The sequence below is a fragment of the Aquabacter sediminis genome, from assembly GCF_028863665.1.
GTDB lineage: Bacteria > Pseudomonadota > Alphaproteobacteria > Rhizobiales > Xanthobacteraceae > L1I39.
Genome location: NZ_JARBFX010000002.1, coordinates 227,542 through 457,158, shown reverse-complemented (window position 1 = coordinate 457,158; position 229,617 = coordinate 227,542). Strand labels below are relative to the sequence as shown.

The 229,617-nt window shown below is 67.2% G+C and carries 203 protein-coding genes, 1 tRNA gene, 1 pseudogene and 1 riboswitch (2 of these 206 cut by a window edge); of the genes and pseudogenes, 115 read left to right on the top strand and 90 right to left on the bottom strand.

Features of this window, described 5'->3' with window-relative positions; genetic code table 11:
- Both PV781_RS05060 and PV781_RS05055 read right to left on the bottom strand, forming a co-directional pair.
- Positions 1–883: the 5' portion of an ABC transporter permease gene (locus PV781_RS05060; RefSeq protein WP_274774528.1), read on the bottom strand. Its footprint begins 35 nt before the window's first position; 883 of the gene's 918 nt are visible here — the first part of the coding sequence; it begins with the start codon at positions 881–883; its stop codon lies off the left edge, out of view.
- A 107-nt stretch (positions 884–990) separates the two neighbouring features.
- The gene (locus PV781_RS05055; protein WP_274774527.1) at positions 991–2,523 is read right to left on the bottom strand and encodes an ABC transporter substrate-binding protein; all 1,533 of its coding nucleotides are present in this window, start codon (positions 2,521–2,523) and stop codon (positions 991–993) included.
- Between the two features lie 149 nt (positions 2,524–2,672).
- Here PV781_RS05055 and PV781_RS05050 point away from each other — a divergent pair, with 149 nt between their 5' ends.
- From PV781_RS05050 to PV781_RS05035, 4 genes are all read left to right on the top strand, one after another.
- A complete protein-coding gene (locus PV781_RS05050; protein WP_274774526.1) occupies positions 2,673–3,581 on the top strand; it encodes a LysR family transcriptional regulator in 909 nt (302 codons plus the stop codon).
- A gap of 106 nt (positions 3,582–3,687) precedes the next feature.
- Positions 3,688–4,770: a recombinase RecA gene (recA, locus tag PV781_RS05045; protein WP_274774525.1), complete on the top strand. Its 1,083-nt coding sequence runs from the start codon at positions 3,688–3,690 to the stop codon at positions 4,768–4,770.
- Positions 4,771–5,126: 356 nt separating this feature from the next.
- Positions 5,127–7,775: an alanine--tRNA ligase gene (gene alaS, locus PV781_RS05040; protein ID WP_274774524.1), complete on the top strand. Its 2,649-nt coding sequence runs from the start codon at positions 5,127–5,129 to the stop codon at positions 7,773–7,775.
- A gap of 798 nt (positions 7,776–8,573) precedes the next feature.
- A complete protein-coding gene (locus PV781_RS05035) occupies positions 8,574–9,824 on the top strand; it encodes a cyclic nucleotide-gated ion channel (RefSeq protein ID WP_274774523.1) in 1,251 nt (416 codons plus the stop codon).
- Between the two features lie 106 nt (positions 9,825–9,930).
- Here PV781_RS05035 and PV781_RS05030 read toward each other — a convergent pair whose 3' ends face one another.
- The 6 genes from PV781_RS05030 to PV781_RS05005 all read right to left on the bottom strand — a co-directional run bounded on the left by PV781_RS05030 (position 9,931) and on the right by PV781_RS05005 (position 17,061).
- Complete coding sequence (locus PV781_RS05030) at positions 9,931–10,812, bottom strand: siderophore-interacting protein (RefSeq protein WP_274774522.1); 882 nt, start codon at positions 10,810–10,812, stop codon at positions 9,931–9,933.
- A gap of 70 nt (positions 10,813–10,882) precedes the next feature.
- Complete coding sequence (locus PV781_RS05025; RefSeq protein ID WP_274774521.1) at positions 10,883–11,740, bottom strand: ABC transporter ATP-binding protein; 858 nt, start codon at positions 11,738–11,740, stop codon at positions 10,883–10,885.
- A complete protein-coding gene (locus PV781_RS05020; protein ID WP_274774520.1) occupies positions 11,737–12,813 on the bottom strand; it encodes a FecCD family ABC transporter permease in 1,077 nt (358 codons plus the stop codon). Before PV781_RS05020 ends, PV781_RS05025 begins: the two co-directional genes overlap by 4 nt.
- Positions 12,810–13,928 (bottom strand): ABC transporter substrate-binding protein, encoded by a 1,119-nt coding sequence (locus PV781_RS05015; RefSeq protein WP_274774519.1) that lies wholly within the window; start codon positions 13,926–13,928, stop codon positions 12,810–12,812. Before PV781_RS05015 ends, PV781_RS05020 begins: the two co-directional genes overlap by 4 nt.
- Positions 13,925–14,752 carry an alpha/beta hydrolase gene (locus PV781_RS05010; protein ID WP_274774518.1) on the bottom strand — a complete coding sequence of 276 codons (828 nt, stop codon included), beginning with the start codon at positions 14,750–14,752 and terminating at the stop codon, positions 13,925–13,927. The genes PV781_RS05015 and PV781_RS05010 overlap by 4 nt, the downstream gene beginning before the upstream one ends.
- 50 nt (positions 14,753–14,802) lie before the next feature.
- On the bottom strand, positions 14,803–17,061 hold the full coding sequence (locus tag PV781_RS05005; RefSeq protein WP_274774517.1) for a TonB-dependent siderophore receptor: 2,259 nt from the start codon (positions 17,059–17,061) through the stop codon (positions 14,803–14,805).
- Between the two features lie 270 nt (positions 17,062–17,331).
- On the opposite strand from PV781_RS05005, the gene PV781_RS05000 reads away from it, so the two are divergent.
- Complete coding sequence (locus PV781_RS05000; protein WP_274774516.1) at positions 17,332–18,390, top strand: helix-turn-helix transcriptional regulator; 1,059 nt, start codon at positions 17,332–17,334, stop codon at positions 18,388–18,390.
- Between the two features lie 21 nt (positions 18,391–18,411).
- Here the strand turns inward: PV781_RS05000 and PV781_RS04995 are convergent, their stop codons facing one another.
- The 6 genes from PV781_RS04995 to PV781_RS04970 form a co-directional block, all read right to left on the bottom strand.
- Positions 18,412–19,209 (bottom strand): phosphosulfolactate synthase, encoded by a 798-nt coding sequence (locus PV781_RS04995; protein WP_274774515.1) that lies wholly within the window; start codon positions 19,207–19,209, stop codon positions 18,412–18,414.
- Complete coding sequence (locus PV781_RS04990; protein WP_274774514.1) at positions 19,206–21,524, bottom strand: PHP domain-containing protein; 2,319 nt, start codon at positions 21,522–21,524, stop codon at positions 19,206–19,208. Before PV781_RS04990 ends, PV781_RS04995 begins: the two co-directional genes overlap by 4 nt.
- Positions 21,521–22,408, bottom strand: a complete 888-nt coding sequence (locus PV781_RS04985) for an ABC transporter permease (protein ID WP_274774513.1) — start codon at positions 22,406–22,408, stop codon at positions 21,521–21,523. Before PV781_RS04985 ends, PV781_RS04990 begins: the two co-directional genes overlap by 4 nt.
- The gene (locus tag PV781_RS04980) at positions 22,408–23,211 is read right to left on the bottom strand and encodes an ABC transporter ATP-binding protein (protein WP_274774512.1); all 804 of its coding nucleotides are present in this window, start codon (positions 23,209–23,211) and stop codon (positions 22,408–22,410) included. The genes PV781_RS04985 and PV781_RS04980 overlap by 1 nt, the downstream gene beginning before the upstream one ends.
- Before the next feature lie 13 nt (positions 23,212–23,224).
- Positions 23,225–25,294 carry a metallophosphoesterase family protein gene (locus tag PV781_RS04975; RefSeq protein ID WP_274774511.1) on the bottom strand — a complete coding sequence of 690 codons (2,070 nt, stop codon included), beginning with the start codon at positions 25,292–25,294 and terminating at the stop codon, positions 23,225–23,227.
- A gap of 136 nt (positions 25,295–25,430) precedes the next feature.
- The gene (locus PV781_RS04970; protein ID WP_274774510.1) at positions 25,431–26,441 is read right to left on the bottom strand and encodes an ABC transporter substrate-binding protein; all 1,011 of its coding nucleotides are present in this window, start codon (positions 26,439–26,441) and stop codon (positions 25,431–25,433) included.
- A gap of 253 nt (positions 26,442–26,694) precedes the next feature.
- On the opposite strand from PV781_RS04970, the gene PV781_RS04965 reads away from it, so the two are divergent.
- Complete coding sequence (locus PV781_RS04965) at positions 26,695–27,489, top strand: GntR family transcriptional regulator (RefSeq protein WP_274774509.1); 795 nt, start codon at positions 26,695–26,697, stop codon at positions 27,487–27,489.
- Positions 27,490–27,582: 93 nt separating this feature from the next.
- On the opposite strand, the gene PV781_RS04960 is transcribed toward PV781_RS04965, so the two are convergent.
- Entirely contained in the window at positions 27,583–29,046 is a 1,464-nt protein-coding gene (locus PV781_RS04960; RefSeq protein WP_274774508.1) for a porin, read from the bottom strand.
- A gap of 292 nt (positions 29,047–29,338) precedes the next feature.
- Between PV781_RS04960 and PV781_RS04955 the strand changes: the two genes are divergently transcribed.
- Entirely contained in the window at positions 29,339–30,385 is a 1,047-nt protein-coding gene (locus PV781_RS04955; RefSeq protein WP_274774507.1) for a YeiH family protein, read from the top strand.
- A 93-nt stretch (positions 30,386–30,478) separates the two neighbouring features.
- Here the strand turns inward: PV781_RS04955 and PV781_RS04950 are convergent, their stop codons facing one another.
- Positions 30,479–31,348 carry a LysR substrate-binding domain-containing protein gene (locus tag PV781_RS04950; protein WP_274774682.1) on the bottom strand — a complete coding sequence of 290 codons (870 nt, stop codon included), beginning with the start codon at positions 31,346–31,348 and terminating at the stop codon, positions 30,479–30,481.
- 183 nt (positions 31,349–31,531) lie between these two features.
- Here PV781_RS04950 and PV781_RS04945 point away from each other — a divergent pair, with 183 nt between their 5' ends.
- The 8 genes from PV781_RS04945 (at position 31,532) to PV781_RS04910 (ending at position 39,925) form a co-directional block, all read left to right on the top strand.
- Entirely contained in the window at positions 31,532–32,278 is a 747-nt protein-coding gene (locus tag PV781_RS04945) for an ABC transporter ATP-binding protein (protein WP_274774506.1), read from the top strand.
- A 1-nt stretch (position 32,279) separates the two neighbouring features.
- Positions 32,280–32,981 carry an ABC transporter ATP-binding protein gene (locus PV781_RS04940; protein ID WP_274774505.1) on the top strand — a complete coding sequence of 234 codons (702 nt, stop codon included), beginning with the start codon at positions 32,280–32,282 and terminating at the stop codon, positions 32,979–32,981.
- Between the two features lie 76 nt (positions 32,982–33,057).
- On the top strand, positions 33,058–34,272 hold the full coding sequence (locus tag PV781_RS04935) for an ABC transporter substrate-binding protein (RefSeq protein WP_274774504.1): 1,215 nt from the start codon (positions 33,058–33,060) through the stop codon (positions 34,270–34,272).
- Positions 34,273–34,374: 102 nt separating this feature from the next.
- On the top strand, positions 34,375–35,235 hold the full coding sequence (locus PV781_RS04930; RefSeq protein WP_274774503.1) for a branched-chain amino acid ABC transporter permease: 861 nt from the start codon (positions 34,375–34,377) through the stop codon (positions 35,233–35,235).
- Positions 35,235–36,191, top strand: a complete 957-nt coding sequence (locus PV781_RS04925; RefSeq protein WP_274774681.1) for a branched-chain amino acid ABC transporter permease — start codon at positions 35,235–35,237, stop codon at positions 36,189–36,191. Before PV781_RS04930 ends, PV781_RS04925 begins: the two co-directional genes overlap by 1 nt.
- Positions 36,188–37,345, top strand: a complete 1,158-nt coding sequence (locus tag PV781_RS04920; protein ID WP_274774502.1) for an acyl-CoA dehydrogenase family protein — start codon at positions 36,188–36,190, stop codon at positions 37,343–37,345. Before PV781_RS04925 ends, PV781_RS04920 begins: the two co-directional genes overlap by 4 nt.
- Before the next feature lie 4 nt (positions 37,346–37,349).
- Positions 37,350–38,366 (top strand): zinc-dependent alcohol dehydrogenase family protein, encoded by a 1,017-nt coding sequence (locus PV781_RS04915; protein WP_274774501.1) that lies wholly within the window; start codon positions 37,350–37,352, stop codon positions 38,364–38,366.
- A 2-nt stretch (positions 38,367–38,368) separates the two neighbouring features.
- Positions 38,369–39,925 (top strand): acyl-CoA synthetase, encoded by a 1,557-nt coding sequence (locus tag PV781_RS04910; RefSeq protein ID WP_274774500.1) that lies wholly within the window; start codon positions 38,369–38,371, stop codon positions 39,923–39,925.
- A 52-nt stretch (positions 39,926–39,977) separates the two neighbouring features.
- On the opposite strand, the gene PV781_RS04905 is transcribed toward PV781_RS04910, so the two are convergent.
- The 7 genes from PV781_RS04905 to PV781_RS04875 all read right to left on the bottom strand — a co-directional run bounded on the left by PV781_RS04905 (position 39,978) and on the right by PV781_RS04875 (position 46,961).
- On the bottom strand, positions 39,978–40,727 hold the full coding sequence (locus PV781_RS04905; protein ID WP_274774499.1) for an SDR family oxidoreductase: 750 nt from the start codon (positions 40,725–40,727) through the stop codon (positions 39,978–39,980).
- A 10-nt stretch (positions 40,728–40,737) separates the two neighbouring features.
- Positions 40,738–42,216, bottom strand: a complete 1,479-nt coding sequence (locus tag PV781_RS04900) for an aldehyde dehydrogenase family protein (protein ID WP_274774498.1) — start codon at positions 42,214–42,216, stop codon at positions 40,738–40,740.
- Positions 42,213–42,890 carry an ABC transporter ATP-binding protein gene (locus PV781_RS04895; protein ID WP_274774497.1) on the bottom strand — a complete coding sequence of 226 codons (678 nt, stop codon included), beginning with the start codon at positions 42,888–42,890 and terminating at the stop codon, positions 42,213–42,215. The genes PV781_RS04900 and PV781_RS04895 overlap by 4 nt, the downstream gene beginning before the upstream one ends.
- A 3-nt stretch (positions 42,891–42,893) precedes the next feature.
- The gene (locus PV781_RS04890) at positions 42,894–43,649 is read right to left on the bottom strand and encodes an ABC transporter ATP-binding protein (protein WP_274774496.1); all 756 of its coding nucleotides are present in this window, start codon (positions 43,647–43,649) and stop codon (positions 42,894–42,896) included.
- Positions 43,646–44,623 (bottom strand): branched-chain amino acid ABC transporter permease, encoded by a 978-nt coding sequence (locus PV781_RS04885; protein WP_274774495.1) that lies wholly within the window; start codon positions 44,621–44,623, stop codon positions 43,646–43,648. The genes PV781_RS04890 and PV781_RS04885 overlap by 4 nt, the downstream gene beginning before the upstream one ends.
- Before the next feature lies 1 nt (position 44,624).
- Positions 44,625–45,530 (bottom strand): branched-chain amino acid ABC transporter permease, encoded by a 906-nt coding sequence (locus PV781_RS04880; RefSeq protein WP_274774494.1) that lies wholly within the window; start codon positions 45,528–45,530, stop codon positions 44,625–44,627.
- 135 nt (positions 45,531–45,665) lie between these two features.
- Positions 45,666–46,961, bottom strand: a complete 1,296-nt coding sequence (locus tag PV781_RS04875; protein ID WP_274774493.1) for an ABC transporter substrate-binding protein — start codon at positions 46,959–46,961, stop codon at positions 45,666–45,668.
- A 349-nt stretch (positions 46,962–47,310) separates the two neighbouring features.
- On the opposite strand from PV781_RS04875, the gene PV781_RS04870 reads away from it, so the two are divergent.
- Positions 47,311–47,781: a hypothetical protein gene (locus PV781_RS04870; RefSeq protein ID WP_274774492.1), complete on the top strand. Its 471-nt coding sequence runs from the start codon at positions 47,311–47,313 to the stop codon at positions 47,779–47,781.
- 16 nt (positions 47,782–47,797) lie between these two features.
- Here PV781_RS04870 and PV781_RS04865 read toward each other — a convergent pair whose 3' ends face one another.
- The 3 genes from PV781_RS04865 to PV781_RS04855 all read right to left on the bottom strand — a co-directional run bounded on the left by PV781_RS04865 (position 47,798) and on the right by PV781_RS04855 (position 50,767).
- On the bottom strand, positions 47,798–48,808 hold the full coding sequence (locus tag PV781_RS04865) for a LysR family transcriptional regulator (protein WP_274774491.1): 1,011 nt from the start codon (positions 48,806–48,808) through the stop codon (positions 47,798–47,800).
- Between the two features lie 99 nt (positions 48,809–48,907).
- Entirely contained in the window at positions 48,908–49,609 is a 702-nt protein-coding gene (locus PV781_RS04860; RefSeq protein ID WP_274774490.1) for a class I SAM-dependent methyltransferase, read from the bottom strand.
- A gap of 15 nt (positions 49,610–49,624) precedes the next feature.
- Positions 49,625–50,767, bottom strand: coding sequence for a CaiB/BaiF CoA transferase family protein (locus PV781_RS04855; RefSeq protein WP_274774489.1), 1,143 nt, complete (start codon positions 50,765–50,767; stop codon positions 49,625–49,627).
- 330 nt (positions 50,768–51,097) lie between these two features.
- On the opposite strand from PV781_RS04855, the gene PV781_RS04850 reads away from it, so the two are divergent.
- From PV781_RS04850 to PV781_RS04830, 5 genes are all read left to right on the top strand, one after another.
- Positions 51,098–52,474, top strand: a complete 1,377-nt coding sequence (locus PV781_RS04850; protein WP_274774488.1) for an MmgE/PrpD family protein — start codon at positions 51,098–51,100, stop codon at positions 52,472–52,474.
- Positions 52,475–52,645: 171 nt separating this feature from the next.
- Complete coding sequence (locus tag PV781_RS04845; protein ID WP_274774487.1) at positions 52,646–53,647, top strand: MBL fold metallo-hydrolase; 1,002 nt, start codon at positions 52,646–52,648, stop codon at positions 53,645–53,647.
- 60 nt (positions 53,648–53,707) lie between these two features.
- On the top strand, positions 53,708–55,234 hold the full coding sequence (locus tag PV781_RS04840; RefSeq protein ID WP_274774486.1) for a fumarate hydratase: 1,527 nt from the start codon (positions 53,708–53,710) through the stop codon (positions 55,232–55,234).
- Between the two features lie 178 nt (positions 55,235–55,412).
- The gene (locus tag PV781_RS04835) at positions 55,413–56,255 is read left to right on the top strand and encodes an HTD2 family dehydratase (RefSeq protein ID WP_274774485.1); all 843 of its coding nucleotides are present in this window, start codon (positions 55,413–55,415) and stop codon (positions 56,253–56,255) included.
- A 192-nt stretch (positions 56,256–56,447) separates the two neighbouring features.
- Positions 56,448–57,575 carry a zinc-dependent alcohol dehydrogenase family protein gene (locus PV781_RS04830; protein ID WP_274774484.1) on the top strand — a complete coding sequence of 376 codons (1,128 nt, stop codon included), beginning with the start codon at positions 56,448–56,450 and terminating at the stop codon, positions 57,573–57,575.
- Between the two features lie 76 nt (positions 57,576–57,651).
- Here the strand turns inward: PV781_RS04830 and cydX are convergent, their stop codons facing one another.
- The 10 genes from cydX to PV781_RS04780 all read right to left on the bottom strand — a co-directional run bounded on the left by cydX (position 57,652) and on the right by PV781_RS04780 (position 68,723).
- A complete protein-coding gene (gene cydX / locus PV781_RS04825) occupies positions 57,652–57,768 on the bottom strand; it encodes a cytochrome bd-I oxidase subunit CydX (protein ID WP_274774483.1) in 117 nt (38 codons plus the stop codon).
- 65 nt (positions 57,769–57,833) lie between these two features.
- Complete coding sequence (cydB, locus tag PV781_RS04820) at positions 57,834–58,988, bottom strand: cytochrome d ubiquinol oxidase subunit II (protein ID WP_274774482.1); 1,155 nt, start codon at positions 58,986–58,988, stop codon at positions 57,834–57,836.
- 6 nt (positions 58,989–58,994) lie between these two features.
- Entirely contained in the window at positions 58,995–60,572 is a 1,578-nt protein-coding gene (locus tag PV781_RS04815; RefSeq protein ID WP_274774481.1) for a cytochrome ubiquinol oxidase subunit I, read from the bottom strand.
- Between the two features lie 73 nt (positions 60,573–60,645).
- Positions 60,646–62,346 (bottom strand): amino acid ABC transporter ATP-binding/permease protein, encoded by a 1,701-nt coding sequence (locus PV781_RS04810; RefSeq protein WP_274774480.1) that lies wholly within the window; start codon positions 62,344–62,346, stop codon positions 60,646–60,648.
- Entirely contained in the window at positions 62,343–64,052 is a 1,710-nt protein-coding gene (gene cydD / locus PV781_RS04805; protein ID WP_274774479.1) for a thiol reductant ABC exporter subunit CydD, read from the bottom strand. Before cydD ends, PV781_RS04810 begins: the two co-directional genes overlap by 4 nt.
- 5 nt (positions 64,053–64,057) lie before the next feature.
- A complete protein-coding gene (locus PV781_RS04800) occupies positions 64,058–64,642 on the bottom strand; it encodes a GbsR/MarR family transcriptional regulator (protein WP_274774478.1) in 585 nt (194 codons plus the stop codon).
- A gap of 213 nt (positions 64,643–64,855) precedes the next feature.
- Positions 64,856–65,215, bottom strand: coding sequence for a low affinity iron permease family protein (locus PV781_RS04795; protein ID WP_274774477.1), 360 nt, complete (start codon positions 65,213–65,215; stop codon positions 64,856–64,858).
- Between the two features lie 129 nt (positions 65,216–65,344).
- Positions 65,345–66,580: an SAM-dependent methyltransferase gene (locus PV781_RS04790; protein ID WP_274774476.1), complete on the bottom strand. Its 1,236-nt coding sequence runs from the start codon at positions 66,578–66,580 to the stop codon at positions 65,345–65,347.
- Positions 66,577–67,386: a DUF1365 domain-containing protein gene (locus PV781_RS04785; RefSeq protein WP_274774475.1), complete on the bottom strand. Its 810-nt coding sequence runs from the start codon at positions 67,384–67,386 to the stop codon at positions 66,577–66,579. The genes PV781_RS04790 and PV781_RS04785 overlap by 4 nt, the downstream gene beginning before the upstream one ends.
- Positions 67,383–68,723, bottom strand: a complete 1,341-nt coding sequence (locus tag PV781_RS04780) for an NAD(P)/FAD-dependent oxidoreductase (RefSeq protein ID WP_274774474.1) — start codon at positions 68,721–68,723, stop codon at positions 67,383–67,385. The genes PV781_RS04785 and PV781_RS04780 overlap by 4 nt, the downstream gene beginning before the upstream one ends.
- A 190-nt stretch (positions 68,724–68,913) precedes the next feature.
- Between PV781_RS04780 and PV781_RS04775 the strand changes: the two genes are divergently transcribed.
- The 5 genes from PV781_RS04775 to PV781_RS04755 all read left to right on the top strand — a co-directional run bounded on the left by PV781_RS04775 (position 68,914) and on the right by PV781_RS04755 (position 72,771).
- Complete coding sequence (locus PV781_RS04775) at positions 68,914–69,474, top strand: sigma-70 family RNA polymerase sigma factor (protein ID WP_274774473.1); 561 nt, start codon at positions 68,914–68,916, stop codon at positions 69,472–69,474.
- A complete protein-coding gene (gene chrR / locus PV781_RS04770; protein ID WP_274774472.1) occupies positions 69,471–70,109 on the top strand; it encodes a cadmium/peroxide/UV radiation responsive anti-sigma factor ChrR in 639 nt (212 codons plus the stop codon). Before PV781_RS04775 ends, chrR begins: the two co-directional genes overlap by 4 nt.
- Positions 70,110–70,119: 10 nt before the next feature.
- Positions 70,120–70,926 carry a DUF1295 domain-containing protein gene (locus PV781_RS04765; protein WP_274774471.1) on the top strand — a complete coding sequence of 269 codons (807 nt, stop codon included), beginning with the start codon at positions 70,120–70,122 and terminating at the stop codon, positions 70,924–70,926.
- 79 nt (positions 70,927–71,005) lie between these two features.
- Positions 71,006–71,401 (top strand): DUF2177 family protein, encoded by a 396-nt coding sequence (locus tag PV781_RS04760; RefSeq protein WP_274774470.1) that lies wholly within the window; start codon positions 71,006–71,008, stop codon positions 71,399–71,401.
- A 161-nt stretch (positions 71,402–71,562) separates the two neighbouring features.
- Positions 71,563–72,771, top strand: a complete 1,209-nt coding sequence (locus PV781_RS04755) for an alpha/beta hydrolase family protein (protein WP_425532356.1) — start codon at positions 71,563–71,565, stop codon at positions 72,769–72,771.
- A 53-nt stretch (positions 72,772–72,824) separates the two neighbouring features.
- Here PV781_RS04755 and PV781_RS04750 read toward each other — a convergent pair whose 3' ends face one another.
- Positions 72,825–73,865, bottom strand: a complete 1,041-nt coding sequence (locus tag PV781_RS04750; protein ID WP_274774469.1) for an AraC family transcriptional regulator — start codon at positions 73,863–73,865, stop codon at positions 72,825–72,827.
- A gap of 95 nt (positions 73,866–73,960) precedes the next feature.
- Here PV781_RS04750 and PV781_RS04745 point away from each other — a divergent pair, with 95 nt between their 5' ends.
- The 3 genes from PV781_RS04745 (at position 73,961) to PV781_RS04735 (ending at position 76,214) form a co-directional block, all read left to right on the top strand.
- Positions 73,961–74,959, top strand: coding sequence for a helix-turn-helix domain-containing protein (locus PV781_RS04745; protein WP_274774468.1), 999 nt, complete (start codon positions 73,961–73,963; stop codon positions 74,957–74,959).
- Positions 74,960–75,190: 231 nt separating this feature from the next.
- Positions 75,191–75,577: a hypothetical protein gene (locus PV781_RS04740; protein ID WP_274774467.1), complete on the top strand. Its 387-nt coding sequence runs from the start codon at positions 75,191–75,193 to the stop codon at positions 75,575–75,577.
- Between the two features lie 37 nt (positions 75,578–75,614).
- The gene (locus PV781_RS04735) at positions 75,615–76,214 is read left to right on the top strand and encodes an OmpA family protein (RefSeq protein ID WP_274774466.1); all 600 of its coding nucleotides are present in this window, start codon (positions 75,615–75,617) and stop codon (positions 76,212–76,214) included.
- Between the two features lie 116 nt (positions 76,215–76,330).
- Here PV781_RS04735 and PV781_RS04730 read toward each other — a convergent pair whose 3' ends face one another.
- From PV781_RS04730 to PV781_RS04705, 6 genes are all read right to left on the bottom strand, one after another.
- The gene (locus PV781_RS04730; RefSeq protein WP_274774465.1) at positions 76,331–76,786 is read right to left on the bottom strand and encodes a YccF domain-containing protein; all 456 of its coding nucleotides are present in this window, start codon (positions 76,784–76,786) and stop codon (positions 76,331–76,333) included.
- A 113-nt stretch (positions 76,787–76,899) separates the two neighbouring features.
- On the bottom strand, positions 76,900–78,213 hold the full coding sequence (locus tag PV781_RS04725) for an ABC transporter substrate-binding protein (protein ID WP_274774464.1): 1,314 nt from the start codon (positions 78,211–78,213) through the stop codon (positions 76,900–76,902).
- A gap of 25 nt (positions 78,214–78,238) precedes the next feature.
- On the bottom strand, positions 78,239–78,946 hold the full coding sequence (locus PV781_RS04720) for an ABC transporter ATP-binding protein (RefSeq protein WP_209104804.1): 708 nt from the start codon (positions 78,944–78,946) through the stop codon (positions 78,239–78,241).
- Entirely contained in the window at positions 78,943–79,695 is a 753-nt protein-coding gene (locus PV781_RS04715; protein ID WP_274774463.1) for an ABC transporter ATP-binding protein, read from the bottom strand. The genes PV781_RS04720 and PV781_RS04715 overlap by 4 nt, the downstream gene beginning before the upstream one ends.
- Before the next feature lie 5 nt (positions 79,696–79,700).
- Positions 79,701–80,705 carry a branched-chain amino acid ABC transporter permease gene (locus PV781_RS04710; RefSeq protein WP_274774462.1) on the bottom strand — a complete coding sequence of 335 codons (1,005 nt, stop codon included), beginning with the start codon at positions 80,703–80,705 and terminating at the stop codon, positions 79,701–79,703.
- Positions 80,702–81,559 (bottom strand): branched-chain amino acid ABC transporter permease, encoded by an 858-nt coding sequence (locus tag PV781_RS04705; protein WP_274774461.1) that lies wholly within the window; start codon positions 81,557–81,559, stop codon positions 80,702–80,704. The genes PV781_RS04710 and PV781_RS04705 overlap by 4 nt, the downstream gene beginning before the upstream one ends.
- A gap of 379 nt (positions 81,560–81,938) precedes the next feature.
- Here PV781_RS04705 and PV781_RS04700 point away from each other — a divergent pair, with 379 nt between their 5' ends.
- Positions 81,939–83,000, top strand: coding sequence for a carbon-nitrogen hydrolase family protein (locus PV781_RS04700; RefSeq protein ID WP_274774460.1), 1,062 nt, complete (start codon positions 81,939–81,941; stop codon positions 82,998–83,000).
- A gap of 107 nt (positions 83,001–83,107) precedes the next feature.
- On the opposite strand, the gene PV781_RS04695 is transcribed toward PV781_RS04700, so the two are convergent.
- The 3 genes from PV781_RS04695 to PV781_RS04685 all read right to left on the bottom strand — a co-directional run bounded on the left by PV781_RS04695 (position 83,108) and on the right by PV781_RS04685 (position 85,882).
- Positions 83,108–83,764 carry a DUF3313 domain-containing protein gene (locus PV781_RS04695; protein WP_274774459.1) on the bottom strand — a complete coding sequence of 219 codons (657 nt, stop codon included), beginning with the start codon at positions 83,762–83,764 and terminating at the stop codon, positions 83,108–83,110.
- Positions 83,765–84,178: 414 nt separating this feature from the next.
- Positions 84,179–84,787: a TetR/AcrR family transcriptional regulator gene (locus tag PV781_RS04690; protein WP_274774458.1), complete on the bottom strand. Its 609-nt coding sequence runs from the start codon at positions 84,785–84,787 to the stop codon at positions 84,179–84,181.
- Positions 84,788–84,967: 180 nt separating this feature from the next.
- Complete coding sequence (locus PV781_RS04685; RefSeq protein WP_209104799.1) at positions 84,968–85,882, bottom strand: LysR family transcriptional regulator; 915 nt, start codon at positions 85,880–85,882, stop codon at positions 84,968–84,970.
- Between the two features lie 108 nt (positions 85,883–85,990).
- On the opposite strand from PV781_RS04685, the pseudogene PV781_RS04680 reads away from it, so the two are divergent.
- The 13 genes and pseudogenes from PV781_RS04680 to PV781_RS04620 form a co-directional block, all read left to right on the top strand.
- Positions 85,991–86,293 (top strand): annotated as a pseudogene (locus tag PV781_RS04680) (Dabb family protein); the annotation flags it as partial.
- A 125-nt stretch (positions 86,294–86,418) separates the two neighbouring features.
- Complete coding sequence (locus PV781_RS04675) at positions 86,419–87,507, top strand: maleylacetate reductase (protein WP_274774456.1); 1,089 nt, start codon at positions 86,419–86,421, stop codon at positions 87,505–87,507.
- 6 nt (positions 87,508–87,513) lie between these two features.
- Positions 87,514–88,875: an amidohydrolase family protein gene (locus tag PV781_RS04670; protein ID WP_274774679.1), complete on the top strand. Its 1,362-nt coding sequence runs from the start codon at positions 87,514–87,516 to the stop codon at positions 88,873–88,875.
- Positions 88,876–88,887: 12 nt separating this feature from the next.
- The gene (locus PV781_RS04665) at positions 88,888–89,805 is read left to right on the top strand and encodes an NAD(P)-dependent oxidoreductase (RefSeq protein ID WP_274774455.1); all 918 of its coding nucleotides are present in this window, start codon (positions 88,888–88,890) and stop codon (positions 89,803–89,805) included.
- The gene (locus tag PV781_RS04660) at positions 89,802–90,689 is read left to right on the top strand and encodes an intradiol ring-cleavage dioxygenase (protein ID WP_274774454.1); all 888 of its coding nucleotides are present in this window, start codon (positions 89,802–89,804) and stop codon (positions 90,687–90,689) included. The genes PV781_RS04665 and PV781_RS04660 overlap by 4 nt, the downstream gene beginning before the upstream one ends.
- Positions 90,690–90,751: 62 nt before the next feature.
- Complete coding sequence (locus tag PV781_RS04655; RefSeq protein ID WP_274774453.1) at positions 90,752–92,161, top strand: FAD-binding oxidoreductase; 1,410 nt, start codon at positions 90,752–90,754, stop codon at positions 92,159–92,161.
- Positions 92,162–92,169: 8 nt separating this feature from the next.
- Positions 92,170–93,708, top strand: coding sequence for a sugar ABC transporter ATP-binding protein (locus tag PV781_RS04650; RefSeq protein WP_274774452.1), 1,539 nt, complete (start codon positions 92,170–92,172; stop codon positions 93,706–93,708).
- The gene (locus PV781_RS04645; RefSeq protein ID WP_274774451.1) at positions 93,701–94,660 is read left to right on the top strand and encodes an ABC transporter permease; all 960 of its coding nucleotides are present in this window, start codon (positions 93,701–93,703) and stop codon (positions 94,658–94,660) included. The genes PV781_RS04650 and PV781_RS04645 overlap by 8 nt, the downstream gene beginning before the upstream one ends.
- Positions 94,657–95,631 carry an ABC transporter permease gene (locus PV781_RS04640; protein ID WP_209104790.1) on the top strand — a complete coding sequence of 325 codons (975 nt, stop codon included), beginning with the start codon at positions 94,657–94,659 and terminating at the stop codon, positions 95,629–95,631. Before PV781_RS04645 ends, PV781_RS04640 begins: the two co-directional genes overlap by 4 nt.
- A gap of 133 nt (positions 95,632–95,764) precedes the next feature.
- The gene (locus tag PV781_RS04635; protein ID WP_274774450.1) at positions 95,765–96,739 is read left to right on the top strand and encodes a sugar ABC transporter substrate-binding protein; all 975 of its coding nucleotides are present in this window, start codon (positions 95,765–95,767) and stop codon (positions 96,737–96,739) included.
- A 129-nt stretch (positions 96,740–96,868) separates the two neighbouring features.
- A complete protein-coding gene (locus tag PV781_RS04630) occupies positions 96,869–97,906 on the top strand; it encodes a ketopantoate reductase family protein (protein WP_274774449.1) in 1,038 nt (345 codons plus the stop codon).
- 59 nt (positions 97,907–97,965) lie between these two features.
- The gene (locus PV781_RS04625; RefSeq protein WP_274774448.1) at positions 97,966–98,937 is read left to right on the top strand and encodes a sugar ABC transporter substrate-binding protein; all 972 of its coding nucleotides are present in this window, start codon (positions 97,966–97,968) and stop codon (positions 98,935–98,937) included.
- Between the two features lie 84 nt (positions 98,938–99,021).
- Positions 99,022–99,309, top strand: coding sequence for a YciI family protein (locus tag PV781_RS04620; RefSeq protein WP_342455437.1), 288 nt, complete (start codon positions 99,022–99,024; stop codon positions 99,307–99,309).
- A 34-nt stretch (positions 99,310–99,343) separates the two neighbouring features.
- Here PV781_RS04620 and cls read toward each other — a convergent pair whose 3' ends face one another.
- A complete protein-coding gene (gene cls / locus PV781_RS04615) occupies positions 99,344–100,795 on the bottom strand; it encodes a cardiolipin synthase (protein WP_274774446.1) in 1,452 nt (483 codons plus the stop codon).
- 428 nt (positions 100,796–101,223) lie between these two features.
- Here cls and PV781_RS04610 point away from each other — a divergent pair, with 428 nt between their 5' ends.
- From PV781_RS04610 to PV781_RS04590, 5 genes are all read left to right on the top strand, one after another.
- Positions 101,224–103,023 carry an ABC transporter ATP-binding protein gene (locus PV781_RS04610; RefSeq protein ID WP_274774445.1) on the top strand — a complete coding sequence of 600 codons (1,800 nt, stop codon included), beginning with the start codon at positions 101,224–101,226 and terminating at the stop codon, positions 103,021–103,023.
- A 187-nt stretch (positions 103,024–103,210) separates the two neighbouring features.
- A complete protein-coding gene (locus PV781_RS04605; RefSeq protein ID WP_274774444.1) occupies positions 103,211–104,182 on the top strand; it encodes a GAF domain-containing protein in 972 nt (323 codons plus the stop codon).
- 135 nt (positions 104,183–104,317) lie between these two features.
- Positions 104,318–105,835 carry an aldehyde dehydrogenase gene (gene adh / locus PV781_RS04600; RefSeq protein WP_274774443.1) on the top strand — a complete coding sequence of 506 codons (1,518 nt, stop codon included), beginning with the start codon at positions 104,318–104,320 and terminating at the stop codon, positions 105,833–105,835.
- A gap of 266 nt (positions 105,836–106,101) precedes the next feature.
- A complete protein-coding gene (gene adhP, locus PV781_RS04595) occupies positions 106,102–107,133 on the top strand; it encodes an alcohol dehydrogenase AdhP (RefSeq protein ID WP_274774442.1) in 1,032 nt (343 codons plus the stop codon).
- Between the two features lie 168 nt (positions 107,134–107,301).
- On the top strand, positions 107,302–107,700 hold the full coding sequence (locus tag PV781_RS04590; RefSeq protein ID WP_274774441.1) for a DUF779 domain-containing protein: 399 nt from the start codon (positions 107,302–107,304) through the stop codon (positions 107,698–107,700).
- Between the two features lie 67 nt (positions 107,701–107,767).
- Here the strand turns inward: PV781_RS04590 and PV781_RS04585 are convergent, their stop codons facing one another.
- Positions 107,768–109,960, bottom strand: coding sequence for a methyl-accepting chemotaxis protein (locus PV781_RS04585; protein WP_274774440.1), 2,193 nt, complete (start codon positions 109,958–109,960; stop codon positions 107,768–107,770).
- Between the two features lie 303 nt (positions 109,961–110,263).
- A complete protein-coding gene (locus PV781_RS04580; protein ID WP_274774439.1) occupies positions 110,264–112,294 on the bottom strand; it encodes a sigma-54-dependent Fis family transcriptional regulator in 2,031 nt (676 codons plus the stop codon).
- A gap of 337 nt (positions 112,295–112,631) precedes the next feature.
- Here PV781_RS04580 and PV781_RS04575 point away from each other — a divergent pair, with 337 nt between their 5' ends.
- From PV781_RS04575 to PV781_RS04540, 8 genes are all read left to right on the top strand, one after another.
- The gene (locus PV781_RS04575) at positions 112,632–113,705 is read left to right on the top strand and encodes an ATP-NAD kinase family protein (RefSeq protein WP_274774438.1); all 1,074 of its coding nucleotides are present in this window, start codon (positions 112,632–112,634) and stop codon (positions 113,703–113,705) included.
- A gap of 39 nt (positions 113,706–113,744) precedes the next feature.
- Entirely contained in the window at positions 113,745–114,728 is a 984-nt protein-coding gene (locus PV781_RS04570; protein WP_274774437.1) for a thiamine pyrophosphate-dependent dehydrogenase E1 component subunit alpha, read from the top strand.
- Positions 114,729–114,756: 28 nt separating this feature from the next.
- Positions 114,757–115,779 (top strand): alpha-ketoacid dehydrogenase subunit beta, encoded by a 1,023-nt coding sequence (locus tag PV781_RS04565; protein ID WP_209104776.1) that lies wholly within the window; start codon positions 114,757–114,759, stop codon positions 115,777–115,779.
- A 28-nt stretch (positions 115,780–115,807) separates the two neighbouring features.
- The gene (locus tag PV781_RS04560) at positions 115,808–116,914 is read left to right on the top strand and encodes an acetoin dehydrogenase dihydrolipoyllysine-residue acetyltransferase subunit (RefSeq protein WP_274774436.1); all 1,107 of its coding nucleotides are present in this window, start codon (positions 115,808–115,810) and stop codon (positions 116,912–116,914) included.
- Positions 116,915–116,973: 59 nt separating this feature from the next.
- A complete protein-coding gene (locus tag PV781_RS04555) occupies positions 116,974–117,771 on the top strand; it encodes a glucose 1-dehydrogenase (protein WP_274774435.1) in 798 nt (265 codons plus the stop codon).
- Positions 117,772–117,781: 10 nt separating this feature from the next.
- Positions 117,782–118,126 (top strand): carboxymuconolactone decarboxylase family protein, encoded by a 345-nt coding sequence (locus PV781_RS04550; protein ID WP_274774434.1) that lies wholly within the window; start codon positions 117,782–117,784, stop codon positions 118,124–118,126.
- A 78-nt stretch (positions 118,127–118,204) separates the two neighbouring features.
- Positions 118,205–119,278 (top strand): 2,3-butanediol dehydrogenase, encoded by a 1,074-nt coding sequence (locus PV781_RS04545; RefSeq protein WP_274774433.1) that lies wholly within the window; start codon positions 118,205–118,207, stop codon positions 119,276–119,278.
- A gap of 434 nt (positions 119,279–119,712) precedes the next feature.
- On the top strand, positions 119,713–120,399 hold the full coding sequence (locus PV781_RS04540; protein WP_274774432.1) for a hypothetical protein: 687 nt from the start codon (positions 119,713–119,715) through the stop codon (positions 120,397–120,399).
- Positions 120,400–120,448: 49 nt separating this feature from the next.
- Here PV781_RS04540 and PV781_RS04535 read toward each other — a convergent pair.
- Positions 120,449–120,523: transfer RNA gene (locus PV781_RS04535), tRNA-Glu, on the bottom strand.
- Positions 120,524–120,733: 210 nt separating this feature from the next.
- On the bottom strand, positions 120,734–121,156 hold the full coding sequence (locus PV781_RS04530; RefSeq protein WP_274774431.1) for a VOC family protein: 423 nt from the start codon (positions 121,154–121,156) through the stop codon (positions 120,734–120,736).
- A 177-nt stretch (positions 121,157–121,333) separates the two neighbouring features.
- On the opposite strand from PV781_RS04530, the gene PV781_RS04525 reads away from it, so the two are divergent.
- Together PV781_RS04525 and PV781_RS04520 are read left to right on the top strand one after the other, a co-directional pair.
- Positions 121,334–122,116, top strand: a complete 783-nt coding sequence (locus PV781_RS04525; RefSeq protein WP_274774430.1) for an SIR2 family NAD-dependent protein deacylase — start codon at positions 121,334–121,336, stop codon at positions 122,114–122,116.
- 322 nt (positions 122,117–122,438) lie between these two features.
- Positions 122,439–123,002, top strand: coding sequence for a cold-shock protein (locus PV781_RS04520; protein ID WP_274774678.1), 564 nt, complete (start codon positions 122,439–122,441; stop codon positions 123,000–123,002).
- Positions 123,003–123,068: 66 nt separating this feature from the next.
- On the opposite strand, the gene PV781_RS04515 is transcribed toward PV781_RS04520, so the two are convergent.
- On the bottom strand, positions 123,069–123,989 hold the full coding sequence (locus tag PV781_RS04515; protein ID WP_274774429.1) for a LysR family transcriptional regulator: 921 nt from the start codon (positions 123,987–123,989) through the stop codon (positions 123,069–123,071).
- Between the two features lie 399 nt (positions 123,990–124,388).
- On the opposite strand from PV781_RS04515, the gene PV781_RS04510 reads away from it, so the two are divergent.
- The 6 genes from PV781_RS04510 to PV781_RS04485 all read left to right on the top strand — a co-directional run bounded on the left by PV781_RS04510 (position 124,389) and on the right by PV781_RS04485 (position 131,894).
- Positions 124,389–124,937, top strand: a complete 549-nt coding sequence (locus PV781_RS04510) for a hypothetical protein (RefSeq protein ID WP_274774428.1) — start codon at positions 124,389–124,391, stop codon at positions 124,935–124,937.
- The gene (locus PV781_RS04505) at positions 124,934–125,920 is read left to right on the top strand and encodes an NAD(P)H-quinone oxidoreductase (RefSeq protein ID WP_274774427.1); all 987 of its coding nucleotides are present in this window, start codon (positions 124,934–124,936) and stop codon (positions 125,918–125,920) included. The genes PV781_RS04510 and PV781_RS04505 overlap by 4 nt, the downstream gene beginning before the upstream one ends.
- A gap of 346 nt (positions 125,921–126,266) precedes the next feature.
- The gene (locus tag PV781_RS04500) at positions 126,267–126,683 is read left to right on the top strand and encodes a DUF192 domain-containing protein (protein WP_274774677.1); all 417 of its coding nucleotides are present in this window, start codon (positions 126,267–126,269) and stop codon (positions 126,681–126,683) included.
- 116 nt (positions 126,684–126,799) lie between these two features.
- Entirely contained in the window at positions 126,800–128,506 is a 1,707-nt protein-coding gene (locus PV781_RS04495) for a cation:proton antiporter domain-containing protein (RefSeq protein WP_274774426.1), read from the top strand.
- Positions 128,507–128,609: 103 nt separating this feature from the next.
- Positions 128,610–129,632, top strand: coding sequence for a threonine-phosphate decarboxylase CobD (gene cobD / locus PV781_RS04490; protein ID WP_274774425.1), 1,023 nt, complete (start codon positions 128,610–128,612; stop codon positions 129,630–129,632).
- 249 nt (positions 129,633–129,881) lie between these two features.
- Positions 129,882–131,894: a putative bifunctional diguanylate cyclase/phosphodiesterase gene (locus PV781_RS04485; protein WP_274774424.1), complete on the top strand. Its 2,013-nt coding sequence runs from the start codon at positions 129,882–129,884 to the stop codon at positions 131,892–131,894.
- A gap of 93 nt (positions 131,895–131,987) precedes the next feature.
- On the opposite strand, the gene PV781_RS04480 is transcribed toward PV781_RS04485, so the two are convergent.
- On the bottom strand, positions 131,988–133,436 hold the full coding sequence (locus tag PV781_RS04480) for a cobyric acid synthase (protein WP_274774423.1): 1,449 nt from the start codon (positions 133,434–133,436) through the stop codon (positions 131,988–131,990).
- 17 nt (positions 133,437–133,453) lie between these two features.
- Positions 133,454–134,071, bottom strand: a complete 618-nt coding sequence (cobO, locus tag PV781_RS04475) for a cob(I)yrinic acid a,c-diamide adenosyltransferase (RefSeq protein ID WP_274774422.1) — start codon at positions 134,069–134,071, stop codon at positions 133,454–133,456.
- A gap of 92 nt (positions 134,072–134,163) precedes the next feature.
- A riboswitch (cobalamin riboswitch) is annotated at positions 134,164–134,381 on the top strand.
- Between the two features lie 258 nt (positions 134,382–134,639).
- Here cobO and PV781_RS04470 point away from each other — a divergent pair.
- Genes PV781_RS04470 through cobJ form a run of 8 tightly spaced genes read left to right on the top strand, consistent with a single transcriptional unit; the run spans position 134,640 to position 143,324 of the window.
- Entirely contained in the window at positions 134,640–135,320 is a 681-nt protein-coding gene (locus tag PV781_RS04470; protein ID WP_274774421.1) for an energy-coupling factor ABC transporter permease, read from the top strand.
- Positions 135,321–135,376: 56 nt separating this feature from the next.
- A complete protein-coding gene (locus tag PV781_RS04465; RefSeq protein WP_274774420.1) occupies positions 135,377–135,727 on the top strand; it encodes a DUF1636 domain-containing protein in 351 nt (116 codons plus the stop codon).
- Positions 135,728–135,739: 12 nt separating this feature from the next.
- Positions 135,740–136,804, top strand: coding sequence for a cobalamin biosynthesis protein CobW (cobW, locus tag PV781_RS04460; protein ID WP_274774419.1), 1,065 nt, complete (start codon positions 135,740–135,742; stop codon positions 136,802–136,804).
- A 3-nt stretch (positions 136,805–136,807) separates the two neighbouring features.
- Positions 136,808–140,059: a cobaltochelatase subunit CobN gene (gene cobN / locus PV781_RS04455; protein WP_274774418.1), complete on the top strand. Its 3,252-nt coding sequence runs from the start codon at positions 136,808–136,810 to the stop codon at positions 140,057–140,059.
- Positions 140,056–141,222 (top strand): precorrin-3B synthase, encoded by a 1,167-nt coding sequence (gene cobG / locus PV781_RS04450; protein WP_274774417.1) that lies wholly within the window; start codon positions 140,056–140,058, stop codon positions 141,220–141,222. Before cobN ends, cobG begins: the two co-directional genes overlap by 4 nt.
- Positions 141,222–141,851, top strand: coding sequence for a precorrin-8X methylmutase (locus PV781_RS04445; RefSeq protein ID WP_274774416.1), 630 nt, complete (start codon positions 141,222–141,224; stop codon positions 141,849–141,851). Before cobG ends, PV781_RS04445 begins: the two co-directional genes overlap by 1 nt.
- A gap of 10 nt (positions 141,852–141,861) precedes the next feature.
- Complete coding sequence (locus PV781_RS04440) at positions 141,862–142,593, top strand: precorrin-2 C(20)-methyltransferase (RefSeq protein WP_274774415.1); 732 nt, start codon at positions 141,862–141,864, stop codon at positions 142,591–142,593.
- On the top strand, positions 142,590–143,324 hold the full coding sequence (gene cobJ, locus PV781_RS04435; RefSeq protein ID WP_274774414.1) for a precorrin-3B C(17)-methyltransferase: 735 nt from the start codon (positions 142,590–142,592) through the stop codon (positions 143,322–143,324). Before PV781_RS04440 ends, cobJ begins: the two co-directional genes overlap by 4 nt.
- On the opposite strand, the gene PV781_RS04430 is transcribed toward cobJ, so the two are convergent.
- A complete protein-coding gene (locus tag PV781_RS04430; RefSeq protein ID WP_274774413.1) occupies positions 143,300–144,085 on the bottom strand; it encodes a cobalt-precorrin-6A reductase in 786 nt (261 codons plus the stop codon). The genes cobJ and PV781_RS04430 overlap by 25 nt on opposite strands.
- Here PV781_RS04430 and cbiE point away from each other — a divergent pair.
- Genes cbiE through cobF form a run of 4 tightly spaced genes read left to right on the top strand, consistent with a single transcriptional unit; the run spans position 144,084 to position 148,204 of the window.
- Entirely contained in the window at positions 144,084–145,271 is a 1,188-nt protein-coding gene (gene cbiE, locus PV781_RS04425) for a precorrin-6y C5,15-methyltransferase (decarboxylating) subunit CbiE (RefSeq protein ID WP_274774412.1), read from the top strand. The two genes, PV781_RS04430 and cbiE, sit on opposite strands and share 2 nt — an antisense overlap.
- A 16-nt stretch (positions 145,272–145,287) precedes the next feature.
- Entirely contained in the window at positions 145,288–146,070 is a 783-nt protein-coding gene (gene cobM / locus PV781_RS04420; RefSeq protein ID WP_274774411.1) for a precorrin-4 C(11)-methyltransferase, read from the top strand.
- A complete protein-coding gene (locus tag PV781_RS04415; RefSeq protein WP_274774410.1) occupies positions 146,070–147,389 on the top strand; it encodes a cobyrinic acid a,c-diamide synthase CobB in 1,320 nt (439 codons plus the stop codon). The genes cobM and PV781_RS04415 overlap by 1 nt, the downstream gene beginning before the upstream one ends.
- Positions 147,386–148,204: a precorrin-6A synthase (deacetylating) gene (gene cobF / locus PV781_RS04410; RefSeq protein ID WP_274774409.1), complete on the top strand. Its 819-nt coding sequence runs from the start codon at positions 147,386–147,388 to the stop codon at positions 148,202–148,204. Before PV781_RS04415 ends, cobF begins: the two co-directional genes overlap by 4 nt.
- Here the strand turns inward: cobF and cbiB are convergent.
- The 5 genes from cbiB to PV781_RS04385 form a co-directional block, all read right to left on the bottom strand.
- Positions 148,157–149,113 (bottom strand): adenosylcobinamide-phosphate synthase CbiB, encoded by a 957-nt coding sequence (gene cbiB / locus PV781_RS04405; protein WP_274774676.1) that lies wholly within the window; start codon positions 149,111–149,113, stop codon positions 148,157–148,159. The genes cobF and cbiB overlap by 48 nt on opposite strands.
- A 185-nt stretch (positions 149,114–149,298) precedes the next feature.
- A complete protein-coding gene (gene guaA, locus PV781_RS04400; protein ID WP_274774408.1) occupies positions 149,299–150,846 on the bottom strand; it encodes a glutamine-hydrolyzing GMP synthase in 1,548 nt (515 codons plus the stop codon).
- Positions 150,847–150,967: 121 nt separating this feature from the next.
- A complete protein-coding gene (locus PV781_RS04395; RefSeq protein ID WP_274774407.1) occupies positions 150,968–152,269 on the bottom strand; it encodes an RsmB/NOP family class I SAM-dependent RNA methyltransferase in 1,302 nt (433 codons plus the stop codon).
- Positions 152,266–152,940, bottom strand: coding sequence for a 5'-methylthioadenosine/S-adenosylhomocysteine nucleosidase (locus tag PV781_RS04390; RefSeq protein ID WP_274774406.1), 675 nt, complete (start codon positions 152,938–152,940; stop codon positions 152,266–152,268). Before PV781_RS04390 ends, PV781_RS04395 begins: the two co-directional genes overlap by 4 nt.
- 71 nt (positions 152,941–153,011) lie before the next feature.
- Positions 153,012–153,431, bottom strand: coding sequence for an MAPEG family protein (locus PV781_RS04385; protein ID WP_274774405.1), 420 nt, complete (start codon positions 153,429–153,431; stop codon positions 153,012–153,014).
- A gap of 83 nt (positions 153,432–153,514) precedes the next feature.
- Here PV781_RS04385 and PV781_RS04380 point away from each other — a divergent pair, with 83 nt between their 5' ends.
- On the top strand, positions 153,515–154,060 hold the full coding sequence (locus PV781_RS04380; RefSeq protein ID WP_274774404.1) for a low affinity iron permease family protein: 546 nt from the start codon (positions 153,515–153,517) through the stop codon (positions 154,058–154,060).
- A gap of 104 nt (positions 154,061–154,164) precedes the next feature.
- Positions 154,165–154,695 carry a gamma carbonic anhydrase family protein gene (locus PV781_RS04375; RefSeq protein WP_274774403.1) on the top strand — a complete coding sequence of 177 codons (531 nt, stop codon included), beginning with the start codon at positions 154,165–154,167 and terminating at the stop codon, positions 154,693–154,695.
- 33 nt (positions 154,696–154,728) lie between these two features.
- Here the strand turns inward: PV781_RS04375 and PV781_RS04370 are convergent, their stop codons facing one another.
- The gene (locus PV781_RS04370; protein WP_274774402.1) at positions 154,729–155,391 is read right to left on the bottom strand and encodes a transglutaminase-like cysteine peptidase; all 663 of its coding nucleotides are present in this window, start codon (positions 155,389–155,391) and stop codon (positions 154,729–154,731) included.
- Between the two features lie 263 nt (positions 155,392–155,654).
- On the opposite strand from PV781_RS04370, the gene PV781_RS04365 reads away from it, so the two are divergent.
- Positions 155,655–156,410 (top strand): rhomboid family intramembrane serine protease, encoded by a 756-nt coding sequence (locus PV781_RS04365; RefSeq protein WP_274774401.1) that lies wholly within the window; start codon positions 155,655–155,657, stop codon positions 156,408–156,410.
- A 171-nt stretch (positions 156,411–156,581) separates the two neighbouring features.
- Positions 156,582–157,013 (top strand): CBS domain-containing protein, encoded by a 432-nt coding sequence (locus tag PV781_RS04360; protein WP_274774400.1) that lies wholly within the window; start codon positions 156,582–156,584, stop codon positions 157,011–157,013.
- Positions 157,014–157,080: 67 nt separating this feature from the next.
- Here the strand turns inward: PV781_RS04360 and PV781_RS04355 are convergent, their stop codons facing one another.
- The 3 genes from PV781_RS04355 to folE all read right to left on the bottom strand — a co-directional run bounded on the left by PV781_RS04355 (position 157,081) and on the right by folE (position 159,413).
- Complete coding sequence (locus tag PV781_RS04355; protein ID WP_274774399.1) at positions 157,081–158,133, bottom strand: patatin-like phospholipase family protein; 1,053 nt, start codon at positions 158,131–158,133, stop codon at positions 157,081–157,083.
- Positions 158,134–158,233: 100 nt separating this feature from the next.
- Positions 158,234–158,716 (bottom strand): phosphoribosyl-AMP cyclohydrolase, encoded by a 483-nt coding sequence (hisI, locus tag PV781_RS04350; RefSeq protein WP_274774398.1) that lies wholly within the window; start codon positions 158,714–158,716, stop codon positions 158,234–158,236.
- A gap of 25 nt (positions 158,717–158,741) precedes the next feature.
- Positions 158,742–159,413: a GTP cyclohydrolase I FolE gene (gene folE, locus PV781_RS04345; protein WP_274774397.1), complete on the bottom strand. Its 672-nt coding sequence runs from the start codon at positions 159,411–159,413 to the stop codon at positions 158,742–158,744.
- Positions 159,414–159,677: 264 nt separating this feature from the next.
- Between folE and PV781_RS04340 the strand changes: the two genes are divergently transcribed.
- Positions 159,678–160,139, top strand: a complete 462-nt coding sequence (locus PV781_RS04340) for an iron-sulfur cluster assembly scaffold protein (RefSeq protein ID WP_274774396.1) — start codon at positions 159,678–159,680, stop codon at positions 160,137–160,139.
- Positions 160,140–160,257: 118 nt separating this feature from the next.
- Here the strand turns inward: PV781_RS04340 and PV781_RS04335 are convergent, their stop codons facing one another.
- Entirely contained in the window at positions 160,258–163,758 is a 3,501-nt protein-coding gene (locus tag PV781_RS04335) for a DUF4214 domain-containing protein (RefSeq protein WP_274774395.1), read from the bottom strand.
- 481 nt (positions 163,759–164,239) lie between these two features.
- On the opposite strand from PV781_RS04335, the gene yidD reads away from it, so the two are divergent.
- Positions 164,240–164,545: a membrane protein insertion efficiency factor YidD gene (gene yidD, locus PV781_RS04330; protein WP_425532361.1), complete on the top strand. Its 306-nt coding sequence runs from the start codon at positions 164,240–164,242 to the stop codon at positions 164,543–164,545.
- A gap of 151 nt (positions 164,546–164,696) precedes the next feature.
- Positions 164,697–166,670 carry a threonine--tRNA ligase gene (thrS, locus tag PV781_RS04325; RefSeq protein ID WP_274774394.1) on the top strand — a complete coding sequence of 658 codons (1,974 nt, stop codon included), beginning with the start codon at positions 164,697–164,699 and terminating at the stop codon, positions 166,668–166,670.
- Positions 166,671–166,738: 68 nt separating this feature from the next.
- Here thrS and mdlC read toward each other — a convergent pair whose 3' ends face one another.
- A complete protein-coding gene (gene mdlC / locus PV781_RS04320) occupies positions 166,739–168,385 on the bottom strand; it encodes a benzoylformate decarboxylase (RefSeq protein ID WP_274774393.1) in 1,647 nt (548 codons plus the stop codon).
- A 393-nt stretch (positions 168,386–168,778) separates the two neighbouring features.
- On the opposite strand from mdlC, the gene PV781_RS04315 reads away from it, so the two are divergent.
- The 9 genes from PV781_RS04315 (at position 168,779) to PV781_RS04275 (ending at position 176,211) form a co-directional block, all read left to right on the top strand.
- Positions 168,779–168,976, top strand: coding sequence for a DUF1236 domain-containing protein (locus tag PV781_RS04315; RefSeq protein ID WP_274774392.1), 198 nt, complete (start codon positions 168,779–168,781; stop codon positions 168,974–168,976).
- Between the two features lie 144 nt (positions 168,977–169,120).
- A complete protein-coding gene (locus PV781_RS04310) occupies positions 169,121–169,975 on the top strand; it encodes an NADPH-dependent oxidoreductase (protein WP_274774391.1) in 855 nt (284 codons plus the stop codon).
- 312 nt (positions 169,976–170,287) lie between these two features.
- Complete coding sequence (locus PV781_RS04305; protein WP_274774390.1) at positions 170,288–171,160, top strand: branched-chain amino acid ABC transporter permease; 873 nt, start codon at positions 170,288–170,290, stop codon at positions 171,158–171,160.
- Positions 171,160–172,002, top strand: a complete 843-nt coding sequence (locus PV781_RS04300) for a branched-chain amino acid ABC transporter permease (RefSeq protein ID WP_274774389.1) — start codon at positions 171,160–171,162, stop codon at positions 172,000–172,002. The genes PV781_RS04305 and PV781_RS04300 overlap by 1 nt, the downstream gene beginning before the upstream one ends.
- Complete coding sequence (locus tag PV781_RS04295) at positions 171,999–172,754, top strand: ABC transporter ATP-binding protein (protein ID WP_274774388.1); 756 nt, start codon at positions 171,999–172,001, stop codon at positions 172,752–172,754. Before PV781_RS04300 ends, PV781_RS04295 begins: the two co-directional genes overlap by 4 nt.
- A 3-nt stretch (positions 172,755–172,757) precedes the next feature.
- Complete coding sequence (locus PV781_RS04290) at positions 172,758–173,489, top strand: ABC transporter ATP-binding protein (RefSeq protein ID WP_274774387.1); 732 nt, start codon at positions 172,758–172,760, stop codon at positions 173,487–173,489.
- Positions 173,490–173,508: 19 nt separating this feature from the next.
- Complete coding sequence (locus PV781_RS04285; protein WP_274774386.1) at positions 173,509–174,681, top strand: ABC transporter substrate-binding protein; 1,173 nt, start codon at positions 173,509–173,511, stop codon at positions 174,679–174,681.
- A 144-nt stretch (positions 174,682–174,825) separates the two neighbouring features.
- The gene (locus PV781_RS04280) at positions 174,826–175,512 is read left to right on the top strand and encodes a DUF2848 domain-containing protein (protein ID WP_274774385.1); all 687 of its coding nucleotides are present in this window, start codon (positions 174,826–174,828) and stop codon (positions 175,510–175,512) included.
- A 21-nt stretch (positions 175,513–175,533) separates the two neighbouring features.
- Positions 175,534–176,211 (top strand): GntR family transcriptional regulator, encoded by a 678-nt coding sequence (locus PV781_RS04275; RefSeq protein ID WP_274774384.1) that lies wholly within the window; start codon positions 175,534–175,536, stop codon positions 176,209–176,211.
- A gap of 33 nt (positions 176,212–176,244) precedes the next feature.
- Here PV781_RS04275 and PV781_RS04270 read toward each other — a convergent pair whose 3' ends face one another.
- From PV781_RS04270 to PV781_RS04255, 4 genes are read right to left on the bottom strand one after another with little or no spacing between them, the layout of a single operon-like run.
- Positions 176,245–177,603 carry an amidase gene (locus PV781_RS04270; RefSeq protein WP_274774383.1) on the bottom strand — a complete coding sequence of 453 codons (1,359 nt, stop codon included), beginning with the start codon at positions 177,601–177,603 and terminating at the stop codon, positions 176,245–176,247.
- A 55-nt stretch (positions 177,604–177,658) separates the two neighbouring features.
- Positions 177,659–178,039, bottom strand: a complete 381-nt coding sequence (locus PV781_RS04265; RefSeq protein WP_274774382.1) for a cupin domain-containing protein — start codon at positions 178,037–178,039, stop codon at positions 177,659–177,661.
- Positions 178,040–178,074: 35 nt separating this feature from the next.
- A complete protein-coding gene (locus tag PV781_RS04260; protein ID WP_274774381.1) occupies positions 178,075–179,559 on the bottom strand; it encodes a 4-hydroxyphenylacetate 3-hydroxylase family protein in 1,485 nt (494 codons plus the stop codon).
- A 34-nt stretch (positions 179,560–179,593) separates the two neighbouring features.
- The gene (locus PV781_RS04255; RefSeq protein WP_274774380.1) at positions 179,594–180,184 is read right to left on the bottom strand and encodes a flavin reductase family protein; all 591 of its coding nucleotides are present in this window, start codon (positions 180,182–180,184) and stop codon (positions 179,594–179,596) included.
- Between the two features lie 122 nt (positions 180,185–180,306).
- Here PV781_RS04255 and PV781_RS04250 point away from each other — a divergent pair, with 122 nt between their 5' ends.
- Complete coding sequence (locus tag PV781_RS04250) at positions 180,307–180,885, top strand: MarR family winged helix-turn-helix transcriptional regulator (RefSeq protein WP_274774379.1); 579 nt, start codon at positions 180,307–180,309, stop codon at positions 180,883–180,885.
- Between the two features lie 113 nt (positions 180,886–180,998).
- Positions 180,999–182,534 (top strand): gamma-glutamyltransferase, encoded by a 1,536-nt coding sequence (ggt, locus tag PV781_RS04245; RefSeq protein ID WP_274774378.1) that lies wholly within the window; start codon positions 180,999–181,001, stop codon positions 182,532–182,534.
- A gap of 88 nt (positions 182,535–182,622) precedes the next feature.
- On the opposite strand, the gene PV781_RS04240 is transcribed toward ggt, so the two are convergent.
- From PV781_RS04240 to PV781_RS04205, 8 genes are all read right to left on the bottom strand, one after another.
- Positions 182,623–183,393 carry an ABC transporter permease gene (locus PV781_RS04240; RefSeq protein WP_209104679.1) on the bottom strand — a complete coding sequence of 257 codons (771 nt, stop codon included), beginning with the start codon at positions 183,391–183,393 and terminating at the stop codon, positions 182,623–182,625.
- Positions 183,390–184,169, bottom strand: a complete 780-nt coding sequence (locus PV781_RS04235) for an ABC transporter ATP-binding protein (RefSeq protein WP_274774377.1) — start codon at positions 184,167–184,169, stop codon at positions 183,390–183,392. The genes PV781_RS04240 and PV781_RS04235 overlap by 4 nt, the downstream gene beginning before the upstream one ends.
- A 256-nt stretch (positions 184,170–184,425) precedes the next feature.
- Entirely contained in the window at positions 184,426–185,439 is a 1,014-nt protein-coding gene (locus tag PV781_RS04230; RefSeq protein ID WP_274774376.1) for an ABC transporter substrate-binding protein, read from the bottom strand.
- A 193-nt stretch (positions 185,440–185,632) separates the two neighbouring features.
- A complete protein-coding gene (locus PV781_RS04225; RefSeq protein WP_274774375.1) occupies positions 185,633–186,331 on the bottom strand; it encodes an ABC transporter ATP-binding protein in 699 nt (232 codons plus the stop codon).
- Positions 186,318–187,106: an ABC transporter ATP-binding protein gene (locus tag PV781_RS04220; protein WP_274774374.1), complete on the bottom strand. Its 789-nt coding sequence runs from the start codon at positions 187,104–187,106 to the stop codon at positions 186,318–186,320. The genes PV781_RS04225 and PV781_RS04220 overlap by 14 nt, the downstream gene beginning before the upstream one ends.
- Positions 187,103–188,050, bottom strand: a complete 948-nt coding sequence (locus tag PV781_RS04215) for a branched-chain amino acid ABC transporter permease (RefSeq protein ID WP_274774373.1) — start codon at positions 188,048–188,050, stop codon at positions 187,103–187,105. Before PV781_RS04215 ends, PV781_RS04220 begins: the two co-directional genes overlap by 4 nt.
- Positions 188,050–188,922, bottom strand: a complete 873-nt coding sequence (locus PV781_RS04210) for a branched-chain amino acid ABC transporter permease (protein WP_274774372.1) — start codon at positions 188,920–188,922, stop codon at positions 188,050–188,052. The genes PV781_RS04215 and PV781_RS04210 overlap by 1 nt, the downstream gene beginning before the upstream one ends.
- Before the next feature lie 300 nt (positions 188,923–189,222).
- Positions 189,223–190,380 carry an ABC transporter substrate-binding protein gene (locus tag PV781_RS04205; RefSeq protein ID WP_209104672.1) on the bottom strand — a complete coding sequence of 386 codons (1,158 nt, stop codon included), beginning with the start codon at positions 190,378–190,380 and terminating at the stop codon, positions 189,223–189,225.
- A gap of 316 nt (positions 190,381–190,696) precedes the next feature.
- Between PV781_RS04205 and PV781_RS04200 the strand changes: the two genes are divergently transcribed.
- The gene (locus PV781_RS04200) at positions 190,697–191,458 is read left to right on the top strand and encodes a TetR/AcrR family transcriptional regulator (protein WP_274774371.1); all 762 of its coding nucleotides are present in this window, start codon (positions 190,697–190,699) and stop codon (positions 191,456–191,458) included.
- 70 nt (positions 191,459–191,528) lie between these two features.
- Complete coding sequence (paaX, locus tag PV781_RS04195; RefSeq protein ID WP_274774370.1) at positions 191,529–192,416, top strand: phenylacetic acid degradation operon negative regulatory protein PaaX; 888 nt, start codon at positions 191,529–191,531, stop codon at positions 192,414–192,416.
- A gap of 21 nt (positions 192,417–192,437) precedes the next feature.
- Here paaX and PV781_RS04190 read toward each other — a convergent pair whose 3' ends face one another.
- The 4 genes from PV781_RS04190 to PV781_RS04175 all read right to left on the bottom strand — a co-directional run bounded on the left by PV781_RS04190 (position 192,438) and on the right by PV781_RS04175 (position 197,290).
- Complete coding sequence (locus PV781_RS04190; RefSeq protein ID WP_274774369.1) at positions 192,438–193,700, bottom strand: threonine/serine exporter family protein; 1,263 nt, start codon at positions 193,698–193,700, stop codon at positions 192,438–192,440.
- Positions 193,701–193,702: 2 nt separating this feature from the next.
- Positions 193,703–195,322, bottom strand: a complete 1,620-nt coding sequence (locus PV781_RS04185; RefSeq protein ID WP_274774368.1) for an NAD-dependent malic enzyme — start codon at positions 195,320–195,322, stop codon at positions 193,703–193,705.
- 104 nt (positions 195,323–195,426) lie between these two features.
- The gene (gene fumC, locus PV781_RS04180) at positions 195,427–196,836 is read right to left on the bottom strand and encodes a class II fumarate hydratase (RefSeq protein WP_209104667.1); all 1,410 of its coding nucleotides are present in this window, start codon (positions 196,834–196,836) and stop codon (positions 195,427–195,429) included.
- A gap of 145 nt (positions 196,837–196,981) precedes the next feature.
- Complete coding sequence (locus tag PV781_RS04175; RefSeq protein ID WP_274774367.1) at positions 196,982–197,290, bottom strand: alkylphosphonate utilization protein; 309 nt, start codon at positions 197,288–197,290, stop codon at positions 196,982–196,984.
- A 419-nt stretch (positions 197,291–197,709) separates the two neighbouring features.
- On the opposite strand from PV781_RS04175, the gene paaA reads away from it, so the two are divergent.
- The 14 genes from paaA (at position 197,710) to PV781_RS04105 (ending at position 215,017) form a co-directional block, all read left to right on the top strand.
- Complete coding sequence (paaA, locus tag PV781_RS04170) at positions 197,710–198,696, top strand: 1,2-phenylacetyl-CoA epoxidase subunit PaaA (RefSeq protein ID WP_209104665.1); 987 nt, start codon at positions 197,710–197,712, stop codon at positions 198,694–198,696.
- A gap of 304 nt (positions 198,697–199,000) precedes the next feature.
- Positions 199,001–199,288: a 1,2-phenylacetyl-CoA epoxidase subunit PaaB gene (paaB, locus tag PV781_RS04165; protein ID WP_274774366.1), complete on the top strand. Its 288-nt coding sequence runs from the start codon at positions 199,001–199,003 to the stop codon at positions 199,286–199,288.
- A 58-nt stretch (positions 199,289–199,346) separates the two neighbouring features.
- Entirely contained in the window at positions 199,347–200,123 is a 777-nt protein-coding gene (paaC, locus tag PV781_RS04160) for a 1,2-phenylacetyl-CoA epoxidase subunit PaaC (protein ID WP_274774365.1), read from the top strand.
- A 53-nt stretch (positions 200,124–200,176) separates the two neighbouring features.
- Positions 200,177–200,647, top strand: a complete 471-nt coding sequence (gene paaD / locus PV781_RS04155) for a 1,2-phenylacetyl-CoA epoxidase subunit PaaD (protein ID WP_274774674.1) — start codon at positions 200,177–200,179, stop codon at positions 200,645–200,647.
- A 12-nt stretch (positions 200,648–200,659) separates the two neighbouring features.
- Positions 200,660–201,811, top strand: coding sequence for a 1,2-phenylacetyl-CoA epoxidase subunit PaaE (gene paaE / locus PV781_RS04150; RefSeq protein WP_274774364.1), 1,152 nt, complete (start codon positions 200,660–200,662; stop codon positions 201,809–201,811).
- Between the two features lie 245 nt (positions 201,812–202,056).
- Positions 202,057–202,506: a 50S ribosomal protein L11 gene (gene rplK, locus PV781_RS04145; protein ID WP_274774363.1), complete on the top strand. Its 450-nt coding sequence runs from the start codon at positions 202,057–202,059 to the stop codon at positions 202,504–202,506.
- A 5-nt stretch (positions 202,507–202,511) separates the two neighbouring features.
- Entirely contained in the window at positions 202,512–203,210 is a 699-nt protein-coding gene (gene rplA, locus PV781_RS04140; RefSeq protein ID WP_274774362.1) for a 50S ribosomal protein L1, read from the top strand.
- 727 nt (positions 203,211–203,937) lie between these two features.
- Positions 203,938–204,456 (top strand): 50S ribosomal protein L10, encoded by a 519-nt coding sequence (rplJ, locus tag PV781_RS04135; RefSeq protein ID WP_209104659.1) that lies wholly within the window; start codon positions 203,938–203,940, stop codon positions 204,454–204,456.
- 53 nt (positions 204,457–204,509) lie between these two features.
- Entirely contained in the window at positions 204,510–204,887 is a 378-nt protein-coding gene (gene rplL, locus PV781_RS04130; protein WP_274774361.1) for a 50S ribosomal protein L7/L12, read from the top strand.
- A gap of 260 nt (positions 204,888–205,147) precedes the next feature.
- Positions 205,148–209,278, top strand: coding sequence for a DNA-directed RNA polymerase subunit beta (gene rpoB / locus PV781_RS04125; RefSeq protein WP_274774360.1), 4,131 nt, complete (start codon positions 205,148–205,150; stop codon positions 209,276–209,278).
- A gap of 122 nt (positions 209,279–209,400) precedes the next feature.
- Positions 209,401–213,576 carry a DNA-directed RNA polymerase subunit beta' gene (gene rpoC / locus PV781_RS04120; RefSeq protein ID WP_274774359.1) on the top strand — a complete coding sequence of 1,392 codons (4,176 nt, stop codon included), beginning with the start codon at positions 209,401–209,403 and terminating at the stop codon, positions 213,574–213,576.
- A gap of 165 nt (positions 213,577–213,741) precedes the next feature.
- Positions 213,742–214,095, top strand: coding sequence for an ArsC family reductase (locus tag PV781_RS04115; protein WP_274774673.1), 354 nt, complete (start codon positions 213,742–213,744; stop codon positions 214,093–214,095).
- An 8-nt stretch (positions 214,096–214,103) separates the two neighbouring features.
- Positions 214,104–214,568, top strand: coding sequence for an FAS1-like dehydratase domain-containing protein (locus PV781_RS04110; protein ID WP_274774358.1), 465 nt, complete (start codon positions 214,104–214,106; stop codon positions 214,566–214,568).
- Complete coding sequence (locus tag PV781_RS04105; RefSeq protein ID WP_274774357.1) at positions 214,565–215,017, top strand: MaoC family dehydratase; 453 nt, start codon at positions 214,565–214,567, stop codon at positions 215,015–215,017. Before PV781_RS04110 ends, PV781_RS04105 begins: the two co-directional genes overlap by 4 nt.
- A gap of 99 nt (positions 215,018–215,116) precedes the next feature.
- Here PV781_RS04105 and PV781_RS04100 read toward each other — a convergent pair whose 3' ends face one another.
- From PV781_RS04100 to PV781_RS04085, 4 genes are all read right to left on the bottom strand, one after another.
- A complete protein-coding gene (locus PV781_RS04100) occupies positions 215,117–215,431 on the bottom strand; it encodes a hypothetical protein (protein ID WP_274774356.1) in 315 nt (104 codons plus the stop codon).
- 256 nt (positions 215,432–215,687) lie between these two features.
- Positions 215,688–216,986 carry an NCS2 family permease gene (locus PV781_RS04095; RefSeq protein ID WP_274774355.1) on the bottom strand — a complete coding sequence of 433 codons (1,299 nt, stop codon included), beginning with the start codon at positions 216,984–216,986 and terminating at the stop codon, positions 215,688–215,690.
- Positions 216,987–217,008: 22 nt separating this feature from the next.
- On the bottom strand, positions 217,009–219,765 hold the full coding sequence (locus PV781_RS04090; protein ID WP_274774672.1) for a molybdopterin-dependent oxidoreductase: 2,757 nt from the start codon (positions 219,763–219,765) through the stop codon (positions 217,009–217,011).
- A gap of 11 nt (positions 219,766–219,776) precedes the next feature.
- Positions 219,777–220,607, bottom strand: coding sequence for an FAD binding domain-containing protein (locus PV781_RS04085; protein WP_274774354.1), 831 nt, complete (start codon positions 220,605–220,607; stop codon positions 219,777–219,779).
- A 329-nt stretch (positions 220,608–220,936) separates the two neighbouring features.
- On the opposite strand from PV781_RS04085, the gene PV781_RS04080 reads away from it, so the two are divergent.
- Positions 220,937–222,025 carry a choloylglycine hydrolase family protein gene (locus PV781_RS04080; RefSeq protein ID WP_274774353.1) on the top strand — a complete coding sequence of 363 codons (1,089 nt, stop codon included), beginning with the start codon at positions 220,937–220,939 and terminating at the stop codon, positions 222,023–222,025.
- 191 nt (positions 222,026–222,216) lie between these two features.
- On the opposite strand, the gene PV781_RS04075 is transcribed toward PV781_RS04080, so the two are convergent.
- The gene (locus PV781_RS04075) at positions 222,217–223,110 is read right to left on the bottom strand and encodes an SDR family oxidoreductase (protein WP_274774352.1); all 894 of its coding nucleotides are present in this window, start codon (positions 223,108–223,110) and stop codon (positions 222,217–222,219) included.
- Positions 223,111–223,189: 79 nt separating this feature from the next.
- Here PV781_RS04075 and PV781_RS04070 point away from each other — a divergent pair, with 79 nt between their 5' ends.
- Positions 223,190–223,618 carry a winged helix-turn-helix transcriptional regulator gene (locus tag PV781_RS04070; RefSeq protein ID WP_274774351.1) on the top strand — a complete coding sequence of 143 codons (429 nt, stop codon included), beginning with the start codon at positions 223,190–223,192 and terminating at the stop codon, positions 223,616–223,618.
- Positions 223,619–223,742: 124 nt separating this feature from the next.
- Here the strand turns inward: PV781_RS04070 and PV781_RS04065 are convergent, their stop codons facing one another.
- Together PV781_RS04065 and PV781_RS04060 are read right to left on the bottom strand one after the other, a co-directional pair.
- The gene (locus tag PV781_RS04065; protein ID WP_274774350.1) at positions 223,743–224,987 is read right to left on the bottom strand and encodes a DUF2865 domain-containing protein; all 1,245 of its coding nucleotides are present in this window, start codon (positions 224,985–224,987) and stop codon (positions 223,743–223,745) included.
- Between the two features lie 249 nt (positions 224,988–225,236).
- Complete coding sequence (locus PV781_RS04060; RefSeq protein ID WP_274774349.1) at positions 225,237–226,331, bottom strand: TRAP transporter substrate-binding protein; 1,095 nt, start codon at positions 226,329–226,331, stop codon at positions 225,237–225,239.
- Between the two features lie 152 nt (positions 226,332–226,483).
- Between PV781_RS04060 and PV781_RS04055 the strand changes: the two genes are divergently transcribed.
- The gene (locus PV781_RS04055; protein ID WP_274774348.1) at positions 226,484–226,996 is read left to right on the top strand and encodes a CreA family protein; all 513 of its coding nucleotides are present in this window, start codon (positions 226,484–226,486) and stop codon (positions 226,994–226,996) included.
- Positions 226,997–227,033: 37 nt separating this feature from the next.
- Here the strand turns inward: PV781_RS04055 and PV781_RS04050 are convergent, their stop codons facing one another.
- Entirely contained in the window at positions 227,034–227,345 is a 312-nt protein-coding gene (locus tag PV781_RS04050; RefSeq protein ID WP_274774347.1) for a hypothetical protein, read from the bottom strand.
- 438 nt (positions 227,346–227,783) lie between these two features.
- Between PV781_RS04050 and cysS the strand changes: the two genes are divergently transcribed.
- Entirely contained in the window at positions 227,784–229,172 is a 1,389-nt protein-coding gene (gene cysS / locus PV781_RS04045; RefSeq protein WP_274774346.1) for a cysteine--tRNA ligase, read from the top strand.
- Positions 229,169–229,617, top strand: partial view of a GNAT family N-acetyltransferase gene (locus PV781_RS04040; RefSeq protein ID WP_274774345.1) — the 5' portion only. 58 nt of this gene lie beyond the right edge of the window; 449 of the gene's 507 nt are visible here — the first part of the coding sequence; its start codon is at positions 229,169–229,171; its stop codon lies beyond the right edge, outside the window. The genes cysS and PV781_RS04040 overlap by 4 nt, the downstream gene beginning before the upstream one ends.

The following is a 229,617-nucleotide window of genomic DNA, read 5'->3' as shown; positions in this document are numbered from 1 at the left end:
TGAGGACGTCGGCGAGGAAGGTCAGGGTGATGTAGATGGCGGCCAGCACCAGGACGACCGCCTGCACCACCGGGAAGTCGTTGCGGGCGATGGCTTCCCAGGCCAGGTGCCCGATGCCGTGCATGGAGAACACCGCCTCCACCACGATGGAGCCGCCCAGCATGAAGCCGAACTGCACCGCCGCCAGCGCAACCACCGGAATGATGGCATTGCGCAAGGCATGCTTCAGGATGACCTTTATCGGCGAGAGGCCCTTGGCGCGGGCCGTCCGGATATAATCCTGCGAAAGGACTTCCAGCATGCCGTTTCGCGAGAGGCGCATCACCGCCGGCACGGCGTACCAGCCAAGCGCGATGGAAGGCAGGACATAATTCTGCCAGGAGGCGTTGCCTGACACCGGCAGCCAGCGCAGCTTCACCGCGAACACGATGATGAGCCCCAGGCCGAGGCAGAAGGTGGGCAGCGCCTGGCCGAGCACGCAGAAGGTGAGCGCCAGCCGGTCGATCAGGGTTCCGCGATAGACGGCGGCGAGGACGCCGAGCGGCACTGCGATGGCCAGCGAGATCACCAGCGAGATGGCGCCCAGAGTGAGCGTCACCGGCATGCGCTCGGCCAGGAGGCTCGCGACGGAATTGCGGAAGTAGAAGGACGTGCCGAAGTCGAGATGCAGCGCGCCCCAGAGCCAGTCGAGATATTGCGCCGACAGGGGCCGGTCGAGACCGAACTGATGGCGGATCTGCTCTACCTGTTCGGCGGAGGCTTCGGGGCCCGCAATGGTGGTGGCAAGGTCACCCGACAGATGCAGAAGCGCGAACGCAATGATCGATACGGTGAACGCCACCGATACGGCCACCACCAGGCGGCGAAGGGTGAAGGCGAGCATGACGCGACCTCCGGGAGTTCCGAAAGGGCCGGGGCCGTGGGGTCCCGGACTGGCGCTGGAGCAAGGCGGGCGCGGCGTTCGCCACCGCGCACGCTTGTCTCTGCCGGCTATTTCCAGCTCGCCTTGTAGAAGCGCGGCAGCTCGTCCGGCTGCGCGGTGAAGTTCAGGTCGCTGGTGAAGGCGTAGTTGGCCGAATAGGAGAAGAGCGGCACCAGATAGGCCTTCTCCGCGATCAGCTTCAGCGCCTTCTGATAGGTGGCGAGGCGCGTTTCTGTCTCCACCGTCGTGTCCGCGGTCTTCAGCAGGTCGGTGACGGTCTGGTCGTGGGTCATGTCGTCGGCGTCGCCCTTGAACCACACGCCGGTGAAGGCGGACGCATCGGCCACCGAGAACGAGCCCCAGGTCTGGAAATAGATCGGGACCTTGCCCGCGCGGGCCAGTTCACGCAGCGCCGGCGACTTCATGAAATTGAGCTTCGCCTTGATCCCGACGGCGCCGAGATAGCCGATGACCGCCTCCGCATATTCGCGCTCGCGATAGGCGTAGAGGTCGATGGAGAAGCCGTTGGGATAGCCCGCCTCCGCCAGCAGAGCCTTGGCCTTGGCGGGGTCGTAGTCATAGCGCGGCACGCCTTTGTCGGTGCAGCCGAACTGGTCGATGAAGCAGGCCGAGTTCATGACGCGGGCGCCGCCGCGCACCAGATTGTCCACCATGGCCTTGCGGTCGATGGCATAGGCGATGGCCTGGCGCACGCGGGGGTCCTTCAGCGGCTCTGCGCCGGGAGTGCGGCCCTGGGAATCCAGTTGCAGGAAGCCCACCCGCATGGTCTCGGCGGCGAGCACCGTGATGTTGGGCACGGCGCCCAACTGCTTGGCCTGGTCCGCCTGGACACGCCAGATCCAGTCGAGGCCGCCCGTCATCAGCTCGGCCACCTGGGTTTCGGGGTCTGGAATGACGCGGAACTCGATCTTGCCGATCTTGGGCTGACCGAGGGGACTGTCCTTCCAATAGGCGGTGTTCTTCTCCATCTTCACGCCCTTGCCGGGCGTGACCGAGGTCACCTTGTAGGGGCCGGAGCCGATGGGCGCCTTGGCGAAGCCGTCGAGGCCCACCTTCTTGAAATAGGCCTCCGGATAGATCACCACCGGGCCAGCCAGATATTCGATGGCGGCCGGAAACGGGCCGGCCAGGTGAATGCGGACCTTGTCGTCGCCGATCTTCTCGGCGCTCTTGATCCAGTTCACGTTCTGCTTGGTGACGACCTTGGAATCCGGCGACACCACCATGTTGAGGGTGAACACCACGTCGTCGGCAGTGAGCGGATCGCCATTGTGGAAGGTGACGCCCTTGCGGATGGTCAGGTCGAGGGTCTGCGGATCGACCCAGGTCCAGCTGGTGGCGAGCTGGGGCTCGTATTTGCCTGTATCGGGATTACGGAAGATGAGGTTGTCGAAGGCATGCCGGGCAACAATGATGCCTTCGCGAAGATTGTTATGGTAAGGGCTGATATTTTCCGGCTCGGAATCCGAGGCGTAGACAAGGGTATCTTTGGCCTTGTCGGCGAACGCGGCGCTCGGGATCGCACCGAGAATGAGGGCCGAGGCCAATAAGCGTGAGAGACGGGACGGAATGCTGGCCATGTTCTCTCTCTCTCTGGAATTTATTGATTGAGCCGGGCTTTTTGCTCAGCTTCTAGGCGAGATAGATTATTGAGCTTTAGAGGTATCGCAATTAGAATATTTAGTCGGATTTGTTGCCGAAACGGCAATTGAGTGCGGAGTGCACCCCCTTGGACGATGCAGCGCTGCGCTATTTTCTTGAAGTGGTGCAAGTGGGCTCAATCGCGGAGGCGTCCGCGCGCCTCAATGTGGCCGCCTCCGCCATCAGCCGGCAGATCGCCAAGCTGGAAGCGGACCTGGGGACGCAACTCTTCGAGCGCCGCTCCCGTCGGCTTGTGTTGAACGCGGCAGGCGAGCTGCTCGCCCAGCATGCCCGCCGCACACGCCTCGGCGAGGAACAGGTGGTCGCGGAGATCCGGCGCCTGAAGGGGCTGGAGAGGGGGCTCGTGCGGGTCGGCTGCACGGAGGGATTTGGAACCGACTTCGTTCCCCGCACCATCGGCATGTTTCGCGGCACCTATCCGGGCATTTCGTTTGAGATGCATGTGGCGGCCCCCCGCGAGACCACGCGGATGGTGAGCGAGGGGATCGTGGATGTGGGCCTTTCGTTCGGTTTTGTGCCGGACGCGGGCATTCGCGTGGAACTGGCCGGCAGCGCCCCACTCGTCGCCCTCATGGCGCCCGATCACCCCCTGGCCGGCCGGACCAGCGTCACCCTGGCCGAAGTGGCGGACTATCCGGTGGGCCTGTCCGACAAGGACACCACCGCTCGTCAGCTGTTCGACATTCTGTGCGGGGTGGAGGGGGTGGTCATTGAGCCGGTCATGACCACCAATTACATGGCAGGCCTGTGGAGTTTTGCCGAAATCGGCGGCGGCATCATCATGACCGGACGCATCACCGCCGCGACCCGCCTCTCGAGGTTCCGCATGCAATCGGTCCCCCTTCAGACCCGCGCGAGCACCGAGCGGCGCTATGAAATCCAGACCATGCAAGGCCGCGTCCTGCCCGAGGCGACCCGCATCTTCGTCGCCTTCCTTGCGGACGAGTTGCGGCGGCTCGACCCCCAGGGGGTGTGAGGCCACATCAAAATGAGAGATCAGATGAGAACATATTGCGAACAGAGAACAAAGATGGTACGAAAAAACATCCGAGACAATCTTGCGTCCGGCGCGGAGCACAGCGATGACTCAGTCGACACTCAGACTCGTCGAAGGTTCTTCCATGGATAAAACGAAGGCACTCGACGCCGCGCTGTCGCAAATCGAGCGGCATTTCGGCAAGGGCTCGATCATGCGGCTCGGCAAGAGCGGCAAGGTGATGGAGGTGGAAAGCATCCCCTCCGGCTCGCTCGGCCTCGACATTGCGCTTGGCATCGGCGGCCTGCCCAAGGGACGCATCGTGGAGATCTTCGGGCCGGAATCCTCCGGCAAGACCACGCTGGCCCTGCATGTGGTGGCGGAGGCGCAGAAGAAGGGCGGTGTATGCGCCTTCATCGATGCCGAGCATGCGCTCGACCCCATCTATGCCCGCAAGCTCGGCGTCAATCTTGATGAATTGCTGATCTCCCAGCCGGACGCTGGCGAGCAGGCTCTGGAGATCGCCGACACCCTGGTGCGCTCAGGCGCCATTGACGTGCTGGTGGTGGATTCGGTGGCCGCCCTCACGCCACGGGCCGAGCTCGATGGCGAGATGGGCGAGAATCAGCCCGGCATGCAGGCGCGCCTCATGAGCCAGGCGCTGCGCAAGCTCACCGGCTCCATTTCCAAGTCCAATACGATGGTCATCTTCATCAACCAGATCCGGATGAAGATCGGCGTCATGTATGGCTCGCCCGAGACCACCACGGGTGGCAATGCGCTGAAGTTCTACGCCTCCATCCGCCTCGACATCCGCCGCATCGGCATGATCAAGGAGCGGGACGAGGTCGTGGGCAACCAGACGCGCGTGAAGGTGGTCAAGAACAAGCTGGCCCCGCCTTTCAAGCAGGTCGAATTCGACATCATGTACGGGGAGGGTGTGTCCAAGCTCGGCGAGTTGCTCGATCTGGGCGTGCGCGCCGGCGTGGTGGAAAAATCGGGCGCCTGGTTCTCCCATGACAGCCAGCGCCTCGGTCAGGGCCGGGAGAATGCCAAGACCTTCCTGCGGCAGAATCCGGAAATTGCCGGCCGCATCGAGGCCGCCATCCGCCAGAATGCGGGGCTGATTGCCGAGCAGATTCTCACCGGCTCGCCGGAGGAAGATGGCGACGCGGCCAGCCCGGAATGATCGGTCTCCCGCCTCTCTGAACGTGATTGCCCTTGGCAGCGATCTGCCGGTGCGGAATATGTTCCGCACCGGCTAAGGCGCTGACCTCCCTTGAGGATGCGGGCACTTTCGCGTGCGCTTGCGCTCTGAGTTCGGGAGATGTGATGCCTGGGGCGTGTGACCCTTGAGGCGAACGATCCGTGGGTGCGCGCAGCTGCCAGGAATGGCCTTTGTGCGGGTGCCCTTTCTGGACAAGGACACGGGTGCCCGCTAAACGAACGGGTCCATTCGGCCAGCCTTCCTGGAAGGTCCGGCCTTGGGCGCCGGACAGCGCTGCGCGGCCGGCGGACGCAACGTAAGGGTATGGTGGCCGGGATATGAGCGGGGTCAACGAGATCCGGTCGACTTTCGTCGACTACTTCGTCAAGAACGGTCACGAGGCGGTCTCCTCCTCCCCGCTCGTGCCGCGAAACGATCCCACGTTGATGTTCACCAATGCGGGGATGGTGCAGTTCAAGAACGTCTTCACCGGCGTCGAGAAGCGGCCCTATTCCCGTGCCGTCACGGCCCAGAAGTGCGTGCGCGCAGGCGGCAAGCACAACGACCTGGACAATGTGGGCTACACCGCGCGGCACCACACCTTCTTTGAGATGCTGGGGAATTTCTCCTTCGGCGACTATTTCAAGGACCGCGCCATCGAGCTCGCCTGGGGTCTGGTAACCCGCGAGTTCGAGCTGCCCAAGGACCGGCTCATCGTCACCGTCTATTCGGAGGACGACGAGGCCCATGCGCTGTGGAAGAAGATTGCCGGACTGTCGGACGATCGCATCATTCGCATCCCCACCTCCGACAATTTCTGGGCCATGGGTGACACCGGGCCGTGCGGGCCGTGCTCCGAGATCTTCTTCGACCACGGGGCCCACATCCCCGGCGGGCCTCCCGGTTCGGCGGACGCGGATGGCGATCGCTTCATCGAGATCTGGAATCTCGTGTTCATGCAATATGAGCAGCTGCCCGGCGGCGAGCGGGTGCGGCTGCCGCGCCCGTCCATCGACACCGGCATGGGCCTTGAGCGCATCTCCGCGCTGCTCCAGGGCACGCACGACAATTACGAGACCGACCTCATGCGGGCGATCATCGCCGAGGTCGCCGAGCTGACGGGCGTTTCACCCGAGGGACCCCAGAAGGCGAGCCACCGGGTCATCGCTGATCATTTGCGGGCGTCCGTCTTCCTCACCGCCGACGGCGTCCTGCCTTCCAATGAGGGCCGGGGCTACGTGCTGCGGCGAATCATGCGCCGCGCCATGCGCCACGCCCAGCTCCTCGGCGCCCGCGATCCGCTCATGCACCGCCTGGTGCCGATCCTGGTGCGCGAGATGGGCCGGGCCTATCCGGAGATCGCCCGCGCCGAGCCGCTGGCGGCCGAGACCCTGCTGCTGGAGGAAAAGCGCTTCCGGCGGACGCTGGAACGCGGTCTGTCAATCCTGGAAGAGGAGAGCGCGGGCCTCGTGTCCGGAGCGCGCTTCCCGGGCGACGTCGCCTTCAAGCTCTACGACACCTATGGCTTCCCCCTCGATCTGACCGAGGATGCCCTGCGTGGTCGCGGCATCCATGTGGACACCGAAGCCTTCAACGCGGCGATGGAGCGTCAGCGCGCCGATGCCCGCGCCGCCTGGGCCGGCTCCGGCGAAGCGGCGACGGACACCGTCTGGTTCGGCCTGCGGGAGCGGGAAGGGGCGACTGAATTCCTCGGCTATGACACCGAGAGCGCAGAAGGCGTGGTTCGGGCGCTGGTGCGCGAGGGGGCCGAGGTTGAGGCCCTTGCCGCCGGCGAGCAGGGGCTCGTTGTGCTCAACCAGACGCCGTTCTATGGCGAATCCGGCGGTCAGGTGGGCGATACCGGCGTGATGGTGGGCGAGGGCGTGCGCGCCACTGTCATCGGCACGCAGAAGAAGCTGGGCGACCTGTTCGTTCACGAGGTTCGCGTCAATGAGGGGACGCTCGGCCGCGGCACCGCGCTGACCCTGGAAGTGGACCATGCCCGCCGCGCCGCGGTGCGGGCCAACCATTCCGCGACCCACCTGCTTCACGAGGCGCTGCGGCGCGTGCTGGGCGACCATGTGGCGCAGAAGGGATCGTTGGTCGCGCCCGATCGCATGCGCTTCGACTTCAGCCACCCCAAGCCCATGACCCCCAACGAGGTCGCGGAGGTGGAGGAAATCGTCAACACCTACGTGCTGCGCAACGAGCCGGTGGAGACGCGGCTCATGGGCGTGGACGACGCGATCGCCTCCGGCGCCCGTGCGCTGTTTGGCGAAAAATACGGCGATGAAGTGCGCGTGGTGTCCATGGGCACCGACGCCGGCAATGGCGCACCCTATTCGGTTGAGCTGTGCGGCGGCACCCATGTGGCGCGGACAGGGGACATCGGGCTGGTTTCCGTGGTCTCCGAGGGCGCGGTCGCGGCCGGCGTGCGGCGCATCGAGGCGTTGACCGCGCATGCCGCGCGCCACCATCTCAATGCCGCCAACGCGGCGCTGCAAGGAGCGGCCTCCATCCTCAAGGCTCCGGTCGGGGAAGTGGAAGCGCGCATTTCCACCCTGGTTGAGGAGCGGCGGAAGCTGGAGCGCGACCTCGCCGAGGCGCGCAAGAAGCTGGCCATGGGCGGCGGCGCGGCCGGCGAAGACGCGGCCCGCCTCGTGGGTGACGTCAAGCTCCTGGCAAAGCATGTCTCGGGCATTGAGCTGAGGGACCTGAAGAGCCTCGTCGACGAGGGCAAGAAGCAACTCGGCTCCGGCGTGGTGGCCATCGTGGGCGTGACCGATGACGGCAAGGCCGGCATTGTGGTCGGCGTGACCGCCGACCTGACGAGCCGGTTCGATGCGGTCAGCCTGGTGCGGCTTGGGGCCGAGGCGCTGGGCGGAAAGGGCGGCGGCGGCCGTCCCGACATGGCCCAGGCGGGCGGCCCGGACGGCTCCAAGGCGCCCGAGGCGCTGGCGGCGGTGGAGGCGGCCCTCGCGTCCTGACGCATTCGTCGCGCGAGGTCCCTGGTCGTCAAGCCTCATGGCGAGGGGTTGACGGTGGCTGGTGTCCCGTCGTCGCGTTGCGGAGGTCTATTCGCGGCGGAAGTCTGGGGGGCTCCCCCAGACGGTAGCCTGCGCAGCCTGAGCTTGGCGGGGCAGGATGGGCCCGTCCTGCCCGCACGATCGTGGTGAGGCACAGGGGGGCTTGTGCTGGCTTCCCGCGCTGTTTTGGCCGCTCCGCTACACGCATTGGAGCGGGAGACCGCCCCTCCTCAAGGCGCTGACGGTCGAGTGCACGGCCTCTAGGGCTAAGTGTCGGTCCCCATGGTCGCATCGCGGTGTCGTGGGTGCGAGCATCGCCCGTTTCCGATGGGGGCGCGTCTAAGGCCCGGTCCCGTTCAGCAGAGTCCGTTGCACCGAGGGAGAGACCTTTCAGGTCATTTGGAGACCTGGCCATATCGTTATGAAGACCCGGACCCTAATGGCGCCGGCCTTTGCCCAGTCACCCGGGCGGGCTCAATTCTCATCGGCTCCCTTTTCCCACTCCCTCCTGCCGCTTGCGTTCGGCAGGGCGGTGGCCTGAGGCGCTGGAGCGGGGCTGGCGGGGGAGACAAAGGATCGCGCGCTTTGGCCTGACCTGTCGGGTGTGCTTCACCTTTGCCGAAGGCGCGGCAGCCCGATGCCAACAGATTGCTTTGGATCTGATCGCGATCCCATCTTAAGGATGGGACAGGCGAGAGCCGGCAGGGCGTGCGTTCGGATGAGAAAGCGGCGACGGGCGCGGTCGGTGGGGGGAACCCGGTGGCAGTCAGCACGCGGCGACGCATCTACGAAATCCTGGACCGTGAAGACCCCCGCGATCCCGTAGCGCGGGCGGTGAATGCCGGCCTGGTGCTGCTGATCCTCGCCAATTCGGCGGCAGCCGTGATGGAGACGGTCCCGTCCTTCGATGCGGCCTATCGCCTGCCGCTCCATATCTTCGAGACCCTCTCCTTCCTGGTCTTCCTCACCGAATATCTCCTTCGGCTCTGGGTGGCTCCCCTCAATCCGCGCTATCGCGGACTGCCTCACCGCGAAGCCCGCATGCGCTATGCGGCAACCCCGTTCGCCATTGTCGACCTTCTGTCGGTGCTGCCCTTCGGCTTGGCCTTGTTCGTCCATGCGGACCTGCGGACTCTCGCCTTGCTGCGGCTGGTGCGCTTCCTGAAATTGGCGCGCTATTCACCCGGCCTCGCCTCGCTCGGGGAGGCGGTCTTCGCCGAACGCCATGCGCTGCTGGCGTGTGTTGGCCTCATTGGCGTCGTTGTCCTGTTCTCTGCCTCGCTCATGTACCTTGTCGAGGGCGCCGTTCAGCCAGACCAGTTCGGCTCCATTCCCCTCGCCGCCTGGTGGGCGGTGGTGAGCGTGACCACGGTGGGCTATGGCGACGCGGTTCCCGCGACGCTGCTCGGACGGGTGATCGCCGCCTTCACCATGGTCACGGGCATGATCCTGCTGGCGCTGCCGGTGGGCATCGTGGCCTCGTCTTTTGCCGCCGTCATCCGTCGCCGCGACTTCGTGGTGACATGGGGCATGGTGGCGCGGGTGCCGCTCTTTGGCGAACTCGATGCGGCGGCCATAGGCGAGATTCTGAAACTCCTCTCCTCCCACACCGCCTATCCGGGCGAGCTTCTCGCGCGCCGGGGAGAGGAGGCACGGTCCATGTTCTTCATCCTGTCCGGAGAAGTGCGCATCGATTTGCCCGGAGAGCCGCTTTTCCTTGGGGAAGGGCACTTTTTCGGCGAGATGGCGCTGCTCTCTCAGAGCCGCCGCAGCGCCAATGTGCGCGCCACGCGCCGCACCCAGCTCCTCATCCTGGATGCGCGGGACCTGGATGACCTTCTGTCCCGGAGGCCGGCCATGCGGGCGCGGATGGACGAGCTGGCCCGCTCGCGCACGCAACCTCACCCCATGCGGCCGCCGGGGGACCTGGCCGCCGAGGAGGTCAGTGAAGAGTGGGCCGGGACCGCCTTTCATCCGCCGGGAGATCCACCTGGTGACACGCAGCCATAAGCCGTCAGCGGCCGCCGCTAGAACCGGATCCCTCACGTTCGAGGGCGTTTCACCAGAGGGCGTTTCACCGACCGGAGGCGGGAGGGTGTCATCCCCTGGCAGGGCGTCACCCCTCTTCGTGGTGGTGCGCCGCTTCCTCCTCGCGGGCGGCGCGGTGGTAATCGGCATCCCGGTCATGGTCATAGGCGGCGCCATAGGCGGTCTCGCTCATGCCCCGTCGCCAATAGCCCACGGCCACGAGGTCGCGCGGCTTCATGGCGCGCGTCCCCTTCAAATGCGCCCGGATCTCGCGTGCGGCTTGCGATTCGGCGGCAATCCAGGCCGCTACCCGTGGCTCGGCCGGCCAGGGGAGGGCGAAGACAGCCTCCTGCAAGAGGCGGGTGGTGCCCGGCGCGGCGCCGTTCCTGTGGAGAAAGGTTAGGGACACGCCGGGCGGATGGGGCAGGTCCTGCTCTTCCTCGGGTCCGGGGAGCTCGATCAGGGCCGCGCCCCGGGCGCTGGGAGGCAAGTGCTCGAGATGGGCGGCGATGGAGGGCAGCGCGCTATGGTCGCCGGCGAACAGGTGGAAATCCGCAGGCGGAAGGCCGCGCCCGCCTGGGCCGCCAATGCCCACGAGATCACCCGGCTGCGCCTCGGCCGCGAAGGCGGAGGCGACGCCGCCGGCTCCGTGCAGCACAAAGTCCACGCTCAGTTCCCCCCGTACCCGGTCAAGCGCGCGCACCGAATAGGTCCGCACAATGGGCCGGTCGGGATCTGCCGGCCAGACCGGACGGCCGTCCGCGCCCTCCAGCGGCCAGCAGGGCGGGCGGGCGCGGGTAGGCGGAAGCAGCAGCTTGAGGTTCGGCCCCTCTCCGATGCCCTCGATCTCGGGGCCGCCCAGCACCAGGCGCTGCATGCGCGGGGTAAGGCGCAAGGTGCGCAGCACCCTCAGAACGCGAATGCCCCGATAACGCCGTCCCTCCGCCCGCGTCGTTTCAGCGGCCTCCATGCCCATCCTCCATGGGGTTCCCAGAGCATGAACCGATCAGCGTGAATCCATCTGACCGGTGCATCGCCCCCTAACTCTCTGATTTAAAAAGCCCGGTCCGATCAGCCTGTGGTGCAGGCTGATCTGCGCATGCGCCCGTTTCATCTGGCAGGGGGCCGTCCACCAGGATTTGCACGCTCCCCCGCGAACAGGCTTCCACGCGTGCGTTCACCCCATAGACGCGGGCCAGCAGATCGGGCGTGAGGGCATCCGCCGGCCGGCCCTGGGCGGAGAGCACGCCCTGGTCGAGAACCACCATCTGGTCCGCATAACGGGCGGCGAGGCTCAGGTCGTGGAGCACCGCCACCACCACCCGTCCTTCCTGTGCCAAATGCTTCAGGAAGCCCATCACCACCGCCTGATGGCGCAGGTCAAGGGCGCTCGTGGGCTCGTCCAGCAGCAGCACGCGAGGTTCGCGCACCACGGCCTGGGCGAGGCTCGCCAATTGGCGCTGCCCGCCCGAAAGCCGGTCCAGTGGCTCGAGAGCGAGCGCGGTGATGCCGAGCCGGTCCAGCATGCGGGCCGCGCGGGCCTGCGCGGCCTTTCCATCGAGGGGCGCTCGCAGCGGAGCGGCGCGCAAGGCGCCGATCACCGTCTCGATCACGGTCAGGGCGACGCCCGGTGGCAGGGCCTGGGGCATGAAGCCGAGATGGGCGGCCCGTTCTTCCCGCGACAGGGCGGTCAGGTCGAGGGGGCCGAGCGTGAGCGACCCGGTCAGGGGCAGGAGGCCCGCCAGCGCCTTCAGCAACGTCGACTTGCCTGCCGCATTGGGGCCCACCAGCGCGGTCAGGGTGCCCGCTGCGAGGGGCGCCAGGGAAAGGTCGCGGATGACCGGCCGCCGGCCATAGCCGGCACTGGTGTTCGACAGGAGAAGGGATGGCCCGCTCATGCTCGCCCCCTGATGCCGAGGATGAGGGCCAGGAAGACCGGCACGCCCACCAGTGCGGTGACGATGCCGACCGGCAGCACTGCACCCGGCACCGCCAGCTTGCTGGCGGCGGCGGCCAGCGAGAGGACGAGGGCGCCGGTCAAGGCGCTGGCGGGCAGGAAGAGGCGATGGTCCTCGCCAACCATCAGGCGCGCCATGTGCGGCGCCACGAGGCCGACGAAGCCGATAATGCCCACGAAGGCGACGGCGGCTGCGGTCAGCAGGCTGATACGCACCAGCGACCACAGACGCAGCCGTGCCACCGGAATGCCGAAGCTCTCCGCCCGCTCCGCTCCCAGGCGCAGGGCCGTCAGTCGCCAGGCCGCACGCAGGGAGAAGGGCGCGGTTGCCGCAACGACGAGGGCGACGAGGCCGACCGTATCGAGGCGCGCGCGGCCGAGGCTTCCAAGCGTCCAGAACACCAATTGCTGGAGCGCCTGCTCGCTGGCGATGAACTGGAGCAGGCCCACCAGCGCGTTGAAGGAAAAGAACAGCGCGATGCCGAACAGGACGACGCTCTCGCTGCCCGCCCCCCGCAGCCGGGCCAGAGCCTGGATCAGCAGAACCGAGCCGAAGGCGAACAGGAAGGCATTGGCGGAGATGATCCAGGCGGCGGGAATGCCGGGCACCCCGATGCCGGCGACGATGGCCAACGCCGCGCCGAACACGGCGGCTGACGACGTCCCGAGCGTGAGCGGGCTGGCCAGGGGGTTGTTGAGCACGGTTTGCATCTCCGCCCCCGCCAGCGCCAGCGCCATGCCCACCACGACCGCCATCAGCGCCTGCGGCAGGCGCAGGTCGCGGATGATGACAAGGGTGGCGCGGGGCGTGGTGTCCGGCTGGAGGAGGGCGCGGGCGGCATCCTGAAGGCCAAGGCCCGAGGGGCCGCTAGCCAGGTCCAGCGCGAAGGCGGCAAGCGCGGCGAACGCCAGGAGGGCGATCAGCAGCAGCCGGCGCCGCATGAGGCGCTGGTAGCCGGTCAGCGCGACCTCGGCCCGCGCCGACAGGGCGGGTGCATCGGTGGCGGGGGTCATGGCTTCAGGTCGACCCAATAGGTGCCGGTGAACGGCACGGCGAGGAAACGGGCATTGATCTCGGCGAGGGTGGCGTTGGGGTCGAGGTCTGGGAACAGGTCCGGATGGATCCACTTCGCCAGCGCCTCGGCCACCAGGACATTGAGCGGCAGGTTCACCAGATTGTGGAAGAGGCCGTGGACATTCCCCGCCATCACCGCCTGGAGTTCGGCGATGCCGGGCCGGGTGAGGATGGATGCAAGACTGGACTGTGCCTCCTGCAGCGTGAAGCCTGGGCCCAGCACGAGGCCGCCCGTGCCCTTCAGGTGCGGTCCGCCCGTGGCCACGTAGACCGAAGGATCCTGCCGCAGCACATACTCCAGGCTGAGCCGGCCATGGGTGCCGGTGATGATGTCGGTCGCGATGTTGGTGCCGCCGGCAAAGGCGATGAAGTCGCCGATGCTGCCCCGGCCGGGAGAGTTGCAGCATTCTCCCGATCCGCCCGCATGGGCCTCCATGAGCACCTTAGGACGCACGAGGCCCGGCTGCGCGAGCCGATCCCCGATGCGCTTCATGCGCGCCGCGTAGAAGTCCGCATAGGCCTGCGCGGCCTCTTCCCGGCCCAGCGCCTGTCCCAGGATCTTCAGGCTGGGCAAGGTGTTCTCGAAGGGGTGGGCGAAGAAGTCCACGAACACGACCGGGATGCCCGCCGCCTCGAACTGACGGACCATCTCGGCGGGGCGCCCCGCGCCGAGCCGGCCGCTTAGGACCACCAGATCCGGGGAAAGCGCCAGTGTCTTTTCCACTGAGAAGCTCTCGTCCGAGCCCTCGCCAACGAGGGGAATGTCATCCGCCTTGGGGAATTTCGCCCGCACCAGTCCATAGGTGGCCGGGTCCCGCCGCCGCAGGTCCGCCGACCAGCCGGCGACAAGACTGACCGGATCGGGGCTGATGAGGGCGAGGGTGATGATCTGCCGGCCCTCCGCCAGCACGATGCGCTGCGCAGGCTGGGGGAGCGTCACCTTGCGCCCGACAATGTCGACAAGGGTGACGGGAGCGGCGCGCACGGTCGCAGCGGGCCACAGCGCGACGAATGCCAGCGCGGCGATCAGCAGAAGGTGGGGCAGGCGGGTCATTGCGGGGTCTCCGCGAGGGCGAACGGCACCGCGCGCGAGAGCGCCTGCGGCACGACGGAGGCGTGGCCTTCTCCCTCGAATATGTGAAGGCGCGTGGAAAGGCGGTCCGGACTGCCGGCGGCAAGGCGGTGCACCAGGGCTTCGCCCGCCTCCACCACCCGACGCTCGGCCAGCAAGGCGCGCCGCTCGGCGGTCAGAAGGTGTCTGTCTTCCGCGCGGGCAAGGCCGCGCTCCAAACCGCCCACGGCGATCATGAGATGGCGCATGGGAAGCCCCGCAAGACGGGTGGGCAGGCGCGCCGCACCGTCCTCCACCGCTGCGGGGGCCCACCAGAGCGACGGCGAGGCCGCGACATAGCGCGAGAACAAGGCCGGTTGCTCGAACAGGCCGGTGAGCGCGAACAGGCCGCCCAGCGAATGGCCGATCAGCGTGCGCCGCTCGGCCAGAAGGGGAAGGCGCTCGGCGAGCGCGGCCATCGTCTGCGCGACCATGTCCAGCACCAGCATCGAGCCGGGCAGGGCATAGTCGATGGCGCGGGCGGCGGGATCGAACAGGGCGTCCGTGTCATGGCCGATGCCCAGGACGACAGGTTCGCGCAGATCGAGAGGGCCCGGCCGCACGCATTGCAGCCGCGCCGTCTCCACCAAGGTGGCGAACATGGCATTGGCGTCCGTGATGACGAGGAGGGGATGCCCCTCCGTAGCCCACCGCTCCGGCCACGCCAGGTCGAAGCGCAGCACGCGGCCGCCCCGCTCCTGCCGCCAGCGTACCGTACGGGGCAGGTGGCTCGGCTCCACCGCTCCCCCGAGCGCCAGGTCGCGCACATCGGGGTGAGGGGCTATCCCGCGGGAGGAGGCTCTGGTGAGGCACTGGCTCAATAGGTCGCGCTCACTTTCAGCCAATAGGCGCGGGGCTCGCCATAGAAGTTGAACAGCGAGGTGGAGCCGACGCGAGTGTAGTAGACCTCGTCGAAAATGTTGGTGGCGGTGAATGTCGCCTGAAAATGCTCGTTGAATTTGTAGCCGATCTGCGCATCCACGGTGGTGTAGCCGGGCGCGGTCAGCGTGACGCCGCCCGACGTGGTGTAGAAGCTCGACAGATGCTTGACGCCCGCGCCGACGCTTAGTCCCTTCAGCCTCGGGTCCTGGAATTCATACTTGGTCCAGAGGTTGAAATTGTTGCGCGGCGTATAGGTGCTGAAGCCGCTGGCCAATTGGGCGGCGGTGGCGGTGAGATATTCGGTCTCGGTGTAGGTGTAGCCGGCATAGACCTCCCATCCCGGCGCGAGGCGGCCGCTGACCTCCAGTTCATAGCCGGACACCTGCGTCTCGCCGGCGGCCACATAGACGTTCGCGGTGGAGGTGGCGAGCGCGCGATTATTGTCACGGATCAGGAACATAGCGGCGGAGGCATTGAGCGCGCCGTCGAAGAAGGAGCCCTTGAGGCCACCTTCATACTGGAAGCCCTGGCGCGGGGCCAAGGCGTCGCCATTGGCGTCCACCTCGAACTGGGGCGTGAAGGTGTCGGTGTAGCTCACATAGGCCGAGATGTTCTTGGTCAGCTCCACCACGAGGCCGGCATAAGGCACGAACTCGCCGTCGATATTGATGGGCGCGTTGGTGGTGGTGATGCCGCCCGTCGTGGTGTTGACGGTGGTGACGGTGGACGTGTTGTCGTACCAGGCGAAGCGCCCTCCGAGCAGCACCGTGACCTGCTCCAGCGGCTTCAGATTGGCCTGGCCATAGAGGCCGTATTGGGTCGGATCGGTGAGCGTCTGGCGATTATAGAGCGTGGTCGGGTTGGGCACCGCATAGGGGTTGAAGGCATAGATGTTGTAGGTGCCTGAAAGCGAGGTGGAGGTGGGCGCCAAGAGATTGGTGTCCACGCTCTGGAAGGCGAGGCCCGCCGTGATCTGCTGCGTCTGGCCCAGCGCCTGGAAGGGCATGGTCACATGGGCGTCGGCCGAGAGCGACGTCTCCCAGTATTTCGCCGCCGTATATTGCATTGAAAAATTGCCGTAGGTCCGCGCTGCGGTGGAGACCGCGCTGGCGCCATAGGCGTAGCGATAATCCACATATCGATCGGAATAGCGCACCGAGGCCTTGGCCTCGCCGCCATTGTCGAAGTCGTGCTTCAGCTCGGCCACATAGTCGGTGGTGTCGTTGTGGAACGTGTTCCAATATGCGCCGACAAAGGTGTTGCGCGGCACGTTCAGCAATTGGCCAACGCCGCCCCCCGCATTGATGGCCGGCAGGCCGTTGAAGGGCAGGATGTCCCGCTCCTGGTGCCAGGCATAGAGCGAGAGGGTGGTGTTCTCCGTCAGGTCGAAGGACAGCGTGCCGTAGCCCACCCAGACCTTGTTTTCGTTGAAGTCGACAAAGCTGTCGGCATCCTGATAGGCCGCCACCACCCGCCCGCGCACCGTGCCGGCTTCATTGAGCTTGCCGCCCGCATCCACCTGCGCCCGGCCATGGTCCCACGACCCGCCGGTCAGTTCGCCATTGATGAAATAGTTGGAGGTGGCGGGCTTCAAAATGCCGTTGATGATGCCGGAGGGGCCGGAATTGCCGCCCGCGCCGGTGCCGCCGTAGAAGAGGCCCGCAGGACCCTTCAGCACGTCGATCCGGTCGAAAATGGCAAGGTCGGGCTGCGTGCCATAGATACTGGAGAGTGGGGCGGAGAGGCCGTTCACCAGCATCTGGTCGATTTCATAGCCGCGCGAGAAGATGGAGGAACGGCCCACATCGTTCTGCAGGATCACCATGCCGGTGGTCCTCTGCATGGCTTCTTCCAGCTGGGTGAAGTTCTGGTCTGCGATGCGCTGGCTGGTCACCGTGCTGATGGACTGGGGAATGTCCTTCCACAAGGTAGGGGCGCCGACGCCGGTGCTGGTCACCGCTGCCGTATAGGTGTCCTTGCCCTCGGTGAGAACCGATTGTCCTTCTGCCTGGACGGAGATGGTGTCGAGCGCGATCGCCCCGGCCTGCGCTGTTGCGTCCTGCGCCCGCGCCGCCCCCCAGGGTGCGAGCGAGGCCACTGACATGGTCCCAGCCAGGAGCAGAGCGCGGCGCGCTTTCGGCCCGAGGGCGATGCGCGCGCAGAAGCCGTCGCGGGGGAGCATGAAAGGGGTCATGGCAAGGATCCGAATCCGTTTTCCCCGGCTGCGGGGACTGGACTCGTTTTTACGGGAGGCACATGCGCCACCACCAGAATGAATCTGTTTGCGCTATCGTATATTATGTTTGAGCAATCGCCATTTCATTAGAACAGACACACCGAACGGACCGATCATACGGTGTCGCTATGTGTCTGCAAGCTCTCGAATGGCTTATTTGGAACAATACTAATTTGAGTGGGTGCCACTTATATTGACAAGCGTGCCCCGTTCACGCTCTCTCATCCCATGACCAACGGACGAGACGAGGCGAAGACGGGCTCCAGCCGTGGCGAGACGGGCGAGGGGGCGGCCCGGCCGCGCATGCCGTTCGTCAGCCAGGGCGACATTGCCCGCGCGTCCGCCTTGTGCGGCACGCGCTTTTCGGTGCTCGCGCCGGATCTGTGCGACGAGAGCGCGGCGGCCTTGCGGGGCCGTTACCACATGCTGCGGCTGCGCTCCGGCCTCACCCTCCATTCCACCGACGCCTTCGACATGCACGATCTGACCACCCAGCTCGAGCACAAGGAGGGCTTGACCATCTCCCTGTTCCTGGACGGCATGGCCGATGTGGAACTGGGTGGCCGGCGCTTCCTGCTGGGGCCGGGCGCCACCGGGGGAACCCTCGAAGGGGCGGTGATCGCGCGGGCGGAGCCGCATCTTTTCCGCCGCCAGGGCCGGCGCGGCACCCATGTGCGCAAGGTGAATGTCTCCCTGCCGCTGGATTGGATCGAGGGCGATGGCTTGGACGGCCTGGGCGGCCAGAAAAGAGTGCGTGCCTTCAGCCGCGATCACCTCGCCCAGGCCCGCTTTCGTCCATCCGCTCGGCTGGTGTCGCTGGCCGAGCAAGTGCTGCGCCCCAAGGTCCACGGGCCCCTGTTGCATGCCCTGCAACTGGAAAGCCGGGCCCTGGAGATGGCCGCCGAGGCGCTCGCCGCAGTGGCTGCGGTGGAGACGCGGCCGGCCGAGGGCACGGTGCTGCCCCGCGATCAGCGGCGCATGTGGGAGGTGCACGATTTCCTGGAGGACCGCCTCGACGGTGACCTCACCCTTGAGGATGTGGCGCGCGCCGCCGGCATGAGCGCCAATTCGCTCCAGCGCCTGTTCCGCTCGGTCTTCGGCATGACCGTGTTCGAATATGTCCGCCGCCGGAAGCTGGAGCGCGCCCGCCATGCTCTGGAGGAGGACGGCCTCACCGTGGCGCAGGCGGCCTTCCTGGCGGGCTATAATTCCTCCGCCAATTTCGCCACGGCCTTCCGTCGGGCCTTCGGCATGCCGCCGAAGAGCGTGCGCCGAAGAGGCGGGTGAGGGCGCGCCCTTCGCCCCGCCTCAGTGCCAGAAGCTCGGCGGTCCGGCGACGCCAAGGCCGGTGCGGGTGGCCTCGAAATCCAGCACCGTGTCGGGGGGGACGTTCGCGACATTCACGTCCGGGCCGAAGCTGCGGACCAGCAGCTTCTTCAGGCTCTCGATGTCGCAGGCGCGCACGCCGGCAATCCAGGGGCCGGGCAGTTCGAACATGAGCCGTGCGGGGTCGATGCCCGCATGGAGGGCGGCGAGCATGTCCTCGTCCGCCACGCCGTCGACAACCAGCTCTGCGGCCTCCACCAGGACCAACTCCGCGCCTTCGGCGAGGCAGATCTGGGCCTGGCTCACCATATCGGCCGCCGTGGTGCGGCGATCCTTGGCGCCCACCTCCGCGAACACGGACAGCCCCGCCGCCCGCGCCGCACGGATCTGCGCGGCCCGCTCCGCATCGGTGAGGGGAACCACATTGTCGGAGATCTCGATGGTGGCAAAGCCCAGCCGAAGGGCTTCCGCATAGAAGCCCGGCAACGCATCCGCGCCCAGCGTGGCGAAGACATATTCGTGGAATTGCCCGCCGATGAAGGGGCGCACGCCAGCGTCCCTGTAGGCGGCGAGCTTGTCCATGAGAAGCGCCTCGCCATAGAGACGGGCGGTGCCCGTCTTGATCTTGGCGAGGTCCATATAGGCCCCCGCCGTCGCGAGGATGTCGCGCACTGCGCCAAGGCCGAGGCCCTGGTCGATCATCATGGTCAGCCCGGTGCGCCGGGGCTTTTCAAGGCTCCGGCCGGGGGCGAGGGGCACGAAGGCGAAGGGTGTCGTCACCGCGCCGCCTCCGGGATGAGATAGATGGGGCTCGACCAGGCCCGGTGCCCGTCCTCGAATGTCGCGGCCACGAGGATCCGCCGCTCCGTGCCGGCTTCGAGGGGAATGTCCCGCTCCAGCGCCAGCGACAGGTGGGGATTTTCATCCGGCAGCCGATAGACGCTGAGCGCGCGCTCCAACTTGCCGCAGTCAAGGGACGTCGGCGCGGCGGCCATGTCGGAGATGGCCATGTCCAGCGTGCCGTTGGGCGTGGTGACGGCAAGGCGGCCAGCCTGCCCATCCGCCAGCTCAAGTTCCACGCCGGCGAAATTGCCGGTGGTCACCGACTGCCAGGTGATGCTGTTGCCCTCAATCTTCAGCGGCTTGTCGGGATTGTAGAAGTTGATTGGCTTGGCGGAGACCAGGGCATTGCCGGAGATTTCAAGAGATCCGTCCCACACGGTCTGCCGGAAGCGACCGCGATATTCGGCGCCCGACCAGATGACGACGATCCGCCGCCCGCCCTTGGCATCGCCATAGGGCCGGATGGTTTCGATCACCTGCGTGCCGTCGCGAATCTCCAGCGCGACGAGCGGGCTCGGGGCTTCCAGGCGCAGCCTGAGGCGCGCGGTGCCCGCCCGGGTGGCGACGATGTCGCCCATGATGGCGGTGTCCGCCGGCTCGCCCTCGGCCTCCGGCAAGGAGGGGTCGTCGCCATAGACGAGGCTGCCGTCCGGCAGGTCCATGCGCACGTCGAGATCAAGCCGAGACCCGGTGGTGCCGTAATGGTGGCGAGCCTTCATGGCCTCGAACAGGGCCGGCCGGTCGAAGCGCGGCGCGAGGAAGCAGGTGAGGCCCCCCAATGCGCCGAACATGGAGGCGCCGGGGGCCTCGGCACCGGGTCGGCCTTTATGGCCGTCGGAATTGCAGACCACGCCCACCCGGTAGCCGCGCTCGAAGGCGTCCGCCAGCAGCCATTCGAACGTGCCCCAGGAGGAATGCACCTCCACTGCCCGTTCGATCCGCACGTCGTGCGCATAGTGGATGTCCGCGTAGCGCCCGCCGCAATGGGCCCAGCAGACCGGATCGTCGCCGGAGGCAGCGAGGTCGCGGAACAAGGCGCGGGCATCGATGGCGTCGGTGGCCTCATCCGACCGGTCCGGAACCAGCGCGTGCGAGGAGCGCCGGATGGTTCCGTCCTCGCGGGGGAAGAAGACGTTACGGTCGCCGCCGAGCCCCGTATTGCCGGACCATTCATAGCCGGGCACGGTGATGAAGCGGCCCGGCGCATTGAAGGCGCCCATCAGCCGGTTCAGCTCGGCCCAGAATTCCAGCGTGATCTGGAAGTCGTTGCCCTGGTGGCCGACCGCGTCCAGGAAGGCCACGTCGCGGGCAAAGCACATGTAATCGTGCGCGGAGGAGGAGCCGATGGTTTCCCCGCTCTGGGCGTGGAGGTCCGCCCACAGGCGCAGGAGGCCGTCGGAAGGGGCCACCACGGCGGGGTTGGAGGTGGCGAGCACCGCGCCTGCCTCATCCTTCAGGCGGATGCGCACCACGCCTTCGGTGGCGGTAAGGGGCTCTATGCGCAAAGAGGGCGTCGCTTGCGCGATGCGGATGTCGCCGGGCAGCCCCTCCACCGCGCCGTCCGCCTCCAGCAGGAGGCGGCGGCCGGAGAGATCCGCCGGATTGCCCCAGCGGTCCTCGGCCCGGATGCCCAGAGCAAAGGGCGCGCCGGGCGCGACACGGGTGGGCAGCACGAGCGCGTAGGTTTCCACCGGCCCCGCCACAATGGCGAAGGTGGGCTGGTCGGGCACACGCACATAGTGGCCGCAGGCGATGGGGTCCACCAGAACCTGGAACTCGTGGAAGGGGTCGGCGAAGGTCTGAAGGCGGAAGCCGGGCGAGCCGCCAGCCGGGTCGCCAAAGCGCACCGTGATGGTGTCGCCTTCCTTCAGATAGCCCTTCACCACCCGGATCACGAGGGTGCGGTCGAAGGGGCGCACATTCAGCTTGTAGTCGAAGCGCGCATCCAGCACCGCGCCATTGCTGGCGCTGATGGAGACGTAATTGGCGCCGGCCGGATCGGTAAATTGCGGCTGGCCCTGGTCGGTGGCGAAGCGGAAGCACACCCGCAGCGTGCCCGTGTCGTCGATGCCGTAATGGCCGGCGGTGTAGGTCAGCGTGATGTGCTGGTAGGAGCCGGCCGGGAAGGGGCCGGTGGGGGAGAGCGTCACGCGGCCAGCCCGCTCGGGGGCGATGGAGGGCGGCTCGGGCACCCAGTTGGGGCGGGCGCGGACCGGAGCGGCGCCGGTGTCCGACGGGTTGGAGAGGATCATCTCTGCATTCCCCATTTGCGCACGGTGTGGATTTCCAGCGTGCGGAAGACGAGGCCCTCAATGGCGAGACCGATCAGGATCACCATGAGCAGGCCGGCAAACACGTAGGGCGTCTCAAGCGAGTTGCGGTTCTCGAAGATGAACCAGCCCAGGCCGCCCGAGCGGGAGGAGGCGCCGAACACCAGCTCGGCGGCGATCAGCGTGCGCCAGGCGAATGCCCAGCCGATCTTGAGACCGGAGACGATGGAGGGCAGCGCCGCCGGGATGAGGATGCCGAAAATGTAGCGCAGCCCCTTCAGGCCGAAGGTCTGGCCGGCCATGCGCATGGTCTCGCTCACCGACTGGAAGCCGGAATGGGTGTTGAGCGCCACCGCCCACAGCACCGAATGCACGATGACGAAGACGATGGAGGGCATGCCGAGCCCGAACCACAGCAGCGCCAGCGGCAAAAGCGCGATCGCCGGCAGCGGGTTGAACATGGCGGTGAGCGTGGAGAGCAGGTCGTTGCCGAACCGCGTGGAGGCGGACAGCGAGACCAGGAGGCCCGCCAGGCCGACGCCGATCACATAGCCGATCACCAGCACTTTCAGCGAATAGAGCGTGCGCTCCAGGAGCGTGCCGTGCACCAGCGCATCCCACAGCGCTGCAACCGTGGCGCTGAAGGTGGGGAACATCAGCTCGTTGTTGAGGATGACCGCATAGATCTGCCAGGCCGCCCCCAGCGCCACCAGGAGCAGGAGGCGCCGGAAGAAGGCGTTCTGTCCCAGGCGCTCCGCCAAGGTGAGCTGGCGCTGGATTTCGCCGATGGTGCCGAGCGTCTCCGGCGTGCGCTCATATTCAGGCCGGGCAGGGGGATCGCGGCGCAGGGGAAGGACCTCGCTCATCAGTGGGCCTCCTCGGCGGCGGCGTGGCCGAACAGCATGGCTTCGATCCGGTTCTGAAGGGCGACGAAGCGGGGCGAGCCCATCTCCTCGAAGCCAAGGCCCGTGGCGTCCAGCTCGGCGCGCACCTGCCCGGGATGGGGGGAGAGGACGAGGATGCGGGTGCCCACGATCAGGGCCTCCTCGATGGAATGGGTGACGAACAGGAGGGTGAATCGCGTCTCGTCCCACAGGCGCAGCAGTTCCGCCTGCATGGTGCGCCGGGTGAGGGCATCGAGCGCGGCGAACGGCTCGTCCATGAGCAGAACGTCGGGCTCCATGGCCATGGCGCGGGCGATGGCGACGCGCTGCTTCATGCCGCCCGACAGCATGTGGGGATGGGCATCGGCAAAGCGCGTGAGGCCGATCTTGTCCAGATAGCCCCGTACCCGCCGCTCGATGTCCGCGGCGGGAAAGCGGCCGGTGCATTTGAGCGGATAGGCCACGTTCTCGAACACGCTTTTCCAAGGCAGGAGCTGGTCGAACTCCTGGAACACCATCATGCGGTCGGGACCGGGGCCCTTGATCTCCCGCCCATTGAGGCGGATGCGGCCCTCCACCGGCGGCAGGAAGCCGGCCACCGATTTCAACAGCGAGGACTTGCCGCATCCCGATGGGCCGAGCAGCACGAAGCGGTCGCCGGGATGGACCTTGAAGGAGACCCGCCAGGTGGCGGTCACCAGATGATCGCGGGTGCGATATTGCAGCGACACGTCGTCCGCCGTGAGGACGGGCTGCGCGGGGTCGCGGGTGGGCGCAAGGCTCATGGGGCGCTTATCCCTATTTGGAGCGGGGACCGACCAGCAGGGTCGGCCCGTCCACGCGCTCCGGCAAGCGGCCTGTGGGGACCGATCCGAGGGTGGAAGAGAGGGTCCAGGAGGCGTCGAGGGGCACCACGTGAAGGGCCTCCGGCAGGAGGTCGGCGAGCCCCTCGCGGACGGCCATCGGCGATCCCGGTGCCGGCAGAAGGATGGCGGCGGCCATGCCCTCGCTTTCCAGCGTCAGGACACGGCCGCCGTCGGGGGTGCTCGCCGTCAGGGCAGGAGACGACACCCCATCGCAGGGCAGGAAGGCGGAGAGCGCTTCCACCGCGAGGCCGGCGGGGCGCAGGTTGCAGCGGCGGTCCACAAGGCCATGGCGGACGAAGTAGCCGCGATCCAGATCCATGAAGGGATCGAACATGACGGTCAGACCGGGAAAAGCGAGGGCGCAGGCATAGGCCTCCGCCGCCGCCGCCAGGATGGCGCCGTCATCAATGACATTGGTGGCGGGGTTGTTGGCGGCCACGCGAAGGTTGAGGTCCACGGAAAGCCCGTTCGCCTTCGACCAGCCATCCAGCATCCCGGCAAGGGTGACGAAATCGGTGCCAAGGCCCGCACGCACCACCACGCCATCGATGCCGGTGAGACCGCCCGCCACAAGCTCCTCGATCTCAGGCAATTGGTCCGGCCGGAAGCCGTGGGAGACGAACAACTCAATCTTGGACCCCACCTTCGCCTCATCTGCCGAGGTGGCGACCCGGGCCAGCGTGACCGGCCGGCCAAAATCGGAGCGGAAGGCGGCGAGGGCAGGGGCAGAAGGCAGGATCGCCTCAAAGGGCAGCACGCACTCGAAGCGGTCCACCAGCCCCGCATGTTCGATGAGGGCCGCGCGGGCAGCACCCGCGGGCACGCCGAAGCCGGAGACGGTGAAGCGATGGCCGATGGCGACGAGGTCCGCCATGCGGGCGCGGGAGGCCGGATCCATCAGGTCGTCCAGCGGCACGCGGGCATGACTGACACCCAGGCGCCAGAGCGCGGCGATGGGATAGTCGTTGCGCGCCTGCTTGCGCACAAACTCGTCCATGGGGCCGTTCTGCGGCAAGGTCACGGTCTCGGCCCAGGGATGGCGCAGGAAAACGCCGATGGGCGCACCGCCGCCTTTCTTGGGGTGGGGCAGGGGGGCGGTGGAGCGCACGGCGATGGGGGACTGCTGCTCGGCTTCCGGTATTTGGGCGCCATAGCTGCGCAGATAGTGCACCACATGGCCGTCGGAATGGACGTCGATCATGGCGAAGCCGAGCTTCTCGGCATCGTCGCGGCCGTTTTCCGCCGCCGCCTCGATGCGGAACATTTCCGAATAGTCCTGCCGCACGAAGGAGGTGGCGGGCATGACATAGAATTCGGTGCCGTGCAGCCGGTGATAGAAGATGTTGTGTACGTGCCCAGCGAATACCGCTTCCACATCATGGGCGCGGAAGAGGCCGAGCAGATCCGAGCGGGCGGGCTCGTCGATATTGTCATAGGTGCTGGGCTCGTCGGGGCCCAGCAGGAACAAGGGATAGTGGAGGAAGACGAAGATGCGCCGGCCCTTGGCCTCGGCGAGCGCACTTTCAAGCCACGCCCGCTGCTCCGCCTCGCGCGGCAGGCCGGAATTCAGGACCGGCGTGTTGAGCAGGATGAAGCGGATGCCGTCCTGGTCGAAGGCCCGCCAGCCGGGGCCGAAATTCTTCTCATGGATGTCGATCCAGCTCTCGCGCACCCCCTTGGCCGGCATGGCGCGGTTGGGCTTGTCGCCGATGTCGTGATTTCCCGGCAGCACATGCATGCGGTTGTGGTGCTGGCGGAACACGTCCTGCATCAGCGCCACCGCCGCATCGAAGGTCGGCAGTTCGGGCACCGGATGCACCAGGTCCCCCAGATGGATCACGAACTTGGGCTCGTAGCGGGCGATCTCGCGGGCGATGAAGCGCGCGCGGCTGGTGGCCTTCTCGTTCACCTTCCAGGGCGCGGACTGGTCGCCGCTCTCGGGCTTCACATGGGTGTCGCCCACCAGGGCGAAGGAGAAGAGCAGGGTTTCGGGAGACGGCATCGGTCACTCGGCAGGTTGGGGACGAGGCGGCGGGCGGACGCAAGGGGCCGTCCGCGGCGAAGGCACCGCGTTGAGGAGCGTGACAAGGTGAAGAGGCGCGGGCGGGCGGCCCGCGCCGGTCGGGCGATCCGAAAGGTCAGTTGCCCTTTTCGGAATGCACGGTCTCGAAGAAATAGTCCTTCCAGGATGCCGGCTTCTGCTTCAGCGCGCCGGTGCGATACATGAAGTCGGCGATCTTCATGCTTTCCTTCGGGTAGATGTCGAAATCGTATTCCGGGGAGGACAGGATCTGTTCGACGATGGCCCGGTCGGTCTTGTCGCCGGTGACGGCGTAATATTTGTCGATCGAGCCCTTCAGGTCGGTCTTGATGAGGTCCACCGCCCGGCGTTGGGCGGCCATGAAGGCTTCCACGAGCTTGGGATTGTTCTTCACGAAATCCGACTTGGCATAGATGACGGAGAGGGTGGCGGGGCCGCCCTGGATCTGGAAGGAATCCGCCACCTTGGTGATGCCCGGCACCTTCAGCGCCCGCTCCTGGAACGGGGAGGAGGCCATGTAGCCGGTGATGCCGCCCGCCTTGGAGGTCAGTGCCGCATAGGCCTCAGGATGGGCCATGGCCACCTGGATATTGTCCAATTCCCCCCACTTGCCGGGCCCGAAGGCCTGCTCAACGCCCATGGCCAGCACGATGGCCTGGATGGACACCTTGATGCTCGGCAAGGCGATCCGGTCGTTGGGGCCGAAATCCTTGATGGACTTGATGTTGGGATTGTTCGTGAGCAGGTACATGGGCGAGGCATTGATGGCCGAGAGGCCCTTCACCCCGTAATTCTTCGAGGTCTTGTCCCACAAGGTGAGCATGGGGGCGAGACCTGCGGAGGCAATCTGAACGGAATCGGAGAGCAGCGCATCATTGAGCGGGCCGCCGCCGCCGAGGCGCGCATATTCCACCGTGACGTCGAGGCCGCGCTTCTTGGCCTCTTCTTCCCACAGCTTGTCGCTCTGCATGACGATCAGCGGCAGATAAGGCAAGCCGATCTGGGTGGCGACCCGCACATTGCTCATTTCCGCCCGTACCGGTGCGGCGAAGCTGATCAGGGCGGCCGCGGCGATGGCGGCAAGGCGCAGATGTCGTGATTTTTGCATGGACCATGTCCCCTCTGGCTGGGCCCGGACCCTGGGAGGGCCGGGGGGAGCGCCGATTGCGGTCGTCTTCCCTCTGTGTCTGGAAAAGATGCTATGGTATGGTCAACCAGCAGACAAGATTAATTCATGTGCAGCGTGCCTTTTCTTCGATCTCCCCCGGCCGCGCGCGTCGCCCAGCAAATGGGCTTCGTCTGCGTCCTTGGAAGGACTAGACAGATCGGCTCCACATGCGGCGAGATCGGGTGAAGCGGAGATGGCTCTGGTGGACGGCGTGGCAATGGGCCTGAACGGGGAAGTGCATGACGGCGAGGAGGCGCGCCGCCGTCTGCGCACGTCGTCCCTGCCGCTCTACGTGGCCCTGTCCAATCTGCTGCGCGCCGAGATCCAGGAAGGCCGCTGGCCGCCCGGGACGCAATTGCCCACGCTCGAACAGCTGTCCGAGATGTACGGCATGGCCCGTGTCACCGTCCGGCAGGCTTTGGGCGTGCTGGCGGACGATGGCCTGATCGACCGCGTCCAGGGCAAGGGCACGTTCGTCGCCGACGGGCTGAAGCCGCGCAAGATCATCCAGCTGGATTCCAGCTGGGACAATTTCCTTCAGATGCTGGATGGAAACCTGCCGCAGACCCTCACCGTCGAGGCCGAGGTGCCATTGCCTTCCCCGCGCCCGGAGGAGGGGGAGGCAGGCCCCTCCTATCGCTACATGCGCCGCGTCCACCGCGCGGGGAACCAGCCTTACTGCGTGATTGACCTCTATCTCGACAATGCCTGCTACGCCCTCGCGCCCGAGGCGTTCGACCAGGCCATGGTCATCCCCGTGCTGGGCCGCCTTGGCCGCCCCAAGGTGAAGAAGATGACCCAGTCCTTCCGCATCCTGGCGGCGGACCTCACGGTGGCCCGCCTGCTCGACCTGCCCGTGGGGGCGCCGGTGGGCGAGGTGCGGCGCGTCATCACCGACAAGGCCGGCCGCGTGCTTTATCTCGGCATCGGCCAGTACCGCGGCGACCTGGTGGTTTTCAACACCACGCTTGAGGTGCCGGCGGAATGAAGGGGTCCAGGGCCTCAGGCATCAACTGAACCCTTCAAAGTCCCTGTGCGCCCCCCAAAGGGCCCTCATTTGCCCCGCGAATGTTCCGGGGCCTCAGAAGTTCCGCTGGGCCCGGATGCCTCCCGACCAGACATCGGCCGACCCGCCAAATATGGCCACGGTGCCGGAAGCCGGCGTTCCGGTGACCGACACGGAACTCAACGGAAGGCTTCCACTGACCCGCGAATAGATCACTTCGACACCCAGATCGAGATTGCGCACCGGCGACCAGACGGTGTTAAGCCCCGCCTGCCACATCTCCACGTCGAAGCCGGCATTGAACTGGCGGGCGGCAGGCGAACTGGACACTGTGGCCGCCGAGAAGGCCGCGTTCTGGGGCACATCCACGCGCACATAGCCGCCATAGACGGCCGAGCGCAGAGCGGGTTGCCAGAAGTGGCGGAACTGGGCCTGGAGCGCGAAGCCCTTCTCCTGCGCATAGTCCGAGCCATTCCAGATGGCGTCGGCGATGGGATAATAGCCGCCGGTCACCGTGGAGAGGCCGGCATTCAGGCCGAGGGCGCCGAGCCCCGATGCGCGAGCCTGGTAATTGCCGGACAGTCCCAGATAATTCAGCGCGCCGGAGGCATAATTGGCCTGCAGGTAGAGGCTGTCGCCCGCGGCCAGCATCGGCAGCTTGACTTCCAACGAGGCGCCGAGCGCCCAGCCCCAGGCGTCCAATCCCGCAGCGCCGAGATAAGCGGCTCCTGCGGTGGTCGGGGTCATGCCCGCAACCTGGTGCAGGGCGCCGGAGGCCATGGCCGTTCCCCAGGCCTGGTCCTGGCGCAGATTGGCAACGAAGTCCGGCACTTTCGTGCCTTCCTGCCCGTTCAGATAGCTCATGCCGCCGAGGCTGGAGAGCGTGGAACCGGAGGCGAACGTGGCGGTGGAGGGGCCGTATTGCAGGCCCGTCGTGCGGCTGGCTGCGTCCTCCACCGCCAGCGTCGCCGAAACACCGTTGCCGAACTGCGCGGTATAGCCGAGCAGCGATGTCCAGGTGTTGGAGCCCGCATAAGGCGTGGTCATCATGTAGCTGATACCGGTGTCGAAGAAGGACTGGGTATAGCCGAAGGTAAAGCCCGCAAACTGAATGAAAGCGCGCTCGAAATAGGCGGAGGCGCCGGACGGGCTACCCGCACTGGCCTGCGAATCCCATTGCATGCCGAAGCGGAGATAGGAGCGCAGCACGCCATAATCGGTGGCGGTACGGGCATCCAGGTCCAGAATGGTGCGGGCACGCGTCAGATAGTCGGGATCTGCGGACGTGCTGAAGGGGTAGCCGCCAATGCTGGCGCCCGGCGCCTTGAAGGCGGTGGAGGCGGCCGAGGAAATGGCGGGGTTGAAGGTGCCGACTGCGTTCAGGTAGGCATCAAAGCGGATATAGCCGCCCAGGCGCAGGCAGGTCTCCGTGCCGGGCACGTCGTAATAGCCGGCGCCATAGGTGGTGCACACGCGCACATATTCCACCGCCTTCGCCTTGGCGGGAAGATCCGCCCCCAAGGCCCCTTGGCTGGACATGGCCACGGCTCCCGCGAGCGCCGTCAAAAAGCGTGTCCGCATTTCCCTTCCCCCGCATGCGCCGCCCTCGGGCTGATTGCGGCGAGCCGCATTGCAGCCCGACCTCTGTGAAGGGCATCGGACCTTCCGGTAACGTTTGAGTGTCTGTCGGACGCGGCTTGCGGTTCCGGGCGCCCGGTGCGCGGGATCGCTCATGATCAATCAAAAATATAGATCAGAACAAACACTATTGCCTATTTGATCGATCGAACGCTGCGACGCACTTTTGAGCCGGGCAAACAGGGAGGCCGACATGGCCGATGAGAGGGTGGCGCCGTCGTTTCTGGCCGGCGCTCTGGGGCCGGCGGCGAAGGCGGCGGGCAATATTCTGCCGGGGCTGGCGCTGACCGTTACGGTCGCCGGCCTTGCCTATGCGCTGCGCCTCATTCCCGGCATCTCCTCCTTGAGCCCGCTGGTCATCGCCATCGTGGTGGGCATGACCTTCCACAATCTGATCGGCACCCCCGCCTGGGCGATTCCCGGGGTGAAATTCTCCCTGCGCCGCATCCTGCGCTTCGGCATCATCCTGCTCGGCCTGCAGCTCACGCTCGCCCAGGTGCAGATGATCGGCGCCTCCGGCTTCCTGATCGTCGCCATCTGCCTTGTGGCCACCTTCTTCGTGACCCGCTGGATCGGCAGGGCCATGGGGGTGGAGCCGCGCCTGGCCGAACTGATCGCGGCGGGAACCTCCATCTGTGGCGCTTCCGCCGTCATCGCCACCAACACCGTCACGCGGGGGTCGGACGAGGACGTGGCCTATGCGGTGGCCTGCGTCACCGTGTTCGGCTCCATCTCCATGCTGCTGTTCCCGGTCCTGCTGCCGCTCACCGGTTTCTCGGCCCATGCCTACGGGCTGTGGACCGGAGCCACCATCCATGAGGTGGCGCAGGTGGTGGCGTCCGCCTTCCAGGGCGGGCAGGAAGCGGGCGAATTCGGCACGGTGGCCAAGCTCACCCGCGTGATGCTGCTCGCGCCCCTCGTCCTGGCGCTGGGCTTTGCCGCCACGCGCCGCGCGCAGGGCGGCGAGGCCGGTCGCGCCGCGCCCCCCGTGCCGTGGTTCGTGCTGGGCTTCATGGCCATGATCGTGGTGAACAGCCTGGGTGTCGTGCCCGCCGAGGCCAAGCCCCAGATCGCGCAGGTCACCACCTTCCTGCTCGCCATCGCGCTCGGGGCCATGGGCCTGGAGACGGACATTCGCAAGCTGCGCGCCAAGGGCTTCAAGCCGTTGGCGCTAGGGGCCGCCTCCTGGGCCTTCATCTCGCTCCTGGGCTTCGTGCTGATCGCCAGCTTCTACGCCTGAGGCCCGCCGCTGAACGGCATCCCGTGCGAAGGATGGACGGCCCGCTTCCCTCGGAGGCGGGCCGTTTTGCGATGGGGCCCGCCGCGCGCCCCCTCAGCGCGCCTCTGCGGCCGGGCCGCCGGCGCTGGTCTCCAGGAGCCAGTCGCGCACCCACCGCGCGGAGGGGGAAAGGTCCCGCTCCCTGGGACAGACCAGGTGGTAGGCAAAGCTCGTCTCGAAACGGTGGGCGAAGGGGTCCACCAATTCCCCGCTTTCCATTTCCTTTCGCACCAGCCACCAGGCGAACAATGAGACGCCGAGGCCGTTAATGGTGGAGGACAATTGGAAGTGCCGGTCCTCCAGCATCATCTGCTGCTGGGAGGGGGCGAGGGTCAGCCCGTTGCGGTGGAACCAGTCGTCCCACATCTGCGTGTCGTCCACATGCAGCAGGGTGCAGCGGGCGAGGTCCCGCGGGCTGGAAATGGGATGCTGGCGCAGATAGTCGGCGCTGCAGACCACCACCAGGCGCTCGGGCCACAAGGGTGTCACCTCGAAGGCCGGCCAATGGCCCTGTCCCCACTGGATGCCCAGATCGGCGAAGCGGTCCGGGTCGGCCATGGTGGCATAGGTGTTGTTGTGGTTCTGGATCGACAGGTGAAGGCCCGGGCGGCTCTCCAGGAGTTGCCCCAGGCGGGGAGAGAGCCAGCGGCTGGCGAACATGGGAAGCAAGGCCATGCGCACCGAGCGCGCTTTCCCGGTTACATGCTCCTGACCCGCCTGTATGATGGTCAGACCACGTTCCACATAGGTCGCCAGCAGGCTGCCGGCCTCCGTCAGCTCCAGGCCGCTCCGGGTGCGCCGGAACAGGGCAATGGACAGGTCCGTTTCCAATTTTTTGATATGGTAGCTCACCGAGCTCTGGCTGGTGTTGAGCGCCAGCGCCGCCTTGGTCACGTTGCGCGTCTCACAGACCGCATGAAACACTTGAATTGACTTGATATTTCGGATGGCTCTGCTGTCCGCCACGGCCGCGCGCCCCTGCTCAATGCCGGCAAGAATAATCGAAATTTTTGATGCCACCCCGCAATCTTTGAATTTTTCATCCCTCCCGCTTGGCGATAGGTGTCTAGCAACCGCACTTAAAAAAGGCGGATGGGAGGGAAGGGCATGACGGCGACCCTGGCGGTCAACCGCCTGTGCAAGTCGTTTGGCGGCGTGAACGCTGTCCGCGACCTGTCTTTCGAGGTACGCCCGGGCGAGATCCTCGGGCTGATCGGCCCCAATGGCTCGGGCAAGTCCACCACGGTCAATGTGCTCGCCGGTGTCCTGCCGCCCACTTCGGGCGAAATCCTACTGGCCGGCGTGCCCGTGCACACCGTTCCCGAATATGACCGGGTGGCCCTCGGCCTGACCCGTACCTTCCAGACCGCCAGCATCTTTCCCGAATTCACGGTCCGCGCCCATGTGGCCCTCGGTGCCCATGTGCGCCAGCCCGCCGGCACCTTGCTGCGGCACGGTGCCGGGCGGGGCGCACTGGAGCACAAGGTGGAGGAGCTTCTGGACCTCACGGGGCTTTCGGCGGTCGCCGAGCGCCGGGCCGGGGCCATCTCCGCCGCGCAGCAGCGCCTGCTCATGATCGCGACGGCGCTGGCCAGCGAACCCCACATTCTCCTGCTGGACGAGCCCGCCGCCGGCCTTGTCGCCCATGAGCGCCGCGCTTTGGCCGGGCTGGTGCGCGCCATCCGCGACCGGGGCACGTCGGTCCTCATCATCGAGCACCACATGGCACTCATCATGGAGATCTGCGACCGGCTGGTGGTGCTGAGCTTCGGTACCAAGATCGCCGAGGGCACGCCGAACGAGGTGCGCAACGATCCCGTGGTGATCGACGCCTATCTGGGCGAGGCCGCCTGACATGCTCCAGGTGCAGCAATTGAGGATCGGCTACGGCCCGATCGAAGTGGTTCATGGCATCGACCTCACTGTGGAGGCGGGCGAGTGCGTCGCCCTCATCGGCGCCAACGGAGCGGGGAAGACCTCCACGCTGAAGGCCATTTGCGGGCTCGTTCCGGTGCGGAGCGGCACGGTGCGGTTCGAGGGGCGGGACATCACCAACCTGCCCGGCCACGCCGTGGTGCGGGCCGGCATCACCATGTGCCCGGAAGGGCGCCAGGTGTTTCCCCAAATGAGCGTGCTCCAGAATCTGCGCATGGGCGCCTATGCCCGGCGTGACGGCGGTCAGGCGCAGGACCTGGACGCCATGATGGACATGTTCCCCATCCTGCGATCCCGCGCCGCCCAGGCGGCGGGGACCTTGTCGGGAGGCGAGCAGGAGATGCTCGCCATCGCCCGGGCCCTGATGGCGCGACCGCGCCTGTGCATTTTCGACGAGCCCTCGCTGGGGCTGGCGCCGAAGATCGTGGCTGAGGTGGGCGAGACCATCGCCCGCATCAAGGCCACCGGCATGACCATCCTGCTGGTGGAGCAGAATTCCCACCTCGCCTTGCGCCTCGCCGACCGCGCCTACCTGTTCGAGGCGGGGGAGATCGTGCTGACCGGCACGGGCACCGAACTGCAATCCCACCCGGACATCGCCAAAGCCTATCTCGGCCATTGAGGCGGCCGGACAGGCGTCCGAACCAAGCGACCAGAAAGCCGAAGCAAACAAATCGGCAAGACTGAGGGAGACGTCCATGAGAAAGCCATTCGCGGGTCTTGCGGCCGCCGCCGCCGCCCTGACCTTCTCCACCGCCATGGCCTTCGCGGCCGAGAAGACCCTGGACATCGGCGTCAGCGATGCCCTCACCGGGGGCGGCGCGGTCTATGGCCTTGCCGAAGCCAATGCGGTCAAGATGGCGGCCAAGGAGATCAACGCCGCCGGCGGCATCAAGGTGGGCAAGGACGTCTATAAGCTCAACGTCATCGCCTATGACGACAAGGCCAACCCCACCGAGGCCACCAATGCGGTGCGCAAGCTGATCGACCGGGACGGGGTGAAGTATATCCTCGGCTTCTGCTGCTCCGGGGCCACCGCCGCGGTGGCGTCCTTCATCAAGAATGAGGACGCCGTCATGCTGGTGGGCAATGCCGCCGAGCGCTCCATCACCACCCGCGGCATTCCCAACCTCGTGCGCACCCGCCCGCCGGCCGACTATACCGGCGCGGCCGCCGGTGCCTTCGTGGCGAAGAAAGGTCAGAAGCGGGTCGCTGTCCTCGGTGCGCTGGATGTGGGTTTTTATGCCAGCTACGTGGATGCCTTCGAGGCGGAGCTGAAAAAGTCCGGCGGCGAGATCATCGCGCGGGAATCCTTCGGGCTGAAGGATCGGGACATGACCCCGCAGCTCACCAAGATCCGCGAGCTGAAGCCCGATGCCATCCTGGTGGCAGGCTATGTGGAGCCGGCCGCCTTCATCTACCGGCAGGCGGCGGAACTGGGCATGGATGTGCCGCGCTACGGCTTCACCAGCGGCAGCGAGGAGCAGTTCCTGAAGGTGGCCAGCGCCGCGCAGATGGAAGGGGTGTGGGACCTGCGCCCCACCGAGCTGACCCTCCAGGCGGCCTCTCCGGCGGGCCTTGCCTACAACAAGAACTACACCGCCGCCTTCGGTGCCGCGCCCTCGCCCAGCTCGCCCTATGCCTATGACCAGGTCTATGCCCTGAAGGCGGCGCTGGAAGCCGCCGGCACGGTGGAGGACACCAAGGCGGTCGCCGCAGCGCTGCGCAAGATCGCCGTGCCCGCCGAGGCGGTGATGCAGTACATTCCCGTGGACGGCAAGCTGTTCGACCGCAACGGACAGGCCTACACCACCAACGGCGCCTTCCAGTGGCGCGGCAACACTTGGATGTTCGTCGAGGACCTGCCCTCGGACGCGAAAGCCTACTCACAGTTCCTGAGCACGCTGAACTGAGCGTGAACCGCGCGGCCTGCGACGGGGGACGTGGGCCGCGCCTCTCCCCATCTCAAAGACTTCCCGCCACGCCCTGGCGCAGACGGATCGCGACCTGATCCCATGATCGAACTCATCCAGCAGACCATCAACGGCCTCGCGATCGGCGGCGTCTACGTCCTCATCGCCCTCGGCCTCACCACCGTGTTCGGCATATTGGGCATCGCCCATTTCGCGCACGGCTCGGTCTCCATGTTCGGGGGCTATCTGACCTATGCGCTTGTGGCGCTGCATGGGGTTCCGCTGGTGCCCGCCATTGCCATCGCACTCGCCGTTGGCTTCCTGCTTGGCCTCGCCATCGAGATCCTGGCCTATCGGCCGGTGCGGGGTGCCAGCCATATCAACGCCTTCATCGTCGCCCTGGGCCTGACCATGATGGTGGAGGGGCTCAACCTGGAGCTCTTCGGGGCAGACCAGGTGGTCATCCCCACCGATCTGACCCGGGTCTTCCGCATCGGCGCCATCACCATTCCGGAACTCCGGCTCTATGCGATCCTTGCGGCCGCGCTGCTCATCTTGGCCATGACGCTGTTCGTGGATCGCACCAAGACCGGGCAGGCCATCCGCGCCGTCGCGCAGAACCGGGACGCCGCCATTCTCATGGGGGTGAATGTCAACACCATCCCGCTGGTGGTGTTCGCCATCTCCACCATGCTGGGGGTGGCCGCGGGCGTGATGGTGGGGTCCCTGTTCGCCATCGCGCCGGGCATCGGCGAGGGTTTGGTGGTGAAGGGCTTCGCCGTGCTGATCCTGGGCGGCCTCGGCTCCATTCCCGGCGCCATTGTCGGCGGGCTGGTGCTTGGCGTCACTGAGGCATGGGCGGCCGGCTTCGTGTCCTCCGCCTATAAGGACGTGATCGCCTTCGCCGTGATGATCATCGTGCTGCTGGTCCGCCCCGAGGGCCTCATGGGGAGGAAGGCGTGATGAACCCCAGCCTGAAACTGTGCGCCTACGGCGCGTTGCTCGTCGCCCTTGCCGCAATGCCGCAACTGGTCCCGGTCAAATACTATATCCATCTTGGCGTGCTGGCACTCATCTGGGTGATCGTCGCCCAGGGGCAGAACCTGATCCAGGGCTGCACCGGCTATGTGTCCATCGTGCAGGCGGGCTTCATGGGGGTGGGCGCCTATGGCTCCACCTTGATGGGCCTGCACTTCCACCTGCCGGTCTGGCTCACCCTTGTCTTGGCCCCGGTCCTCACGGCGCTCTTCGCCCTGGCGGCGGGCTATCCCAGCTTGCGGGTGAAGGGGCATTACTTCGCCATCGTGACCTTGGCGTTCAACCTGGTGATTTTCATCGTGCTGATGAACTTCACCTCGCTCACCCACGGCGAGGCCGGCATTTCGGACATTCCCAAGCCGGCGGGGGTGAAGGGTCTGGTCGATTTCAGCCAGCGGAACACCTATTACTACCTCGCCTTGGCAGCCGCGGCGGGGAGCACCGGCCTTGCCGCGCTCATCATGCGCTCGCGCATCGGCCAGATCCTGTCCGCCATCCGCCAGAACGAGACGCTGGTGGGCGCCATGGGCATTCCCGCCTGGCGCTACAAGCTCTTCGCCTTCGTCGCCTCGGCCATGTATGCGGGCTTTGCGGGTGCGCTCTATGCCCATTATCAGGGCTTCATCAATCCCGACGTGTTCGGGGTCGCCCAGTCGCTGGACGCGATCCTGGCCGTCATCATCGGCGGATCGGGCACCGTGGCGGGGCCGGTGATCGGCGCCTTCTTCGTGGTGCTCCTTCCAGAGATGTTGCGCTTTGCCGATGGGTTCCGGCTCATCGTCTATGGCCTCGTCCTGGTCCTGGCCACCATCTTCATGCCGCGCGGCATTGTCGGTGGCGCCGCCCTGCTGGCGGACCGGCTGAAGGGCGCGCGCTCATGACCGGCGCACCCTCTGCCGAAGACAGGCTCGCTGCCATCGCGGCGTTCGCCTCCAAGTCCGTCGCTCCCGCCGCCATCGGCTGGTCCATGGGTGCGCCCGTGAGCGCCGAACTGTTCGCGCAGGCGGCCGGCCTTGGCCTCATGGGGGTGGAGGTGTCCGCGGCATCGGGCGGGCTTGGCGCGGACTTCGCCTTCAAGGTGACCGCGTGTGCCCATCTGGCGGCGGCCGATTTCGGCTTCGCCATGTCGGTGGTGAACACCCACAATGTGGCGCGGCGGATCGAATTGAGCGCTGCCGCGCCCCTGCAGGCGCGCCACCTGCCGGTCCTCCTGTCCGGGCGGGTGTCTGCCTGCACCGCCTTGACGGAGCCGGGCGCGGGGTCCGACGTGCCGGCCCTCGCCACCCTGGCGGAACGCGTTCCGGGCGGCTGGCGCCTGAACGGCGAGAAGACGTGGATCATCAATGGCCGCCATGCTGGCCTCTGCATCGTCTATGCCCGCTGCGGCGCGACGGACAGCGGGGGCATCGGCGCCTTCCTGGTGGATCTGACGGCGCCGGGCGTCACGCGCTATCCGCTGGATGGGCCCTTCGCCCAGACCTCCATGGGCACGGGCGGCTTCCGGCTTGAGGACGTGATGGTGGAGGACGACCAGCTTCTGCTGTCGCCCGACATCGCCTTCAAGGCGATCCTGTCGGAGATCAACGGCGCCCGCACCTATGTGGCGGCCATGTGCTGCGCCATGCTGGAGGCGGCGATCGGCGAGGTCAGTGCGCACGGCGCGCGGCGGCGCACCTTCGGCATCCCCCTGGAGGCGCATCAGGACTGGCGGCTCACGGTGGCGCGCGCGCGGGTGGACCTGGCCGCCGCGCAGGCGCTGGTGGACCGAGCCGTGGGTGCCGCCGGCGATGCCGGTGCGGCGCAGATGCAGGCGGCGGCCGCCAAGGTCCATGCGGTGGAAACCGGCCAGCGCCATCTGCCGCGCCTGCTCCATGCCATGGGCGCCGAGGGTCTGCGCCCGGAGCATTGCCTCGCCCGACATCTGGGCGCGCTCCAGTCCGCCGCCCTCACCGACGGGAGCACCGCCATGCTTCTCGAGCGGATCGCCCGCCTCGGGCGGCGTTCCGCCCCTTCAGACATCCAAGAAAAGGCCTAGTGCGATGCGCGTATTTCAGATCGAGGGCGGCTGGGGCTTCGACCATCTCACCCTGGCGGAGCGTCCCGCGCCGAAGCCGGGTCCCAAGGACGTGGTGGTGGCCATGCGCATGGCTGCGCTGAATGCCCGCGACCTCATCGTGCCTGAGCGCGGCTATGGACGGGCCACGGGCGAACTGCCGCTCATTCCCGTGTCCGATGGGGTCGGCGTCGTGGTGGAGGTGGGGAGCGAGGTGCGCCGGGTGGCGGTGGGCGACCGGGTGTGCCCCACCTACTTCCAGAACTGGACCTCAGGCCCGCCCAATGCCGAACGGCTGGCGTCCGGGCTCGGCGGTCCGCTGGACGGGGTGATGGCGGACCTGGTGTGCCTGTCGCAGGAGGGGGTGGTGCGCATCCCCGATGTCCTGTCCGATGCCGAGGCCGCCACCTTGCCCTGCGCCGCGCTCACTGCCTGGAGCGCGGTGGCAACCCTTGGCCAGACCAAGGCCGGGGACCGCCTGCTGATCCAGGGCACGGGGGGCGTTGCCCTCTTCGCCCTCGCCTTCGCCAAGCTGCATGGCGCCCATGTCACCGTCATCTCGTCCAGCGACGCGCGGCTGGAGCAGGTCCGTGCCATGGGGGCGGACGCCACCATCAATTATCGCACCACGCCGGACTGGGCGAAGGAGAGCCGGCAGATCACGGCCGATCGGGGCGGCTATGACAACATCATCGAGCTGGGCGGCGCCTCCACCTTGCCACTGTCCTTGCGCGCCGTGCGGCCGGGCGGGACGATCTCGCTCATCGGCGTGCTGTCGGGCTTGAATGTGGAGGCCTCCCTCGGCCCCATCGTGGCGCGGCAGGTGCGCCTGCAAGGAGTGACGGTGGGCCATCGCGACGGCTTCGAGGCCATGCTGGCGGCCATCGCCCAGCATGGGGTGCGGCCCGTGATCGGCCAAACCTTCGCCTTCGAGGATCTGAAAGCCGCGCTCGCCCATCTGCGCGACGGCGGCCATTTCGGCAAAACCCTCATCCGGTTCTGACCATGCTCTCCTCCCATCCGTTCCAGCCGCGCGCCCATGCTGCGCGCACGCCCGATGCGCTCGCCTTCAAGATGTGCAGCACCGGCGAGCGCGTGACCTTCGCGGAGCTTGAGGCCCGGGCCAATCAGGGCGCGCACCTGTTGCGCGCGTGCGGTCTCGCCAGCGGCGACCATATGGCGATCCTGATGGAGAACCGCCGGGAATTCCTGGAGGTGTGCTTCGCCGCCGACCGGACGGGCGTCTATTACACCACCATCAGCACCCATCTGACGGGGGAGGAGATCGCCTATATCCTCGGCGATTGCGGCGCCAAGGTGCTGGTGGTCTCCGATGCCTACCTGTCCATCGCGGCCAACCTTGCGGCGCGCCTCGGCCCGGCCTGTCGCATGCTGGTTGTGGGCGCGCCGCCGCCTGGCTTTGCGTCTTGGGCGGGCGAGGCGGCGGGCTTCCCCGAAACGCCCATCGCCGACGAGGCGCAGGGCCTCGACATGCTCTATTCCTCCGGCACCACCGGGCGTCCCAAGGGGATAAAGTGGCCCCTCACCGGCGACAGGCCGGGCGGGCGCACCATGCTGCTCGACCTCCTCACCTCGCTCTTCGGCTATAGCGCAGAGGCGCGCTATCTGTGCCCGGCGCCGCTTTATCATGCCGCGCCGCTGCGCCATTCCATGGTCACCATCAAGATGGGTGGCTCGGCCTTCATCATGGGGCGGTTCGACGCGCAGGAGGCGCTGCGGGTCATCGAGGCGGAGGCCATCACCCACAGCCAGTGGGTGCCCACCATGTTCGTGCGGCTCTTGAAGCTGCCGCCGGAGATGCGCGCCGGCTTCGACCTCTCCTCCATGCGCATGGCGGTCCATGCGGCCGCGCCGTGCCCGGTGGAGGTGAAGCGCCAGATGATGGAATGGTGGGGTCCCATCATTCACGAATATTATGCGGGCACGGAGAATAACGGCTTCACCGCCATCACGCCGCAGGAATGGCTCGCTCATCAAGGGTCCGTGGGCCGCGCGAAGCTGGGCGTCCTCCACATCTGCGACGAAGAGGGGCACGAATTGCCTGCGGGGCAGGAGGGGGAGATCTATTTCGAGAATGGCCACCCCTTCGCCTATCACAACGACCCCGCCAAGACCGCCGCCTGCACCAATGCACAGGGCTGGACCACGCTGGGCGACATCGGGCGGCTGGACGAGGAGGGCTATCTCTATCTCACCGACCGCAAGTCTTTCGTCATCATCTCCGGCGGCGTGAACATCTATCCGCAGGAGACCGAGGATGTGCTGGTCAGCCATCCCGCCGTGCTCGATGCCGCCGTCATTGGCGTGCCCAACGAGGACCTGGGCGAGGAGGTGAAGGCCATTGTGCAACTGGCGCCGGGCCAGGCCGCCAGTCCTGAATTGGCCGGTGTTCTGATGGCCCATTGCCGCGCGCGCCTGTCCTCCATCAAGTGCCCCAGGACCCTTGAATTCCGCCCCGATCTGCCGCGCTCGGCGACGGGCAAGCTCTACAAGCGGGTGCTGAAGGACGAATACTGGGCCAAGGTCTCTCCGCCGAAATGAAAAGCCCGCCGCGGGACGCGCGGCGGGCTTTCTTGTTCGAGCGGATCACGCGTCAGACGGTGCGTCCGCCGTCCACTTCCAACACCACGCCGGTGATGAACTCGGCCTCGTCGGAGGCGAGGTAGAGGCACGCGCCGGCAATGTCCTTGGGCTCGGAGAGGCGGCCCAGCGGAATGGTGGAGATGAACCGCGCCCGGTTCTCCGGGGTGTCGGGCACGCCCATGAAGCTTTCCAGGAGCGCGGTGGCGCCCATGACCGGGGCGACGCAGTTCACCCGGATCTTCTGGGGCGCCAGTTCCACGGCGAGCGAGCGGGTGGCCAGGTTCACTGCGCCCTTGGTGGAATTGTACCAGGTCAGGCCGGGACGGGGCCGGATGCCGGCGGTGGAGCCGATATTGATGACCACGCCGCCACCTTGGGCCGACATGACCGGCACCACCGTGTGGATCATGTAATAGATGGACTTCACATTGATGGCGTAGACCTTGTCGAACTCCGCCTCGGTGACTTCCAGCAGCGGCTTGTTGCGGTGGGTCCAGCCGGCATTGTTGATGACGATGTCCAGCTTGCCGCCATGGTCCTGGGCGGCTTTCACCGCCGCTTCCACATCCGCCCGGCTGGTCACGTCGCCCTTCACCGCGATGGCGGCCGGCCCGATGGAGGCGGCAACCTCGGTGGCGCCCGCCTCGTTCAGGTCCATGATGGTGACCTTGGCCCCCTCGCGGGCGAACTGGCGGGCGATCTCCGCGCCGAAGCCCGATGCCGCGCCCGTCACGAGCGCGGACTTGTCCTTGAGCCGCATTTCCGTTTCCTCAGTCGTGCTTGATGATCAAGGTCTTGAGGGTCGAGAACTCGTAGAGCGCCTCGAACCCTTTCTCGCGGCCATGGCCGGATTTCTTCATGCCGCCGAAGGGCAGTTCGATGCCGCCGCCGGCGCCATAGGCATTCACATAGACCTGCCCCGCCTTCACCTTGCGGGCGACGCGGATGGCGCGGGAGGCGTCCTTCGACCAGATGCCGGCCATGAGGCCGAACTCGGTGCCGTTGGCGAGGCGAATGGCGTCGGCCTCGTCGTCGAAGGGCAGCACGGAAATGACAGGGCCGAACACTTCGTCGGTGGCCAGTTCATGGGTGCGCGGCACCGGGCCGAATACGCGGGGCGGCACATAGAAGCCGCCGCCGGGCACGCCCTCGGCCACCTGTCCTTGCGCCACCACGGCAACGCCCGTGTCGGCCGCGCGGGAGAAGAAGCCGTCCACCCGTTCCTTCTGCTTGGCATTAATGACCGGGCCGAGGTCGAGGTCCATCTCCGGCGATCCGGCGCGCAGCGTGGCGAAGCGGGCCGCAAGGCGCGAGACCACCTCGTCATAGGCCGAGCGCGCCACCAAGAGGCGCGAGCCGGCCGAGCAGGTCTGCCCGGCATTCTGCACCACGGTGTTGGCGATAACCGGAATGGCCACGTCGAAATCCGCATCGGCGAACACCACGTGGGGCGACTTGCCGCCCAGTTCCAGCGTGCAGCCGATATGGTTCTTGGCGGCGGCGGTCTGGATCATCGTGCCCACTTCCGGCGAGCCGGTGAAGGCGATGAAGTCGATGTCCGGATGGGAGGAGAGCGCCGCGCCCGCCTCTTCGCCAAGGCCCGGCACGATGTTGATGGCGCCCTCTGGGAAGCCCACTTCGGCGGCCAGTTCCGCGATGCGCAGCGGGGTCAGGCAGGCATCTTCCGCCGGCTTCACCACGGTGGCATTGCCCACGGCGAGGGCCGGTCCGATGGTGCGGCCGAACATCTGGGCGGGGTAGTTCCAGGGGATGATGTGTGCGGTGACGCCGTGGGGCACGCGCTCGGTCGGCACGAAATAGCCGGCGAGGAAGGGAATGGTCTCGCCATGCAGCTTGTCGGCGGCGCCGCCATAGAACTCGAAATAGCGGGCGGCGGCGACGATGTCGGCGCGCGCCTGCTTCATGGGCTTGCCGGTGTCGCGGGCTTCGAGCTTCGCCAATTCCTCGGCATGATCGGCGATGGCGACGGAAAGCCTGGAGAGCAGGCGGCCTCGCTCGGTGGCGGTGAGGCGGCTCCAGGGGCCTTCCTCCACCGCATGACGCGCGGCGGCCACCGCCGCGTCCACGTCCGCCTTGGTGCCAGCGGCGATGCGGGCGAACACCACGCCTTCGGCGGGCGCTACCACGTCCAGTTCCCGGCCGGAGGCAGCCGGGCGCCAAGCGTTATTGATGAAGACGCCCTTGGCGGCGGCAACCGCCCCTGCGGGTGCGGGCACGTGCTCGGTCATGCGGCCAGTCCTTCGTTTGCCACGTCCTGCGCGATCTCTCCGCGCTCAATGGTGATGGTGCGCTCGGCAAAGGAGCGCAGGAGGTGGGGGTTGGATTCGGTGATGATGAGGGTGAGGCTGGAATCCGCGTCCCGCAGGCGCCGCAGCGCCTCGGCATAGCGGTTGGCCAGAACCGGGGCGAGGCCCTGGAAGGGTTCGTCCAGCAGCACGAGGCGGGTGGCGAGCATGAGCGCGCGGCCGAGCGCCACCATCTTGCCCTGTCCGCCGGAGACGGAGCCGGCGGGGCGGCGCGCCATCTCCTTCAGCTCGGGCAGGATGTCATAGACCCGGTCGAGCCGGCGCTTGGTCTCGGCGGCGTCGAGCTTGGCCACCTGGGCGGGCAAGAGGATGTTCTCTTCCACCGTGAATCTTGAGAACAGCCGCCGGTCCTCCGGCGCATAGCCGATGCCGAGCCCCGGCCGCTTGTGGGCGGGCACGGCGGCCAGGTCATGGCCGTCGAAGGTGATGCGCCCGCCATTCTGGGTGAAGCCCATGATGGTGCGCAAGGTGGTGGTCTTGCCGGCGCCGTTGCGGCCGATGAAGGCGACCGTCTCGCCTTCCTTCATGGCGAAGGTGACATTGCGCAGCACCGGGATGGCGCCGAAGGAGACGGTGACGTGATCGAGGGTCAGCATGGCTCAGCCTCCGATGACCGTGCGGATCACCTCGGGGTCCTCCAGGACCTCCTTCGGCGTCCCGAGGCGCTTGATCTTGCCGGTGCTCCACACCGCCACCCGGCTGGCATAGCGCTGCACCATGTCCATGTCGTGCTCCACGAACACCGAGGACACCTTGGCCTTGGCGAGCGCGGAGACGAGGATCTCCATCACCTCGAACTTGTCCGCCGAGGCGACACCCGACGTGGGCTCGTCCATGAGCAGGAGCTTCGGCTTCAAGGCCAGCGCGATGGCGATGTCCACCAGCTTGCGATGGCCCTCCGGCAGTTCGCCGGCGCGCTTGTCCTTGTCATCGGCGCAGCCGACGAGGTCGAGGAGGGCGATCATCTCGCCCCGCTCCGCGATATGGTCCAGCGGCCGCAGCAGGTTCCAGCGCCGCTCGCGGACGGCGGCGGCCAGCAGCATGTTCTCCAGCACCGTATGGTCGGAGAACAGCTGCGGGATCTGGAAGGCGCGGGCGATGCCCAGCCGGGTGATGTCGCGCGGCGGCTGGGCGGTGATCTCCTTGTTCTCGAACCGCACCGAGCCGGCCTTGGGCCGCAGGTAGCCGGTGCAGATGTTGAGAAAGGTGGTCTTGCCGGCGCCATTGGGGCCGATGATGGCGAGGTTCTCGTCGGCCCGGACATCAAGGTCGATGCCATCGGCGGCGACCACGCCGCCGAACCGGATTTCAAGGCCCCGGGCTTCCAGCAGGATGGGATGAGCGTGCGCGTTCATTCCGCGGGCTCCGTCGCGACGGGGTGGGCGGGGCGCGCGGCGCGGCGGCGGGCGGCGATGGTTTCCACCATGCCGACAATGCCGGTGGGCGCGCGCAGGATGATGACCAGCAGCACGAAGCCGAGGATGAGCTGCCAGGAATCGGCCACGAAGGCCGCCGCGTAGGTGCGGATCGCCTCATAGACAAAGGAGCCGGTGAGCGCCCCCGCCACATTGCCCACGCCGCCGAGGATGGCGATGAAGACGAATTCCGACGACCGCGTCCAATAGGTGTATTCCGGCGTCGCAATGCCCTGGATGACGCCCAGCGCCGCCCCGCCGAGGCCGCACAGGACGGCCGAGATGACGTAGCCCACCAGGAGCACGGTGCGGGCGGACAGGCCGATATATTCCAGCCGCGTCTCGTTGGTCTTGATGGCTTTCAGCGCCTGTCCCAGCGGGCTCTTCAGATAGAGCCAGACCAGCCATGCGGCGATGAGCGCGAGGGCGAGGGTCAGGTAATAGAGCACGCCATCGAAGCCGGCGCGCTCGAAGGACTGGCCGAACACACTGGGGCGCAGGATGCGCAGGCCGTCCGAGCCGCCCGTCAGGTGGAAGAACTTCTCCAGGATGGAATAGAGCACCATGGAGAAGGCCAGGTTGAGCATGCCGAAGAAGATGTAGCGGTAGCGCACCACGAAGAGCCCCACCACCACGCCGAGGAGCGCGGACGTGACGACGCTCGCCAAAATGAGCAGGCCGAGGTCGCCGCCGCCCAGACTCCGGCCGAGAAAGGCCACCGTATAGGCGCCGGTGGCGAAGAACATGCCGTGGCCGAACGAGACCTGACCCGCCTGGAGGAGCAGGATGATGCCCAGCACCGCAAGGCTCTTGGCATAGACGATGGCCAGGAACGTCTCCGCCGAGGGCAGGAAGAAGGGGATGGCGGCGAGCACGACCGCGACGAGAAGGAAGAAGAGGGAGCGGGCGGTCATGTCAGATCTTCCGCAGCTGGGGCGCGCCGAACAGGCCGCTCGGGCGGACGATGAGCACCAGCACCATGAGGATATAGGGCACGAGCACCTCGAATTCGGGGGCCACATAGACGGCGAGCGAACGCCCGAGGCCGATCATCAGGGCGGCCACCGCCGCACCCTCGATCTGGCCGAGGCCGGCGGTGGCGGCCACCGCGAAGGACAGGACGATCATCTCCGCGCCCATGCCGGGAATGAGGGAGGTGGTGGGCGCCGCCACCGCGCCGCCCAGCGCCGCAAGGCTCGCGCCGACGATGAAGGTCAGGAAATAGACCCGCTCCGCATTGATGCCGATGGCGCTTGCCGCCTCGCGATCCTCGGTGACGGCAAGGATCTGCGCGCCCGCCGAAGTGTGGCGTAGGAAAGTGCGCAGGCCGATGAGGACGACGATGGCGAGGATGGGCAGAAAAATGGTCTGGTAGGCGGTGTAGCTGATGCCGAACAATTCCACATTGCCCAGCAATTGCAGCGGCTCGGACATGAAATAGGGCTGCACGCCCCAGACCAGGCGCTGGATGTTCTCCAGCATCATGAAGATGGCGAAGGTGACGAGGATCTGAAGCACCTGTTCCTTGTCATAGATGCGCTGGAGCAGGAACTTCTCCATCAGCCCGCCCAGGACGATACCCACCGCAAGGGCCGCGACGAACAGGGCCGGGAAGGTCAGCCACGGGCTGAAGCCGGCCTTCGTCAGCGCGATGCCGGCGCTGACCGCCACATAGGCGCCGAGCGCGTAGAAGGAGCCGTGGGCAATGTTGAGCACGCCCAGAACGCCGAAGATGAAGGTCAGCCCCACGGCGACGAGAAAGACCAGGGAGGCATAGGCGATGCCGTCGCAGACGGCGAGCATCAGGGTGTCGAATGACATGTGCGACCTTCCGGGACCGCGCGCCGGGCGTCATCGCGCCGGCCGCATGCCGAACCTTCCGCGCCCGTGACGGCGGCGCGGGGGACATGATCGGCACCGGGCGCAGGCCCGGTGCCGGGTGCCGTCAGAGCGGCCTCAATTCCCGTGCGAGAAATTGTCGACCTTGATGTTGATGAGGGCCGGGGTCAGGGTCTTGATCCAGGCTTCTGACTTCTGCCCCACAGGCGGCATGAGCTGGGAGGCGGGGAAGATCATCATCTTGTCCAGCACGTCGAAGGAATAGCCGGGCACGCGCTTGGTGGTGCCGATGAGCTGGTCCTCGATCCCCTGCCCGTCGGCGCGGATTTCCACCGGGCGGCCGAAGGCCTGGAATTTCAGGCCGGGCATGGCGGCTGCCACCTGCTCCTTGGTCGGCCACTTGCCGCCATTGGCGACCACCGCCTTGTCATAGACCGCCTGGAGAGCGGCAAAGGCCTGGGCCATGTGGAACACCGAATAGATCGGATAGTGCCCGGTCTTGGCCTTGTAGGCGTCGATGAAGGCCTTGAACTTGGGATCGCCCTTCATTTCAGGATGAAGGAAGTAATGATCGCCGCGCCCGCCCACGATCACGCCCTCGGGCAGATCGTTGCCGAGACGCTCCAGGGAGCTTTCCGCCAGCGGCAGCACGAACTGGGAGGTACGGAACAGGCCGCGCTGGTTGGCCTGACGCACGAAGGTGTCGAGATCGCCGCCCCAGGAGGTGGAGAGGATCACGTCCGGGCGCAGGGCCAGCAGGCGGGAGACTTCGGTGGAGAAGTCCGGCGCGCCGAACTTGGGGAAGAACTCGGCCACCACCTTGGCGTCGGGCTTCAGCACCTTCAGCGCCTCGGAGAAGATGGCCCAGCTGTCACGGCCCCAGGCATAGTCCTGGTTCACCACCGCCACCGTCTTGAAGTCCGGCTTGGTCTTCAGGAGATAGAGCAGGGGGGCGAGCACTTCTGGGGTCGCATTGGCCTGGGTGCGGAAGACGTAGGAATACTTGTCGTCTTCCAGGATGCGCTGGGTGCCGCAATCCCACATGAAGTTGAGGACCTTCAGGTCCTCCGCCAGCGGCGCGATCTTGTTGCAGACGCCGGACGAGATGGACGCGAACATCACATCCACCTTGGTGTCCTGCACCATGCGGCGGTATTCGGTCATCAGCGTTTCGATGCCGGCGCCCTCGTCGATGAAGTAGAGCTTCACCGGGACGCCCTGAATGCCGCCCTTCTTGTTGATGTCCTCGGCCAGAAGCTCGGCCGCGTCACGCGCCGGCACGCCGAAGACGGAGGCGGCGCCGGAGCTGTAGGTGGTGATGCCAATGCGCAGCTCGGCCGGCTTATCCTGGGCCAGCGCCGGCATGAGGCTCATGAGCGACAGCCCCGCGGCCGCCAAGAATCGACGGATCATGGTCGGCGTTCCTCCATCCCGCTTGATGCGATGATTATTCCCGTGCCCGCCCGAAGCGGAGCGGGTGCATCTTGTGTTCTGGGCGGGCTATCTCAAAAGACTATTTTGACTTGGATGCCATAGCGAAATCTTCTGGCATCCCGCATGGTCCTCGGCGTGATGCCGGCCCGCGCCTACTCGATAAATGTCATGGAAATCTCAGGCTCGGCTTCTGGCCGAGCCAAGACAATTTGGGTGCAGAAAGGGGAGCGTGACACTGGCAGTGGAGTGAAAGGCTCTCGACTCTGCCCCCGTGAGCGTCTTTATACAATGTTGGACAACGCGTGTGCGTCATGAAGAGGCTGCAATAATGCGTAAGATTTCAATTCTTCTGCTCCCGTTGCTCTTGGGTGCGTGTGCCAGCGCGGAAACCGTGCGCACCGCGCAGAACGAAGCTATCATCAAGGCAAAGGTGGACCCGGAATGCGGGAGCAGCCAGGCGGCGGCCGTGGCGGCGAAGGCGGCGGCGGTGGAGACGATCCGGTCCGGATTCGACCGCTACCAGGTGCTGGGCGAGCAGAGCGCCAACAATGTGCGCTATGTGCAGCGGCCGGGGACCTATGAGACGGTCCGCACCACACAGCCCAACGGGCAGGTGACCACCACCACGTCCTACCGCCCGGGACCGACCGTTCCCACCGGCAGCTACAACCAGGACTTCTATATCCGCATGTTCAAGGACGGCGAGCCCGGCAGTGAGAATGCCATCTCCGCCCGCGAGACGCTGGGTCCCGACTGGAAGCGCATCGCCGACGAGGGGGCGCCCACCAGCTGCTTCTGATCCCCTTGGGAAGCCGTCAGGCGGCGCTGTCGGCGTCATCCTCTGGCGCGATCAGGCGTGCGCCCCAGGCGCCCTCCTGCACCAGGCGCACCAGGGTGGCATGGGCCAGTGCGTCGATGGCGCGCACGGCATTGGAGAGCGGTCGGTCGGAGGGGCAGACGATGTGCAGGTCGCGGGTGAGCACGGGCACGCCCACCGGCCAGGCGCGCAGGCGCCCCTCGCTCACCTCCCGCTTCACCGCCGCCTCCGGCAGGATGGCGTAGCCGAGCCCGCCTTCCACCAGCAGCTTGATCTGGCCGTAGGTGTCGATGTCGATGACGGTGGAGAGCCGCACGCCTTCGGACAGTGCCCGCTCCTCGATGAGTTCGCGCAGGCCGTGGCCGGGGCTCGGCAGGATGAGGGTCAGTTCCGCCACCTGGGAGAAGGGTACCGGCCCCGCCTGAGGTGCATCCGGGCTGGGGGAGAGGGCGGAGCCGATCAGGCAGAGGTCCTCGGTGAGGATGCGCCGGGCTACCAGCCCCCGGTCGTTCACCGTGCGATAGAGGATGCCGAGGTCGATTTTGCCTTCGCGCAGCCAGTCCAGCACGAAGCCGCTCATGGCCTCGGCGACGCGCAGCTTCACTTTCGGATAGCGCCGGCGCGCCTCGGAGATGAGCGGCACGCACAGCATCTGGCTGATGGTGCCGGGCATGCCGAACCGCACTTCGCCAGAAGGCTCGCTCATGCCGCCGCGCACCGCCTCCCGCGCCACCTCCATCTGGCCCAGTATGAGCCGGGCATGGCGCACCAGCGTTTCCCCCGCTTCCGTCGGGCGCACGCCCTGCGGGTTGCGGAACAGAAGCTCGACGCCGAGATCCTGCTCCATGTTGCGCACATGCTGGCTGAGCGCCGGCTGGGCGACCCTCAGCCGGTGCGCCGCCTTGGAGAACGAGCCCACCTCGACGATGGTGACGAAATAGCGAAGCTGGCGCAGATCCATGGCGTTCCCGGTCGCCGGCTGGCCCGGCTGTGAAGGCGACGGCAGCATGTGCCGTGCCGCTCCGTGTCAGAGCGCCACCATATAACGCTGTGCACGCGCTTCGGGCAAAAGTTATGGCCGCGCGCCGCAGCGAAAGCTGGGGATGGGCTATCGCGCCAGGAGGTCGAAGCGGTGGGGCTGGGGCAGGAGAACGCCGCCTTCGGTGGGCGCGCCTTCCTGCGCGACCAGTTCCGTCACCCGCGCCCGTTCCCGCTCGGCGGTGGCGGTGCGGGCGGGGTCCACGGCCACGATCATGGCCAGGAAGGCGTCGGCATCTGCAAAGCGGCGCACATCGTCATATTCCCCACTGGCGAGCCGCCTCACCTCGCCCGTCTCCACCGCCGCCGCAAGGGCCGCCTGGGCGGCGGCGCGGATGGGGGTCTCGTCCTCCACGGGCAGCATGGCGCGGAAGAAGGGGCCTTCCGCCAAGGGCTCGATCACCAGGACGGGGCCCTTGCTGACGCGGACCGCCTCCTTCAGCGCCGCGCTCATGAGCGGGACCGGCACATGGTGGAGGGAGTTCAGGAACACCACCCGATCGAAGCTGGCATCGGGGAAGGGCAGGGCCTCGGCACCCGCCTGCCGGAACTCCGCATCCGGCGCACGGCTGCGGGCGGTGGCAAGCGCCGCCTCCTGCGGATCGACGCCGGTCACCTTGGCGCCTTTCGCGCTCAAGGCGCGGGCGAGCCCGCCGCCGCCGCATCCCACGTCCAGGATGGACAGGCCCTCCAGCGGGCCGATCTGAGCGGCGATGATGTCCAGCGTGACGCCCACCGGGCGGCTCAGGGAGGGGGCGGTCGCATCTGGCATGGGGCGTGTTCCGGATCAGGCGGTGACGCGATGGGCGGGAGAGAACTCCTCCCGTAGCGCGTCGCTATGTTCGCCCAAAGCCGGGACCGGGCCAAAGGTGGGCAAGGTGTGGTCGATCAGCGCGCCCGGTGCCAGATAGCGCACGGGGCCGGACGGCGTGTCCACCGTCACGTAGCGGTTCTGGGGATGGCGCACCAGGTCGTCCATGGTGCTGACCCGCCCATAGGCAATGCGCGCCTTCTCCAGCCGGTCCACGATGGTCTCGCGCGGCGCGGCACTGAAGGCAGCGCCGATGATGGCGTCGAGCGCCGGCCGGTTGGCCACCCGCAGATTGTTGCTGGTGAAGCGGGGATCGATCGCCACTTCCGGGCGTCCCAGCACGTCGGCGCACAGCATTGCCCATTCCCGCTCGTTCTGGATGGAAATGAGCACCGCCTTGCCGTCGCCGCAGGCATAGGCGCCATAGGGCGCGATGGTGGGATGACTGAGGCCCGCCCGGTCCGGCGTCTTGCCGCCATAGGCAAATTGCAGATAGGGCACGTTCATCCAGTCGGCGAGCGCGTGATAGAGCGAGACCGCGATGTGCCGCCCCTCGCCGGTGCGCTCCCGGGCAAACAGGGCCTGGAGCACCGCCTGGAAGGCCGTCATGCCGGCCGCGATGTCGCACACGGAGACGCCGACCCGCGCAGAGCCGTGCTCGTTGCCGGTGATGGAGGACAGGCCGCTCTCCGCCTGCACCAGGAGATCATAGGCTTTGAGGTCCCGGAACGGGCCCTCGTCGCCATAGCCGGAGATGGAGCAGGTGATGAGGCGGGGATTGGCGGCGCGCAGCTTGTCCGGGGCAAAGCCCAGGCGGTCGATGGCACCGGGGGCGAGATTCTGGATGAAGACATCCGCCTGCGCCACCATCTGAGCGAGGATGGCCAGGTCGTCGCGGGCCTTCAAATCGAGGCAGACGGATTCCTTGCCCCGGTTCAGCCAGACGAAATAGGCGCTCTCGCCATGGACAAGGCTGTCATAGTTGCGGGCGAAATCCCCTTCCGGCCGCTCCACCTTGATGACCCGCGCGCCCGCGTCCGCCAGCCGGCCGGACACATAGGGCGCGGCCACCGCCTGTTCCACCGAGACGACGAGGAGGCCTTCGAGATCGCGCTGCATCTGTGCTCCGCCATGCTGCTTGCGGCTGTCTTTGGGGATGGAGGGCCGGCAAGGCGGCCTTTCCCATTGAACGGCAAACTTGCCGGGCCGCCGCCAGAATACAAATATAAGTGTGGCCTAGCTGGCATATGGGAAAGTTATATTGAAGCGCCGTAGGGGAAGGTTCGGTCATAGCGCGGACTTATGGCGGCGAGCGCAATTCCCTATTTCGCATGTTGCTGCGGCGCGCTCACTGTTCCCCGCCAAACGGGCGTGCGGCATGCGCCGCCGGACCGCGCGACAAGGGCCGCAAGACAAGGGCCACAAGACAGGGGCTGATCGGGAGGACCTATGGCCGAAGAAACCCAGACCCTCGCCCGCTTCGTGGCGGATCTTCGCTTCGAGGATATTCCCGCCCCAGTGGTGGCCCGGGCCGAGCGGCTCATCCTCGACTTCTTCGGCAATGTGGCGCGCGGTGGGGCGGAGGCCGATTCGTCGCCTTCCGTCATCGCGATGGTGGATCGCCTGGGTCTTGGCGGGGCGGGGGACTGCACCGTCATCGGGCAGGCGCGCACCTATGGCCCGGCGGCGGCGGCGCTTTTGAACGGCACGTTCGGCCATTCGCTGGACTTCGACGATACCCATGCCGCCTCGTCGCTCCATCCGAGCGCCCCGGTGGTGTCGGCCGCGCTGGCGGCGGCGGAAATGGCGGGATCGAGCGGGCGGGACTTCGTGGTGGCGGTGGTCGCCGGCTATGAAGTGTGCTGCCGGCTGGGCCTCGCACTCGATCCCACCGTGCATTACGGGCGCGGCTTCCACCCCACCGCCACGGCCGGCGCGTTCGGCGCGGCGGCGGCGGCCGGCAAACTGCTGGGCCTTGATGCGGCGGGCATCGCCTGCGCTTTCGGAGTGGCGGGCAGCCAGGCGGCGGGCTCGCTGCAATTTCTGGTCAACGGCGCCTGGAACAAGCGCTACCAGGTGGGCGCATCGGCCATGAACGGCCTGATCGCCGCAACGCTTGCCGCCGAGGGCTTCAAGGGCGCGAGCGAGGCGGTGGAAGGCAAGCACGGCTTCCTGCACGCTTACACGGACGGCGCCGACCCGGCGAAGGCAGTGGCGGACCTTGGCACCGTCTGGGAGACGCTCCTCATCGGCCTGAAGCCTTATCCCTCCTGCCGCTACACCCATGCGGCCCTCGACGGCCTCCTGAAGCTGCGGGAGACCCACAAATTCTCCGCCGCGGACGTGGTGAAGGTGCGCGTGGGCCTCCATCCGAACGGCATCACGCTGACCGGCGCACCGCTCGCCGACAAGCGGCGGGCGCGCAACGTGGTGGACGGGCAATTCTCCATGCCCTTCACTGCCGCCATCGCACTCGACCAGGGTTCTTTCGGCTGGGACGATTACCGTCGGCTGGGGGAGGGGGCCATTGATGCCCTGTGCGACCGCATCGAGGTGGTGGCCGACCCGCGCCTCGAAGGCCGGCCCCACCCCTTCGGCGCTGAAGTCAGCGTAGAGACCACCGCCGGCACCCACACTGCCAGCATTCCCGATCCCTCCGGCGAGCCGGAGAGCTTCCCGACCGATGCGGCATTGGCGGGCAAGTTCGCCACTTTGGCCGGCCCCGTGCTGGGCGAGACGGCGGATACCCTGTGCGGCGCCATCCTGGACGCCGCCCGCCAGCCCAAGGTGGCGGACCTGCTGGCCCTCTCGCGCCCGGCCGCCTGAGCCTTTTCCCTTCCGGCCGCAGGCCCCCCGGCTGCGGTCCGGCCTTTCACCACCGGGGACAAGGCGCCGGAACAGGCGCCACAGGGCGGACGGGGCCGGGACCATCGGGCTTGCGCAACCCAAGCAAAGCACCGTCGGCCGGGCTCCCGGGCAATGTCAGGGAGAAACGAAATGAACGATCCAAGGATGAAGATCAGCCGCCGGCATGCCTTGCTGGGCGGTGCCCTCTCGCTCGGCGCATTGGCGGGCGGGACGGGCCTGATCACGAGCGCCTCGTCGGCCTTCGCCAAGGCCCCGCTGGTGGGCAAGCCGGCCCCCTATTTCTATCGCTTCAAGTTCGGCGACGGGGAAATCACCGTGGTGTCCGACGGCACGTTGCCGCTGGGCGACCCCCACACCAATTTCACCGGCCTTTCCGCCGCCGACATGGACAAGCAGCTGAAGGACAATTTCCTCCCCCTCTCCAATGCGGTGCTGGAGCAGAACATCCTGATCCTGAACACCGGCGACAAGCTGATCGTGTTCGACACCGGCATGGGCTCTTCCAAGCTGTTCGGCCCCACCACCGGAAAGCTGATGCAGACCATGAAGGAGGCCGGCATCGACCCCAAGGATGTGGACGCCGTGGTGATGAGCCACGCCCATATCGACCATTGCGGGGGCTGCATGGCCGATGACGGCTCGCGCAACTTCCCCAACGCGCAATTCTACATCTCCCAGGCCGATTACGATTACTGGACCGACGAGAAGACGGTGGGGCCGAACCTGAAGGCCTTCCTTGACCAGGCCCGCAAGAACCTGGTGCCCAACCGCGACCGCATGGTCTTCTTCAAGGACGGCCAGGAATTCCTGCCCGGCATCACCGCCATCTCGGCGCCCGGCCACACGGTCGGGCACACGGTGTTCATGATCAATTCGGGCGGCAAGTCGCTGTGCTATATCGGCGACTTGGCGCACCACCCGGTCCTCCTGCTCCAGGAGCCCTTGACCGAATTCGTCTATGACACCGATCCCAAGCAGTCGGCCCAGTCGCGGGTGAAGATCCTGACCATGCTGGCAGCCAACCGCATCCCGGTGCTGGCCTATCATTTCGCCTGGCCGGGCTTCGGCCATGTGGCGGCGCAGGGCCAGGGCTTCCGCTATTATCCCGCCCCCATGGTCATGGAAATGTGAGAGCCGGGGCGGGGGCGGCGCAGTCCGCCCCCGCCTCTGGCAGCCTGAAAGGTCCGTTGAATGAACCCCGCCGTGGTCATCGCAGAGGAGGATGTGGTCGCCTCCGTCGCCGACGCGCTGCAATACATCTCCTACTTCCACCCGGCGGATTTCATCGCCCATCTCTCCAGCGCCTATGAGCGGGAAGCCTCCCCCTCGGCGCGGGATGCCATCGGGCAGATCCTGGTGAATTCGCGCATGGCGGCTTTGGGGCACCGGCCCATCTGCCAGGATACCGGGCTCGTGGTGGCCTTCGTGAAGGTGGGCATGGAGGTGCGCTTCGCCACGGATCGCCCACTTGCCGACCTCATCCATGAGGGCGTGCGCCGGGCCTATCTGAACGAGACCAATCCGCTGCGCGCCTCCATGGTGGAGGACCCGCTCTTTGCCCGCCGCAACACCCGCGACAATGCGCCTGCCGTGGTGCATGTGGAACTGGTGCCGGGCCGCACGGTGGAAATCACGCTGGCGGCCAAGGGCGGCGGCTCGGAGAACAAGGCGCGCTTTGCCACCCTCAATCCCGGCGCCTCGGTGGTGGACTGGGTGCTGAAGACCGTGCCGGAGCTGGGCGCGGGATGGTGTCCGCCCGGGGTCATCGGCCTCGGCATTGGCGGCTCGGCGGAAAAGGCCATGCTGATCGCCAAGGAGGCGCTGCTGGAGGAGATCGACATGACCGATCTCCTCGCCCGTGGCCCCGCCAACAAGATCGAGGAATTGCGCATCGAGCTTTACGAGAAGATCAATGCGCTGGGCATCGGCGCGCAGGGTTTGGGCGGGCTCACCACCGTGGTGGACGTAAAGATCGCCACCTATCCCACCCATGCGGCCTCCAAGCCCGTGGCGCTCATTCCCCAATGCGCCGCCAACCGCCATGCCACCCTCGTGCTGGACGGCTCCGGCCCCGTGCGGCTCGATCCGCCGGACTTAGCGTTGTGGCCGCAAGTGGCCGTTGATGCCGCCACTTCCGCCGCCCGGCGGGTGGACCTGGATCACCTCACCCGCGCCGAGGTGCAAAGCTGGCGGCCAGGCGAGAAGCTGCTTTTGAACGGGCGCATGCTCACCGGCCGCGATGCCGCCCACCAACGCATGACCGCCATGCTGGCGCGGGGCGAGGATTTGCCCGTGAGCCTGAAGGACCGGGTGATCTATTATGTGGGCCCGGTGGACCCGGTGGGGGACGAGGCGGTGGGTCCCGCCGGCCCCACCACCTCCACCCGCATGGACCCCTATACGGACCAGATCCTCTCCACCGGCCTCCTCGCCATGGTCGGCAAGGCGGAGCGGGGGCCGGTGGCCATCGAAGCCATCGCCCGCCACAAGGCGGCCTATCTCATCGCCATTGGCGGGGCGGCCTATCTGGTCTCCAAGGCCATCAAGGCGGCGCGGGTGCTGGCCTTCGAGGATCTGGGCATGGAGGCCATCTACGAATTCACCGTGGAGGACATGCCGGTCACCGTGGCAGTGGATAGCGCCGGCCAGTCGGTCCATTCGCTCGGTCCCGCGCTCTGGCGGGAGAAGATCGCCCGCGGGGAGACGGCGCCGGTCTGACAGTGGCTGTGCGGGTAGGGAATCGCAACTGGCTATAACTTTCCTGGATGGTGTGTCATCGCAATTTCCAGTCTTCCGATGGAGGCGCCGCGATTGCTACCAACCCCGCACGCTGGTCCGCTCGATCCCGACTATGCAACGAGCGGCGCCACGCACCATGTCAGATGAGGATCCCGCCATGTCGCAAGGCCTGGACATCGAGTTGCTGCGCGGCTGGATCGGCCGCACCGATACCGCGTCCGACGAGGTGACCCCCCAGAAGGCACGCGAGATGCGCGTGACCCTTGACCAGGATCCGGGCACGCCGCAGGCGGGGGATGCCGCCATCCTCACGGCGCATTGGTGCCTCGCCCAGCCGACCGTCCCCCTGCGTGCCGTCGGGCCGGACGGGCATCCGGCGCGCGGCGGCTTCCTGCCTCCGGTGCCGCTGCCGCGCCGGATGTGGGCGGGCGGGGAACTCCAGTTCCTGGACGCTGTGCGGGTGGGCGATGAGGTGACACGGACCTCGCGCATCGCCGACGTGGTGGTGAAGGAAGGGCGCACCGGCATCTTGTGCTTCGTCACCGTGAACCACGAGATTTCGACGCCGCGCGGCCTCGCGGTGCGGGAGCGCCAGGACATCGTCTATCGCGGCGTCGATGCGCCCGCCGGCGGGCAAGGCAAGGCCGAGCCGCCCCGCGCGGCCACCTGGCAGGAGAGCGTCGATGCCGGACCGGTGATGCTGTTCAGATACTCAGCCATCACCTTCAACAGCCACCGCATCCATTATGACCGCACCTATTGCGAGGTGGAGGAAGGCTATCCGGGCCTCGTGGTGCACGGGCCGTTGCAGGCGACGCTATTGGTGGAGTTCGCCGCCCGTCTCCTCGGTCGCCCGCCGCAAGTGTTCTCCTTCCGCTCGGTGCGGCCCATCTTCGATGGCGCCCCGCTGACCCTCAATGCGGTGGAGGGCGCCGACGGGCTGGAGCTTTGGACCGCCGATGCGGAAGGCCGCGCCGCCATGCTGGCGCAGGCGCGCTGAAGGCGGGCGCGGGGGGCGTGACACCGCGCCCCTGCGGCCGCCGCGCCCGCGCTCGCGTTTCCCGCTTTTCACCGGCGCACGGCCGGGGCAAATAGCGTGAGTGTGAGTCGCGCGGCGCACGCTGGCGAAGGCCCGGCGCGCAGGCGCGGCCCCGACCGGCCTCAGGCCGTAAGACCATCAAGGGAGGCACATATGCGTATCCGCGCCGCCGTTCTTCATTCCTCGCCAATTGCCAAGCCCTATGCCGAGACGCGGCCGCTGCGCATCGAGACCATCGAGCTGGACCCGCCGGGGCGCGACGAGGTGCTGGTGAAGATCGCCGCCGCGGGCCTGTGCCATTCCGACCTGTCCGTCATCAATGGCGACCGGCTGCGCCAGAACCCCATGGTGCTCGGCCACGAGGCCTCCGCCGTGGTGGTGGAGACCGGCCCCGGCGTCACCGACCTTGCCCCCGGTGACCATGTGGTGATGAGTTTCCTGCCCACCTGCGGCACCTGCCCATCCTGCATGGAGGGCCGCGCCCAGTTGTGCGGACCGGGCCAGGCGGCCAATGGCGCCGGCCTTCTCATTTCCGGTGAGCGCCGGCTGCATTGCGATGACGGCACCGACGCCTATCACCATTGCGGCGTCTCGGCCTTCGCCGAATATGCGGTCATCTCCCGCCGCTCCATCGTCAAGATCGATCCCGAAGTGCCGCTGGTGGATGCGGCCCTGTTCGGCTGCGCGGTCATGACCGGCGTCGGCACGGTGGTGAACACCTGCCAGGTGAAGCCCGGCCAGAGCGTTGCGGTGATCGGCCTTGGCGGCGTCGGCCTGTCCTCGGTGCTGGGCGCCATTGCGGCGGGGGCCGATCAGGTGGTGGCCATCGATCTTTCCCAGGCCAAGCTCGATCTGGCGCGCGAGCTGGGCGCCACCGACACCTTCCTCGCCTCCGATCCGGACATCGTGGACAAGGTGAAGGAAATCACCAAGGGCGGCGTGGACCATGCCATCGAGATGGCCGGTTCCGCCCCCGCCTTCGAGCTGGCCTACAAGATCACCCGGCGCGGCGGCACCACGGCGACCGCGGGCCTTGCCAATCCCAATGCCCGCATCTCCCTGCCGCCGGTGCATCTGGTGGGCGAGGAGCGCACCATCAAGGGCAGCTATATGGGCAGCTGCGTGCCGCCCCGGGACATTCCCCGCTACATCGCCCTCTATAAGCGCGGCCGCCTGCCGGTGCATAAGCTGCTCTCCGGCACCGGCCCGCTGGAGGAGATCAACGCGGCGCTCGACAAGCTGGACCGGGGCGAGGTGGTGCGCCACGTCATCACGTTCTGACCGCTCCGCGCGGACAGGCACGAAACGAAACGGCCGGGGCATTGCCCCGGCCGTTTTACGTTGGAACGACTGCCCCTCAGCGCAGCGCCTGCTTGCGCTTGTCGTCTTCCTCGCGCAGCTCGTACCACATGGCATTGAGCACCGCGAACGCGCCCGCCAGCGGCAGGCCGAGCATCCAGGCGAAGTACCACATTGAAGTCTCTCCGTGATCGGTGCACCCCGCGCCGTCGGGCGCGGGGCAGGTTTCGCGTGCGCGCTTCAGTAAGCGTGGCCGTTCTTGTCGGACACCATGGCGGCGTCCACCTTGCCCCACATCACCTTGTAGACCCACGACGTGTAGGCCAGGATGATGGGCAGGAAGATCGCGGTCACCACCAGCATGATGAACAGCGTCATATGGCTGGAGGAGGTGTCCCACACCGTCAGGCTGGACCTCGGATCGATGGACGAGGGCAGGATGAACGGGAACATGGACACGCCCACCGTCGAGATGATGCCGAAGATGCCGATGGCCGAGGTGATGAAGGACAGGCCGTCCTTGCGTGCGCGCAGCATCACCAGGGTCAGCAGCGAGCCGAGACCGCCCAGCGCCGGAGCGAGCCACAGGATCGGATAGGCCCGGTAATTGGCGAACCAGGCGCCGGTTTCCATCACCACCGTCTTGGACAGCGGATTGGAGGGGCCGACGGGGTTGATCGCTGAGGTGATCTTGTAGCCCCCCACGAACTGGTGCAGGGCAAGTCCGCCCAGCGCGAACAGGACGATGGTGAGGATCGCCCCCACCGAGCCGACCGCGCGCGCCCGGTCGGCGATGGGGCCGTCGGTCTTGAACACCAGCCACGTGGCGCCGTGGGTGACCAGCATGGCCACCGACAGCAGGCCGCACAGCAGCGCATAGGGGTTCAGGAGACCGAAGAAGGTGCCCTCATAGGTGGAGTGCAGGTCCGCGTCGAAGTGGAACGGCACGCCCTGGAGCACATTGCCCACCGCCACGCCGAAGATCAGCGCGGGCACCGCCCCGCCGATGAACAGCGCCCAGTCCCAGCGGGTGCGCCAGGCTTCGTCCTCGCGCTTGCTGCGATACTTGAAGCCCACGGGCCGCAGGATGAGGGCCGCCAGGATGGCGAACATGGCGAGGTAGAAGCCCGAGAAGGACACCGCATAAAGCGCCGGCCAGGCGGCGAAGATGGCGCCGCCCCCCAGGATCAGCCACACCTGGTTGCCTTCCCAGACCGGGCCGATGGTGTTGATGACCACGCGCCGTTCCACGTCCGTCTTGGCGACGAAGGGCAGTAGGGACGCTACCCCGAGGTCGAAGCCGTCCATGATGGCAAAGCCGATGAGCAGCACGCCGAGCAGCACCCACCAGATCAGGCGCAGGACGTCGTAGCTTATGAGATCATGCAGGACCATGTCCGGTCACTCCGCAGGCGCGAGAACGGGAGGGGTGAGGAGGCCGGCTTCCGGCTGGGGATCCGGCTGCGGCCCCTTCTGGATGGCCCGCAGCATGAGGGTCATCTCGATGATGAACAGGACGGTGTAGATCAGCGCGAAGCCACAGATCGTCAGCAGCACCGTCGAGGCCCCGAGCCGCGACACCGCCGAGGCGGTGGGCAGCACACCCTCGATGATCCAGGGTTGGCGGCCGAACTCGGCCACGAACCAGCCGGACTCGGCGGCAATCCAGGGCAGCGGAATGGACACAACCGCCAGCTTCAGCAGCAGCGGGAAGCGGGTGAGCTGCCGCCGCGCGGACAGGAAGAAGAAGACCGAGAAGAACAGGATGAAGTAGAAGCCAAGTCCCACCATCACCCGGAAAACCCAGAACAGGGGCGCCACTTCCGGCACCGTGTCCCACGCTGCCTTCTCGATCTGCTCCGGCGTCGCCGTGCGCGGGTCGTCCACATACTTCTTCAACAGAAGCGCATAGCCGAGCACGTCGCTATTGTCCTCGAACGTCTTCTTCAGGTCCGCCGGCACCGGCTGGTTGCCCAGCGCCCGGATCTTCTGGAGGGCGTCATAGGCGATCACGCCGCGGACGATATGCCCCTTGGCGCGGTCCGCCAGCTCGGTGATGCCCATGACGGGCGTGTCGAGCGAGCGTGTGTCGATGAGGCCGCCGACCCAGGGGATCTCCACCGCATAATAGTTGGTGCGGGCCTTCTGGTCGGGGAAGCCGACCACGACGAAGGGGGCGGGCGCGGGCTCGGTGTGCCAGGTGCCTTCCATGGCCGCGAGCTTCATCTTCTGATGCTCGGTGGTCAGGTAGCCGCTCTCGTCGCCCAGCACCACCACGGAGAGGGCGGCGGCGAGGCCGAAGGAGGCGGCCACCGTCATGGAGCGCTTGGCGATCTCGATGTGCCGGCCCTTCAAGAGGTACCAGGCGGAGACGCCCAGCACGAACATGGAGGCCACCACATAGCCGGCCGAAACCGTGTGCACGAACTTGGCCTGCGCCACCGGGTTGAACAGCACGTCATAGAAGCTCGCCACTTCCATGCGCATGGTCTGCGGGTTGAAGGCCGCGCCCACCGGGTTCTGCATCCAGCCATTGGCGATGAGGATCCAGAGGGCCGAGAGGTTGGAGCCGAGCGCCACGCACCAGGTGGCGGCCAGGTGGCCCACCTTGGACATGCGGTCCCAGCCGAAGAAGAAGAGGCCGACGAAGGTCGCTTCCAGGAAGAAGGCCATGAGGCCCTCAATGGCCAGCGGCGCGCCGAAGATGTCGCCCACGTAATGGCTGTAATAGCTCCAGTTCATTCCGAACTGGAATTCCATGACGATGCCAGTGGCGACGCCCAGCACGAAGTTGATGCCGAACAGCGTGCCCCAGAACTTGGTCATCTGCCGCCAGATCACGCGGCCGGTCATGACATAGACCGTCTCCATGATAGCCAGCAGGATGGACAGTCCGAGCGTCAAGGGAACGAACAGGAAATGATAGAGCGCCGTCATTGCAAATTGCAGGCGCGATAGGTCGACGACATTCAGTTCCATGGTCCTCGCCAGCCTAAAGCCGGCCCTCCTCTCGTCTCGCGGCGCCCGGATGGGCGTATCTTCGAAATGCTCTTCAGTCCGGCCTCAGCGCGTTGAGCGCCGCGGCAAAGCCGGGCCCTCCGCGTCGCAACCGGGCCGTGATCCGTCCGCTGTCCATGATGATGATCTGGTCGGCGAGTTCGGCCTCGCGTCTGATGTGGGTGGCGATCACCAGTGAGCGACCGCCAGCCTGCTCCCTCAAACGGGTCAGAACGTCCACCGCCGTGGCCCCGTCCAGCCCCTCCGTCGGCTCGTCCAGCAGCCAGAGCGGGGTGTCCCGCAAAAGCAGCCGGGCGAGTGCCAGGCGGCGTCCCTGTCCGCCGGAAAGTCCCAGCCCGCCTTCGCCCAGGCGGGTCTCCAGGCCGAGCTTCAGTCTGGAAACGTCAGCCGCAACTCCCGCTGCGTCAAGTGCATTTAACAGCCCGAGATCGTCCTTTTCCGGCGCGGCGAGGCGCAGATTGCCGGCAATGGTATCCTCGAACAGCTCGGTGCGCTGGGTCAGCAAGGTGGCGGGCTCAGCCTGCAGCAGGCCGGCGCTCGGCGAAAGCTCCCCGGCGATCAGCGCCAGCAGCGTGGACTTGCCCGCGCCGCTCGGGCCCACCAGGGCGATCCGCTCGCCATGGCCCACCGTGAGGCAGATGTCGGACAGCACGTCCCGCGCGGCACCGGGATGGCGGAAGGCCAGTCCATTGGCCTGCACCGCGATGCCCGCTGGGGGAAGGGCGGGACGCGGCAGCGGCGCGTCGGGCACAAGGCGCGGGGCGATGCGGCGGGCGGCCAGCACGGTGCGGCCCAGTTCCACCGCCCCACGCCGCAACGCGCCGAAGGGCTCCAGCGCGCCGAGCGCCACCAGCAGCGCCATGGCCATGAGCGGCGCGTCGATGCGGCCCGTCTGCGCCAGCCAGAAGGTGGCCACCAGCATTCCGGCCAGAAGCAAGGTGGCGAGCGCGCCATAGCCTGCGGCCACCCGCACATCGATGCGGTTGAGCGCCTCGTCGGCTTGGGCAAGGCGGTCGTCCGCCAGGGCGATGGCCGCGCATTGGTCGGCGAGGCGCCCGGCCATGGCCAGTTCCGTCTGGCCGGCGGTGAGATCCACCGTCCGGGCCCGCAGCGCTTCCACCGCATGGGCGCGGCGGCGGGCGGCGGGGTGGGCAGCGCGGGCGGCGGCGAAGAAGACGCCGAAGCCGCCCGCCAGCATCACCAGGGTGAAGCCGAGGCCGAGCCAGGGCGACAGCAGGCCGAGCACCACGCCCGCCACGAGTGCCACGGCGCAGGCGGCCACAGTTGGAACCAGCACCCTCAGATAGAGGGTATCGAGGGCGTCGATGTCGGCGGTGAGGCGGAACAGCAGCTTGGCGGGGCGGGCGAGCAATTGGCGCGCGGCACCCGGCCCGGCCCAGCCCCGGAAGAGGCGCTCGCGCAGGTCCGCCAGCACGGCGAGGGTGGCATCGTGGGTGACGAGCCGCTCGCCATAGCGCGCCGCGGTGCGCGCCAGCGCCAGGAAGCGGATGGCGGCGGCCGGGGCAAACACGTCGAAGGTGAGCGCGGTGGCAGCGGAAAGCCCGGCGATGGCGGTGGCGGTGATGAACCAGCCGGAGACGCCCAGCAGGGCAACGCCAGCCAGGATGGTCACCGCCGCCAGCGCCAAGCCGGCGAGGACGCGGCCGCGATGCTGGGTCAGGAAGAGGGCGAGGACCGGCCAAAGCGGCGCGGCGAAGGCGCGGGCGCTCTTCATGCGCGGCACTCCCGCGCCTGCGGGCGCGCGGTCTGCGGCACGCCGTCCAGATGGACGATGCGGTCCATGCGGGCGGCAAGGTCGGGATCATGGGTGGCGACGATGAGCGTGCGGCCGGTGGCGAGCGCCAGCAGCCCGTTCGTCACCTGCGCGGCAGTGGCGGCGTCCAGGTGGGCGGTGGGCTCGTCGGCAAGGATCAGGTCCGCATGGGGCGCAGCGGCGGCGCGGGCGAGCGCAAGGCGCAGCGCCTCGCCGCCGGAGAGACCCGCCGCACTCTCGCCGATGACGGCGCCCGACATCCCGCCATGGGCATCGGTCACCGCATCGAGGGCGGCGAAGTGCATGGCTGTCCGTGCCGCCTCCTCGGTCAGTCCGCTGCGTCCCATGGTGATGTTCGCCTTCAAAGATCGGGCGAAGAAATGCGGGCGCTGGCCGATCCAGGAAATGCGCGAGCGCAAATTTGTCGCAGTTTCTTCCGACATCGGGATACCACCTATGCGCACCGAGCCGGCGTCCGGAGGGGCCAGTGCGGCAATCAGCGACAGGAGCGTGGACTTGCCGGAGCCGCTCGGGCCCATGATTGCGACCCGTTCCCCGGGAGCAACCTCCAATTGGAAATCTTCCAGGATGGCGCTCTCACTGCCATGCGAAAAACGCAGACCTTCCACGGCCACGTCCGGGGCTCCCGCGGGATTGGCGAGGGGGGCGGGGTGCTTCAGCGCGCCGGGCAAGGGCAGGCGCGGCTCATCCACGTCCTTCAGCGCCGCCTCGGCCGCCTGCCCGGCGGCGCGGTCGTGCCAGACGGCGGAGAGTTCGCGCAGGGGATCGAAGAAGGTGGGGGCCAGCATCAGCACGAACAGGCCCTCGCCGAGGCTCATCTGCCCGGCCCAGGCGCCGAATTCCAGCGTGCCCAGGAGGTGGAAGCCCACATAGACCGCGACCATTGCGACGCCAAGCGCCGAGAACAGCTCCAGCACCGCCGAGGACAGGAAGGCGATGCGCAGCACCGCCATGGTGCGCGCGCGCAGGTCCTGCGCGCTGTCCCGCAGGCGCAGGGCGGTGGTGTCCACCGCGCCCAGCGTGCGGATGGTGGCAAGGCCGCGCAGGCGGTCCAAGAGGAAGGCGTTCATGCCGCCCATTTCCTGCAATTGCGCTTCGCTCGCCGCCTTGGCACGCCACCCCACCAGCGCCATGAAGACGGGAATGAGGGGTGCCGCCACCAGCAGCACCAGTGCCGCCAGCCAGGACACAGCCGCCACCGTCGCCAGCAGAACGAGCGGGACGATGGTGGCCTTCATGCGCACCGGCAGGAAGCGTGAGCGATAGGGCAGGATGGCTTCCGCCTGCTCGGCGATGAGGCTCGCCGCGCGGCCGGACACGATGCGCCCGCCCGCCAGGGGCGAAGTGGCGGCGAGCGCTTCCACCGCATGCCGGCGCAATGCGCTGACCTGTGCGCGGGCGGCGCGAAAGGCGAGGCGGGTGCCGGCGGCATCCAGTCCCGCCCGCAGCAGGCCGAGCACGAGGACCCCCAGCGCGACCGGCAGGATGGAGGCCTGGAAATCGCCGCGCGCGGCACGGTCCACCGCATAAGCGATGAGGCCCGCCTGGGGGATCCAGATCAGCGCCGCCGCCACCTGCAGCAACGCGCCCGCTTTCAGGGCACGGGGACTGCTGGCGCCGGGCGAGCGTGTGGAACGGACGGGCACGAACGTCACTCCTGCGGCTTGGCGGAGGCCGCGCGCCGGCGCGGACGGGTGAGGGAGACCACCTTGTCCTTGGCCTCCAACAGCCGTGTGACCTTGGCGCCGAGCGAGAGCAGGGCGGCAAGGCGCGCCGTTTCCAGCTTCTTCACGTCGTCATACCAGGTGGTGAGGCGCTCGATCATCTGGTGCATCTGCGCCATGCGCTCCTGGGCGAAGGTGTCGTCCGGGGTCGATGGCGTCTGCATCAGGATTTCCCGCAGGACGGAGAGGGTCGGGTCCACCTCCCTCTTCTTGCGCTCTTCTGCCAGGGTGCGCAGGATCAGCCAGATATCGTCCGGGGTGGTGAAGAAATCGCGCCGGTCATCGGGGAGATGCCGCAGCAGGACGAGGTTCCAGGCCTGGAGCTCCTTCAGGCTCATGGAGACGTTGGAACGGGAGATGCCCAGCGCGTCAACGATCTGCTCGGCGCAAAGCGGGGCAGGTGAGACATAGAGCAGGGCATAGATCTGCCCCACGGTGCGGTTGATGCCCCACCGGCTGCCCATTTCGCCGAAATGGAGCACGAAGGACTGGGTCAGCGGCGGCAGGTTCATCGGCGCGTTCCGTCATCGCGGAAATTTCAGAAATTACTGAAATCTATAGGCGCAACGGTCGCAGGCGACAAGAGCGCGCGTGCCTCTCCCCCACGGGGAAAATTCGGGCAAGGCGCGGCGGGAAAATTTGATTTGTTAATGAATGTAAGAGGGTTGCGGACAGGGGGTGGAGGGCTTGGGAAGCGCGGCCTTGTCCGTCTTTGGTATGGGTGCTCAGCGCGGAGCGCGCACCTCTCCTTGCGGCGGGGCGGGGTGGCCGTGTTCGGCATCTCGGATGCGCTCGATGGTCTCGGGCTCTTCCGCGTCGAGATCGGCGATATCGTCCCGCGCCCGCTCGTTCACCCGCAGCAATTCGTCGAGCTTGGCGTGGATGGCCTGCGTGTCGCGATGGTCGACGCGCAGGATGAACAAGGTCATCAGCAGCGTGAGGACCGTCACCGCGCCGTGCCAGTCCAGCGTCTCCGGCTCGAAGACGATCCAGGCGGCGGTATAGGCCACGACCAGGAGATTGGCCTCCGGGCGGGCGAGCCAGGTGCCGATGGCGGTGAGGATATGGCGGTGCGGCTTTTCCATGCGAGAGCGGAAACGCGGCCTTAGGCCAGCGGTTCCGCTCGCGCTTGGGAAAAGATCACGCCGAGCGTGCACGGATCGCGCAGGCACACCCTGGCTTGGTGCGTCCGGCTTGGCTCAAGCCGGACTTGCTTAAGCCGGCTTGGCGATGGTGTAGAGGCCCACATCGATGGCGCCGGCGCGGAAGCCGCCCTCGCAATAGGCGAGGTAATAGTCCCACATGCGCCGGAAGCGCTCGTCGAAGCCGAGCGGCGCCACATCCGGCCAGGCGGCATGGAAACGCTCCCGCCAGGCGGCCAGCGTCTTGGCATAGCTCAGCCCGAAGCCGTCATGGCCGATGAGCTTGAGGCCCGCCGCCTCCACTTCCCGCCGCATGATGGTGGGGGTGGGCAGCATGCCGCCGGGGAAGATGTAGCGCTGGATGAAATCCGGCTCGCGCCGATAGTCCGCGTAGCGGCTGTCCTCGATGGTGATGGCCTGGATCACCGCCCGTCCGCCCGGCTTCAGGCGCTCCCGCAGGCTGGCGAAATAGACCGGCCAATAGCGCTCGCCCACCGCCTCGATCATCTCGATGGACACGATGCGGTCGAACGTGCCGCCGCAGTCCCGATAATCCTGGAGCCGCAAATCGGCGGAAAGCCCCTGCCGCTTCAGCCGCTCCGCCGCATATTCCAGTTGCCGCTCCGAGAGCGTGAGGCCCACCATGCGGGCGCCATGGTCGCGGGCGAGGCGCTCGGCCACGGCCCCCCATCCGAAACCGATCTCCAGCACATCCTCCCCGCCTCTCAGGGCGAGGCGCTCCACGATGGCATCGAGCTTGCGGGCCTGGGCGGCCTCCAGGTCGTCGCCTTCAGCGAACAGGGCGGACGAATATTGCATGCCCCGGTCCAGCCAGAGGGCATAGAAATCGTTGCCGAGGTCATAGTGAAAGGCGATGTTGCGCCGGCTGCCACGCTTGGTGTTCGACCGCGCCCAATGGCGCAGCCGCTCCATGACGCGCGAGAGGCGCGAGCCGAACCAGGTCTGGCCGATCTGGTCGGCATTCACCGCCATCAGTTCGATCAAAGCGGGCAGGTTCGGGGTGGTCCATTCCCCTTCCATATAGCCATCCGCAAAGCCGATGGAGCCGGCGGTGGCCACCCGGCGCAAGGCCTTCCAGTCGTGCACGCGCATCAGCGCGTCCGGCCCTTCGAGCGGGGCGGTGCGTTCCACCCGCTGGCCCGATGGCAGTTCCACAACAAGGCGGCCGCGCCCCAGATTGGCGAGCGCTGCCCCAAGAAGCGGGCCGGCAAGGTCAAAGAGCGGCGCCGACTGGGCCGGCGATGAAGGCGTCTCCCAGGACAGGGGGCCGCGATCTTGAATCGTCATAGTCCCTCCCTCGTCGCGCCTTGCCCCGCACCCGGGCGGATGGTGACCGCCTCGGCCGGCGCGGGCGGGCGCCGTGTCAGGCCGTTCCCCTTCAGCCAGATGAGAAGCGCTTCCCAGTGGATGCCGAGAATGACCTTGAGCGTCATCATGGGATGAGACAGGCAGGCTTGCAAAAGGGAATAATTCGTAAAATCGTGCCGCTCTGCCGCAAGGGCGGCATGGAGAATGACGCCCGCCTTGTCGCGGCAGGTGATGTCCACCTTCACGGTCCCCTCCGGGGGGCGGACGCGGAAGTGATAGGCCATGTCCATGTCCAGGAAAGGCGAAACATAGAAGCCCTTCTCCACGCTCTGCCGCACGGTGCCGCCCTCGGCTTGTTCCGGCTCGACCGGAAGCAGATAGGAATGGCGCTGGCCGAAGGTGTTGGACACCTCATAGAGCACGGCCTTCAGCGTGCCGTCGGCATGGTGGCAGAAATAGACCGACAGGGGATTGAACACATAGCCCAGCACGCGCGGCATGGTGAGGATGCGGATGGGTCCGCCTTCCAGGTCGATGCCGGCGCGGTCGAGGTGGCCCAGCACTTCGCCCTTCAGGTCAAGGCCCGTGCCCGTGCCATGGTCCTTGTCGTGGAAGGACAGGAGGTTGAAGCGATTGCGGGAGAACAGGCGGCAGGAGGCTGCCGCCTCGTCGATGCGGTCGAGATCCAGCAGCACATGAAAGGTGCGGTAGCGCAGGCTGTGCGCCGCCGGGCGGGTGCGGGCATGGGTGACGATGCCGCGATAGAGGGCGGCGGGGGCGTTCACGCGGCCCGCTCCCGCCCTTCGATGCGCACCGGGTTCACATGGATGCGGCCATTTTCGTCCGCCACCCGCCAGGGCCGGCGCACGCCGCCCAGCGCCTCGGCGACAGCCAGGCCCGACTGCAGGCCGTCTTCATGGAAGCCGGCGCCGAAATGGGCACCACAGAACCAGGTGCGCCGGCGCCCCTGCAGCGACCAGATGGCCCGCTGCGCCTTGATGGCGGCGGCGTCGAACTGGGGATGCGCATAGAGCTCGGAATGCAGCAGCGTTCCGGCGCGCGGCGGGCGCGGCGGGTTCAGGGTGACGAAGAGCGGGCGCCCCTCAATGTGCTGGAGCTTGTTCATCCAATAGGTCACGCACAAATGGCCGTCCTGTTCCATATAGTTCCAGGCGGACCAGACCGAGCGGCGCTTGGGCATCAGCTCCTCGTCCGAATGCAGGACGGCGAGATTGGTGTCGTACTTGAAGGCGGAGAGCAGCGTATCCTCCGGCCCGTCCGCGTCCTTCAGCAAAGCGAGCGCCTCGTCGCCATGGCAGGCGAGCACCACATGGTCATAGGTTTCCGCGCCCCCGCCGGCGTCGCGCACCCGCACGAAGCCCTCGGAGCGCTCTACCGCCGTGACCGGCCGCCCGAGCCGGGCGACATTCGGCATCTGCGCCGCCATCTTCTCCACATAGGTCCGGCTGCCGCCCACCACGGTGCGCCAGATCGGCCGGTTGCGCACCTGGAGCAGCCCGTGATTGGTGCAGAAGCGCACGAAGGCGGAGGCGGGATAATCCAGCATGCGCCGGGCGGGGGTGGACCAGATGGCCGCGGCCATGGGCAGGAGATGATCGTCGCGCAGCGCCGCCCCATAGCCCTTCAGCGCCAGATAGTCGCCGAGCGAAAGCGAGGGATCGGCCAGCTTGCCGAGATCGGCGGGGGCCTCGCGATAAAAGCGCAGCAGGTCGCGCAGCATGCCCCAATGGCGCGGCGCCAGCAGGTTGCGCTTCTGCGCGAACAGGCCCGACAGCCCGTTGCCGGAATATTCCAGCTTGCCGCCCCTGAGCGATGCGCTGAACGACATGTCGGTCTCGCGCGTCTCGACGCCGAGATGCGCGAACAGGGCGGTGAGGTTGGGATAAGTGGGCGTGTTGAAGACGATGAAGCCGGTGTCCACGGGCTTGCGCGTGCCCGCCTCTTCCACCAGCACGGTGTTGGAATGACCGCCCAGGCGCTCGGCGCGCTCATAGAGTGTGACATCATGCCGTCGGGCCAGCAGCCAGGCGGCGGAGAGCCCCGAAATGCCGGACCCCACGACGGCAATGCGCAGGGGGCGGTTTCGTTCGGCTTCGATCATCGTCACACTCTCCGGTCTCGACTTGCCCATCTTTTACGCGGCGAAGTTCCGGTTGGATGACCTGGCTCTAAAAGCGGGGCGGATTATTTTCACCGGGGCGTGATCTGTGGGGTGATCCACCTGCGCCCAGCTTCCGTTTACAAAGGCGATGAATGAGAACGCGATCCACACTCCCGCCGCGGATGGCGCCGTGACCGCACCCATCGAGGCGGCGGACCCCCATGGGCGTCTTATCGTGGCCATTGCCCAGGGCCGCGACCGGGAGGCGTTCGCCCAATTGTTCCAACATTTCGCCCCGCGCCTGAAGTCCTGGCTCATGCGAGCCGGGGCCAGCGCGGCGGCGGCAGAGGATTTCGCGCAGGAGGCCATGCTCACCGTTTGGCGCAAGGCGGAATTGTATGACCCCGCGCGAGCGGGGGCATCCGCCTGGATCTTCACCATCGCCCGCAATCTGCGGATCGACAGTCTGCGGCGCGACGCCCGCGGCATTCCCGACATCGACTTATCCGACATTCCCGACCCGCCCGCGCGGCCGGACGAGGCGTTCTTTGCCTCCACCGCCGCCGGGCGCATCCGCACCGCCCTCCAGACCTTGCCGCGCGAGCAGGCCGAGGTGGTGCGCCTGTCCTTCTTCCAGGAAAAGGCCCATGCGGAAATCGCCAAGGACCTCGGTCTTCCCCTCGGCACGGTCAAATCGCGCATGCGTCTGGCCATGACCCGGCTGCGGACCCTTTTGGGGGACTTGTCATGAGCGTGCGCCACATGCCGAGCGAAGAGACGCTGCTGTCCTATGCCGCCGGAGCACTGAAGGCGCCGGAAGCGGTTGTGGTGTCCGCTCATCTGGCCTTGTGCCAGGACAGCCGCAGCTGGGTGCGCACCTTGTCCCATGTGGGCGGTCATCTGTTGGAAGAACTGCCGGAAGAGGACCTTTCCGGGGACGCGCTGGCCCGTGCGCTCGCGCGCATCGACAGCGATGGCGGGGCGGTGAAGGTGGCCCCGCCCGTCAATGACATGGCGGAACTGCCTCCCTCCCTGCGCCACCTGCCGCTCGGACGATGGCGCTGGATGGGACCGGGGGTCAGCGCGCGCAATGTGCTGGTCCCGTCCGATGGCGGCAGCCGGGCTTTCCTTCTAAAGATCGCGCCCGGCTGCAAGATGCCCCAGCACAGCCATGCGGGCAGCGAATATACCTGCGTGCTGTCCGGGTCCTATGAGGACGAAAGCGGCACGTTCGGGCCGGGTGACTTCGAGGAGGCCGACGAGGCGGTGGATCACCGCCCGGTGGTCAATTCGCAGGACCCGTGCATCTGTCTGATCGCGCTCGAAGGGCAGATCCAGCCCTCCGGCCCCTTCGGCTGGCTGATGCGACCCTTCGTGCGCCTGTGAGGGCGCGACCGTGACCGTCCTCCTGCTCCTCCTGGGCGCCGGCGTGTTTCTCGCGCTGGTGATGGCGGCCGCCTGGGGAACGCAGCGCGTCCACGGCAATGCAGGCGTCTCCGATGCCTTCTGGTCGGCGGGCGTCGCCATTGCCGGCATCGGCGTCGCGCTGGTGCCCGCTGGCACGGACGGGGAATGGACGAGCCGCCAGCTCCTGGTGGCGCTTCTGGTGGCGGCATGGGGCACTCGCCTTGCCCTCCATATCGGCGCGCGCAGCGTGGGCGGGCCGGAGGACGCGCGCTATGCCTGGTTCCGCGCCGAATGGGGCGAAGGCTTCCAGGCCCGCCTGTTCTGGTTCCTCATGATCCAGGCTGCCGCCGGCCTGCTCCTGGTGGCCTGCGTCCTGCTGGCCGCGCGCAATCCCGCACCCGGCCTTTCGCTCCAGGACGGTCTTGGCGTGCTCGTGCTGATCGCGGCCGTGATGGGCGAGGGGGCGGCCGACGAGACCCTGCGGCGCTTCAAGGCCGATCCGGAGAATAAGGGGAAGGTGTGCGACGTGGGGCTCTGGTCCTGGTCGCGCCATCCCAATTACTTCTTCGAATGGCTGGTGTGGTGCGCCTATCCCTTCTTTGCGATCAACCTGTCGGGAAACTATCCGCAGGGATGGCTGGCGCTGGCCGGGCCGGCCTTCATGGCCTGGCTGCTGATCGCGGTGTCAGGCATCCCGCCGCTGGAGGCCCACATGGCGCGCCGCTACGGACCCCGTTTCGAGGCCTATCGCGCCCGGGTGTCCGCCTTCTTCCCCCGCCCGCCGCGCGCCTCTTGAAGCTTTTGTGATCCAATCAGGGGCCGTCGGCGTTTCGGGATGAGAGGGCCGCGGGGGCGGCCGAACCCGCGGAACGCCCATGGCCCTGGCCCTGTCCTATGTCCTCACCCTCGTCCTGTTTCTGGCCGCCGATGCTGTGTGGCTGGGAAGCATGGGCGCCCGCTTCTACAAGACCATCCTGGGCGACATCCTGGCGGAGCCCTTCCGCATGGCGCCGGCCGTGGTGTTCTACCTGCTCTACGCGGCGGGCCTGTGCTGGGCCGGCACCTGGCCGGGACTGAAGGAGGGCTGGATGGCGGCCCTCACCGGTGGCGCGCTGTTCGGGCTGTTCTGCTATGGAACCTATAACCTGACAAATCTGGCCACCCTCAATCGCTGGACGCTGACCCTCACCGCCGTCGACATGGCGTGGGGCGTCGTGGCGAGCGCGGTGGCGGCGGCGCTGGCGGCGCGAATCATGGCGTATTTCGCCTGAGCGCAACCGCCTTTCCGGGAAAGGCAAGGCGCCTAATATTATTTCACCCCCCTTTGCCCGACGCGCCACACCGACAATGATCCGCCCGACCCGCCCCTTGAGGCGGTGTTACGGGTGCGGGAGCACGTGAAAGACTCGCCTGTCCCCCGGAGGAGGTCGCCTTGGTTCGTGCCTGCGCTGTCATTGTCTGCCTGCTTCTCGCCGCCGCGTGTCCGGCTTGGGCGGCAGGTCCCCTGCCGGAAGCGGGCGAGGTGGGAACCGGCGTCCGCTATGAGCGCATCGACCACTGGGATGCCGCGCGCCTCAACCGGGTGCTGACGGCGGATGCCCCCAAATTCTTCGGCGTCGCGCCGGCCTATTCTCCGGCGCGCACCGGCGTGACGCTTTATCGGATCACCTATCCCTCCGTGATCCCGGAACAGGGCAATCGTCCCACCACCGCTTCCGGCCTCCTGGCCATTCCCGATGAGGGCGGATCGCGCTTTCCCCTGTTCTCCTATCAACACGGCACCGTCTACGGGAAAGAAGAGGTGCCCTCCTTCCCCGACCAGTCCCCGGAAACCCAGCTCGCCCTCGCCCAGTTCGGGGGGCAGGGCTATGTGGTGATCGGCGCGGATTATTTCGGCATGGGCACATCGCGCGACCCGCAAGGCTATCTGGTCAAGGCCAGCCAGCAGCAGGCCCCCTTCGATATGCTGCTGGCGGCGCGGGCCGTGCTCGCCGCCATGAAGATCGAGACGCCGAAGCTGTTCCTGGGCGGCTGGTCGCAGGGCGGCTTCGTCACCATGGCCCTGCTTGAAAAGCTGGAGGCGGCGGGCGTGCCGGTCACCGCGGCCGCCACCGCCAGCGCGCCGGTGGACGGGTTCATGGTGATGAACGGCTTCCTCCAGTTTCCGCGCAGGATCGATGCGGGCTGGGTGAACTCGCTCTTCATCCTCAGCGCCTTCTCGTTCGAGGCCTATTACGGGCTCCCCGGCCTCGCCCAGTCACTGCTCACCGACGAGGCCTATGAGGCCAGCCGGGCCGCCTATGAGAACCGCCCGTTCGACCCTGCGAAGATTCCCACCGACCTGCGCAAGCTGGTGCGGGCGGACTATTTCGACACCCAGTTCTTCGCCCGCTCCGCCTATGGACGGATCCTGAAGGACACCACCGCCTATCGCTGGGTCATCCGCACGCCCGTCCGCAACTATTATGGGGAGGCGGATGAGGTCATCACGCCGGGCCTCGGCCGGCTTGCCATGACCTGGCAATCGGCCATGGGGGCGGGCAATGGCGCGGTGGAGGCCATTTCCACGGGTCCCACCACCCATCGCGGCACCTATGCCACCTCCATCACGGCCTGGAAGGCCTGGTTCGACGGGCTGTGAGGGACGCCATTCCCCACGCGCCCGCCTCTCGCGCTCCCGCCCGGAGGCGTGTCCTAGGCCGGCTGCGGGCGGTCCGTGCGGCGCGCGGCATTGCGCGCACGCCAGGCGGACGGGCTCTCCCCGCACCAGCGCAGGAAGCTGCGGGTGAAGCTGGAATGCGTGGCGTAGGACAAGGCGAGCGCGATCTCGCCGATCTGCAGCTCGGTCATCGCCAGCAATTCGCAGGCCATCACGTGGCGCACCCGATCGCGCTCGCTCTGGAAGGTGGTGCCGTCCTCCTTCAGGTGACGGTCGAGCGTGCGGGCCGACAAGGCGAGGCGGCGCGCCGCCTGGGCAAGGCTCGTTTCACCCAGGCTCAGGGAGGGGCGCAATTGATGGCGCAGGCGGTCCGCCACCGACTTGTCGTTGAGCCGCAGCTTCCGGCGCATGAGGTCCAAGGCCTGCGGACGGTTGACGGCGTCCGCATGGGGGTTGCGAAGGGCGAGGGCCTCCCGGCTCAGGAGGATGCAGGACAAAGGCTGGTTGTAACGCACCGGCGCCCGCAGCAACTGCTCGAACCGGCCCGGCTGGGGCGGCGGGGCGAAGGAGAAAAGGACCTCCAGTGGCAGGTCCTGCCGGCCGCTGAGCGTGCGCACCATGTTGACCGAGGTGGCCAGCACGATGGCGTAGATCTGCTCCGCGCCGGCCAGATGGCGGTCATAGATGCCAAAGCCGAACGCCCAGAGATCGCCCATGGGAATGAGATAGGCGCAGGCGGCGCTGGAATTGGCCCCCTGGTAGCCCACATTGTCGGCGATGGCCTGGCCGAGCGTGGGCGCGCTCGCGATGAGGTCGCCCAGCGGGCCCAGGCAGCGATGGTCGTTCATCAGGCCCAGCAGCAGCCCGAATTCCGGCAGCCCCGCCGCCTGGGCGCACCGATCCAGCAGCATCACCGCCTCCGAGAAGGGGACGCTGGCATCGCTGACCACATCTCCCACCCCGAAGGACAGGCCGGCGAAGAGCGGCGCTGGATCGAGCTTCAGCTCGCGCAAAAGGCCGGGCAGCGCGCCGCCAGGGCTCACTCTTTGAAGCGCAACCCTGTCGGTCTTTTCCATGGGGTTCTTTGGCGTGAAATGGAAAACGGACTGTGCCTAACACGCCTAAGGTCCGCCGCAAAGCTTCCCCCGATTTCGCGATCGACCTGGATGAAATGACGACTCTTCTTCCCCTTGTGCGTGCCGCCGCGATCCGCCCGTTCCTCCTCTGGCTCAAGGACCATGGCCGGTCCGTGGAAGAGTGCCTGGTGGAAAATGGCCTGTCGCCGTCCTGCTTCGCTGATCCGGGCCTGACCATTCCGCTCCTGTCCTGCATCCGACTGGTGCGCAATGTCAGCCGGCGGGAAGGGCCGGACTTTCCCTTTCGGGCGGTGCGGCATGGCGGGCTGGACGCGCTGGGCATGATCGGGCGCATCCAGGCCACGGCGCGCACCCCGCGCGAGGCCTGCCTGAAGATCGCGCGGGCCCATGTGCATCTGAGCTCGCACGAAATGCTGACCTTTGCGTCCGAGCCCCTGCAAGGCACGCTGCGGCATGTCTTCCGCGTGCCGGTGGATGATGAGAGCCTGTTCTACATGCAGCAGGCGCAGGTGGCGGCGATCCTCGGCCTGTTCGGACCGCGCGCCGGTGGGTCTGTCCTGTCGCGCGTGGAGATGGTGCCGCATCCGGAGCTGGGCTTCGCCCCCCTGGCGGGGCATCTCGACATCCCCGTGGAGGCGTCGGCCACCCGCGCGCTCATTGCGGTGATGCCTGGCCTCTCGCTGGACCGCCCCTATCCGCGCCGACCCGCGCCCTTCACCGAGGCGCCGCTGGACGTGGGAGCGAGCCTGCGGGGAGATGGCACCCTGTCGGGCTCCATTCGCGCCGCCCTGCCGCAATTGATGTCAGGGCGAGGCGAGCCGAGCCTTGCGGAGATCGCCGCGCTCGCCTTCATGAGCCCGCGCACCCTCCAGCGCCGCCTGGGCGAGGAGAAGACGCGCTTGTCCAACCTCATCGAGGAGGAGCGGGCCCGCCAGGCGCTGGGCATGCTGCGCGAGACCAGCTTGCCGATTCGCAACGTAGCGGTGGAATTGGGCTATGGCTCTCCCGCCAGCTTCACCCGCGCGGTGCGCCGTTGGACGGCGCGCACGCCCACGAGCTTGCGCAGCTCGTAAGCCATCCCCGACGAAAATTGGCTGTTTGGGGAAGTCCAGTGTCCTGACGCCTGCGCCGGATTAGACTGGCGCTCAGGGCAAAGCACCGCGTTGAGCCGCGCGGGGGGATCTGACAGAGCTTGACCATTGCCGGCGCAAGGGGGCACTCCGCCCCGCCGCCGGCCAACGTGGAGAGGGGCGAGAATCATGACGCCAAGGATGTGGTTGGCCACTTTGGCCGTGGGAGCGGCCGTGACGTGTGGAATGGGTGGGGCGGCCTCCGCCCAGACCATGAGCTATTCGGACGCGGGCGCGCTCATCGCCAAGAGCTGCGGCCCCTCCATCGAGAAATACTGCGCCAAGGACAATCTGGGTGGCGGCAAGATCGTCGACTGCCTGAAGGCCAACCAGGCCAATGTGCCCCAGCAGTGCTTCACCGACTATGCGGCGGTCATCGCCTCCATCTCCAAGCGCGTTGCGGCGCAGACGGAGGTCTTCAAGACCTGCGCGGCGACGGCGGCGGAGTTCTGCCCGGGCATCCAGCCTGGCGATGGCAACCTGCGCGACTGCCTGGTGCAGGCCAAGAAGGTGGTCAAGGGCGCCTGCCTCCAGTCGCTCCTTGATTCCGGCTGGTACTGACGGCCCGTCCCGCAACGCTCACGGAAAGTTCCGATCCATGTCGCACTTCCTTCGCGCCGCCGGGCGCACCGCCAGCGCGCTCGTGCTCGCCGTCGCCCTTGCCGCGCCGGCCGCCGCGCAGACCAACACCTCCTATGCGCAGATCGTCCAGGGCCTGAATGCCGTCACCACGGATTCGCCCACCGTCGACGCCCAGGCCCTGCGCACCTGGGCCATCGAGAGCGCCAAGCAGGGCGGCCCCACCAACAGCGTGAGCCAGTCTGACCTCGTCAAGAAGCTGTTCTCGCTGGCGCAGATCACGGTGCAGATTCAGTTCGCCCTGAACTCGGACATCATCCGTCCGGAATCTTACGCGGCCATCGGCGCCATCGCCGATGCCATGCATGATCCCATCCTGCGCGGCTATCGCTTTGCCGTGGTGGGCAACACGGATGCCACCGGCACCCGCGCCTACAATCTCAAGCTCAGCCAGGAGCGCGCCGACGCCATCGTTCAGGCGCTGGTGAACCTCTATCGGGTCAGCCCCTCGCGGCTGGAGGCCATCGGTCTCGGCCAGGAAGCGCTCCAGAACCCGGCCAAGCCGGACGATCCGATCAACCGGCGCGTCCAGATCTTCAATATCGGCCCGGTCCGCTGAGGCCGTCCCGCTGAGTTCTGCTGTGGCGGGGAGGGGCGGGTGCCTCTCCTCTCCCGCCCCGAAATGAAAAGGCCCGCGGTCTCCCCCGCGGGCCTTTTGCGTTGAACGGGGCGGCGTCAGCCCTGGCGGAGGCGGTCCAGCTGGGTCCGCGCCCCGGCGGCGCGCGCAGCGTCCGCCAGTTCCACGGTCACCACCCGCTTGCCCACCGGGGCGAGGGACAAAGCGGCGAGCTTGAGGTCCTGGAGGCCGAAGGGAATGCCGATGATGGTGATGAACATGGCCACCGCATGCACCAGATGCACGATGGCCAGCACGAGGCCCAGCGGCAGCCACAGGATGTTGGCGATCAGCCGCACGGCGGCAAGGCCCCCGCTCTCCTGGCCGGTCAGCTCCGCATGGGAGATCACCTCGCGGCCGAAGGGGGCAAGGCTCAGCAGGCCGATTTCCCAGCAGGCGCGCGTCCAGGGCAGGCCGATGATGGAGATGGCCATCAGCACGGCGGCCGCCCACCACATGAGCGCCATGGCCCAGCCGCCCAGCACGAACCACAGGATGTTGGCACCTGTCCGCATGGCCTTCGCCCCTCTGTTGCGGGCGCGACCATAGGGTCCCGCTTACCCCCGGTCCAGCCCGGGAGCCGGTCCGGCGGCAGGACGCGCCCGCCGCCCGACCGGCCAATGTGGGCTCAGGCCGGCATCTTGGAAAGGTCCACGCGGGGCGGCATGGCCTTCTGCAGTTCTTCCTTGGTAACCTTCTTCTTCACTTCGAGCTTGTTGTCGATCACCTGCGAGATGTAGCAGTCGATGATGCCGGAATGGTCTTCCTTGCGCAGCAGCTTGGCGCCCTGCGGATGGCCCAGCGAATTGGCCATCTGGAGCCCTTCCAGCGCCTCGATGACCAGGAGGTCGTCCTTCTTGGACTTCCATCCGCTCTTCTCGATAGCCTCTTTCAGCGCGAAGACGTTCTCCCAGGATTGCCAGGCATGGCTCTTGGCCATCACGCGGCTGGAGGTCTTCTCGCGGGCATCGACATCGTCGATCTCCATGATGACGTTGTGCTGCTTGTGGAATTCATCGTCCTTGTACTTCAGCATGCGGGGGAAGTTCTCCACAAGATAGACCCCTTCCGCCGCGCCCTGAAGATCGGCGGGGGCGATGGCCTCCATGGTGCCGCAGATGGAATACATGCGCATGGTCTTCTCCAGGCCCATGGTCTTGGCCTGGGTGTAGAAGGCAATGGACTGGGCGCCGAAGAAGACCGAGAAGAGAACCTCCGTGTCCTGCGGGATCTTGGCGAGGTAGGGCACCATGTCCTTGGCGTCGAGGGGGACGAAGATGGGCGGGTTCACCTTGCCGCCCAATTTCTCGATGACCGCCTTGTGCTCCTGATAGTGGCTGTGGCCCCAGGCATAATCCGGCGAGATGATGGTCCAGGTCTTGCCGAGATTCTCGAACGCCCAGGGCGCGCCGGCGGCGGCGAGGCCATAGGTGTCGGTGCCGGTGCGGAAGGAATAGCGGGTGCCCTTGGAGCCGGTGGCTTCGGTGGCTTCGCCTGCGGAGAAATAGACCGTCTTCAGCTCCGTGGCGACCGGGATGGAGGCGAGCATCACGCCCGAATGCACCGAGCCGACGATGAAGTTGGCCCCGCCGCGCTCGATCAGCGAGCGCAGCTTGCGCACGCCGGTGGCGGGGTTGGATTCGGTGTCCTCCGTCACCAGCTCCACCTTGCGCCCGGCAATGCCGCCCTGTTCGTTGACGAGCTTCACGGCAGCCTTGGCGGCCTTGTCGTGCCAGTAGCCCCAGGAGGCAAAGCCGCCCGTCAGCTCGCAATGATTGCCCAGGATGATGGGGCCGCTCGCCTGGGCGTAGAGGTCGCGGGTGAGGCCGAGATAGGCTGTGCCGGCGGCCACGCCTCCGGCCAAGGCGTGGGAGAGGAAGCTGCGGCGGGAGAGGCCGGTCTGAACGGCTGGCGCATCGGCCTTCGGCTTGATGTGGGTCATGATCCGCTCCGGAGGTTGCGACCCGTTACAGCGCCACGCCGAGATAGCGATGGACGGTGCTCGGGTCTGAGTTGAGTTGCTCGGGGGTGGCTTCGTGGACCACCTGGCCCTTTTCCATGAGGTAGATGCGGGTGGCGAGGGAAAGCGCCGTGCGCAAATTCTGCTCCACCAGCAGCACCGAGACCCCGCGCTTGGCGATGGCGGCGATCTCGCGCCGGATGTCGGCCACGAGCTTGGGCATGATGCCCTCCGTGGGCTCGTCCAGGAGGATCAGGGACGGCTTGCGCATGAGGCAGCGACCGATGGCCAGGATCTGTTGCTCGCCGCCCGAGAGCGTGCCCGCCGCCTGGCGCCGGCGCTCGGCGAGGCGGGGGAAGCGGGTGTAGATGTCGTCCACCAATTCGGGATCGGGGTCCGCCTTCAGGCCCAGAAAGAGGTTCTCCTCCACGCTGAGGAGCGGGAAGATGCCCCGGCCCTGCGGCACATAGCCGATGCCCAGCCCCGACACCTTGTGGGGCGCGATGCGGGTGAGGTCGGTGCCGGAAAAGGCCACAGCGCCGCCCTTGCGGGGCAGGAGCCCGAGAATGGCCCGCAGCGTGGAGGTCTTGCCCACCCCGTTACGGCCGAGCAGGGCCACCGTCTCGCCGGCGCGCACCTCCAGGTCCACCCCGCGCAGGACGGGCACGCGGCCGATATTGGCGGCCAAGCCCGCGACTTGAAGAACCGGGCTCATTCCACGTCCTCCGGCATGCCCAGATAGGCTTCCTGCACCTCGATGCTGGCGGCGATCTCCTTCGGCGTGCCGCGCGCCAGCACGCCGCCGGCCGCCATCACGGTGATGAGGTCGGCGATGGCGAACACCACCTCCATGTCGTGCTCGATGAGGATGATCTGGGTGGTCTTGGACAAGGCGACGATGCGCGCCACCGTGCGTTCCGTCTCCGCCGGGCTCATGCCGCAGATGGGCTCGTCCAGCAGCAGGAGCTTGGGCCGGTTCGCCAGCGCCAGCGCGATCTCCAGCAGCGCCACGTCGCCATAGGCGAGCGTGCCGGCCTGCCGGCGGGCATGGGGGGCGAGGCCGGTCTCTTCCAGCACCTCCTCAACGCGCCGCGTCACGCCGGCATAGCCGAGCGCCGGACGCACGGGGCTTGCGATCTTCTCGTGGGCCATCACCGCCACCCGCACATTGTCGGCGACGGAAAGCCCCGAAAACACGCTCTTGATCTGCAGCGTGCGCGACAGGCCCTTAGCGACGATGCGGTGGGGCTTGAAGCCGGCAATGTCGTCGCCGTCGAAGATGACCTGCCCCCGGTCGGGCGGGATCATGCCGGTGATGAGGTTGAACAGGGTGGTCTTGCCTGCCCCGTTCGGCCCGATCACCGCATTGAGCCGGCCGTTGGGGAAGTCGATGTCCACGCTGTTGACGGCGGTCAGCCCGCCAAAGCGCTTGGTGAGGCCGCGGATGGAGAGGATGTTTTCCATTGCGCTCACTCCCCGTCGGTCGCGGTGGCGGCGCGGCCGCGCAGGCGGGCGATCAGCCCGTTGAGCGAGCCCACCAGCCCCTTGGGCGCGAAGATGACCACCAGGATGGTGATGGCGCCCACCGCCATCAGGTAGTTTTCCCAGAAGCCGGAAACCACCTCGCGGAAGAGGATGAGCAATGCCGTGCCCACCAAAGGCCCGAGCAAGGTGCCGGCCCCGCCCACGATGGACCACACCACCGCCTCGCCGGAGACGTGGTAGAACATGAAGGAGGCCGAGGCATAGCGCCCGAACAGGGCGAACAGCGCTCCGCCGACACCTGCCAGGAACCCTGCCAGCACAAAGGCGAGCCAGCGTGTGGCATAGACATTGATGCCGATCAGCGAGGCGCGCTTCTCATTCTCGCGCACGGCGGCAAAGCGCAGGCCCAGCGGGCTTCCCACCACCAGCGCCATCAGTGCGTAGCAGGCCGCGCAGATGATGAGGATGAAATAATACTGGGTGGCACGGTCGGTGAGCGTCAGGCCCAGCGAACTGAAGATGGCCGGTGCGCTGAAGGATAGGCCGTCATCGCCACCGGTGATGGTCTTCGCGGACATGGCGAGGAAATAGAAGATGAGCGAGAAGACCACGGTGATGATTGCGAAGTAGTGCCAGGTGAGGCGCACCGCGAACGCACCCGCCACGGCCGCCATGGCGGTTGCGGCGAACACCCCCAGGAGCAGCGCCGGCCACAATCCGAGGCCAAAGGTGGAGATGCCGATGGCCACCCCATACATGCCGAAGCCGAAATAGAGCGCCTGCCCGAAGGACAGCAATCCCACATAGCCGAACAAGAGGTTCACGCTGGCTGCCAGAAGCGACCAGATGAGGATCTCCGCGACCACATTCACCCAGAAGCCCAGCCCCAGCAGCGGCAGCACCTGCGGCACGGCGGCGAGCAGTGCGAGAAGGACGAGCGCGCCAATACCCGCAAGGAGCGGCAGGCGCGGGGAGGTGAGGGCGCTCATCGCGTGGCTCCCGCAAACAGGCCGTGCGGGCGCACGAGCAGGACAAGGCTCATCACCGCAAGGGATGCGATGCGGGCGATGGTGGGGTCGGTGATCGAGGTGACGAGGCCCTCCATCATGGCCAGCAGCACGGCGGCGGCGACCGTTCCCTTGAGATTGCCCAGGCCGCCAATGACCACGGCCATGAAGCAGACGGGCAGGATGTCGACGCCGGTGCGGAATTCCACCGTGGTGATGGGCGCTGCGATGGCTCCGCCCAGAAGCGCCAGCGCGGTGCCGAGCGCGAAGGTGAAGGCGCACACCAGGGTGACCGGGATGCCCAAGGCGGTCGCTGTCTCCCGGTCGTGCCGCACGGCGCGGATCCAGGTGCCGAGCCGCGTGCGGGACAAGAACAGGAAGAAGACCACGATGGCCGCCGCCGCGAACACGGCCGCGAACAGGCGGTAAATGTCATAGTCGATGCCGAACAGATGCACCGTGCCGGGAATGGGCGGCGGCATGCGGCGGGCCTGCGCGCCGAAGGTGGCGCGCACGGCTTCCTGCAGGATCATGGACAGGCCGAACGTGGTCACGATGGTCAGCGAGGCCGACGAGATGGCCGGCCGGATCACCAGGCGCTCGATCACGAGGCCGAGGATGAAGCCGGCGATGGGCACCACGATGAGGGCGATCCAGAAGCCCGTGGTTCCCGCTACCACCAGTCCGAGCACGGTGCCGACCATGAAAAAGTCGCCGTGCGCCACATTGATGATGTCCAGCAACCCAAAGATGATCGAGAGGCCCAATGCGATCAGGGCGACGATCAGTCCCCAGACCAGGCCATTGATTGTCAGGGCGATGATGAGGTCCGGCATTGCTCTCTGGTCGGTTTGATTTTGTCTGATGCTGTTCGCAGCGACGCCCCAGCGATACCATGAAAAGATGCAATGCCCTTTGCGCAAAAGATCTGCCCGAACGGGCGGCGCTTGCTTAAGGATGGGGCAGAGGAATGACTGCTTCTGAGGCGTTCCGGCTCTGCGGCGCGGGGCGCCGGCATGGATCGGCCAAGGCGGCACGCCGGCTTGTGCGGACAAGGTCGAGCTGCGGTGGTTCAGGCTGGCTCAGGGCAAGGGGCTGTGCGGAAATTCCCCGTTCCCGGCCTCACGCGGTGCGCCCACAAATGGCGTCCGAAACCGCCACGTGCGGCGCGCCATCCGTGAGGGCTGGCGCCCCGCCTTCCCGACAGGGGACTTCATGACCACCCGCTATCCGCGCTTCAAGGCCGCCGCCTGCCACACCTCTTCCGTCTTCCTCGACGCCCAGAAGTCGGCCGAGAAGGCCTGCGACCTCATCGCCGAGGCGGCGCGCGGCGGGGCGGAGCTGGTGGTGTTCCCGGAATCCTACCTGCCGGGCTTTCCCATCTGGGCGGCGCTGCAGGCGCCCATCTATAATCATGACTTCTTCCGGGCATTGGCCGCCCAGGCGCAGAAGCTCACCGATGGCGCCATCCGCACGGTGCGCACCGCCGCCCGGCGGCACGGCGTCTTCGTCTCGCTCGGCTTCACCGAGGGGACGGAGGCCTCCATCGGCTGCATGTGGAACTCGAACATTCTCATTGGGCCGGACGGGGCCATCCTCAACCACCATCGCAAGCTGGTGCCGACCTTCTATGAGAAGCTGGTCTGGGCCAATGGCGATGCGCGCGGCCTGCGGGTGACGCCCACCTCCATCGGGCGCCTGGGCATGCTCATCTGCGGCGAGAACACCAATCCGCTCGCCCGCTACAGCCTGATGGCCGAAGGCGAGCAGGTGCACATCTCCTCCTACCCGCCCATCTGGCCCACCCGCCCGCCGACGGAAGACGGCGCCTATGATCTGCGCCGCGCCATCGAGATCCGCGCCGGCGCCCACGCCTTCGAGGCCAAGGTCTTCAACATCGTCGCCTCGGGCGTGGTGGATGCGGCCATGCGCGAGGCGCTGGGTTCCGTCAATCGGGCGAGCCTGGAAATCATCGATGCTTCCCCGCGCGGCGTGTCCATGGTGCTCGATCCCGCCGCCGAGGTGATCGGCGACGTGCTGAGCGAGCACGAGGGCATCCTTTATGCCGACATCGACACCCAGCGCTGCGTGGAGCCCAAGCAGTTCCACGACGTTGTCGGCTATTACAACCGCTTCGACATCTTCCACCTGGACATCGACCGCGGCGCCCAGGAACCCGCCCATTTCCGCCCCGACCGCGCCCCCGCCTTTGCACCAGACCTCGCCCTCGACCTCGCCGAGGACCGGCTGGATACGGTGGAGGAGCGGGTGGGGTGAGGACCTGAGGGGTTAGGCGAGCTGCGGACGGCCAGGCGGGGCCGCCCGCAGCTCCTCTCCACCGGCGCCGGGGGCATTTGGCGCACGGGGAAACGTGAAGCGGCTCCCTATTTCAGCTGGGCCACCAGCGCATTGGCTCCGCGATCAATGCCCGCCTTGGCGGCGGTCAAGGCGCCGATGCCCGCGGGCAGGTCGAAGGGAGGCGGATAGTCCTTGGCGACAAAGGCGGAGAGCAGCTTGGTGCTGCGGGCATCATAGATCTCCACCGCGTAGCGCACCGCTCCGGTGAAGGCGCCTTCTCCGTCGCGCGCCGCCTGCACGCCATTATAGACAAGGCCCGCCACGTCGATGCGGGACAAGGTGGCGAGGGCGGGCGTGTTCTGCGTCGCGCCGGTGAGGGTCAGCTTGATCCGCAGCGTTCCGGGACCGGGAATGCGCACAATGTTGAAGCGCTTGGCAAGGCTCGCCGTGAAGGTCTCCTGCATATAGCGGGCAAGTTCTTCCTTCTGCTCCGGTGTGAGATCTCCAAATTGCTGTTCCTGCCCCGCATAAACCGTCACCGGATCGACGATGACACTGTGATAGCTCTGCCAGTTCACCTGTGTGCTATAGCGGAACGGCATGCGCCCGGTGGTGTCCGCGCTGTTGGGGGCCAAATACGACGACGAGGCGAGCCCCTGATAGGCGACAGGCGCTTCGCTCGCGCATCCGGCCAAAAGGCTGGCTAGGGCAAGCAGGGGCAAGCTGAGAGATCGGCTTCGCATGGGCTGAAGCGCCTTCCTGGATATTTTCGGAATAACGTCCGCGTGCCATCGAGCTGCGGTCGAGGGGACATTAGCTCAGCTTGATGGAAAAACAAACCGTCTGGACGGTTTTACTGGGGATTTTTTCGGCCGGACTGGAGCGTGCCCAAGACGGGTTGAAAGCAAGGGCCATGGGGCGAAGGTTCCGGCCGGGCGCGGCGTCGCGCGCGCCTCTGCCTTCTGACCATCGAACATCGCGAGCCCAAGCCTCGCCGGCTGGCCGTCCTGCGGGGGTGTCAGGAGAAGGCGCGGGCAATGTGCTCCCGTCATTTTGCGGAGGGTGAAGCGGGTGATCGCTTGCAGGCGTCCGCTGGGGAAGTCCGTGCAGGATCTCCATATGGTCCGGGCGACGGCTCTGCGCTCGAGGCCGGCGCCTCAGGCGCCGATCTTGCGCGTCCGGCGGGGCTTGGCCAGGGCGCCCAGCCCTTGTTCGGGCCGGCGCAGGCCATCGAGCAGGCGCTGGAACAGGCTCTGCCGCTCTGCCGGATCGAGCGGGCACAGGCCCAGCAGCACCGAGAAGGCGAGCCCGCGCGCCGCGAACCAGTGCTGGACCGCAAGGTCGGGCGCGGCGGCTTCGGCCCGGATCGCGGCGATGGTTTCGGCATCGCCGTCGCGGATGGTTGACAGGAACGAGGGGTCCTGAGAGGCCGCCGCCAGCACCGCGAAAGCGAGGGAATTGGGTTCCTTGAGAACCTCCCTCAAGGTGGCGATCTGCGCCGCGAGGCGCGGTTGGGCGTACTCGGCGCCGTGCGCTTCCATAAAGTTCTGGGAGAAGGCGGCGAAGAACCCCGCTTGGTGGTCCAGCAGCGCCGCAAGCACCGCGCGCTTGTTGGGGAACTGGTGCAGCAGCCCCCCTTTGCTGATGCCGCTTTCCTTGGAGATGGCGTCGAGGGTGAGATGACCGGCGCCGTCACGGGCAATGATCGTGAGCGCGGCCTTGATGACGGCGGCGCGGGTGCGCTCGGATCGGGCGTTGTTATCCATGAATACCTTGTCCTAGAGCATGCGCCGATCAGCCTGCGGTGCAGGCTGAACTGATCACTCATTCTCTCTCAATGAGTACTGCCGGATCGGCTTCCCTTTTGAGGGAATAACTGTCCGCAGGGATAGTGCGCAAGCCGTCTGGACGGTTTTATGTGCGAGCAGGTTCTGCCGTTAGGTCATTCACCTCGACCAGATCTCCGCCTGCGAGGCCCGGCGCACATAGCCCACCAGGAAGTCGGCGAAGACGCGGATCTTGGCGGGGAGGCGGGCGCGGTTCTGGTAGGCGATGTTCATGGTGAGCATGGGCAATTGCCAGTCCTGCATCACCGGCACGAGGCGGCCAGCCTCGATGTCCCCCTGCACGATGTAGAGGGGCTGGATGAGGATGCCGAGGCCGGCCAGCGCCGCCTCGCGGATCACCTGGCCGTCATTGCAGTCGAGCGCGCCGGAGATGCGCACCGTGCGCTCCAGGTCGCCCTTGGTGAGGCGGAGCGAGAAGGGGTCGGCGGCGAGGTTGTAGACCAGCATGTCGTGGCGCGTCAGGTCCGCCGGCTCGCGCGGGCGGCCCCGTTCCGCCAGATAGCCGGGGGACGCCGCCAGCACCCGGCGCATGCGGCCGAGCCGGCGCACCACGATATTGGTGTCCGGCTCGTGCAGGCGCGTGCGCACGGCCACGTCGATGCCCGCCTCGATGAAGTCCAGATAGCGGTTCGCCACCGCCACATGCACGTTGAGCTTGGGATAGAGCCGGCGAAATTCCGGCAGCATGGGCGCGATATAGATGGTGGCGAAGGACAGCGAGCTCGTCACCCGCAACAGCCCCTGGGGCGAGAGGGTGTGAGCGTTCACCGCCTCCTCGGCCTCGTTCAGTTCGGCGAGCAATGTGCCGCTGCGCTGGAAGAAATCCTGCCCCGCCTCGGTCAGCCAGAGGCGGCGGGTGTTGCGTTCCACAAGACGGGCCGAGAGGCGCTCCTCCAGCGCGGAGAGATGGCGGCTGGCCGCCGCCGTGGACATGCCGAGCGCCTCCGCCGCCCGCGTCAGCGAGCCGAGTTCGGCGGTCTTCACGAACACCTCGATCTGGGTCAGGCGATCCATTCTTGCGGCCCGCGTAAAAGAGCGTTCCGAAAATTCTGATTTATTTCCGTTCGGCGCAAGGCAAAACTCCCATTCAACGAAAGACCAATAGGGTCGAGGAAACGCCAAATGACCGGACCGATCCGCCACATCGTGATGTGGCGCGTGGGCGGTGACACGCCCGAAGAACGCGCCATGGCCCGGCTGAAGGTGAAGACAGCCTTCGAGGGGCTGCGCGGCCGCATCGACGGCATGACGCACATCGAGGTGGGCCTCGACGTCTCCGACGTGGACTATGCCTGCGACGTGGTGCTCGTGACCGAGTTCCGCGATGCCGCGGCGCTGGAGGCCTATGCCTCCGATCCCGAGCACCTGCGGGTGCGCCGCGAGCTGGGCAATATCCGCATCGCCCGGTTCCAGGTGGATTATCCCGCCCCCGCCGCCGATGGCGTCCCCGCCAACGGGCATGCCGCCAACGGCCATGCGGCCCATGAAGGCATTCTCGCCGGCCAATAGGCCTGCCTTTCCCGCTTCGATCCCCCACCGGGACCAGATCCATGATCGAAACCTTCACCTATGAAGCCCTGCCCATCCGGGTCCGGTTCGGTCGGGGCGCCATCGCCGAGGCGGGCGCGGAAGTGGGCAAGCTCGGCGCGACGCGCGCCCTGGTGCTCACCACCCCCCAGCAGGCGGCCGAGGGCGAGAAGCTGGGCGCGGAGCTCGGCGCGGCCTTTGCCGGCCTGTTTGCCGGCGCCACCATGCACACGCCGGTGGCCGTCACTGAGGCGGCGCTGGAGGCGCTGAAGGCGAGCGGGGCGGATTGCGTGGTGGCTCTGGGCGGGGGCTCCACCACCGGGCTCGGCAAGGCCTTGGCGCTGCGCACCGGCATTTCGCAGGTGGTCATTCCCACCACCTATGCGGGCTCGGAAATGACCCCCATCCTGGGCGAGACCCGGGATGGGCAGAAGACCACCATCCGCTCGCTGGATGTGCTGCCCGAGACCGTCATCTATGACGTGGATCTCACGCTCTCTTTGCCGCCCGGCCTCACCGCCACCTCGGGCGTCAATGCCATCGCCCATGCGGTGGAGGCGCTTTATGCGCGGGACCGCAACCCGGTCATCTCGCTGATGGCCGAGGACGGCATCCGCACCCTCTCGGGGGCGCTGCCCATCCTCATCCACGAGCCGGCCAATGTGGAAGCCCGCACCCAGGCGCTCTATGGCGCGTGGCTGTGCGGCTGCTGCCTCGGCGCGGTGGGGATGGCACTCCATCACAAGCTCTGCCACACGCTGGGCGGCACGTTCGACCTGCCCCACGCGGAAACCCACACCATCGTGCTGCCGCATGCGGTGGCCTATAACGCCCCCGCCGCGCCCGAGGCCATGGCGGCCATCACCCGCGCATTGGGCGCGCCCGATGCGGCGCAGGGTCTGTTCGATCTGGTGCGGGCGCTGGGCGTGCCGCGCGCGCTGTCGCAGATCGGCATGCCCGAGGAAGGCATCGAGCGGGCGGCGGACATCGCCGTCCAGAACCCCTATTGGAATCCGCGCCCGGTCACCCGCGACGGCATCCGCGACCTGATCGCCAACGCCTATGCGGGCGAGCGCCCTGGCGCTGCCCGCTCCGCAGAGGAGGCGGCCTGAGCCATGGTGCGTCCCATCCTCATTTCCGGCGCCACCATCCTGTCCATGGACGATCAGGTGGGCGACCTTGCCAAAGGCGATATCCTGGTGGAGGGCGAGCGCATCGTCGCCGTCGCGCCGCACATCGCGGCGGATGAGGCGGAGGTGGTGGACGCGGCGGGCCGCATCTGCGTGCCGGGCTTCGTCAATGCCCATATGCACACCTGGCAGACGGGCCTGCGAAGCCTTGCCGCCGATTGGACGCTCCTGGAATATTTCCGCTGGGTGCATGCCGGGCTCGCCACCCGCTTCCGGCCCGACGATATCGGCATCGCCACCCTCATGGGCGCCTATGGCCAGATCGATGCCGGCACCACGACGCTGGTGGATTGGTGCCACAACAATCCCACCCCCGCCCATACGGACGCAGCGGTGGAAGCGCTGGCCGAAAGCGGCATCCGTGCCGCCTTCTTCCACGGCTCGCCCAAGCCCGACCCGAAGCCCGGCGAACCCCATTTCTCCGAAGTGCCCCATCCCCGCACGGAGATCGAGCGGCTGCGGCGGGAGACCTTCACCGGCGATGACGGCCTGATGACCCTGGGCCTCGCCATTCTCGGGCCCCATTACTCCACCCTGGAGGTGGCGCGCGCCGATTTCAGGCTGGCGCGCGAGTTCGGCCTCGTCGCCTCCATGCACCAGGGTGGCGGGCCTGCCAAGACGCCGGGCGGCTGGGAGCAGCTCATCGCCGACGGGCTGGTGGGGCCGGGCATCAATGTGGTGCACGGCAATGATTTGTCGGACGCCCTGTTCTCCACCTTGGTGGATCTCGGCGTGTCCTTCTCGGCCACGCCCGAGAATGAGATGACGCAGGGCCACGGCTTCCCCGTCACCGGCCGCCTGCTGGCGCGGGGCGCGGCGCCCTCGCTGGGAGTGGACCTGGAATCGGTTCTCGCCGGCGACATGATGGGGGTCGGGCGCATCGCGCTCGGCATGCAGCGCTCCCTCGACAACGCGAAAAGCCGCCAGGAGACGGGCGCCATCCCGTCCACCTCCACCATCCGCGTGCGGCAGGCGCTGTCCTGGATCACCATCGAGGGTGCGCGCATGCTGGGGCTCGACCATCGCATCGGCTCGCTGACCCCCGGCAAGCAGGCAGACATCACGCTCATCGATGCCCGCGCCTTCCATCTCCAGCCGGTGCACGACCCGGTGGCCACCGTGGTGATGCAGGCGGGGCGCGGTGATGTGGAGGCGGTGATGATCGCCGGCCGCTTCCGCAAGCGCGACCGGGTGCTGGATGCCCCCGGCCTTTCCGAAAGGCTCGCGCGCCTGACCGCCTCGGGGGCGCGCATCGTGGATGAACTCGGCCTCTCGCGGTCGGCAGCTTAGGGATCAGGACAGATGGCGGGAACCGCAACGCTCGGCTGGATTGGACTTGGCAAGATGGGGCTGCCCATCTCCACGCGCCTTGCCGGCGCGGGCCATGTCATTGCCGGCCATGACCGCGATCAGGCGCGCATCGCGGCCGCTGCGGACAGCGGCGTGACGCCCGCCGCGACGCTGGCGGAGGCGGCCAAGCACGACATCGTCTTCACCTCCCTGCCGGACGACAAGGTGCTGCGCGCCCTGGCACTGGACGGCGAATTGTTGTCCCTCATGCGGCCCGGCGCGCTGCTGGTGGAGACCTCCACGGTCAGCCCCGGCATTTCCGCCGAGGTGGGGCAGGCGGCGCAAAAGCGGGGCGTCCTCTATCTGCGCGCCCCCGTCTCCGGCAATGCGGCCATCGCCCATACGGGCAACCTCACCTGCTTTGTCTCCGGTCCGGAAGCCGCGTTCGAGACCTTCCTGCCGGTGGCGAAGGATTTCACCCGCGCCCAGAAATATCTCGGCACGGGAGAAGAGGCCCGCTACGCCAAGCTCGCCGTCAATCTCATGATCGCGGTGTCCGCCGCCATGATGGGCGAGAGCGTGGTGCTCGCCCGAAAGGGGAATCTGGCCTGGCAGGACATTTTGGACGTGCTCACCAACAGCGCGGTGGGCTCGCCCATGGTGCACTACAAGGCGAAAAGCCTGGAGACGCGGGACTTTTCCTCCACCTTCTCCTGCCGCCAGATGGCCAAGGACCTCGACCTCATCGTCGATGCCGGCCAGGCGGCGGAAATGTCCATGCCTCTGGCATCCATGACCCGCGAAATCTACGGCGCCCTCCTCGGGCGCGGCGAAGGCGAGGCGGACTTCATCTCCACGGTGCGGCTGGCCGAATGGCTCGCCGGCCTGGAGGCGCCCGACCTCAATAAAAACCAAGGGAGGCTCCGTTGAGGAATTTCGACCAATATTCCATCACCGACGCCGTGCTGGAACGGGTGGCCGGCGCCACCGATCCCCGCACCCGCCAGATCAGCGAGGCGCTCGTCCGCCACCTGCACGACTTCATCCGCGAGGTGCGCCCCACCCAGGCGGAATGGGAGCAGGGCATCGCCTTCCTCACCGCCACCGGCCATATGTGCTCCGGCACCCGGCAGGAATTCATCCTGCTGTCGGACACGCTCGGCGTGTCCATGCTGGTGGATGCCATCAATCATGACCACCAGGGCAAGGTGACGGAAAGCACGGTGCTCGGCCCCTTCTATGTGGAAGGCCCGCCGGAGGCGCCTTGCGGCACCGACATTTCCGGGGACCTCGCCGGCCAGCCCATGTTTGCCAGTGGCACGGTGACGACGCCCGATGGCACCCCGCTCGCCAATGCCATCGTGGATGTCTGGCATTCCGATGAGGACGGCTATTACGACGTGCAGCACACCGGGGAAGAGGCCGGCCTGGTGGCCCGCGCGCGCTTCCGCACCGATGCGGAGGGCCGGTTCCATTTCTGGTCCATCAAGCCGGCCGCCTATCCCATTCCCCATGACGGCCCGGTGGGCAAGATGCTGGAGGCGCAGGGACGCCATCCCTGGCGGCCGGCCCATGTGCACTTCATGATCGAGGCGCCCGGCTTCGAGAAGCTGGTCACCCACGTCTTTGTGGGCGGCGATCCCTATCTGGACTCCGATGCGGTGTTCGGGGTGAAGGATTCCCTCATTCGGGAGTTCGCCGTGTCCGGCCCTGGCACGGCGCCCGATGGCCGGGTGCTCGATCGCGACTGGTGCGCGCTCCATTACGATTTCCAGCTCAATCCCTTGTCCGAGGCGGCCTCGAAGGCGGCCTGAGAGGGGAAAGACGCGTCAGGCGGAGAAGTCCGGAAAACGGACCGCCGCGGAGGGAGGAAACCATGACAGCCCATGTGCCGAAGGACACGGTCCTGGCGCGGCTCACCGACATTGTCGGGCCGCGTGCCAGCAGCGCCTCCGGCGTGCTGGCCGACCACGGCCGCAGCGAAGCCTATCACCCCGCCCGTCCCCCCGACGTGGTGGTCTTCCCCGAGAGCACCGCAGAGGTGCAGGCCATCGTCAGCCTGTGCCGGGACCTGCGGCTGCCCGTGGTGCCATTCGGCGCCGGCACCTCGCTGGAAGGCAATGCGGCGGCGCTCAAGGGCGGGGTGTGCCTCGACATGGGGCGCATGAACACCGTGCTGGCGGTGAATGGTGAGGACATGGACGTGCGCGTCCAGCCCGGCATCACCCGCAAGGCGCTGAACGCCCATCTGCGCGACACCGGCCTGTTCTTCCCCATCGATCCCGGCGCGGATGCCTCCATCGGCGGCATGGCGTCCACGCGGGCCTCGGGCACCATGGCGGTGCGCTACGGCACCATGAAGGACAATGTGCTGGGCCTGGAAGTGGTGCTGGCGGACGGGCGCGTCATCCGCACCGCCCAGCGCGCCCGCAAGTCTGCGGCCGGCTATGACCTCACCCGCCTGTTCGTGGGCGCGGAGGGCACGCTTGGCGTCATCACCGAGGTGACGCTGAAGCTGCATCCCCAGCCGGAGGCCATCTCCTCGGCGGTGTGCGCCTTCCCGAGCCTGGAGGCGGCGGTGAACACCGCCATTTCGGTCATCCAGTGCGGCGTGCCGGTGGCGCGCATCGAGCTGCTGGACGCCGTGATGATGCGCGGCATGAACCTGCACGCCAAGCTCGGCCTGCCCGAAGTGCCGCACCTCTTCTTCGAGTTCCACGGCTCGAAAGCCTATGTGGCCGAGCAGGCGGAGACCGCCGAGGCGCTGGCGCAGGAGCAGGGGGGCCTCGGCTTTGCCTGGGCCACCACCCCGGAAGAGCGTTCGCGTCTCTGGCAGGCCCGCGACAACACCCTTTATGCGGGCCTGGCCCTGCGCCCTGGCGCCAAGGCCATGATCACCGACGTGTGCGTGCCCATCTCGCGCCTTGCCGAATGCCTGGTGGCCACCGCCGCCGACATCGAGGAAAGCGGCCTCATCGCCCCCGTGGTGGGCCATGTGGGCGACGGCAATTTTCATCTGCTGGTGCTGCTGGATCCCGACAATCCGCAGGAGCTGGCCCGCGCCAAGGCCTTCAATGACCGCCTGGTGCGCCGGGCCATCGCGCTGGAGGGCACCTCCACCGGTGAGCACGGCATCGGCTTCGGCAAGATGGATTTCCTCCCCCTGGAGCTGGGGGAGGCGGTGGACGCCATGCGCCTCGTGAAGGGCGCCCTCGATCCGCTCGGCATCATGAACCCCGGAAAGATCTTCCGGCCCGCGCCATCCAGTCACGGAGAAACCCAATGAGGGCGGTGATGGAGACGACGCCTCGCTTGCAACCTTCGGCGCCGGCCGCCGAAAAGGGCCCGCCGCTGCTGGAATTGCGGGGCGTTTCCAAGACCTTTCCCGGCGTCAAGGCGCTGGATGACGTGTCGTTCGCCGTTTGGCCCGGCGAGGTGCATATGCTGCTCGGCGAGAATGGCGCCGGCAAGTCCTCGCTGATGAAGGTGCTGTGCGGCGCCTATCGGGCGGATGCGGGGGAGTATTTCCACAAGGGCGAGAAGGTGGAGATCCGCAAGCCGGCCGATGCGCGGGCGCTGGGCATTGCCGTCATCTTCCAGGAATTCTCGCTGGTGCCATACCTGGACGTGGCGCAGAACATCTTCCTGGGCCGCGAGTTTTCCTCCTCCATCCCCGGCCTCCTGGACCGGCGGCGCCTCTATGCCGAGGCGCAGAAGGTGCTGGACCTGGTGGGGCTGGAGATCGACCCGCGCACCAAGGTGCATACGCTCGGCGTCGCCCAGCAGCAGATGGTGGAGATCGCCAAGGCCCTCTCCCAGAATGCCCGCATCCTGGTGATGGACGAGCCCACCGCCGCCCTCTCCGACCGCGAGACCGAGCGGCTGTTCGCGGTGATGCGGCAGTTGCAGGAGAAGGGCGTCGCCATCGTCTACATCTCCCACCGCATGGCGGAGGTGTTCGCCCTGGGCGACCGCATCACCGTGCTGCGCGACGGCAAGCTGGTGGGCCGGGCCATGCCCGGCGAGACCAGCCCCGACGAGCTGGTGCGCATGATGGTCGGCCGCAATGTGGACATGTCCTATCCCCGCCGCTTCGCCACCGAGGAGGGGCCGGTGGTGCTGGAGGTCTCCGGCCTTGCGGCCAAGTCCGGCATCGCCGACATCAATCTGAAGGTGCGCGCCGGCGAGATCGTGGGCCTGTGCGGCCTCGTTGGCTCCGGCCGTACCGAGGTGGCCCGCGCCATCTTCGGCGCCGACGAGGTGACCGCCGGCGAGATCCGCATTTTCGGCGAGAAGAAGACCGGTGGCCCGGATGCCTCCGCCCGCATCGGCGTGGGCCTCATCCCGGAAAGCCGCAAGAGCGAGGGCCTCGCGCTCATCCGCTCCGTGGCCGATAACCTCGCCGTGGCGGGCCTGCCCAAGCTGTTCCCCAACATGCTGTTCTCGCCCGGCAAGGCGCGGCGCACGGCGGACGAGGTGATCGGCCGCCTGCGCATCGCCACCCCCTCCGCCAACCAGAATGTGGCGCTGCTGTCGGGCGGCAACCAGCAGAAGGTGGTGATCGGCAAGTGGCTCGCCGCCGGCACCCGCCTCTTCATCTTCGACGAGCCCACCCGCGGCATCGACGTGGGCGCCAAGTCGGAAATCTTCGCCCTCATCGACCAATTGGTGGCCGAGGGCGCGGCGGTTCTCATGATCTCGTCCGAGCAGGCCGAGATCGTCCATGTGTGCGACCGGGCCTATGTGATGCGCGGGAAGCGCATCGTGGGCGAGCTGGGGCGCGCCGACCTCTCCGAGGAAAACATCGTCCGAATGGGGATGCACGATGAGTGATCTCGCCCTTTCCCCCCGCCGCGGCCTGCGCGTGCCCTCAGTGCCAGGCGTCGCCGTCGCTCTTGTGGGCCTGTCCGCCCTGTTCGCGGTCATGAGTCCCGGCTTCCTGTCCGGCGGCAACATCTCCAACATCCTGGTGCAGTCGGTAATCCTGCTGCTCCTGGCCTTGCCCATGACCCTCATCATCATGACCGAGGGCCTGGACCTGTCCATCGGCGCGGTGCTGACCTTGTGCTCGCTGGTGCTGGCGCTCATCGTCGTGTCCACCCAGTCCCTGGCGCTGGGGCTCATGGGGGCCCTGGGCGTCGGGCTTGCCTTCGGCGTCCTGAATGGCTGGCTGATCTCGGTGGTGAACATCCCGCCCTTCGTGGCGACGCTGGGCACCATGGGCGCGGCGCAGGGCCTGGCCCTCATCGTCTCCGACGGGCAGAGCGTGGTGGGTATTCCCCGCTTCGTGCGGCAGGTCTATTCGGGCGACCTGTTCGGGCTCATCCCCTATCCGCTCCTGATCGGGGCCGCCTTCTATGCCCTCTTCCATGTGCTGCTCTACCACACCCGCTTCGGCACCTATGTGTGCGCGCTGGGCGGCAACCGGGATGCCCTGACGCTCGCCGGCGTGAAATGGCGGCGCCTTCTCATCGCGGTCTATGCGCTGGGCGGGGCCATGGCCGGGGTGGCGGCGCTGCTCATGACAGCGCGCATGAATGCGGGCCATCCCACCGCCGCCATCGGCATGGAATTCGATGCCATCGCCGCGGTGGCGCTGGGCGGCACCTCCTTCGAGCGGGGCAATGGCTGGATCTTCGGCACCCTCATGGGCGTGCTGACCGTGGGCGTGCTGCGCAACGGGCTGAACCTGCTCGCCGTGCCCTCCTCGGTTCAGGTGGCCTGCATCGGCCTCCTGGTCATCTTCGCCCTCTTCCTCGACAGCATCCGGGGACAAAAGTCATGAGCATCGCCGGCGACGTTTCCACGGGCGCCCCGCGCCTGCATCTGTCCAAGGACATGCAGCAGCTCATCTACCGGCTGCTGGCGGCGGGCCTCATCTGCGTGGTGCTGTCCGTCCTCTCGGACGCCTTCTTCACCGCCAACAACATCCTCAACGTGCTGCGGCAGGCGAGCCTGCTGTTCTTCCTGGCCTCCGGCCTCACCCTGGTCATCCTCACCGGCGGCATCGACCTTTCGGTGGGCGCCAATATCGGCCTGTCCGCGTGCTTGGCCGCCACCGTCATCAAGGCCACCGGCTCGCCGGTCCTGGGCACGCTGACGGGGCTCGCCACCGGCTGCGTGGTGGGCATCTTCAACGGCCTGATGGTGGCGAAGCTCCGCATCCCCTCCTTCATCGCCACCTATGGCATGCTGTGGGTGCTGCACGGCGTGACCTATTACTATATGGGCGGCGAGACCATTCACGGCTTCCCGCCCGGCTTCCGCCAGATCGGCTCGGGCTATTTCCTGGGCGTGCCGATCCCGGTCTATCTGATGGTGGTGTTCCTGCTGGCGGGCTCGTTCTTTGCCCAGCGCACCGTCTGGGGCCAGCAGATCTATGCCATCGGCGCCAATCCGGTGGCGGCCCGCCTCACGGGCATCCCGGTCAACAAGCGCCTGGTGCTGGTCTATGCCTTTTCCGGCGCCATGGCGGGCGTTGCCTCCATCGTCTTCCTCGCCCGGCTGAATTCCGCCGAGGGCGACATCGGCGAGGCGATGACGCTGCCCGCCATCGCGGCGGTGCTGATCGGCGGCGCCTCGCTGTTTGGGGGCGTGGGCAGCGTGTTCGGCACCTTCATCGGCGCCGTCATCCTTACCCTGGTGCTCAACGGCATGAACCTGCTGGCGGTCAATGCCAGCTGGCAGCCGCTGGTGACGGGCGTGATCGTGGTCTTCGCCGTGTGGCTCGACATGATCGGCCGCCGGCGCAGTTGAACAAGAAGATCGGGCAACGATCCCGCGAAGGAGAGACTGGTCCGGACGGGTTGAAAAGCTGGCTGCGAGACGACCCGGCCGGGCATCCTTCTTCGCAAAACAAAAAAAACAGAACGACTAGGGAGAAAACAAAATGAAAAAAGCCGCCTTTGTCGCCGCGCTCCTGCCGCTTGCCTTCGCCGCCACCGCGGCGCGGGCCGACGGCGAGACCGTTGCCCTCTTCACCAAGAACCAGACCAATCCATATTTCCAGGCCGTGCGCGTCGGCTCCGAAATGGCCGCCAAGTCCATGAATGCCAAGGTGGTGAACTACATTCCCACCAAGCCGGACAGTATTCCCGAGCAGCTGAGCCAGGTGGAGGACGTGATCGTCAAGAAACCGGCGGGCATCGTCTTCATCCCGGTGGACTACAAGGCGATGGTGCCGGGCGTCGAGGAGATCAACAAGGCGCAGATCCCGGTGGTGAACATCACCGACCGGCTGGCGGGCGGCAAGTCTCTCACCTTCATCGGCGCCGACGACTACAGCCTTGGCAAGGAGACGGCGCGCTATCTGCTCAAGGAGCTGGGCGGCAAGGGCAATGTGGTGATCCTGGAGGGGGTGAAGGGCTCCATTTCCTCCATCGATCGCGTGCGCGGCTTCAACGACGCCATCAAGGAGTTCAAGGACGTGAAGCTGGTGGCGAGCCAGCCCGCCAATTTCCAGCGTTTGCAGGCGCTCCAGGTGATGGAGAATGTCATGCAGTCCAATCCGCAGATCGACGGCGTGCTGGCGGCCAACGATGCCATGGCCATCGGCGCCATCGAGGCGCTGGACGGCGCCAATCGCAAGGCCAAGGTCACCGGCGTCAACGCCACCAAGGAGGCCATCGACGCCATCAAGGCCGGCAAGATGCTGGCGTCGGGCGATTATGACGGCTTCATCCAAGGGTGCCTCGGCACCATGGCGCTGCTGCGCTCGCTGCGCAACGAGCCCATCGTCACCGAGATCATCCTCCAGCCCAAGGTGGTGAACGCCACCAACTACCAGCCCTATGACGTGGCGCTGGAAAACCGCACGTGCCCCACCTGGGAGCAGGGCGTGGCGCTGGGCGCCAAGAAGAATTGACCGGCGAAGCCGAGCGGCCGGCAACCGGGCCATCGGCACCGCAGCAGCCTTAAGGCGCAGGACGGGCGGGCGGGACCGCCGGCCGCCCGTCCAGATCCCACCAGCCCCAAGCAAACGGACACCACCAGAATGACCGCCCCATCCAGCTACAATCCGCGCATCGCGGTCCTGGGCACCGGCGCGCAGGGCGCTTCCGCCGGCGCGGACTTTGCCCGCGCGGGATATGACGTGACCTTCATCGAGCAGTGGCCCGCCCATGTGGAGGCCATCCGCGCCAACGGCATCACCGTCAATTTCCCCACCCGCACCATCAATGTGAAGGTGCCCGCGCTCCATCTGTGCCAGGTGGCCGAGGTGAAGGGGAAGTTCGACCTCGTCTTCATCATCACCAAGGCCTACGACACCAAGTGGGCGTGCCAGCTGATCGAGCCCTACCTCGCCGATGACGGCCTGGTGGTGGGCCTTCAGAACGGCATGACCCACACCGCCATCGCCGAGGTGGTGGGCGAGGACCGCTGCATCGGCGGCGTCATCGAGATGGCCTCCAACATGTGGGAACCCGGCGTCACCAACCGGGAGAATGACCACGAGACCGCCTGGTTCGCGCTCGGCGCGCTGACCGCCAAGACGCAGCCGCGGGTCGAGGACGTGGCCAATGTGCTGCGCACCACGGGACGGGTGGAAGTGACGGAGGACATCAAGTCCTTCAAATGGATGAAGCTGGTGGTGAATGCCGCCGAGCTGATCCCGTCCTCCATTCTCAACCTGCCCCTCGCCGACGCGGTCCGCCTGCCCGGAATGCTGCAGCTGATGCGCACCGCAGGCTACGAAGCCATTGAAGCCGCCATTGCCGACGGCGCCACCGTGACCCCCATCATTGGCATGCCCCCCGTCACCTCCAACGACCCCGACCGCTATGTGGACCGGATCTTCGAGGAGGTGCTGACCACCTTCTCCACCCCCACCACGCTCGTCACCTCCCTGCAGGACTGGCGCAAGGGGCGGCGGGCGGAGGTCTATGACATCAATGGCCACGTCATCGACATCCTCGCCAAGGCCGGTCGCCCGGCGCCGGTGAACGCCAGGATCGTCGAGATGGCGCTGGCCATCGAGGCCGGAACCCTGGAGCCGCGCCCCGAGAACGCTGCCGCTTTGATGGCGTCCTGAGCCCCGCAGACGGCGCCTCGCCCCCTGTCATCGCCATGAAAATGCAACTGGAGGAAACCATGAAGAGCCTGAAGACCCTGGCCCTCGCGGCGCCGCTGGCCTTCTGCGCCACGGCCGCTTTGGCGGACGGCGAGACCATCGCCGTCTTCACCAAGAACCAGACCAACCCTTATTTCCAGACCGTGCGCGTGGGCGCGGAAGCCGCCGCCAAGTCCATGAACGCCAAGGTGGTGAACTACATCCCCACCAAGCCGGACAGCATTCCCGAGCAGCTCAGCCAGGTGGAGGACGTGATCGTCAAGAAGCCGGCGGCCATCGTCTTCATCCCGGTGGACTACAAGGCCATGGTGCCGGGCGTGGAGCAGATCAACGAGGCCAAGATCCCCGTGGTCAACGTCACCGACCGCAGCGCCGGCGGCAAGTTCCTGGCCTTCGTGGGAGCCGACGATTACAGCCTCGGGCTTGAGACAGGCCGCTATCTGCTGAAAGAGATGGGCGGCAAGGGCAATGTGGTGATCCTGGAAGGCGTGAAGGGCTCGCTCACCAATATCGACCGGGTGCGCGGCTTCAACGATGCCATCAAGGAGAACAAGGACGTCAAGCTGCTGGCCAGCCAGCCGGCCAATTATCAGCGCCTGCAGGGCCTCCAGGTGATGGAGAACCTCATGCAGTCGCACCCGCAGATCGACGGCGTGCTGGCGGCCAACGATGCCATGGCCATCGGCGCCATCGAGGCGCTGGACGGCGCCAACCGCAAGGCCAAGGTGGTGGGCATCAACGGCACCAAGGAGGCGGTGGACGCCATCAAGACCGGCAAGCTGCTGGCCTCCGGGGATTATAATGGCTTCCTCCAGGGCTGCATCGGCACCATGGTCGCCATCCGCGCCATCCGGGGCGAGGCGATCGTTTCCGAGGTGGTGCTGAAGCCCACCGTGGTGAATGCCTCCAACTACCAGCCCTATGACGTCCCCCTGGAGGCGCGCGCCTGCCCGCCTTGGTCGGAAGCGGCCGCCATGGCCACCAAGAAGTGAGCCGGCGAGCCTTTATTTGAGTTTCACCTCCAAGGCTCCCGGCCCGTTCAGGGGCGGGGGCCTTTCCTCATGAAGGAGCCTTCGATGCTGTTTGCCATCCATGCCCTCGACCGCAAGGGCGCGCTCGACACCCGCCTTGCCAATTACGATGCCCACAAGGCCTTCCTGTCCGACACCGCGCCCCATGGGGTGAAGATCGTCATGTCCGGCCCGCTGGTGGCGGCGGATGGCACCACCATGATCGGCTCGCTGTTCGTGGTGGAGGCGGAGGACCTAGCCACCGTCGAGCGTTTCAACGCTGCCGATCCCTTCCACAAGGCCGGCATCTGGGAGCGCGTGAGCATCACCGGCTTCATCCGCCGCCAGGGCTGAGGGGGGAGGGCGGCGCCGACAACACCACGCCGCCCTAAAGCACCGGACCGAGCATGGCGATGGTGTTGTTCCAGATCTGCCGGGCGCGGCTGGCCGCCTCCACTTCCCCCTTTTGAACCGGCCGCGCGGCGTCGAGGAACACCTGCTGGCGGGCGCGCAGCGCGCGGGTGAAGGCCGGATCGTGCAGCAGGATGTTGTTCTCCGAATTCAGTTCGAAGCTGCGCCGATCGATATTGGCCGAGCCGATGAGCGTGATCTCCCCATCGAGGGTCAGCGTCTTGGCGTGGAGCAGGCCGCCCTCATATTCGCGGATCTCCACCCCCGCCTCCAGCAGGTCGCGATAATAGGAGCGGCTCGCCGCCGCCACGATCCAGGAATCGTTGCGGCGGGGGAAGACGATGGTGGTGGCCACCCCGCGCCGGGCGCTGGCGCACAAGGCCGCCTGGATGGGCTCGTCCGGAACATAATAGGGGGTGGTGATGACGAGTTCCCGCCGCGCCGCATTCATCAGCGCCACGAAGGTCTCCGGCATGGCTGAATAGCGCACGCCTGCGCCGGAGCCGATGGCCTGGGCAATGAAGCCGCCATCGGCGGGCGGGGCGGGCAGGGGGGCTGAAAAGAGGGGGGCGAGGTCCTCGTCCACCTGCGCCATCCAGTTGCTGGCGAACAGATGCTGCATCTGCCGCGCCACTGGCCCCTCGAAGCGGGCGAGCACATCCACCCAGGGCGCAAAGCGGGCCTTGATGGCGAAGGCGGCATCGGCGCAATTCTGGCTGCCGCAATAGGTCACCCCATTGTCGATCACCGCGATCTTGCGGTGGTTGCGCATGTCGATGCGGCCCTTGAGCGGGCGCAGCAGCGGATTGCCCACGGGCAGCGCCGCCGCGAGGCGAACCCCGCTTTGCGCCATCTCCCGCCAATGCACCGAGCGGATGAAGGCCCGCGAGCCCAGATCGTCCGCCATGGCCCGGCACACCACGCCGCGCGCGGCGGCGCGCTGGAGCGCGGCCTTCACCTTCAGCCCGCTCTCGTCGGCGAGCCAGATATAGAACAGCACATGCACGCTCTCGCGCGCCGCATCGATGTCCTCAACCAGCGACGCGATGGCGGAGGCGGAATCGTCCAGGAGCCGCGCCTGGTTGCCCGCCGTCGGCTCATACTGGCTCACCGAGCGGCCCACACGGAACAAGGGCTGGTGGCGCTCCGGCACCTCCTTTTCGGCGGAGGGCCCGGCGATTTCGCCTGCGGGCGGCAGGGCATCGAAGGCCGCTTTCAGCCGCTCGATGCGCTTTCGGCCCAGATTGATCTCGCCGAACAGCACATAAGCGAGCACACCGATGCCCGGCGCCAGCACGATCACCAGCACCCAGGCAAAGCGGGCGGCGGGCTCCCGGTGCGGGCGCAGCAAAGCGCGCAGGATGAAGACCAGCTGGATGGCCGCCTGGACGGCAAAGAGCCCCCAGGCGAAGACGGCGGAATCATGCATGGAGGCCACGCGCGAACAGGAGGACCACCCGCATTTAAAGCATGCGGGACGGCGCGCGAAGGCCCCGCTTTGACGCCTGACGGCGCCGCGCTGTCACCGGGCATGGCCCTCCCGGCTTGGCGCGATTGCCCAAAAACGCGACCTGTGCTAGTGACCTTCCATCGTTGCCGCGCACCAGGGAGGGCATAGATGACAGATGTTTTGCGTCAGCCCATCCCATCCGGGATGCCGAACCGCTAGTTCGGCCAGGTCTTCCTTGAAGACCTTGAGGTTATCGGGCCCACCCGACGCGGAGTTTCAGGACGCTCCTTTTCGCGACGCCAGCTTCAACTGAGCCGGCCGCCGCCCCGCGCTCCTCCGCTTCGCCAGATACCTCCGCGCAACCCGTTTCCCGTTTCGCAGGAGAGGCGCCTCGCGCCTTCACGGTCATGTTTCACTCGTCCCGGCACGGCGCGGATGCGCTGCGCAATGTCCTTGCTTTCACGTTTCGCCACTGGGCGCGCCGCTGGCCCATGGCGGCCGGCATCGCGGTCGCCATCGTCGCGGCGACGCTCACCGAAATCTTCGTGCCGCTCTTTGCCGGGCGCCTCATCGATGCGCTCACCCAGGGCCGCGAGGCCGCGCCCGCCGCGCTGGAAGCCTTCCTCATGATGGCCGGGCTCGGCCTTGTCATGGTGGTTCTGCGGCACCTGGCGTGGTGGGGGGTGGTGCCGTTGACCTTGGGCATCATGGCCGACGTGGTGCGCGAGGCCTTCCACCGGGTGCAGCGTTTCTCCAGCGACTGGCACGCCAACAGCTTCGCCGGCTCCACCGTGCGCAAGATCACGCGCGGCATGTGGGCGCTGGACGTGCTCAACGACGTGCTGCTGCTCATGCTCCTGCCTTCGGTGGTGGTGCTCACCGGCACGGTGGCGCTCCTGATGCTGCATTGGCCGCTCATGGGCCTCGTCATGGCGGTGGGTGCGCTGGCCTATGGCGCGCTGACCGTGACGCTCGCCACCCGCGTGGTGGCGCCCGCCGCACGGCTTTCCAATGCCTGGGACACCCGCATCGGCGGCATCCTCTCCGACACGCTGGGCGCCAACCAGGTGGTGAAGGCGTTCGGCGCCGAGGCGCGGGAGGATGCCCGCCTCCAGGCGGTGGTGGTGCGCTGGCGGCGGCGGGTGCAGCGCACCTGGATGCTCCACACCTGGAGCGCCAGCGGCGAGTTCGCCCTCCTCTGGCTGGTGCGCACTGCCGTGACCGGCACGGCCCTTTGGCTGTGGTGGGAAGGCCGCGCCACGCCCGGCGATGTCACCTATGTGCTCACCACCTATTTCGTGCTCCACGGCTATCTGCGCGAGATCGGCCAATATGTGCACAACCTCCAGCGGGCGGTGAACGACATGGAGGAGCTGGTGGACCTGCATGCCCTCGCGCCCGGCGTCGCCGACGCGCAGGAGGCGCGTCCCCTCGCCGTGCCGGGCGGGGAGGTGCGGTTCGACCAGGTGACGTTCCATTACGGCCTCCATGCCGCGCCTTTGTTCCGCGACCTGGACGTGACCATTCCCGCCGGTCAGCGGGTGGGGCTCGTGGGCCCGTCGGGCTCGGGCAAGACCACGTTCGTGAAGCTGCTCCAGCGGCTCTATGACGTGACCGGCGGCCGGGTGCTCATCGACGGGCATGACGTGCGCGAGGTGGCGCAGGCCTCGCTTCGCCAGCAGATCGCCATCGTGCAGCAGGAGCCCATATTGTTCCACCGGACGCTGGCGGAGAACATCGCCTATGCCCGGCCCGACGCCACGGCGGCGGAGATCGAGCAGGCGGCGCGCCTGGCCAATGCGGACGGCTTCATCGCCCGCCTGCCCAAGGGCTATCGGACCTTGGTGGGCGAGCGGGGCGTGAAGCTCTCCGGCGGCGAGCGCCAGCGGGTGGCCATCGCGCGGGCTTTCCTGGCGGATGCGCCCATCCTGATCCTGGACGAGGCCACATCGAGCCTGGATTCAGAATCGGAAGCCGCCATCCAGGAGGCCATGGAGCGCCTGATGCGGGGCCGCACGGCCCTCATCATCGCCCATCGCCTGTCCACGGTGCGGGCCATGGACCGCATCCTGGTGTTCGAGCACGGCCGCATCGTCGAAGACGGCCGTCCCGACACCCTCCTCGCCCGCCCGGACGGCCGCTACCGCCGCCTGTTCGAGCGCCAGTCGGAGGGGATGGCGGGGGAATTGGGCGTGCCGGTGGGGTGAGGGGGCAAAGGGCAAGGCGCTTCGCTCGGGGCGCCTTGCCGTCCTCCCCCTTAGACTTTTCGCCCATCCCCTCCGGCATCCCCCGCGCTTGACAGCCAAAGGTTGGTCGGGAAAGCTCCCCACCAAATCGCGCCTCCCGCCGCAAGCGGGGGAGAATGCGGATCGCAGGGAAGCGCAGGGGTCGGTCATGACCGGGACCGGAAGGGCGCCGCATGCGGACGCCATCTACTCCACATTGAACAGCGCGGCCGCCGGTGCCGCCTCGCTGATCGCGGCGTCCTGGACGCGCTCCCTCGTCCATTACAAGCTCGACCCCGACAAGACCCGCCCGCCCGAGCAGCTGACGAAGGCCGAGTTCGATGCCGCCTGCGACCGGTCCGGCCTGCTGGTGCGCCAGTCCAAGGTGGAGATGGATCGCCTGTTCCAGATGGTCGGCGAGGCGGGCTGCTGCGTGCTGCTCACCGACAAGGACGGTGTGCCGCTGGAGCGGCGAGCCTTGCCCGGCGACAATGCGGACTTCCGCCGCTTCGGTCTCTGGACCGGCATGGTCTGGAGCGAGGCCTGCGGCGGCACCAATGGCATCGGCACGTGCCTTGCGGAGGCGCGCCCGCTCACCATCCATCGCGACCAGCATTTCCTCACCCGGAACATCGGGTTGAGCTGTTCCGCCGCGCCCATCTTCGACCCGCAGGGGCGCTTGGCCGGCGCGCTCGATGTCTCCACCTGTCGGCAGGACCTCACCCCCGCCACCTTGAAGCTGATCGCCGCCGCAACCGTGGACGCGGCCCACCGCATCGAAGCGAGCCAGTTCCGCGCCGCCTTCAGCCATGCGCGGATCGTCGTGGCCGAGACCGGCCGCGCGGCGGATGCGCTCCTGGCGGTGGACCGGGAAGACCTGGTGATCGGCGCAAACCGCGCCGCGCGCCTCGCCTTCGACCTCACCGAGCAGCGTCTCGCCACGCCTTTTCCCGCCGATCTCCTGCTGAAGGGCGCCACGCAGGAAGCTGCGGATGACCTCTGCGCAGGCGAGCGGGGCGTGATCCAGCGGGCGCTGGCGCGGGCGGACGGCAATGTGTCAGCGGCGGCGCGGGCGCTGGGCATCAGCCGCGCCACTATGCATCGCAAGCTCGCCAAGCTCGGTCTTCACCGCCCCAACTGAGCCTGTCGCATTTTTTGCGGCCCACCTGTCTCAGGATCGCGACACTCCGGCCAGCCTGCGGACGCCCGCCCCGGTGACGATCCCGCCCCGTCCGCCGATCCTTCCTCCAACCGCACGACGGTTGTGGAGGAAACCATGAACAAGCCGGAATTCATTCGCCAGTCCGCCGCTCCCTTCAAGGCCCGCTACGGGAACTTCATCAATGGCCGCTTCGTCGAGCCGCTGAGCGGGCGCTATTTCACCAATCATTCCCCGGTCAACGGCCAGCCTTTGTGCGACGTTGCCCGCTCGGAAGCCGCCGACGTGGAGCTGGCGCTGGACGCCGCCCATGCGGCGAAAGACGCCTGGGGCCGCACCTCGGTGGCCGAGCGCGCGCTGATCCTCAACCGCATCGCGCAGGCGATGGAAGACAATCTGGACCTGCTCGCCCGCGCCGAGACCTGGGACAATGGCAAGCCGCTGCGCGAGACCATGGCGGCCGACCTGCCGCTGGCCATCGACCATTTCCGCTATTTCGCGGGCGCTATTCGGGCGCAGGAAGGCGGCATCTCCGAGATCGACCACGACACCATCGCCTATCACTTCCATGAGCCCCTCGGCGTGGTCGGCCAGATCATTCCCTGGAACTTCCCGCTGCTGATGGCGGTGTGGAAGCTCGCCCCCGCCCTTGCCGCCGGCAATTGCGTGGTGCTCAAGCCCGCCGAGCAGACCCCGGCCTCCATCCTGGTGCTGGCCGAACTGATCGCCGACATCCTGCCCCCCGGCGTGCTCAACATCGTCAACGGCTTCGGCCTGGAAGCGGGCAAGCCGCTGGCGTCCTCGAACCGCATCGCCAAGATCGCGTTCACGGGCGAGACCACCACCGGCCGGCTCATCATGCAGTATGCCAGCCAGAACCTCATTCCGGTGACGCTGGAACTGGGTGGCAAGTCGCCCAACATCTTCTTCAAGGACGTGGCGGCCGAGGACGACGATTTCTTCGACAAGGCCATCGAGGGCTTCGTCCTGTTCGCCCTCAACCAGGGCGAGGTGTGCACCTGCCCCAGCCGCGCCTTGATCCATGAGAGCATCTATGACCGCTTCATGGAGCGCGCGCTCGCCCGTGTCGCCGCCATCAAGCAGGGCGACCCGCTCGATCCCACCACCATGATCGGCGCCCAGGCCTCCTCCGAGCAATTGGAGAAGATCCTCTCTTATATCGACATCGGCCGGCAGGAAGGCGGCGAGGTGCTCATCGGCGGCGCCCGCAACGAACTGCCGGGGGATCTTGCGGGCGGCTATTATGTGAAGCCCACCGTGTTCAAGGGCCACAACCGCATGCGGATCTTCCAGGAGGAGATCTTCGGCCCGGTGGTGTGCGTGACCACCTTCAAGGACGACGAAGAGGCGCTGACCATCGCCAATGACACGCTCTATGGCCTCGGTGCCGGCGTGTGGACGCGCGATGGCAACCGGGCCTATCGCATGGGCCGCGCCATCCAGGCGGGCCGGGTGTGGACCAATTGCTACCACGCCTATCCCGCCCATGCGGCCTTCGGCGGGTACAAGCAGTCGGGCATTGGGCGCGAGAACCATTCCATGATGCTCGACCACTATCAGCAGACCAAGAACATGCTGGTCAGCTACTCGCCCAAGAAGCTTGGTTTCTTCTGAGGCGGATCAATGCGCGGTCCCCGCGTGTTGCTGTCCAATGCCTGAGACCGGGCGCTCCTGGCGCCCGTCCCGGTGATCGAGACACCCCCACGGCGGGGGCCGTCGCGCGGGATCCTGGTGGTGGCCCCGGCCACGCCAGGGTTCCGCGCCGGCCCGTCCGGCCAGCACGGCGAAGGGGTGCGCGCCAGTCCGGGTGCGCGCCCCCATTCCAATGACGTGTCAGGGAGAGGGCGCGCGAACCGCCCGTCAACGGAGGAGACGAAGCCATGGCGAAGACGATGAAAGCGGCCGTCGTGCGCATGTTCGGCGCACCGCTCACCATCGACGAAGTGCCGGTGCCCGAGCCCGGTCCCGGCCTGATCCAGGTGGCCATCCGCGCCTCCGGCGTCTGCCACACGGACCTTCATGCCGCCGAGGGGGACTGGCCGGTGAAGCCGAACCCGCCCTTTATTCCCGGCCACGAGGGGGTCGGCTATGTCTCGGCGGTGGGCGCCGGCGTCAAGCATGTGAAGGAAGGCGACCGGGTCGGCGTGCCCTGGCTCTATACGGCCTGCGGCCATTGCCGCCACTGCCTCGGCGGCTGGGAGACGCTGTGCGAGAGCCAGCTCAACACCGGCTATTCGGTCAATGGCGGCTTTGCCGAATATGTGGTGGCCGATCCCAATTATGTGGGCCATCTGCCGGGCAATATCAGCTTCACCGAGATCGCCCCGGTGCTGTGCGCGGGCGTCACCGTCTATAAGGGCCTCAAGGTCACCGACACCAAGCCCGGCGACTGGGTGGTGATTTCCGGCATTGGCGGGCTCGGCCACATGGCCGTGCAATATGCCAAGGCCATGGGGCTGAACGTGGCGGCGGTGGACATTGACGACACCAAGCTGGACCTTGCCCGCCGGCTCGGCGCGACCGTCACGGTGAACGCCAGGACGGAAGATCCCCGCACAATCATCCGCCGCGAGACCGGCGGCGGCGCGCAGGGCGTGCTGGTGACGGCGGTGAGCCCGAAGGCCTTCGAGCAGGCCATCGGCATGGTGGCGCGCGGCGGCACCATCGCGCTCAACGGCCTGCCGCCCGGCGGTTTCCCGCTGGACATTTTCGGCATGGTGCTGAACGGCATCACGGTGCGCGGCTCCATCGTGGGCACGCGTCTCGACCTTCAGGAATCCCTGGACTTCGCCGCCGACGGCAAGGTGAAGGCCACCATCCACACCGCCAGGCTCGAAGAGATCAACGACATCTTCGGCCGCATGCACAAGGGCCAGATCGAGGGCCGCATCGTCCTCGACATGGCCGCCTAACCTCCCGGCCTGGGCCCGTCCGGCAAGCGCTGGACGGGCCCATTTTTTTGCCTGGAACGTGTCACGTTAAAGAGAAGGGGCGGTCCGGCGCGGCGAGGTCGCAGGCGCCCGCCCGGCGGCTGCCCGCCATAAGATGCCTCCTTGACGGGGGGCATGTGGGAGAACGCCATGGTCGCGAACGATCCGCGCGTGGAACAGCCAGCCGATGGACCCGAACGGGTGCTGGCGACGCCTGCCGCGCTCGACCTCATCGCTGAATTGCAGGCCCGCTACGGGCCGATCCTCTTCCACCAGTCGGGCGGCTGCTGTGATGGCTCCTCGCCCATGTGCTACGCGCAGGGGGATTTTCTGCTGGGGGACCGGGATGTGCGCCTGGGCGAAGTGGCGGGCGCGCCGGTCTATATGGGCGCCGATCAGTTCGAGGTCTGGCGCCACACCCAGCTCATCCTCGACGTGGTGCCGGGACGGGGCGGCATGTTCTCCCTCGACAACGGCACCGAACGCCGCTTCCTGACCCGCTCCCGCGCCTTTTCGGGCGAGGAGATGTGCCGGATCGGGGGGCGCTGAAAAGCCCGGCCCAAGGCAAAACGGGCGGCCGAGGCCGCCCGCCTGTGTGTCGTGCCAGAAGGCCGGATCAGGCCGCGCGCACCGTGCCGAGGAACTCCGCCATCACGCGGCGCAGCGTCTGGGCCTGGGTGGCGAGGGTGGCGGCTGCATCCTGCACCTGGGTGGCTGCGGCGGAGGAATCCGCGGCGGCGCCGTTGATGCCGGTGATGTTGGATGACACCTGCTGCGTGCCCTGGGAGGCGCGCGCCACATTGTGCGCGATCTCCCGGGTGGCCGCGCCCTGCTGGTCCACCGCAGAGGCGATGGAGCCGGCAATGCGGTTGATGGCCTCAATCACGTCGGTGATGCCCTCGATGGCCTGCGAGGAGGCCCGGGTGGAGCCCTGGATCTCCTCGATCTGCGCCTCGATCTCCGCGGTTGCGCGCGAGGTCTGCTCAGCCAGTTCCTTCACTTCGGCCGCGACCACGGCGAAGCCCTTGCCGGCATCGCCTGCCCGCGCCGCCTCGATGGTGGCGTTGAGGGCGAGCAGGTTGGTCTGTCCGGCAATGGTGCGGATGAGGTCCACCACCTTGCCGATCTTCACCGCGGAGTTGGACAATTCCTGCACCTGGTTGGCCGTGCTGCCGGCCTCACGCACCGCATCGGCGGCGATGCGGGCGCTCTCATCCACCTGCCGCTTGATCTCGACGATGGAGGAGGCGAGCTCCTCCGCAGCCGAGGCCACCGTCTGCACATTGTTGGAGGCTTCCTCCGAGGCGCTGGCGGCGATGTGGGAGGAATCGGCCACCTTGCGGGTCGCGGTGGTCATGGTGCCGGCCGCGCCCTGGAGCTGGTCGGACGCCACGCCCACGCCTTCCACCACCTGGCCCATGGCCCGCTCGAAGCCGTCGGCAAGGTTCATCATGGTGGAGCGGCGCTCCTCCTCGGCGCGCAGGCGGGTGGCTTCCGCCTCCTTGGCCTTGCGGGCGGCCTCCTCCTCCACGCCGATGCGGATCTGGTCCACGGCGCGGGAGATGTCGCCGATCTCGTCCTTGCGGTTGGCGCCGGCGATCTCGGCCACCTGTTCCCCGGCGGCCAGCCGGCGCAGGGCGAGGGTGAGGCGGGTGATGGGGTTGGAGATGCCGCGCGCCACCAGCGCCATGGCCAGCAAAGCAAGGGCGGTGACGATGGCCGCGGCCACCAGCTGCCAGAAGGCATCGGTTCCGCTGCGCTCCGCCAGGGAGGCCCCCAGCGCATTGGCGTCGGCCATCACCAGCGCACGGGGCACCGTGATGATGACCGACCATGCCGCGCCCGTCCGGCCAAGCGGCACGGGTGCGAACACCTTGATCACGTCCTTTGCGGTGTCCACCTTCGCCACCGCCTCGCCCTTGCGCAAGAGGGCCATGTCCTGGTCGGCCTGGGGCTCGATCTTGCTGTAGGGGCCGCCGATGGCGCGCGGGTCGGCGCTGGACGCCACCACGAGGCCAGTATTGGTGACGATGGTGACGGTGCCCTCGCCCTTATAGATGGAGTTATCCACCTTCTCCGCCAGGCTCTGCACGAAGGACAGGTCGAAGTCGGCGCCAGCGACGCCCACGAAGCGTCCGCCCACGGTGATCGGAACCGACATGGTGGCGAGGTAAACGGACTTGCCCTGCACGATATAGGGCAGGGGGGCGAGGATGCTCTCCTTGCCGTCGGTCTGCGGGCCGATGAACCAGCCGCCCTTCATCACGCCATTGGGGTGCAGCTCCCGGCTGTCATATTCCACCAGCGGCTGGAGGGCGATGTTGCCCCCCGCATCGCGCGTCCAATAGGGCAAGGCGCGGCCGGTGGCGTCGGTGCCGAGATCCTTGCGGTTGAGGAAGAGGGCGTCGGCGCCGTCGAGCGCGTCGGGCATCCACGCGCTGTAGGTGCCGTTGAAGCGGCTGTTGTCCTTCAGCACGGAGAGCAGCAGCGCATTGAGCTGCCCGCGCCGCAGGTCGCGGGGCGTCCCGGTGCCGTCATTGTCCGCGATCACCTCCAGGGCCTTCGACATGTTGCGGGCGGCCTCGAAGGCGGAATCGATCTCCGCGCGGATGGCGCCGGCCTGCACGGTGGCGAGGCGCTGCAGGGATTCTTGGCTGGTCTGCTCCAGCAGCCCGCGCACGCGCTCGGTCACATAATGGGAGGTCTGGGAGGCGGCATAGAGGCTGTAGCCCAAAAGGGCGCCGGCCACCGCGACGACGCAGAGCGCCGAGAGCGCGATGATTCTGATCTTTATGGAATGGATGTTCATGTCTGCCACCGGATACGCGAAGGACCATTCCGCGGTAGGTCCCGGAGCTTGCGCGGGGCTTGGACTTCGCCGTGGTGGCGCAGCACGGCGGGTGATGGTTTGTAGGCGAATGGTCTCGGCCGGTCGGCTGCAAGGCGCGCGCGCCGGGCCGGCTCTCCCTCAAGGGGGCGCCCGCAAGTCCTTCACAATCAAGGCCGGAACAGCGGCCGCCGCAGGGCGGAACCGTCGCCATGAGGTCACCGTCAGGCGCCCGGCGGGGCAGGGCGGATGCGGCTGCGGGTCATTGACGCAGTGCAGCGCGCCTCAGGAGGGCAGGCGCCCCACATGGCGCAAGGTGACCAGCCCGAAGCGCCGCATGCGGCGGTGCACCGTGGTGCGGTCGAGGCCGAGATCGCGTGCTGCAGCGGAGATGTTCCAGCCATTGGCGGCGAGGGCGGCGACGAGGGCATCGCGCTCGCTGGCTGGCGTCTGGCGGGCGAAGGGCTGCTCCTGCGGCCAGGAGGCGCCGGCAAGGCGCGGCTGCTCCAATGCCGGCCGATCCAAGGCGGGGCGGTCCAGAGCGGTGAGGCCGCCGGGCCGCGGCTCGGCCTTGTTCTGCAGGCGATCCGGCAGGTCCTGGAGGCCGATGAGCGCGCTGTCCGCCACCGCGCAGGCATAGTCCAGCGCATTGGCCAGTTCCCGGATATTGCCCGGCCAGTCATGGGCGTTCAGCGCCGACCGCGCGGCTTCGCTCACGGAGAAGGGCACGCCGCTCGCATGGGTGCGGCCGGCAATGAGGCGGCCGATCAGCCAGTCGATGTCCGCCCGCGCGCGGAGCGGCGGCAAGGCGAGGATGGCGCCGGACAGGCGGAAATAGAGGTCCTCCCGGAAGCGCCCCGCCTTCACCTCGGCGACGAGGTCGCGGTGGGTGGCGGCGATGACGCGCACATTCACCGGCACCGGACGGGAGCGGCCGAGCGGCGTCACCTCCCGTTCCGCCAGCACACGCAACAGGCGGGTCTGGAGGGGGAGGGGCATGTCGCCGATTTCGTCCAGGAACAGCGTGCCCCCGTCCGCCTCCAGCACCAGCCCTTTCTTGCCCCGTGCCACCGCGCCGGTGAAGGCGCCGGGCTCGTAGCCGAAGAGTTCGCCCTCCACCAGCGTCTCAGGCAAGGCGGCGCAATTGACCGGCACGAAAGGCCGGGCCGCGCGGGCGCTGGCCATGTGGATGGCCTTGGCCAGATATTCCTTGCCCGATCCGGTCTCGCCCGTGATGAGGAGGCTCATCTGGGTGTTGACCAGCTTGGCCGCCCGTGCCGCCACACGGTGCATGGCCGGCTCGTCGCGGAACAGGGCGCAGAGCGGCGCCGGCAGGGCCGGGGCGGGGGGCTCGGCCACCGGCCGGCCGGGCTGCGAGGGCGGGGAGAGGGTGGCGGCAAAGAGCGGCGTGCCGGAGCGGGCGAGCCGCACCAGGCGCTGGCCCGCCGGCAGCGCATGGGAGAAGCGGGGCAGGTCGTCCATCTCCAGCTCGAAGAAGGCGCCAAAGCGTTGCCCCACCAGATTGACGCCCGCGCCCGCATCGCCCAGTTCCCGCAGCAGCAATTGGCGTGCCGCATTGTTGAAGCCCAGGAGCCGGCCGGAGCCGTCCACGGCGAGCACGTAGCTGGGCTCCACGTCCACGAATTCCGGCGAGGCGGCCAGCTTGACGATCCATTCCCGCCGGAAGCGGTTCATGAGGTGCGCCGTCTCGATCTTGTTGGCGAAGCCCTTGACGAATTGCAGGGCCAGGAACTGGCTTTCCTTGGGCTCGGGCGAGCGCAGCGCGGAAATGTCTAGCACGGCGGCGAGCGAACCGAAGGGGTCATAGACCGGGGCGGCGGTGCAGGTGAGGGGAATGTGGGTGGCGTCGAAATGGTCGGTCTGGTGGACGATCAGCGGCTCGCCCGTATGGATGCAGGTGCCCACCGCGCAGGTGCCCGCATGCCGCTCGTTCCAGTCGGCACCGAGATATAGGCCCGCGCGCATGAGATTGTTGTCGAAGGTGGGATCACCGATGAAATCGACCGTAATGCCCTTGGCGTCGGTGAGCAGCAGCACATAGCCGAGCCCCGCCACCTGCCGGTAGAGCGTCTCCACGCCGAAGCGGGCAGTGTGGGTGAATTCCTCCATGGCATCCTGGTGCTCGCGCAGGCGCGCGGGGGTCAGGATGCAGGGCTCGCGCAGCACTTCCGGGTCCAGCCGGTGTTCGGAGACGCAGCGTCGCCAGGACTCCTGGATGACCACATCCCGACGCGTGCGCGCGCCACGGGCGGCCCGCACCAGCTCATCGATATGAGCGGCCTGTTCCGATTTCATGGGCGTCCTCCGCACCATCTCGCCGGCTTTGGCCGGCACCGGGCTGTCGCCTCCCGTTAGAGGCGAGTGTCCGCGCCTTGTGCGCCCGGCGCAAGCGTTGCGCGCGCCGGAGGGCATCACGAACCGCATCGGCCGCCACACCTGTTGCAGGCCCCGCCACAGGTGCGGCGGCGGGTGCCGCAGTCAGTCCGCCACGGTTTGCGACGCAATATAAAGCGAAATCAATGGCTTGAAGCGCGGGCGCCACTTGGCCCGCCCCTTGCGATGGCGAACGGACAAGACGAGGCCCGCCGGCAAAGGCGCGCCCGCAGGGACGAACGCCAGGAGAGGGAGCCGGATGGCCGCAGATCGGACGCCCAAGGTCGGCATCATCGCCAATCCCGTCTCGGCGCGGGACATTCGCCGCGTGGTGGCCTCCGCCAACGGCGTGCAGGTGGCCGACCGGGCCAATATCGTGCTGCGCGCGCTGGCGGCGCTGGCCGCCTGCGGCATCGAGGAGGTGGTGATGATGCCCGAGCGGGGCGGCATCGCCACCCATGTGCTGCGGGGCATGGAGCGGTCGAACGCGCAGGGCGAGGCCCGCTTTCCCCGCCTCACCCACCTGTCCATGCCCGTCACCGGAACGGTGGCCGACACCCGCCGGGCGGCGCGCCTGATGCGCGAGGCCGGTGATGTGGCCGCCATCATCGTGCTGGGGGGCGACGGCACCCATCGCGCCGTGGTGGCCGAATGCGGGGCGGTGCCCATTGCCGGCATCTCCACCGGCACCAACAATGCCTTTCCCGAGCATCGCGAGCCCACCATTACCGGGCTTGCCACCGGCCTTGCCGCCTGCGGCCTGGTGCCGCCGGCAATCGCATTCGCGCCCAACAAGCTGATCGAGGTGCGCCTCGATGGCGGCGCGCCGGAGATCGCGCTGGTGGACGTCGCCCTCGTCACCGACCGCTATGTGGGCGCCCGCGCGCTCTGGCGGGCCGAGACCTTCCGCGAGCTTTACGTCACCTTCGCCGACCCGGAAGTGATCGGCATGGCCGCCATTGCCGGCCTGCTGGAGCCCGTGCGCCGGGCCGAGAGCGGCGGACTTGCGGTGTCGCTGGCGCCTGCCGCCACCGCGCCGACCGTGGTGCACGCGCCCATCGCGCCGGGGCTCGTCACCGAGATCGGCGTGGAGGACTGGCGCCGCATGCCGGCGGGCACGGTCTTCGCCTCGCGCCTGCCGGCCGGATCGGTGGCGCTGGATGGCGAGCGCGAACTCTTCTTCGACAGCCCGCAGGAGGTGGCCATCACCTTGCGCGACGCCGCCTTCCACACCGTGGACGTGGCAGCGGTGATGGCCTTCTGCGCGCGCGAAAAACTGCTCCTGCGCATGCCCACTCCCCGCCCGCGCATGACGCTGGGGCTGAGCGCCTGACCATCCATCAACCAAGACCCAAGGAGGAAAACCGACGCCATGACCAACAATCCCTTCCCCCTCTCCCGGGACGAATTGCTGAACGCCTACCGCACCATGCGCACCATCCGCGAGTTCGAGGAGCGGCTGCATGTGGAGTTCGCCAAGGGCGACATTCCCGGCTTCGTGCACCTCTATGCGGGCGAAGAAGCCTGCGCGACCGGCATCATGATGCACCTGACCGACATCGACCGCATCGCCTCCACCCATCGCGGCCACGGCCATTGCATCGCCAAGGGCGTCGATGTGCACGAGATGATGGGCGAGATCTACGGCAAGGTGACGGGATGCTGTCGGGGCAAGGGCGGCTCCATGCACATTGCCGACCTCTCCAAGGGCATGATGGGCGCCAATGGCATCCTGGGCGCGGGCGCTCCCCTCATCTGTGGAGCCGGCCTTGCCGCCAAGTTCCGCGGCGATGGCGGGGTGGGCATCACCTTCTTCGGCGATGGCGCGGCCAATCAGGGCACCGTCCTGGAGAGCATGAATCTGGCCGCCATCTGGAACCTGCCGGTGATCTTCGTGGTGGAGAATAACGGCTACGCGGAATCCACCTCGGTGGAATATGCCACCGCCGTGGACAGCTATGTGGACCGCGCCGCTGGCTTCGGCCTGCCGGGCGTCACTGTGGACGGCACCGACTTCTTCGCCGTGCACGAGGCGGCCGGCGAGATCATCCGGCGGGCGCGCGAGGGCGGCGGACCGGCGCTGCTGGAATGCAAGACGGTGCGCTTCTTCGGCCATTTTGAGGGCGATGCCCAGACCTACAAGGCCAAGGGCGAGAACGACCACAACCGCGCCACCCGCGACTGCCTGAAGCTGTTCGCCGCCCGCGTCACCGGTGCCGGCATCATCAGCGCGGCGGACCTTGCCGTCGTCGACCGGGAAGTGGCCGCGCTCATCGATGACGCGGTGGACACCGCCAAGGGTGCGCCCCTGCCGAGCCCGCGCGAACTGACCACCGACGTGTACGTCGCCTACTGAGCGAACTCATAAATCTGGAGGAAAAACCATGGCTCGCATGATCAGCTACAAGCAGGCGATCAACGAGGCGCTTGACCTGGAAATGCGCCGCGATCCCACCGTCATCATGCTCGGCGAGGACATTGTGGGCGGCGCCGGCGCCCCCGGCGAGATGGATGCCTGGGGCGGCGTGCTCGGCGTCACCAAGGGGCTGCATGCCAAGCACGGCAACCGCCTCATGGACACGCCGCTCTCCGAGAGCGCCTATATCGGCGCCGCCATCGGAGCTGCCGCCTGCGGCATGCGCCCGGTGGCCGAACTGATGTTCCTGGACTTCATGGGCGTATGCTTCGACCAGATCTTCAACCAGGCCGCCAAGTTCAAATACATGTTCGGCGGCAAGGCGAAGACCCCGGTGGTGATCCGCGCCATGGTGGGCGCGGGCTTCCGCGCCGCCGCCCAGCATTCCCAGATGCTCACCCCGCTCTTCACCCACATTCCCGGCCTGAAGGTGGTGTGCCCCTCCAACGCCTATGACGCCAAGGGCCTGCTCATCCAGGCCATTCGCGATGATGACCCGGTCATCTTCTGCGAGCACAAGGCGCTTTATGGCAGCGAGGCGGATGTGCCGGAGGAGAGCTATGCCATCCCCTTCGGCGAAGCCAACATCGTGCGCGACGGCAAGGACGTGACGCTGGTGGGCTATGGCCTGACCGTCCCCCGCGCGCTCGCCGCCGCCGACACCCTCGCCCGCTCCGGCATCCAGGCGGAGGTGATCGACCTGCGCACCCTCTCCCCCATGGACTGGGACACGGTGATCGAGAGCGTGGAGGCCACCGGCCGCCTGGTGGTGGTGGACGAGGCCAATCCGCGCTGTTCGCTCGCCTCCGACATCACCGCCTATGTGGCCCAGCATGCCTTCGGCGCGCTGAAGGCGGCGCCGCAAATGGTCACCGCGCCCCACACGCCGGTGCCGTTCTCCCCCGTGCTGGAGGACCTCTACATCCCCACTGCGGACGCCATCGTCGCCGCCGTCCATGCCACCACGGGCCGCGCCAAGTCGGCGGCGTGACGCACCGGGCAGGTTGAGGAAAATCGTTATGAATGAACGCATCAAGCCCATCGTCATGCCCAAATGGGGGCTGTCCATGTCGGAAGGCAAGGTGACCGGCTGGCTGAAGCCCGCCGGCACCGCCATCGCGCCGGGCGACGAGGTGGTGGAGGTGGAAACCGACAAGATCGCCGGCGTGGTGGAGGCCCACGAGCCGGGCCTCCTGCGGCGGGTGCTGGGCGAGCCCGGCACCATCTATCCGGTCAAGGCCCTCATCGGCGTCATCGCCGATGAGGAGGTGCCGGATGACGAGATCGACGCCTTCGTCGCCCAATATGCCACGCAGGCCGCCGCCGAGGCGGAGGAGGAGGCGGGGCCGCGCTATGAGTTCGTGGACACCCCCGCCGGCCGCCTGCGCTATGCCCGGCGGGGCGAGAGCGGGCCGGATGTGATCCTCATCCACGGCTTCGGCGGGGATTTGGACAACTGGCTCTTCAATATCGACGCCCTGGCCGAGAAGGCCCGTGTGGCGGCTTTGGACCTGCCCGGCCACGGCCAGTCCGACAAGAACGTGGCCGACCCCTCGCTGAAGGGGCTTTCGGCCGCCGTGCTCGGCTTCATGGATGCGCTCGGCATCGAAAAGGCCCATCTCGTGGGCCATTCCATGGGCGGGGCGGTGGCCGCGAGGATCGCGCTGGATGCGCCCGCGCGGGTGTCCTCCCTCTCGCTCATCGGCTCGGCGGGGCTCGGGCCGGAGATCAATTCCGGCTATACGGACGGCTTCGTGGCGGCCTCTTCCCGCCGCGACCTCAAGCCGGTGCTGGAGCAGTTGTTCCACGACCCGGCCACCGTCACCCGGCAATTGGTGGACGACCTCCTGAAGTATAAGCGCCTGGACGGGGTGGGCGATGCGCTCACCGCCCTCTCGGGCGCGCTCTTTGCCGGCGGCCGTCAATCGGAGGTGCTGGCCGAGGCGCTGGCCGCCGCCCCCGTGCCGGTGCTGGTGGTGTTCGGGGAGACCGACCAGGTCATCCCCGCCGCCCATGCCAGCGCGCTGTCCCGCGCCACCGTCGAGGTGATCCCCGAGGCCGGCCACATGGTGCAGATGGAAAAGGCTGGCCGGGTCAATGACCTGATCCTCGCCCGCATCGCCTGAGACCCAACCATCCCGAAAACAAACCGCCGCCGCCCTGCGCGGACGGCGAAGGAGGATCCATGCCCAATCTCAAGGACAAGAGCATCGTCATCACCGGCGCCACCGGCGGTATCGGCGCGGCCGTCGCTGAGGCGCTCGCCGCCGATGGCGCCGCCATCACGGTGGCCGACCTCTCGAAGGAGGCGGCGGACAAGGGTGCGGCCGCCATCACGGCCGCCGGCGGCAGGGCCATCGGCGTCGCGGTGGACGTGCGCAAGCGCGATCAGGTGCGCGCCATGCTGGACAAGGCGGCCGAGACCTTCGGCCGGGTGGATGTGCTTTTCAACAATGCCGGCGTCGCCCAGACCCGGCCCTTCCTCTCCATCACCGAGGAGGACTGGCGCTTCGTCACCGATGTGAATGCGATGGGCGTGCTCATCGGCATGCAGGAGGCGGTGAAGACCTTCCGGCGCCAGGCCGAGGCGGGGCGCGGCGGCGGCAAGATCATCAACACCGCCTCCATCGCCGGCAAGCAGGGTTATGAGCCGCTCGCCCACTATTCCGCCTCCAAGTTTGCCGTGGTGGCCCTGACCCAGGCGGCGGCCCGCGCCTTCGGCAAGGAGGGCATCACCGCCAATTGCTTCTGCCCCGGCGTGGTGGCCACCCCGATGTGGGAGGTGATCGACAAGGGCTTCCGGGACGAGAAGCTCACCACCAAGGAGAACGAGGCCTTCGACAGCTTCGCCGGCGCCGCCGTGCTGGGCCGCGCCTCGCAGCCGGGCGATCTCGTGGGCGTCGCCCGCTATCTCGCCTCGTCCGATTCCGACTTCATGACCGGCCAGTCCCTGATGGTGGATGGCGGCATGGTCTTCATCTGAGGGCGCGACCATGGCCTCAACCGAAACCTTGCCCGAGCAACTCACGGACATGCACCGGCGCTTCACCGCGCTGGCCAAGGCCGCGCCCGGCTCCATGGGCGCCTTCCGCTCCCTAATGACGGAAGCCTCCAAGCCCGGCGCGCTGCCCGCCGCCACCAAGGAATTGGTGGCCGTGGCGCTCGCCGTGCACCAGGGCTGCGCCGACTGCATCCTCTTCCACGTCTCCAACGCCAAGGCCCATGGCGCCAGCCGGCAGGAACTGGTGGAGGTGCTCGCCGTGGCGCTGGAAATGGGGGGCGGTCCCTCCGCCGTCTATGCCAGCCGGGCGCTGGAAGCCTTCGACACGCTGCCCTGACGATGCGTCCCCGCCCGCCGGCTCCGTGCCGGCGGGCGATGCGGCCCGTCCCATCCCCTTGCGACCTGGAGAGTCCCCATGAAAGCCGCCCGCTTCCACGGCAAGCGCGATGTCCGCGTGGAGGAAGTGCCGACCCCTCAAGCCTCCGACCTGGCCCCCCACCAGGTGCTGGTGAAGAACCGCTTCTGCGGCATTTGCGGCACCGACCTGCACGAATATGCCGCCGGCCCCATCTTCATTCCCAAAGAGCCCCATCCCTATACGGGCGCCCACCTGCCGCAGGTGCTGGGCCATGAATATGGCGGGTCCGTCGTGGCGGTGGGTTCGGCGGTGACCAATGTCGCCCCCGGCGACCGGGTCTCCATCCAGCCCCTCATCTCCCCGCGCGACGATCATTATGGCAAGCGCGGCCTCTACCAGCTCTCGGACAAGCTCGCCATTGTCGGCCTCATGTGGCCCTGGGGCGGCATGGCCGAATATTCCATCGTCAACGACTACAACGTGTTCGCCATGCCCGACAGCGTGTCGGATGCGCAGGCCGCGCTCATCGAGCCCAGCGCCGTGGTGGTCTATGCGGCTGAGCGCGGCGGCGTGCGGCCGGGTTCTTCCGTTCTGGTGACCGGCGCCGGCCCCATCGGCCAGTTGCAGATCCTCGCCGCCCGCGCGGCAGGCGCCACCACCATTTTCCTCTCCGACACCAACGACAACCGCCTCGCCATGGCCCGCACTGTGCTGCCGGATGTCATCACGCTCAATCCCAAGACGCAGAATGTGGTGGAGGCCATCCGCGACCAGACGGAAGGCCATGTGGGCGTGGACGTGGCGCTGGAGTGCGTGGGCGCGGAAGCCGCCACCGCCACCTGCATCGAAGCGGTGCGCCGCCAGGGCGTGGTGGTGCAGGTGGGGCTCCATGTGGGCAAGGCGGCGGTGGACGGTTTCACCTTGACCTTCAAGGACATCGATCTGCGCGGCTCGTGGTGCTACCCGACCCTCATCTGGCCCCGCGTCGCTGCCCTCATTGGCTCGGGCCTGCTGCCGGCGGAAAAGGTCGTCACCCGCCGCATCCGCCTCGACGACGTGGTGGCTGAAGGATTCGAGCAGCTTCTGAGCCCGGCGGGGACGGAACTGAAGATCCTCATCGATCTCGAGTGAGGGCATGGCCCGGCGGGCCGTCCGGAGGGGCGGCCTGACCGGGGTGGTTGTCGTGACTTCTCGTGCTGGATAGGCATGAGCTTGGCGTTTCTCGGCTGCGGGAGAGGTCAGGAGCTTTTATTATGATCACTTTGAAGCCCACCAGGATCGGTGACGAGATTGGCTTGATCCTCCCCGCAGTCGTGCTCGGCCACCTGAAAGTGGGGGAGGGAGATTGCCTATCCCTCGTTGAAACGACGGGGGTATCGCCTAGTCCGAGAGGTATCCGCATTGCCCGAGCAGATCGAGGAGGCGCGCCGGATCATGAAGAGGCGGCGTGGTGTTCTCGATAAGTTGTAGGGATCCAAGTTCACCTTTAGGGTCTCCGCTTGTTCAATTAAGGCCGCTGATAAATGCGCGGAATTGAAGAGACTCTATCGTGTTGGAGGAGTGCGTTGGTCCAACGCATCCCTGTTGCGGGTCTATTGGCGCGGAGTGATACTGTTTATAAGTGGAAGGCGCCGCTCCGCTGTTGGGTTCTTAGGGAGCTTGTGTTCTGGAGAGTACATGATTTAATGCATCAATCTTATGTTTTACACACGAGTGGGCATGGTCTTGGCGCGCGAATACTGGTTAGAAGCGGATTTGAAACGCTCTCATTGCTTATATATATGAATTTTATTATGCGAGATGTCGTCGATGGAAGGTTGGATTTTTTTGTATTCGAGCGTAAGACGTGCGAATTGCTTATTGGTTCAAGGGATGAATTAACTCCTTACAAGTCAATAAATATACTAACCATTTTGTCAAAATGTGATGATAAGTATCCAGGGCTGGTGAAGATATATCAAGACCTTTCGGAAAGTGCGCATCCAAATTGGGGTGGAATGGGACTCGGTTATTCAGTTTCAAATTCTGAAGAATTTGAGACTGATTTCTCCAATAACTGGATGAAAATCTATGGTGAAGAACATATTTCTCTAATGAAGATTTGCATGGATACGTTTATTTTTGAGTATGATTCGGTTTGGATTCAATTAATGGATCGGCTTGAGGCTTGGATTGAAGTAAACGACAGTGATCTGGAAGCGGCTAGATCTGCTCACAATGAAAAATCCGTTTCCTCAGCTTCAGATGTTTAGGAAGCTAAGTGCCGGCATTTTCGGATGCTTCTCTAAATGCAAACCTGTCTGGCGCGCCCTAGGGGAGTCGAACCCCTCTCTCCACCGTGAAAGGGTGGCGTCCTAACCGATAGACGAAGGGCGCGGACAGGGTGGCCCTTATAGGGGGAGGGCCGGCGGCAGGCAAGCCCGGGGGCGGGGGAATTTGAGCGGGGCTGTGGAGATCTCAGTCCGGCCCTTGCGGGAGAAGGGTTTGGACGGCCCGGCTTTGGCTCGGCGTGGGGAGCCTGGCGGCTCAGGCGATACGGGGACGTCTCCCCCGCGCCCAGGTGCGGGGGAGACGGGCGTCAAGGCCTCACCACTTGCCGGTGTTCGGCATGCTGGCCCAGGGCTCCTCGGGAGCCTTCGCGCCGCCCTTCTGGAGCAGCTCGATGGAGATGTTGTCGGGGGAGCGCACGAAGGCCATGTAGCCGTCGCGCGGCGGGCGGTTGATGGTGACGCCTTCGGCCTGCAGCTTGGCGCAGGTGGCGTAGATGTCGTCCACCTCGAACGCCAGATGGCCGAAATTGCGGCCCTCGCCATAGGCTTCCGGGTCCCAATTGTAGGTCAGCTCCACCTCGGCCACGCCCTCCTGGCCGGGGGCGGCGAGGAAGACCAGGGTGTAGCGGCCCTGGGGAACCTCCTTGCGGCGCACCTCCGTCAGCCCCAACTTGTTGCAGTAGAAGTCCAGGGATTGATCGATGTCCGTCACGCGGACCATGGTGTGCAGAAAGCGCATGTCAGCTCCTGGAGTGAGACCGGCCACGCGCCGCGCGGCCAGTGGAGTGTGTGGGCCGCGCACCGCACGGCCTTTGGGAATGGGCCGGCCGCATCCTGCGGCCGGTGGAATGGGGGCCCGGCCGCGCCGCGTGCGGCCGATGGCGGCCCCTGGCGAGGGCCGGACGAGGGGGAAGGTATGAACTTGGCGCCCGATCTCAAGACCGCGCAGAGCGAGCTCAGTGATTTAATCTCCGCCGCCCGCCACGGGGTGGCCTTCACCGGGGCCGGCATTTCCACCGAATGCGGCATTCCCGACTTCCGCTCCCCCGGCGGATTGTGGACGCAGAACAAGCCCATCCCCTTCGACGTCTTCGTCGCCCACAAGGCGGCCCGCGACGAGGCATGGCGGCGCAAGTTCGCCATGGACGCGGCCTTCGGAAAGGCCCGCCCCGGGCGCGGCCACCGGGCGCTGGCGCGGCTGATGGAGCGCGGGCGCCTCGCCGCAATCATCACCCAGAATATCGACAATCTCCACCAGGATTCGGGCATCCCCGACGCGGCCCTGGTGGAGCTGCACGGCAACACCACCTATGCCACCTGCCTGGAGTGCGGCACACGCTATGGGCTGGACTGGGTGCGCACCCGCTTCGAGGCCACGGGCGGCAGCGCGCCCGATTGCGAGGCCTGCGACGGCCCGGTGAAGACGGCCACCATCTCCTTCGGCCAGGCCATGCCCGAGGACCAGATGGCGCGGGCGGAGGCGTTCACGCGCAAGGCCGACCTCTTCATCGTCATCGGCTCGTCCCTGGTGGTCTATCCCGCCGCCGGCTTTCCGCTCAAAGCCAAGCGGAACGGCGCCCGGCTCGTCATCCTCAACCGCGAGCCGACCGATTTCGACGATATCGCCGACCTCGTCATCCGCCAGGAGATCGGCGACGTGCTGGCCCCCTTCGCAGGCGAGGCGGCATTCGCCGCTTGACCGGGCGTGCGCTGCATCCACCCGGGTGCCGCAAGGTCGCGCATGCTCAACAATGCAGCAGGGCGGGGCGATTTTCCTCCCGGAAAAGGCTGTGCGCTGCCGCAGGGAATGTTATCGTGGGCGTTATCGCCGTTGAATCGGGTTCGCGTGCGTAGGGTCAGGTCATATGGGGTCTCACGGACGAGGGATCGAACCGGCCAATGCCGGGCCTTCCGGCGATCTGGCGGGGACGCCCGGCATGGCGACGCGACCCGGTGCACCGGCGCCCGGCACCGGGGACAAAGGTCATGGCCGGGCCTGCGGCGTGCCGCCGGAAGGCGAGATGCCCCGTGAGGCGCCCGTGAGTGGTGAGACACCTGAAAACCAGGATCCGGTGGGACTCATCGAGATTGCCGGCACCATCAAATGGTTCGACGTGGCCAAGGGCTATGGCTTCATCGTGCCCGATGGCGGCGGCGCGGACGTGCTGGTGCACGTGACCTGCCTGCGGCGCGACGGCTTCCAGACCGCCATTGAGGGCGCCCGCATCGTCTGCGAGGCGGTGCAGCGGGCCAAGGGCATGCAGGCCTTCCGCGTCCTGTCGCTGGACCTGTCCACCGCCGTGCCGGTGACCATTCCCGCGCCCACCCGCGCCCGCGCGACTATCGCCCCCACCGGCGGCTTCGAGCCGGCCACGGTGAAATGGTTCAACCGCCTGCGCGGCTTCGGCTTCCTCACCCAGGGCGAGGCCTCGCCGGACATCTTCGTCCATATGGAAACCCTGCGCCGCAACGGCCTCACCGAGCTGCGGCCGGGCCAGGCCGTCCTGGTGCGCTTCGGCGACACCCCCAAGGGCCGCATGGCCACCGACGTGAAGGCGCAGGACGGGCTGCCGGGGGCGCATTGAGAGGGGCGTACTGCGGCGGACAGCCGTCAGCGGACGGCTCGCAGGCGGCAGCTGTCCCCTCGTCGATCAGCCTGGGTCCCAGATGGGAGGCTGTCCGATGGCGTTCCGCAGGACGTGTGTGAAGGCCCTGACCTTTGCACTGGGCTGCGGCAAGGCGCGCAGAAGGTAGATGCCGGTGGGCTCGGCATTCCACGTCTCGCCCTCCAGCGGCAATCGGACGAGTTTTCCGGCCTTCACATCCGGTCCCACCACCCAACTGGGCAGCAGGGCAATGCCGAGTGCGGCCTCGGCGGCGGCCCGCTGGACGTCGAAATCGTCCGAGCGGAACGTCACCACTCCCTTGCCATCCTCCCCGGCGGGACAGCCGATCACGTCGCGCCAGCCGAGAAGATCGGCCCCGTGCAGCTTATCGATGAGGCGATGGGACGACAGGTCGGCGGGGACCTTGGGCTCGCCCGCCCGCGCCAGATAGGCCGGGTTCGCCACCAGCAGCCGGTATAATGGCGCGAGCTTGGTGGCGATCAGCGTGCTGTCGGGCAGCGCCCCCATGCGGACCACCACATCAAGGCGTTCGAGCACCGGATCGGCCAGCAATTCCGTCAGATCAAGCTCGACCTTGAGCGCGGGATGCTCGGCCTGCAGCGCGGCGATGGCCGGTAGCACGTAGCGCCGGCCGAAGGTGGGGAAACAGGCGATCCGCAACGTGCCGGAGACCGACCCCTCGAAGGCGGAGATCTCCGCATGGGTATCCGCCAACTGGTCGAGGAGCGGCTGCGCCTTGTCGTTGAGGCGGCGACCGGCATCGGTCAATGCCAAGGCGCGGGTTGACCGGATCAGCAGGGCCACCCCCAGATCCGCCTCAAGGGCATCGATATGGCGGATCACCGCCGAAGGCGTCATGGCGCGCTTGCGGGCGGCGGCGGAAAAGCTTCCGGCCCGCACCACATCCACGAAGGTGGAGAGATGCTCGGCGAAGTGAGGTCTCATCTTTGCGCCCCTGGCAAAGCCGTTTGCGGAGGAATACGGCTTATCCTTCTCCGGCAGTAGAAGCATTAAATCATTTCAGAACCGCAGGCATCTTACATGTGTCTGTGGTTGCAGGTAGCTATAAACCACTGCGCTGACGCTGCGTTTCTGGTGGTGATGTCTGCAGAAATTATACTCTGATATGGATTTCTATACGATGCAATCAAGATATGAAAGTCAAGTATTAGATAAATAGTCGATCCTGCGGGCTATTGTTCATCGGAAGGCGGAGGGAACGTCTTCCTCGCCAGAGCGATCGCTGAAGACCAATCACACGCAATGGCATGCAAGGCGCGGCTGGCCCGCGTCCCCGAAAGCTCACCATCTGGCTGCCAAGCTCTTCAGACAAAAGGGATCATCATGAAAATCCTCACCGACAAACTTCTCTCGCAGTCGGCCTTTTCCGCCGAGATTGATGTCGCCGTGGAGAAGGTCGATATCGCCGAATGGCTGTTCACCTTGCCGGAAGCGGAATATCTGCGCTGCTGCCCGCCCGACCATATCGGCTCAGGCGTGACCACCACCGATGCGGGCCAGCGCATGGTGATCAATGTGGAGATGATCGGCACCGGGCTGGTCATCCAGCACTATGTGGCCGAGGAAGCGACGGCGACCTATTGCCGGATGAACTCCATCTCGGACGTGTTCACGCCGGTGGGCCGCACGCAGGTCAACGTGATCTGGGAACTCATGGCCGAGCCGGGCGAGAACGGGCGCACCCGCTACACCAACCGGGTCACCTCCCACCCCACCGACGTGTTCATGGACTTCCTCGCCGCGCACAACCAGACCTTCGAGCAGGCGGCAGCAGCCCGGCAGGAGGCCGGCGGCGACCATAACCGCCGCGAAACCCCGCTGTTCGCCGCCAGCATCGCCCGCCGCGCGCTCGGCAAGGCCAATGTGACATGAAGGCGATCACCTATGCGGACTTCGGCGGCGCGGATGTCCTGCGTCTGGCCGAGGTGCCCATGCCGCAGCCCCGCCCGACCGATCTCCTGGTCAAGGTGATGGCCGCTGGCGTTAACCGTGCGGACCTGCTGCAAAGGCAGGGCCGCTATGGGAACCAGCAGTATGGCGAGAGCGAGCTGCTGGGCCTGGAAGTGGCCGGCGAGGTGGTCGCCGTGGGCAGCGCGGTCGCCGACATCCGACCGGGTGACCGGGTCATGGCCATCGTGGGCGGTGGCGCCTATGCGGAATATGCCCGTGTGGACCGGGACATGGCCGTGCGCATTCCCGATCCCCTCACCTTTCTGGAGGCGGCGGCGGTGATGGAATCCTTCGTCACCGCGTGGGAGGCGGTCGTGAATCTCGGCGGCACTGAGAAGGGCATGGCCGTGCTCATTCATGCCGCCGCCGGCGGCGTCGGCTCCGCCGCTGTGGAGATCGCCCACGCCCTTGGTGCCCGCGTCTTCGCCACCGCCAGTGCCGAGCGCCGCCCCGATGTCCTGCGCCTCGGGGCCGAGAGGGTGTTCGACTATCGGTCGGAGGATTTCGAACAGGGCACGCGCGACGCCACGCACGGGCGGGGCGTGGATGTGATCGTCGACTTCGTTGGCTGTGACTATCTCGCCCGCAATCTGCGCAGCCTGGCCCCCGGCGGGCGCCTCGTGCAGGTGGGCCTGCTGGGGGGCAAGGACAGCGCGGAGATCCCGCTGGGGCTCGTTCTGCACAATCATCTGCGCCTCATCGGCACGGTCATGAAGTCCCGCAGCAGCGACGAGAAGCGGGCCATGGTGCGCCGCTTCGCCGAAGGGGCGCTTCCCCTGTTCGCTGATGGCAAGCTGAAGCCGATCGTCGGCCAGGTCTTCCCGCTGGCGGAGGCGGCCGACGCGCATTGCGCCATGGAGGCCGGCGGTGGGTTCGGGAAGATCGTCCTTCAGGTGCACAAGTGACCTTCGGCGGCCGAGGCGACCCTTAAAGCCTCGGCCGTTCGGATGGCAGCGTGCAGAGGCGCCCTGGCCGCGTGACGATCCGCGAGCAAAGGCGAAGGGGGAAATCGACCGCGATCCGCGTCGCCCGTCTCCCCTCCTGCCCCTTCGACATCCCCCTCCCACCCCTGGCCCGACGGCGGCGGGTGCTGTAAGGCGGAGGCGAATGCGCGTTTATCGAGGTCCGCTTATGTCCGTCTCGACTTTGGCCCTGCGCCCGAGCCTGCGCGCGGCGCGCCGTCCGGCCGCCCGCCACTTCGCCGCCTTCCGCGAACGCTCCCTGGCGGCCCTCGCCGCCGGGCTCTGCCTGATGCTGGCGCTCCTGTCCGCCCCGGTGGCGGCGGCGCAGCTCGATCCGCTGGAGATCGCCACCCGCAACGGCGTGGTGGTGCTGGAGGTGGAGATGGCGCGCACGGAACAGCAGCGCACCACCGGTCTCATGTACCGGAAGGAATTGCCCGAGCGGCAGGGCATGCTGTTCGATTTCGGCGCCGACCAGATGGTCTATATGTGGATGAAGAACACCTACATCCCCCTCGACATGCTGTTCATCCGCGCCGACGGCGCCATCGCCCGCATCGCCGCCATGACCACCCCTATGTCCGAGGCCACCATCTCCTCGGGCGAGCCGGTGCGCGCGGTGCTGGAAATCCCCGGCGGGGCGGCGAAACGGCTCGGCATCGCGGTGGGCGACAAGGTCTCCACCGGCCTGTTCGGCGGGAAATAGGCCAAACGCCGCGAAAAGGTCGTTTCGATCAAGGTTGGCGCAGCCTCGCCATGGGAAGGTGACGGAGGGGCAGGCCCACCGGCGGGCGAGAGCGGGCGAGGGCGATGCATAACGCCATGTGGCTGAAGGATGTGCTCGTCTACCTGGTGGCGGCGGGCATCCTCATCCCCCTGTTCCACCGGGCGCGGGTGAGCGCGGTGGTGGGCTTCATCGCGCTCGGGGCGCTGCTCGGCCCCCATGGCCTCGGCCAATGGGCGGGGCAGGTGCCGGCGCTCTCCTATCTCACCATCACCGACCAGCACCGCGCGGCGCAGTTCGGCGAGCTGGGCGTCATCTTCCTCTTGTTCCTGCTGGGCCTGGAATTCTCCGCCCAGAAGCTGTGGGCGCTGCGGCGCGAGGTGTTCGGGCTCGGCCTGCTGCAGGTGATCTTCTCCGGCGCGCTGCTGGCGGCGGGGCTTGCCGTGTGCGGCCTCTCCACGGACCTCGCCGTGGTGACGGGCGTGGCGCTGGCCATGTCCTCCACCGCCTTGGTGATGCAGATCCTGGTCTCGGAGCGGCGCGCCACCGCGCCCATCGGCAAGACGGCGCTGGCCATCCTGCTGTTCCAGGATCTGGCCGTGGTGGCGGTGCTGCTGGCGGCGGAACTGATCGGCGGGCCGGTGCAGAACCTGGCGCTGGTGGTCGGGCTGGCGCTCCTGAAAGGCGTGGCGGCGGTGGGGATCATCCTGCTGGCGGGTCGCTTCGTGCTGGGCCCCCTCGTCGGGGCCGCCGCCCGCACCGGGGCGCGGGACCTGCTGATGGCGGTGACCTTGGTGGTGGTGGCGGGCACGGCGGGCCTCACCCAGGCGGCGGGCCTCTCCGCGGCGCTCGGCGCCTTCCTGTCTGGCATGCTGCTGTCGGGCACCGTCTACCAGCACCAGATTTCGGTGGATCTTGAGCCCTTCAAGGGGCTGCTGATCGGCGTTTTCTTCGTCTCTGTGGGCATGGGAGTGGACCTGTCCGCCATCCTGCCCGAGCTCCATTGGGTGCTGGTGGCGGCGGCAGGGGTGATCCTGGCCAAGTTCGCCGCCACCTATGGTGCCGCCCGCCTCCTGAAGGTGGAGGCCCCGCTTGCGGGCGAACTGGGGCTGCTGCTCTCCCAGACCGGCGAGTTCGCCTTCGTGGTCATCGGCCTGCTCCAGGCGAAGGGCGTGCTGGAGGGGCAGGCGGCCGGCTTCATCGTGGCGGTGGTGACGCTGACACTGGTGCTGACCCCCTGGCTCGCCCAGGCCGGCGGCGCGGTGCGGGTGCGGCTGGAGCGGGCACTGCAGGATGCCCAGGTCTTCAGCGTGCCGGAGGGGGGGCATGTGGTGATCGGCGGATTCGGCCGGGTGGGGCGGATCGTGGCCGAGAGCCTGGAGGCCCAAAGCGTGCCCTTCGTGGCGCTGGATGCCGATGCGGTGCGCGTGCGGCTGGAGCGGGCGGCGGGGCGCCAGGTGTTCCTGGGCGATGCCAGCCGCGAGGAGATCCTCGCCCGCGTGGCGCTGGAGCGGGCGAGCGCGGTGGTCGTCACCTTGGACGAGGCCCATGCCGCCGAGGCCATGGTGCGCGCCGCGCTTCGCCTCAAGCCGGACGCGGTGGTGCTTGCCCGCGTGAAGGATGCCGCCCATGCCCGGCGGCTGGCGGCGCTGGGTGCGCGCGACGTGATCCCGGAAGCGGTGGAGGCGAGCCTGCATCTGGCCGGCCTTGTCCTGCGCAATCTCGGCCTGTCCGAGGAGGCGGTGATGACCCATCTGGACGAGGCCCGCGCCCGCGAGCGCGCCCGCCTCACAGAGGGTGGCTGAACCGCCAGTCCCCCGTTGTGGCGGGCGGGCTTTCCTGACACTTTCCCGCCCCCATTCCTGACGAGGCGAGAGGATGCCCGTGCCGGACGCCGCTTCACCCTGCATGCCCGATGAGAACGGGGCGCAGGCCGTCTTTCGCCGGGACCATGGCGGCGACCTCGACGCGGCCATCACCCGGTTCGGTGGCGCGCCGGAAGACTGGATCGACCTGTCCACCGGCATCAATGCACGGCCCTATCTTGTGCCCGAGCTGCCGCAGGAGGCCTGGACGCGCCTGCCCACCCGCGCCGACATGGCCAGCCTCGTCGCGGCGGCAGCGGCCGCCTATGGCACGCAGGCCCCACTCCTGCCGCTGGCGGGTGCGCAGGGCGCGATCCAACTGGTGCCCCTGCTCGATCCGCCCGGCCGGGCGGTCGTGCTCGGCCCCACCTATAACGAGCACCGCGCCGCCTTGGAGGCGCGCGGCTGGCAGGTGCGGGAGGCGGGGCGCCTGGAGGATCTGGCCGGCGCCGACCTTGCGGTGGTGGTGAACCCCAACAATCCCGACGGCCGCCTTCACGCGCCCGAAGAGCTCCTGTCGCTGGCGGACAAGGTGGGTCGCCTGGTGGTGGATGAGAGCTTCGTGGAGGTGACGCCGCACGCCTCGCTCGCGCCCCAAGCGGGCCGTCCGGGACTGCTGGTGCTGCGCTCCTTCGGCAAATTCTATGGGCTTGCGGGCCTGCGCCTCGGCTTCGTGCTGGGGAACCGGACGGACATTGACCGCCTTGCCGATCTGGCCGGCCCATGGCCGGTCTCCGGCGCGGCCATCGCCATCGGGCGCCGGGCCCTGGCGGACGGGGACTGGGCGCGGGAGACCGCCGCCCGGCTCAAGGCCGAGGCCGTGCGGCTCGACGGCCTTGCGGCCGCCGCCGGGTGGCGCGGCGCGGGGGGCACGGACCTCTATCGCCTTTATGAAGTCCCCGATGCACGGCGGGCGCGGGAGCTGTTCGCGGAACAGCGGATCTGGATGCGCATCTTTCCCTGGTCGGCCCACCTGGTGCGCATGGGCCTGCCTGGCTGCGAGGCCCATTGGCAGCGGATTGCCTTTGCGTTAAAGTTATTCGCCACGCGTCAGCCTTATGCGTGACGCCCCGCTGCCAGTGGTACCTTGAAGCTCCTGGGAAGCTCCCGGGAGATCAAAGCGGGCCTAGAACGCAGCGTGGGGAGAAGAGTTCCAGAGAAATGCAGAAATCTGCCAGCTCCGGCGGACAAAGATTCGTGCATTGCAACCGGAGGCTTAAAATCATACGGCTAAGCCGTGTGAAATCTGCTCTGCCGTCAGGTCCTTCTTTCGATGCGTATCGTCTCGTGCTTGGTAAGTGAGCACAATCCTTGGTTGCTTCTGCTTTCGGTGATGGTCTGCATCGGAGGAAGCGCGATTGCCCTGGGCCTGTTCCGCAGGGCGAGCCGGCGCAACGGGCGGCAGCGCCTGGGGTGGCTCTTCATTGCCGCCGTCTCGGCGGGATGCGCGGTCTGGTGCACCCATTTCGTCGCCATGCTGGCCTATCGCCCAGACGTGCCCACGGCCTACGATCCCTTCTACACCTTCCTGTCCCTGTTCATGGTCATCATCTGCACCGCCGTGGCGTTCCAGATGCTGCCCGTGCACCTTTCCGCCAAGTACGCGCTGCCCTGGTTCCTGGCGGGCCTCATCCTCGGAATGGGCATTGCCGGCATGCATTATGTGGGCATGATGGCCTATGAGGTGCAGGGCCTGCTGATCTGGGACGCGCCCCATGTGATCGCCTCCGTGGTGCTCGCCGTTGTCTTCGCCCTGGCCTGCCTTGCGCTGGAGATCAAGGGCCGGCATCGGCTGGCGCTGGCCGCCTTCGTCCTGTGCATCGTCTCCCTGCATTTCACCGCCATGGCGGCGCTGACGCTGGTGCCGTTCGGGGATGCCGCCAGCGGACAGACGGAGACTGGCCACCTCGCCCTCGTGCTGGCGTTCGGCGCGCTCCTCATCGCCGCCATCGGCGGGGTCAGCGCGCTGATCGATTCCGATGCGAGCACCAAGTCCCTGGAGGCGCTGCGCCGCATGGCGATGGTGGACACGCTGACCGGCCTGCCCAACCGCAATAGCCTGTCCACGCAGCTGGAAGAGGATCTGGCGCGGGCGCGCATGCGGGGCTGCAGCCTCGCGGTGGTGGTGCTCGACTTCGACCGCCTGAAGGCGGTGAATGAGAGCCATGGGCAGCACGGCGGCGACGTGCTGCTGCGCGAGGCCGCGCGGCGCATGGTGGGGCAAATGGGTACCGGAGAGTTCTTGGCGCGCATGGGCAGCGACGAGTTTGTCGCCACCAAGTCCTTCTTCGAGGCCAAGCAGGTGGACGATTTCGTCCGGCGGCTCCGGCGCGGCATCGAGGCGCCCGTTCGCATCGAGGATTTTGACGTGATGCCGCAGGCCAGCTTCGGCGTCGCGCTGTTTCCCCAGGATGGAGAGAGCGCGGCCGAACTGCTGGCCAATGCGGACCTTGCCCTCCTGCGCGCCAAGGCGCGGCCGGGACGGGGCGTCTGTTATTACGAGCCCGCCATGGACGAGGCGGTCCGCGCCCGCCGCGATCTCGTGCACGACTTGCGGCGCGCCCTGAGGACCGGTGCGTTCGAGCTTCACTACCAGGTGCAGGTGACCTTGCCGGCACCGGGAAGCACCGCCCCGTCCGCCCTTCTCGGCTACGAAGCATTGTTGCGCTGGCGCCATCCGCTAAGGGGCTACATCTCGCCCGGCGACTTCATTCCCGTGGCCGAGGAGAGCGGCCTCATCATCGGAATCGGCGAATGGGTGCTGCGCACCGCCTGCCGGGATGCGGCGGCCTGGCCCACGTCCGCCAGCGTCGCGGTGAATGTCTCGGCGCTCCAGATCCTGCATGGCGACCTGCCGGCTTTGGTGGCCCGCGTGCTGGAGGAAACGGGGCTTGCCCCCGAGCGCCTGGAGCTGGAAATCACCGAGACCATGCTCATCGGCGACCGGCAGAAGTGCCTGGATGTCCTCGCCGCCATCCGCGGCCTGGGCGTGACGGTGGCCATGGACGATTTCGGCACCGGCTATTCCTCCCTCGACACGCTGCGGGCCTTCCCCTTCCACCGCATCAAGCTGGATCGCCACTTCATGCGCGACATCGCCGACAGCCGGGAGGCGCTCGCCATCCTGCGCGCCGTGCTGACGCTCGGCCGGGCCCTGGACATGCGCGTACTGGTGGAAGGCGTGGAGACCGCGGAGCAGGTGGACCTGTTGCGGGCGGAAGGCTGCGAGGAAGCCCAGGGCTTCCTCTTCGGCCGCCCGGCTCCCCTGGTGGACGGGCGGCCGCCGGAGCCGGCGCGGCCGGTCGCGGGGGATGTGGCGGCGGCGTGAGGCGAGGCGGACCGGGCGCGAAGGTCGCGATCAGGCGTTGAGCTTCCCTCTGGGGCGGTGCCCATCTGTCGCCGCACCGACGCCTTCTCGCCCTCACCGCGCCAGCGCCAGCAGCCCCTCTATATCCAGATGCGCCTCCAGGTGCGCGGCCAGCGCATCAAGGGTGGTGTCCACGCGGGCGCCATAGGCAAGGCCGGAGGGCGCGGCGCCCAGCGCCTTCAGGAAGGCGGCGCGGAAGCCATCGTCCGTGAACATGCCGTGCAGATAGGTGCCGGTGATCCGCCCGTCGGCCGAGATGGCCCCGTCCGGAGCGCCGTCGAGGTCGGCAAAGGGGCGGGCGCAGTCCGGGCCTTGGGTGCGGCCCAGATGGATCTCATAGCCGGCCATGGGCAGTCCGCTCGCCACATGGCGGGCGCTGACGCGGGTGAGGCGCTTGTCGCCGGTCATCACCGTGTCCACGTCCAGGAGGCCGAGGCCCGGCGAGGTGCCCGGTGCCCCTTCCAGGCCCTCCGGGTCGGCAATGGTGCGGCCGAGCATCTGGTAGCCGCCGCAAATGCCCAGCACCCGCCCGCCCCGCCGGGCATGGGCGAGAAGGTCGATGTCCCAGCCCTGCGCCCTCAGGAAGGCAAGGTCCCCCCGGGTGGACTTGGAGCCGGGCACGATGACGAGGTCCGCATCCCCCGGAAGGGGGCGGCCGGGCAGGATCATCTCCACTGCCACGCCCGCCTCCTGCTGGAGCGGGTCGAGGTCGTCGAAATTGGCGATGCGGGACAAGGCCAGGCACACGATCTTGACGGGCCCGTCGCCCGCCTTGCGGGTGAGGTCGAGGGCATCCTCCGCCGGCAGGTCGGCGGCGCCCGAGAAGAAGGGCACGACGCCGAAGCCGCGCCAGCCGGTGCGCTCCGCGATGAAGGCATAGCCGTCGTCGAAGAGGCTCGGATCGCCCCGGAACTTGTTGATGAGAAAGCCGGAAATGCGCTTCGCATCGGCCGGGTCCAGCACCGCCTTGGTGCCCACCATCTGCGCGATGACGCCGCCCCGGTCGATGTCGCCCACCAGCACCACCGGCACGCTCGCCGCCTCGGCAAAGCCCATATTGGCGATGTCGCCCTTGCGCAGGTTGACCTCCGCCGGGCTGCCCGCGCCCTCCACGATGATGAGGTCATGGGCCGCCCTGAGGCGGTTGAAGCTCTCCAGGACCGAGGCCAGCAATTGCGGCTTCAGGGCCGCATAGGCCCGCGCCTTCACGGTGGCGATCCGCTGGCCCTGGACGATCACCTGCGCGCCCACATCGGTCTCGGGCTTGAGCAGCACCGGGTTCATGTCCACCACCGGCGAAAGGCCGGCCGCCAGCGCCTGGAGCGCCTGGGCGCGGCCGATCTCGCCGCCATCCACGGTGACCGCGGCATTGTTGGACATGTTCTGCGGCTTGAACGGAGCCACTTTCAAGCCCCGCCGCCGCGCCGCCCGGCACAGGCCCGCCACCAGCAGCGACTTGCCCACATTGGAGCCGGCTCCCTGCACCATGAGGGCGCGCGCCATGGCCTGGGTCTCGCTTTTTAGAAGTCGATGCCCGCCTGGGCCTTGATGCCCGAGCGGAAGGGGTGCTTGACCAGCGTCATCTCGGTGACGAGGTCCGCCGCCTCGATCAGCTCCGGCTTGGCATTGCGGCCGGTGAGGACCACATGGGTCAAAGGCGGCTTCTCGGCTTTCAGGAAGGCCAGCACCTCGGCCAGGTCCAGATAGTCGTAGCGCAGGGCGATGTTGATCTCGTCCAGCACCACGAGGCGGATGTCCGGGTCGCGAATCAGCTCCTTGCCCTTCTCCCACGCAGCGGCGGCGGCGGCGATGTCGCGCTGGCGGTCCTGGGTCTCCCAGGTGAAGCCCTCGCCCATGGCGTGGAACTGGCAGAGGTCGGCAAAGCGGGTGGTCAGCAGCCGCCGCTCGCCGGTATCCCAGGCCCCCTTGATGAACTGGACCACAGCACACGGCATGCCGTGTGCCACCGCGCGCAAGACCATCCCGAAGGCGGCGGTCGACTTTCCCTTGCCCGGCCCGGTATGAACGATGAGGAGGCCTTTCTCACCGGTTTTTCCGGCCATGATCTTTTCGCGCGAAGCCTTGATCCGGGCCATTTTCTGGCTGTGGCGGGCATCGACGTCGGACGGCTCGCTCATGGGGCGCCTTTCTCTGCGGGCGGGCTTTGCCCGTCTATGGCATGACCGGCGGGCGGGGGACAGCAGCAATGTTGCGACTGCTCACGGCCTCGTGTAGACTGTGCCACGATGGTGTCGAATACCTTGCGAAAACAAGGGGTTCGGCTAATTGGGAATGTGGTGCGATGGCCTGTCCATCCAGTCCACAGCTGCCCCCGCAACTGTAAGCGGCGAGCGACCTTGAACATATCCACTGGCAAGTGACGGCCGGGAAGGATCGAGGAAGCCGAGACCCGCGAGCCAGGAGACCAGCCATCCCAACTTGATCCGGGCGGGGTGTCCTGGAGGGCGGACGTCACGGCGCGCAATCCCGCATGCCCGGAGCCTTGCCCCCCTTCCCGCCGGCGGCCGCGGAGGGCGAGGCGCATGGTGTTCCAGATCTGTCACGGGCCGGTTCCGGCCTGCATTTTCTCTGATTTATCAACGTCTTGCAGCTGCGACGGCCGGACCCTTGCGGGTGTTGCCGGCGCTGTGTGCCTGTCCTTTCCGGCCCGTTGAAACCCGATTTTCCGACATCTAGGAGACCCACATGCACATGGAGCCCGGCGTCGTCGACGGCGCCAAGATCGTCCTCAGCTATGCCACCGGCGCCGCTGCCGGCGGCTATGCCCTGAAGCTTGCCGCCGACACCGCGCGGGAGACCGGCCTCCTGCCGCTCCTCGGCCGGACGGTGCTGACCACGGCGCTGGTCTTCTGCTTTTTCGAGGTCTTCCCCCATTATCCGGTGGGAGTCTCGGAAGTTCACCTGATCCTCGGCTCCACGCTGTTCCTGCTGTTCGGGGCCGCCCCCGCCGCTTTGGGCCTTGCCTTCGGCCTGCTCATCCAGGGCCTGTTTTTCGCCCCCTTCGACCTGCCCCAGTACGGCATGAACGTCACCACCCTCCTGGTGCCGCTGTTCGGCCTGTCCGCTCTGGCCGGCCGCATCATCGCCCCGGCGACCCCCTATGTGGAGCTGAAGTACGGCCAAGCCCTTGCGCTTTCGACAACTTATCAGGCTGGCGTGGTGGCGTGGGTCGCCTTCTGGTCCATCTATGGTGGCGGCCTTGCGGCGCAGAACCTGGTGGAAATCGCCCAGTTCGGCGGCGCCTACATGCTGGTGATCCTGGTGGAGCCGCTGGTGGATCTCGCCGTCCTGTTCGGCGCCAAGCAGCTCCATGCTTTGACCTCCGGCCGCCTCTTCACCGCCCGCCTCCATCACGCGGCGGCCTGACCCCGACGGCCCGGCGTGATCGCTGCCGGGCCGCCTAACCCCTTGCTGGAACAGGCATGTCTGTCACGCTGAACGTCTGCATCACCTGCCGCGCCGGCGAGGTCCAGGTGGAGGGCCAGTCCTGCGCCGGCCGCCGCCTGCATGACGCCCTGCTGGCCGAAGACTGCCCGCAGGGGGTGCGCATCGTGCCGGTGGAGTGCCTGTCCGCCTGCCCGCGCGGTGCGGCGGTGGCGTTCTCCTCCCCCGGCCGTTGGACCTATGTCTATGGCGACATGGGGGAAATCGACGCGCCCGTGCTGCTGGCCGCCGCCGCCGCCTATGGCGGGACGCCGGATGGCCTCGTGCCGTGGCGGGAGCGTGCCGAGATCATCCGCAAGCGGTCCATCGCCCGCGTGCCGCCTCTTTAGGATTGATGAGTCATGACTGACCGTGCCGCCGCCGACCTTGCCAAAATCCCCGTGACGGTCATCACGGGCTTCCTGGGATCGGGCAAGACGACGCTGATCCGGCACCTCATGGCCAATGCCAACGGGCGCCGATTTGCCATTCTGGTCAATGAGTTCGGGACGGTGGGCGTGGATGGGGAGATCCTGAAGTCCTGCGCCGACGAGGCCTGTCCGGCGGAAAACATCATCGAGCTCGCCAATGGCTGCATCTGCTGCACGGTGGCCGATGACTTCGTGCCGACCATCGAGCGCCTGATGGCGCTGCCCCGTCGGCCGGACCACATCCTCATCGAAACCTCGGGCCTTGCCTTGCCCAAGCCGCTCCTGAAGGCCTTCGAGTGGCCGCCCATCCGCTCCCGCATCACGGTGGATGGCGTAATCGCCTTGGCGGACGCCGAGGCGGTGGCCGCCGGCCGCTTCGCGCCGGACGAGGAAGCCGTTGCGGCACAAAGGGAAGCGGACGCCAGCATCGACCACGAGACGCCTCTGTCCGAGGTGTTCGAGGACCAACTGGCCTGCGCAGATCTCGTCCTCCTCACCAAGGCGGACCTGGCTGGCGAAGAGGGCCTCGCCGCCGCCCGCGCGGTGATCGAGCGCGAGCTGCCGCGCCCGCTGCCGCTCATTCCCGTGACCGATGGGGCCGTCGATCCCCGCATCATTCTGGGCCTCGATGCCCAGGCCGAGAACGACCTCGCGGCGCGCCCCAGCCATCATGACGGCGAGGACGAGCACGATCACGAGGACTTTGAATCAGCTGTCATAACCTTGCCGGAAATCGAGGCGCCAGAAGCGCTTGCGGAGGCGGTGCGGCGGCTGGCCCGCGAGCATCAGGTGCTGCGGGTGAAGGGCTATGTGGCGGTGACCGGCAAGCCCATGCGCCTTCTCGTCCAGGCGGTGGGGGAGCGCGTGCGCTGGCAATATGACCGGCCGTGGGGGACCGATGCGCGGGTCGCCCGCCTCGTCTGTATCGCCGAACATGACCATGTGGATCCCGCCGCCTTCGCGCGCGTGCTCGGCGGGACACCGGTGGAGGCCTGATCGTTGCACGTCGTCTTCCGCGAGCGCCATGGGCTGGAGGAAGCCGACGTTCCGCAGGATCTCGGCCAGAGCCCGGCCGATCTCGTGGTCCTCTCCTATTCCGACAGTGATCTCGGCGCCTTCGCGGCCGGGTGGAAGCGGGCAGGGGGCCGTCTTCCGACGCTGCGGCTGGCGAACCTCGTGGCGCTTCGCCATCCCATCTCGGTGGACACCTATGTGGAGCGCACCCTCTCCGGCGCGCGGGCCATCCTGGTGCGGCTCATCGGCGGGGAGCCCTATTGGGCCTATGGCCTCGCCAGCGTGAACCGCCTGGCGCGGGAGCGGGGCCTGGTCCTTGCCGTTCTGCCTGCCGATGGCCGCCCGGACGCGCGGCTCGACGCCCTTTCCACGGTGCCGGTGCCCATCCTGCGGCACGTGTCGCGCCTTTGCGAGGCTGGCGGGGCGGTCGCGGCACAGAAGGCGCTGGCCGTGCTGGCGGAAGCCGCGGGCCTTCCCGCCGGGCCAGTGGAGGGCACAACGGAGGTTCCGGACTGGGGCTTTTATGATCCAGAACAAGGCGTTGTGCCGGAGCCGGACTGGCGGACCGGGCGGGTGGCGCTCGTCGCCTTCTACCGCTCCTATTTCACCGCCGCCGATACCGGCCCCGTGGATGCGCTGATCCGCGAACTCAAGGCGGCAGGCCTTGCGGCGATTGGCGTTTTCGCCCCGTCCCTTAAGGCGCCGGGCGTGCGGACCTGGCTGGACGAGGTCACCGACCGGGCGCGCCCATCGGTCATCGTCAACGCAACCGCCTTCTCGGCGATCGGCGAGGACGGCCGTGCCGCCTTCGACCGCGCCCAATGCCCGGTCTTCCAGGTGGCTCTCTCCACCGCCCGTCGCAAGGAATGGCGGGAGGCGGAGCGGGGGCTCTCCCCGGCGGACCTTGCCATGCATGTGGTGCTGCCGGAGGTGGATGGGCGGCTCTTTTCCGGCGTCGTTTCCTTCAAGTCGCCGGGGCGGCGCGACCAGGATCTGCAATATTCCCGCTTCTCCCACCGGGCCGAGGGCGAGCGTGTCTCTGCCGCGGTGCAGCGCATCCTGGCGTGGGAGAAGCTTGCCCGCGCGCCGTCTCACGCGCGCCGGCTTGCGGTGGTGCTCTCCACCTATCCCGGTCGCGCCTTCCAGATGGCCCATGCCGTGGGGCTCGACACGCTCGCTTCCACGCGGGCTTTGCTCGATGACCTCGCCGCCGCCGGCTATGGCGCGACGCCGCCTGAGAAGCCGCTGGAGCATCTCGCGGATGCTGTCCTGTCCTGGCCCGTGGCGGCGTATCTGGACGCGCTGGCTTGCCTGCCCGATCCGCTGCGCGAAAGCCTCGCATCCGCATGGGGAGAGCCGGAGACGGATCCGGCGGTGCAAGACGGCGCCTTCCATTTCCACGCCATGACAGCGGGCGAGGTGCTGGTGGCGCTCCAGCCCGAGCGGGGGTCGGTCGCCTCACGGGAGGGCGACTATCACGATCTGAGCCGCACCCCCCGCCATGCCTATGTGGCCTTCTACCTTTGGCTTCGCTCGCTTGGCCTTCATGCCCTCATCCATATGGGAGCCCACGGCACGCTGGAATGGCTGCCGGGGAAGGCGGTGGCGTTGTCGTCCGAGTGCTGGCCGGAGGCACTCATCGGCGCGCTGCCGGTGATTTATCCCTTCATCGTCAACGATCCTGGAGAAGCGGCACAGGCCAAGCGCCGCATTGGCGCGGTGACGCTGGGCCACCTGCCGCCGCCGCTGGTGGACGCCGAAGTGCCCGAGGGCCTGGCGCGTCTCGAGCGCCTCCTGGACGAATATGCCAATGCGGATGGGTTGGACCCCGCTCGCCGCGCGCGCCTGATCGCCGACGTGCGCGACGAGGCGCGGGCGGCGGGCGTGGAGGACGATCTCGGACTTCCCCGTGATGCGAGCGCGGCGGAGGCCATCACCCGTATCGATCGGTTCGTCTGCGACATCAAGGAAAGCCAGTTGGGTCAGGGCCTGCATGTCTTCGGCCAAGGTCCCTGCGGTGGGCAGGAAAGGGATGGCCTGCTGGCCGCCCTCGATGGGCGGCGGGTAGAGCCGGGGCCGGCCGGCTCGCCCTATCGTGGCCGGCGGGACGTGCTGCCGACGGGGCGCAATCTCTACTCGGTGGATCCCCGCGGCATTCCCACCCCCAACGCCCATGCGGCCGGCGTGAAGATGGCCGAAGAAGTGCTGCGCCGGCATTTGCAGGACCATGGCGACTGGCCGCGCGGCCTGGTGGTGGATTTGTGGGGGTCGGCCACCATGCGCACCGCTGGCGAGGACTTCGCCATGGCGCTGCATCTGGCCGGCGTGAAACCGTCTTGGGACCATGGCAGCGGACGGGTGACGGGCTTCGAGATTCTGGCCCCCGCTCTGCTTGGACGACCGCGCATTGCCGTCACCTTGCGCATCTCCGGCCTGTTTCGCGATGTGTTCCCAGGGCTTGGCCAGCTCTTCCAAGCGGCGACCGAAGCCTTGGCGGCGCGGGACGAGCCCGCCGACGAAAATCCCTATCGCCAAAGCGAGCCTCGCGTTTTCTGCCCGCGCCCCGGCCAATATGGAGCCGGCATGGACCTCGCCTTCGGCGATTTCTCCGACGAAGCGCGTGCGGCTGCCGGGGAGGCCTGGCTGAAGGCCTCTTCCTATGCACTCGGCCGCGATGGCACTGCCACCGCCGACCGGGCGGCGCTTGAGCGGCGGTTGCTGGCCTCCGATGCCTTCGTCCATGCCCAGGACCTTCCGGAAACCGACCTGCTCCTGGCTGCCGACTATGCCGTGCATGAAGCGGGCTTCGCGGCGGCGCTGTCCCGGCTATCGGAGGGCGCGGCTGCGCCGGCCCTCTATCATCTGGACGTGACCCGGCCCGAGGCGCCCCGCGCCCGAACCTTGACCGAGGAAGTGGCCCGCGTGGTGCGCGCCCGCGCCGCCAATCCGGCCTGGGCGGACGGCATGATGGCGCATGGCTTCCGGGGCGCCGCCGAAATTGCCGCAACCCTTGACCATATGGCCGCTTTCGCCCATCTCGCCGGGGTCGTACCGTCGCACCTGTTCGATCTCTACCACGAGGCCACCATTGGCCGCCCCGAAGTGACTGCGTTCATGGCCCGCGAGAACCCTGCCGCCCTTGAGGCCCTGCGCGCGCTCTTCCTGCGCCTGCGGGATGCGGGCCTTTGGGCGACGCGCCGCAATTCCATTGCCGCCAGCCTGGAGGCGGCGCCGTGAGCGCGTCCTTTGAGATCAAGGGCTGGTGCCCCGGCGCGCTGCGTCCCATGGAGAGCGGTGACGGCCTCGTGGTGCGCGTGCGGCCCCATGGCGGGTGCCTTTCGCCCGCGCAGGCAAGGTCTATCGCGCAGGGCGCGCGGCTTCATGGGAATGGGCTCATCGACCTGACCTCCCGCGCCAATTTGCAGATCCGGGGCGTCCGGCCGCACAGCCATCTGCCGCTGCTTCAGGCCCTGGCCGCCCACGGCCTCATCGATGGGGACCCGGCGCTGGAAGCGCGCCGGAACATCATCGTCACGCCCCTTGGCGCGGGCGAGGCGCGGACGCAGACGCTGGAGCTCGCCCGCCGGCTGGAGGCGGGGCTGGCGCAGGGGCCGGATCTTCCCGGCAAGTTCGGCTTTGCGGTGGACACCGCCGCCACGCGCGTCCTGGCCACGGCGCCGGCCGACATCCGCATTGAGCGCGACGCGGCCGGCTATCTGCTGGTGCGGGCTGAGGGGGCGGCCACTGGCGTCTGCGCCGACGCCTCGACCGCAGTGGAATTCGCCTTGCGCATGGCACGCTGGTTCGTGGCCAGTGGCGGCGTGGTGGTGGGCCGCGGGCGCATGGCGCGTCATCTGGCCGCCGGTGCCCGGCTCGATCCCGCGCTCTCCGGCGATGCACGGCCGGCGCAGGTCACTCTGCCCATGGTCGGTCCGTGCGGCGAGGGGGTGCTCGTGGGCGCCGCCTTCGGGCAATTGGAGGCGCAGGTCCTCGACACCCTGGCGCAGCTCGGGCGTGAGATCCGCGTCACCCCTTGGCGCATGCTGCTTGTGGTCGGGGCGAAGGATGTTCCAGCCATTGAAGGCCTCACGCTGACGCCGGGCGACCCGCTTCTCGCGGTCAGCGCCTGTTCCGGCGCCCCGGCGTGCCCCCAGGCGCTCGCGCCGACCCGCCATCTCGCCCGTCATCTGGCGCCGTTCGTGCCGCCGGGACGTCATCTTCATGTCTCCGGCTGCGCCAAGGGCTGCGCGCGGCAGGAAGCGGCCCCCTTCACCCTTTGCGCGACGTCGTCCGGCTTCGACCTCATCCTGGAGGGCAACGCCCGCAGCGTGCCGGCCCGGTCTGGCTTGAGCGAGGCCGCCATCCGCGCCAACCCCCATTCCCTCTTCGAGCCTGCCTGATGCCGCACCTTTTTGAAACCGACGGGGCGCGCATCTATGCCCAGTCCTTCGCCATCATCCGAGCCGAGGCGGAGCTTGAGCGCTTCTCGCCCGCCGAGGAGCCCGTGGCGGTGCGCATGATCCATGCGGCGGGGCTGGTGGACCTGGCCCCCTTCATCCGCTTCACCCCCACCTTCGCGGAGGAAGCCCGGGCGGCGCTGGAAGCTGGCGCGCCCATTCTGTGCGACGCGCGCATGGTTTCGGAGGGCATTACCCGTGCCCGCCTGCCGGCCGGCAATGAGATCATCTGCACGCTGCACGCCCCGTCCGTGCCGGACCTTGCCCGCACGCTGTCCACCACGCGCAGTGCCGCCGCGCTTGAATTGTGGCGGCCGAAACTGAATGGCGCGGTGGTGGCCATCGGCAATGCCCCGACCGCCTTGTTTCACCTTTTGAACATGCTGGAGGATCCCGCCTGCCCCCGGCCGGCGGCCATTATCGGCTGTCCGGTCGGCTTCGTGGGGGCGGCGGAATCCAAGGCCGCGCTCATGGCCGCCCCGCCGGTGCCGGCGCTGATCGTGGAGGGGCGTATGGGCGGTTCGGCCATCACGGTGGCGGCGGTCAATGCGCTCGCCAGCGCCAAGGAATAAGGAGGCCGGCATGGGTAAGGTGATTTGTGCCGGCCTTGGACCGGGTGATCCCGATTTGATGAGCGTGCGCGCCCATCGAGCGGTGTCCGGTGCGCGCCGCATCGCCTACTTCCGCAAGAAGGGTCGGGCGGGCAATGCGCGGCGCATCGTGGAGGGCCTGCTGGCCCCGGGGTGCGCGGAATATCCCATGGAATATCCCGTCACCACGGAGATCCCGTTCGACGATCCACGCTACGTGGATGCCCTTGCCACGTTCTACGACCAGTGGGCCGCGCGCCTTGCCGATCTGGCTGAGGATGGCGACGTGGTGGTGCTGTGCGAGGGCGACCCCTTCTTCTACGGCTCTTTCATGCATGTCTTTATCCGCCTGCAGGGGCGGGTGGAGCTGGAGGTCATCCCCGGCATCACCGGCATGGCGGGATGCTGGAACGTGGCCGATCTGCCTTTCACCTGGGGCGATGACGTCTGCACCGTTCTGATGGGCACTCTGCCGGAGGAGACCCTTGCGCGGCACATGGCGCAGGCTGATGCCATCGTCGTGATGAAGACCGGCCGCAACCTGCCCAAGGTGCGGCGCGCCCTGGAAAAGGCGGGGCGCCTTGGGGAAGCCCTGCTGATCGAGCGCGGCACCATGCCGGGCGAGCGGGTGCTGCGCCTGAAGGATGCCGACGTGGTGGACTGCCCCTATTTCGCGACCGTCCTGGTGGCGGGCAATGGCCGGCGGCCCATGGTGGCGGAATGAGCGGCTCCCTGCGCATTGTCGGGCTCGGCCCCGGCGCGCCGGACCTGCTCACCCCGCAGGCGGAGGCGGCGCTTGAGGTCGCCACCGATGTCTACGGCTATGCGCCCTATGTGGCCCGCGTGACCGAGCGGGAGGGGCGTGTGCGCCACGCTTCCGACAATGGCGAGGAATTGAAGCGGGCGCGGGCGGCGCTGGAGGCTGCGGCGCAGGGGCGGCATGCGGTGATCGTCTCGGGGGGCGATCCTGGCGTGTTCGCCATGGCGGCGGCAGTCTTCGAGGCTTTGGAGGATGCGCCGGACTGGCGGGACCTCGACATTGCCGTGGTGCCTGGGATCACGGCCATGCTGGCGGCGGCCGCGGCGGTCGGCGCGCCGCTGGGGCATGACTTCTGCGCGATCAACCTGTCGGACAATCTCAAATCCTGGTCGGTGATCGAGCGGCGGCTGCGCCTTGCAGCGGAGGCGGATTTCGCCATCGCCCTCTACAATCCCCGTTCCAAGGCGCGGCCCGATGCGCTGGGCACAGCCTTTGGCGTGCTGCAAGAAGCCGGCGCCGGGGAGCGGCTGGTGATGCTCGTGCGCGATGCCAGTCGGCCCGGCGAGAGCATCAGCATTGCGCCCCTCCAAGACACCGATCCCCTCCAGGTGGACATGCGCACACTGGTCATCATCGGCAGCTCGGCCACCCGGCAGGTGGGCCGCTGGGTCTATACGCCGAGGCGCGCGCCATGATCGCCCATCAGCCAGGCGAGCGCCTCGTCCACCGTCTCGGCGCGCGGGCGTGGCGGAATGGGGGGGCGGGCGATCATCGTCACGGGCAGGCCGAGTTGGCGCGCCGCGTTGATCTTCGCGCCGGCTTGCGGGCCGCCTGCATTCTTGGAGACCACCCAGGAAATGCGGTGCGCCCGCATCAAGGCGAGGTCCTCCTCCAGGCTGAATGGCCCGCGGGAAGCGATGATGTGATGGTCTGGCAAAGGCGGGGGCGAGCGGGGCGCTTCCACCATGCGCAGCAGATAGTAATGCTGGGGGCGGGTCGCGAAGGCGGCGATGTTCTGGCGCCCGATGGCCAGGAAAACCCGGTGCGGCGCCTCGGGCAGGTCGGCCACCGCCTGCGCGATGTCCTCCACCGGACGCCAGAGGTCGCCGGGCTGCGCCTGCCAGGCTTGGCGCTCCAAAGCCAGGAGTGGGATGCCCGTTTCGGCGGCGGCCGCCACCGCATTGCGGCTCATGCCGGCGGCGAAGGGGTGTGTGGCGTCAACCATGTGCGTGATGCCTGCCGCGCGCAGATAGGCGACGAGCCCTTCCACGCCGCCGAACCCGCCGACGCGCGTGGGGAGCGGCTGGGGAATGGGCGCGTCCGTGCGCCCCGCATAGGAGAAGACCGCGTCCACGCCCCGCGCCGCCAGGACCGCCGCCAGCCGGCTGGCTTCCGACGTGCCGCCCAGCAGCAGGACGCGCATCGTCTTATTGTTTTCCAGGCCCGGTGATCCCATGCAGCCCTGGCTCTCCCTCATCGGCATTGGCGAAGATGGCCTTTCCGGCCTCAGCGCCGCAAGCCGCGCCGCATTGGACGAGGCGGATATCGTATTCGGCGGCCCCCGTCACTTGGCCATTGCTGGCGTGGGGGAGCGGGGGCGGCCTTGGCCATTGCCGTTTTCCGTCGCGCCGGTGCTGGAGGCGAGGGGAAAGAAGGTTGCGGTGCTCGCCTCGGGCGACCCCTTCTGGTTTGGCGTCGGGGGCACTTTGGCGGCAAATCTCGACCCCTCCGAGTGGCGGGCCTTTCCCGCTCCGTCCACCTTTTCCCTGATCGCCGCGCGCCTGGGCTGGAGGCTGGAGGAGACGGCATGCCTGGGTCTCCATGCCGCCCCCTTCGCGCGGCTTCGCCCGCATCTGCTCGAGGGCGCGCGCCTCATCTGCCTGGTGCGGGATGGCGCGGCGGTGCGGGCGCTGGGGACGTACCTTGCGGAGCAGGGATTTGGCGAGAGCCGTGCCCATCTTTGCGCCGCGCTGGGCGGGCCGAACGAGGAGGTGACCGGCTTCACGGCCGCCGATCTCGCCACCACCCAGGCGGGGACCTTGGTGGCGGTGGCGCTTGACCTGCGCGGCGGACGCGGCCCCATCCGGGCCAGCGGCTTGCCGGATGACGCGTTCCTGCACGATGGCCAGATCACCAAGCGGCCGGTCCGCGCCCTGACGCTCTCCGCCCTGGCGCCGCGCCGGGGCGAGCAGCTATGGGACATCGGCTCGGGCTCGGGCTCCATCTCCATCGAGTGGCTGCTGGCGACTGGACCGGGCGGACGGGCTATCGCCATCGAGCCGCGCCCCGACCGCGCGGCCACCATCGCCCGCAATGGCCGCGCGTTCGGGGTGGAGGATGGCCTTCAGGTGGTGGAGGGTCGGGCGCCGGAGGTCCTGGCCGGGCTGTCCTTGCCGCAGGCGGTCTTCATTGGCGGGGGTGGCAGCGCGCCGGTTCTGGAGACCCTCTGGTCCCTCTTGCCGGCCGGGACCCGCATCGTCGCCAATGGGGTGACGCTGGAGACCGAGATGCTCCTCGCGGACTGGTCCGCCCGCCACGGCGGAACGCTCTTGCGGATCGAATTGGCTCAGGCCCAGCCGCTCGGCGGCATGCGCGGCTGGACGCCCACACGCCCCATCGTGCAATGGAGCGTCGTGCGATGAGCGGGGAGGGGCGGGCATGACGGTGCATTTCATCGGCGCCGGGCCGGGTGCGCCCGACCTGATCACGCTGCGAGGCCGCGATCTCATCGCGGGGAGCCCGGTCTGCCTGTATGCGGGCTCCCTGGTGCCGGAAGGCGTACTTGCGCATTGTCCGCCGGGCGCGCGGATCGTGAATACCGCGCCCTTGTCGCTGGACGAGATCATTGCCGAAATGGCGAAGGCCCATGCCCAAGGGCAGGACGTGGCCCGGCTACATTCCGGAGACCTGTCCGTCTGGTCCGCCATGGGCGAGCAGGTGCGCCGCCTGGAGGCGCTGGGCATTCCCTTTGATGTCACGCCCGGCGTACCCTCCTTTGCCGCCGCCGCCGCCGTGCTGCGGGCGGAGCTGACCTTGCCGGGCCTCGCGCAATCCGTGGTGCTCACCCGCACCACCGGCCGCGCCACGGCCATGCCGGAAAGCGAGAACCTCGCCGCCTTTGCCGCCACCGGCGCGGTGATGGCCGTTCACCTCTCCATTCATGCGCTTGAGCGGGTGGTCGCGGAGCTTCTCCCCCATTATGGGGAAGACTGTCCCGCGGCGATCGTCTGGCGGGCCAGCTGGCCGGATGAAAGGGTGGTGCGCGGCACGCTGGCCACCCTGGTCGCACAGGCGGGGGAGGGGCTCGACCGTACGGCGCTCATCCTGGTGGGCCGGACGCTGGGGACGGCCGCGTTTGGCGAAAGCCGGCTCTATGCGGACGACTATGACAGACGTTACCGGCCGCGCGGCACTAATCCGCGCTTTCCGGAGACCGAGTGATGCGTCAACTCCCGCCCGGGCTCCTCATCGCCGCCCCCAGCACCGGCTCCGGCAAGACCACGGTGAGCCTTGGCCTTGCCCGCGCGCTGACCCGGCGCGGGCTCAAGGTGCAGCCCTTCAAGTGCGGGCCGGACTATATCGACCCCGCCTTCCACCGTGCGGCAACGGGTAACGCCTCTTTCAACCTGGACAGCTGGTCGATGCCGGCGGCGCTTCTTGAGGCGCTGCTCGCCCGAGGGGGGGGGGCGGACCTTGCGCTTGCCGAAGGATCCATGGGCCTGTTCGACGGGGTGAAGGCGGAGGGCGCGCTCGGCACGGGGGCGAGCGCCGACATTGCCGCTCTTGCCGGATGGCCGGTTCTACTGGTGCTCGATTGCTCCGGCCAGGCGCAGACCGCCGCCGCCGTGGCTTGCGGCCTCGCGCGGTTTCGGGACGACGTGGCGGTTGCCGGGGTCATCCTGAACCGGGTGGCCAGCGCGCGCCACGGGGACCTGCTGCGCCATGGCTTCGAGGGCACGGGGATCACGGTCCTGGGAAGCCTGCCGCGCCGGGACGCGGTTGCACTGCCAGAACGCCATCTCGGCCTCGTCCAGGCAGAGGAAATGGACGCTCTGGATGCCATCCTGGAGGGTCTCGCCGACTTGGTTGACACGCATGTGGACCTGGACGCGGTGCTGCGTGCCGCCTCGGCGCGGGCGCAGCCGGTGGGCTCTACCGCGGGCCTTTCGCCGCCTCCGGGCCAGCGCATCGCCCTGGCGCGGGATGCGGCCTTTTCCTTCGTCTATCCCCATGTGCTGGAGGGATGGCGCAGCGCCGGCGCCGAAATCCTCCCGTTTTCTCCCCTCGCCGATGAAGGGCCGGACCCGACTGCTGATGTGGCCTGGCTGCCCGGTGGCTATCCCGAACTGCATGCGGGGCGGATCTCATCGGCCGGGAACTTTCTGACGGGCGTCCGATCGTTCGCCGCGACGCGTCCCGTCCATGGCGAGTGCGGCGGCTACATGGTGCTGGGCGACGCCCTGGTGGACAAGGAGGGCCTGCGCCACCCCATGCTCGGGCTTCTTGGCCTCGTGACCTCCTATCAGCAGCGCAAGATGCACCTGGGCTACCGCGTGGCCGAGCTTCTCGCCCCTATGCCGGGCTACGGCGCGGGCGGGCGTCTGCGGGGACACGAATTTCACTATTCCACCATCCTCGCCCAGCCCGACGCTCCGCTTGCCGCGGTCACGGACGCCGGCGGCTTGGCCGTGCCCGAAACCGGCTCGCGCCGGGGCCTTGTGAGTGGCTCCTTCTTCCACCTGGTGTCGGAGGCCCCATGACGCCGTTGGACGATGCCCGGCAGGTTGAGTTGATGCTCATTGGCATCGGCACCGGCGATCCCGACCATCTGACACTGGGGGCCGTGAAGGCGCTGAAATCCGCCGATCTCATCCTGGTACCCCTCAAGGGGCGGCAGAAGGCCGATCTGGCTGACGTTCGGCGCGCCATCCTGGCCGAGCATGTCACCGACCCCGCCGTCCGCATCGCCGAATTCCAGATGCCGGTGCGCGATGCGGCGGGGGATTATCGCGATGGCGTCGAGCGTTGGCATGATGCCATCGCGGACGCTTGGCGACGGGAGATGGAGGCGGGCCTCCAGGGGCGGGGAGGGCGCGTGGCGCTTCTGGTCTGGGGCGATCCGTCACTTTACGACAGCACGCTGCGCATTGCTGAGCGTCTGTCTGCGCTCATGCCGTTGCGCGTCACAGTGGTGCCGGGCCTCACCTCCATGCAGCTTCTCACCGCTGCCCATTGCCTGCCGCTCAACGAGATCGGTGCGTCCGTCCTCATCACGACAGGTCGGCAATTGCGCACGGCCGGCTGGCCCGAGTGCTCCGACACGCTGGTGGTGATGCTGGACGGGGAAACCTCGTTCCAGACCTTGCAGCCGGAAGGGGTGGAGATCTGGTGGGGGGCCTATCTTGGCCTGCCGCAGCAAATGCTCCTGGCGGGGCCGCTTGCAGAGATGGCCCCTCGGATCGTGGCGGAACGCCGCGCCGCGCGCGAACGCAACGGCTGGATCATGGACATCTATCTTCTGCGCCGCTCAGGCCGCGCTCATCAGGCCAATGGTGGCGAGCAGGGCGGCGCCTAGACCCATGGCGATCACGTAGAGACGCAGGGCACGACTGAGGTCCACGGGTGCGGGGTCGGGCGCCGCGCCATTGAGCCACGGCTCGTCCGCGACCTCGCCATGATAGATGCGCGGGCCGGCGAGCCGCACGCCGAGCGCGCCGGCCATGGCGGCCTCCGGATAGCCCGCATTGGGTGAGCGATGGCGATGGCCGTCGCGTATCATGATCGCAAGGGCGTGGACCGGGCGCGGGGAGGCGAGGGCGAGCAGCAGACCGGTCAGGCGGGCGGGGATGAGATTGACGACATCATCGAGCCGGGCCGAGGCCCAGCCGAACGCCTCGTGGCGCTCGGTGCGGTGGCCGACCATGGAATCCAGCGTGTTGATCGCCTTGTAGGCCGCAATGCCCGGCAGCCCCAGAACCGCTCCCCAGAAGAGCGGCGCCACCACGCCGTCGGACGTGTTCTCCGCCAGGCTCTCCATGGCCGCCCTGGCGACACCCGCTTCGTCGAGCACGCTCACGTCGCGCCCCACTATATTGGCCACAGCTTGACGCCCTGCACTCAAGTCTCCTTGGCACAGGGGACGGGCCACTGCAGCCACGTGGTCATAAAGCGACCTTGTCGCCACCAGGGGCCAGGCGGCAAGCCCCGCCAGCCCGACGCCCACCCAGGTCCAGTCCGCCAGTTTGATGATCAGGACTTGCAGGAGCCAAGCGGGAAGGGCAGCGATAAGCACGGTCACGCTCAGCGTCAAAACGCCCATCATCCGCCGCCGGGCCGGCCTGCCCGTGTTCAGTCGGTCATCAAGGGCCGAAACCAGGCGACCCAGCCAGGTGACTGGGTGGCCAATCCGGGCATACAGGCCCTGCGGCCAGCCGAGCAGGGCATCAGCCAGAAGTGCGGCAAGCATGGCAAGGGGGAACACGATAGGCTCCGGGAGCGACTTTCCGCTCTTCTATCTGCCCCCCGAGCCGACGTCAGGATTTTTTGCACGGGCATCCTGACGTTGCCTGACTTCTTTCCAGCGCTGGGTTCGGCCGATTGGACCTGCCCTTTCAGGACTCCCGCCGAGCGGCCCCCGTCTCGGCCTGCAACTTACTTGGATGGCGGAAATCACTCCCACTCGATGGTTCCCGGCGGCTTGGATGTCACGTCGTAGACCACGCGGTTGATGCCGCGCACCTCGTTGATGATGCGGGTGGCGGTGCGGCCGAGGAAGGTCATGTCGAAGGGATAGAAGTCGGCGGTCATGCCGTCGACGGAGGTCACGGCGCGCAAGGCGAGGACGTGGTCATAGGTGCGCCCATCGCCCATGACGCCCACCGTGCGCACGGGGAGCAGTACGGCGAAGGCCTGCCAGATCACGTCATAGAGGCCAGCGGCGCGGATCTCTTCCAGATAGATGGCGTCCGCCTGGCGCAGGATGTCCAGCTTTTCGGGAGTGATCTCGCCGGGGCAGCGGATGGCCAGCCCCGGGCCCGGGAAGGGGTGGCGCCCGACGAAGCTCTCCGGCAGGCCGAGCTCCCGGCCGAGCGCGCGCACCTCGTCCTTGAACAGGTCGCGCAGGGGCTCCACCAGCTTCATGTTCATGCGGGCGGGCAGGCCGCCCACATTGTGGTGGCTCTTGATGGTGACCGATGGGCCGCCGGTGAAGGAGACGCTCTCGATCACATCCGGATAGAGCGTGCCCTGGGCGAGGAAATCGGCGCCGCCCACCTTCTTGGCCTCGGCCTCGAACACGTCGATGAAAAGCCGGCCGATGGTCTTGCGCTTGGCTTCCGGGTCGGTGACGCCGGACAGCTCCCGCAGGAACAGCTCGGAGGCGTCCGCGTGCACCAGGGGAATGTTGTAGGTGTTGCGGAACAGGGAGACCACCTGCTCGGCCTCGCCAAGGCGCATCAGGCCGTGGTCCACGAACACGCAGGTGAGCTGGTCGCCAATGGCCTCGTGGATCAGCACGGCGGCCACGGCGGAATCCACGCCGCCGGAAAGGCCGCAAATCACCCGGCCGGAGCCCACCTGGGCGCGGATGCGGGCCATGGCCTCCTGCTTGAAGGCGCCCATGGTCCAGGTGCCTTCGAGGCCGGCGATGCGGCGCACGAAGTTGCGCAGGAGCTTCGCGCCGTCGGGCGTGTGCACCACCTCGGGGTGGAACTGCACGGCGTAATAGTTGCGGCCCTCATCGGCGATGGCCGCAAAGGGCGCATTCTCGGAGGTGGCGATGGCCTCGAAGCCCTGGGGGAGGGCGGTGACGCGGTCGCCATGGCTCATCCACACCAGATAACGCTGGCCCGGTTGCCACACACCCTCGAACAGGCGGCTCGCCTTCTTCACCTCAACTTCGGCGCGGCCGAATTCCCGATGATGGCCGCCTTCGACCTTGCCGCCCAACTGGTCAGCCATGGCCTGCTCGCCATAGCAGATGCCGAGCACGGGAATGCCGGCCTCGAAAACCTCCTGCGGGGCGCGGGGGCTCTCGCCCTCAATGACGGAGGCCGGGCCGCCGGACAGGATCACCGCCTTGGGCTTCAGGCGCGCGAAGGCTTCGGACGACTTCTGGAACGGCACAACCTCGGAATAGACGCCTTCCTCGCGCACGCGCCGGGCAATCAGCTGGGTGACCTGGCTGCCGAAGTCGATGATGAGGACGGTGTCTTGCATGGCGCGGTTTTCCAAGAGGCGAAGGTGCCGTCTCTTTAGTCGCAAAGCGTCCAAACCGGAAGCCGTCGCCCGCATGGCTCCCGCGCAGCGAAGGGGGGCCTCACGGACCCCCCAGGCAAGATCAGCCGGCGCGGCGCAGGATGCTAACGAAGAAGCCGTCGGTGCGGGTGCGGCGCGGCGTCATCAGCAGGCCTTCGGCAGATGCGAGAGCCGTCTCGCGCAGCGAAAGGCCCGGCTGGCCGAGGGCCAGGACCGTTTCCACGGCTGGCACCACGGCAAAGTCCGGCTGCTGGTCCAGGAAGCGGCGGATCTGCGCGCCATTCTCGTCGTCCAGCACCGAGCAGGTCACATAAGCCAGGCGCCCGCCGGGTCGCACATAGCGGGCGGCGCTCGCGAGGATGCTGGCTTGGTCGCGGACCCGCTCATCCAGGGCGCCCGGCCGCATCCGCCACTTGGCGTCGGGATTCCGGCGCCATGTTCCGGTACCCGTGCAGGGGGCGTCCACCAGCACCAGATCCATCTTGCCGGCGAGGTCGCCGAGGACATCGGCTGGTCCACGCGGGGCGCGCACCTGCACGTTGCGCACGCCGGCACGCTCCAGGCGCTCATGCATGGGCTTCAGGCGGCGCACATCGGAATCATGCGCGTAGATCTGGCCCTTATTGTCCATGAGGGCGGCCAGCTCCAGCGTCTTGCCACCCGCGCCGGCGCATAGGTCCAGCACTTGCGAGCCCGGGATGGGCGCTGCGAGGATGGCGGCGATCTGCGAACCCTCGTCTTGCACTTCCAAGCCACCCTTCAGGAAGATGGGCTCGGAGGTCACCGGCGGTGTCTTGCCTTCCGCGTCGAGGGCGATCCGCAGGGCCAAGGGCGACCAGCCGGTGCGCTCGGGATTGAGATGGCCAAGCGCCTCCAGCACCTCCTCGGGGCGGGCGCGCAAGGTGTTCACGCGAAGGTCCAGCGGCGCACGGGCCGCGAGCGCCCGGCCCTCGGCGATGCGGGCCTCGCCGAACATGGAGGCGAGCTGCGGGTCCAGCCATTGGGGATAGTCGCCCTGCACCCAAGGGGCGGCACCGTCCAGGGAAGGAGTGGCGAGGCGGGCGCGCTCGTCCTCCGAAAGCGGAGCGGGGGCGAAACGGCCGCCGTCGCAGAACTGTTCGATGACGGCAAGGTCGAGGCCGCGCATCACCGCGAGCATGCCGAGCACCAGCGCGCGCGGGGCGTCGGATCCCATCACATGAGCCGCCGAAGCGCGCCGGCGCAAGGTATCGAACACAATCCCGCCAATGGCGGCGCGGTCGCCGGAGCCGGCGAAGCGATGGGAGACGCCCCAATCCTTCAGGCAATCAATGGCCGGGCGGCGGCGCGCGGCGAGGTCGGCCAGGATTTCCATGGCGGCCGACAGGCGGGCGGAAGGGGTCACGCGGTTTCTCCGGAAGCGGGGGCGAGGAGGCGGAACCGGCCCGCGGTCACCTCGCTCTCAAACAAGTCGAGCGCCGCGGCAAGGCGCTCGTCGATGATATGCAGGTACTCGGTCCAGTCTTCGTAGCGCGTCAGTTCCGACTTGCCGTCGCTGATGCCGCGCAGGCCGACGACCGGCACGCGGAACCGATGGGCCGCGCGCAGGACCGCAAACGTCTCCATGTCCACCATGTCGGCGGCGATGGCATCATAGGCCGCCCCGGAAATGATGGCGCCGCCCGTGGAAAGCGAGGCTGCAGGCACGCCTTCGAACTGGTGCGGAACGGGGATGACCGCGGGATGGTCGGCGAAGGGCGTGAGCCCCCGCTCGAACCCGAGCGCGGAGGCGTCCATGTCTCGATAGGAGACGCTGGCCACCTGGTAGACGCCCGCATGCTCGAGGACGCGCGAGCCGGCCGAACCCAGCGTGAAGATCAGGTCGGGCAGGTCGTCCCGATGCCGCAGGCCGGCAAGTGCCATGGCGGTGGCGGCTGCGGCCTCCACGGGGCCGACACCGGTCATGAGCGGGTCGATCCGCGCCTGCAGATGCGGCCCATACTCCGCCCGCGCGGCCATCGCGAACATGACATTGAGGCCGCCGACGGACCGCACATGGCGGCGGGGATCATCCATGGTCCAGCCTCCATTGGAAAAGCTGGCGCTTCTCCTCCGATGCTGCAGCCCTTCTGTCAATCCGCTGCCGCTCACACGTTCAAAAGGATCGAGAGGGCGAAGAGCACCCACATGATGAGAAGCACGATCGTTCCAGCCAGGAAGGCAGGGAAGCGCAGGCGAATGTCGTTGGATGTCACATGCACGAAGGCATGGACGATCCGCGTCGCAACGAACACCCAGGCCAGGACCACGAACACGATGTCCGCCTTGCGGGTGAAAAGTGCCAGCGCAGTGAGGACATAGAACAGGATCGGGAGTTCGAACTGATTGGAGAACGCATTGGCGAATTGGCGGCAGCGAGGCGGGAAAGCGTTGCTGTCGAGAACGGCCTCCCGTCCCACCTGGCCCTCGCGCACAGCCTTGAAGCGTACGGGTCCAAGCGCGAACAGCAGGACGAAGGTGAGTGCCACCTGAACAAACAGAGGCAGAAGGATCATCGCGACGGACATGCCGGTCTCCATGGTCGTGGTGAAGCTGGAACCTCGATCGCGGCGGTCCGTTCCCTCACCGCAACGATTTGGAGAGACGGGCAATGGCCACGGCGGATATTGCACACCCAAGGCCAGAGCGGAGCAACAGCGCGCCGCCTGTGGATACGGGGCCGGCACCCCGGCCTTTCTTCACCCGCTTCTCGCAGGCCGTCTCGCGCTTTGCCGGCAAGCCAGTCACGTTCTTCCTGGCGGTCCTGGTGATCGTGGTGTGGGGATTGACCGGACCGCTGTTCGGCTTCAACGACACCTGGCAGCTGATCATCAACACCTCCACCACCATCATCACTTTCCTGATGGTGTTCCTGATCCAGAACAGCCAGAACCGCGACACCGAGGCGCTCCAGATCAAGATCGACGAGCTCATTGCCCGCACCGACGGGCCGCGCAACGTGCTGCTGGACCTCGAGGACCTGGACGAGAAGACCCTCGACCGGCTGCGAGCGGACTATGCGCGCCTCGCCGACGGCGCGCGTGCAAGTGCCGACCATGGGGCGGCCGCCGCCGATGATCCGCCGGAAAAGGGGGGGCTCTCGGACCTTGAACGGCGCAACACGCTGGCGGACACAAAGAGGGCCACTTCATCCTGATAGCTTCGTTCGGCGAAGGACTGGAACGGGCCGGCTGGCGGGTATAGTGAGGCCGGTGAGCGCCGCGCCCCACGTCAGCGGACCGCCGATGTCAGGAGACTTGCATGCCGCTTTATTCCCTCGACGGTGTGAAGCCGGAACTTCCCGCGTCCGGGCGCTATTGGATTGCGCCCGATGCGACGGTGATCGGCCGCGTGGTGCTGAAGGAAAATGCCAGCGTGTGGTTCGGCTGCGTGCTGCGCGGCGACAATGAGCCCATCGTGGTGGGCGAGGGGACCAACATCCAGGAAAACTGCGTGCTCCACACCGATCCCGGCTTCCCGCTCACTTTGGCGGCAGGGGTCACGGTGGGGCACATGGCGATCCTGCACGGCTGCACGGTGGGTGAGAACAGCCTGATCGGCATGGGTGCAACGGTGCTGAATGGCGCCCGCATTGGCGCAAATTCGCTGGTGGGCTCGAATGCGCTCGTCACCGAAGGCAAGGAGTTTCCCGACAATTCGCTGATTGTCGGCGCCCCGGCGCGTGTGGTTCGCACTTTGGACGAGGACATGATCGCCCGCCTCCACCGCACCGCCATGCACTACCAGATCAACTGGAAGCGCTATGCGGGCGGGCTGAAGCGCCTCGACTGAGCTCTAAAGGGCAGGTGAACGGGGGTGAGGCGCTCAGCGCCCACCACCCACCACCGGCGGGGAGCGGGTCTCGCCCAGGGACACCCACAGATTGGGATCGCCCTGGGACTGGCGCTTTACATAGCGGTATCCGGTGTCCTGCCAGGGCAGGATTTCGGCTTCCTGATTGTCAAGCACCAGGTCACCGCGATCGGTCACGACGGTCAGCACCGCATGGCCGTCCCCTTCCTTGTCGCGCACCACGGTGATCAGCAGAACGGACGCCGGCCAACCCTTGGCGAGCAGCAGCTTGCGCTTGGCAAGCACATAGTCCTCGCAATCGCCCTTGCCGTCGGTGGGATAGGCCCACCGCTCGGTCTCGCCATAATGGTCGAGATCGGTCATGGGCTCGATTTCGCTGTTGAGCTTGCGATTGACCTGCTCCAGTTCGGACCACCGCTCGTGGTCCAGCGGCATCTCGAACAGCAAGTCGCCCCGCGTGACGCAGTCCCCGGCTGCCTCGGCGCAGAAGCGCACATAGCCGATCGGCGGCGTGGTTCCGCCGATCGCCACCAGGTGGGCGGACGAGGGCGGCGCGGCCTGGGGGAGAGGAACGACCTGCGGCTGGAGCGCGGCGTGGCGGACATCGCCGGCGGCAGCGCAGACCGTGCCCGCAACGAGCAGAGCGAAGGTCGTGAGCAGACGGAGCAGCGGCATGGCGGAAGGTCGCTTCTGGTTAACAAAACCATAATGCCCCAACTTCGCCACCTTGGCGCCGTCAACCTTTTCTTAACCTTAATGTCCCCGCGCGCCGCGGACTTGGGCTTTGCCGCCCCAGGCGTGCGCCCGCGCGGACGGCTCGGCTCTGAGCGTGGCTGGTTGCCGCAGGGGTTAGCTTACGCGCTCCCGAACGCGTGAAGCCGATGCGGCAGGTCCGGTGTGCCCTTGCCCCGGCAGGGCAGGGGGCTTATGTCCCAGCCGTGGCTCATTCCTTCGATTTCCGCACACCTCCCGCCCGTGAACCGGTCTTCAACATTCCGGGGGTGGTGGCTGCGCTCGTCCTCCTCATGGTGGGCATCGAGTTCGTGCGCGCCTATGTGCTCGATCCGGACACGGACCTCGAACTCCTGGCCTGGTTCGCCTTCGTGCCGATCCGCTATGACGGCGGGGCGCCTTATGCCTTGCCCGGCGGTCTGGGCGCGCAGGTCTGGACGTTCGTCACCTATGCCCTCCTCCACGCCAATTGGATCCATGTGGGGGTGAATTCCATCTGGATGCTGGCCTTCGCCTCGCCGGTGGCGCGCCGCTTCGGGACCGTGCGGTTCCTGCTCTTCTTCGTCGTCACCGCCGTTGCCGGAGCCGCGGCCCATCTCCTGGCCTATCCAGAAGGCATCTCGCCGATGATCGGCGCCTCTGCCGTGGTGTCCGGCGCCATGGCGGCGGCCGTGCGCTTCGCCTTCGCGCCGGGCGGTGCCCTTGGGCCGCGCCGCAGCCATTATGCGGACCACCAGCCGGCCATGCCGCTCTCCGTGGTGCTTCGCGATCGACGAGTGCTGGTGTTCATCGGCGTGTTCGTGCTGCTCAACTTCCTGTTCGGCGCGGGCATGGCCATGCCGGGAACCGAGGGCGCAGAGGTTGCGTGGCAGGCGCACCTGGGCGGGTTCGCGGCCGGCCTTCTCCTGTTTCCTCTGTTCGACCCCGTGCCCAACCTGCGTGGTGCTTCGCCGCGGGCCTGAGCCCACGCCCCGCCATCGCGCCTCTTGCGGAATGGGGGTGGAGGGTGGATCATTCCCTCAAGGCAGGTGGGCTGCGTGAGGCAGTCCCATCTGGTCCGGCGGCCATGAATTGGCTCCGTCACAGAGAGCCTCCGGGCCGCCACCCTTGAATGGGCGGGGAAGGAGACACTCATGACGGTCGGCATTCTCTTGAAGCACAAGTCCGGCTCCCTCGTGACCATCGCGCCGGACGCCACTCTGTCCGAGGCGGTGGCCAGCCTTGCGGAGCATCGCATCGGCGCCATCGTGGCCGTGGATGATGGCGGGCACTTGGTGGGCATCCTGTCGGAGCGCGACGTGGTGCGAATCCTGGCCGAGAAGGGGCCTGAAGTCCTCAGCGATCCGGTCTCTTCCGTGATGACGCGCGCGGTGGTCACCTGCACCGTGGAAGAGAGCATCCCGGTGATCATGGAGCGGATGACGCGGGGGCGCTTCCGTCACGTTCCCGTGGTGGAGCGCGGTCGGCTGCTGGGCATCATCTCCATTGGTGACGTGGTCAAGCATCGCGTGGAAGAGATGGAGCGCGAGAGCGCCGAACTGCGCGATTACATCATGACGGCCTGAGCCGGACCGTCATCCGGCGGCGTTTCGTGCGCCGTCGGTCTTCCGCGCAGAGAAGCGCGGTTGCGCGCTAACCCAGCGCGGCCATGGCTTCGCCGATGTCTTCCACCATGCGTTCGGCCGCCTCCGCCCCGGCGGAGATGGCATCATCGGCGCGGTGGAAGTCGAACAGGCCGATCCGGCCGAGCTTGGGGGAAATGAGCACATCCGGCGGATCGCCAGCCAAGCGCGAGCGGGCGATGCGGTCTTGTGTGATGTTGAATGCGTCGATCATCACCGCCGAGATGCCACGCGGTCCGTCCTTGGGACCGGAGAGGAAGTGACGGCGCAGCAGCTTGTCCGGCCGCAGCATGCCGGCGAGCCGCATGCGCCGCTGTGAGACCAGTTCCTCGGCGGCCTCCGCGATGACCCCGCCGTGGTCCTGGATGACGGTTCCCCGTCCGAACACTTCCGCATTCAGGTTGACGGCCACCACCACCCGGCCGCCCAGCGCGCGGGCTGCGGACACAGGTATGGGGTTGACCAGCGCTCCGTCCATGAGCCAGCGCCCGCCGACCTTGGTGGGGGTGAAGATGCCTGGCAGGCTGTAGGAGGCATGAATGGCTTCCGCCAGATCTCCGCGCGTCAGCCAGATTTCGTGTCCGCTGCCCAGTTCCGTCGCGATGGCGGCAAAGGCAACGGGAAGCGCTTCGATCGCTTGGCCGCCCAGTTCGATCCGCAGGCGCTCCAGGAGCCGGCGTCCACCGATGAGGCCGGGAGAGCCAAGGGTGAGATCCAGAAGGGCGAGGACGCGACGCTTGTTCAGGCCCCGCGCCCAGGCCTCGAAATCGTCGAGCTTGCCTGCCGCCCAGAGGCCGCCCACAGCGGCTCCGATGGAGGTGCCGGCGATGACATCGGGCCGGATGCCGTGTCGATCCAGCGTACGCAGGACGCCCACATGCGCAAAGCCCCGCGCCGCGCCTCCCCCCAGCGCCAGGGCCAGGCGCGGCGCACCTGGGGTCATGCGCGGTGCGGCGGGAGAGATGTCCATGTCAGGAGCCGCGCGGGACGCCTCCGATTCAGCCTCTGCCTCCGGGGGCGTGCCCAAGGGGCGATTGCCGAACGGGTTGAAGCCCTGGAACATCCGCGCCTCCGATCCCGTGCCATGTTGCGCAGCGGAAACGAGAGCTTATCGGGGCTTGATGTCGGAAGCGTGGCTCTGCCGAAAAGGCAAGGCGAGCGCCTCAGTGCCCGTGCCCGTGGTCGCCATAGACCGCCTTGGGATCGAAGCGCGGTTCGTCGCCGGTGAACTCCAAAGGCGTCTGGCCAGCCGCATGGGTGCCGAGCGGGATGCGGCGATAGAAGCAGGAGCGCCGGCCAGTGTGGCAGGCAGCACCCGTGCCGCCCATCTCCACCTTGATCACCACTGCGTCCTGGTCGCAGTCCACCAGCATGTCGACCACCTTCTGGGTGTGGCCGGAACTCTCGCCCTTCTTCCACAGCTTCTTGCGGGAGCGGCTGTAATAATGCGCCTCGCCGGTGGAAATGGTTAGCGCGAGGGCCTCCGCATTCATGTGCGCCAGCATCAGGATCTCGCCGGTGGCCGCGTCGGTGGCGACACAGGTGACGAGCCCGTTCGCGTCGAATCGAGGCGTCAGGCGCTGTCCTTCCTCCAGTTCCGCGGCATCGGCGCTCTTGGGAAACAGGGCGGTTTGGGAATCGGGCATGGGATTAGGCTCGCTCGGGCGGCCCTCAGGCCTTGCCACGGACCATGGAAATGAAACGCACCTGCTCGGTCGGGTCGTCCCGGAAGGCGCCGGTAAACTGGCTCGTGACGGTAGATACACCCGCCTTCATGATGCCGCGCATGGCCATGCACATATGCTCGGCTTCGATCAGCACGGCGATGCCCCGCGGCCGCAGGGCATCGTCCAGGGCAGTGACGATTTGCGAGGTGAGATGCTCCTGCGTCTGCAGGCGCCGGGCATACACGTCCACCACGCGCGCGATCTTGGACAGCCCGACCACCCGCTCTACCGGGAAATAGGCAACATGCGCCTTGCCGATGAAGGGCACCATGTGGTGCTCGCAATGGGAATAGAAGGGGATGTCGCGGACCAGGACGAAGTCGTCGAAATTGCCGATCTCGCCGAACGTGCGGTCGAGAACCTCTTCGCTGTCGTGTCCATAGCCGGAGAACAGCTCGTCATAGGCGCGCACAACGCGGCTCGGCGTGTCCAGCAAGCCCTCCCGGTCGGGATCCTCGCCCATATAGGCCAGGAGCGTGCGCACCGCTGCCTCTGCCGCCTCGCGCGAGGGGCGATTTGGATCATGGCGCAATGATCCACGCCCCTTGCCGCCTCGCCGGCGCGCTTTTTCCTCGCTCTCGGCCTGGGCCTTGAGAAGTCTGACCACCGCGTCCATGCCCAACTCCGTCCGACCGCCCCTCGCGGGCGGGAGTGTCACCGGTGTCGGCTACGCATGCGCGGGCCCTTTCCTGCCGCGCCCCGCCGGAAGCCCCGGCGGCGGCCTTGCCGTCCGTCCTTGCGGATGGTGGGCATCCGCGCCCTCAGGTCCGCCGTCTTCCGCCAGACCATCCTTCACCTATATAAGTTCAGGGCGCGCTTGCTTCAAATGCATGTTTCGCCGGACAGGGCGATGCGCGCCGCATGCTTGCCGGATGAGCCGATGATCAACGACGTCTATAATGCCCGCATCCTATCCTTGGCCGCCGATATTCCGCGCCTCGGTCGCCTGGAGCATCCAGATGCCAGCGCCACTGCCCATTCACGGCTTTGCGGCTCGACGGTGACCATCGACCTGAAGCTGGCGGAAGGGCGGGTGATAGACTTCGCCCATGAAGTGCGCGCCTGCGCCCTGGGACAGGCCTCGTCCTCTATCATGGCGCGTCTCGTGGTGGGCTCGACGCCGGACGAATTGCGGACGGTGCGGGAGACGGTTCGGGCCATGCTGAAGGAAAACGGCGCGCCGCCCGATGGCAAATGGGCGGACCTGGCCGTGCTGGAGCCGGTGCGCGACTACAAGGCGCGCCATGCTTCAACGCTCCTGACCTTCGATGCGGTGGTGGACGCGCTCGATCAGATCGCCGCACGCCAAGCCACGGCGCCGGCTTCCGCGCCCACCTCCTGATCTTTTGGCTCCGTTAGGATTATCTGTGCCGGCCGGCCCGCTGGCCTGGGCGGTTCCAGATATGAAAAAGGCGGGGACCGGTGGCCGGTCTCCGCCTTTTTCCTTTTCGTGGTGTGCCTCAGATGAAGAAGTCGAGGTCCGCTGCCGAAAGGTGGAGGGCCGCCAGCTCATCGGAGCGCACCATGGCGCTTGCCACTTCCTCGAGATTTGCGCCCGAGGCTTCGAGCGCCTTGTAGGTGGCAAGGCCGCTCTCGGTGCCCTCCGTTGCGAAGACGGCCTGATAGAGGGTGTCCACCGTCAGGCCGCCGCCATTGGGGCCCGCCACGCCCTTGGCCAGGGCTTCCGGCGACTGCACCAGATTGAGCAGCAGCCGACCGTCCGACGTACCGCCGTCATTGGCAGACAAAGCGAAGTCGAGGCCCGCCACGTCCGCCTGACGGTTGAGCACACGCCCGTAAAGGGTGGCCAGCGTCAGGGCGGTGGCGTCGGTCTCAAGATCGAACGTGCCGTCGTCAAAGGCGATGCGTTCCACATTCACCAGCGTGTCCACGGAGGCGTCAGCCCGATCGGTCACAAGGACCTTGCCGTGACTGTAGGCGATGTCGAAATCCGCCCGGTTGCCCTGGAAGACCGCCGTGTCGATGCCGCGGCCGCCATGCAGCAGGTCCGAGCCCGGCCCGCCCACCAACACATCCGCGCCGACCCCGCCGAAGATCACGTCATTGCCGGCAGTGCCGGCGCGGGTGAAGAGGTCCGGCGAGAGGAAGGACATGTCGAGGGTGGCGCCCGCCATCTGGAACGGCTCCATCTCCGGCGCATGGACGAAGTGGCCCGCCAGCACCGCAAGGGGAAGACCCTCGGCGACAGCGGCTTCGTGATAGGCCTTGCCGGCCGCGTCGGCGGGCCGCCCGAGGATGGCGAGATAGAGCAAATCGACGGTAATGTCGTCGGCACTGGCAGCCCCCACGCCGCGCGCCTGCGCCTCCGGGGACAGGATCATGCCAATCGCCACGTCTCCCAGATTGGCGCCCTTGTCGAGGAGGCCAGTCCAGTATTGCAGGCCCTGGAGGTCCGGTACGCGCCCCATGATCTGCTGGTAGAGGCCCGCCACGAGTGCGGTGGAGGGGTTGTCGTCAACCGCAACGTCACCGTCCGCGAAGGCCAGCGTTTCGACGCCGATCATGCGGGTCTCCTCACTCGCATCGGCGATAGAGCGGACGATCAGGCCCGCGCCGTCATGGACGATGTCGTAGTCGGCGCGGTTGCCGGTGAAGATGGCGCGATCGTTGCCGAGACCGCCATGCAGGGAATTGCGCCCGGTGCCGCCGGACAGAAGGTCGTCCCCCGTGCCGCCGACGAGGATGTCGTTGCCGACCCCGCCGATGAGGTGGTCGTTGCCGGCTTCGCCGAACAGGATGTCATTGCCGGCATGGCCGCGCAGGATGTCGTCGCCCGGGCCGCCATGGGCCCGGTCGTCGCTGGCGCTGCCATCGAACGCATCTGCTCCTTCACCGCCAAGGAAGGTCTCGGCATCGCTGGCGAGGACGGTGTCGGTGCGCGCGTTCAGGTTCTGGATGCGCAGGTCGCCGGACATCTCCGTGTCCGCCTTGTCGAAGGCGGTCTCGGGCGTGGCGTGGTTGGCGCGCATGTAAAGCTCGAACGCCTTCTGCTCGCTCATGGCGTTTGCGGGCGGATTGGCGTCAAGGTCAGACGCCTCGTCCAGCACCGGGCCGAGGGTGCCGTCCTCCAGCAGATAGCGGAAGTTGGAACCGTTGGCCTTCATGGGGTAGCCGTCACCGCCATCGGCCATGAAGTTCAGCGTCACCACGCGGATGACGTCGGGAACGTCGGTGAGAACGACGCCGTTTTCAACAAGCTGAACCACCGTGTGGTCGTCCGCGTCGATCAGCGCGATGCTGGACACGCGGCTGCCGGTGGGCAAATCGGGATCGAAGGAGAAGGCGACGCCGCCGATCTGGGGGAAACGACCCTGGTTGGGATAGGCGCCGACGCCATGCTCGATGATGGCCATCAGGCCCTCGGCCGTGGTGTCGAAGGCCATGAGCTTGTTGTTGAAGCGCAGGGAGTTTTCCACGTCGAGCTGCGAGACACCGCCGTCCGGCGGCAACTTCTCAACCGAGCCGTCCACCGGATCGGGCGCGGAGAGCGTGCCGATCTGGGCGCGGATGCCGCCGCCATTCTTGATCGACACCACATAGGCTTCCTGTGCCGCGTCCGCGCCCAGAACTTCAGTCAGGGCACCCTTCAGCGTCGCGGCATTGGCATCGGCCGAGAGGTCGCCCAGGTTGGTCTCCTGGCCGCGCACATAGCCACGTTCGCCTTCCAGATAGACCGTGGAATAGCCGTAGACGTTGCCGTCCTTGACGTTGATGACGCCCTGAACGGCACCTGCAACCTGGGCGACCGCGCCGCCCTTGGTTCCGGCCGCGAAGGCGGTGGTGGCAAGGTCGGCCTCGCTCACGCCCCAGGCGGTGGCCACATTGGCGGCGGTGGAGGCATAGGCGCCGTTGATGCCGGCATTGGCCGTGAGGCTGTCGGCAATGATCTCGCCCTGCTCGTCGAAATCGACGGCGAGGCGACCCAGGTAAGTGTATTCGTTATCCGTGTTGACGATGACGGTGGTCTTTCCGTCGGCGCCGGCGGTCACATAGGGATAGTCATAGGCGAAATCGGCATCGTGACCCGGAAAGTTGGCGGGCACGTCCGTGTCGTCGCCCATGCGCTGGTGGGAGCCGGCGGACAGGATGATGTCCACGCCGCTCAGCTTCGTGGCCAGCACCATTTCATTGCCGATGATCTGCAGGTGTGACATCAGCACGATCTTGTTGATGCCCTCGGCAATCAACTCGTTGATGATCGGCTGAAGCTGCGCCGCCAGCAGATCCATATTGTCCATTTCGCCATTGGCGCCCGTGCCTCCGGGGAAGCCGGCGATCTCCGCGCCGGAGGGCGAGGAAATGGATTCCAGGATCTGGGTGGTGATGCCCACCACGCCAATCTTCTCGCCGCCTTCGGTGATGACGGTGGCGGGGGCGATCTTGCCCTTCAAGGTGGAGGCCTCGGCCACGCGCGTCGTCGTGGCGGGGGCGTTCAGACCGGCCTGAACGTTGAAGTCCAGCGTGTCCGCATAGATGCCGTTAAGGGCCGAATCGGTGGCCAACGGATCGGTGTAGTAAGGCGAGGAGGGGCCGAAGACGAGGTTCGCCGAAACCGAGACGAACTGCGCGCCCACCCAGCCGCTATTGGCGGACAGGGCGCTTGCGAGCACGTTGGAGCCAAGGTCGAAATCGTGATTGCCCAGTGCGGAAGCCTGCACCCCAATCAGGTTGTGGATCGCAATGTCGGCCGCCGCGATCGGGATGGTGCCCGTCATGGAAGACCTGGTCACGGCGTTCAGCGTGTCCCGCACAGCGGGGTCGGTGCCCGCTGCCAGAAAGGGGCCGGGGATCCAGTTGTCGCCGCCGGACAGGATCAAGGTGTTGGCAAACTGGTCGTCGAAAGCGTCCACCATCGCAGCCAGATAGGGGGCGGTGGTGGAGGCCAGGAGGCCGCCCTCGCCATCGGAGAAGTGGAGGAGCTGAAGGGTGTAAGCCGCCATCGGTCAATTCCTCATCGAAGCAAAGGAAATAGAATCTCGTGCGGATAGGGTGGAGCCATCCGCTGGTTTGTGTCTGAATGTGTGTGACGTTATGTAAGGCGGGCGCGACAGTGATATGACTTCATATCTTGTAGGGTGAGGAATAATATTTGTTGGCTAATAGGCTTATTCTTAAGCCTCCGCTCGCATAGTGGTGTCCCAGTGTCGGCTTATTATTTCCGGACAGTCTGATGTGGCTGGGTCGTCTTTCGTCGGCGTCGCCTCCGATGGATGGCCGGACGTGGGCTGAAGGCCCAGCATTTCCGGTCTTGCGCCGTCTTGACCTGCCGAAGGGCAGGCCCGATCTACCGGTGGAAGGGGCGGCTTGAGCAGAAAGGCCGCGCCGGCAAGCATGGGGTGCGCGCACAGGATGGTTCTTTCGCATTTCCCGCCGAAGGAGCAGGCTTCGCCCCCGGGGCTGCGCGCGCGGCTGTGGCGGGCCGTGCGCCGTGTTCCGCGCCACCTGCTTCGCGCACCCATTCTCGTCTATCGCTACTCGCTGTCCGCCTTCATGGGACGGCAATGCCGCTATCTGCCCACCTGTTCGGCCTATGCGGATGAAGCCATCCAGAAGCACGGTGCCTGGGCGGGGGGATGGATGGGAGCCGCCCGCATCTGCCGCTGCCATCCCTGGGGGGGGCATGGGTTCGACCCGGTGCCCGAGCGGGTGCCGGAGGAGGCGCGCTGGTATCGTCCCTGGACCTATGGCGACTGGCATCAGCCCGAGGCACCAAAGTCCGAAGGCTGATGCGGAGCTTGCGGTGGGGAATGGCCTGAGGTTCCGGTCTACTGTTGAACGGTGCCGCCCCCTAGACGCGCAAGGTCAATAGGACTAGAGACGCCAGCCTTGTTCAACTCGCCTACCTGCCTGGTGCGCAGGAGTGGGCCGGAGACATGCCATGGTTACCTTGACGTTCCCCGATGGCGCCGCACGCAGCTATCCCGACGGAACGAGCGGCGCGGAGATCGCCGCCGCCATTTCCAAATCCCTCGCCAAGAAGGCCGTCGCCGTGACGCTGGATGGCGTCCTGGCGGACCTGTCCGAGCCCATCACCGCCGATGCGCGCCTTGAAATCGTCACCCGGGACGATCCCCGCGCGCTGGAACTGATCCGGCACGATGCGGCCCATGTGCTGGCGGAGGCGGTGCAGGCGCTTTATCCCGGGACCCAGGTCACCATCGGCCCGGTGATCGAAAACGGCTTCTATTACGACTTCGCGCGCAACGAGCCGTTCACCACGGACGACCTGCCGAAGATCGAAGCCAAGATGCGCGAGATCATCGCGAAGGACCGCCCCTTCACCAAGGAAGTGTGGTCGCGCGATCAGGCCAAGAACGTGTTCGCCATGAAGGGTGAGGCGTTCAAGGTGGAACTCGTGGACGCGATCCCCGAAGACCAGGACGTCAAGATTTACAAGCAGGGCGAATGGTTCGACCTGTGCCGCGGACCGCACATGCCCTCCACCGGCAAGGTGGGCAATGCCTTCAAGCTCATGAAGGTGGCGGGCGCCTATTGGCGCGGCGACAGCAACAATCCCATGCTGACGCGCATCTACGGCACCGCTTGGCACGACCAGGCGGAGCTGGATGGCTATCTCCACCGCCTTGAGGAAGCTGAGAAGCGCGACCATCGCCGTCTGGGCCGGGAGATGGACCTCTTCCACTTCCAGGAGGAGGGGCCCGGCACGGTCTTCTGGCATCCCAAGGGCTGGAGCCTGTTCCAGGGTCTCGTCGCCTATATGCGTCGGCGCCTGAAGGCCGATTATGACGAGGTGAATGCCCCCCAGGTGCTGGACAAGTCCTTGTGGGAGACCTCCGGTCATTGGGGCTGGTACAAGGAAAACATGTTCAAGGTGCAGTCAGCGGGCGATGAGACCGACGACGAGCGTGTCTTTGCGCTGAAGCCCATGAACTGCCCCGGGCACGTCCAGATCTTCAAGCATGGCCTGAAGTCCTATCGCGACCTGCCGCTGCGCCTCGCCGAATTCGGCGCGGTGCACCGCTATGAGCCCTCCGGCGCCCTGCACGGCCTCATGCGCGTGCGCGGCTTTACGCAGGATGATGCCCACATCTTCTGCACCGAAGACCAGATGGCGGCTGAGTGCCTGAAGATCAACGACCTGATCCTGAGCACCTATGCGGACTTCGGTTTCGAGAACATCATCGTGAAGCTCTCCACCCGTCCCGAGAAGCGGGTGGGGTCGGACGCGGTGTGGGATCATGCCGAGGAGGTGATGGGCCGCGTTCTCCAGCAGATCGAGGCCCAGTCCGGGGGCAAGATCAAGACCGGCATCCTGCCCGGCGAGGGCGCCTTCTATGGCCCCAAGTTCGAGTACACCCTCTCGGATGCCATCGGTCGTGAATGGCAGTGCGGCACCACCCAGGTGGACTTCAACCTGCCGGAGCGCTTCGGCGCCTTCTATGTGGATGCGGACGGCCAGAAGAAGACCCCGGTGATGATCCACCGCGCCATCTGCGGCTCCATGGAGCGCTTCACCGGCATCCTGATCGAGCACTTCGCCGGCCACTTCCCGCTGTGGCTGGCGCCCACGCAACTCGTGGTGACCACCATCACGTCTGATGCGGACGACTATGCCGTCGAGGTGGCCGCCGCCGCCAAGGCGCTCGATCTGCGCACCGAGCTCGATCTTCGCAACGAGAAGATCAACTACAAGGTGCGCGAGCACTCGTTGGCGAAGGTGCCGGTCATGCTGGTGGCGGGCCGCAAGGAAGCGGCGGAGCGCACGGTCTCCATCCGCCGGCTGGGCTCCAACCAGCAGGTGGTCCTGCCGCTGGACGAGGCTCTGGCTCTTTTGGCCGATGAGGCGACACCGCCGGACGTGCGGCGCAGGGCACTGGCCAAGGCGGCCTGAGCGGCACGCACCGCGCTTCTGAAAATGGGCCGGGCGGCACCCAATCGTGCCGTCCGGGCCTTTTGCGTTCAGATGAGGGGTGGAACGTCCGCGGTGATCGGCACTTCGATGACAAGGGGGCCATCGCCTGTGAAGCCTTCGGCTACGCGGGTCTTCAGCACTTCGAGGTCGCTGATACGCTCGGATGCACAGCCATAGCCCTTGGCCAGGCTGACAATGTCGATGCCGGGAATGTCGAGGCCCGGCACGCCGGGGGTCTCTTCCAGCACGGCGAACGATTTGAGGATGCCGTATTGGCCGTTGCGCAGCGCGATGAAGACGATGGGCAGCTTGCTCTGCGCCGCCGTCCAGAGCGACTGGATGGAATACTGCATGGAGCCGTCGCCGATCACCACAATGACCGGGCGGCTGCGGCCCGTGTCCCGTTCTCCGAGCGCGATGCCCACCGAGGCCGGTAGGTTCCAGCCCAGGCCGCCTGAGGCGAAGGTGAAGAAGGTCGCCGGCTCGGTGATGGGCCAATGGCGATGCAGGTCGGCGAGGTTGGAGGGCGATTCTTCCACCAGCACCGCATGGGCCGGGCGCACCTGCGCCAGTGCAGCGAACACGTCTGCGGCAGTGGGGATGCCGTCCTTGCCGCCGGGCGGCTCGTGGGGGTGAACCGCCTTGTGGGGGGCCATGCGCTGGGGCAGTGGGGCGACCCGGCTGGTCCTGGCGGGGCTGGAACGGGGCGCCACCAGGTCTACAAGGGCCTGTGTGGCGAGCACCGCATCACCCACCAGGCTGTCGCCAACAGGCGCGCGCGCGGTTTCCGCTGGGTCGTCGGAGATGTGCAAGAGCTTGAGCCCGGCGGGGAGATAGTCGCCCGCCACATAAGGATAGTAGCGGAAGACGGGGGCGCCGATGACGATGGCCACGTCATGCCCCTTCAGGTGCTCGCACAAGGGCGCGATGGCGAACGGCAGGCCGCCGGCGAAGAGGGGATGGTCCTCGGGGAAGGGCGCGCGCTCGCTGGCGGGCGCGGCCCAGACCGTGGCGCCCAGCTTCTCGGCCAGGGCCACCGCCGCCGGCCAGCCCTGGCCACGATCGATGGCTGCCCCGAAGATCAGCGCGGGCGAGGAGGCCTGCGAGAGGATCTGGGCGAATTCCTTCAGGCGGTCGAAGTCGGGCGCCACGCGGCGGCTCACCGTGCGCAGGACCGCCTCGCCGCTCATGGGCTTGTCCCAGTCGTCCAGCGGCAGGGACAGGAAGACCGGGCCGGCGGGCGCCTGGAGAGCGGTGGCATAGGCGCGCATGAAGGCGGCCGGGACATCTTCGGCGCGGGCTGGCTCATAGGCCCACTTCACCCAAGGGCGGGGCAGAAGAGTTGAATCCACATTGGTCAGCCACGGCTCCATCAGGAGCATCTCGCGGGTTTGTTGGCCTGCGGTGACGATGAGCGGCGTCTTATTGAGGCTTGCTGTGATGAGGTTGCCCATGGCGTTGCCAAGGCCGGCGGCGGTGTGGACATTGACGATGGCGGGCTTGCCCGTGGCCTGGGCGTAGCCGTCCGCGATGGCAATGGCGGAGGCTTCCTGCAAGGCCAGATGATAGGTGAAGTCGGAAGGGAAGTCCTTGAGGAAGGTCTCTTCCGTCGATCCCGGATTACCGAAGAAGGTTGTGAGTTCCAACTTGCGCAACAGGTCATGCGTGACGGTGCGTACCGTTGAGGTCACCATGAATCACCTATAGAAAATCCGCAGCCGAACGTTTGGGCAGACTGTCTCAAAAGCTGAACGAACACCAGAAAATTAGCGGGAGTACTCTGCCTCTGTTCCAAGAAATTCCGCAGGAAAAACCGTAAAAAGCACTACCTTGGTGCCCGAAGTGTCGGCCGGGCGCGTGGCGCGGTATTTGGGAACGGGTCGCGGGAACCCGCTTCTTCGCGCTCGCGTTCAGTTCGGGGGCGCCAACAGGGAGCGATCATGCGGTTACATCTCACCTCGGCTGCCTTTTTGGCGGCATGCCTTACGGGACCGGCTCTCGCCCAGGAAACCTTGCCGACGCCACCGAGCACGGTGTCGACGCCTTCCGTCCTCACGACTCTGGACCAGGAGGACAAAATCCGGGGCGTGGCCGCAGAGCAGCGAGCGGACACGCCGCCCGCCCGAGACTTCATCGTCGCCACCGGCGTGGAACTCCCCCCGTCGGTGGAAGTCCATGAACTTCCTCAGGATGTGGGAATTCCCAACTATAAGTTCGCCGTGGTGGGACGGGACACCGTCCTCGTGGACCCCTCCACCCGCCGGATTGTGAAGGTCATAGAATAGGCTGCCGGTGGAGGGCTACGTCTTGGGCTTGTGCTAGGCGGATCCCTGTCTCACAGTCGCGGCGAAGGTCTGCGGCCGCTATCAGAGCACCGCAGGCGCCACCTTAAGCGCGGGCGCCGTTGTCGCGCCGCGCCGGAGTTTGGAATGCCGCAGGTTCAGCACACCCTCGATCCCCGCGAGGGCGGGGAAAGCGTGTCTCTTCTTAACGCGCGCTACGGGGCGCAGCCCTTGCCGGGGGCGTTTGTTTCCAATCCCGTAATCGACGCCCTCCTGGGGCACCGGTCCGTTCGTGCCTACAGCACTGATCCGGTTCCGGAAGGGGCGCTGGAAGCGGCCGTGGCTGCCGCCCAGAGTGCGTCCACCTCTTCCAATCTCCAGGCCTGGAGCGTCATTGCGGTGCGCGATCCGGCGACCAAGGCTGCTCTGTCGGCCGTTGCCGGTGGGCAGAAGCATGTGGTGGAGGCGCCGGTGCTGCTGGTGTGGCTGGCCGACCTGTCCCGCCTGGCCGAGTTGGGGGCGCGCACCGGTGGGGCGGTGGAAGGCCTTGATTTCATTGAGATGTTCCTGGTCGGCGCGGTGGATGCGGCGCTGGCGGCGCAGAATGCGGCGGTGGCGCTCGAATCTCTGGGGCTGGGGATCGTCTATATTGGCGGGCTGCGGAACAATCCGGAGAAAGTGGCCGAGCTTCTGGGTCTCCCGCCACGGGTCGTGGCGGTGTTCGGAATGTGTGTGGGACATCCCGACCCCACCCGTCCGGCCAAGGTAAAACCCCGCTTGTCTCAAGCACTTGTGCTTCATCATGACCGCTATGACGCGACCGTTCCGGAGGCGGCCGTGGCGACCTATGACGCCGCCATGACCGCCTTCCAGGAGGCCGAGGGGATGCGGCCGGCGGGGTGGTCCAGGGTCGCGGTGCAGCGGGTCGGGGGGCCGGCGGCGCTGACCGGGCGCGACCGCTTGCGGGAGGTGCTGAAGCGGCTCGGATTCCCCCTTCGCTGAGGGGTGTTCTCGGCTTAGCTCCGGCCGAATTTGCTCCCGAAACAGGCATGTTCCGGCCGACCGCCCCCGCGTCGACCGGCGGGCGCGGGTGAGCACGGCGCAACGAAAAACCGGCTGTCCCGAGCGGAAGGCGTCACGTCCGGCTGCCTGTAATCCGTCTGAAATCCGCCTGAAATTTCAGCTTGAAGTCGGCTTTAAATTAGCTTTGTATGTTATCTAATTCCTCGGCCGGAGGATCGGGCGCCGCCCTCGGGTGCCCCCCGCTCCAGACGGCCCGAGGCTTGTCTCGATCATCAAGGACACGCCTGCGTCATGCTCGCCCAGCAGATCGTCAACGGCCTGATGCTCGGCGCCATCTATATGCTGGTGGCGGTGGCCTTCACCCTCGCCATCGGGGTGCTGAACTTTCTCAATTTCTCGCTGCCGGGCCTGTTCATGCTGGGCGGCATGCTGGCCTTCGGCATGATGAAAATCGGCTGGCCGTGGTTCCTGGCCTTTGCCACCGCCTTGTTCGTGGCCGCGCTCGTGTCGCTGCTGGTGGAGCGCCTCGCCTACCGGCCCATGCAGGGCGGGGACCCGGAGGTGCCGCTGGTCTCCTCGCTGGGCTTCCTGGTGCTGCTCGAGAACCTCATGCTGATTCAGTACGGCTCGGACCAGCAGGCCTTTCCAAGCCTGCTGCCCGACCTCAATCTGCGCATCGGCGGGCTGGTCATCGGCATCGCGCAGTTGATTTCATTGGCGATTTCGGTGGCGCTGGTGGCCTGGCTCTCCTGGTTCCTACGCTCCACCAATATGGGCCGGCGCATCCGCACGGTGGCCGAGAGCCGCGACACGGCGCTGCTCATGGGCATCAACATCTCCCGCCTTGTGCCGCAGCTCTTCGTCGCCAGTGCCTTGCTCACCGCGCTCGCCGGCATCCTGTTCGCGGTCAATTACCAGCAGGTCTCGCCCTTCATGGGGGAGGGGGTCGGCTTCAAGGGCGTGGCGGCCATGATTGTGGGCGGCATGGGCTCCATCTGGGGCGCGGTGCTGGGCGGCCTCCTGATCGGCCTCGCCGAAGTGCTTTCCATCTCCTTCATCGGGGCCGACGTGGTCAACATCACGGTCTATGGGCTCCTTCTCCTCATCCTCATCCTGCGGCCCCAAGGTCTTCTCGGGCGCCCCGCCAGCCGGGAGAAGCTGTGATGAGCGGCTATCTGACGGGCGTCCTCGTCGTCCTCGCCTTCAATGTGATGGCGGCCTATGCGGTCTATCTGCCGCTGGCGGCGGGCCAGCTGAACCTGGGCATTGCCGGCTTCATGGCCATCGGCGCCTATGCCTCGGCCTTCCTGACCAATGAATATGCCTGGCCCATGTGGGCGGCCATTCCGGTGGGCTCGGCGCTGGCGGGGCTCATGGGCATTCTCATCGGCATTCCCGTGCTGCGCACCCACGGCATTTACCTGGCCATGGCCACCTTCGCGCTGGGGCAGGTGATTGCCGCCGTCTTCCTCAATCTGGAAGTGGTGGGCGGGGCGGCCGGCTATCCGGTCTCCGACTATGCCGGTCCTTATGCGGTCTATGCCGCCGCCGGCGGGGTGGTGCTGCTGATGCTCCTCGTCTCCCGCACCCGCTTCGCGCTCTATCTCACGGCGGTGAAGAGCGACCCGACAGTGGCGGACCTGCTCGGCGTGTCCGTGCGGGGCATCCAGGTGGCGGCCTTTGCGCTGGGCGCGGCGGTGGCGGGCTTCGGCGGGGCCTTCTATGCCCACCACTATAATTTCGTGGAAGCCCAGCACTTCAACGTCCTGCTGTCCGTCTTCACGGTGCTCTATGTGCTGTTCGGCGGAACCCAGACGGTGTGGGGCCCGCTGGTGGGCGCGGCCTTCTTCACGCTGGTGCCGGAACTGCTGCGGGCGTCCGACCAGTGGCGCTACGCCCTGTTCGCCACCTTCATCATCTTGTTCATGGCGGTGCGGCCGCAGGGGCTGGTCACCACCTCGCTCTTCCGCCTGTTCCGCCGCCGCGCGCCGGAGGTGACGCGATGACCTCGGCTCTCTCCATCTCGGGCCTGTGCAAGTCGTTTGCGGGCGTGCGGGCCATCCGGGACCTGTCCTTCGAGGTTCCCAAGGGCCGCACCACCGCCCTCATCGGCCCCAACGGCGCGGGCAAGACCACGGTGTTCAACCTGGTGAGCGGCGTCTATGGCGTCGATGCCGGCACCATCCAGGTGAACGGCGTGGATGTCACGCACATGCCGTCCCGCAAGCGCATCGGCACCGGGGTCGCCCGCTCGTTCCAGAATATCCGCCTGATGAACCATCTGTCGGTTCTGGAAAACCTGCTGGTGGGCCAGCATGTGCGGGCGTCCTCGATCGGTGCGCTGCTGACCCCCTACCGCCTCATTCCCAACCATCGCTGGAAGCGGGAGGCGCGGGCCGCCCTCGCCGAGAACGGGCTGGAGCGCTACGCGGACGAGATGGTGAGCGCGCTGCCCTATGGCGTGCGCAAGCGCATCGATTTGGTGCGGGCGACGCTGGCCGGCGCCAATGTCCTGATGCTGGACGAGCCCGCCGCCGGCCTCAATCCCAGCGAGACCAACGCGCTGCGCGATCATCTGCGGGCGCTCATGGACAAGGGCCTCACCATGCTGGTGGTGGAGCACGACATGCACTTCGTGGACAGCATCTGCGAGAAGGTGGTGGTGCTGAATTTCGGCGAGAAGATCGCCGAGGGGCCGCTCTCGCAGGTGCGACGCGATCCCAAGGTGCGCGAAGCCTATATCGGCGCGGAGGACTGACCCATGGCTCTGCTCCAGGTCTCCGGCCTCACCGTCCAATATGGCCGCGTCACCGCGCTCTCAGATGTCTCGCTGAAGGTGGGGCAGGGCGAGGTGGTCACCGTGCTCGGCGCCAACGGCGCTGGCAAGAGCACGCTCCTGAAGGCCATTCTCGGCGCCGTTCCCGTCAAGGGCGGCGGCATCGCCTTTGATGGCGAGGAGATCAGCGGGGAGGCCGCCCACAAGCGCATCGCCCGCGGGCTCGTTCTGGTGCCGGAAGGCCGGCGCATCCTCATCACCTTGTCGGTTGAGGAAAACCTGCTGCTCGGCGCCCATATGCGCACCGACACGGCGGCCATGAAGCGCGAGATGGATGCCATCTATGGCCGCTTCCCCAATCTGGCCGAGCGGCGCCACATGCTGGCCTCGTGCCTGTCCGGCGGCGAGCAGCAGATGCTGGCCATCGGCCGGGCCATGATGTCCCGCCCGCGCCTGATGATGCTGGACGAGCCGTCCCTCGGCCTCTCGCCCCTCTTCGTCTCCAAGCTGTTCGAGCTGATCCGCGAACTGAACGGGGAGGGGCTGTCCGTGCTGCTGGTGGAGCAGAATACGGGCAAGGCGCTCTCGGTCGCCCACCAGGCCACCGTGCTGGAACTTGGCCGCGTCATGATGGCCGGCGACCCCAAGGCCCTCGCGGCCGACCCCCGTCTCCAGGAAGCCTATCTCGGCGAGGGCAGTGCCGCCCCCGCTCAATAATCCAGAGAGGAGTTGCACCATGAAGACATCGGTTCTGCTGGGCGCCACCATGCTGGCGGCGCTCGTTTCCACCGGCGCCGCGCGGGCCGATGGCGAGCTCGTCCTCGGCTACATGATGGCCAAGAGCGGCCCCTATGTGAGCCTTGCCAACACCAATGAGGTGGCGGTGGACATGGCGGTCGAGGAGATCAACAAGAAGGGCGGCATCAACGGCAAGAAGATCAAGGTGGTGAAGTTCGACACCGCCGGCGATCCCAAGCAGGCCACCACCGCGCTGCGCCGCTTTGCCCAGGACGATGCCGCGCTCGCGGTCATCGGTCCCTTCTCCTCCTCCGAGGTGCGCACCACCTTCCCCGTGGGCGAGCGCGAGGGCATTCCCCAGATGTCCATGGCCTCCTCGGCCCCGGGCCTCACCAAGGGCTTCACCTACGGCTTCCGCAACACCACGGACGAAGGCAAGGTCATCGACCAGGTGCTGGCCTCGCTGAAGGACAAGAAGCTGCCGACCGCCACGGGCGCGGCCGCCTATGCCACCGACGACGTGGTCTCCAAGTCCATCGGCACGGTGGTGATCCCCAAGCTGTTCGAGAAATATTCCATCCCGCTGAAGGGCTCGGTGGACTTCCAGCTCGCCGCCTTCGACCTGTCGCCGCAGGTGGCCCAGCTCAAGCAGATCAACCCCGACGTGGTGGGCCTCGGCTCGCCCCCGGAGGGCGCCATCAACATCGCCAAGGAGCTGAAGCGCCAAGGCGTGTCTACCCGTCTGATCGGCGGCACCACCATCGCCGATCCCGAGCTGCCCAAGCGCATGGACGGCGCCGGCGACAAGCTGACCATCGGCACCACCTTCTTCCCCGAAGTGAACGCCACCACCAAGGCCTTCACCGAGGAATTCGGCAAGCGCACCAAGGCCGCCGGCCTCAACCGCACCGAGCCGAACCAGATGGACGCCTCCGTCTATGACATCGTCTACCTCTATTCCGAGGCCATGAAGCGCGCCGGTGTCACCGGCGACAAGGCCAAGGTCGCCGAGGAGCGCACCGCCATCCGCGACCAGCTCGCCAAGCTGAAGGACTACCAGGCGCTGGAAGGCTCCATCTCCTTCACCGACGGCGATGCCGTGAAGCCGGTCTATGTGCTGGAAGTCAAGGATGGCAAGTGGACCCTTCTCGATACGCGCATGCCCAACTGAGGGCCTGCGCGTCGAGCCGGCGCCCCGACCCCCTGCCCTGACACGGGGCGCCGGCTCTGCCTTTCGCCCGGACGCATGGCGCCCGGGCCTCTTTTCCCAGAAACGAAAGCCGCCGCCAGGGAGCTGGCGCCAAGGAGCTGGCTGATGACCGGTACCGCCCTCACTTTCACCATTCATGCCAACGGGGTCAGCTCGGAGGACACCCTTCTCGTCCGCACCGCCATCATTGCGGGCTGGACGGGCCGGGATAAGGTTGCGCTTGAAAAGCACATCAAGGAATTGGAAGAGCTGGGCGTGCCCCGTCCGGCGTCCACCCCCATCTATTACCGCGTCGCCGCCGCCCGCCTCACCACCGCCGACGTGGTCGAGTGCACCGGGGAGAATTCCTCCGGCGAGGCCGAGTTCATGATCCTCCAGGCCATGGGCAAGCGCTATCTGGGCGTCGGCTCCGATCACACGGACCGCAAGGTCGAGACCTACAACATCACCGTCTCCAAGCAGATGTGCGACAAGCCGGTGGCGCCCGAGCTCTGGCTGCTGGACGACGTGCTGCCCCATTGGGACAAGCTGATCCTGCGCTCCTACGTGGTGAATGGTGGCACGCGCGAGCTGTACCAGGAGGGCTCGGTGGCGGCCATGCTGGCCCCGCTCGAGATCCTGGAGGGCTATGACGGCACGCTCACCGACAGCTATGCCATGTTCTGCGGCACGCTGGCCGCCCATGGCGGCATCCGCCCGGCCGAGCGGTTCGAATTCGAGCTGGAGGACCCGGTCCTCGGCCGCATCATCCGCCACGGCTATGACGTGGCCCTGCTGCCGGTCCGCGGCTGAGGCGCGGCGATGGAGGGGCGCATGCCGCCGGATCAGGACGTGCTGATCCCTGCCGCCGAGCCGGCCGCGCCCCGTTCGCTGCGCGAGGAGGCCTATGAGCTGATCAAGCAGCGCATCATCATGTGCGCCTGGCGGCCGGGCGAGGCTCTGAGCGAGGCGGTGGTCTCCTCCGCCTTGGGGCTGGGCCGCACCCCCGTGCGCCAGGCCTTCGACCGGCTGATGCGGGACGGCCTGGTGGAAGTGCTGCCCCGCAAGGGCATCATCGTGCGGCCCATCTCCCAGGACGAGGTGCGCGACATGGTGGATGTGCGCCTTCTCAATGAAGGCTTCTGCGCGCGCCTCGCCGCCGAGCGGGCCGAGCCGCAGACGCTGGCGGCGCTCGCCGCCAATGTAGCGCGCGGCGTCGAGGCCGCCGCCGAGCGCGACGTCCCCACCCTGATGGCCCTCGACCGCGAGTTCCACGCCACCATTTCGGCGGCCGCCGGCAATCCGGTGCTGGGCGAGATCCTGCGCAATCTGCATGAGAGGGCGCAGCGGGTCTGGTTCGTCTCTTTGCGCGACCGGGAGCATCACCGCCGCGTGGTGGACGAGCACGGCGCCATCGTCGCCGCCTTGCGCTCGCGGGATGCGGACGCGGCCGAGCAGGCCGTGCGCGCCCACATCCAGTCTTTCGCCGACAATCTCAAGCGCCAGCTCTAAGGCCCGCCGCGCCCGGGGGCGCGGCCTTGCCCGTCAGCCCTTCAAGGCCGCCTCGATGCCCGCCGCGATGGCGAAGATGCGCGCATCGGCGCCGGCCGGTCCCGCCAGCATCAGCCCCGTCGGCGCGCCCCCTTCGCCCGCCACCGGGAGCGAGATGGCGCAGCCGTCGATCATGTTGATGAGGGTCGGGTTGCGCAGGATGAGCAGGTTCGCCTTGCCATAGGCCGCATCGTCGCCCTCCAGGTCCGCAACGCGGGGCGGGATGACCGGCGTGGTGGGCATGACCAGCGCGTCATAGGGCGCAAGGCGCGCGGCGGCACGCTTGATAAGGGCGCGGCGGGCGGCGAGGATATCGAGATAATCCGCCGCCGACTGGTCGGCGCCGCGCTTGATGCGCACGGCCACGCGCGGGTCATAGCCCTCGGCCTTCTCCGCCAGCAGGGCCCGGTGGACGGCATAGCTCTCCGCAGCCGTGAAGCCGCCCTTGGCATTGATGCCGGCCACTTCACCGAATTCCGGGACCGGCGCGGACATGACGCGGGCCCCCGCCTGCGAAAGCCGGGCGATGGTCGCCTCGAAGGCGGAGGCCACCGTGCTGTCCAGCTCGTCCAGAGCCACGGTGGTGGGGATCAGCAGCCGCAGGCCCGTGAGGGGCCGGGCGGTGAGCAAAGTCGGCTCCTCGCCCGCCAGGATGGCATCGAGCGTGGCGCAGCAGGCCACCGAGCGCGCCATGGGGCCGATGGAATCCAGCGAAGAGGAGAGGGGGAAGGCCCCATCCAGAGGCACGCGCCGGGCGGTGGGCTTGAAGCCGACAATGCCGCAGAAGGCGGCGGGGATGCGGGCCGAGCCGCCGGTATCGGTGCCGAGCGCGGCATGGGCCATGCCATCGGCCACCGCCACCGCGCCGCCCGAGGTGGAACCGCCGGAAATGCGGCCGGTTGCCCGGTCAAAAGGCGCGCGGGGGGAGCCATAATGCGGGTTTAGGCCGAGCCCGGAATAGGCGAACTCGGTCATGGTGTTGCGGCCGATGAAGACGAACCCGGCCTTGCGCAGCCGCGCCACGGAGGGGGCATCGCGCGGCGCGGGCGGGGCATCGGCCAGCACCTTGGAGCCGGCGGTGGTGACCTGGCCGGCCACATCGAACAGGTCCTTGATGCCGATGGGGATGCCGGCGAACGGGGAGGGCGCGGCCCCTGCCGCGCGCAACGCATCGAACCCTTCCGCCGCCTTCAGCGCGCCGGCCCGGTCCACCAGCGAGAAGGCGCGCGCGCCTTCGCCGTCCGTGGCTTCGATGCGGGCGAGGCAGGCTTCGACCAGATCGACGGAGCGGGTGCGTCCGGAGGCGAGGTCTTCGGCGAGGGAGGCGAGGGTCGGCTGGGAAGAGGTGGGCATGGCACCGCCATCATGGCCCCGCGCCCGGTTGGGGCGCGGGTTCAAGGTTTAGACTTCAGGCCGGATCGAAATAGTGAATCTCGAGCAGCATGCAGCCCTTATCGGACTTGAACGGACCGTGGAAGGCCCCCGGCGGGCGCACCGCATAGGTGAAGGGCGCGAAGGACTGGCCACCTTCGCCCTTGTCGTCATTGCCGACGGTGAGGTCGCCGGTGACCAGGAACACCTCTTCCCAATATTCATGCACGAAGGGCTTGGTGGTGTAGACGCCGGGATCGAAGCGCAGCAGGCGGGTGCGCGAGCCGCTCTTGTTGTCCTCGTCCAGCGCGCCGGAAAGGATCTTCTGCTGGATGCCGGAGGGATAGCCCGGGGGCACTTCCCACCCGGTCGTCAGGTCCAGCGTGTAGAACTCGTCATGCAGCTTGTTGATGGCCATTTCGGCGTCTTTCCTCGTCTGGAAGGGGGGAGGGATTATTCGGCGGCGCGGGCGACCGGGGTGGATACCTCGTCGGACAGCTCATAGCCCGACAGCATGCGGTTGAGCAGGCCATCGGCGCGCGCCCAGTCATAGGTGCGGAAGGAATGGCCCTTCACCACGAAGCTCGCGCCCGCATAGAACATCTCATACTGGGCATGGCGGGAGGCGAATTCCGAGCCGACCGCGTCCCAGGCGAGCTTATAGAACTTCACCTTCTCCTCGGCCGAGGCGGCGGGCGACTGCTGGGTTTTGCCGATCAGTCGCGCCAGCTCGGGATTCTCGAAATCATGCACCGAGGAGGGCAGCATGATCATGCCGCCGCCGGCCAGCTCCCGGAGCGTGGTGATGACCTTGCCATAGACCTGCTGGGCGAGCGTCTGGGCGGCATAGAGGGTGTGGCGGTCGGGCACGAAATAGGGGCCGTAATAGGTGCCCTTGGCCTCCATGGCGGCGACGAAGGCGTCCACCATGCCGGCTTCGGCGGCCAGCTGCCCCAGCGTCTCGCGCACCTGCGGGAAATTGGTGGTGCCGTTCACTTCCGTGATGCGGCGGGCAAGGCCCAGCAGGAAGCGCATCTTCACCGAGAGGCGGATCTGCGCCTGGTAGTTCTGGTAGACATGGGCGGGCGTCGCGTGGAACTGGGCGCCCGTCATCTCGCGGCTGTCCACGATGAAGATGCGATCCCACGGCACCTTCACGTCGTCGAAATAGAGCACCGCGTCATTCTCGTCGAAGCGGGAGGACAGCGGATTGTCGAACACCGACGGCGCGCCGGCCTCATACGACTTGCGGGACAGGATCTTCAGGCCCTTGGCATTCATGGGAATGGCGAAGGACAGGGCATATTTCTCATCGCCCGGCGGCAGCGGCTGGATGCAGGTGACGAACACCTCATTGGCCATGATGCCGCCGGTGGCCAGCATCTTGGCCCCGCGCACCGTAATGCCCTCCGCGTCGCGATCCACGATGGCGGCGGACAGGTAGGGGTCCTGCTGCTCGGCCGCGCTCTTGGACCGGTCCGCCTGCGGGTTAATGATGACGTAGGTGAGGTAGAGGTCGTTGTCGCGGGCGTAGCGATAATAGTCCGCCAGTGCCTTGGCGCGGGCCGGGTCATAGGCCTCGAACTTGTCGAGCCCCATATACATGCCGGAAATGCAGGAGGCCACGTGGTCGGGGGCGCGGCCGAGGAAGCCGGCATGAAGCTCCGTCCAGGCCTCCAGCGCCATGCGGCGGGTCTTCATCTCCTCATAGGAGGTGGGCAACTGCCAGATGCGGTTGGCGCGGGTGCCGGTGTCGGTCTCGAACGTCATCAGCTCGCGGTTTTCCGGCGCGCTGTGGAAATCGAACATCTTGCCGACGGAGGCGATGGCACCGGCAAAGGCGGGGTGCGTGGTGGAATCGTCCACCAACTGGCCATCGAGGAAAATCTCGCGGCCGTCTTTCAGGGAGGCGATGTGCTGGGCGCCGGTCTTGATCATGGGAGCTACCTCTGGAGACTGCTTATTTGGAAGATCAGCGGTCCGGCGACGGGCCGCAGGACAGGGCGTGATAGCGGCCGCGGAAGAAGACCAGCGGGTCGCCAAGGCCATCGGCGGCAAAGCGCAGCACGCGGGCCAGGAAGATTTCGTGGTCGCCCCCATCATGCCGGGCAAAGGGCTCGCACTCGAAATGGGCGATGGCGCCGGCAATGAGCGGGGCGTCATGGGCGCCGGGCGTGTGGTCCACGTCCTGCCACTTGTCGTCCAGCGCGCGGGCGAATCGGTTGGACAAATGCTGCTGGTCCTGGCCGAGAATATTGATGCCGAAGCCACGGGCCTTCTGCATGGCCGGCAGAGAATAGGCGCTCTTGGCGACGGAGAAGAGGACGAGCGGGGGGTCAAGCGAGACCGAGTTGAAGGAACTCATGGTCATGCCCACGCTTTCCCCCTCCGCGGTGCGGGCGGTGACGATGGCGACCCCGGTGGCGAAGTGACCCAGCGCCTGGCGGAAGGCGCGCGGGTCGAACGTGTCGATGGGGGCGGGCCGGGCCGGGGCGGCCCCCAGGTCTTGCGGAGCTGGGTCTGGGTGCGGAGCTGGGTCTGCGTGCGAAGAGGCGTGCGACATGATGCCTGATTCCACGGAAGGTCTATAATAGCTTTGATACAAAGCTAATTGCGAAAGGGATGGACGTCAAGCGCCGACACCTCTTAAGAGGGGAGGAATCGCGCGTTTGAATGGAGCCGCCCATGCCGGAGGCAGATGCCCGCACCTCCCTGCCGCTCACCGCGTCCCGCCCGGCGCTCCTGGTGGGCGGATCGGATCGCGAGTTCCGCGAACTGGTGCACGACATGCTCGCCTTTTCGTCGGCCATTCAGGAAGTGCGCAATCGGCTCGGCCAGCAGATCGGCCTCTCCGGCACGCAATATACGCTGCTCATTTCCATCGCCCGCCTGAGCGAGAGCAATGGGGAGCTGGGCGTCAACCAGCTGGCCGAGCATCTGCACCTGTCGGGGGCCTTCGTGACCATCGAGGTGAACAAGCTGGTGGCGGCGGGGCTGGTGACCAAGACGGTCAATCCCGACGATCGCCGCCGCGTGGTGCTGGCCATCACCGACGAGGCGCGCCAGCGGCTGCGGGAGTTGAGCCACATCCAGTGCCCGGCCAATGACGCCCTGTTCGAGCCCCTGGAGGCCAAGGACTTCCGGGCGCTGCGCGATGTCATGCGGCGCCTTGCCGATACCGGACCGCGCACGCTCGCGGTGATCGATGCCTTGACCACGGACAAGCCGAAGCGCCGACGCAAGGCGAGCGCCTCGGTCGCCTGAGCGGCGCCACCCATCACAGGAAGCGGCACCGCGCAAAAGACGCGTCCGCAGGGAGAGAAACGGTGCGAGATTTCCAAAGGCCCGGCCGCTCGGCGGCCTATGGGGAGACGGCGATGGTCGCCACCTCCCATCCGCTTGCCACCCTGGCCGCCATCGAGGTGTTGCGCGAAGGGGGGAGTGCCGCAGATGCGGCGCTCGCCGCCGCCGCCGTGCTGTGCATCGCCGAGCCGCAGATGACCGGCATTGGCGGCGATGCCTTCTTCATCCATGCGGATGCCGCCGGTGCAGTGAGGGCCTATAACGGCTCCGGCCGCGCGCCGGCCGCCGCCAGGGCCGACCATTTCGCCGAGCGCGGCATCACAGCCCTAAACCCAACCGATGCCCATGCGGTGACCATTCCCGGCGCGGTGGATGCCTGGATGGCGCTCCATGACGGCCATGGCCGCCTGCCGCTGGACCGCCTGCTTAGCCCCGCCATCACGTTGGCCCGCGAAGGTTGCCCGGTGCATCCGCGTGTCGCCTGGGACTGGGCCCATTTCGAGGATCGCGCCAAGGCCCGGCCCGAGGCGGCGGCGCTCTTCCTGCGGGACGGGCGTGCCCTGCGGGCGGGCGACCGCTTCGCCAATCCCGCGCTGGCCGGGACGCTGGCCGCCATCGCCCGCGACGGGCGCGCCGCCTTCTATGAGGGCGAGGTGGCCGAGCGCCTCGCCGCCACGCTGCGCGCGGCCGGCGGGCTTCACACGGCGGAGGATTTCGCCGCCCATCAGGGCGAGGTGGTCACGCCCATCCGCACCCGCTATCGCGGCATCGACGTGCTGGAATGCCCGCCCAACGGGCAGGGCATCACCGCCTTGATGCTGCTGAACATTCTCACCGCCAGCGGCCAGGATCTGGCCGGACTTTCCGAGCTGGATCGCGTCCATCTTTTCTCCGAGGCGACCAAGCTTGCCTATTGGGAGCGCAACACCTGGTGCGCGGACCCAGCCTTTGCGGCGGCCCCCGTGGAGCGCCTGCTCTCCGCCGCCCATTCGCGCGGCCTGGCGGATTCCATTTCCATGGAGACCGCCCGCACCGCGCCGCCGCACGACCGGACCGCCCACACCGACACAATCTATCTGTGCGTGGTGGACCGGGACCTGAACTGCGTCTCCTTCATCAATTCCCTGTTCAACGCCTTCGGCTCGGGCATCTTCGATCCGGCAACCGGCGTGATGCTGCACAATCGCGGCCTGGGATTCACCTTCGCCGAAGGGCATCCCAACCGCATGGACGGCGGCAAGCGGCCGCTGCACACCATCATTCCCGGCATGGCACTGGACGGGGACGGCCATCCCTTCATGCCGTTCGGCGTCATGGGCGGGCATTACCAGGCGGCAGGGCATGCCCATTTCATGATGCAGGTGCTGGATCTCGGCCAAGATCCCCAGGCCGCCGCCGATGCGCGACGCAGCTTCGCCCATGACGGCGTGCTCCAGGTGGAGGACACGTTCGGCGCCGACCTGCGGGCGGGCCTCGCCGCGCGCGGGCACACGATCACGTCCGCCGACCAGGCCATTGGCGGGGCGCAGGCGATCCGGATCGACCGTGCGCGGGGCCTGCTGATCGGCGGCTCCGATCCGCGCAAGGATGGGATGGCGCTCGGCTGGTAGCAGGCACCCTGACGTGAAGCGGGCTCCCCATCGCGAAGATGACGGGCGCCCGGTTCAAGGTGGAAATGCGCCGCGCGCAGAACGCCCTTCAGGCCGCCGCGCTCATGGAGGAGCGGAAGGCCCAGGACACCATGCGCTTTTCCAGCACCGCGAAGACCGCGTACATGAGGATGCCCTCAATGGCGAGCATCATCAGGCCGGCGAAGACCAGCGGCATCTGGAAGTTGGAGCCGGCCTGGACCATCAGGTGGCCGAGCCCCGCATTGGCGCCGATGGTCTCGGACACCACCGCGCCCACGAAGGCCAAGGTGATGGCCACCTTCAGCGCGCCGAAGAGATAGGGCCCGGTGCGGGGGATGCCCACCTTGCGCATGATGTCCAGCTTGCTGGCGCCGAGCGCGCGGAGCACGTCCTCCAGTTCCGGCTCGGTGGTGGCAAGCCCGGTGGCCACGTTCACCACGATGGGGAAGAAGGAGATCAGGAAGGCGGTGAGGATGGCCGGGATCTCGCCGATGCCGAACCACATGATGAGAATGGGCACAACCGCCACCTTGGGGATGGAGTTGAAGCCGATCATCACCGGATAAAGCCCGCGATAGATGGCCCGCGACCAGCCCACCACCAGCCCCAGCGCGATGCCGAAGGCCACCGCCAGTAGGAAGCCGGCGGCCGTGGTCCACAAGGTGACGAAGGAATTCTTCAGCAGCGGCCACCAATATTGCACCATGGCGGCGAAGATGGCGCTGGGGGCCGGCAGGATGAAGCTGTCGATCTTGAACAGGTAGCAGGCCGCCTCCCAGATCACGAACAAAGCGACGGTGAAGGTGACCGGCGTGAGGTCTTCGCTGGTGATCTTCATGCCTGCCTCACTTCGGCGATCTTGTTGCGGAGTTCATGGACGAGGGTGGTGAAGTCGGTCCCGTAGCAGATGTCGAGCGCGCGGGGGCGGGGGAAATCCACCGCGCGGCTCTCCACGATATGGCCGGGCCGGGCGCTCATCACATGGATGGTGTCCGCCAGGAAGGCGGCCTCCCGCAGATCGTGGGTCACCAGGATCACGGTGAAGCCGAGGCGCTGCCACAGGTCGCGCAGCACGCACCACAATTCCTCGCGGGTGAAGGCGTCGAGGGCGGCGAAGGGCTCGTCCAGCATCAGGAGCGCGGGCTCGTGGATGAGGGAGCGGCAGAGCGAGGCGCGCTGCTGCATGCCGCCGGACATTTCCCAGGGATAGCGATCGGCAAATTCGCGCAGGCCCACCACCCCGAGCAGGTCGAGGGCGCGGGACTTGTAGGCCGCCTTGTCGCGGCGATAGGCGCTGCGGTGGGGCTCGACGATTTCCAGCGGCAGCATCACATTGTCCAGCACGGTGCGCCAGGGCAGCATGTTGGCGTGCTGGAAGGCCATGCCGGCCACCTTCACGGGGCCGGTCACCTCGTGGCCCTCCACCTCCACCTTGCCCTTGGTGGGGCGGATGAGGCCGGTCACCAGCTTCATCAAGGTGGACTTGCCGCAGCCGGATGGGCCCACCACGGCGGCGAATTCGCCTTTCTTCACATGGAGCGAGGTGTGGGAGAGCGCGGTCACCTCGCCGGTGCGCCCGCGATAGGACAAGGTCACGTCATGGAGGCGGATCAAGGCTCAAGCCTTTCAGGCAGAGTGGTTCGTCGCGGCTCGGCTTGAGGAGTTCGGGAGGTCGCGCCCGGCCTTCCGCCTCCCCGACCCTCCCCCGCAAGCGGGAGAGGGCGTGTTCTGTGCAGGTCATGTTCCTGTGCAAGCCATCTTCTCGCCCTCCGGAAACCGCGGGGGTTCCCCTCTCCCGCTTGCGGGGGAGGGCCAGGGGGAGGGCCAGGGGGAGGACCAGGCAGGGGGCCGGCCTGGCCAGCCCCCGCCCTCACTTCAGCTTGCGTTCGGCGGCCGGGGGCAGGAATTCCTCGGTGAAGATGTCCACCGCCACGGGCTGCTTGTTCTTGAAGTCATAGGTGACGGCGATCTGGTCGATGGACTTGTTCATCCGGTCCCGGTCGATGCCGCCGACGCCGTTCTTCGTCACCCATTCGGTGGCGATATTGTCCTTGATGGCCATCTTGAGCCGGGCGAGCTCCACCTTTTCGTCGCCGGTCTCGTTGCGCTTCATCACCGACTTGATGGCGTCCTCGGGATTGGCCACCGTGTAGATGATGCCCTTGATGGTGGCGCGCACGAAGCCGGCCACGGCAGCCGGATTGGCCTTGGCGAAGGCTTCGTTGACGATCACCGCATTGCCGTAGAGGACGAGGCCGTAATCGGCCATCAGCATGACCTTCACGTCCTCGGGCTTGATGCCCTTCTGCAGCAGGTTGAAATAGGAGGAGAAGGAGAAGCCGGTGATGGCGTCCACCTTGCCGTCGGCCAGCATGGGCTCGCGCACGGGGAAGCCGACATTTTCCACCGTCACCTTGGTGGCGTCGATGCCGTTCTCCTTCACGAAGGCCTTCCACTGGGCATAGGCGCCGTCGGGAGCGGGGGCGCCGAGGACCTTGCCTTCCAGGTCCTTGGGCTTGGTGATGCCGGTCTTGGCCAGGGTCACGATGGAGAAGGGCGGCTTGTCATAGACCATCATGACGGCCTTGACGCCCTTGTCGGGGTTCTGGTCGTGGAACTTCACCAGCGAATTGATGTCGAAGAAGCCGAGCGGATAGGTGCCCGCCGCCACGCGGGCGATGCCGGCCACCGAGCCGGGGCCGCTGTCGATGGTGACGTTGAGGCCCTCGGCCTTGTAGAAACCCTTGTCGATGGCGACGAAATAGGGGGCGGACGGCCCCTCGAACTTCCAGTCCAACGCGAACTTGATGTCGGTGTCGGCGAAGGCCGGCGCAGCAAGCGTCAGGCCGATTGCGCAAACGACACCCTTAACAAAGCGCCTCATGGTGCTCTCCCTTGGATGACCCCAGGAGAAGCAACCCACATGCCAAGAATGCGGGCAGTCCTGACGTCGTTCTGCGCCGCCACACTGCCTAAGCAATAGGCGGATGCGCGAATATTGCGCCTGTTTCGCAACCTCGGGGAGAGAGACCTTCAGCTATGCCTCCCCGCCGCACGGGCGGGAAAGGGCAGGGGGATCAGAGCCCCAGATAGGCGGCGCGCACCTTGGGATCATCCAGCAGGGCCGCGCCCTTGCCTTCCAGCACCACATGGCCGGTTTCCAGCACATAGCCGCGATCGGCGATGGCCAGCGCGGCGGAAGCGTTCTGCTCCACCAGCAGCACGGTAATGCCCTGCGCCTTCAAGGCCACCACCGCTGCCAGGATCTGGTCGATCAGCAGGGGCGCAAGGCCCAGCGAGGGCTCGTCCAGCAACAGCAGCTTGGGGGCCGCCATGAGGGCGCGGCCGATGGCCAGCATCTGCTGCTGCCCGCCGGACAGGCTCATGGCCGGGATGTGCCGCTTCTCGTGGAGAATGGGGAACATCTCATAGACCTGGGCGAGCGTGTCCTTGTCCGGCGCACGGCGGCGGAAGGCGCCGAGGCGCAGATTGTCTTCCACGGAGAGGGGACCGAACACCTGCCGCCCTTCCGGCGACTGGGAAATGCCCAGCGCCACGCGGGCATGGGGCTCCAGCCGCTCGATGGGCTTATCCTCGAACAGGATGCGCCCGCCGCTCGCCGGCTGCACGCCGCACAGGGTGCGCAGCAGCGTGGTCTTGCCGGCGCCGTTGGAACCCACCAGCGCCACGATCTCCCCCGTCTTCACGGTGAGGCAGATGTCGTGCAGCACCGTGATGCGGCCATAGGCAGAGGTCAGGCCTTCAACCGTGAGCACGATCCGCCTCCCGCGATCCATGGTCCCCGAGATAGGCGGCGATCACCGCCGGGTCGTTGCGCACCTCGCGCGGCGGGCCTTCCGCCAGGCGCTTGCCCTGGGCCAGCACCAAGACGCGGTCGGAAATCTTCATCACCAGCTTCATGTCATGCTCAATGAGCACCACGCCGATGCCGCTCTTTGCGATCTCGCCGATGAGTTCGTCGATGGCTTCCGTCTCCACCGCATTGCAGCCGGCGGCGGGCTCGTCCAACAGCAGCACCTTGGGATTGGCGGCCAGCGCCCGGGCGATCTCCAGCCGCTTCAGGGCGCCGTAGGGCAGGGAGCCGGCGGAAACATCAGCCACGTCCTTCAGGCCCACGCGCTCCAGCAAGGCCAGCGCCGTGGCGCGGGTCTGCCGGTTCTGGCGGGTCACGCTGGGCAGGCCGAGGAGATCCGCCAGGAAGCCGGTCTTCTCGGACAGGTGGCAGCCGACCATCACATTCTCCACCGCGCTCATGCGGAAGAAGACCTGCAGGTTCTGGAAGGTGCGCGACATGCCCCGGCGCGTCAGCAGGTGGGGGGCGAGGCCGGTGACACGTTTGCCGCCGAGGCGCACCTCGCCCCGGCTCGGCTTGTAGATGCCGGTGACGAGGTTGAAGAGCGTGGTCTTGCCGGCGCCGTTGGGGCCGATGATGGAGAAGACTTGTCCCGCCTCCACCTGAAAGCCCACCTTGTCGACCGCCACCAGGCCGCCGAAGGAAATGCCGATATCCTCCACCGCGAGCAGGCTCATGACAGGCGCTCCAGCAGCCAGTTGCGGATGGTGGGCACGATGCCCGCGGGCAGGAAGATCATGAACACCATGATGAGAAGGCCCAGCACCGCCTGCTCATATTCCTGGAGGCCGGTCAGGGCCTGTGGCAGCACCACCAGGAAGGCCGCCCCCACCACCGCGCCCAGCACCGAGCCGAGGCCGCCAATGATGACCATGGCCACCAGCTCGATGGAGTGCATGAAGGATGCGGCGTCGGGCGTGATCAAGCCATTCATCATGGCCAGCAATCCGCCGGCAAACGCCGCATAGACGGCGCCGATGACGAAGGCGACGAGCTTCTTGGCGCCCACGTCCACGCCCGTGCCCGCGGCCGCCACCTCGCTGTCATGCAGCGCCTTGAGCGCGCGCCCGGTGGGGCTTGCGGCAATGTTGAGGGCCAGGAAAGCGCCGATGAGCAGTGCGCCGGCGGAGATCCAGTACCAGTTCTGCGCCCCCGACACGCGCCAGCCGAACAAGGTGAGCCGCGCCACCGACATGCCGTCCGGCCCGCCGGTCACCGCGCTCTCGCTGTGGAGGACGAGCGCGATGATGACGCCGAAGCCCAGCGTGGCGATGGCCAGGTAATAGCCCTTCAGCCGCAGGATGGGCCGGCCCACCAGGAAGGCGATGAGGCCCGCGAGCACCGCCCCCAACCCCAGCGACAGCAGCGGATGGAGCCCCAGATGCGCCGGGCCTATGGCCACCGCATAGGCGCCGATGCCGAGGAAGCCGGCATGGCCCAGGCTCACCTGGCCGGCATAGCCCATGAGGATGGTGAGGCCCAAGGCGGCGAGGGCGAAGATCCACACCAGGGCCGCCACCCGCAGATAGAAGGAGGAGGGGGCGATGAGGGGCACCAGCACCATGATGAGGGCCAGCACCACCAGGGGCGAGAAACGGGCTTTGAGCGCAGCGGCCAGCATCACACGCGCTCCACGCTGCGGCCGCCGAACAAGCCGCGCGGCATGAAGAAGAGCACCAGCAGGATGACCAGGAAGGCCACCGCATCCTTGTAGGTGGAGGAGATGTAGCCGGCGCCGAACGCCTCCAGGAGGCCGATGAGCAAGCCGCCCACCACCGCGCCCAAGGGATGGCCCATGCCGCCCACCATGGCGGCGGCGAAGCCCTTGAGGGCGAAGAGGGTGCCCACGTCGTAACGGGTGAGCGTGATGGGTGTCACCACCACGCCGGCAATGGCGCCGATGGCGGCCGACACCCCGAAGGCGAGCGCCAGGATGATGGTGACATTGATGCCCACGAGGCGCGCGGCCAGCCGATTGGCGGCGGTGGCCAGCAGCGCCTTGCCGATCAGCGTCTTTTCCAGGAACAGGTAGAGCCCCACGAACAGCACCAGCGCCGTACCCACCACCCACAGGCTCTGGGGCAGGATGGTGGCGCCGCCCACCGCGATGGGGGTGTCGCCGGAAAAGGCGGGCAGGGAGTGGAACTGCTTGTCGAACACCACCTGCGCCACGCCCTTGATGAAGATGGACGCACCGATGGTGATCATGATGAGCGCCACCGGCGAGGCGCCGCGCGCCGGCTCGATGGCCAGGCGATGCAGCAGCAGCCCCACGATCACGGCGCCCAGAATCGCGATGAAGGCCGCCAGCGGCAGCGCGATGCCGGCCGCCGCCAGGAAGACGGTGCCCATGCCGCCGATCATCACGAAGTCGCCCTGGGCGAAATTGATGACGTCCGAGGCGTTGTAGATGAGGGTGAAGCCGAGGGCGACGAGCGCATAGACCGCGCCCACCGTCAGCCCGGAAAACACCAATTGCAGGAACTCGGCCATAGGGGTGTCGGGTCCTGTTGGAAGCGGGTGGTGGATGTTTGGTGGGGCGGGTCGGGGCCTTGCCGCCCTTCGGGCACGGGTGCGATCGGGGCGGGCTGACCCTCCAAGGCCCCGTCCGGCGGCCCCTCCGCCCGGCGCCCCCTCCCCAACCCTCCCCCGCTCTCGCGGGAGAGGGAGCTTGGCAGGACGGGGATCGGGTGCGCAGACTGGGCCGAACGTGTTCAATCCCGGCGGATTTCCCTCTCCCGCTTGCGGGGGAGGGCCAGGGAGGGGGAGGGCCGGGAACAGGCCCCCAAAAGCCTACTTGGCTTCCATCACCCAGTCGCCGCCCTTGATGACCAGCATGCGGAAGCTGTCCGTGCCGAGGCCCAGATGGTCGGTGGCGGACATGGTGTAGATGCCGGTCACGCCCACATAGTCCTTGGTGGCCTCGATGGCGTCGCGGATCTTCTGCGGGTCGGTGGACTTGGACTTCTCGATGGCATTCACAAGAAGCTGGATGCCGTCGAAGCCATAGCCGCCAAAGGTGGAGACGGGCTGGCCGGTGGCCTTTTCGTAGGAGGCCTTATAGGCCGCGCCGATGGCCTTCTGGCGGTCGCTGTCGGGCAGCTTGTCCACCACCAGCAGAGCGGGGGCGGGCAGGCGGACGCCCTCGGCGGCGGGGCCGGCCAGATCGATGAAGCTCTTGGAGGCCACGCCGTGGCTCTGATAGAGCGGCAGCGCGATGCCGAGCTGGGCATAGTTGCGTGTCACGATGGCCGGGCCCTGGCCGAAGCCGGGATTGAGCACCGCCTGGATGCCGGCCGTGTTCTTGATCTTGTTGAGCTGGGGCGTCATGTCGGAATCGGTGGCGCCGTAATTCTCGTCCACCAGCACGGTGATGCCGTAGTCGCCGATCACCTTCAGGCACTGGGCGCGCATGGACTTGCCGAAGCCGTCGGTGCCCGAGATCATGCCGATCTTGGTGATGCCCTTGGCCTTCATGTCCTCGAAGATCTTCTGGCACGCGGTCTTGTCCGTGTGCGGGGTCTTGAAGACGAAGGCGCGCACGGGCTCGACGATCTCGATGGCGCCGGCCAGCGAGATGAAGGGGATCTTGGCGTCCTCGAACACCGGGATCATGGCCATGGTGGTGCCCGTGGTGGTGCCGCCCACCATGGCGATCACCTTGTCGTCCTCCACGAGGCGGGTGGCGAAGGTGCGCGCCTTGTTGGCATCGCCGCCATCGTCATAGAGCACCAGCTCCACCGGGCGCCCGAGCAGGCCGCCTTTCTTGTTCAGCTCTTCCACATAGAGCTTCAGCGTCTTGGCTTCCGGGTCGCCGAGGAAGGCGGCGGGGCCGGTGGCCGATACGACGGAGCCGATCTTCACGGGCTCGGCGGCAAAGGCGGAAGTGGAAAGCGCGGCGGCGAAGGCGGCAGCGCGCAGCGTCCACCGTCCGAAGACGGACATACCCATGTGGCGTTCCTCCAAAAGGTCCAGACCTGACCGTCGCAAGGGCGGGTTGGCCCGCCTCCAAGCGTCCGCCCGCTCCCTCGGGGCCTTGCGGCCTGACCTTGGGGGAGGAGCGACGACTTCACTGTAAGATTAACCGACCGATTGGTCAATCATATCCGTGCGGAATTGATCGAGGTCAAAAAGGTCGCGCAACGCAATTGATCGACCAACCGGACAATCTTTGATATGCGGGATTTCAGCGCGCGCCGCGCCGGCCGTTGTGAGCGGCTCCCCCTTCGCGGCTGGCGTGCCCTTGAAGGTTGGGATTGGGAATCGGATGGCCCGCACACGCGCCCAGGATTACGACACCAAGCGGCTGGCGATCCTGCACAAGTCGGCCGAGCTGTTCGCGCAGTTCGGCTATTCCGGCACCTCGATCACCATGATCGCGGACGCCTGCGGCGTCTCCAAGGCCTTGCTTTATCACTATTATCCCGACAAGGAAGCGCTGCTCTTCGACATTATCTCCGACCATCTGGACGCCCTCATCCAGGTGGTGGAGGAGGCGGCTTCTGGCGCGCGCGATCCGCAGGAGCGCCTGTTCGCCATTTCCGCCAGCCTGCTGGAAGCCTATCGCGACGCCGATTCGCAGCACCAGATCCAGATCGCCAACTTGAAGCTCCTGCCGCAGGAAAAGCAGGACGTGCTGCGCGAACTGGAGCGCGTGCTCGTGCGCATCTTTTCCGATGCGCTGGCCGAGGCGGTGCCGCAGGTGGGGCGGGGGCCGATGCTGAAGCCCCTGACCATGTCGCTCTTCGGCATGCTCAACTGGCACTATCTGTGGTTCCGGGACGGCAAGGGCCTCTCGCGCGCCGAATATGCGCGCCTCGTGACCACCTTGCTCCAGGCGGGGGCGCAGGAGGCGGTGGCTGTTGTCGGCACGCCCGCGTCGGCGGAGCGCGCAGGGCAGGGCGAGGTCGCCGAGGCGAAGGCCGAGAGCAAGGCCGCGAAGGCGGCGGTTTCGCCCGCTCCCGCGCCGTCCGCCAAGCCCCGCAAGCGCGCCGCTGCCCGGCCGCGCGCGGCAGCCGCGCGGGACTGAGGCCGGCCTCCCGCCACGCGCCGGCGTCTGACGGGTTCCGGTTCCGCCCTTCCAGCGCTATGGAGCACCCATGCCGGACGCCTCCTCGCCCACCCAAGCGGCGCTGAACCAGATCCTCGACCATGTGCGGGCCGAGCCCTCGCGCACCTGGTCCATCATCATCACCATCTATGGCGATGCCATCGTGCCGCGCGGCGGCAGCGTGTGGCTGGGCACGCTGCTGGCTTTCTTCAACGCCATGGGGCTGGCCGATGGCGTGGTCCGCACGGCCGTCTCGCGCCTTGCCTCCGATGGCTGGCTGGAGCGCACCCGTGTCGGCCGCAATTCCTTCTACCGGCTGGCGGACAAGGGGCGCGAGACCTTCCGGCGGGCGAGCGCGCACATCTATGCCCAGCGTCCGCCGGACTGGCGCGGGCATTTCGAAATGCTGTTCCTGGATGGCATTTCCAGCCGCGAGGGCTTGCGCGAAGCCTTGTCCGATGCCGGCTTCGGCTCGCCGGCCGCGGGCGTTTGGATCGCGCCCGGCGGAGCGGCCGTGCCCAGCGAGGCGGCCGACAGCCTCCATGTGGAAGCCCGAGGCGGGCCGGATGAGGCGCGCACCCTGGCCGCCCGCGCCTGGCCGCTGGCCCAGACCGGCGAAGCCTATGGGCGTTTCCTGGCCGTTTTCGGCCCGATGGGCGCGGCGCTGGCGGATGGTGGCGGCATGAGCGACCTCGACCGGCTGGTGGCGCGAGTTCTGCTCATCCATGAATACCGGCGCATCGTGCTGCGCGATCCGCTTTTGCCGGCCGAAATCCTGCCCGCCGATTGGCCGGGCGCGGCGGCCCGTGCCTTGTGCGCGGACATTTACGGCGCGCTGGTGGAGGGGTCGGAGCGCTGGCTCGATGCCCATGCGGTGAACGAGCACGGCTCCTTGCCACCGCCGGCCGCAGACCTGCGGCAGCGCTTCCGGGCGTGACGCGCCGGCTCCGCGGGGCGGTCAGGTGTCCTTCGGCGGATCGATGTCCTCGATCAGCATCTTCGGCAGGATGAGGCCGAAGGCCATGGCCACCATCACCGCCACCGATGTGGTGCCATAGACGGCGGCGGCCGTCAGCAATTGCGGCGCCGCGCCCGGGCCCGCATTGGCCATGCCGATCAGGGCGTCCGCCATGCGGAACACGAAGGAGCCCGGGATCAGCGACACCACCGAGGCGAAGGCGAAGGCCGCGAAGGGCAAGTGCAGGCGGTTGCTCAGCGGCGTCACCACCGCGCCGACGAACAGGCAGGCGACGAAGGACGAGAGCGCCGCGCCGCCCCCCATCGCAAGCACGCCCCAATGGAGCGCATGGGCCACCATGCCCACCGCCATGGGCAAGGGCAGCCAGCGCCAGGGCATGGAAAAGAAGGTGCCATAGGCGGCCACCGCGATGCCCGCCGCGATCATGTCCACCGGCAAGGCGACGCTGGCGCCGCCCGCTGTCAGGGGAATGCTCTGGCCCCCCACGGAGAGGCCCGCCAGCAGGCCCACCGTAATCAGCAGCACCAGCAGGCTGGCAAAGGCCAGGCGTTCGATGGCCAAGGGCACGCGCATGCGTGCGAGATCGATCGCGCCGTTGAGGAGATGGGGGCCCGGCACCAGCACCATGCAGGGGCACAGCGCGATGACGAACACCGCGCTGGAGGGGAGCAGGTGGCCCACCCCCACGGCGATGAGGCCGGCGAGAAAGGCGGCCGCCAGCGGCTGGGGCAGGGGGGTGGGCGCCACCCGCGCCAGCCACCGGCGCAGGCACGCCCCGGCAAAGGCGCTGAGGAAGACGAGGAGGATGGTGAGCGGATCGGTGGCGCCGAAGATCACCGACAGCGCCGCCGCGCCGGCGCCGGCAAGGCCGGCGAAGCGCAGCAGGGAGACGGGGGGCAGGTGCTCCACGTCCTTGATCTTGGCGAGCGCGTCCGTGGGGGGAAGGCCGCCCGACCGCACCGCGTCCATGATCTTCAAGGTCTCGGTGACCTTGTGCATCTCCACGCCGGCGGGGGTGGCGGGCACGATTTCCAGCCACTCGCCCCGCTCTGGCCGCTCGAAGCGCAGCGCCACCTCGCCCCAACGGGCGCCGACCGAGAGCGTCAGGCCGAAATGGTCCGCCAGCCGTGTCAGGTTGCGCACCGTGCGCTCCGTGGTCTGTCCGTTGCAGAACAGAAGACGGGCGCAGGCGCGCAGCAGGGCGATGACCTCTTCCTCGCCGGCCGGCGATGCTGCCCCCATGATCAGACCGCCGGATAGGCGGGCTGATAGGCCATGGCCTCGATATGGGCGGCGATGTCGGCGGGCCGTTCCACGCGGGCGAGGCCCTTGTCGAAGATCCGCTCGGCAATGCGCGCGGCCACATGGAGGGAGGCGGCGCGGATGTCGTGCTGGGGCGGATAGATGAGTCCGCTGTCCAGTTCCTCCTGCGTCACCAGCTCGGCCACCGCCTGGGCGGCGACGATGAACATGTCCTGGGTGACGCGGGTGGCCTGGGTCGCCAGCACCGCCATGCCCATGGCCGGGAAGATATAGACGTTGTTGCCCTGGCCCGGGATGAAGGTCTTGTCGCCCAGCTTCACCGGCGGGAAGGGGCTGCCCGAGGCGAAGATGGCCCGCCCGTCCGACCACTTATAGGCCTCCTCCGCCGTGCATTCGGAGCGCGAGGTGGGGTTGGAATAGGGGAAGATGATGGGCCGGGCATTGATCTTGGCCATGGCCTCGATCACCGCCTGGTTGAACAGCTTGGGCACCGTGGAGACGCCCACAATGCCCGTGGGCTTCAACTGCTCAATGGCCTCGACGAAGGAGCTGACCGCCGCATGGTCGTGGGCGAACGGCTTCTGGAAGTCCGCCACGTCGGTGCGCGAGGACACCATCAGGCCGTTAATGTCGAACAGCCAGCAGCGCGCGCGGGCTTCCTCGATGGTGGCGCCTTCCAGCACCATGGCCTCGCTGATCAGCTCGGCGATGCCGGTGGCCGCCGAGCCGCCGCCCAGGAACAGGAAGGTCTGGTCGGTGAGCTTCTCCTTGGAGATGCGCAGGGCGCCATAGATGCCCGCCACCGCGACGGCCGCCGTGCCCTGGATGTCGTCATTATAGGTGCAGGTGCGGTCCCTGTAGCGTTCCAGGATCGGCACCGCGTGGAAATTGGCGAAGTCTTCCCACTGGATGCAGCACTTGGGATAGAGCTCGGTGATGGCGGTGACGAACTCCTCGATGAAGGCGTCATATTCCGCGCCCCGCACCCGCTGCTGGCGCAGGCCGAGATAGAGCGGGTCGTCCAGATAGGTGGCGTTGTTGGTGCCCACGTCCAGCGTGATGGGCAGCGTCATTTCCGGGGGCACGCCGGCGCACACCGTGTAGAGGGCAAGCTTGCCCACCGGGATGCCCATGCCGTTCACGCCGAGATCGCCGAGGCCGAGGATGCGCTCGCCATCGGTGACCACGATGAAGCGGATGTCCTTCTGCGGCCAGTTGGCGATGAGGGACTTCAGGCGCCCCTTGGCGGTGATGGGCAGATAGAGCCCGCGCGTGGCGCGCAGAAAATGATCGAACTTCTGGCAGGCCTCGCCCACGGTGGGCGTATAGACCAGCGGCATGAAGGTCGCCGGGTCCGACATGAGGGTGGCGTAATAGAGCGTCTGGTTGCGGGCCTGGAGGTCGCTCAGCAGCAGGTATTTCTGCAGGTCGTTATCGAGCTGCTCCAGTTGCAGGTGCACGCGGGCGACCTGGGTCTCCAGCGTGTCGGCACCGGGCGGCAGCAGGCCTTCGAGGCCGAGGCGAGCCCGGTCCTCCACGGCGAAGGCGCTGCCGCGATTGAGTTCGGGATCGTGCAGGAGGGAAAGGCCGGAAGCGGTCATGGAATGCCCCAATGCTGTCCTTGGAAAAGGGACGGGGCGGCCATGGAGCGGCCGCCCGGCAGGATGTCACCGGCGCGGGGCCGGCGTGGGGAAGGGAAGGGCGCTCAGTCGCCCTCGTGGGCGACGTAGGGCTTCACCATCTTGGTGGGGTCCACCACGCGGTGGAACTCGTCCTCGGTGACATAGGCCAGTTCCAGCGCCGCCTCCTTCAAGGTGAGGTCGTTGTCCATGGCGTGGTGGGCGATCTTGGAGGCCTTGTCATAGCCGATCACCGGGGCAAGGGCCGTCACCAGCATGAGCGAGCGGTCCACATATTCGGCGATCTTCTTCAGGTTCGGCTTGGTGCCCTCCACCAGGAAGCGGCGGAAATTGGTGCAGCCGTCGGTGGCGAGCGTAATGGAATTGCAGATGTTGAAGATCATCAGCGGCTTGTAGACGTTCATCTCCAGATAGCCGCTGGCGCCGCCAAAACCAACCGCCACGTCATTGGCCATCATCTGCACGGCCAGCATGGTCAGGGCCTCGGCCTGGGTGGGGTTCACCTTGCCGGGCATGATGGAGGAGCCGGGCTCGTTCTCCGGAATGATCAGCTCGGCAAAGCCGGCGCGCGGGCCGCACGACATCAGGCGAATGTCGTTGCCGATCTTGTAGAGCGAGGCGGCAAGCGTGCGCAGCGTGCCGGAGAATTGCACCAGGGCGTCATGGGCGCCCTGCACGGTGAACTTGTTGGGCGCGGTCACATAGGGAAGGCCGGTGAGGGCGGCGATCTCGGCTGCCACCGCCTCGGCAAATCCGGGGGCGGCATTGATGCCGGTGCCCACGGCGGTGCCACCGAGCGCCAGGCGATAGACACCCTTCAGCGCGTCGTCGATGCGCTCCAGGTCATCGGTCAGCATGCCCGCATAGCCGGACCATTCCTGGCCCAGGGTCAGGGGCGTCGCATCCTGCATGTGGGTGCGGCCGATCTTGACGATGTCCTTCCACTCCTCCGCCTTGGCGGTGATGGCGTCGCGCAGGGCGGTGACGGCGGGGATGAGGCGCGTGGTGGCGTTCACGCCCACCGCCACATGCATGGCCGAGGGGAAGGAATCGTTGGAGGACTGGGACATGTTGACGTGGTCATTGGGATGGACCGGCGTCTTGGAGCCCAGCGGGTTGCCCGCCATCTGGCAGCAGCGGTTCGAGATCACCTCGTTGACGTTCATGTTGAACTGGGTGCCCGAGCCGGTCATCCACACATGAAGCGGGAACATGTCGTGGTGCTGGCCGGCGAGGATCTCGTCGCAGGTGGCGGTGATGAGCTTGAACTGCTCGTCCGGCAGGCGCCCGCCTTTGTGGTTCGCCGCGGCCGCTCCCTTCTTGAGGGTGGCGTAGGCGGTGATCATCTCCCGCGGCATCAGGTCCTTGCCGATGCTGAAATGCTCCAGGGAGCGCTGCGTCTGCGCGCCCCAGAGCTTGTCAGCGGGAACCTGGACTTCGCCAAGGCTGTCGGTTTCGGTGCGCATCTCAGTCATGGGCCGCCCCCTTATTGATTGCATCCAGACTGCGCAGAATGGCGGCGGGATGCAAATGGCTCATGACGTCCCATGCAAGTGAAATTGCTTCCATTTCGGGTGCGGTATGGGACGGCCGGAAACGGACCCCGATGGGGCTGGTCGATCAGACCTTCTTGACGAACTCCGCGCGCAGCACCAGGCCCTTGATGCCGGGATAGCGGCAGTCGATCTCCTGGGCGTCGCCGGTGAGGCGGATGGTCTTGATGACGGTGCCGCGCTTCAGCGTCTGGCCCGCGCCCTTGACCGTCAGGTCCTTGATCAGGGTCACGCTGTCGCCGTCCTGGAGCAGGTTGCCCAGCGCGTCGCGTACCTCGACGCCGGCGCCGGCCTCAGCCTTCCGGGCGGCGGCATCCTCCGGGCTCAGCCATTCGCCGGTGGCTTCGTCATACACATAATCGCCTTCGGTGCTCATGGCGTTCTTCCGGTTGTGATGGGGCGCGGACCATACACGAGGGCGTGAAGCGAAAGCGAGGCCGGCGGCGGCATGGCAGCTTTCTCTTTCCGGGGCAGCATGCCGTGGGCGTCAGCTGCCCGCACCAGCCGCCGAGCCCTCCCCCTCCCCAGCAAGCGGGAGAGGGGGCGGGACAGTGCGGGAGGGAGGCCGGCGGCTTGGTGCGGAGGCGTGCCGCCGGGCGCGCCGGCCCCCCCTCTCCCGCGAAGCGGGGAAGGGCCGGGGAGGGGCGGGGTCCTGGAAGGCCAGGAGGGGGCAAGGCGGGCATTTCAGGCGCCGCGCACGAGCAGATCGGCGACCCCGATCGTAAACATGTTACAAAAATCAGTTGCGATCTCAAATTTCGTCACATATAATTTTTCCAAGATAGGGAGGACCGCATGTACACGCAGGCTCTCAACGCCAATCCCGACGCCAATGACCGCACGCTCGAAGATGCCGCGCTGCTCGCGCGCTTTCAGGCGCGCATCGACGATGAGCAGCGCATCGAGCCCAATGACTGGATGCCGGCCGCCTATCGCAAGACGCTGACCCGCCAGATCTCCCAGCATGCCCATTCCGAGATCATCGGCATGCTGCCCGAGGGCAACTGGATCACCCGCGCCCCCTCGCTCCGCCGCAAGGCGGCCCTGCTCGCCAAGGTGCAGGACGAGTGCGGCCACGGCCTGTATCTCTATGCGGCCGCCGAGACGCTGGGCACCTCGCGCGAGGAGCTGGTGGACCAGCTCCTGTCCGGCAAGGCGAAATATTCGTCCATCTTCAACTATCCGACCCTGACCTGGGCGGACATTGGCGCCATCGGCTGGCTGGTGGACGGCGCGGCGATCATGAACCAGATCCCGCTGTGCCGCTGCTCCTACGGCCCCTATGCCCGCGCCATGATCCGGGTGTGCAAGGAGGAATCCTTCCACCAGCGCCAGGGCTACGAGATCATGCTGACGCTGGCCAAGGGCAGCGCCGAGCAGAAGGAGATGGCGCAGGACGCGCTGAACCGCTGGTGGTGGCCCTGCCTGATGATGTTCGGCCCGCCCGATGCGGCCAGCCAGCATTCGGACGCCTCCACCCGCTGGAAGATCAAGCGCTTCTCCAATGACGAGCTGCGCCAGAAGTTCGTCGATGCCACCGTGCCGCAGGCCCATTATCTGGGCCTCACCCTTCCCGACCCGGACCTCAAGCTCAATGAAGAGACCGGCCACTGGGAGTACGGCGCCATCGACTGGGAGGAGTTCAAGCAGGTGATCGCCGGCAACGGCCCGTGCAATCGCGACCGCATGGCCGCCCGCCGCAAGGCCCACGACGACGGCGCCTGGGTGCGCGATGCCGCGCTTGCTTTCGCCGAGAAGCGCAAGGCCAAGGCCGCCGCCTGACTCCGGCACGACGCGCCCCCTCTCCCGCTTGCGGGGGAGGGTCGGGGAGGGGGAACGGTGGAGGGGGAAGGCTTTGGTGGATGGTGAGGGGCAGGGCTCCACATGACATCGCCGGGCCTGCTCCCGGACGGCCCCCTCCCTCTCCCTCCCCCGCATTGCGGGAGAGGGGAGTTCCAGGTGGGGAGAGGGTGAGCGGGGCGAGAGTCCGGCGGCACCCGCACCAATAAACCAACGATGTCGCCGCCAAACGCAGTGAGCGCCCCCGAGCGACCGGTGGGGCCGGCTGCCAACAGGAGGAAACGCAATGCCCGTCAATGCCGTCCCGCTCTGGGAAGTCTTCATCCGCTCGCGCAATGGCCTCGCCCACAAGCATGTGGGCTCGCTGCACGCGGCCGATTCCACCCTCGCCCTCCAGGCGGCCCGCGACCTCTACACCCGCCGGGGTGAAGGCCTGTCCATCTGGGTGGTCCCCTCCAACGCCATCACGGCCTCGGACCCGGCGGACAAGGACATGATGTTCGAGCCCACGGCCTCGAAGATCTACCGCCACCCCACTTTCTACGACGTGCCCGAGGAAGTCGGCCACATGTGAGCGTGCCCGGCACGTTCAGAAGGAAAAACGGGCAAGGGAACGGCAAGAGGGACACATCATGGCCACCTCCAGCATCCAAGTGGCGGACATTCCGCTCGTGCGCTATCTGCTGCGCCGCGCCGACGATGCGCTCATCCTCGGCCATCGCCTCTCCGAATGGTGCGGGCATGCGCCCCTCATGGAAGAGGAGATGGCGCTCGCCAATATGGGCCTCGACCTCATCGGCCAGGCGCGCGCGCTCTATAGCTATGCGGGCGAAGTGGAAGGCGCGGGCCACGACGAGGACGCCTTCGCCTATCTGCGCGGCGAGCGGGACTACCAGAACCTCCTCCTGGTGGAGCAGCCCAACGGCGATTTCGCCCGCACCATGGTGCGCCAGTTTTTCTATTCCGCCTTCATCGATCCCTATTGGCGGGCGCTGATGGGCTCGTCCGACGCGACGCTCGCCGCCATCGCCGCCAAGGCGGAGAAGGAAAGCGCCTATCATGTGCGCCACTGCGCCGAATGGATCATCCGCCTCGGCGACGGCACGGCGGAGAGCCATCAGCGGGCGCAGGCGGCCGTGGACGAGCTGTGGGCCTTCACCGGCGAGCTGTTCGAAGTGGATGCCCCCGAGCGCGCCTTGATCGAGGCGGGCGTGGCTGTGGACCCAGAGCCGCTGCGCGCGGGCTTTAAGGCCAAGGTGGATGCGGTGATCGCCGAGGCGACGCTGACCCTTCCCGCCGGCACCTGGATGCACAAAGGCGGGCGCCAGGGCCGCCATTCCGAGCATCTCGGCCACCTGCTCACCGAGCTGCAATATCTCCAGCGCACCTTCCCCGGGGCGACCTGGTGAACCAGCCCCTCGGGGCGCTCTCCGGCACCGGAACCGGGCCGGAGGCGCGCCTCCTGGAGACCGCGCGCGCCGTGGCGGGCCAAGTGACGGACCCGGAAATCCCGGTGCTCACCATCGCCGATCTCGGCGTGCTGCGGGACGTGCAGATGGTGGACGGGCGGATCGAGGTGCTGATCACCCCCACCTATTCCGGCTGCCCGGCCATGAACATGATCGCGCTGGAGATCGAGCTGGCGCTGGATAAGGCGGGGCTTGGCCCCGTCACCGTCAGGACGGTGCTCTCGCCCGCCTGGACCACCGACTGGATGAGCGAAGAGGGGCGCGAGAAGCTGCGCGCCTACGGCATCGCGCCACCGTCCAAGGGGGGAGGGCGCCGGGCGCTCTTCGGCGAGGAGCAGGTGGCCTGTCCCCAATGCGGGGCCACCGACACGTCGGAGATCGCGGCCTTCGGCTCCACCTCCTGCAAGTCCCTGTGGCGCTGCAACGCCTGCCGGGAACCCTTCGACTATTTCAAATGCCATTGAACGGGAAACGCCATGTCCACGGTCCTTGAAGCCAATGCCGCGACCGGCGGCAGCCCGGCCCTTCCCCCACTTGCGCCGGCCGCCGGCCGCGCGGTGCCGAAGTTCCACGCGCTCACCGTGCGCGAGGTGCGCCGGGAGACGCCCGAGGCGGTGTCCATCACCTTTGACGTGCCGGCCGATCTTGCCGCCGACTTTGCCTTCGCGCCCGGCCAGTACCTGACCCTGCGCACCACCATCGACGGGGAAGAGGTACGTCGCTCCTATTCCATCTGCTCCGGGCCCGATGACGGCGAACTGCGGGTGGCGGTGAAGCAGGTGGAGAGCGGGGTCTTCTCTGGCTGGGTGAACGCGAACCTCGCCGCCGGCGACACCATCGACGTGATGACCCCCACCGGCCGCTTCGGCCTGGAGGGCGATCCCGGCAATGGCCGCATCCATGTGGCCTTCGCGGCGGGCTCGGGCATCACCCCGGTCCTGTCCATTGCGCGCGGTGTGCTCTCACGCGAGCCGGACAGCCGCTTCTATCTCTTCTACGGCAACCGCACGACCACCGACATCCTCTTCCGCACGGAGCTGGAGGAGCTGAAGGATCGTTTCCTGGGTCGCCTCTCGGTGTTCCACGTGCTCTCGCGGGAAGAGCAGGACCTGCCAGTGCTGAACGGACACCTCAATGGCGAGAAGGTGCGCCTGCTGCTCACTGCCATGGTGCCGGCCGCCGCCGTGGACCATGCCTTCGTCTGCGGCCCCACCGCCATGATCGATGAGCTGGAGGGCACGCTGAAGGATCTCGGCCTGCCCCCCGAAAAGGTCCATGTGGAACGCTTCGTCTCCGCTTATGGCGGCAAGCCGCGTCCCAAGCCCGTCATCGCCCCGGAAGCGGCGCCCGCGCATGTGGCCTCCCTCATTGTCGACGGCAAGCGCCGCGACGTGCCGGTGGCGCAGGGCGAGGCGATCCTGGACGCCGCGCTGCGGGCGGGCATGGACCTGCCCTTCGCCTGCAAGGGCGGCATGTGCTCCACCTGCCGCGCCAAGGTGGTGGAGGGCTCGGCCGAGATGGACCTCAATTATTCGCTGGAAGGCTGGGAGCTGGAGGCGGGCTTCATCCTCACCTGCCAGGCCCATCCCACCAGCGCGCGCGTGGTCATCGACTTCGATCAGATGTAGGCAGACGGGGCACTGGCGGGGCGCTCACATGCTCCGCCCTTGCATCCTGGGCGCTCATCCGATAAGGAGGCGCCTCCCTTGAGGGTGCCTGGCACCTTTCGGGGAATGCGGACGGGGAGGCATCCCCGCACGTGGCGTGGGAGGTGAGGCGGGCGTTTCGCCACGCACCTCCAAGATCCAGACCACGCATTCCTGGCCGGCTGGCCCGCACCTGCGGGCTTTTCGGCGTTTCACGGGAGTTTAAGATGGCGAAGAAGATTACCGGTTACGTCAAGCTGCAGGTTGCGGCTGGCAGCGCCAACCCGGCGCCGCCGATTGGCCCCGCGCTCGGTCAGCGCGGCCTGAACATCATGGAATTCTGCAAGGCGTTCAACGCCCAGACGGCGAAGGAAGAGAAGGGGATGCCCATCCCCGTCGTCATCACCGTCTACCAGGATCGCTCCTTCACCTTCGAGCTGAAGACCCCTCCGGTCTCCTACTTCCTCAAGAAGGCCGCCGGCCTCGAGACGAAGAAGAAGCCCGGCTCCGGCTCCAAGACCCCCGGCAAGGGTGCGACCGTCGGCAAGGTGACCCGCGCCCAGATGGTCGAGATCGCCGAGAAGAAGATGAAGGATCTGAACTGCGACACCGTTGAGGCCGCGCTTCAGATGATCGAAGGCTCGGCCCGGTCCATGGGCCTCCAGGTTCAGGGGTGAGCATCATGGCGAATCACGGCAAGCGCGTCCGCGCCACCCGCGAGGGTATCGATCGCACCAAGCTCTATTCTCTGGACGAGGCTCTCGCCCTCCTGAAGGAGCGCACCACCGCCAAGTTCGACGAGACCATCGAGGTCGCGATCAATCTCGGCGTGGATCCCCGCCATGCGGACCAGATGGTCCGTGGCGTCTGCAACCTGCCCAACGGCTCGGGCCGCACGGTGCGCGTGGCGGTGTTCGCCCGCGGCGCCAAGGCGGACGAGGCGAAGGCCGCCGGGGCTGACATTGTCGGCGCCGAGGACCTGCTGGAGACCATCCAGGGCGGCACGATCGACTTCGATCGCTGCATCGCCACCCCGGACCTGATGCCGCTCGTCGGCCGCCTCGGCAAGGTGCTCGGCCCGCGCGGCCTGATGCCGAACCCGAAGGTTGGTACCGTCACCATGGACGTGAAGGGCGCCGTCGCCGCCGCCAAGGGCGGCGCGGTGGAGTTCCGCGTCGAGAAGGCCGGTATCATCCACGGCGGTATCGGCAAGGCCTCCTTCGAGCAGGACAAGCTGGCCGAGAACATCCGCGCCTTCGTGGACGCGGTTGTGAAGGCCAAGCCCACCGGCGCCAAGGGCACCTATGTGCAGCGCGTGGCGGTGTCGTCGACCATGGGCCCGGGCATCAAGGTGGAGCCCTCCACCGTGCTGGTCGCCTGATCGGACGAGAATCGCCTCCGGGCGCTTCTGTGTTGAGGTTTGAAAGGCCGGGCCCTGCGCCCGGCCTTTCTGCATTTGCGGTCTGCGGCCGCGGCAGGGCAGGGGCGTCGTCGCGAAAGATCCGGAATCCTTGCGGCAGAAGCGTTTGGGCCGTCCTTTCCCGCATGATGCCGAAGCGGGGAAGGGGTGGATCGGCTGTAACAGGACGGCTTCCGCGTCAAGAGAAAAAAGTGCGGGAGGGCGTGACAAGCCGGCCTTGACCTTATATACACCCTGTTCCCGCGTTGCCGAAAGGCGAGGCGGGTTTATGGCTTCCACGCCGGAGACGGCGTCGGAGGGGCTGGAAGGGTTCGCCCTCCCGGCCTTTATGTTCGTCTCAATCCCAGGTTTCGGCCGGGGAAGGGGCGGGCAGAAGTCCTGTCCGAGACTGCAGGCGCCATGCTTTCGCGTGGCTTAATCCTCGCCAGACCTTCCGCCCGGAAGGTCCTCTGGAGGGCCAGCATAGACGGGGAAGACGGATTTCGCGCGGCGGCCTCGAGCTTGCCGCAACAGATCGGTTCGAACCAGCACCTTGTGGCCGGTGACCCGGATCCGAGGGGACAGGGCATTGAGCGTCGCGCGTTCCGCGAGCGGCATGTCCAATGGACAGGTCACTTTCGGTCGGGCGGCAAGGTGCAACCGGTGGAGCCAGTCTCTGGTTCCGCCACAGGCTTAAAGAGAGCCAGACGTGGATCGAGCGGAAAAACAAGAGCTCGTCACGACGCTCGCCGAAGTGTTCAAGACCACTTCGGTCGTCGTGGTGGCCCACTATTCCGGCCTCACCGTGGCCCAGATGTCGAAGCTTCGTCGACAGATGAAGGCCGAGGGTGCGACCGTGAAGGTGGCGAAGAACCGCCTCGCCAAGATCGCTCTGGAAGGCTCCGACGTCGCCCATGTGGCGTCCCTTCTGAAGGGACCCACCATCATCGCTTATTCAAGCGATCCGGTGGCGGCGCCGAAGGTTGCCGTCGAGTTTGCCAAGGGTAACGACAAGTTCGTCATCCTCGGCGGCGCGATGGGCAAGACGGCCCTCAATGCTGACGGTGTGAAGGCGCTCGCCACCATGCCGTCCCTTGACGAGCTGCGTGCGAAGCTGGTCGGCCTCATCCAGGCCCCGGCTACCAAGATCGCCCAGCTCACCACGGCGCCGGCTGCGAAGCTCGCGCGCGTGTTTGGGGCCTATGCCAAGCAGGACGAAGCCGCGTGAGGCGGTTGGATCTCGCAAACCTGAATTTCGAACCTATCTAGAAAGAAACGACAATGGCTGATCTGACCAAGCTCGTTGACGAGCTGTCCTCCCTGACCGTTCTCGAGGCCGCTGAGCTCGCGAAGCTCCTCGAGGAGAAGTGGGGCGTGTCCGCCGCTGCCGCCGTCGCGGTTGCGGCTGCCCCCGGCGCGGCTGCTGCCGCCCCGGCCGCCGAAGAGCAGACCGAGTTCACCGTGGTGCTCGCGGCTGCCGGCGACAAGAAGATCGAGGTCATCAAGGAAGTCCGCGCCATCACCGGCCTGGGCCTCAAGGAAGCCAAGGATCTGGTCGAAGGCGCTCCCAAGCCCGTCAAGGAAGGCGTGGCCAAGGACGAAGCCGAGAAGCTCAAGGCCCAGCTCGAGAAGGCTGGCGCCAAGGTCGAGCTCAAGTGAGCTTTTGAAAAAGGGCGGCCCCGGTGTCCGGGGCCGCCTGTTTCGCCATTTGCAGATGGCGAGAGGTGAAGGGGACGGTTCTCCAGGCGGCCTGAAACGGCAGGCGGCCTGGAGAGCCGTCGCGGCGTGGAAAGGGATGGCGCATGCCCCCACCTTTCCCGTCGGACGGTGTGGGGTCGATGGGCCGGCACGGCAGCTTTCCTTCCAGGAGAGCGTCCAGGAGGGCCGGACCCCAAGGACCAGGACGGACGAGGATCGAGATGGCGCAAACGTTCACCGGTCGCAAGCGGATCCGCAAATTCTTCGGCAAGATCAAGGAAGTCGCTGAGATGCCGAACCTCATTGAGGTTCAGAAGGCGTCCTATGACCAGTTCCTGCAGATCGAAGAGCCGAAGGGCGGGCGCGCGGACGACGGTCTCCAGGCCGTGTTCAAGTCGGTATTCCCCATCTCCGACTTTTCCGGCGCCGCCATGCTGGAGTTCGTGCGCTACGAGTTCGAGCCCCCGAAATATGACGTGGACGAGTGCCGCCAGCGCGGCATGACGTTTGCTGCCCCGCTGAAGGTGACGCTCCGCCTCATCGTGTTCGATGTGGACCCGGACACCGGCGCCAAGTCCGTGAAGGACATCAAGGAGCAGGACGTCTATACCGGCGACATCCCGCTCATGACCATGAACGGCACGTTCATCGTCAACGGCACCGAGCGCGTCATCGTCTCCCAGATGCACCGCTCGCCGGGCGTCTTCTTCGACCACGACAAGGGCAAGACCCATTCCTCGGGCAAGCTCCTGTTCGCGGCGCGCATCATTCCCTATCGCGGGTCCTGGCTCGACATCGAGTTCGACGCCAAGGACATCGTCTATGCGCGCATCGACCGTCGCCGCAAGATCCCGGTGACGAGCCTGCTCTATGCGCTCGGCCTCGACGCGGAAGAGATCCTGGATACCTTCTACCAGAAGATCCAGTATTCCCGCGCCAAGGACGGCTGGCGCATGCCGTTCGACCCCAAGCGGATGAAGGGCTACAAGGCCGTCTCCGACATGGTGGACGCGGACACCGGCGAAGTGGTGGTCGAGGCCGGCAAGAAGCTGACCGTGCGCGCCGCCCGCCAGCTCGCCGAGAAGGGCCTGAAGGCCCTCAAAATCTCCGACGAGGAGATGATCGGCCAGTATATCGCCGAGGACCTCGTGGACGCCGCCACCGGCGAGATCCATGCGGAAGCGGGCGACGAGGTCACCGAGAAGCTGCTCAAGCTCCTCGAGGAGACCGGCTATAACGACATCCCGATCCTCGACATCGACCACGTGAACACGGGTGCCTACATCCGCAACACGCTGTCGGCCGACAAGAACATGACCCGCGAGGATGCGCTCTTCGACATCTATCGCGTGATGCGCCCGGGCGAGCCGCCGACGCTCGACAGCGCCCAGGCCATGTTCCACTCGCTGTTCTTCGATGCCGAGCGCTATGACCTTTCCGCGGTCGGCCGCGTGAAGATGAACATGCGCCTGGACCTCGACTGCCCGGACACCGTGCGCGTGCTGCGCCGCGAGGACATCCTCTCGGTCATCCGCACCCTGGTGGAGCTGCGCGACGGCAAGGGCGAGATCGACGACATCGACCATCTCGGCAATCGCCGCGTGCGCTCGGTCGGCGAGCTCATGGAGAACCAGTACCGCGTCGGCCTGCTGCGCATGGAGCGCGCCATCAAGGAGCGCATGTCGTCCGTCGACATCGACACCGTGATGCCGCAGGACCTCATCAATGCGAAGCCGGTGGCGGCGGCGGTGCGCGAGTTCTTCGGCTCCTCGCAGCTCTCGCAGTTCATGGACCAGACCAACCCGCTCTCCGAGATCACCCACAAGCGCCGCCTCTCGGCGCTTGGCCCGGGCGGTCTGACCCGCGAGCGGGCGGGCTTCGAGGTGCGCGACGTGCACCCGACCCATTATGGCCGCATCTGCCCCATCGAGACGCCGGAAGGCCCGAATATCGGCCTGATCAACTCGCTGGCGACCTTTGCCCGCGTGAACAAGTACGGCTTCATCGAGGCCCCCTACCGCAAGGTGGTGGACGGGCATGTGACCGACGAGGTGGTCTATCTCTCCGCCATGGAGGAGGGGAAGTACTACGTCGCGCAGGCCAACATCCCGCTCGATGCCAATGGCAAGTTCGAGGAAGACCTGGTGGTCTGCCGCCATGCGGGCGACGTGCTCCTGGTGTCGCCCGACCGCGTCGACTTCATGGACGTGTCGCCCAAGCAGTTGGTGTCCGTTGCCGCCGCGCTGATCCCGTTCCTTGAGAACGACGACGCGAACCGCGCGCTCATGGGCTCCAACATGCAGCGCCAGGCCGTGCCGCTGGTGCGCTCGCAGGCGCCGCTGGTGGGCACCGGCATGGAAGCCGTGGTCGCCCGCGACTCGGGAGCGGCCATCGCCGCCCGCCGCACCGGCGTGGTGGACCAGGTGGACGCCACCCGTATCGTCATCCGCGCCACGGAAGAGACCGACGCCTCCAAGTCCGGCGTCGACATCTACCGCCTGATGAAGTTCCAGCGCTCCAACCAGTCCACCTGCATCAACCAGCGTCCGCTGGTGCGCGTGGGTGACCAGGTGCGCCGCGGCGACATCATCGCCGACGGCCCGTCCACGGAGCTGGGCGAGCTGGCGCTGGGCCGGAACGTGCTCGTCGCGTTCATGCCCTGGAACGGCTACAACTTCGAAGATTCGATCCTGCTCTCGGAGAACATCGTCAAGGACGACGTGTTCACCTCGATCCATATCGAGGAGTTCGAGGCCATGGCCCGCGACACCAAGCTCGGGCCGGAGGAAATCACCCGCGACATTCCCAACGTCTCGGAAGAGGCGCTGAAGAATCTCGACGAGGCAGGCATCGTCTATATCGGCGCGGAAGTGCGCGCCGGCGACATCCTGGTGGGCAAGATCACCCCCAAGGGCGAAAGCCCGATGACGCCGGAAGAAAAGCTCCTGCGCGCCATCTTCGGCGAGAAGGCCGCCGACGTGCGCGACACCTCGCTCCGCCTGCCTCCGGGCACGACGGGCACGGTGGTGGAAGTGCGCGTGTTCAACCGCCACGGCGTCGACAAGGACGAGCGTGCGCTGGCCATCGAGCGCGAAGAGATCGAGCGCCTCGCCAAGGACCGCGACGACGAGCAGGCGATCCTGGACCGCAACGTCTTCGGGCGCCTGTCCGAGATGCTGTCCGGCAAGCCGGGCATTGCCGGTCCCAAGGGCTTCCGCAAGGACTCGGAGATCACCAAGGAACTGCTGGGCGATACCCCGCGCTCGCAGTGGTGGCTGTTCGCGGTGGCCGATGACACCCTGATGGGTGAAATCGAAGCCATGCGCGCCCAGTACGACGAGGCCAAGAAGCGCCTTGAGCAGCGCTTCCTCGACAAGGTCGAGAAGCTCCAGCGCGGCGACGAACTGCCTCCCGGCGTGATGAAGATGGTCAAGGTCTTCGTCGCGGTGAAGCGCAAGATCCAGCCCGGCGACAAGATGGCCGGTCGTCACGGCAACAAGGGCGTGGTTTCGCGCATCGTCCCGGTGGAAGACATGCCGTTCCTCGAGGACGGCACCAATGTGGACATCGTGCTGAACCCGCTCGGCGTGCCGAGCCGCATGAATGTGGGACAGATCCTCGAAACCCATCTGGGCTGGGCCTGCGCGGGCCTGGGTCGTCAGGTGGCGGCGGCGGTCGATGCCTATTATGCGGCCCATGACGAAGCCAAGCTGCGCGGCGCTCTGGAGAGCGTCTACGGCAAGGCCGAGATCGAGCCGTTGAAGCAGAACGAGCTGATCGAGCTGTCGGAGAACCTGCGCAAGGGTGTGCCCATGGCCACCCCGGTGTTCGACGGCGCACGCGAGGCCGACATCGAGGCGCAGCTGGAGAAGGCGGGTCTCAACCCGTCCGGCCAGTCCACCCTCTTTGACGGGCGCACCGGTGAGCCGTTCGACCGTAATGTGACGGTCGGCTACATCTACATGCTGAAGCTGCATCACCTGGTGGACGACAAGATCCACGCCCGCTCCATCGGCCCCTACTCGCTCGTCACCCAGCAGCCGCTGGGCGGCAAGGCGCAGTTCGGCGGCCAGCGCTTCGGCGAAATGGAAGTGTGGGCGCTGGAGGCCTATGGCGCGGCCTACACCCTGCAGGAGATGCTCACCGTGAAGTCGGACGACGTCGCCGGCCGCACCAAGGTCTACGAGGCCATCGTGCGCGGCGAGGACACGTTCGAGAGCGGCATCCCCGAGAGCTTCAACGTGCTGGTGAAGGAAATGCGCTCGCTCGGCCTGAACGTCGAGCTGGTGAATTCCAAGACCGGGCGCAACGTCGCCCCCGGCACCCGCGAGAACCTGCCCGCGGCCGAATAAGGCCGCGTTCATCCAAGGGCGCAGGCGGTGAGCCTGCGCCGCCGCGATGTGACACGATTTTTCCGGCCGGTCCCCCTCAGGCGGCATGAGGGGGCCACCCGGCCGAGCCGAAGGAGACGGCGATGAATCAAGAGGTGATGAATCTCTTCAATCCGGCGACCCCGGCTCCGACCTTTGATCAGATCAAGATCTCGATCGCGAGCCCCGAGAAGATCGCCTCCTGGTCCTATGGCGAGATCAAGAAGCCTGAGACCATCAACTACCGGACCTTCAAGCCCGAGCGCGACGGCCTGTTCTGCGCGCGCATCTTCGGGCCCATCAAGGACTATGAGTGCTTGTGCGGCAAGTACAAGCGCATGAAGTACAAGGGCATCATCTGCGAGAAGTGCGGCGTCGAGGTCACCCTCTCGCGCGTGCGCCGCGAGCGCATGGGCCATATCGAACTGGCCGCGCCCGTCGCCCACATCTGGTTCCTGAAGTCCCTGCCGAGCCGCATTGGCCTGCTGCTCGACATGACGCTCAAGGACCTGGAGCGCATCCTCTATTTCGAATATTTCGTCGTGCTTGAGCCGGGCCTGACCCCCCTCAAGTATCGCCAGCTTTTGTCCGAGGACGACTATCTGCGCGCCCAGGACGAGTATGGCGAGGACAGCTTCACCGCCATGATCGGCGCGGAAGCCATCCGCGAGCTGCTGCGCTCCATGGATCTCGAAAAGATCGCCGCCGACCTGCGGGTGGAGATCGCCGAGGCCACCACCGAGCTGAAGCCCAAGAAGCTCGCCAAGCGCCTGAAGATCGTCGAGGCCTTCCAGCTCTCCGGCAACAAGCCGGAATGGATGATCCTCACCCATGTCCCGGTGATCCCGCCGGACCTGCGCCCGCTCGTCCCGCTGGACGGCGGCCGGTTCGCCACCTCGGACCTGAACGATCTCTATCGCCGCGTCATCAACCGCAACAACCGCCTGAAGCGCCTCATCGAGCTGCGCGCGCCGGACATCATCATCCGCAACGAGAAGCGCATGCTTCAGGAAGCGGTGGATGCGCTGTTCGACAACGGCCGCCGCGGCCGCGTCATCACGGGTGCCAACAAGCGCCCGCTGAAGTCGCTCGCCGACATGCTCAAGGGCAAGCAGGGCCGGTTCCGCCAGAACCTGCTCGGCAAGCGCGTCGACTATTCCGGCCGCTCCGTGATCGTGGTGGGTCCCGAGCTTAAGCTGCACCAGTGCGGCCTGCCGAAGAAGATGGCGCTCGAGCTGTTCAAGCCCTTCATCTATGCCCGCCTCGACGCCAAGGGCCATTCGGCCACCGTCAAGCAGGCCAAGAAGCTGGTGGAGAAGGAGCGTCCCGAGGTTTGGGACATCCTGGACGAGGTCATCCGCGAGCATCCCGTGATGCTCAACCGCGCCCCGACGCTGCACCGCCTCGGCATCCAGGCCTTCGAGCCGGTGCTGATCGAGGGCAAGGCGATCCAGCTTCACCCGCTGGTCTGCTCGGCCTTCAATGCGGACTTCGACGGCGACCAGATGGCCGTGCACGTTCCCCTCTCGCTGGAAGCCCAGCTTGAGGCCCGCGTGCTCATGATGTCCACCAACAACATCCTGCACCCGGCGAACGGCGCGCCCATCATCGTGCCCTCGCAGGACATCGTGCTGGGTCTCTATTATCTCTCCATCATGCGCGACAACGAGCCCGGCGAGGGCATGGCGTTCGCGGACATGGGCGAGATCGACCACGCGCTGGCGGCCAAGTCCATCACGCTCGCCACCAAGATCCGCGGCCGCTATGTGGGCGTGGATGCGGACGGCAACAAGGTCTCCAAGATCTATGAGACCACGCCCGGCCGCATGAAGATCGGCGAGCTGCTGCCCAAGCACCCCAAGGTTCCCTACGACGTCGTCAACAAGCTGATGACGAAGAAGGAAATCTCCAACATGATCGACGCGGTGTACCGTCACTGCGGTCAGAAGGAGAGCGTGATCTTCTGCGACCGGATCATGGCGCTGGGCTTCTACAACGCGTTCCGGGCGGGCATTTCCTTCGGCAAGGACGACATGGTCGTGCCGAAGAAGAAGTGGGACCTGGTGGAAGAGACCCGTGCTCTCACCAAGGAGTACGAGCAGCAGTACAATGACGGCCTGATCACCCAGGGCGAGAAGTACAACAAGGTCGTCGATGCGTGGGGCAAGTGCACCGATCGCATCGCCGACGAGATGATGAAGGAAATCTCTTCGGTCAAGAAGGACCCGAAGACCGGACGGGACAAGCAGATCAACTCGATCTACATGATGTCCCACTCCGGAGCGCGTGGGTCGCCCGCGCAGATGAAGCAGCTTGCCGGCATGCGCGGCCTCATGGCCAAGCCGTCGGGCGAGATCATCGAGAGCCCGATCATCTCGAACTTCAAGGAAGGCCTGACCGTGATGGAGTACTTCAACTCCACCCACGGCGCGCGCAAGGGCCTTGCCGACACCGCTCTGAAGACGGCCAATTCCGGCTATCTGACCCGCCGTCTCGTCGACGTGGCGCAGGATTCCATCATCACCGAGCGCGATTGCGGCTCGACGAATGGCATCCATATGCGCGCCATCATCGACTCTGGACAGGTGGTGGCCTCGCTCGCCTCCCGCGTTCTCGGCCGCACCGCGGTTGAAGACGTGGTCGAGCCCGCCACCGGCACGGTCATCGTGCCCAATGGCCAGATGATCGAAGAGCCGCACATCGATCGGATCAACAAGTCCGGCATCCAGGAGATCAAGATCCGGTCGGTGCTGACCTGCGAGACCCGAAACGGCGTGTGCGGCACCTGCTACGGGCGCGATCTGGCCCGTGGCACGCCCGTCAACATGGGCGAGGCGGTCGGCGTCATCGCGGCGCAGTCCATCGGCGAGCCGGGCACCCAGCTCACCATGCGCACCTTCCACATCGGTGGCGCCGCCCAGCTGGCGGACTCGTCCTTCGTGGAGAGCAACTTCGAGGGCACCATCCGCATCCGCAACCGCAACGTGGCGCGGAACTCGGATGGCGACCTCATCGTCATGGGCCGCAACCTCGCGGTGGTGATCGTCGACCTCGACGGCACCGAGCGCGCGGTGAACCGCGTCCAGTACGGTTCGCGCCTGAAGGTGGACGAGGGCGACACGGTGAAGCGCGGCCAGCGCATCGCCGAGTGGGACCCCTACACCCGTCCCATCCTGACCGAGGTGGACGGCACCGTCGGCTTCGAGGATCTGGTCGAAGGCCAGTCCATGAACGAGGCCATCGACGAGGCCACCGGCATCGCCAAGCGCGTGGTCACGGACACCCGTGCCGTGCGCGGCGCGGACCTGCGCCCTGCCATCATCATCAAGGGTGGCGACGGCAAGGTCATCAAGCTGGCCCGCGGCGGTGACGCCCGCTACGCCCTGCCCGTGGAAGCCATCATCTCGGTGGATCCCGGCCAGAGCATCAAGGCCGGCGACGTGGTGGCCCGCGTGCCCATGGAAAGCGCCAAGACCCGCGACATCACGGGCGGTCTGCCGCGCGTGGCGGAGCTGTTCGAGGCCCGTCGTCCGAAGGATGCCGCCATCATCGCGGAAGTCTCCGGCACGGTTCGCTTTGGCCGCGACTACAAGAACAAGCGCCGCCTCACCATCGAGCCGTCTGACGGCGGGGATGCGGTGGAGTACCTGATCCCGAAGGGCAAGCACATCCATCTCCAGGACGGCGACGTGGTGGAGAAGGGCGACTTCCTGGTGGACGGCAACCCGGCGCCGCACGACATCCTGGCGATCAAGGGAGTGGAAGAGCTCGCCGCCTTCCTCGTCAACGAGATCCAGGAGGTCTACCGGCTCCAGGGCGTGAACATCAACGACAAGCACATCGAAGTCATCGTCCGCAACATGCTCCAGAAGGTGGAGATCGACGACGCGGGCGAGACCGACTTCCTGGATGGCGAGCAGGTGGATCGCATCGAGTTCGTCGAGGCCAACGAGAAGGCTGTGGAAGAGGGCAAGAAGCCCGCGACCGGCCATCCCGTGCTCCTCGGCATCACGAAGGCGAGCCTCCAGACCCGCTCCTTCTTCTCGGCGGCCTCCTTCCAGGAGACCACCCGCGTCCTCACGGAAGCGGCGGTCAACGGCAAGGTGGACCCGCTGGAAGGCCTCAAGGAGAACGTCATCGTCGGCCGCCTCATCCCGGCCGGCACCGGCGCCCAGATGAACCGTCTGCGCGTGGTGGCGAACTCCCGCGACGACCTCATCGTCGCCACCCGCGAGCAGTCCGAAGGCGGCCAGCCGCTGGTGGAAGGCCCCGCGGAGTGAGGCGCAGGGCCGCTCCGGCCCGCCTGTCGTGACCTGATCAAGGCCGCCCCCCGGGGCGGCCTTTTTCGTATGGGACGGTGGAAGGCGGGCATGGGCGCTGCCCCCAGCCTTGACCCTGTCCCGCCGATCTCCGAGACCTGCGTCACACGACCGGTGGAGGCGAGCATGGCGGCGGGCGTCACGATCTATGGCATCAAGAATTGCGACACCATGAAGAAGGCCCGCGCCGCTCTGGAGGGGTCGGGCATCGCCTATGCCTTCCATGACTACAAGACGGCCGGCATCGCGCGGGAGAAGCTGGAAGCCTGGATCGGGCAGGTGGGCTGGGAGAAGCTGGTGAACAAGGCCGGCACCACCTTCCGCAAGCTGCCGGAGGCGGAGCGGGCCGATCTGGACGCGGACAAGGCAATTGCGCTGATGCTGGCTCATCCCAGCCTGATCAAGCGGCCGGTGCTGGAAGCCCAGGGGCGCCTGCTTGTGGGGTTTGATCCGTCCGCCTATGCCGGCCTCAAGGCGTGACCGGCGCCATGGCGGAAATCGACCGGTCCCTCGTCGGGATGGAGATGGACCCGTTCTTCGTCGAGGTGGAGCGGGGCGCGGTGCGCAAGTTCGCGCGTGCCATCGGCGATGCAAATCCCCTGTTTCACGATCCCGATTTCGCCCGCGCCCAGGGCCATCCGGATATTCTGGCGCCGCCCACCTTCCCCATCACCTTCCGTCCTCCGCACGAGGCCCCTTGGCTCGCGCCGCTGGACCGGCGCCGCATCCTCGCCGGATCGGTGAGCTTTGCCTATGAGCGACCGGTGACGGCGGGCATGCGGCTGCTGTGCCGCTTCGCGTTTGCCGCCCTTGAGGAGCGGCGCGGCAGCCGGGGCCCCCTGGAGGTGATGCGGCAGGAGGTGCGGGTGGATGACGCTGCGGGGCAGCGCGTGGTGACATGCGCGCGCACGACGCTTTATCGCTCGCTGCAGGAACTGGGGCTGCCGGCATGAAGGCGGCGTCCGGCCCCTGGCGTGTCGGCCAGGCTCTCGTCCTGAAGACTGAGGCGGTCACCACCGAGCAACTGGTCCGCTATGCCGGCGCTTCGGAGGATTACAGCCGCATCCATTATGACAAGCCCTTCGCGGAGGCGGCCGGGCTTGGCGGCATCATCGCCCATGGCATGCTCACCATGGCCTTCATGGGCCGTGTGGTGAGCGACGCGGCGGGGCCGCAGGGCTTCGTGCGCACCCTCACCGCCCGTTTCGTCGCCCCGGTGCGGCCGGGCGATGTGGTGCGGGTGGAAGCAAAGGTGCTGGAAGTGCGGGAGGAGGATGCCGGTGCTCTCGTCCGGCTGGATCTGGCCGCGCGGGTTCGGGGCCGCCCCGTCGCCGTGGGCGAAGCCGAATTCCGCATGGCACCTGCGGTGACCGAGCCGCCGGCGAGGGCGCAGCCCCAATGAGCGCCGCGCGCCGGCCCGGCACGCGGCTTTTGTTCCCGAAGCAGCCGGCGAAGAGACACGGCGCCCCGCAATGAAATGCTGGCCGCGCCGTCGTCCCACTCAGGACGGTGCGTGCCCCGCTGTGGGCACGCCGGCCAGAAGCGCCTTGTCGATGGCGTCCCGCATGGACAGAAGGGCGGAACGGTTGCCCTTCACATAGGCGGCCACCTTGTTCTGGTGCTGGACGGTGCCATCCGCCATGGGCACCGGAAATCCAGTGGTGAGCATCAGCGTGTAGACGCCGTGGCTGTGCGAAAAGGCGCCTGCCGTCTCGAAGAAGCAGGTGGGCGCCACATCCGTGCAGTGCACCGCCGGGGCCACGGTTGCCTTGGCCTTCGGCTTCGGCTTGGTCTTCGGCGTGGTCGTCTCAACCATCGTCATGTCTCCATGCGGAACACGAGGCGGGATGCCGGAGGGCGCCCCCCATTCCCGCTCGGTGCCATCGGACCACTACGGTACCGGCGAAGCGGGTCCTTGTCATGTAGGGGCCTGTTGAGGGCTCGCCCTCCGCCAGGGAAGGGCAGGGGCAAAGCCGCGCCGGGCCTTGATTCCCCTCCCGCGCGGGATGCCAGGTGGCGAGGCCCCCGTCCCTTCGCACTGCATCATGGCGCACCCCGAGGCTGATTCTCCCTTAATGGCCGCTCACCTCGTAGACGCTCTTGAACAGGAAGATGGCAGCGATGGTCCAGGTCACCGGACTGACCCCCTTGTAGCGACCGGTCAGCAGCTTCAGCGCCGCATAGGTGATGAAGCCGAAGGCGATGCCGTTGGCGATGGAGAAGGTGAAGGGCATCAGCATGGCGGTGACGCAGGCGGGGATGACCTCCGTCACGTCGTCCCAGTGCATGTCCACCAGTTCCCGCAGCATCATGCACGAGACGAAGAACAGCGCCGGGGCGGTCGCGTAGGGCGGCACCGAGGCGGCAAGCGGCGAGATGAAGAGACAGGCGAGGAAGAGAAGGGCGACGGTGGCCGCGGTGAGGCCCGTGCGTCCGCCATCCTGAACGCCGGAGGTGCTCTCCAGCATGGCGGTGGAACTGGACGTGCCCAGCAGGGAGCCGATGAAGATGGACGTGCTGTCCGCCAGCAGCGCCTTGTTGAGGCGCTCCATCTTGCCGTTCTTCACCAGCCCCGCCTTGCGGGCCACGCCGATCATGGTGCCGGTGGCGTCGAACAATTCCACCAGGAAGAAGACCAGGATGACCTGCAGCACCCCGCCGGAGAGGGCACCCTTGATGTCGAGGGCGAAAAGGGTCGGCGCGATGGAAGGCGGCATGGAGAACACGCCCTGGAACGTGTTGCCGCCGAACACGAAGCTTAAGCCCGTGATCGCCAGGATGGAGATCAGGAGCGCCCCCCGCACCTTCAGCGCCACCAGAGCGGAGACCATGATGAAGCCGATGATGGCCAGCACCACGCCCGGCTTGTGAAGGTCGCCCAGCGTGACATAGGTGGCCGGGCTTGGCGCCACGATGCCCGCATTCTTCAGCGAGATGATCGCCAGGAACAGGCCGATCCCGGAGGGGATGGCAATCTTCAGGGATTCCGGGATGCCGCGGACGATATGGTCGCGGATGCCGGTCAGCGACACGAACAAGAACAGCACGCCGGAGATGAACACCGCGCCGAGCGCCGTCTGCCATGTGTAGCCCATGGTCAGGACCACCACATAGGCGAAGTAGGCGTTCAGGCCCATGCCCGGCGCAATGGCGATGGGATAGTTGGCATAAAGCGCCATGATGGCGGTGCCGATGGCCGCCACGAGGCAGGTGGCGACGAACACGGCGCCCTGGGGCATGCCCGCCGCGCTGAGGATCGCCGGATTGATGAAGACGATATAGGCGATGGTCAGGAAGGTGGTGACACCCGCCAGCATCTCGGTCCGCACATTGGTCCCGTTTTCCTTCAGCGCGAACAGCTTCTCCAGCATGACGGACGACCTTTCAGCAGGGTCAGGTGGGTGAGGGGGTGGGCCTGTCCCCAGACCCGCTGCCATGGCGCGCGGCGATGGCGGCGTAGATCCGGTCGGGGGCGAAGGGCGTTGCGGCAAAACGGATGCCGGTGGCATCGCGCAGGGCATTGGCAAGCGCGGGCGCCACGGGATTGAACGGGCTCTCGCTCATGGACTTGGCGCCGAGCGGGCCAAGCCGGTCATAGGTGTCGGCGAACAGCACCTCGGTTTCCGGGACGTCGGCAAAGGCGGGGACCCGATAGGTGCGCAAGGTGGGGTTGGTGACCGCCCCTGTGTCCGCGTCGAGCGCCACCTCCTCGAACAGGGCGGCCCCGAGCGCCTGGACGATGCCGCCCTCCACCTGGCCCCGGCACTGGGCGGGATTCATCACCACGCCCGCGTCCGCAGCCTGGACACTTTTCAGGAAACGGATCTCCCCCGTTTCCCGATGCACGGCGATGCGGAAGCCCTGCACATTGAAGGCGACCGATCGCGGCGAGCCGTCCGCCGCGCCCTCGGCCTCCAGTCTCAGGCCGGCCGCTTGGGCGGCCTCGGCCATCTCGCGCAGGGAGAGGCGCGTCGTGCCCGCCACGACCTCCCCCGCCTCAAGGCGGCATTGGGCCTCGGGGACACCGCAGTGCGCGGCGGCAAAGGCCCGGAGGCGTTCGGCGAGAGCGCAGGCCGCCCGTTCGGTGGCAAGCCCGGCCACCACGATTCCGGTGCTGCCGAACGCGCCGGTGTCGTGGGCCACCAGGTCGGTATCGGACTGCACCAGGCGCACCATTGCCGCCGGCGTGCCGAGCACGGTCGCGGCAATCTGCACATGGACGGTGGACGTGCCATTGCCGAATTCCGCCGTGCCCACCTTCAGCTCATAGGTGCCGTCATCGGCCAGTCTCAGCGCCACCCTGGAATGGTGGCCGCGCGGGGGGATGGTGTCGATGAGGGCGGCGGCCATGCCTTCGCCCACCAGCCAGTCCGGGCCTGGCGTCGGCAGGGCGCGGGCCTGGACGAGGCGCGCCTCCACAAGGTCAAGGCACTGGTCGAGGCCATAGCTGCCATATTCCACGTCGTGGGGATGGTGCGTGTGCGTGACCATGGCATCGCCGGGCCGGATGGCGTTGAGCCGGCGGAAGGCGAAAGGGTCGATCCCGAGCGCCCGCGCCAGCTCGTCCATGGCGCATTCCACCGCGAACAGGGTCTGGCTCAGCCCGTAGCCCCGGAAAGCGCCGCTCGGCGGAGTGTGGGTATAGACCGCATAGCCCTCCACCTTCTTGTTGGGGCAGCGATAGAGGATCAGGCTCTCGTTGCAGCCATGGAAAAGGACGCCCGGCCCGTGATTGCCATAGGCGCCGGTGTTGGAGACCACGCGTAGGGAAATAGCGGTCAGCCGCCCGTCTGCCGTCGCCCCCACCTTGGCGCGGATGGTCATGGGGTGGCGTGTGGTGGTGGCGGCGAACTGCTCGGGGCGTGTGACCTCGTATTTCACCGGTCGCCCGGTCTTGAGCACGGCGAGCGCCACGATGTCCTCGGTGAGCATTTCCTGCTTGCCGCCGAAGCCGCCGCCCACCCGTTCGCACAGCACCCGCACCTTGTCCTTTGGCAGGTCCAAGACAGCGCACAGTGCATCCCGTGTGAGAAAGGGCGTCTGCGTGCTGGAGCGCACGACGAGGCGGCCCGCCTCGTCCAGGAAACCGATGGCGCCATGGGTTTCCAGATGCACATGCTGGATGCGCTGGCTGGAATAGATGCCCTCGTGGATGATGTCGGCGTCCGCGAACCCGTCCGCCACGGAGCCCACCTCCCCCTGGATCTCCGCCACCAGGTTGCGGGCGGGATCGCGGGCGCCGCTGGCGGCGGCGCTTTTCTCGTGCACACGCGGCGCTTCCGGGCGCATGGCCTCTTCCGGGTCGAACACGGCGGGGCGCACGTCATAGGTGACCGCAATGCGCCGGCAGGCCTCTTCCGCGATGGCCTCGCTCTCCGCCACCACCGCCGCGACCCGCTGGCCGGCAAAGCGCACCACGTCGTCCAGGATGCGGGTGTCGGCGGGGTCGTCCGCCATCAATTCATGACGGGCGCTGGAGAAATGAACCGGCGGGGCATCGCGGTGCGTGAGGATGGCGATGACGCCGGCAAGGCGGGCCGCCTCCCTCGTATCGATGGCGGTGATCCGCGCATGGGCGTGGGGGGAGCGCAGGATTTTCAGATGGGCAAGCCCCGGCGGGGCGAAGTCCATGGTGAAGCGTGCACGCCCGGTCACCACGCCCGGTCCCGCCGGCGCGCCGAGGCTGGCGCCCGCCACCGGGCCTTTGGGTGCCGCTTCCACATGGCAGACGCCGCGCACCGCATCGGCGATGGCGCGATAGCCGGTGCAGCGGCAGATATTGCCCTTCAAGGCGGCGGGCAGGTCCTGAAGCTGGGCCTGGTCGAGGCTGGTGGCGGTCATGATCATGCCGGCGGTGCAGAAGCCGCACTGGAAGCCCGGCGCCTCCAGGAAACGCTGCTGCATGGGATGAAGGCCATCCGGCCCCGCCAGCCCTTCGATGGTGGTCACCTCCCGCCCTTCGGCGCGGAAGGCGGGGAAGAGGCAGCTGTGCACCGGCTCGCCGTCCACATGCACGGTGCAGGCGCCACAATCGCCCGCATCGCACCCTTTCTTCACGCCGAACCAGCCGAGGTCCCGCAGGAAGGTGCGCAGGCACTGCCCGGGTTGCGGCGCGGCGTCCGTCGGCTGGCCGTTGATGGTGAGGCGGATGGACGCTTCGCTCATGCCCGGCGGCCCTCCGCCAGTTCCGCACGGACCTCTTCGGCGAGGAGACCGGTCACATGCCGCCGCCAATCGGGCCGGCCGTGAATGTCGTCGAAATAGGCCTCGGGCGGCAAAGCGGCCTCAAGGCGCGCGCGCAGCGCGTCCGCATCCGGAAACGCGGCGAAGGCGAGACGGCAGGGCCGGGGGGTGGAGGCGCTGATGGTCAGGTCCAGCCCATTGGAGAGCGGAGCCTGCGTCCCCACCACAAGCGCGGCGGAGCGGCCGAGGCGGCTGAGCGAGATCTTCCGCATGGCGGTGCGCCGGGCAAGCATGCCTTTCGGGATATGGATGGCGCGCAGGATCTCGCCAGGCGCGAGCGCGGTGGTGAGCGGCCCGCGCACGAAATCCATCACCGCCACCTCCCGCGCCCCGCCGCCCGGCATCCAGATGAGGCAGCGGGCATCCAGGGCGGCGGTCAGGGAGATCATGGCCCCGGCGGGCAAAGCCATGCACAGATTGCCGCCCACGGTCGCCATGTTCCAGATCTTGAAGGAGGCGAGCAGAGCGGCGCAGCACTGGCCGAACAGGGGGGCGGCCGGCCAGGGGGCGGCGGCGGCAAAGGCATTGAGGGCCGCGATGGTGGTGGTGGCGGGGATGTCCAGACCTTCGTCCGTGAGGCGCGGGCCGCCCCAGCCGAGGCCGGCGAGATCCACCAGCCGCGTCACCGCCGGCTGCGGCTCGGAGAAAAGCCACGTTCCGCCCGCGAGCCAGGCATCGCCCGGCCGGAAGTCATCCAGATCCGCCCGGCTCGCCGGCCGGCGGATGTCCTTGACCGTGTTCAGGTCCATCTGTCCCCCTGGACCGGCTTGCATCCCGCCCTGCGGCAGGCACGAGGCCGCGCCCCATCCCATTCGAACTCTCAAGCCCCGACCCTCCCACCGGCCGGACCTGCATGCAATGCGCTGTCCCCACGCCTTGCTCGCCTTCGGCCAAGCAAGAAGCATTCCGAACGGCGCACCGTCACGGGTTGATGCTGCCGCGCATGCCGAAGGCGCCGAGAGCTGCCGCCCCAGGCGCGCCCGTCCTGCGCGCCGGCCAGGATTTCGCTAATGTGGCCCTTGGCGCCGCCAGAGCGCACACGGGAGGTCTGTCGATGATGACGCGGTTCGCGGGACGAATGGCTGCCAAGATTGCGGTCGTCGCAGCCACTTTGTTGCCCTTGCAGCAGGCACAGGCCTGCACGTCCTTTCTTCTGAAGTCCGCCGACGGCGGCTTCACCTATGGCCGCACCCTCGAATTCGGGCTCCCCCTGCAGTCGCAGCTGATCGTGGTGCCCCGCCAGTTCGCCTTCACCGGCACCGGCCCCGACGGGCAGGTGGGGACCGGCCTGCCCTGGACCGTGAAATACGGCACCGTGGGCGCCAATGCCTTCGGCCTGCCGGTCTTGGCGGATGGCATGAACGAGGCGGGCCTCGTGGGCGGCATGCTCTATTTGCCGGGCCTTGCCCTCTACCAGGAGGTTCCGGCGGCCGAGGCGCGCACGTCCATCGCCGCCCATGAACTGCTCACCTATCTCCTCACCAGCTTCGCCACGGTGGCCGAGGTGAAGGAGGGGCTGCCCAAGATCAAGGTGAACCGGGCCGTGCTCGCCCAGCTGAAGATGGCGACCCCCATGCATCTCACCTTGCATGATGCGGGCGGCGCGAGCTTGGTCATCGAATATACGGGCGGGGTCCTGCACATGCACGACAACCCCACGACCATCCTGACCAACGCGCCGACCTTCGACTGGCACGTGACCAGCCTGAGCAATTATCTGGGCCTGTCGCCCTATAATCCCGATGCGGTGAAGATCGGCGCGCTGACCCTTTCTCCGCCCAGCACCGGCGCCGGGGCGGCAGGGATGCCGGGGGACATGTCCTCGCCGTCGCGCTTCATCCGCGCCTTCCTCTATTGGCGGGCCGCGCCGGAGCAGAAGACCAGCACGGAAGCCGTGGACACCGCGTTCCACATCCTCAACAATTTCGACATCCCACCCGGCATCATCCGCACGTCCGCGAGTGCAGCGGCGGGCGGGGGCATCGCGGCTGTCGAAACCACCGAATGGACGTCCGTCGCCGACCTGAAGACCAAGCGCTATTACCTGCGCACCTATGGCAACAGCCAGACGCAGGTGCTGGACCTGACCAAGGCGGACCTGAACGCCAAGGAGGTGAAGTCCTTCAGCATCGATCGCCCGCCGGCTTTTATCGATGTGTTGAAGTAACCTCCACCCGGCGGGCCCCGAAGCAAGAAGGCCGCATCCGGGATCGGATGCGGCCGCTCACACGGGACGCAGGGAGACTAGAGCGCGATCCGATCAGATTGAACCAATCTGATCGGTGAATCGCCCTCTAACTTATTGATAGAGAATGCGTGATCCGATCAGCCTGCGGTGCAGGCTGATCGGCGCATGCTCTAGAGGCGGGGTTGAGACATCGAACGGACCTCTTCCTTCACCGTGTCGCGGAAGGGGGTCGTCGGCCGTCCGATCAACCGGCTGAGATGGCGACCGTTCTCAAGCAGCGCCCCCTTCGCCACGCCCGCATCGGTGTCGGCCATTGCCATGGCGAAGATTTCGGGCAGGCCGGCGGCCAGGGCCGCCTGTCGTAGATCCTCCTGGGGCACGTTCTTGTAGACGATCGGCACCCCAGAGGCCTCCGCTAAAGCGAGAGCGAACTCCGCCAGCGAAAAAGACTCATCGCCCGCCAGTTCGTAAATGCGGCCCGCATGGTCCTCACCCGCCAGCACCGTCGCGGCCGCCCTGGCATAATCGGCGCGCGCGGCGGATGAAATGCGCCCGTCTCCCGCCGCACCCACCAATGTGCCGGACCTGAGGGCCTGCGGTATCCGCAGCGCGTAGATTTCCGTGTACCAACCGTTCCGCAGCAGCACGAACGGCACGCCTGACTGAGCCAAGGCGGCCTCGGTGTCGCGATGCTCTGTCGCAAGGAACAATGCAGACGTGTCCGCGCGGAGGATGCTTGTGTAGGCGATCAGGCCGACGCCTGCATCTTTCGCCGCGGCGATGACGTTGCGGTGCTGTTGCGGGCGCTGCCCGACCTCGTTTCCGGAAATGAGGAGGAGCCGGTCTATGCCTGCAAGCGCGCTGGCCAGCGTCTCCGGGCGGGCATAGTCGGCGATGCGAGTCTCGACGCCCTTTTCGCGCAGTGCCGCCGCGGCCGCGTGGCCCGGTTGGCGCACGCCGGCCACAATGGACCGGGCGGGCACCGTCTCAAGCAGCGCATCAATCACCAGGCCTCCAAGTTGGCCGGTGGCACCGGTGACGAAGAGTTTGGGTGTGTCACTCACGGTCCTATCCTTCCTTGCAAATCAACACTCTCGGAAGGTAACTAAATGAGACCACCGGTGACGTGAAGGAGGCAGGATTTTGGGACAAGGTGATGCGGAAGTAACCTCCCCTGCATGCGATGACGGTGCGAAGCACTTCTTCACGGAAAGAGGACCCTACCGGCCGTCAGGGACACAATGCCCGGTCAGGGATGTTCTTGATCGCATCGGCGACAAGTGGTCGACACTGGTCCTGGGCACGCTTGCGACCGATCCGCACCGGTTCAGCGCCATACAGCGCGCGATCCCGGACATCTCCAAGCGGATGCTGACGCAGACCCTGCGCGATCTGGAGCGCGATGGCCTGATCTCCCGCGCGGTGTTCCCCACCAAGCCGCCCAGCGTCGAGTACCGCCTGACGCCGCTCGGCGCCACGATCCTTGAGCCGCTCGGCGCGCTTGTACAATGGGCCAATCGCAGTCATGACGCGATCAAGCGCGCGCGTTCCGCCTTCGACGAGGCCGAGTGACCCAGGTCCGGTCATTTCAGGGCGCGTCGTCTTCCTGTCGCGCCAGGACGGGCTGGCCTCAGCGAAAAATCACTCTTCCACTACAATGGCATATGCAATGGCGTGAAGCCCGCGGGAGGGCCGGCTAGTTTGCACCCGTGGCATTGGTCGAGCGCGGGGTGCCGATGACGCGCACCGGCCGCTGGCCCGGCTGCTCCGAGGCCGGTGCAAGCGGGGCGGAGGCGGTGGAGGGCGCCGGATCAAGCGGCGCGGCGGTGCTGGCAGGAGCCGCCGCCGCAGGTGTCGTGCTGGCGCGGGACGTGGCCGTCTTGCCCTTGGCATTGGGATCACCCACCGGCCGGGGCTGCGACATCTCCTTGGACTGCTCCTCGGTCACGAGGATATCGCCCTTCTGGAGGGTGGTGGAATCTTCCAGCCCCGCCAGCGCCTGCGCCCAGGACTGGCCAGCGGCTCGGCACGAGCAGGACGGGTTGAACTGCTTGCGGTAGAGCAGGGCGGTCGGCAGCGACATATAGGGCTTGCCGGTGATGGAGGTCGCCTGCTGGATGTCCTCGCCGGGATTGCGATAGGTGAAGAGCTGCGCCTCCGTGGCGGGGCACAGGCGCCGGCACAGGGCGTCGTCGGTGGCAAAGCGCGCCGGAACGGTGGCGTAGGAGATGGGGAAGTAGAAGCCGTCGCAGGTCCGCACGCAGACGGTGCGATAGGTGGACGACTTCGGCAGGTCCATGGGCGCCACGTCGAGGCCGGGTGCGGTCTCCGATTCTTCCGGGCCGGGGCCGCCGAACAGCGCCTCGAAGAAGTTGCGCGGCCGCTGCTGCTGGCGCTGCGGCTGGGCCATGGCCTGGGCGGCGGCGCGATATTGCGGGCCGCAATTGTTCTGCGCCAGCGCCATGATGATCTGCCGGCGCTGCCCCTCGCGATCCCCCCCGCCGCCGCTGCGCTCGATGCTGGCGAGGTTGGCGCGCAGGCGGGAGATCTGGTCGTCGATGGCGTCGCATTGCTGCGGCCGCGGCGGGCCCTGGAAGATGAAGAACCCGCGCGGCGCGTCGCAGCTCATGGCCTTGGCATCGGCATTGAGCTGGGCGAGGTCGGCCCGCATCTTTGCGGCCTGCTGGAGGCGGGCGTCGGTTGCGGGGTCGGGCCGGTCGATGGACGCGAGCGCCCCCTCAAGCTGCATGCAGGTGGGACCGGGGGCCTGGGCCACCGCGCCGGGCGGCACTTGGTAGCCCGGCGCCTGCGCCAGTTGCACCGGTGTCGCCTGCGCCGCCCCGGTTTGGGCCGAGGCCGGGGACGGCATGAGGACCGGAAGGGCCATCACCGGAAGAGCCAGGAGCGCGGCGCCAAGGCCGAACAAGCGAAGCGATGTCATTCTCAATCCGGACCGCCCGATCAATGCCGCATCCTCCGGGTGGCGCTGCGGCGCCCACCCCGGAACAGGACGACCGCCCCTGCATCGTGGTTCCCGCCCGGGGGGCGGACTTCGACGCGCAGAGGCGGTCGGCCTCATCGTTCGCACTTATAGCCCCATTGGCGGGGGCCAATGGTGACCAAAGTGTGGTTTTCGCACCGCGCCGGCGGTTCCGGTCATCCTGCTGCCCGACTCCCGGCGTGGCTGGTGTCAGCTCTTGCCGCGCATGCGGATGTTGAAACTGTCGTAGGAATATTCGCCGATCTGCCACCACACCAGCTGCTCGGCCCGGATGGCATTCATGCTGTCGAGCGCCTTCTTGAACTCCGGATTGGTGGCCGCGATCTCGTTATAGAGCTCGAACGAGGCCTTGTAGCCGGCTTCCATGATGGATTGCGGGAAGGCCCGCAATTCGCAGCCCTGCTGCACAAGGCGGCGCAGGGCGGGCGGGTTCACCATGTCATACTTGGCGAGCATCCAATTGTTGGCTGCCTCGCAGGCGTTGGACAGGATGGCCTGGTAGTGCTTGGGCAGCTTGTTCCACTGGTCCTGGTTGATGACCAGGTGAAGCATGGCGCCACCTTCCCACCAGCCGGGATAGTAATAGTACTTGGCCACCTTCACGAGGCCGAACTTCTCGTCATCATAGGGACCGACGAATTCCGCCGCGTCGATGGTGCCGCGCTCCAAGGCGGGATAGACGTCGCCGGGCGCGATCTGCTGGGGCACCACGCCGAGCTTGGCCAGCACCTGCCCGCCAATGCCGCCGATGCGGAACTTCAGGCCCTTCAGGTCCTCCACCGAGTTCAGCTCCTTGCGGAAGAAGCCGCCCATCTGGGTGCCGGAATTGCCCATGGGAATGGAATAGGCGTTCAGCTTGGAGAGCACGCCGTTGATGATCTGCTCGCCGCCGCCGAAGAACCACCAGGAATGCTGCTGGCGCGAATTGAAGCCGAAGGGCACGCCGGTGCCAAAGGCGAGGGTGGGATCCTTGCCGATATAGAAATAGGTGGCGGTCTGGGCGCATTCCACGGTGCCGGAGGAGACCGCGTCGAGCGCCTGCAGGCCCGGAACCAGTTCGCCAGCGGGGAAGGTCTGGATCTGGAACTTCCCGTCCGTCGCCTCCGCCACATATTTCGAGAGCATCTGGGCGGTGCCATAGATGGTGTCGAGCACGCGGGGGAAGGAGGAGGTCAGGCGCCACTTCACTTCCGGCTGGCTCTGCGCCAGGGCGGGCATGGCGACAGCGGTGGACGCGAGCGCAGTCGCGGATGCGCCGAGGAAATGTCGACGGGTCGTGCTCATGGGGGTCTCCGGGCGTCTTGATCTTGTTGCCGGCACAGGTGTCATGGCGCGCAACGCGCGTCAATTCCCGCCTTCCGCAGAGACGCAGGCGCACCCATATGTGAAGGGCATGGCCGGGCATGAGCCTCGGGTGCGGCAATGGGTGGACGAGAATGAAACTGTGGCTGCGCGGCCTCGCCGCGGCGACCATCTGCCTCCTCGCCAGCGGCGCTGCCGCCGGGCAGGAGCCAGACCTGATCTTCCGTAAGTCGACGGTCTGGAAGTTCCTGACCCCCGACGACAAGCTGGCGGTCTATGGCATTGATGACCCAGTGGTTTCCGGCGTCGCCTGCCATTATACAGTGCCCGAGAAAGGCGGCCTTTCCGGCATGGTGGGGGTAGCCGAGGAGGTCTCCGACATCTCGCTCGCCTGCCGGCAGACCGGCCCCATCGTCTTCAAGGAGAAGTTCGAGCAGGGCGACGTGGTGTTCCGCCAGAGCCGCTCGCTCTTCTTCAAGCGCATGCAGATCGTGCGGGGCTGCGATGCCAAGCGCAACGTCCTCGTCTATCTCGTCTATTCGGACAAGCTTGTGGAGGGCAGCCCCAAGAACTCCACCTCGACCGTGCCCATCATGCCCTGGGGCGCCTCGGGCGAGGTGCCGCGCTGCGCGGACTTCATCAAGTAGTCGGAGGGCGGGCGGTGCGCCGCCCGCCTGGCCCGCGTCAACGGGTGCAGGTGATGGTCACGACGCCCGGGCACAAAGGTCCGGTACAGGTGGCGCGCGGCGCGTGGGGGCTCGCCACCGGCGTGACGGGGCTCGCGGACGCCACGCGCCCATAATCGAGCGCTCGGCCATAATCATGGGTCCGACACCAGGCGGTGGCGAGGCGCTCGCCGCATGGCTCGCCGTCCGCGAGGCAGCGGTCAATGCCATAGGCATCGGAATTCTCAATCAGGAAAATTCGGGTTTCCGCACGCGCAGCGCCGCTGGCCAGCGTGAGAAGGGCAGCGAGGATGAGGCTCGTCTTCGTCATGTATCTGCGTTGCGACCTCTCTGGGCCCGAGCGCTCCGAAAGCGGGAGCGCGGTCAGGCGGGTGCCGATTCGCGCGGGTTAACCATGGCGACGGTGTTGGGATAGACTTGTGGCCATAAGAAGGTCAAGCCGCTGCGCCCTTTGCGCCAGGGTGCGGCGCGCGGAGGCGACAGGCCGGCTTTGCCGCTGGAAATGGCTTGACGCCTGGGCATTCCGCTCCCATTGTCCGCCGCCATGAACGGGTCGTCCACCATACCGGCATTCGTGCGCCTGCGCGCCGTGCTGTCGATTATTTGCGGTTAGCCGAACACGCTGGCCGCGGCCGTCCCTTGCTGCACCCCTCGAGGAGAAACGGACGCCACGGCCGGCTGGTCGGGCATCCATGATCCATGGCCCCTCACGGGCCGCGGCGCATGCCTCTGAGGGAGTGAAGGTCACATGGAGCTGCGGCTCTACAATACGCTCAGCCGGTCCAAGGATCCCTTCCGTCCGCTCGATCCCGAGCGGGTGCGCATGTATGTCTGCGGCCCCACCGTCTATGACCACGCCCATATCGGCAATGCCCGGCCGGTGATCGTGTTCGACGTGCTGTTCCGCCTGCTGCGCCGCCTCTACGGGGAGGCGCACGTGACCTATGTGCGCAACATCACGGACGTGGACGACAAGATCAACGCTCGGGCCGCCGAGCGCGGCATCACCATCCGCGACCTCACCGAGGAGACCTATCGCTGGTTCCGCGAGGACACGGCCGCGCTCGGCTGCCTGAGGCCGACGGTGGAGCCGCGCGCCACTGAGCATATCGACGAGATGCGGGTGCTCATCGAGCGCCTGGTGGCGGCGGGGCATGCCTATGTGGAGCAGGACCACGTGCTCTTCAACGTGCCCTCCATGCCCGATTATGGCCGCCTCTCCCGCCGGCCGCTGGACGAGATGATCGCCGGCGCGCGGGTGGATGTCGCCCCCTACAAGCACGATGCCATGGACTTCGTGCTCTGGAAGCCCTCCGAGGCGGGCGTTCCCGGCTGGCCGTCTCCCTGCGGCATCGCCACGCCCGGCCGCCCCGGCTGGCACATCGAATGCTCGGCCATGTCTTGGAAGCATTTGGGCGAGACCTTCGACATTCATGGCGGCGGCATCGACCTCGTCTTCCCCCACCATGAGAACGAGATCGCCCAGTCCCGCTGCGCCTTCGACACCGGCGTGATGGCGCAGGTCTGGATGCATAACGGCTTCCTGATGCTGGAAGGCGAGAAGATGTCGAAGTCGCTCGGCAACTTCGTCACCATTCGCGAATTGCTGGCGGACTGGCCGGGCGAGGCGCTGCGCTTTGCCATGCTCTCCACCCATTATCGCCAGCCCATCAACTGGACCCGCCAGGGCATCGGCTTTGCCGCCAAGACCCTGGACAAGTGGTACCGCATCATCGGCGACGAGCCGGCGGAGACGGGGGAGGGCAATCCGTTCGAGAGCGAGATCGCCGATCGCCTGGGCGACGACCTCAACATGCCCTCGGCCATCTCCCATCTCCACCATCTCGCCGACGTGGCCGATGACGTGGAGACCTCCACCGCCTTGAAGCGCCGCTTCAAGGGCGCGGCCAACCTGATGGGCCTCCTCCAGGAGACGCAGACCGAATGGCTCGCCCGCAAGCGGGAGAAGGTGACGGTGGATGCGGACGCGGTGGGCCTGCTCATCGCGGAGCGCCTGGCCGCCCGCAAGGCCCGCGACTTCGCCCGCGCCGATCAGATCCGCGAACTGCTCGCCGCCCAGGGCGTGGTCCTGATGGACAACAAGGACGGCACCACCAGCTGGGAGGTCGCGCCATGAAGGCCGCCAATTCCAATAGCGCCGCCGGCCTTCGGCCCTATTTGCCCGAGGACGCGTCCCGCCTCGCCATCATCTTCCGCTCCGCCATCATGGAGCTGACGGAGGACGATTATGACGAGGACCAGCAGGAAGCCTGGGCGGCCTTGGCCGATGACGAGGACGAATTCGCCGCCCGCCTCGCCGCCGGCCTCACCCTGGTCGCCGTGGTGGAAGGCGAGCCCATGGGCTTTGCCACGCTCAAGGACAACACCCACATCGACCTGCTCTATGTGGACCCGGAAATGGCCGAGACCGGCATTGCGCGCCTTTTGTGCGACGCGCTGGAGCGCCTGGCGCAAGCCCGGGGGGCGAAAGCTCTCACCGTGGATGCCAGCGACACCGCCCTCGGCTTTTTCCAGCATCGCGGCTACGTGGCCCAGCGCCGCAATTCCGTGCCGCTGGGCGA

Coding starts and splice junctions, on each gene's coding strand:
- PV781_RS05055 (WP_274774527.1), bottom strand. CDS start 2,523: ATGGCCAGCATTCCGTCCCGTCTCTCACGCTTATTGGCCTCGGCCCTC.
- PV781_RS04530 (WP_274774431.1), bottom strand. CDS start 121,156: ATGCGCTTTCTGCACACCATGGTCCGCGTGACGGACATCGATCAATCC.
- PV781_RS04280 (WP_274774385.1), top strand. CDS start 174,826: ATGACCGGTACCGCCCTCACTTTCACCATTCATGCCAACGGGGTCAGC.
- paaA (WP_209104665.1), top strand. CDS start 197,710: ATGTACACGCAGGCTCTCAACGCCAATCCCGACGCCAATGACCGCACG.
- PV781_RS04635 (WP_274774450.1), top strand. CDS start 95,765: ATGAAAAAAGCCGCCTTTGTCGCCGCGCTCCTGCCGCTTGCCTTCGCC.
- PV781_RS04965 (WP_274774509.1), top strand. CDS start 26,695: ATGGCTCTGGTGGACGGCGTGGCAATGGGCCTGAACGGGGAAGTGCAT.
- PV781_RS04515 (WP_274774429.1), bottom strand. CDS start 123,989: ATGAGACCTCACTTCGCCGAGCATCTCTCCACCTTCGTGGATGTGGTG.
- PV781_RS04745 (WP_274774468.1), top strand. CDS start 73,961: ATGACGACTCTTCTTCCCCTTGTGCGTGCCGCCGCGATCCGCCCGTTC.
- cobW (WP_274774419.1), top strand. CDS start 135,740: ATGACTGACCGTGCCGCCGCCGACCTTGCCAAAATCCCCGTGACGGTC.
- hisI (WP_274774398.1), bottom strand. CDS start 158,716: ATGCCCGATTCCCAAACCGCCCTGTTTCCCAAGAGCGCCGATGCCGCG.
- PV781_RS04305 (WP_274774390.1), top strand. CDS start 170,288: ATGCTCGCCCAGCAGATCGTCAACGGCCTGATGCTCGGCGCCATCTAT.
- PV781_RS04650 (WP_274774452.1), top strand. CDS start 92,170: ATGGAGACGACGCCTCGCTTGCAACCTTCGGCGCCGGCCGCCGAAAAG.
- PV781_RS04545 (WP_274774433.1), top strand. CDS start 118,205: ATGAAAGCCGCCCGCTTCCACGGCAAGCGCGATGTCCGCGTGGAGGAA.
- PV781_RS04875 (WP_274774493.1), bottom strand. CDS start 46,961: ATGATCCGTCGATTCTTGGCGGCCGCGGGGCTGTCGCTCATGAGCCTC.
- cobJ (WP_274774414.1), top strand. CDS start 142,590: ATGAGCGGCTCCCTGCGCATTGTCGGGCTCGGCCCCGGCGCGCCGGAC.
- PV781_RS05020 (WP_274774520.1), bottom strand. CDS start 12,813: ATGACCCCCGCCACCGATGCACCCGCCCTGTCGGCGCGGGCCGAGGTC.
- cysS (WP_274774346.1), top strand. CDS start 227,784: ATGGAGCTGCGGCTCTACAATACGCTCAGCCGGTCCAAGGATCCCTTC.
- PV781_RS04390 (WP_274774406.1), bottom strand. CDS start 152,940: ATGGATGATCCCCGCCGCCATGTGCGGTCCGTCGGCGGCCTCAATGTC.
- cobD (WP_274774425.1), top strand. CDS start 128,610: ATGCCCGATGAGAACGGGGCGCAGGCCGTCTTTCGCCGGGACCATGGC.
- PV781_RS04630 (WP_274774449.1), top strand. CDS start 96,869: ATGACCGCCCCATCCAGCTACAATCCGCGCATCGCGGTCCTGGGCACC.
- adhP (WP_274774442.1), top strand. CDS start 106,102: ATGGCGAAGACGATGAAAGCGGCCGTCGTGCGCATGTTCGGCGCACCG.
- cydX (WP_274774483.1), bottom strand. CDS start 57,768: ATGTGGTACTTCGCCTGGATGCTCGGCCTGCCGCTGGCGGGCGCGTTC.
- PV781_RS04830 (WP_274774484.1), top strand. CDS start 56,448: ATGCGTATCCGCGCCGCCGTTCTTCATTCCTCGCCAATTGCCAAGCCC.
- PV781_RS04780 (WP_274774474.1), bottom strand. CDS start 68,723: ATGATCGAAGCCGAACGAAACCGCCCCCTGCGCATTGCCGTCGTGGGG.
- PV781_RS04220 (WP_274774374.1), bottom strand. CDS start 187,106: ATGAGCCTGCTCGCGGTGGAGGATATCGGCATTTCCTTCGGCGGCCTG.
- PV781_RS04640 (WP_209104790.1), top strand. CDS start 94,657: ATGAGCATCGCCGGCGACGTTTCCACGGGCGCCCCGCGCCTGCATCTG.
- PV781_RS04900 (WP_274774498.1), bottom strand. CDS start 42,216: ATGACCGAGCACGTGCCCGCACCCGCAGGGGCGGTTGCCGCCGCCAAG.
- PV781_RS04300 (WP_274774389.1), top strand. CDS start 171,160: ATGAGCGGCTATCTGACGGGCGTCCTCGTCGTCCTCGCCTTCAATGTG.
- PV781_RS04555 (WP_274774435.1), top strand. CDS start 116,974: ATGCCCAATCTCAAGGACAAGAGCATCGTCATCACCGGCGCCACCGGC.
- PV781_RS04310 (WP_274774391.1), top strand. CDS start 169,121: ATGCCGCAGGTTCAGCACACCCTCGATCCCCGCGAGGGCGGGGAAAGC.
- PV781_RS04910 (WP_274774500.1), top strand. CDS start 38,369: ATGCTCTCCTCCCATCCGTTCCAGCCGCGCGCCCATGCTGCGCGCACG.
- PV781_RS04250 (WP_274774379.1), top strand. CDS start 180,307: ATGCCGGAGGCAGATGCCCGCACCTCCCTGCCGCTCACCGCGTCCCGC.
- PV781_RS04205 (WP_209104672.1), bottom strand. CDS start 190,380: ATGGGTATGTCCGTCTTCGGACGGTGGACGCTGCGCGCTGCCGCCTTC.
- PV781_RS04200 (WP_274774371.1), top strand. CDS start 190,697: ATGGCCCGCACACGCGCCCAGGATTACGACACCAAGCGGCTGGCGATC.
- PV781_RS04885 (WP_274774495.1), bottom strand. CDS start 44,623: ATGACCGCCCGCTCCCTCTTCTTCCTTCTCGTCGCGGTCGTGCTCGCC.
- rplA (WP_274774362.1), top strand. CDS start 202,512: ATGGCGAATCACGGCAAGCGCGTCCGCGCCACCCGCGAGGGTATCGAT.
- PV781_RS04355 (WP_274774399.1), bottom strand. CDS start 158,133: ATGTTCCAGGGCTTCAACCCGTTCGGCAATCGCCCCTTGGGCACGCCC.
- PV781_RS04870 (WP_274774492.1), top strand. CDS start 47,311: ATGCGTAAGATTTCAATTCTTCTGCTCCCGTTGCTCTTGGGTGCGTGT.
- PV781_RS04415 (WP_274774410.1), top strand. CDS start 146,070: ATGCGTCAACTCCCGCCCGGGCTCCTCATCGCCGCCCCCAGCACCGGC.
- PV781_RS04760 (WP_274774470.1), top strand. CDS start 71,006: ATGGCCCTGGCCCTGTCCTATGTCCTCACCCTCGTCCTGTTTCTGGCC.
- PV781_RS04880 (WP_274774494.1), bottom strand. CDS start 45,530: ATGTCATTCGACACCCTGATGCTCGCCGTCTGCGACGGCATCGCCTAT.
- PV781_RS04735 (WP_274774466.1), top strand. CDS start 75,615: ATGTCGCACTTCCTTCGCGCCGCCGGGCGCACCGCCAGCGCGCTCGTG.
- paaC (WP_274774365.1), top strand. CDS start 199,347: ATGGCCACCTCCAGCATCCAAGTGGCGGACATTCCGCTCGTGCGCTAT.
- cydB (WP_274774482.1), bottom strand. CDS start 58,988: ATGGTCCTGCATGATCTCATAAGCTACGACGTCCTGCGCCTGATCTGG.
- PV781_RS04290 (WP_274774387.1), top strand. CDS start 172,758: ATGGCTCTGCTCCAGGTCTCCGGCCTCACCGTCCAATATGGCCGCGTC.
- folE (WP_274774397.1), bottom strand. CDS start 159,413: ATGGACGCGGTGGTCAGACTTCTCAAGGCCCAGGCCGAGAGCGAGGAA.
- PV781_RS04050 (WP_274774347.1), bottom strand. CDS start 227,345: ATGACGAAGACGAGCCTCATCCTCGCTGCCCTTCTCACGCTGGCCAGC.
- PV781_RS05030 (WP_274774522.1), bottom strand. CDS start 10,812: ATGGAGGCCGCTGAAACGACGCGGGCGGAGGGACGGCGTTATCGGGGC.
- PV781_RS04060 (WP_274774349.1), bottom strand. CDS start 226,331: ATGAGCACGACCCGTCGACATTTCCTCGGCGCATCCGCGACTGCGCTC.
- rplL (WP_274774361.1), top strand. CDS start 204,510: ATGGCTGATCTGACCAAGCTCGTTGACGAGCTGTCCTCCCTGACCGTT.
- paaE (WP_274774364.1), top strand. CDS start 200,660: ATGTCCACGGTCCTTGAAGCCAATGCCGCGACCGGCGGCAGCCCGGCC.
- PV781_RS04465 (WP_274774420.1), top strand. CDS start 135,377: ATGTCTGTCACGCTGAACGTCTGCATCACCTGCCGCGCCGGCGAGGTC.
- PV781_RS04645 (WP_274774451.1), top strand. CDS start 93,701: ATGAGTGATCTCGCCCTTTCCCCCCGCCGCGGCCTGCGCGTGCCCTCA.
- PV781_RS04085 (WP_274774354.1), bottom strand. CDS start 220,607: ATGGACCTGAACACGGTCAAGGACATCCGCCGGCCGGCGAGCCGGGCG.
- PV781_RS04210 (WP_274774372.1), bottom strand. CDS start 188,922: ATGGCCGAGTTCCTGCAATTGGTGTTTTCCGGGCTGACGGTGGGCGCG.
- PV781_RS04430 (WP_274774413.1), bottom strand. CDS start 144,085: ATGGGATCACCGGGCCTGGAAAACAATAAGACGATGCGCGTCCTGCTG.
- PV781_RS04850 (WP_274774488.1), top strand. CDS start 51,098: ATGGCCGAAGAAACCCAGACCCTCGCCCGCTTCGTGGCGGATCTTCGC.
- PV781_RS04955 (WP_274774507.1), top strand. CDS start 29,339: ATGGCCGATGAGAGGGTGGCGCCGTCGTTTCTGGCCGGCGCTCTGGGG.
- PV781_RS04810 (WP_274774480.1), bottom strand. CDS start 62,346: ATGAAGAGCGCCCGCGCCTTCGCCGCGCCGCTTTGGCCGGTCCTCGCC.
- rplK (WP_274774363.1), top strand. CDS start 202,057: ATGGCGAAGAAGATTACCGGTTACGTCAAGCTGCAGGTTGCGGCTGGC.
- PV781_RS04255 (WP_274774380.1), bottom strand. CDS start 180,184: ATGTCGCACGCCTCTTCGCACGCAGACCCAGCTCCGCACCCAGACCCA.
- PV781_RS04380 (WP_274774404.1), top strand. CDS start 153,515: ATGGCCACGGCGGATATTGCACACCCAAGGCCAGAGCGGAGCAACAGC.
- cobO (WP_274774422.1), bottom strand. CDS start 134,071: ATGAGCGAGCCGTCCGACGTCGATGCCCGCCACAGCCAGAAAATGGCC.
- PV781_RS04360 (WP_274774400.1), top strand. CDS start 156,582: ATGACGGTCGGCATTCTCTTGAAGCACAAGTCCGGCTCCCTCGTGACC.
- PV781_RS04720 (WP_209104804.1), bottom strand. CDS start 78,946: ATGAGCCCGGTTCTTCAAGTCGCGGGCTTGGCCGCCAATATCGGCCGC.
- PV781_RS04975 (WP_274774511.1), bottom strand. CDS start 25,294: ATGCCGTCTCCCGAAACCCTGCTCTTCTCCTTCGCCCTGGTGGGCGAC.
- PV781_RS04925 (WP_274774681.1), top strand. CDS start 35,235: ATGAACCCCAGCCTGAAACTGTGCGCCTACGGCGCGTTGCTCGTCGCC.
- PV781_RS05005 (WP_274774517.1), bottom strand. CDS start 17,061: ATGACCCCTTTCATGCTCCCCCGCGACGGCTTCTGCGCGCGCATCGCC.
- fumC (WP_209104667.1), bottom strand. CDS start 196,836: ATGACTGAGATGCGCACCGAAACCGACAGCCTTGGCGAAGTCCAGGTT.
- PV781_RS04335 (WP_274774395.1), bottom strand. CDS start 163,758: ATGGCGGCTTACACCCTTCAGCTCCTCCACTTCTCCGATGGCGAGGGC.
- PV781_RS04115 (WP_274774673.1), top strand. CDS start 213,742: ATGGCGGCGGGCGTCACGATCTATGGCATCAAGAATTGCGACACCATG.
- PV781_RS04580 (WP_274774439.1), bottom strand. CDS start 112,294: ATGAAATCGGAACAGGCCGCTCATATCGATGAGCTGGTGCGGGCCGCC.
- PV781_RS04370 (WP_274774402.1), bottom strand. CDS start 155,391: ATGCCGCTGCTCCGTCTGCTCACGACCTTCGCTCTGCTCGTTGCGGGC.
- PV781_RS04795 (WP_274774477.1), bottom strand. CDS start 65,215: ATGGAAAAGCCGCACCGCCATATCCTCACCGCCATCGGCACCTGGCTC.
- PV781_RS04940 (WP_274774505.1), top strand. CDS start 32,280: ATGCTCCAGGTGCAGCAATTGAGGATCGGCTACGGCCCGATCGAAGTG.
- PV781_RS04675 (WP_274774456.1), top strand. CDS start 86,419: ATGATCGAAACCTTCACCTATGAAGCCCTGCCCATCCGGGTCCGGTTC.
- PV781_RS05000 (WP_274774516.1), top strand. CDS start 17,332: ATGACCAACGGACGAGACGAGGCGAAGACGGGCTCCAGCCGTGGCGAG.
- PV781_RS04385 (WP_274774405.1), bottom strand. CDS start 153,431: ATGTCCGTCGCGATGATCCTTCTGCCTCTGTTTGTTCAGGTGGCACTC.
- PV781_RS04730 (WP_274774465.1), bottom strand. CDS start 76,786: ATGCGGACAGGTGCCAACATCCTGTGGTTCGTGCTGGGCGGCTGGGCC.
- PV781_RS04625 (WP_274774448.1), top strand. CDS start 97,966: ATGAAGAGCCTGAAGACCCTGGCCCTCGCGGCGCCGCTGGCCTTCTGC.
- PV781_RS04445 (WP_274774416.1), top strand. CDS start 141,222: ATGCCGCACCTTTTTGAAACCGACGGGGCGCGCATCTATGCCCAGTCC.
- PV781_RS04855 (WP_274774489.1), bottom strand. CDS start 50,767: ATGCAGCGCGATCTCGAAGGCCTCCTCGTCGTCTCGGTGGAACAGGCG.
- PV781_RS04960 (WP_274774508.1), bottom strand. CDS start 29,046: ATGTCCAGCCAAGGGGCCTTGGGGGCGGATCTTCCCGCCAAGGCGAAG.
- PV781_RS04865 (WP_274774491.1), bottom strand. CDS start 48,808: ATGCTGCCGTCGCCTTCACAGCCGGGCCAGCCGGCGACCGGGAACGCC.
- guaA (WP_274774408.1), bottom strand. CDS start 150,846: ATGCAAGACACCGTCCTCATCATCGACTTCGGCAGCCAGGTCACCCAG.
- PV781_RS04800 (WP_274774478.1), bottom strand. CDS start 64,642: ATGAACCTGCCGCCGCTGACCCAGTCCTTCGTGCTCCATTTCGGCGAA.
- PV781_RS04920 (WP_274774502.1), top strand. CDS start 36,188: ATGACCGGCGCACCCTCTGCCGAAGACAGGCTCGCTGCCATCGCGGCG.
- PV781_RS04510 (WP_274774428.1), top strand. CDS start 124,389: ATGAAAATCCTCACCGACAAACTTCTCTCGCAGTCGGCCTTTTCCGCC.
- PV781_RS04970 (WP_274774510.1), bottom strand. CDS start 26,441: ATGCAAAAATCACGACATCTGCGCCTTGCCGCCATCGCCGCGGCCGCC.
- PV781_RS04470 (WP_274774421.1), top strand. CDS start 134,640: ATGCACATGGAGCCCGGCGTCGTCGACGGCGCCAAGATCGTCCTCAGC.
- PV781_RS04340 (WP_274774396.1), top strand. CDS start 159,678: ATGATCAACGACGTCTATAATGCCCGCATCCTATCCTTGGCCGCCGAT.
- PV781_RS04690 (WP_274774458.1), bottom strand. CDS start 84,787: ATGGATAACAACGCCCGATCCGAGCGCACCCGCGCCGCCGTCATCAAG.
- PV781_RS04585 (WP_274774440.1), bottom strand. CDS start 109,960: ATGAACATCCATTCCATAAAGATCAGAATCATCGCGCTCTCGGCGCTC.
- PV781_RS04190 (WP_274774369.1), bottom strand. CDS start 193,700: ATGGGGGCAGCATCGCCGGCCGGCGAGGAAGAGGTCATCGCCCTGCTG.
- PV781_RS04570 (WP_274774437.1), top strand. CDS start 113,745: ATGACCAACAATCCCTTCCCCCTCTCCCGGGACGAATTGCTGAACGCC.
- thrS (WP_274774394.1), top strand. CDS start 164,697: ATGGTTACCTTGACGTTCCCCGATGGCGCCGCACGCAGCTATCCCGAC.
- PV781_RS04560 (WP_274774436.1), top strand. CDS start 115,808: ATGAATGAACGCATCAAGCCCATCGTCATGCCCAAATGGGGGCTGTCC.
- PV781_RS04845 (WP_274774487.1), top strand. CDS start 52,646: ATGAACGATCCAAGGATGAAGATCAGCCGCCGGCATGCCTTGCTGGGC.
- PV781_RS04945 (WP_274774506.1), top strand. CDS start 31,532: ATGACGGCGACCCTGGCGGTCAACCGCCTGTGCAAGTCGTTTGGCGGC.
- PV781_RS04610 (WP_274774445.1), top strand. CDS start 101,224: ATGTTTCACTCGTCCCGGCACGGCGCGGATGCGCTGCGCAATGTCCTT.
- PV781_RS04565 (WP_209104776.1), top strand. CDS start 114,757: ATGGCTCGCATGATCAGCTACAAGCAGGCGATCAACGAGGCGCTTGAC.
- paaX (WP_274774370.1), top strand. CDS start 191,529: ATGCCGGACGCCTCCTCGCCCACCCAAGCGGCGCTGAACCAGATCCTC.
- PV781_RS04175 (WP_274774367.1), bottom strand. CDS start 197,290: ATGAGCACCGAAGGCGATTATGTGTATGACGAAGCCACCGGCGAATGG.
- PV781_RS04705 (WP_274774461.1), bottom strand. CDS start 81,559: ATGCCGGACCTCATCATCGCCCTGACAATCAATGGCCTGGTCTGGGGA.
- PV781_RS04840 (WP_274774486.1), top strand. CDS start 53,708: ATGAACCCCGCCGTGGTCATCGCAGAGGAGGATGTGGTCGCCTCCGTC.
- mdlC (WP_274774393.1), bottom strand. CDS start 168,385: ATGGTGACCTCAACGGTACGCACCGTCACGCATGACCTGTTGCGCAAG.
- PV781_RS04285 (WP_274774386.1), top strand. CDS start 173,509: ATGAAGACATCGGTTCTGCTGGGCGCCACCATGCTGGCGGCGCTCGTT.
- cobF (WP_274774409.1), top strand. CDS start 147,386: ATGACGCCGTTGGACGATGCCCGGCAGGTTGAGTTGATGCTCATTGGC.
- PV781_RS04230 (WP_274774376.1), bottom strand. CDS start 185,439: ATGAGGCGCTTTGTTAAGGGTGTCGTTTGCGCAATCGGCCTGACGCTT.
- PV781_RS04620 (WP_342455437.1), top strand. CDS start 99,022: ATGCTGTTTGCCATCCATGCCCTCGACCGCAAGGGCGCGCTCGACACC.
- cbiE (WP_274774412.1), top strand. CDS start 144,084: ATGCAGCCCTGGCTCTCCCTCATCGGCATTGGCGAAGATGGCCTTTCC.
- PV781_RS04935 (WP_274774504.1), top strand. CDS start 33,058: ATGAGAAAGCCATTCGCGGGTCTTGCGGCCGCCGCCGCCGCCCTGACC.
- PV781_RS04710 (WP_274774462.1), bottom strand. CDS start 80,705: ATGAGCGCCCTCACCTCCCCGCGCCTGCCGCTCCTTGCGGGTATTGGC.
- PV781_RS04890 (WP_274774496.1), bottom strand. CDS start 43,649: ATGAACGCGCACGCTCATCCCATCCTGCTGGAAGCCCGGGGCCTTGAA.
- PV781_RS04495 (WP_274774426.1), top strand. CDS start 126,800: ATGTGGCTGAAGGATGTGCTCGTCTACCTGGTGGCGGCGGGCATCCTC.
- PV781_RS04915 (WP_274774501.1), top strand. CDS start 37,350: ATGCGCGTATTTCAGATCGAGGGCGGCTGGGGCTTCGACCATCTCACC.
- PV781_RS04375 (WP_274774403.1), top strand. CDS start 154,165: ATGCCGCTTTATTCCCTCGACGGTGTGAAGCCGGAACTTCCCGCGTCC.
- PV781_RS04265 (WP_274774382.1), bottom strand. CDS start 178,039: ATGGCCATCAACAAGCTGCATGACGAGTTCTACACGCTGGACCTGACG.
- PV781_RS04550 (WP_274774434.1), top strand. CDS start 117,782: ATGGCCTCAACCGAAACCTTGCCCGAGCAACTCACGGACATGCACCGG.
- PV781_RS04835 (WP_274774485.1), top strand. CDS start 55,413: ATGTCGCAAGGCCTGGACATCGAGTTGCTGCGCGGCTGGATCGGCCGC.
- PV781_RS04215 (WP_274774373.1), bottom strand. CDS start 188,050: ATGCTGGCCGCTGCGCTCAAAGCCCGTTTCTCGCCCCTGGTGGTGCTG.
- cobM (WP_274774411.1), top strand. CDS start 145,288: ATGACGGTGCATTTCATCGGCGCCGGGCCGGGTGCGCCCGACCTGATC.
- adh (WP_274774443.1), top strand. CDS start 104,318: ATGAACAAGCCGGAATTCATTCGCCAGTCCGCCGCTCCCTTCAAGGCC.
- chrR (WP_274774472.1), top strand. CDS start 69,471: ATGAGCGTGCGCCACATGCCGAGCGAAGAGACGCTGCTGTCCTATGCC.
- PV781_RS04270 (WP_274774383.1), bottom strand. CDS start 177,603: ATGCCCACCTCTTCCCAGCCGACCCTCGCCTCCCTCGCCGAAGACCTC.
- PV781_RS04240 (WP_209104679.1), bottom strand. CDS start 183,393: ATGAAGATCACCAGCGAAGACCTCACGCCGGTCACCTTCACCGTCGCT.
- rpoB (WP_274774360.1), top strand. CDS start 205,148: ATGGCGCAAACGTTCACCGGTCGCAAGCGGATCCGCAAATTCTTCGGC.
- paaB (WP_274774366.1), top strand. CDS start 199,001: ATGCCCGTCAATGCCGTCCCGCTCTGGGAAGTCTTCATCCGCTCGCGC.
- PV781_RS04725 (WP_274774464.1), bottom strand. CDS start 78,213: ATGACCCACATCAAGCCGAAGGCCGATGCGCCAGCCGTTCAGACCGGC.
- PV781_RS05015 (WP_274774519.1), bottom strand. CDS start 13,928: ATGACCCGCCTGCCCCACCTTCTGCTGATCGCCGCGCTGGCATTCGTC.
- PV781_RS04685 (WP_209104799.1), bottom strand. CDS start 85,882: ATGGATCGCCTGACCCAGATCGAGGTGTTCGTGAAGACCGCCGAACTC.
- PV781_RS04080 (WP_274774353.1), top strand. CDS start 220,937: ATGGCTGCCAAGATTGCGGTCGTCGCAGCCACTTTGTTGCCCTTGCAG.
- PV781_RS04480 (WP_274774423.1), bottom strand. CDS start 133,436: ATGGCGCGCGCCCTCATGGTGCAGGGAGCCGGCTCCAATGTGGGCAAG.
- PV781_RS04700 (WP_274774460.1), top strand. CDS start 81,939: ATGACCACCCGCTATCCGCGCTTCAAGGCCGCCGCCTGCCACACCTCT.
- PV781_RS04185 (WP_274774368.1), bottom strand. CDS start 195,322: ATGACCGCTTCCGGCCTTTCCCTCCTGCACGATCCCGAACTCAATCGC.
- rpoC (WP_274774359.1), top strand. CDS start 209,401: ATGAATCAAGAGGTGATGAATCTCTTCAATCCGGCGACCCCGGCTCCG.
- PV781_RS04055 (WP_274774348.1), top strand. CDS start 226,484: ATGAAACTGTGGCTGCGCGGCCTCGCCGCGGCGACCATCTGCCTCCTC.
- PV781_RS04895 (WP_274774497.1), bottom strand. CDS start 42,890: ATGCTGACCCTCGATCACGTCACCGTCTCCTTCGGCGCCATCCCGGTG.
- PV781_RS04105 (WP_274774357.1), top strand. CDS start 214,565: ATGAAGGCGGCGTCCGGCCCCTGGCGTGTCGGCCAGGCTCTCGTCCTG.
- PV781_RS04095 (WP_274774355.1), bottom strand. CDS start 216,986: ATGCTGGAGAAGCTGTTCGCGCTGAAGGAAAACGGGACCAATGTGCGG.
- PV781_RS04655 (WP_274774453.1), top strand. CDS start 90,752: ATGACAGCCCATGTGCCGAAGGACACGGTCCTGGCGCGGCTCACCGAC.
- PV781_RS04505 (WP_274774427.1), top strand. CDS start 124,934: ATGAAGGCGATCACCTATGCGGACTTCGGCGGCGCGGATGTCCTGCGT.
- PV781_RS04695 (WP_274774459.1), bottom strand. CDS start 83,764: ATGCGAAGCCGATCTCTCAGCTTGCCCCTGCTTGCCCTAGCCAGCCTT.
- cls (WP_274774446.1), bottom strand. CDS start 100,795: ATGCATGATTCCGCCGTCTTCGCCTGGGGGCTCTTTGCCGTCCAGGCG.
- ggt (WP_274774378.1), top strand. CDS start 180,999: ATGGTCGCCACCTCCCATCCGCTTGCCACCCTGGCCGCCATCGAGGTG.
- PV781_RS04930 (WP_274774503.1), top strand. CDS start 34,375: ATGATCGAACTCATCCAGCAGACCATCAACGGCCTCGCGATCGGCGGC.
- alaS (WP_274774524.1), top strand. CDS start 5,127: ATGAGCGGGGTCAACGAGATCCGGTCGACTTTCGTCGACTACTTCGTC.
- PV781_RS04275 (WP_274774384.1), top strand. CDS start 175,534: ATGCCGCCGGATCAGGACGTGCTGATCCCTGCCGCCGAGCCGGCCGCG.
- PV781_RS04440 (WP_274774415.1), top strand. CDS start 141,862: ATGGGTAAGGTGATTTGTGCCGGCCTTGGACCGGGTGATCCCGATTTG.
- PV781_RS04860 (WP_274774490.1), bottom strand. CDS start 49,609: ATGCCAGATGCGACCGCCCCCTCCCTGAGCCGCCCGGTGGGCGTCACG.
- PV781_RS04500 (WP_274774677.1), top strand. CDS start 126,267: ATGCTGGCGCTCCTGTCCGCCCCGGTGGCGGCGGCGCAGCTCGATCCG.
- PV781_RS04110 (WP_274774358.1), top strand. CDS start 214,104: ATGGCGGAAATCGACCGGTCCCTCGTCGGGATGGAGATGGACCCGTTC.
- PV781_RS05025 (WP_274774521.1), bottom strand. CDS start 11,740: ATGAGCGGGCCATCCCTTCTCCTGTCGAACACCAGTGCCGGCTATGGC.
- PV781_RS04295 (WP_274774388.1), top strand. CDS start 171,999: ATGACCTCGGCTCTCTCCATCTCGGGCCTGTGCAAGTCGTTTGCGGGC.
- PV781_RS04065 (WP_274774350.1), bottom strand. CDS start 224,987: ATGACATCGCTTCGCTTGTTCGGCCTTGGCGCCGCGCTCCTGGCTCTT.
- PV781_RS04980 (WP_274774512.1), bottom strand. CDS start 23,211: ATGAGCCTTGCGCCCACCCGCGACCCCGCGCAGCCCGTCCTCACGGCG.
- PV781_RS04990 (WP_274774514.1), bottom strand. CDS start 21,524: ATGATCCTCTCCAACCCGTCGGACACCGGCGCCGCTCCGGTCCGCGCC.
- PV781_RS04520 (WP_274774678.1), top strand. CDS start 122,439: ATGCCCCGTGAGGCGCCCGTGAGTGGTGAGACACCTGAAAACCAGGAT.
- PV781_RS04590 (WP_274774441.1), top strand. CDS start 107,302: ATGGTCGCGAACGATCCGCGCGTGGAACAGCCAGCCGATGGACCCGAA.
- PV781_RS04260 (WP_274774381.1), bottom strand. CDS start 179,559: ATGATCAAGACCGGCGCCCAGCACATCGCCTCCCTGAAAGACGGCCGC.
- PV781_RS04750 (WP_274774469.1), bottom strand. CDS start 73,865: ATGGAAAAGACCGACAGGGTTGCGCTTCAAAGAGTGAGCCCTGGCGGC.
- PV781_RS04575 (WP_274774438.1), top strand. CDS start 112,632: ATGGCCGCAGATCGGACGCCCAAGGTCGGCATCATCGCCAATCCCGTC.
- PV781_RS04665 (WP_274774455.1), top strand. CDS start 88,888: ATGGCGGGAACCGCAACGCTCGGCTGGATTGGACTTGGCAAGATGGGG.
- PV781_RS04715 (WP_274774463.1), bottom strand. CDS start 79,695: ATGGAAAACATCCTCTCCATCCGCGGCCTCACCAAGCGCTTTGGCGGG.
- PV781_RS04815 (WP_274774481.1), bottom strand. CDS start 60,572: ATGGAACTGAATGTCGTCGACCTATCGCGCCTGCAATTTGCAATGACG.
- PV781_RS04605 (WP_274774444.1), top strand. CDS start 103,211: ATGACCGGGACCGGAAGGGCGCCGCATGCGGACGCCATCTACTCCACA.
- PV781_RS04905 (WP_274774499.1), bottom strand. CDS start 40,727: ATGCGGCTCAAGGACAAGTCCGCGCTCGTGACGGGCGCGGCATCGGGC.
- PV781_RS04790 (WP_274774476.1), bottom strand. CDS start 66,580: ATGACGATTCAAGATCGCGGCCCCCTGTCCTGGGAGACGCCTTCATCG.
- PV781_RS04525 (WP_274774430.1), top strand. CDS start 121,334: ATGAACTTGGCGCCCGATCTCAAGACCGCGCAGAGCGAGCTCAGTGAT.
- recA (WP_274774525.1), top strand. CDS start 3,688: ATGACTCAGTCGACACTCAGACTCGTCGAAGGTTCTTCCATGGATAAA.
- PV781_RS04100 (WP_274774356.1), bottom strand. CDS start 215,431: ATGGTTGAGACGACCACGCCGAAGACCAAGCCGAAGCCGAAGGCCAAG.
- PV781_RS04985 (WP_274774513.1), bottom strand. CDS start 22,408: ATGAGCGAGGTCCTTCCCCTGCGCCGCGATCCCCCTGCCCGGCCTGAA.